Here is a 228374-nt window from a genome sequence, read left to right as displayed (position 1 = left end):
GTGGCGACGGTCCTCTTCTCGACCTCGGCGGCCTGCTTCGGGCGGCCGAGGGCCTTGCCGATGGTCTCGAGCGAGTCCCGCCACGAGGTGCCGTACGCCACCGTCGGGTAGGCGACGACGGGCGCGAGCTTGCTCAGCGTGTCGTACTCGTCCTTCGTGATGCCGGAGTTGGTGGCGAGGATGAGGTCGGGCTGGAGCCTCGCGATCTCCTCGACCGGGTTGCCGTCGGCGTCGTCGAAGCGGGTCGGCTGGGCGCCACCGATGGCGGCGAGCTGCTCGTCGAACCAGTCGGTCGAGAGGTTGGCGTTGCCTCCCCAGGTGACCTTGGGGGCACCCACGGGCGCGACGCCGAGCGCGGCGACGTGGTCGGCGTCCGACCAGCCGAGCGTCACGACGCGCTTCGGCTCCTTCGTGATCGTCGCGCTGCCGAACGCGTCCGTCAGGGTGACCGGGTAGGCGCCCGGCTCGGCACCGTCACCCGACGCGGGTGCGGCGGCGGGCGTCGATGACCGGAACTCGGTCGGGCCGGTGGTGCACCCGGCGAGGACGAGGGCCGCAGCGACGGCGGCGGGCAGGAGGGCGGAACGGAGGCGGAGCACGGCGACGCTGTCCTTCGGTCGAAAGATTAGGTGAGCCTCACCTTACTTAGGTGACCCTAAGCGTCAAGCGGCGCCCCCAGAATCCGGACGCGCGGGCCGCACCGGACGTTCGACCATTGGCCTGCCAGCGCCACTCCACCACAAGGGTTCTCGCCCTGACCGCGCCCTAACGGGGCAGCAGCTCACCGTCGCGCAGGAACACGGCAGACCGTCCCTCATCGGCCAGGACCGCTGCCAGGACGAGCGCTGCAGCCGCCTCGGCGACCTGCTGCGCACCCCTCCGCTCGCCACCCGGCCACGTCGGCGTGCGGCCCGGGCACACCGCGTCGACGAGGACCCCCGAGCCGGCCATGTCCGCCGCGAGGGTTGCCGTCAGGGCCTCGAGGGCCGCCTCGCTCGCGTCGCGCCTCGCGGCGGCGGGCCGGCGGCGCGTCAGGCCGAACGGCAGGTGACCGTACGGCCCCGCCCCGCTCGAGACGTTGACGACCCGCGGGCGCGGGCTCTCGCACAGGAGGGGGAGCAGCACCTGCGTCAGGCGCCAGGGACCGAAGTGCCTGGCCTCCATGACCGCCCGCGCCGCATCGAGGTCGGCCGCCGACGCCAGCTCGGTCCAGTACGCGAACGCGGCCGAGCTGTTGACCAGGACGTCGAGCCGGCCCGCGGCCGCCAGCACCGCCTGCGGCACGGCCGCGACGGCCACGTCATCGCTCGCGTCGAGGCCTGTCTCGAGGGCCCGGACATCGCCGGCGTCCGTGAGATCGGCGGCCACGGCCCGCGCCACGTCCGCGCTGTGGGCAGCGACGAGGACGGTCCAGCCGCGCCCCGCGAGGTCGCTCGCGACCTGGCGGCCGATGCCGCCGGTGGCACCGGTGACGAGGGCGACGGTGGCGGCGGGTCGGGACACGGTGTGCTCTCCTCAGTGGTCCGGAGTCGGCCCGACCACGTTGTCACCGCACGGACCACTGAGGAAGAGATCTGTCCACCCTTGTCGCCGAACGGCGTCCGCGGGAGATGCTGCTAGAGCGCGCCCCCGAGGGTCACGCCGCCGTCGATGGTCAGCGTCTGGCCGGTGATCCACGAGGCGTCGGAGGACAGGAGGAAGCTGACGGCCCCCGCGACGTCCTCGGGCACGCCGAGCCGCTTCATCGGGTAGGCGCGGATGACCTTCTCCTCGCGGCCCTCGTACAGCGCCTCGGCGAACTTCGTCTTGACGACCGCCGGCGCGACCGCGTTGACCCGCACGTCGGGGCCGAGCTCGTAGCCGAGCTCGGTGGTCAGGTGGATCAGCGCCGCCTTGGAGACGCCGTACCAGCCGATGACGCCCGACGCGCCCTGCCCGGCGACCGACGCGAGGTTGACGACGGCGCCGGGGTGGGCGTCGTCGCCGAGCCCCGCGGCCACGGCCTTCTTGATCCACGAGAACGCGGCGACGACGTTGACGTCGAGCACCTTGCGCGCGACATCGAGCCCGCTGTCGAGCATCGGTCCGTAGGCCGGGTTGATGCCGGTGTTGTTGACGAGCAGGTGCAGACCGCCGAACGTCTCGCGCGCCGCGGCGACCACCTCGTCCTGGTGCGCCTCGTCGGCGGCGTTGCCGGCGATGCCGAGCGCGTGCTCGGCGCCGCCCAGCTGCTCGACGGCCTCGGCAAGGGCCTCCGGCTTGCGCGCCGTGATGACCACCTTCGCACCGTCGGCGACGAGCCGCTCGGCGATGCCGAGGCCGATGCCACGGCTGGCACCCGTGACGATCGCGACGGCGCCCTCGTGGCGTCCGCCGCTGCCCCCGGCCCCCATCAGAAGCCGAGGTCCCGGCCGATGAGCTCCTTCATGATCTCGTTGGAGCCCGCCCAGATCTTCGTGACGCGCGCGTCGCGCCAGGCGCGGGCCACGCGGTACTCATTCATGAAGCCGTAGCCGCCGTGCAGCTGGACGCAGTGGTCGAGCACCTCGTTCTGCACCTGCGAGCTCCACCACTTGGCCTTGGCGGCGTCGACGGCGGAGAGCTTGCCCTCGGCGTGCGCGGCCACGCAGTCGTCGACGTACGCCTCGGCGACCTCGATCTTCGTGACGAGCTCGGCCATCAGGAACTTGTTGTGCTGGAAGGCGCCGATCGGCTGGCCGAAGGCCTTGCGGTCCTTGGCGTACTGGATCGTCTCCTCGAGGATCGCCTTGGCGTGCGCGACGTTCGAGACGGCGGCGCCGACCCGCTCCTGCGGGAGGCGCTGCATCATCGCGATGAACCCCATGCCCTCCTCACCGAGCCGGTTCTCGTCGGGCACGCGGACGTTGTCGAAGAAGAGCTCGGCCGTGTCGGACTCGTCCATGCCGACCTTGTCGAGCTTGCGGCCGTTGACGAAGCCCTCCATGCCGCGCTCGACCATGAGCAGCGTGATGCCCTTGGCACCCTTGGACGGGTCGGTGCGGGCCGCGACGATGACGAGGTCGGCCTGGTATCCGTTGGTGATGAAGGTCTTGGAGCCGTTGAGGACCCACGCGTCACCGTCACGCACCGCGGTGGTCTTGAGGGCCGCGAGGTCCGAGCCGCCGGAGGGCTCGGTCATGGCGATCGCGCAGATGAGCTCGCCGCTGGCCATGCCGGGCAGCCAGCGCTGCTTCTGCTCCTCGGTGCCGAGGTCGACGATGTACGGCGGGCACACGTCGGAGTGGATGCCGAAGCACGAGCTCGTCGCGGCGTTGAAGCGCGACATCTCCTCGGCCACGACGGCGTTGAAGCGGTAGTCGTCGACGCCCGCGCCACCGAACTCCTCGGGGATGTCGAGGCCGAAGAAGCCCTGCTTGCCGGCCTCGACCCAGATGTCGCGCGGGATGGACTTGCCCTCGATCATCTCCTCGGCGCGCGGGGCGAGCGTGCGGGCGACGAACTCGCGCGCCGACGCGCGCATCGCCTCGTGGTCCTCGTCGTAGATGTTGCGGGGCATCCGTCCTCCATCGGGCGTGCGGGCTGAGCGGGCGACGCGCCGTACCGGCAGGTAACTAAGCGCTTGCTTAGTCTCCCGCCGCTGCGGCATGCTGTCAACGTGCCGCAGCCCACCCGGAGCCCGACCTCGAGCCCGACCTCGAGCCCGACCTCACCCGTGACCACCCCGGGTGCCGATGCGTCGACCGTCGACCGGCTCATGCACGCCGCCGCACACGCCTTCGCCGACAAGGGCTTCCACGCCACGACGACCCGCGACATCGCCTCGGGCGCGGGCCTGTCGCCCGCCGGCGTCTACGTGCACTTCGGCTCCAAGGAGGAGCTCCTCTTCAACCTGAGCCGCAGCGGCCACGAGAGCGCGCTGCGGCTGCTGCGCGGCGCCATCGCCGACGGCCCGACGCCGACCGACCAGCTGGCCAACGTCATGGCGCGGTTCAGCGAGTGGCACGTCGAGCAGTACCAGGTGGCCCGCGTCGTCCAGTACGAGCACCACCACCTGACTCCCGAGCACCACGCAGAGGTCCTCGCGCTGCGCAAGGAGATGGACGGGCTCGTGCGCGGCGTGCTCGAGCGTGGTGTCGCCGACGGCGCGTTCACCGTCGACGACAGCGCCGACACCGCCCTCGCACTGCTGTCCATCGTCGTCGACGTCGCCCGCTGGTACTCCCCGACGATCCGCCGCTCCCCCGAGCAGATCGGCGCCACCAACGCCCTGCTCGCGCTGCGGCTCGTCGGCGCCTCGCACTGACGTCGCTCAGGTGACCGGCCACCCAGGGCACCCCGGGCACAGCGTCCTGCTCGTGCCCGTCCCAGCGCTCGAGCCGTTCGTCGTCGACCGACATCGGCACTACGACGAGTCCTACGTCTCCACGGACCCCACGTTCGTCCACGCGCACGTCACGGCGCTCGGCCCGTTCCTGCCGCCAGAGCAGGTCACGGATGCGGCGGTCCAGACCATCGACGAGATCACCTGCGCCACAGCCGAGTTCGACTTCACCCTCGAGCGCATCGCGACGTTTCCCAACGGGATCGTGCACCTGCTCCCGGAGCCGGGCGACCCGTTCCGCGCGCTGACCACCGCGCTGTCGCAGGCGTTCCCGCAGTGCCCGCCCTACGCGGGCGCGTTCCCCGACCCCGTCCCCCATCTCACCCTCGACGCACTCTCCGACGCCGTCAGCGAGTCCTCGACGCGTCGCGCCGTGGCCCCGTGGGTCCCGGCCGCCTGCCGGGCCGAGCGCCTCGACCTGGCGTGGTACGAACCACACCGCTGTCGCGTCCTTCGCTCGTGGCGCCTCGGCGGCACGACCGGCGCGCCTGCCTAGGGTGGGGCCATGACCGCCTTCGCCTGGCAGCGCACCCGGTCCCAGCACGTCGCGGCCCCGGCCGCCGCGGTGTGGGACGTCGTGTCCGACCTGCGGCGCTGGCCCGAGTGGGCCACGTCCATCGGCAAGGTCGAGGCCCCGGAGCAGCTCTCGCCTGGCTCGACCGCGCGCTACCTCCCGGCGGCCCGGTGGGCCGCCGAGCTGCACGGGCGCACGGCACCGCCGCTGCGCGTCGTCGACGTGGAGACCGGTCGCCGGCTCGTCGTCGAGCAGCCCAACCCGGTCGGCGCGATGCGCGTCGAGTGGACCGTCGAGGCAGCGGGCGAGGCGGCCTGCACGGTGACCCAGCGGGTCACGTGCACCGGGCCGCTGTCGCCGCTCGTCGTGCGCGGCGTGGCCGGCCCCCTCGCGCGGCAGTGGCCGGAGTCGGTGACGCGCCTTGCCGTGCTGGCCGGGGTGCACCCGTCGCCCGACGCGCTGCGGGTCGTCGTCGCCGGAGGCTCGGGCACGCTGGGGCGGGCGCTCTCGGCCGACCTCGCCTGCCGCGGCCACGAGGTCGTCGTGCTGACCCGCTCCCCGCAGGCCGACCTGCCGCACCGCCAGCTCACGTGGGACGGCGAGACCGTCGGACCGTGGGCGGAGGTGCTGCGCGAGGAGCCCGCCCGCACCGCGGTGGTCAACCTCGCCGGTCGCCTCGTCGACGTCCGTCCGACGGCCGCGAACGTCCGTGACCTGCGGGAGTCGCGGGTGCGGCCCACCCTCGCCCTCGTCGAGGCGAGCCGCTCGCTGCCGTCACCGCTCGCCGCCTGGGTGCAGGGGTCGACGACCGCGATCTGGTCCGATGCCGGCGAGACGCTCGTCACCGAGTCGACGCCGCTGCCGACCGGCACCGACGCGCTGCCCCAGATGACCGGGGTGGCCCGCCCGTGGGAGGACGCCACCGACGGGGCGAACGCCTCGCGGCTCGTGCTGCTGCGCACCTCGATCGTCCTGCAGGACGGCTCCCCGGCCTTCGACCGGCTTGCCGGGCTGACGAAGCTGGGCCTCGGCGGGCGCGTCGGGTCGGGACGCCAGTGGTTCAGCTGGGTCCACGTCGACGACTGGTTCGCGATCGTGCGTCGCGCCCTCGGTGTCGACAACGGTCCCTCGCCCGACGGCGTCGTCATCGCGGCGGCTCCCGAGCCGGTGCGCAACGCCGACCTCATGGCTTCGCTGCGCCACCACCTGCGCCGGCCGGCCTCGCCCCCGACGCCCGAGCTGCTCGTGCGCGTGGGGTCGGTACCGCTGCGGACCGACCCCGCCCTCGGCCTCACCGGGCGGCACTGCACGAGTGCGTCGCTCGAGGCGTCGGGGTTCGCCTTCGCCCACCCGGCCATCGACGGTGCCCTCGCGGACCTGCTGTCCTGACCGCGAGCGTCCCGTCGGTCAGTCGCCGAGGCAGGGGGCGGGCACCGGGGCGACCGGTGCTGCAGCCGTGACGGGGGCGGTCTCGAGCCGGTCGTCGATCGGGTCGGTGCCGAGGTCGACCGTGAGCCGGGGCAGGAAGAACTGGACGAGCGGGCCGATCGACACGGCGTAGAGCACGGTGCCGAGGCCGACCGAGCCGCCGAGCAGCCACCCGACCAGCAGGACGACGACCTCGATCGTCGTGCGCACGAGGCGGATCGACAGGCCGGTGCGGCGGGCCAGGCCGGTCATCAGGCCGTCGCGCGGGCCGGGGCCGAGCTGGCTGCCGATGTAGAGGCCACCCGCGATGCCGTTGAGCACGAGGCCCGACAGCAGCAGCGCGGCTCTCGCCCACCACGCGTCGGGCTGGGCGATGAGGGCCAGGCCCGCGTCGGCGGCCAGGCCGATGACGACGACGTTGGCGACGGTGCCGAGCCCGGGCCACTGGCGCAGCGGCACCCAGAGCAGCAGCACGAGGGCGCCGACGACGATGGTCACCTGACCGAACGTCAGCGGCAGGTGGCTCGCGACGCCCATGTGGAAGACGTCCCACGGGTCGAGCCCGAGCGCGCCGCGCACCATCATCGCCATCGAGACGCCGTAGAGGGTCAGCCCGACGAGCAGCTGGACGATGCGCCGCGGCAGGTGCGGCGCCCGGAGCTGGGCGACCGGTCCGAGGTTGCGCAGGGGGACATGACGTCTCATGGCCACCATGGTGGCCGAGATTGGACTGCCCGTTAAGGGCCAGTCGTGCGACAGTGGACCCATGCGCTCCGTCTCCGCCCGGACCCTGTCCGCCCTCCTCGGGCCCGAGCCGCTCCCCCGCCCGGCCTACCGCGGGCTCGCCGACGCCGTGCGCCGGCTGGTGTCCGACGGTCGCCTCCTCGTCGGCACCCGGCTCCCGAGCGAGCGCACCCTGACCGCCGAGCTCGGGCTGAGCCGCACGACCGTCGTGGCTGCCCTCGACGCCCTGCGCGACGAGGGCTTCGTCGTGACGCGTCGCGGCTCGGGCAGCGTCGTCGCCCTGCCGACCGGCGCCTCGGGGCTCGCCCTCTCCGGCGCCGGGCTCATCCCCACCGACGTGCCGCCCGACGTCATCGACCTCACCTACGCCGCCCTCCCCGCGGCCGCCGGCATCACCGCCGCCTACGAACGGGCGCTCGCCGAGCTGCCGCGCCACCTCGCGACGGCCGGCTACCACCCGCACGGCCTGCCGGAGACGCGCTCGGCGATCGCCGAGTGGTTCACCGGTCGTGGGCTGCCCACCTCGCCCGACCAGGTCGTCGTCACGTCCGGCGCGCACGCCGGGCTGTCGACGGTGCTGCGCGCCGAGCTCGACGTCGGCGACCGGGTGCTCGTCGAGACACCCACCTACCCCAACGCCGTCGTCGCCGTGCGGCGCTCCGGGCTGCGGCCCGTGCCCGCGCTGCTGACGCGTGACGGCTGGGACCTCGACGCCATGGAGATCGGCCTGCGGCAGAGCGGGGCCCGGATGGCCTACCTCATCCCGGACCACCAGAACCCCACCGGCCTGCTCATGGACGCCGACACCCGCGCCGCCGTCGGCGAGGTGCTCGCCCGGGGGCGGGCCGTGCCCGTCGTCGACGAGACGTTCGTCGAGCTCGGCCTCGAGGAGCCGGCCGGCGACCGCATCGCTCCCTTCGCGGCGTCGGCCCCCGGCACGTTCACGCTCGGCAGCGCCGGCAAGACGTGGTGGGGCGGCATCCGGGTCGGCTGGGTGCGCTCGCCGCGCGAGGCCGTCGGGTCGGTCGTCGAGTCGCGGCACAGCCTCGACCTCGGCAGCGCCGTGCTCGAGCAGCTCGTCGTCGCCGACCTTCTGCACCAAGGCGACTCGGTGCTGGACGAGCGACGCCGCGAGGCGCGCTCCCGGCGCGACGCCATGGTCGCGGCATTGCGCCGGCACGTGCCCGACTGGCGCTTCGACGTGCCCGTCGGGGGGCTCAACCTCTGGTGCGAGCTGCCGGTCGCCCGGGGCGAGCAGCTCGCGCGCGTCGGCGAGCAGGCCGGCGTCCGCCTCGCGCGCGGCAGCCAGTTCGCTGCGGCCGGGGGTCTCGGACGCTGGGTGCGGATCCCGTTCTGCGTGCCGGCCGACGAGGCCGACGAGGTGGGCCGCCGCCTCGCGGCGGCCTGGGACCTCGCGCTCGCCGGCCGGCCCGCCCGCGACGACGCGCCGCCGCTCATCGCCTGACCCGCCGGTCCCGCCGCCCTCTCCTGACACACTGGGAGCGTGAGCCAGACTGACGCGACAGTGCGAACGCGCCGCTGGGAGGACGGCACCGTCGTCGAGGAGGATTTCCCCCTCGAGGAGGTGTCCGACCACCTCGACCGCGAGGGGTCGCTGCTCTGGGTCGACCTGTGCGAGCCCGATCGCGCGCACCTCCAGCGCCTCGCCGACGAGCTCGGGCTGGACCCGCACGCCGTCGAGGACGCCGTGACCGCCGGCGAACGGCCCAAGGCCACCCGCCACGCCAAGCACACGTTCCTCACCGTGTACGCCACCCGGCTCGACGCGCCCGACCACGACCCCACCTCCCGCGACTCACGCCTGCGCCTCACCCGCATCTCGGCGTTCGTGCTGCCCCGAGGCATCATCACCGTCCGCTCGAACAGCTCCTTCGACATGGACCCGGTGCTCGAACGGTGGAACGAGGACCCCGACCTGCTGCGCTTCGGCGTCGGGGCGCTCGTGCACGGCCTGCTCGACACCGTCGTCGACGGGCACTTCGAGACGATCCAGCAGCTGGACGACGCGATCGAGGGCCTCGAGGACGACCTCTTCGACGACCGCGGGCGCTCCCGGGTCGTGCAGGTGCGCACCTACCGGCTGCGCAAGGAGCTCGTCGAGCTGCGTCGGGTCGTGCTGCCGATGCGCGAGGTCGTCAACGCCGTGCTGCGCCACCGCAGGGACCTCGACGAGCGCCGGCCCGAGCTCGACGGGTTCTACGAGGACCTCTACGACCACGTCCTGCGCGCCGCCGAGTGGACCGAGTCGCTGCGCGACATGGTGACGACGGTCTTCGAGACCAACCTGTCGCTGCAGGACGCCCGGCTCAACACCGTCATGAAGAAGCTGACCGCGTGGGCGGCGATCATCGCCGTACCGACGGCCGTCACCGGCTGGTACGGGCAGAACGTGCCCTACCCCGGGTTCGCTTCGCACACAGGCGTGCTCGTCAGCGGCGGGATCATCCTCGGCGTCGCCTCGCTGCTCTACGTCGTCTTCCGCCGCAAGGGCTGGATCTAGCGCGACGGCCACCGCCCGGGGAGTCCGGAGCGGTGGCCGTCGGTGCTGGGCGAGGGTCAGTCGCGCGTCAGCTTGCGGTAGGTGACGCGGTGCGGGCGCGCGGCCTCCGGGCCGAGGCGCTCGACCTTGTTCTCCTCGTACGAGGCGAAGTTGCCCTCGAACCAGTACCACTTCGCCGGGTCGTCCTCGGTGCCCTCGTAGGCGAGGATGTGCGTCGCGATGCGGTCGAGGAACCACCGGTCGTGCGTGATGACGACGGCGCAGCCGGGGAAGTCGAGCAGCGCGTTCTCGAGGGAGCCGAGGGTCTCGACGTCGAGGTCGTTGGTGGGCTCGTCGAGCAGGAGGAGGTTGCCGCCCTGCTTGAGGGTGAGCGCGAGGTTCAGACGGTTTCGCTCGCCACCGGACAGGACGCCCGAGAGCTTCTGCTGGTCAGGCCCCTTGAAGCCGAACTGCGAGACGTAGGCGCGCGAGGGGATCTCGACGTTGCCGACCTTCATGTAGTCGAGGCCGTCGGAGACGATCTCCCAGAGGTTCTTCTTGGGGTCCAGGCCCTCACGGCCCTGGTCGACGTAGGAGATCTTGACCGTCTCGCCGATCTTCACCTCGCCGGAGTCGGGCTGCTCGAAGCCGACGATCGTCTTGAACAGCGTCGACTTGCCGACGCCGTTGGGGCCGATGACGCCGACGATGCCGTTGCGGGGCAGCGAGAACGAGAGGTTGTCGATGAGGACGCGGTCGCCGAAGCCCTTCTTGAGGTTGGCGACCTCGATGACCGTCGAGCCGAGGCGCGGGCCCGGCGGGATCTGCAGCTCCTCGAAGTCGAGCTTGCGCGTGCGCTCGGCCTCGGCCGCCATCTCCTCGTAACGAGCCAGTCGTGCCTTGCTCTTGACCTGACGGCCCTTGGCGTTGCTGCGAACCCACTCGAGCTCGGTCTTGAGGCGCTTGGCGAGCTTGGCGTCCTTCTTGCCCTGGATCGTGAGGCGCTCGGCCTTCTTCTCCAGGTACGTCGAGTAGTTGCCCTCGTACGGGTAGAGGCGGCCGCGGTCGACCTCGGCGATCCACTGCGCGACGTTGTCGAGGAAGTAGCGGTCGTGGGTGACGGCGATGACGGCGCCGGGGTAGGACTCGAGGTGCTGCTCGAGCCACAGCACCGACTCGGCGTCGAGGTGGTTGGTCGGCTCGTCGAGCAGCAGCAGGTCGGGCTTCTGCAGCAGCAGCTTGCACAGCGCCACGCGGCGCCGCTCGCCACCGGAGAGGTTGGTGACGGGCGAGTCGGCGGGCGGGCAGCGCAGCGCGTCCATCGCCTGCTCGAGCTGGGAGTCGAGGTCCCACGCGTCGGCGTGGTCGATGTCCTCCTGCAGCTTGCCCATCTCGGTGAGCAGCGCGTCGTAGTCGGCGTCGGGGTCGGCCATCTCGGCCGAGATCTCGTTGTAGCGGTCGAGCTTGGCCTTGATCTCGCCCGCACCCTCCTCGACGTTGCCCAGGACGGTCTTGTCCTCGTTGAGCGGCGGCTCCTGGAGCAGGATGCCGACCGTCGCGCCGGGGGCCAGGCGGGCCTCGCCGTTGCTGGGCTGGTCGAGTCCGGCCATGATCTTCAGGATCGTCGACTTGCCGGCGCCGTTGGGACCGACCATGCCGATCTTCGCACCCGGGTAGAACGACATGGAGACGTCATCGAGGATGACCTTCTCGTTGTGCGCCTTGCGCGCACGGGTCATGGTGTAGATGTACTCGGCCATGCGCAGAAGGCTATCTGCCGCACCGCGCACGGCCGAATCGACGTCGCCGTCGCCTGGAACCAGCAGAAGAGGCCGACGGCGCTGACCCGCCGGGCGCCAGCCGCTCAGGCGGGCACCTGCTCGACGTCGTAGGCGTCGGTCTCGGGGTCGCCGAGCAGCGAGGCGGGCCGCGTGTCGCGCTCACCGGCCGCGTCGACCTCGTCCGAGCCGTCGAGGACGACGCCGTTCTCGTCGACGTTGTCCGGGCGGCCGTTACCGGCCATCTCGGCGACCGCGTCGCGGACGTCGGGGTCGGAGGTGCGGTCGTGGCCGAGCGCCGCGGCCCGGCTGATCCGCTCGAAGGCGGCCCGACCCCACGACAGGTCGTGCCCGACGTGGTCGGCGTCGATCTCGGCCGAGGTGCGCTGCTGGCCGTCGGTGCCGAGGTACTGCTTGATCGAGAGGTTGCCCTCGACCACGACCGGCTGGCCCTTGTGCAGCGAGGCGGCCACGTTGGCGGCCAGCGCGTTGAAGACGATGACGGAGTAGAAGCTCGTGTCGAGGTCGACGAACTTGCCGTCGGCCGTGCGGCGGAAGGGCGTCGTGGCGATGCGGAAGGTCGTGAAGACGTGGCCGCTGCGGCCGAGCCGCTCGACGGGGTCGCTGACGACGTTGCCGTGGACGGTGACGCGGGTCTCGTTCATGGGCGGTGCTCCCTGCTCGGGTCCGGCCCTCGGGCCGGCTCGGTGTCGGCGGGCGGCGGCTGCCACCCGCGACCACCGTGCCGTGCCGGGAAGGAGCCCGCCCAGAGGTGACGTGCCACCTGTGGACGAGCCCCGCTGCGAGACAGGGGGTGTGGACGAGCCACCCGGAGAAGCACCCGAAGAGCCCACCCGGGCAGGCGCGACCGGCGTCAGCGAGTCGCCGCGTCCAGGTGCTCGCGGGTGTCCCGATGGCGCGCCAGCACCTGGTCGACCGGCACGAGGACCCGGTCGTCGGCGACGGCCGCGACCGCGTCGGTGAGGCGCCGCGCGACGACCTTCCGGCGACGCCGAGCCCCCACCTGCGCCCAGGCCCGCGACAGTGCACCGAGCACGAGCCCGAGGACGACACCCCCGAGCAGCAGCACGAGCGGCAGCGGCAGCACCCAGAGTGTCGGAACTTCGGGGCGCGGCAGCGCGAGCAGGCCCATGACCCAGAGCACCGCGTACCAGAGCAGACCCCCGAGGGCCGCGAGCCCGAAGACCCACTGGAGGGTGTCGACGACGAACCACCAGATGCGGCGGCGGTCCTGCAGCGGGGTGTCGATCATGGCGCGGTCGAGCGCGTCGGCCAGGCCCTCCTCGCCCTGCCGCACCGAGTCCTCGACGGCCGTGGCCCACCGGACGGGCAGCTCGTCGGCCGCATCCCGCACGAAGGAGCGGGTCGCGAGGTCGACCGCCGAGACGGCCGCCGCGGTGGGCGCCGGGATCGAGGAGCGACCGAGTGCCGCACGCACGTCCTCGCCGCCGATCTCCACGGAGATCGGACGGGCCCCGGCGCGGTCGAGGCGCAGCCGGCGGATCGGGTCGGGCGTCAGGGCGCGGCCCCACCGGGCGTAGAGCCACGCGGTGTGGCCGAAGGCCGCACGTCGGTGGTCGCGTTCGACGGCGTCGAGGACGATCGGCACACCCGCGGCCCGCGCGAGCGACGCGTCGAGCTCGGCGCGTGGGAGACGGCCGACGTCGGGCTCGTGGTCGGCGACACCGCGCCGCAGCGTCGTGGCCGCGGCGACGACGTCGGCGCTGAGTCGCTGGCGGGCCGCGGCGTGGCCGGCGACGACGTTGGCGATGCGCTGGGCGAGCTCGTCGACGCCCTGACCGGTGACGGTCGAGGTGGCGAGGACGGCCGGGCGCGTGACGCCGTCGGCCTCGAGCAGCTTGGCGAGGTCGGCGGTGAGGGTCGCGGTGGCGTCCTTCGGGAGACGGTCGACCTGGTTGAGCACCCCGAGCGTCACGGCGTCGTGGTGCGACAGGTGGGCGACGAACTCGTCGTGCAGCCGGGCGTCGGCGTACTTCTGCGGGTCGGTGACCCAGACGAAGACGTCGACGAGGCCGAGGATGCGCTCGGCCTCCTCGCGGTGGGCCTGCTCACGCGAGTCGAAGTCGGGCAGGTCGAGCAGGACGAGCCCGTCGAGCGAGCCGACGACACCGGCCAGGGCCGGGGGGCCGGCCTCCGCGGACGCGTCAGATCCCTTGTCGCCCAGGGCATCCGGACCGGACGGCTGGTCCTTGTCGCCACCAACGCCGGCGGCGGCACCGACGCCGTGGCGGGCCTTGACGCCGAGCCAGTCGAGCAGCCGCGTGGCGTCGGCGTCGCCCCAGATGGCAGCCGTCGGCTTGGACGTCGTCGGCCGGCGCGCACCGATCGTCGCGACCTCGGCACCGACGAGGGCGTTGAAGAGCGAGGACTTGCCGCTGCCCGTGGCGCCCGCGAGGGCCACGACCGTGTGGTCGGCGCCGATGCCGGAGCGCTCGACGGCGCGGTCGACGACGCGTCGGGCGCGCTCGGACTCGGCGGGGTCGAGCTGCTCGCCGCCGGACAGTATCGCCCGGGACAGCTCTGTGGTGCGGGTGCCGAGCTCGGCGGCGCTGACGCGGGCCACCTGGGCGCGGCCCATCCGGATGGGGCTCATCGGGCCTCCTGGACGGCCGCGGCCGCCCGGCGCAGCGCGGTGGCGTGGTCGGTCTCCGGCTGCACGGTGCTGACGGCTCCTTCGAAACGGGTCTGCTCGGCGGCGTACAGCGCCTCGACGCGCTCGACGAGCTGCTCGCGGGCCTTGCGGGCGAGGTCGCGCACGGCCTGGTCGCCGAACACGGCCTCGAGCAGCTTCTGCCCGACGACGGCCGTGCCACCGGCGATGCCGACCTCGGCTCCGGTGATGCCGGCGGTGCTGGCGAACGTCACGAGCATGAGGAGCACCCCGAGCCCGTTGACGCCGTAGGCCATGATCCGCGCGGTGGTGCGCCGGTCGCGCCCCTCGTCGCGCACCATGGCGAGGATGTCGCCCTGCCAGTCACGCACGAGGCGGGCGATGCGGTCCTCGACGTCGGGGGTCGACCGCTTGAGGCCGGGGTGCGTGGAGAGCAGCTGCTCCCCACCGGGCAGCGCGTGCCAGGCCCGGGTGGCGGTGCGGGCGGCCACCTCGGCGCGGTCGGCGACGAGGGTCGCGACGCCCGACTGGAGGGCCTCACCGAGCTCGTCGGCCTTGGCCGGGCCGCCCTTGAGGAAGGCGGCGAAGCGGTCACGGACCCGCGAGACCGTCGACTCGACCTGGCGGAAGAACTCCCCCGTGCCGACGAACTCCTGCCAGCGGGCGAGGACCTCCCCGCGCAGGAGCGTGCCGTCGGTGACGGCGTCGCGGACGGCGTCGACCGCCTGGCCGTAGGCGCTCGACGCGGCGTCGGCGAGGGTGCGGGCGGCGTCGCGCTGGGCGTCGGTGGCGCTGACGACGGCGTCGACGCGGCCGGTGAGCACGTCGAGGGCGCCGTCGAGGGTCTGGCGCACGACGGCGGCCCGCGACGGCGCGTCGCCGGCGAGCGCGGCGAGCCAGCCCTTGAGCCGGTCGGTCTGGTCGTCGGGCAGCAGCCCGTCGTGCAGCGGCGACTCGACGATGGTGAAGATCGGTGCCGTGCCGAGGCCCTGCTCGCGCAGCATCGAGGCGAGGTGGGTGCGGATGTCGTCGACGGCGTCGGCGGCGACGCGGTCGAGGACGATCGCCACGGACGCTCCACGCTCGGACGCCTCGCGCAGCAGCACCCACGGCACGGCGTCGGCGTAGCGGGAGGCCGTCGTGACGAAGATCCAGAGGTCGGCGGCGGCGAGCAGCTGGCCGGCGAGCTCGCGGTTGGCCTCGACGACGCTGTCGACGTCGGGCGCGTCGATGACCGCCAGGCCCGCGGTGACGGCGTCGGTCGCCACGAGGCGCAGCGCGCCGGGACCGTCGGAGGCGTTGTGCCGCCCGGTGATCCGGGCGAGGCTCGGCAGGATGCGCGGCCCGGCGAACCACCGCTCGTCGTCGGGGTGGTGCACGAGCACGGGCGAGCGCGTCGTCGGGCGCAGGATGCCGGGCAGGGTGACCTCGCGGCCCACGAGGGAGTTGACGAGCGTCGACTTGCCGGCGCCGGTGGAGCCGCCGACGACGGCGAGCAGCGGGGCGTCGATCGAGGCGACGCGCGGGATGACGTAGTCGTCGAGCTGGGCGAGCAGGCCCCGGCGCGTCAGGCGCGCGGCGTCGGCGCCCGGGAGGTCGAGCGGGAAGGTGACGTCGTCGACGGCAGCACGCAGCGCACCCACCGCCGAGAGAAGGCGGGCGCGACCCACCCCTGACTCACCTGCCACGACCCAATCCTCCCGTGTCACGCCATCACATCCAAACCGGACGAACGGCGTGTTTCGGACGCGCGTCGCAGTTTTCCCCGGCTGCGGACGCGCGACCGCTCGGCCGCGGTCGGGTCCGTACCCGTTCGGCGCCCCCGGCAGGACTCGAACCTGCGACCAAGAGATTAGAAGGCTCTTGCTCTATCCGCTGAGCTACAGGGGCAGAGCCCGTTGCGGGCGCCGTCCAATGATAGGCATCCGCCGGGCCGGTCCCGACGCGCGCGCGCCGCTCAGGTGACGGGCGAGCCGACGAACGCGCGGCGGTGCGCCGTGATCGCCTCGAGCAGGACGAGCTCGCGGCCCTGGGCGTCGGGTTCGGCGGTGCCGTGCACGAGCCGGGAGCGCAGCAGGGCAAGGTCGCTCGCGCTGTCCTGGAAGGCCTCCATCGACCGCTTCGCCGGCCGGCCGCCGGTCTGCCGAGCCCACTGCCGCGCGGCCCGGCGCAGCCGCAGCTGCGAGAGCATCGTGACCTCGGCGTGGGTCAGCCAGCCGGCGTCGGCGTACGGCGAGAGGTACTGGCCGATGAGCCGGCCCTCGCGACGGCGCAGCCACACGAGGAAGCCGACGAACGCGAGGAAGAGCGGCACCTGGTAGGTGGCGTAGGCCTCGAAGAAGCCCTTCATGCCGGCAAGCGCCGACAGGTTCCACAGCCCGTGCAGCACCATGGCGCACACCCAGCCGCCGACGACGGCGAGGACGCGGGTGGCCGGCCGCCGGGCTGACACGGCGATGCCGATGCCGATGCCGGTGAGGGACGTGAAGAGCGGGTGCCCGAAGGGGCCCATCAGCCCGCGCACGAGGAAGGTGGCGGTCAGCCCCTCGTTGCCGAACTCGTTGTAGGCCTGGCCGAGATAGAGGATGTTCTCGCTGAACGCGAAGCCCGCGCCGATGAGGCCGGCGTAGACGATGCCGTCGATGATGCCGTCGAACTCGCGGCGCCGGAACAGGAAGATGAGCAGGATGCCGAGGCCCTTGAGGGTCTCCTCGACGACCGGCGCGAGGTAGACGGCACCGGTCGCGAGCGGGTCGGTCCACCGCGCCTCGACGAGAAGCTGGAGGCCGAACGTGTTGAGGAAGAAGGCACCGACGACGGCGACGAGAGCGCCCCAGAGGAAGGCGAACACGAGGTAGCGCGTCGGCTCGGCCTCGTACCGGTCGAGCCAGAGGTAGGTCGGCACGATGACGAGCACCGGGACGACCGCCATGAGCGCCGACGTGATGATGACCTGCGCGGTGAGCCGCTCGCCGAGGATGCCGACGAGGACGAGCAGGCACACGAGGAACACGGAGGCCACGACGCCGATCGTCAGCACCGAGCGCAGCACCGGCCGACGCGTCGGGTTGCGGGCCGCGCTCCACTGCGCCGCACCGCCGCTCGCACCCGGCCCCGCCGGACTCGCCTGTCCCGTCGTCACGCTCTCCGTCACGCTCTCCGTCACGTCCCCTGCCACGTCCCCTGTCACGTCCCCTGAGGTCATGGCCGAAGGCTAGTGCAGGGCCCCGCGCGGGCGCGGGCGCGAACACCGCGGTGGTCGCGCGCGCCCAGCCTCTATGGTGGTCCGGTGAGCGAGACGAACCACCGCGCCATCGCGGACCGCATCATCTGGGTCGACTGCGAGATGACCGGGCTGTCCCTGCAGTCGGACGCCCTCGTCGAGGTGGCCGCCCTCGTCACGGACTTCGAGCTGAACCAGCTCGGTGAGGGCGTCGACGTCGTGATCCGCCCGCCCGACGAGGCGCTGTCCCAGATGGACGACTTCGTCCGTGACATGCACACGACGTCCGGCCTCATCGACGAGCTGGCCGGCGGCGTCACGCTGAAGCAGGCCGAGGACCTCGTCCTCGACTACGTGCGGACCTTCGTGCCCGAGCCGCGCAAGGCCCCGCTCGGGGGCAACACCGTGGCCACGGACCGCGGCTTCCTCGCGCGCGACATGCCCGACCTCGAGCAGTACATGCACTACCGGATCATCGACGTCAGCTCGATCAAGGAGCTGTCCCGGCGCTGGTACCCGCGCGTGTACTTCAACGCGCCGAAGAAGTCGGGCGGGCACCGTGCGCTCGCCGACATCCGTGAGTCGATCGCCGAGCTGCGCTACTACCGCCAGGCCGTGTTCGTCCCGCAGCCGGGCCCGGACAGTGCGACGGCGAAGGCGCTCGCGCAGCCGCACGTCATCGAGCACTGACGCGTCGCTCACCCCGCCGCCACCGCTCTCGAGGCTGGTCACGAGCACCCCTTGGGGCCGTGTACGATTGGCGTCGCTGTCCACGACGCCGAGCCCCCGGGCCCGGCTCGCGGCTTGCATGGTGGGTGTAGCTCAGCTGGTAGAGCACCTGGTTGTGGTCCAGGTGGCCGCGGGTTCAAGTCCCGTCACTCACCCCAGTCCCGCAGCACGAACGAAGGCCCCGCACCATCGGTGCGGGGCCTTCGTCATGTCCCGGACGCGTCAGCCCCCCACGCGTCGTTCCGGGACGCGTCAGCGCTTGCAGAGCCGGCGCAGCGCGGCGAGGTCGTCGCGGACCATGACGCCGATGTCGGCACGACGCGCTGCCTGCTCCGCCGAGGCCGGCGACGCCACGGCGACGCGGTAGGCCGCGAGGTCGTCCGCGAGGTTCTGGGTCGGCTCGCGCACGTCGTCGGAGGTCGTCGAGCGCGCGACGGCGGCGGCTCGCCCGCGCGCCCCGCTCGCCGCATCGGGCCCGGCGCCGGGCGCCGTCCCTGCGACGGCAGCGGACAGGACCGTGCCCATCGAGGCGCAGTCGGACACGAGCGACGAGACGGGCGGAGGGCCGGTGCTGCGCGACGGCACGGTGCCGGCGTCGCTGGTCGCGCCGTTCGCGACGACGACCGTCGCCAGGGCGACGCCGATCGCCACGGCGACCCCGGCCACGGGGTGACGGCGACGCAGGGCTGCTGCTGTCGGGCTCATGGCGTGCTCCCGGTCGAGGCGGTGGGTTGGTACTCGTAGGCGCCGCGGTCGTCGTAGCTGCGCACCCCGACCCCGGTGTTCGCGGTGGCGGGGTCGTCGACGCGCGGCTGCCCGGCCGCGTCGGTCGCGAGGTGACCGGGCGCCCCCGAGTTCGCCGAGTCGATCGCGGGCGAGCCGGGCTGGAGGGTGAACACCCCTGCGGACGGATTCGCGAAGCGGGGGGCCGCCTGCAGGCCACGCGGTTCCTGTCCGCTCGCGGACCGGAAGGCCGACAGCGAGGTGTAGGAGGTCGACCCCCACACCATCATCGTGCCGGCGACGCTGAGGTTGACGAGGTCGAAGTCGACGCTCGTGCCGAGCTGGGAGGTCGCGTCGACCCGGATGTTGCCACGCGTCCTCGGGCACTTGAACGTCCCGCCCGCGCCGTCCGGGCACCCGATCGCGTTGTCGACGGCGACGTTGTCGGCGATGGTGTAGCCGGCGGTCGTCCCCGAGGCGACCCCCTCGAGGTTGATGCCAGCGGAGACGTTGGCGTAGACGGTGTTGCCGACGACCGAGCCGCCGGTGACCCCGTAATTGTCGATGCCGTGGTCGCCGGTCAGGCAGCCGGCCGTGTTGCCGGTGGGTGGCGCACTGCAGTTGCTCTGGACCGTCGTCGTGAACCCCATGTTGTGGTAGCTGACGTTGTCGACGACGGTGTTGCGATCGCCACCGGGATAGGACTGGATGCCGGAGTCCTCGTTGTCGTGGACGCGGTTGCCCCTGACGACGTTGCCCGGCGCGCGCAGGTCGATGCCGACGGCGTTTCGCACGTAGCCGTAGGCGTTCCAGGAGCTCTCGTTGCCGACGACCTGGTTGCCGGTGGAGCCGTTGGTCAGGAAGAGGCCGGACGCCGAGTTGTTCGTCACGAGGTTGCCGCTGACGACCGAGCCGGTCATCGCGTTGAGGTACATCCCGTAGGCCGTGGACCCCGACACCCGCTGGCCCGAGGTGCGCACGGTGTTGCCCGTCAGCGTCACGCCCGTCGCGTTGTAGACGTAGATGCCGTCCCTCGGGGAGTTCTGGATCGTGAAGCCGGACACCGTGATCCAGCTCTGGTTGGAGATCGTGAAGCCGTGCTTGGCACCGGAGATGGTGACCGCGGCCCCGGGCGCCGGCTGGAACACGATGGGAGAGCCCGAGGTGCCCGAGTGCCACGGGAACACCTCGTCGGTGTACGTGCCGCTCGAGACGAGCACGGTCTGGCCGGCGACCGCGACCTTGGCGGCCTTCGCGATGGTGCAGTACGGCACGCTCGCGGTTCCGGTACCCGCGTCGGAGCAGCCCGCACCGCCGACGTAGAGGGTCGTGACGGCGCCGTCGGCGGCCCCGAGCGGCACCGCCGCGAGCCCGAGACCTGCGACGAGGACGCCGGCTGCCAGGGCCGCGCTCCGTCGAGGTGTTCGCGTGTGGTCGAGAGCCGCTGGAGCCATCGCCGGAACCCCGTTTCCGTCCGTCGTGCGTCGTGCCCGTCCAGTGTGGACAGGAGCGCCGGCGCTGCCCCCGGCCGGGTGCCCGAGGTCGACGTACGTCACGTGCTGTACTCCCCCGCGGTGCCTCCGCGGAACCCGCGGCCCCACCCGGGGCCGGGGTGGTCAGGCGCCGCGGAAGAGGTCGGCCTCGAAGCGGTAGGCGTCGCCGCGGTAGGTGTTGCGGCCGACGAGGACCGGTGTGCCCGCGGCCGTGTAGGCGATCTCGTCGCCGATGAGGACGGCGGCGCCGACTCGGGTGCCGAGCAGGGCTGCGGTGTCGGCGTCTGCGACGTCGGCCATGAGCGTGTAGGCGCTGCGGTGGATCGTGACGTCGCACCGCTCGCGCAGCTGCTCGTAGAGGGAGGCGTCGGTGAGGTCGGCAGTGGCGAGCGCGGGGGCGCGCTGCTCGGGCAGCACGACGACGTCGAAGCAGACCGGGGTGCCGTCCATCCCTCGCAGACGGTCGATCTCGATGACGGGCGACGCCGGGGCGATGTGCAGCTTGCCGGCCTCCTCGAGCGTGGCGGCCCGGACCTGCTGACGCAGCACGCGGGCGGTCGGCGTCAGGCCGCGGGCCCGAGCCATCTCGGTGAAGGACTGCAGCGTGCTCGGCGGCTCGCCCACGACCTGGCGGGGCACGAACCAGCCGCGCTGAGCCGAGCGCTGGAGGGCGCCGTCGGCCTCGAGGCGGGCGAGGGCGAGGCGCAGCGTCGCCCGGCTGACGCCGAGCTCGACGGCGAGGTCGCGCTCGCCGGGCAGGCGGGCGCCCGCGGCGAACCGGCCGACCGTGAGGTCGTGCCGCAGCTGCTCGTACGCCTGGTCCGGGGCGCGGGAGATCGTCACGTCGCGCACTGTACCAGTTTCACATTCTGAGCAACCAGATATACCGACTGGTTTTAACTGGACTAACTGGATCAATCGCGTCTACGGTGAGCGCCATTGCAGCGCCATCTCGACACATCTCGACGCATCTCGACACAACGGAGTGAAAGATGATCGTTCACCGCGCACGCGTGGTCCGCACGTTCGCCGTCGCCGCTGCCCTGGCCGCGGTCGTGACCGGCTGCACGCCGGGCACCGGCGGCCCGAGCACGAGCACCGCACCGAAGAACGTCTCGACCGACGTCGCCGCCGCCGGCAAGGTGACCCTCAAGCTGACCGACTTCTGGGGCTCGGCCGAAGGGAAGTGGATCGACCGCGTCGTGGCGGACTTCGAGAAGAAGTACCCGAACGTGACGATCAAGCGCACGTCCGCCGACTGGGGCCAGCTCAACTCCACCCTCAACCTGCAGCTGCAGGACGACGGCGGGCCCGACATCGCCAGCGCCAACAACGGCTGGCAGTCCCTCGGCACCCTGGCCAAGGGCCACCTCGTGCTCGACCTCGACGGCTACGCCAAGGCCTACGGCTGGGACTCGAGGGTCCCCACGACGATCGCCCGGCAGAACAAGTTCACGACCGACTTCGCGACGATGGGCTCGGGCTCGTGGTTCGCCACGCCGATGGCCCGCACCTCGCTCATCGGGCTCTACTACAACGCCGACAAGCTGAAGAAGCTGGGCCTCCAGCCACCCAAGACCCTCGCCGACCTCGAGTCGGCCGCCGCCACGGCGAAGGCCGCCGGCGAGGTGCCCTTCGAGTACGGCAGCCTCGACGGCTCGACGTCCGCCCTGCTCGGGGTGCAGGCGGTGCTCGCCGACAAGGGCAAGCTCAACGACTACATCTACGACTCGCCGAACGTGAAGGCCGGCGACGTCGCAATGACCCAGGCCGTCGAGACGGTCAAGAAGTGGGCCGACGCGGGTTACTACCCGAAGAACTTCGCCGGCATCGACTACCAGACCGCGGTGTCGAAGTTCGTCGGCGGCGAGGGCGTCTTCCGCTGGGAGTACACCGGTTCGCTCGGCCTCGACGCCAACCAGCAGAAGCACTTCGGCTACGTCCAGCTGCCGCAGTCCAGCGGCACCGCCAGCGTCGGCGTCGGTGCGGCGCCCGGGGCGATGGTCGTGTCGGCCAAGTGCGCCCACCCCGACGTCGCCGCCGCGTTCCTCGACTACCTCATGTCGCCGGAGGCCGCCCAGACCGCGGCCGACCTCGGCCTCGTGCCCGCCCTGTCGAAGGACGTCACGGTGTCCTCCGACTCGATGAGCCTGAGCGGCGAGTCCGCCGGCGCCGCCGCCCTCGACGGCGACGACGGCTACGTGCCCTACTTCGACTGGTCCAGCCCCACGATGCTCGACACGCTCGGGCAGAACCTCCAGCTCGTCTACGCCGGCAAGATGAGCACCGCTGACTACACCAAGGCGGTCGACGCCGACCGCGACGCGTTCCTTGCGGGGAAGGGCTGATCGTGCCCACCGCCCGACCCGCACCGACCCCGCCGCCCGTGCGGGTGCGGCGCCGCTCCCCGCGGCGCCGCACCCGCTGGGTCGGTCTCGGGTTCGCGGCGCTGCCGCTGGCCCTCTACGGCCTGGTCGTCATCGTGCCGCTCGCCCAGTCGGTCCAGTACTCGTTCTTCAAGTGGGACGGCGTCAGCGTCGCCACGTGGGTCGGCCTCGACAACTACGCCACCTTCCTCACCGACCCGGTGCTCCGCTCGACCTTCAGCCACGTCCTCGTCCTCATCTGCTTCTTCTCGCTCCTGCCGATCGCCCTCGGGCTCCTCTCGGCGGCGATGCTGACGCGTTCGAAGCAGCCGGGCATGGCCGTGTTCCGGTGGATCTTCTTCCTGCCGCAGGTCATGACGAGCGTCGTCATCGCCCTGGTCTTCAAGCGGATCTACGCCCCCGACGGGCCGCTCAACGCGCTGCTCAGCGCGCTCGGCCTCGACGTCCTGACGCGTACCTGGCTCGCCGACTTCACGTGGGCGCTGCCCGCGCTCGGCCTCATCGGCACGTGGGTGACGTTCGGCTTCTGCATGGTCCTGTTCATCGCCGGCACGTCCTCGATCGCGCCGGAGCTCTACGAGGCGGCGCGCGTCGACGGAGCCGGCCCGGTGCGGGAGTTCTTCGCGGTGACCCTGCCGGGCCTGCGCGGCCAGATCGCCGTGGCCCTGACGCTGACGATCACCGCCTCGCTGCGCACCTTCGACCTCGTGTGGATCACGACGCACGGCGGCCCCGGCACCTCGACGCTGACGCCCGCGGTCGCCCTGTACAAGGCGGCCTTCCAGAACCCGCAGGTCGGCCTCGCCGCCGCCATCGGCGTCGTCATGGCGGTGCTCTGCCTCGCCATCGCCGTCGTCATCACCCGCATCTCGGAGAGGGACTGACATGGTCGCGGGGTCCGAACGCCTCTTCAACTACGCGGTGCTGGCCGTCATGGCCGTCGTCGTGCTCTTCCCCATCGGCTCCTTCGTGCTCGCGGCCCTGAGTCCCGACCGCTCGGGCCGCCCCGTGGGGCTGTCCCAGCTGCAGTGGGGCAACTTCGCGACGGCCTGGCGCGACGCCGACTTCTCGCACGCCATGGTGGTCTCGCTCGTCATCGCCGTGTGCGTCGTCGTCGGCCAGGTGCTGCTGGCCCTCCTCGGCGGCTTCGCCTTCGGTGTCCTCGGCGTCGCCGGCGAGCGCGTCCTGTTCCCCGTCGTGCTGCTCGGCATGATGGTCTCGACCGAGGCGATCATCGTGCCGCTCTACTACCAGTTCCGGATCCTCGGGCTGACGAACACCCTGCCCGGCATCATCCTCATCAACCTCGGCATGGGGGTCCCGTTCGGCATCTTCTGGATGCGGGCCGCCTTCCGGGCGCTGCCCGCCTCGACGTTCGAGTCGGCCGAGCTCGACGGCGCCGGGCCGCTGCAGATGCTGCGCTTCCTCGCCACGCCGATGGTGCGCCCGGCCATCCACACGCTCGTGCTGCTCAGCTTCATGTGGACGTGGAACGACTACTTCCTCTCGCTCGTGTTCCTCCACGGCCAGAACCAGACCGCGACCGTGGCGCTCGGGGTGTTCCAGGGCAAGTTCGTCACCCAGATCAACCTCATGGCCGCCGGCGGCCTCGTCGTCGCGGCACCGGTCCTGCTGCTCTACGTCGTCTTCCAGCGCAAGTTCATCTCCGGGATGCTCGCAGGGGCGATCAAGGAGTGAACCGGCATGCGCCAGGAGCGACCACACGTGAGAACCACCCGTCCGACCGACCTGCCCCAGGGGGAGCCGTGTCCCTTCGTCCCATCGTCCTGCCGGACGCCGACGCCGTCGGGGACGCCGTCGCCTCCACGGTCCTCGAGCGTCTCGAGGCCTCAAGCGAGGGCGACTTCCTCCTCGGCTGCCCCGGCGGTCGGACCGCCGAACCGACCTACCGCGCCCTGGCCCGGCGCGTCGCGGCGGGCGCCGACGTGTCGCGCCTCGTCGTCGTCATGATGGACGAGTACGTGGTTCTCGACGCCGATGGTGTCGCCCGCCCCGTCGACCCGGCGCTGTCGTACTCGTGCCGCGGCTTCGCCGAGCGGCAGATCCTCGCCCCGCTCGCCGACGCGGCCCGCCGGGCGGGAACCACGGCGCCGACGCGTGTCTGGGTGCCCGACCCGGTCGACCCGCTGGCCTACGACGAGCGCATCGAGGCGGCGGGCGGGATCGACCTGTTCCTCCTCGCCTCCGGCGCCAGCGACGGCCACATCGCCTTCAACCAGCCCGGCACCGACCGCGAGTCCCGCTCGCACGTCACGCCGCTCGGTGAGGCGACCCGCCGCGACAACATGTCGACCTTCCCCGAGCTGACGCGTCTGGAGCTCGTGCCGACGCACGGCGTCACGGTCGGTGTCGACACCATCGCCGCCCAGTCGCGGGAGGTCGTCATGATCGTGTGCGGCGACCACAAGCGCGAGGCCTTCGAGCGCATCGCGGCCGCCGACGGCTACGAGCCCGACTGGCCGGCGACCATCGCCGTCGAGTGCAAGAACCCCGCGCTCGTCGCCGACCGGGCAGCCGCGGGCACCTAGCCGGCACGACCGCCCGTCACGGACACCCGCCAAGCACCCCACCCAGCACCACACCCCAGCCCCAGCCCCACCCCCAGACCAGCGAAGGAACCCCACGCACATGGCTGCCATCAAGCTCGTCTACATCGGAGGCGGGTCCTCCCGCGGCGCCGGGACCATGGCCTCGTTCCTGGCCCACGGCAAGCAGTTCGACGGCTCCGAGGTCGTCATCCAGGACGTCAACCCGGACCGCCTCGCCGCCGTCGAGACGATCGCCAACAAGATCGCCCGATCGCAGGGCCTCGACATCACCATCACCTCGACGACCGACCGCCGGGCGGCGCTCACCGACGCCGACGCCGTCCTCGCCAGCTTCCGCCCGGGCGACTTCGCCGCGCGCGCCCTCGACGAGCGGATCCCGTTGAAGCACGGCGTGATCGGCCAGGAGACACAGGGCCCCGGCGGGTTCTTCATGTCCCTGCGCTCGGTGCACATCTACGAGGACATCATCCGCGACCTCGACGCCGTCGCGCCCAACGCGGTGATCTTCAACTACACGAACCCGGTCAACATCGTGTCGCAGGCGGTGACGCGCTTCACCGACCGGACCATGTGGTCGATGTGCGAGGGCCCGATCACCTTCCCGCACACCGTTCTTCGGGCGGCCGGTCTCGACTTCGACAAGGCGCGCGTCGTCATGGCCGGGGTCAACCACAACATCTGGTCGGTCGAGCACACCTACGACGGCCAGGACCTCATGCCGCTGCTCGACGCGGCGTGGGAGGCCCGCAAGGACGACCCGACCCTCGACCGGCACGCCAAGCGGATGCTGCACCTCGCGACGACGATGCGCTCGGTGCCGAGCGACTACTTCCAGTACTACTACTTCCGCGACGAGGTGCTGCGCGAGGCGCAGGGCGCCCGCACGACGCGCGCCGAGGACCTCCTCGCGGCCCTGCCCGGCTACTGGGAGCACTACGAGGAGCAGTCGCGCGCCGACGTGCCCGAGCTGGACCCGACCCGCTCGCGCGGCGGCATCCACGAGCTCGAGCTGGCCATCGACGTCATGGACGCCTACTACAACGACACCGGCGCCGAGCTGCCCGTCAACCTGCCCAACGCCGGCGGGGCCCTGCCGGGCTTCGACGAGGACGTCGTCGTGGAGATGTGGTGCACCGTCGATGCGTCGGGCGTGCGTCCGCTGCCGCAGAAGCCGCTGCCGCACGCCGTGCGCGGCCTCGTCCAGCAGCTCGCCGAGTTCCAGTACCTCGCCGCCGAGGCCGCCTGGCGCGGCACGCGCGCCGACGGCGTCCGGGCCCTCGCGGCGAACCCGATGGTGCCCTCGCTGCGGGTCGCCGAGGAGCTCTACGACGAGATGGCCCACGCCCACCGGGCGTACCTGCCGGAGCGGCTCCTCCGGTGACGCACTCCCCTGCCGGCCGCAGCGGCCGCGGCGGGCACGCCTACCTCGCCGTCGACGCCGGCAACTCCAAGACGGTCGCCCTCGTCGTCGACGGCGAGGGCACCGTCCTCGGCCGCGGGCGCGGCGGCTGCGGCGACATCTACGGCGCGACGGACGCCGACGCCGCCCTGTCGGCGGTGTTCGGGGCCGTCGACGTGGCCCTGCGCGCGGCAGGCCTGGGGCCCGGTGACGTCACCGGTGCCGCGTTCCGGCTGGCCGGCGTCGACTTCCCGGAGGACATGCGCTTCTGGGACGGGCACATCGCGCAGCGCCTCGACGGCCTCGGCCCGTGGACGACGAAGAACGACGGCTTCGCCTCGCTGCGCCTCGTCGACGGCTCGGGCGTGGCGGCCTCGATCACCGTCGGCACCGGGCCGGCCGTCGCGGCCCGGTCGGCCGACGGCCGTGAGGAATGCTCGGGGATGTTCGTCTTCGACCACCTCGGCGGCTCGGGCCTGGGCCACCACGGGCTCGCCGCCGTCTGCCGCGCGTGGATGGGCATCGGACCGGCCACCGCCCTGACCGAGCCCTACCTCGAGCTCTACGACGTCTCCGACGCGTGGGCCCTGCGGCACGCCTTCGCGCGCCGTGAGGGGGCGCGGCCCGGCAGCGAACTCTGGCGGGCCTCGCGCGTCGTCCTCGCCGCCGCCGACGCCGGGGACGCAGTGGCCCTCGGGCTCGTCGCCGACCAGGCGGCGGCCTTCGTGCGGTACGCGCAGTGGTGCGCCCGACGCGTCGGGGTCGACCTCGCGTCAGGCAGCCTGCCCGTGCTGCTCAACGGCTCGGTCGTGACCTCCGAGCACTCGGCGATGCGCGACGCCCTCCGCGACCGGCTCGCCGTGGAGGCGCCCGCCGCGCCGGTCGTCGTGTCGTCGGCGTCGCCGCTCATCGGCGTCGTCCTCGACGCGCTCGCCGAGGGCGGCGTCGACGTCGGCCCCCGGCTGCTCGCGACCGTCCGCGACGACCACCCCGACGACTTCCTCGTCACCTGACCAGCACTGCCCCTGCCCTGCCCCTGCCTCCCCGCCACGCGAAGGAACCCGATGACCCCGCCCCCGTTCGACGTCGACGCCGTCCTCGCGGCCCTGACGCTCGAGGAGAAGGCCTCCCTGCTGTCCGGTCGCGACGACTGGTACACCGAGCCGATCGAGCGCCCCGCCGACGACGTCCACGTGCCCTCGATCGAGGTCGGTGACGGCCCGCACGGCCTGCGCAAGGAGACCGGCGTCGACATGGTGTGGGTGCCGGCGACGTGCTTCCCCACCGCGTCCGCGCTGGGCGCGACGTGGGACCGCGACCTCGTCCGACGCGTCGGCGAGGCGATCGGGCAGGAGGCCCGGGCCGAGGGCGTGCAGGTCGTGCTCGGTCCCGGGGTCAACATGAAGCGTTCGCCGCTCTGCGGCCGCAGCTTCGAGTACTTCTCCGAGGACCCGCTCCTGTCCGGCGAGCTGGGTGCGGCCTACGTCGAGGGCGTGCAGTCGGTGGGCGTCGGCACCTCGCTCAAGCACTTCGCCGCGAACAACCAAGAGATCGAGCGCACCCGCATCTCGGTCGAGGCCGACGAGCGGACGCTGCGCGAGACCTACCTGGCGGCGTTCGAGCGCGTCGTGACGAAGGCCGACCCGTGGACGGTCATGTGCTCGTACAACCGCCTCGCCGGCGTGCACGCCTCCGAGAACCGCTGGCTGCTCACCGACGTGCTCCGGCACGACTGGGGCTACGACGGGCTCGTCGTGTCCGACTGGAACGCCGTGCACCACCGGGTGCGCGCCGTGCAGGCCGGCCTCGACCTCGAGATGCCAGGCACCGCCGGGCGCACCGACGCCGAGGTCGTTGCCGCGGTGCGGTCGGGCGAGCTCGAGGAGTCGGTCGTCGACGCCGCGGCCCGACGCGTCCTGGCCCTCGTGGCCCGCGCGTACCCGGGCGACGACCTCGTCGACGGCACCGTCATGCGGCTCGGCGTGGCGCCCGGCGACCGGCTGACCGACGAGCAGCTGCGGCTCCTCGGCGCAGACGCCCACCACGACCTCGCCCGCGAGGCAGCCGCGTCGGCGATCACGCTGCTGCGCAACGAGACCCGGCCGGGTGACGCCGAGGCCGTCCTGCCCCTCGACCCGGAGGGCAGCGGGCGCGTCGTCGTCGTGGGTGCCTTCGCCGAGCACGCCCGCATCCAGGGCGGCGGGTCCTCCGGCGTCGACCCCACGCGCGTCGACCACCCGCTCGACGTGCTGCGTGACGCGCTCGGCGCCGACCGCGTCGGGTACGCGCCCGGCTACGTCCACACGCCCCTGAACGCCTACCAGGACGACCTCCGGTCCTGGCTCGACGCGCACGACGCGCCGTTCGTCGACGACGGCACCGGGCCCGCGCGCCGCTCCGCCGCCCTGGCCGAGGCGCTGCGCCTCGCGGCGGCCGCCGAGCGGGTGGCGTCGGGCCCCTTGTCCCCCACCGCGACCCGCCTGGTGGACGAGGCGGTGGAGGCTGCCGCCGACGCCGACCACATCGTCGTGTTCGCCGGGCTTCCGCTCGCCTTCGAGCAGGAGGCCGATGACCGCACGACCCTGGCGCTGCCCGCCGACCAGGTCGCCCTCATCGGCCGGCTCGCCGACCTGCGCGAGCGCACCGGGGCGGCCCTCGTCGTCGTCCTGTCCAACGGCGCGGCCGTGACGATGGACCCGTGGCACGACCGCGTCGACGCCGTCGTCGAGGCGTGGCTGCCCGGCCAGGCGGGCGCCCTGGCGCTCGTCGACGTGCTCCTCGGACGCGTCGACCCCTCGGGGCGCCTCTCCGAGACGTTCCCGCTCGCCCTCGAGGACACCCCGAGCCACCTCACGTGGACCGGCGAGCGCGGCACCGTGCTCTACGGCGAGGGCGTCTTCGTCGGCTACCGCTGGTACGACGCGCTGCACCGCGGCGTGCGCTACCCCTTCGGGCACGGCCTGTCGTACACGTCCTTCGCCTACACCGACCTCGACGTCACCGTCACCGACGCCGCCGGCGGGCGCGTCACGGTGACGTGCCGCGTCACCAACACCGGTGAGCGTGCCGGGCGCGAGGTGGTGCAGCTGTACGTCGGCGACCCCGACGCGTCGGTCCGCCGACCCGAGCGCGAGCTGCGCGGCTTCGAGAAGGTGACGCTCGAGCCCGGCGAGAGCACCACCGTGTCCTTCGACCTCGTCAGCCGCGACTTCGCCTGGTGGGACACCGAGGTCGAACGCGCCGACGGGCGCGCAGGTGCCTGGCGGCGCGAAAGCGGTGCCTTCGTCGTCGAGGTCGGGGCCTCGAGCCGCGACGTCCGGCTCCGCACGAGCCTCGAGCTGCCGGACGACCCGGACCTGCCGGCACTCGTGCCGGACGCGGCCCTCGGCGATGCCAGGACGTCGCGGTTCACCGACGGCTACCGCTGAGCGCGCTCAGGCCGGCCGGCGCAGGTCGCGGGAGTCGTCCATCCGCGTGAACCCCGCCCGGACATAGGTGGCGATGCCTCCGACGTTCGCGCTCGGGGTGCACACCATGACGCTCGAGCTGCCCATCCCACGCAGCACCGACGCCGCGGCGACGGTCACGGCGGTGCCGTGCCCGCGTCCACGGTGTTCCTGGTGCACGCCGAGCGACTCGATGAGCCCCGGCCGACCCGCACCGGCCGACCACACCGTCGCGGCCCCGACGGCCGTGCCGTCGGCGCCGTGCACGACGAGGCAGTGGGCGTCGGCGTAGGCCGGCCCCGCCGCCATGGCGTGCCAGCGCTCGGCCGTGAAGGTCGAGCGCGCGAAGGCGGCGCGCTGCACCGCCACGCGCGCGGCGATCGCCTCGTCGTCGCTCGGGTCCACGATCTCGACCCGCAGACCGCAGTCCTCGACCGGTCGGGCGAGGCTGCGCACCAACGGCGCCCACGGCTCGTCGGGCACCCAGCCGTCCGCGAGCAGCCGCTCACGGAAGGTGCCCCCGAACCGCGCCTCGACCGCGACCGAGCCCTCCGGCAGCACCCCACGCCCCGGCGTCGACACGTCGGCCACGAGTCGGTCGGCGGTCTCTTCGTCGCGCCAGCCCGCGGGCACGACCGCGAGTCGCAGCAGCGTCGGCTCGTCGAGCAGGCCCACCGCGACCACCTCCCCGTCGCGGCTCCACACGCGCAGGGCGACGGCCATCGCCTCGGCGCCGAAGCCCTGGTTCCAGCCGAGGTCCCCCGGGTGCAGCTGCACCGGACCACCGTCGTGCTGCCAGGCGCGCATCGCCTCGACGACGGCGGGCAGGCGGTCGGGTCCCGGGGTGTGCAGCTCGATGGTCACCCGACGATCCAACACCGCCCACGCGCGCCGTCTCGCATCATTTTCCGGAAGGGTGTCGTATCGGGACGGACACGTTCGTGGACAGGGTGAGCGGCAGCCGACCCGGCCGCCGGACACAGCGACAAGGAGACGACCGATGACGCAGTACCTCATCACCTTCAACGACGAGTGGGTGCAGGAGCACACCGACGACCAGCTGCGCGACAAGGCGGCCGCGGCCCGCGTCGTGCTCGAGGAGATGCAGGAGCAGGGCGTGCTCATCTTCACCAACGGCGGCCTCGACGCCGACACCGCGATCTGCAGCGTCGTGGCGCAGGAGGGCCGGCCCGTGTTCACCGACGGGCCGTTCGTCGAGACGAAGGAGCACCTCGGCGGCTTCTGCGCCGTCGACGTGCCCGACGACGAGACGGCGCGCTACTGGGCCGGGCGCCTGGCCGTGGCCCTCGACTGGCCGCAGGAGGTGCACCGGTTCCGCGGGAACGGGCACGAGCGTCGCCCGCTGGCCAACCGGACCGAGCAGGCCTGAGCGCGGTGCCCCGATACCTGCTGTCGGTGTTCGGACCGGCCGAGCCGACCGAGTTCGGCTCCTACCCCACACGTGAGGACATGCTCGAGGCCTTCGCCGACACCGGCGCGTTCAACGACCGGCTCCAGCGCGACGGCCACCTCGTCTTCGCCGACGGGCTCGAGCCGGCCTCGACCGCCACGACCGTCGACGGCCAGCGGGAGCGGCCGACCTTCACCGACGGGCCCTACCTCGAGACGAAGGAGTACCTCGGGGGCTTCTGGGTCATCGAGGCGGCCGACCTCGACGTCGCCCTCGCGCTCGCGGCCGAGGGGTCCAGGGCCTGCCGCGGCGTCGTCGAGGTGCGCCCGTTCCGCAGCGCGGAGTCCGTCCAGGCGCTCGTCGAGCCGTGACCGACCCCAGCGCCGACGTCGCGCAGGCGATCACCCGGGCCCACCACGAGGAGTGGGCCCGGGTCGTCGCCGGACTCGCCCGGCGCTTCGGCGACCTCGACGTCGCCGAGGAGGCTGCGGCCGAGGCCTTCGCCGCCGCGGCCGAACGATGGCCGCGCGACGGTGTCCCACCGAACCCGGGCGGCTGGCTCACCACCACCGCCACCCGCAAGGCGATCGACCGGTTGCGCCGCGAGTCCACGCGCGACGCCAGGCACCAGGCGGCCCTCATGCTCCACGACGACACCCCGGTGCAGCCCACCGGCCCGGTGCAGGACGACCGGCTCCGGCTCGTCTTCACCTGCTGCCACCCGGCCCTCGCCCTCGAGGCGCGGGTGGCCCTGACCCTTCGCCTCCTCGGCGGCCTCACCGTCGCCGAGATCGCCCGCGCGTTCCTCGTGCAGGAGACGGCGATGGCGCGCCGGATCACCCGTGCCAAGGCGAAGATCGCGGCGGCGCACATCCCCTACCGGGTGCCCTCCGCGGGCGACGTCGAGGAGCGCCTCGCCGGCGTGCTCGCCGTCATCTTCCTCGTCTTCAACGAGGGCTACCTCACCGGCGAGGGCGACGACCCGGTGCGCGTCGACCTCACCGACGAGGCCATCCGGCTCGGCCGCCTGCTCCGGGCGCTGCTGCCCGACGACGGCGAGGTGGCCGGGCTGCTCGCCCTCATGCTCCTCATCGACGCGCGTCGGTCGGCACGCGTGTCGCGCACCGGCGAGCTCGTCACGCTCGACGAGCAGGACCGCGGCGCCTGGGACCCCGCCCTCGTCGCCGAGGGCACCGCGCTGCTGCGCGAGCGGATCGACGCGGTGGCCGCCGGCGGTGCGCCGCCCGGGCGATACCAGCTGCTCGCCGCCATCAACGCGGTCCACACGGCCGCCCCGACCGCCCGCGACACCGAGTGGTCGCACGTCGTCGCCCTCTACGGTCGGCTCGCCCGGATCGACCCCTCGCCGATCGTCCGCCTCAACCGGGCCGTCGCGCTCGCCGAGGTCGACGGGCCCGCGGTCGGACTCGCCGAGGTCGACCGGCTCACGGGCGACCTCGACGGCTACCACGCCTTCCACGCGGCCCGCGCCGACCTGCTCCGACGGCTCGGGCGCAGCGGCGAGTCCCGCGCCGCCTACGACCGGGCCATCGGGCTGACCGGCAACGCGGCCGAGCAGTCCTACCTGGCGCGCCGGCGCGACCAGCTCGGGGGCTGACCGCGCCGACGCGTCGGGGCTGGGCCTGCTCTCAGCCGTGCGCCGAGGCGGCGGCCGCCTCCCGGCGGTGCTGGGCCAGGCGCAGCCACGTCTCGACGACCGTGTCGGGGTTGAGCGACATGGACTCGATGCCCTGGTCGAGGAGCCACTCGGCGAGGTCCGGGTGGTCGCTCGGGCCCTGGCCGCAGATGCCGACGTACTTGCCGCGCTCGCGGCACGCCTTGATGGCCATGGCGAGCATCTTCTTCACGGCGGGGTCCCGCTCGTCGAACGAGCCGGCGACGAGCGAGGAGTCGCGGTCGAGGCCCAGGGTCAGCTGCGTCATGTCGTTGGAGCCGATCGAGAAGCCGTCGAAGTGGTCGAGGAACTCGTCGGCGTTGACGGCGTTGCTCGGCACCTCGCACATCATGACGACCTGCAGGTCGTTCTCGCCGCGGACCAGGCCGTGCGAGGCGAGCAGGTCGATGACGCCCGCGCCCTCGGCGACGGTGCGCACGAACGGGATCATGACCTTGACGTTGGTCAGGCCCATCTCGTCGCGCACGTACTTCAGCGCCTCGCACTCCATCGCGAAGCACTCGGCGAAGTCGGCCGACACGTACCGGGCGGCGCCGCGGTAGCCGATCATCGGGTTCTCCTCGTGCGGCTCGTAGCGCTCACCGCCGACCAGGCCCGCGTACTCGTTGCTCTTGAAGTCGGACATGCGCACGATGACCGGCTCGGGCGCGAACGCCGCCGCGATCGTCGCGACGCCCTCGGCGACCCGCTGCACGAAGAACTCCCGCGGTCCGGGGTAGGCCGCGATGTGGGCCTGGATCTCGGCCTTGAGCGCCGGCTCCTGGTCGTCGAGCTCGAGCAGGGCGCGGGGGTGGATGCCGATCTGCCGGTTGATGATGAACTCGAGCCGGGCCAGGCCGACGCCGTGGTTGGGCAGCCGCGCGAACTCGAACGCCTGCTCGGGGGTGCCGACGTTCATCATCAGCTTGACCGGCAGGTCGGGCATGTCGTCGAGGGCGGTCTCGCTGACGGTGAAGTCGCGCAGCCCCTCGTAGACGAAGCCGGTGTCGCCCTCGGCGCACGAGACGGTGACCTCGTGGCCGTCCTCGAGGGCCTTGGTGGCCGAGCCGGTGCCGACGACGGCCGGGATCCCGAGCTCGCGGGCGATGATCGCGGCGTGGCACGTGCGGCCACCACGGTTGGTGACGATGGCGCTCGCGCGCTTCATGATCGGCTCCCAGTCGGGGTCGGTCATGTCGGCGACGAGCACCTCCCCGGCCTCGAAGTCGTGCATGGCCTCGATCGAGTCGAGGACGCGTACGCGCCCGGCGCCGATCTTCTGGCCGATGGCCCGGCCCTCGACGACGACCGGCCCGCGCTCGTCCATCCGGAACCGGCGCAGCGTCGAGCCGGACTGGCGCGACTGCACGGTCTCCGGGCGCGCCTGCAGGATGTAGAGCCGCCCGTCGACGCCGTCACGGCCCCACTCGATGTCCATCGGGCGGCCGTAGTGCTCCTCGATGCGCAGCGCGTGCCGGGCCAGCTCGGTGACCTCGTCGTCGGTGATCGACAGCAGGTGTCGCTTCTCCTCGGGCACCGGCACGAACTCGGTCGTGCGTCCGACGCTCGCGTGCTCGGTGTAGACCATCTTCGTGGCCTTGCCGCCGACGCCCCGCTTGAGGATCGCCGGGCGCCCCTCGCGCAGCGCGGGCTTGTAGACATAGAACTCGTCAGGGTTCACGGCACCCTGCACGACGGCCTCGCCGAGGCCGTAGCTGCTCGTGACGAAGACGGCGTCACGGAAGCCCGACTCGGTGTCCATCGTGAACATGACGCCGGAGGCACCGATGTCCGAGCGGACCATCCGCTGCACGCCGGCCGACAGGGCCACGACCGAGTGCTCGAAGTCGCTGTGGACCCGGTAGGCGATGGCGCGGTCGTTGTAGAGCGAGGCGAAGACGAGCTTGATCGCGTGCAGCACGTTGTCGATGCCGCGGACGTTGAGGAAGGTCTCCTGCTGGCCGGCGAACGACGCGTCCGGCAGGTCCTCGGCCGTCGCGCTCGAGCGCACGGCGAAGCTCGGCTCGGCGCCCTCGCCGGCCGCGCCCTCCGGGGCCGCCTGCTCGTCGACGAGCCGCTCGAAGGCCCCGCGGATGTCGCGCTCGAGGTCCTCGGGGAAGGCCTGCTCCTCGACCATCTCGCGGATGCTCGCGCCCACCTCGGCGAGCCGGCGCGTGTCGTCGACGTCGAGGTCGGCCAGCAGCGCGTTGATGCGGTCGGCGAGGCCGTCCTCGGCGAGGAAGCGGCGGTAGGCGTCGGCGGTCGTGGCGAAGCCGTCGGGCACCGACACCCCCGCCTTGGCCAGGTGCTGGACCATCTCGCCCAGCGAGGCGTTCTTGCCGCCCACCGACTCGACGTCGCCCAGTCCCAGCTCGGCGAACCTCACCACGTTCTCGGTCACTGCAGGTCCTTCCGGTTCCGGTCCGCGGTGGCGGACCTTGTTGTCGTGCACGGGTTTTCGCTCTGATGGTCTGTGGTTCAGCCGCCGTCGCCGAGGCGACGCGCCTGCATGATGACGGCCGAGATCTCCTCGACCGACATGTTCGAGGAGTTGACGACGGGCACGCGGTGGGCCTTGTACATGGCCGCCGCGCGGCGCAGCTCGTAGCTGCACTGGGCGAGGCTGGCGTACGTCGAGCCGGGGCGGCGCTCCCCGCGGACCTGGCTGAGACGCGCGGCCGTGGACAGCAGCCCGAAGCACTTGGCGACGTAGGGGCGCACCGGGCGGGGCAGGTCGCTCGAGCCGAAGTCCTCCTCGACGAGCGGGTAGTTGGCGACCTTGATGCCGTGCTGGAGCGCGAGGTAGATCGACGTCGGGGTCTTGCCGCACCGGGAGGGCGCGATGAGGATGAGGTCGGCCTGCTCGAGGTTGCGCATGCTCTGGCCGTCGTCGTGCTCCATCGCGAACTCGACGGCCCGCATGCGCGCCTCGTACCGGCCGACGTCGCCGACGCCGTGCAGCGCCCCGACGTGGTGGGCGGCGTTGACGTGCAGCACCCGCTCGACCGTGGCCAGGTGCGAGCCGAAGAGGTCGATGAAGGCGCACCGCGTCCGCTGCAGCTCGGCGCACACCTCCTCGTCGGAGACGGTCGAGAAGACGAGCGGCGTCACCGTGTCGGTCATCGCGCCGTCGAGCTCGGCGACGACCTCGCGAGCGCGCTCGACCGAGCGGATGAACGGGATCTTGCGCCGGACGAACCCGACCGTCGGGAACTGCTGCAGCATCATGTTGCCGAGCGTCTCGGCCGAGATGCCGGTACCGCCGGCGAGGAAGAAGGCCGGCGTGGGTGCGAGGGTCGGCCCGGGAACGGGCACGGGCGTCGACAGTGAGGCCACGGGGCCACTGTGGCACAGCCCCATCGTGCGCCCGTCACGGACGAGTCCCTCCGGACGCCGCGCACGGCCGACGGAGCACGCGCGCCCGCGCGTGACGTGACGCACCTCACCGGGCTCCGCGACACCGCGCCACCCGCTCGGCCAGCTCGCGGGAGGGCGCCTCGGGCCGTTCCGGAGGCCACTCTCGGCGGCAGCGGGCCCGATTTTGTCGGGCGAGCCTCTCACTGCTAACGTTTCCCCTCGTTGCGCCGCTAGCTCAATTGGCAGAGCAAGTGACTCTTAATCACTGGGTTCGGGGTTCGAGTCCCTGGCGGCGCACTTGTGAGAATACGCAGCGAAGGCCCCGGAGACCCCGTCTCCGGGGCCTTCGCCGTACTCCACCCGGGCGCGAAGGGCGTTGACCGCCCGAGCGGCAGAGAAGACGCTGGTCCCATGCCGCCGCCCCTCACCGACCTCGGGCTCGTCGACGACGTCCACGTCACCGTCGAGTTCGGCGGGGCGGCCGGACCGGAGGAGGTGTTCGTCCTCGACCTCCACCTCGCCAACCCTGCCGAGGCCGCCGCCGATGCGACGTACCTGTCTGCGTTGTCCCCCGTCGTCGCCCTGGTCGGCCCCGGGCACGAGTGCACCCTGCGCATCGGCCGCGAGCACCGACTCGGCAAGCATCGGACCAGCACCGTCACCGTCTCCCTGTCGCTCCCGATGCCTCCGCCCCGGGCCGACGAGACCGACCCCGCCGAGCGCAGCCACGAGCACCAGACGCTCCAGGCCGCGGTCGCGCTGGCCTTCCGGTCCGTCATGGGCCATACAGCGGACGCGCCCACGCACGCGCTCGCCCACGACGAGGCCATGGCCAGCGCTCGGCGGCGACTGGCCGACATCTATCCAGACGTCCTGGGTCGGCCCCTTTCGGTCAGCGCCGAGCAACATCTCGGCAGCGAGTGGGCGGTCCGCCTCGTCGGACCGTCGGGGCCCGGGTTCGAGGTACGGATCGGCTTCGTCGACGGTCACCCGGGGACGACCATGGCGCGCCGGATCCGCACGGGCGAGGTGGTCGACTCCGTCGGATCCGGCTGAGGTCCACGCCGCCAGTTCGCCTCGACGATCCCCCAGTCGTGTCTAGGCTGGCCACGGGCATCGACCTCGAGTGAGGAGTACGCGGTGGACGACGACTTCGGCGGTCCCGAGTCCCACGCTGGAGACGCGCACCGGCGGCGGGCATCCCACCTCTACGGCCTCGTGGTTACGGGTGCGGTGCTCGCCACGGCACCGGACGACGTCGCGATCCGCCGGGTGGCCCTCCTGCTGCTCGGCACCCTGGCCATCTACTGGGTGGCCGAGACGTTCGTGCACTGGACGGCGACCCGCACCGTGCTGCACCGCGACCTCACGCGACACGAGCAGCAAGCCGTCGTGCTCGACGGCTGGCCGCTGGTGGCGGCCTCGGCCGGCCCCGTGGCCCTGCTGTTCCTCGAGGCGGTGCTCCGGGTCGAGACCGGGACCGCCGTGAACATCGCCCTGGCGGCCACCGTGGTCCTGCTCGTCGTGGTGGGCTACCAGATGGGCAGCACCGGCGGTCTGCGCGGCGTCCGGCTGGTGGGGGCCTCGTTGCTCGTCGGGCTGCTCGGCGTCGCGATGATCGTGCTCAAGACCCTCCTGCACTGACTGCACCGACGGCACCGATCCAACCGGCCCTTTCCGGACATCCCGGGCGCCTTCGTGTATCACCCGGACCCGCCCCGACCTCCGAGGCAACGATGGATGCCGGAGGAGGAACGACGATGGGCACGAGCAACGACACGTCCGAGCAGTTCGAGCAGCCCGAGGGGTTCGACGGTTTCGACAAGGACCTCGACCGCGGCGACCAGGGCGAGCAGGTCACCGAGCCGGACCTGCCGTGGTCCGACGAGGGCGGACCCGGCGACGACGGGTCCGAGGGCGGCGAGGGCGGCGGCACCGACCGGGGCCCGGTCGTCATCCGCGGTCCCCGCGCCAGCGTCGGCAAGGCCCGCGCCTTCACGACGTACCTGCCCACGGGCATGTGCTGCAACTTCGTGTGGAACTGCATCGCGGCACCGCACTCGTTCGGCCTCGCCGACGCCAACGCCGCGTGGAACCGCTCGACGCAGCGTCGAGCCGGGACCGCGGCCCCGGCGGGGGCGCCCGTGTACTGGGCCGGCGGCAAGCACGGCCACATCGCGCTGTCGGTCGGCGGCGGCCGGGTCCGGTCGACCGACTGGCCGCGCAAGGGCAGGGTCGGCGAGGTCGACATCGACGAGATGACCCGGGTCTGGCGCCTCGGCTACCGGGGCTGGTCCACCGACTTCGCGGGCGCCGCCATCCCCGGCCTCGGCAGCACGCTGCTCGACGACGAGCAGATCCGACCGGGCAAGCGCAACGCCGCCGTCCGCACCTTCAACGCGGCGCTCTGGGACTCGATGCCGGCGAGCTACCAGGCCTCGCACCGCAAGGCGTGGATGACCGAGGCCGCCGACCTCTACGGGCCGGTGTCGCAACAGGTCTGCTACGACCGCTACGCCCTGCTCAACGCCGCCGACCCGAAGCGGTGGCCCCTGCCGACCAAGCCGGTGTGGCCCGGCCCCGGACTGCTGCGCTGGCTCAAGCTGCAGCCGGACTGACGCCGACGCCCGGGCACCGCTCAGAGGTAGAGGCCGGTCTGCCCGTCCTCGACGCGCTGGGCCGCCACGGCGTGGATGTCGCGCTCGCGGAGCAGGACGTAGTCCTGCCCGTGCAGCTCGACCTCGGCGCGCTCCTCGGGGTCGAACAGGACCCGGTCGCCGAGCTGCACCTGGCGCACGCTCGCACCGGTGGCCACGACGCTGGCCCACGCGAGGCGTCGGCCGACCGACGCGGTGGCGGGGATGAGGATGCCGCCGCCGGAGCGCCGCTCCCCCTCGGACTCGAGGGAGACGAGGACGCGGTCGTGCAGCATCCGGATCGGCAGCTTCTCGGCGGCGGACGCCTCGGACCTCTTCGCCACGTGAGCGACCTGACGGCTCAGTGCCGGCGGCGGCGCAGGAGGCCGACGACGACCACGGCCACGACGACCGCGGCCGCGACGGCTGCGACGCGCTCGATGCGCAGCTCGCCGTCCGGGGTGTGGGTGGCCTCGTCGAGCCGCAGCTTGAGGCCCTGGACGCCCCGCTGCGCGATGACCCCCGGCTGCGCGCGGTAGGCGAGCTCGTTGACGGTGCCCTCGAGGCGGGCTCGGGTGGCCTGGATGTCCTGCTCGATCCGTGCGGTGTCGGTCATGCCGTGGTCCTTTCCCGTGGTGGGCCGACTCTAGTCGGCGAGGCCGAGGTCACGACGCAGCTTGGCGACGTGCCCGGTGGCCTTGACGTTGTAGAGGGCGTGGCTGATGGTGCCGTCGGTGTCGACGACGAACGTCGAGCGCAGGACGCCCTCGACCGTCTTGCCGTAGAGCTTCTTCTCGCCGTACGCGCCGTAGGCACGGTGCACCGACAGGTCCTCGTCGGACAGCAGCGGGATCGTCAGGGCGTCGCGCTCGCGGAACTTCGCGAGCTTGGCCGGGGCGTCCTTGGAGATGCCGACGACCTCGTAGCCGTCCTTGCGCAACGACTCGATGGACTCGCTGAAGTCGCATGCCTGCTTGGTGCAGCCGGGCGTCATGGCCGCCGGGTAGAAGTAGACGATGACCTTGCGGCCGGCGAAGTCGTCGAGGCCGACCGTGGCCCCGGTGTCGTCCGGCAGGCTGAACGCGGGGGCCTTCTCGCCCGGCTCGAGGCGGTCGCTCACGGTGTCTCCTTCGTCGGGGGTGCCCCAGGGTGGCGCGGGGGTGCGGCGCGCTCGTGCGGACGGCGGGACTTGAACCCGCACGCCGAAGCACAGGAACCTAAATCCTGCGTGTCTGCCAGTTCCACCACGTCCGCTCGTGATCCGCGGCCCAGCCTAGTTGCCTAGGCTTCGGGCATGCGCGAGCAGGTGGTGAGGCGGGTCGGAAGCGGCACCGCGTGGGAGGCGTCGGTCGGCTACTCGCGCGCGGTGCGCGTCGGTGACCACGTCCACGTGGCCGGCACGACGGCCGTGCGCGACGGCGAGGTGGTCGGCGTCGGCGACGCCTACGAGCAAGCGCGCGTCGCCCTGCAGATCGTCGGCGAGGCGCTCGACGCGTGCGGGGCCTCGTTCGCCGACGTCGTTCGAACTCGCCTGTACGTCACGGACATCCGGCACTGGGAGGAGATCGGGCGGGCCCACGGCGAAGTCTTCGCCGACGTCCGGCCGGCCGCGACCATGGTGCAGGTGTCCGCCCTCATCGACCCCGACCTGCTCGTCGAGGTCGAGGCCGAGGCCGTCGTCACTCCACCCGGACGTTGACGACGTGGATGCCGGTCGAGCCGTCCGGCGCGGGCGGCGCCTCGTACGGCGACTGCACCTGCCCGGTGTCGTCGTAGGCGCGCACCCGGATGTCGTGGCTGCCCGGCGTGGCGTCCCACTCGTAGACCCACTGGCGCCACGCGTCGATGCTGGCGTCGGCGGCGAGCCGGGCCTCGGTCCACGGCTGCTGGTCGACCTGCACCTCGACCTTCGAGATGCCGGTGTGCTGGTGCCAGGCGACGCCCGCGACCGCGACGGTGCCGGCCTTGACGACGGCGCCGGCCTGCGGCACGTCGATGCGTGACGCGGTCTTGATCGGCCCCATCGGCGACCAGCCCCGCGGCGTCCAATAGCCCATGTCCTGCGCATACGTCGTGACCTTGAGCTCGGTGACCCACTTCGTCGCCGACACGTAGCCGTAGAGGCCCGGCACGACGACGCGCACGGGGAAGCCGTGCTCGAAGGGCAGCGGCTCGCCGTTCATCCGGACGGCGAGCAGCGCGTTGCGGTCGTCGGTGAGCGCCGTGAGCGGGGTGGAGACGGTGAAGCCGTCGACGCTCGTCTGCAGGACCATGTCGGCGCCCGCCTTGGGGACGGCCATCTTCAGCAGCTCACGCACCGGCCACCCGGTCCACAGGGCGTTGCCGACGAGCTCGCCGCCGACCTCGTTCGAGACGCACGTCAGGGTGATGAGCGCTTCCTGCATCGGCTTGGACTGCAGGGTCTTCCAGTCGATCTCGACCTCGCGCTCGACCATTCCGGTGACCTTGAGCGTCCAGTCGTTGGCGTCGACGCGCGGCACGACGATGGCGGTGTCGATCCGGTAGAAGTCCTCGTTGGGCACGATGAACGGCGTCAGCCCGGGGATCCGGAGGTCCGCCCCGGCCGCCACCGGCACCGACGCGGCAGTGGCCGGTGCCGCCGCCACGGCTGCCCGCGACGCGGTGGCCGCGGACGAGCTGCCGCCGAGGACCCCGCCGACCCAGGCCGCGGCAGCACCGACGGCGCCACCGAGCACCCAGCGCCGCGACGGTCCGCTCGCCGAGCTCTGGCCCGACCCTCGCGCCGTGACGGACCGGCGCAGGAACCACAGCCCGACGAGGGTGCCGAGCAGCGTCGGCACGGCATCGAGCGCGCTCGCACCCGGTCGGGACAGGACCGCTGCGACGCCGACGGCCCCGAGCACCGCGAAGGCGACGAGCGCGGCCGGCAGGTTCCGGTGCGCCAACACGCCGAGCGCGGCGCACGCGAGCGCGAGCACGACGACGACCCCGAGGAGGAGGGCCCGCTTGTCGTTGGTGCCGAAGGTCGACACCGCGAAGTCCTTGAGCCACGGCGGGGTCCGGTCGATGAAGGCCCCGCTCACCGCCGCGACGGGACCGGGCTGGCCGGTGCTGGTCCCGACGCCCGTAAGCAGGGCCGCGAGCAGGGTGCCGATGCCGACGGTGAGCAGCCCGGCCACCACCCCGTCCACGGCGCCGACCCACGCGGGAGTGCGCGTCGTCGGGCTGTCGGGGACGGTGGGGGCCGGGCTGGTCGTCGTCATGGCCTCAGGAGCTCCTTCAGGTGCGGCACGAGCGCCCGGAACGCGAGCGCCCGGTGCGACACGCCGTTCTTCTCGTCGGCGTCGTACTCCGCCAGTGTGCGTTCGGAGCCGGCCGGCTGTCCGGATGGGACGAAGATCGGGTCGTAGCCGAAACCGTTCGTGCCGCGGGCCTCGCGCGCCACGGTGCCCGGGAAGTGCCCGAGCTCGGCGGTCGAGCGGCCGTCGGGGAGCACGAGGGCCGCCGCGCAGACGAACGCGCCGCCGCGGTGCTCGTCGCGGACGTCGCCCAGCTGGGCCAGGAGCAGCTCGAGGTTGGCGCGGTCTCCCCCGCCGCCGGACCACCGGGCGCTGAAGATGCCCGGCGAGCCGCCGAGCACGTCGACGGCCAGGCCGGAGTCGTCGGCGAGCGCCGGCAGGCCCGTGACGGTCGCCGCCGAGGCGGCCTTGAGGATCGCGTTCTGCTCGAAGGTGACGCCGTCCTCGACGACGTCCGGGGCGTCGGGGAACTCGTCGAGGCCGACGATGTCGAGTCCGAGCTCGGCGCAGACGTCGGCGAGGATCTCGCGCAGCTCCTCGACCTTGTGGTGGTTGCGGGTGGCGAGGACGACCTTCGTCACCGGCCCACCCCCTCGGCGAGCGCCGCACGCTGGCGCTCGGTGAGGTCGGCGCACCCCTTGGCCGCGAGCTCGAGCAGGCCGTCGAGGAGGGCGCGGTCGAACGGCTCGCCCTCCGCGGTGCCCTGGACCTCGACGTAGCGCCCGTCGCCGGTCATGACGACGTTCATGTCGGTCTCGGCGGTCGAGTCCTCGGGGTAGTCGAGGTCGAGGACCGGCTGCCCGCCGACGATGCCGACCGAGATCGCGGCGACCGAGCCGGTCAGCGGCTGCGCGTTCTTGCCGATGAGGCCCTTGGCACGGGCGTCCTCGATCGCGTCGGTGAGGGCGACGAAGGCTCCGGTGATGGCGGCGGTGCGGGTGCCGCCGTCGGCCTGGAGCACGTCGCAGTCGAGGACGATGGTGTTCTCCCCCAGCGCCTTGGTGTCGATGACGGCGCGCAGGCTGCGGCCGATGAGCCGGCTGATCTCGTGGGTGCGGCCACCGATCCGGCCCTTGACGCTCTCGCGGTCCGAGCGGGTGTTCGTGGCCCGTGGCAGCATCGCGTACTCGGCGGTGACCCAGCCGGTGCCCTTGCCCTTGAGCCAGCGCGGCACGCCCTCGGTGAAGGAGGCGGCACAGAGCACGCGGGTGCGCCCGAACTCGACGAGGACGCTGCCTTCCGCGTGGTCGAGCCAGTTGCGGGTGATCCGCACCTCGCGCGTCTGGTCGGGGGCACGGCCGTCATGTCGGTCAGTCATGCTCCCGAGGCTAGCCATGACCCAACGCTAGGTCCGAACCGTCCCCCGGTCGCGGCCACGAGAGGCTCGTTCGCAGACCGTAAGACGCCGCCCGGTCAGCCGCGGGTGGCGGCCTCGAGCGTGGCGAGCTCGTCCGCGGACAGCGCGAGGTCGGCCGCGCGCACCGAGTCGGTGATGCTCTCCGGACGAGAGGCCCCCGGGATCGGCACGACGACCGGCGACAGGGCGAGCTCCCAGGCGAGGGCCACCTGCTGCGGGCTGACGCCGCGGGCGTCGGCCACCTGCTGGAACGCGTCGTGCTCGCTGCCGAGGTCGCCGGCCCTGCGGATTCCGCCGAGCGGGCTCCACGGCAGGAACGCGAGACCGAGCTCGTCGCACAGCTCGAGCTCGGGACGGCTGCTGCCGAACGCCGGCGAGAACTGGTTCTGCACCGACACCAGCCGGCCGCCGAGCACCTGCTGCGCCTCGCGGATCTGGTCGGGGTTCGCGTTCGAGACGCCGGCCATCGCGATCACGCCCTCGTCGAGCAGGTCGGCGAGCGCGCCGACCGACTCCGCGTACGGCACGTCGGGGTCAGGACGGTGGAACTGGTAGAGGCCGACCGCGTCGCCGCCGAGGCGCTGCAACGAGGCCTTCGCGGCCTGCTTGAGGTGCTCGGGACGACCGTCGAGCGTCCAGCTGCCGTCGCCGGGACGCAGGTGGCCGCCCTTGGTCGCGACGAGGACCTCGCCCGCGTCGCCCGACCACGAGTCGAGGGCCCTGGCGATGAGCGACTCGTTGTGCCCCACCTCGTCCGCGTCGCGGTGGTAGGCGTCGGCGGTGTCGATGAAGGTGACGCCGGCGTCGAGGGCGGCGTGGATGGTGCGGACGGAGCGGTCCTCGTCGGGCCGGCCCTCGATGGACATCGGCATGCCGCCGAGCCCGATCGCGCTGACGGTGCGGTCTCCGATGGTGCGCTGCTGCAACGTGGCTCCCGGTGTCGTGAGGTGTGTCGTGGGTTCTGGGCGGACGTCTCGTGCCGTACCCACGGCGGCTCGGGCCCGCACGGTCGCGGCCGACAGGCGGACGGGAGGCGGACGGGAGGCGGACGGGAGGCAGGGTCAGAGCGTGTACGTGGCGTCGGGCTCTGCGAGCTCGACGTCGCCCGGCCACACCTCGGCCGCCTGGGCCCGGCACACCTCGGGGTCGTTCCACGCCGGGATGTGGGTGAGCATGAGACGGCGGACGCCGCCCGCCGCGACCGCGGCCTCGGCGGCGCGGCGGCCGGACAGGTGGATGCCCGGCACCGTGTCGCGGCCGTCGACGAACGCCGAGTCGGCGAGGACGAGGTCGGCCTCGGCCATGAGGTCGGACAGCTGCGGACAGGTGTCGGTGTCGCCGGTGTACACGAGCGTGCGCCCACCCGCCTCGACGCGGAAGCCGAAGGCCTCGACGGGGTGCTCGACCCGCATCGGCGTGATGGTGAAGGGCCCGACCGTGAAGCACTCGCGGTCGCGCAGGTCGTGGAAGTCGAAGGCCGCGAGGAGCGCCTCGGACTCGCCGCTGCCGTAGGCGCGGGCCAGGTGGGCGCCGGCGCCGGGCGGGCCCCACGTGGGCAGCGGGCCGCGGCCGGTGCCGCCCGGGACGTAGCGCGTCATGACGTAGAGCCCGCACATGTCGATGCAGTGGTCGACGTGCAGGTGCGAGAGCACGACGGCGTCGACCTCGTAGGGCACGACGTGGCGCTGCAGGGCGCCGAGCGCCCCGTTGCCGAGGTCGAGCACGACGCTCCACGTACGGCCCTCGTGCTCGGCGCGGACGAGGTAGGAGGACGCGGGCGAGTCGGGGCCGGCGAAGGACCCCGAGCAACCGACGATCGTCACGTCCACGGCCCGAGCCTAGGTGCCGGGACCGACGCGGGCGCGTCCACGGGCGTCCGGTGTGTCGGACGCCACGCGATCCTCAGGGGGAGTCGTCGTCGATGTCGTCGTCGATGTCGTCGTCGGTGTCGACGTCGATGCCGAGGGCGTCGAGGCGACCGCCCATGAGGGCCTGGGTCAGGGTCTCCTGCAGCCAGGTGAGGAAGTCGTACCAGGCCATGGCGTACCCGAGCGGGTCGTCGCCGTCGAGCGACTCGAGCGCGTCGTAGAGGGCCTCGGCGTCCTCCTCGGTGCGCATGCCCATCCGCTCGCCGAGGAGCAGGCGCACGTCGGTGAGCGCCACGAGGAAGGGCGGCGCCTCCTCGGGGGCCAGCTCGACACGGTCGTCGGCGGCGGCCTCGATGCGGCGCAGCGCGAGGTCGAGGTTGCCGCTCTTGCGCTGGCGCAGCCCCTCCTCGGTGAGGCGGCGGAACTCCGCCGCCACGGCGTCGTCGCCACGGTGCGCCGTGGGCAGCAGCCGGTCGAGCGCGGGGTCGCGCCCGTCCTCCTCCTCGCCGGCGTCGGCGCCGGATGCGTCGGACGCGTCGGACGCGTCGGCGGCCTTGAGCGACAGGCCCATCGAGGCGACGAGGTCGTCGAAGGCGTCGCCGGTGGGCTCGACCTCCGGGGACAGCAGGATGCGCGTCTGCTCCATGAGGCCGCGCAGCACCGTGCGCTCCAGGTCGTCGAGGAGGGCGACGTAGCGGTCGTCCTCACGCAGGAAGGCGCGTGCCATCACTCGTCCTTCTCGAAGGTGGCCCACAGGCCGTAGCCCTGCAGCGCCTCGGCGTCGCGTTCCATCGACTCGCGGGGGCCGTTGGCCACGACGGCGCGGCCCTTGACGTGCACGTCCATCATCAGCTTCTCGGCCTTGGCGCGGGGGTAGCCGTAGTAGGTCTCGAACACCCACGTCACGTAGGTCATGAGGTTGACCGGGTCGTTCCAGACGATCGTCACCCACGGCACGTCGGGCGCGACGACCTCCTCCACGGAGGTGGTCTCCTCCTCGACCGGGGCGAGGGACAGGCTCGGCGTCACGGGACCACCCTAGGTCCCCCGACGCAGACGCCCGACGCCTCCGTCTCGGGCCGGTTCCACCCGGGGTGCCGGGGACCGGCGCACATAGGGTGGACGCGTGAGCCCGACGAGCCCTCGCGCCGCGAGCACGGCGCTGCTGACCGACCACTACGAGCTGACGATGCTCCAGGCGGCCCTCGCCTCGGGCGAGGCCCACCGACGCTGTGTCTTCGAGGCGTTCGCGCGGCGGTTGCCCGAAGGTCGGCGGTACGGCGTCGTCGGCGGCACCGGGCGGGTCCTCGAGGCCCTCGAGCAGTTCCGCTTCGGCGACGACGAGCTGCGCTTCCTCGAGAGCGCCGGGGTCGTCGACCGCCCCACGCTCGACTGGCTCGCGGGCTACCGCTTCTCCGGCGACGTCACGGGCTACGCCGAGGGCGAGTGCTACTTCCCGGGCTCGCCGGTGCTCGTCGTCGAGTCGACCTTCGCCGAGGGTGTCCTGCTCGAGACCCTCGTGCTGTCGATCCTCAACCACGACACCGCGATCGCGTCGGCGGCCTCGCGCATGACCGCCGCCGCCGGCGACCGCCCCTGCATCGAGATGGGGTCGCGCCGCACCCACGAGGAGGCCGCCGTCGCGGCCGCGCGCGCGGCCTACGTGGCCGGGTTCGGCACGACGAGCAACCTCGAGGCGGGCCGACGCTTCGGCGTGCCCACCGCGGGCACGGCCGCGCACGCCTTCACCCTCCTCTACGACTCGGAGCGGGAGGCGTTCACGGCCCAGGTCGACTCGCTCGGCAAGGGCACGACGCTGCTCGTCGACACCTACGACGTGCACACCGCCGTCGACCTCGCCCTCGAGGTCGCAGGAGCCGAGCTCGGCGCGGTCCGCCTCGACTCCGGCGACCTGCTCATCCAGGCCCAGGAGGTGCGCGCGCAGCTCGACGCCGCCGGCAACCACGACACCCGCATCATCGTGACGAGCGACCTCGACGAGTTCGCCATCGCCGCCCTCGCCGCGGCGCCGGTCAGCGGGTACGGCGTCGGCACGGCGCTCGTGACCGGCTCGGGCGCCCCGACGGCCTCGATGGTCTACAAGCTCGTCCAGCGCGAGGACGGCTCGGGCGCGATGGCCCCGGTGGCCAAGAAGAGCAAGGACAAGGCGTCGGTCGGCGGGCGCAAGTGGGCGATGCGTCGCCGCAACGGGTCCGGGGTCGCGCAGGCCGAGGTCGTCGGCATCGGCGAGCGGCCCCACGACGACGGCGACGACCGGCCGCTCATGGTCGATCTCGTGCGCGGCGGCGAGGTGGTCGACCACCAGGACATCCACGAGGCGCGGGCCCGCCACGAGGCCTCGCGGGCCGAGCTGCCCCGGGCCGCCGCCCAGCTCTCCCGCGGCGAGCCGGTCATCCCGACGATCTACGAGGAGCACTGAGCCATGGACGGATCCGCGCACCCGACCGACGCGAGCACCCGCGCGCTCGTCATCGTCGACGTGCAGAACGACTTCTGCGAGGGCGGCTCGCTCGCCGTCGCCGGTGGTGCCGCGGTGGCCGAGGCGGTCAGCGCGCACGTCGGTGCGCACACCGGCGACTACGCCCACGTCGTCGCCACCGCCGACTGGCACATCGACCCGGGCGAGCACTTCAGCGCGGAGCCCGACTACGTCGACTCGTGGCCGGTGCACTGCGTCGCCGAGTCGGCCGGGTCGCAGTTCCACCCGTCTCTTGCCGGAGCGCTCGGCCATGTCGAGGCGGTCTTCCGCAAGGGCCGCCACGAGGCCGCGTACAGCGGGTTCGAGGGCGTCAGTGACGACGGCGAGCACACCGACCTGGCCTCGTGGCTGCGCGAGCGCGGCGTCACGGCCGTCGACGTCGTGGGCATCGCGACGGACCACTGCGTGCGCGCCACCGCCCTCGACGCGCGGGGCGCCGGCTTCGACACCACCGTCCTGCTCGACCTCACCGCCGGCGTCGCGCGACCGACGACCGACGCCGCCCTGGAGCAGCTCGACGCCGCCGGCGTCCGACTCGTCGGCACCCCGACCGTCGGGGGCTGACCCGGCCCGTGGGTCGAGGTATCACGTCGCGCCAGCGCGCGGGCAGATACCTCGACCCGGTCCAGAGTCAAGCGGGTCGAGGTGTCCCGTCGCGGTGGAGCGCGAGCAGATACCTCGACCCGTCGAGTGCTGACCGACGTGTCGGTCAGGCGAGGACCGCCCGCAGGGCCTTGGCGGCTCGCTCGAGCCGCGGTGCGACCGTGCGGACCTCGAGGGGCTCGAGGGCGATGACGCCGACCGACGCCTCGACGGCGTCGGGGTCGCCGGTCAGCACGGGCACGGCGAGCCCGTGCGCCCCGGTCTGCAGCTCGCCGTCGCTGGCGACGACGTCGCGACGCCCCTCGCGCCCGGCGAGGATCGCGCGCCCGGCGGCCCCCTGGTCGAGGCGGTGCCGCGCGCCGGAGCGGTAGGCGACGTGGAAGTCGGTCCACGTCGGCTCGACGACGACGAGGGCCAGCGCCTCGTCGCCCTCGGCGATCGTCAGGTGGGCCGTCGCGCCGACGGCGTCGGCGAGCTCGCGCAGCACCGGACGCGCCTCGGTGCGCACGATCGGCGTCACGGCGGCACCCAGACGTGCCAGGCCGAGGGCGATCCGCACCCGGCCGTCGGCGACGCGCGAGACGAGCCGGTGCGCCTCGAGTGTGGCCACGAGCCGGTACACGACCGGACGCCCGACCCCGAGCTCGCCGGCGAGCTGGGTGATCGTCAGCCCACCGGACCGCCCGGGCAGGGCGAGCACCTCGAGCACGCGGATGCCGCGGTCGAGGGTCTGGGAGGACTCGCTGCGTCCCGTCGGGTCGGCCACGACGTGCCCGCCCTCCTCAGCCCTCGGAGTGTGCGCCGCCGGGCGCCGGGTGACCCAGGCCCTTCGACCACGACATCGCGTAGAGCCCGTCGTCGACGGCCAGGCCGGCCTCGCCGAGCTCGAGCGGGCGGAAGGTGTCGACCATGACGGCGAGCTCGTCGAACCGCTCGACCCCGAGAGAGCCCTCGGTGGCACCCGGCTGCGGGCCGTGCGGGTGGCTGCCGGGGTGCACCGAGATCGAGCCCTTGCCGATGCCCGAGCCCTTGCGCGCCTCGTAGTCGCCGTCGACGTAGAACATGATCTCGTCGCTGTCGACGTTGGAGTGGTAGTACGGCACCGGTACGGCGAGCGGGTGGTAGTCGACCTTGCGGGGCACGAAGTTGCAGATGACGAAGTTCCAGCCCTCGAAGACCTGGTGCACGGGCGGCGGCTGGTGGATGCGCCCGGTGATCGGCTCGAAGTCGCGCACGTTGAAGACGTACGGGTAGAGGCAGCCGTCCCAGCCGACGACGTCGAGCGGGTGGAACGGCAGCGTGTGGACCGTGCCGACGACGCCGCCGGGCCCGTTGCCGCGGTGCTTGATGTGGACCTCGGTCTGCTCGTCGGGGCTCGCGCCGACGTCCTCGGCCAGCAGCGGGCCCGCGGGCTGGCGCAGGTCGCGCTCGCAGTAGGGGGCGTGCTCGAGCAGCTGGCCGTACTTGCTGAGGTAGCGCTTCGGCGGCGCGATGTGGCTGTTGGCCTCGATGCAGTAGGCCCGCAGCGGCTCGTCGGCGTCGACGACGGGCAGCCAGCGGTGCGTCGTGGCGCGCGGGATGACGACGTAGTCGCCCTCGGCGACGTCGAAGGCACCGAAGACGGTCTCGACGCGGGCCGCACCGCGCTCGACGTACACGCACTCGTCGCCGATACCGTTGCGGTACCACGGGCTCGCCTGTGCGGCAACGGCATACGAGATGCGCACGTCGCCGTTGCCGAGCACGAGTCGACGCCCGGTGACGACGTCGGTGCGCGCCACGGCGTCGGCGTCGAAGAGGTCGTGCAGCTTCAGGTGTCGCGGGGTCAACGGGTGGTTCGGCGTCGTCGACTGGTCGGGCAGGTCCCACACCGCGGCGCCGACCGTGGTCGACGGGATGTTGCGGTGGTAGAGCAGCGAGGAGTCGGAGGAGAAGCCCTCCTCCCCCATCAGCTCCTCGTAGTACAGCTCGCCCGGCTGCCCGTCGGCGCCGGGACGGCGGTGCTGGGTGTGCCGCTTCGGGGGAATGTCACCGACGGCGTGGTAGTGCGCCATGGACCGCTGACCTCTCTGTCGTCCTCACGTCGACGCGTCCGCTCAACGGACGTGGACGTATCGCTACGGCAACAGTGGAGTACGCTCCGGAACCATGTCAAGGACGCCGTTCGCGCCCCTGTTCGACCGTCTCGTCGACGACGCCGCGGTCTTCCCGCCCGGCAACGCCGCGCTCGAGGTCGCCGTGCGTGAGCACCTCGACCGTCGCACGACCGGCCACGGCGCGCACGTCGGGCCGCTCCTCGTCCCCGCCACGGCCGCCGGGGACCTCACCACACTCGCGGCCTCCGACGAGCGCACCGCGAACGAACCCCTCGCGGTCTCGCTCGTCGTGCGTCCCGGCTCGCCCGGCGAGGCGCTCGCCGACGCGGTCGGCCTGCTGCGCGAGGACGCGCGGGTGCTCGTCTCGGCCGGCGAGGTCGGCTGGTCCGCCGACTGGCGAGCGCTGCTCGACCTCGAGGTGCCGCTCGTCGTCGAGGTCGGCACCGGAGCCGAGCAGGAGCGGGCGCTCGACGACGTCGCCGAGGCCGTCGACGACGACCACGACGTGCGCGCCAAGTTCCGCACCGGGCCGACGCCGACGTGGCCCTGGCCCGACGAGGCCGCCCTCGGCACCTTCCTCGACGCCGCCGTCCTTCGCGGCCTGTCGTTCAAGCTGACCGGCGGCCTGCACCACGTCGTGCGCGGCCGGTACGACGGCGAGCCGATGCACGGCCTGCTCAACGTCCTGCTCGCCGTCCACGAGGCCCTCGACGGGGCCGAGGCGCCGCACCTGGCCGCCACGCTCGCGCGCACCGACACCGAGGTGCTCGTCGGCGCCGTCTCCTCGCTCGGGCCCGACGACTCCACCCGCGTCCGCCGCGCGTTCGCGTCGTACGGGTGCTGTGGCGTCCTCGACCCGCTGCACGAGCTCGAGGCCCTCGGCCTCGTCCCCTGAGCCGCTCGACGCCGTTCCACCACGCCTGCCCACCACGCCTGCACACCACGAGTTCCCCACCACGACAAGGAGATCGACGTGACGACGACGTGGCTCGACGTCCCTGCCGACCACCCCTTCGGCATCCACACCCTGCCGTACGGCGTCTTCAGCACGGCCGAGGACCCGGACCGACGCGTCGGCGTCCGCATCGGCGACCTCGTGCTCGACGCCGGCAAGGTCGCGGCGATCGGCCGCGACGCCGGGCTCGTCGGCGACGGACCCGACCTCGCCACCGCGTGGCTGACACCCAGCCTCAACGCCTTCCTCGCCCTCGGCCGCCCCGCGTGGACGGTCGCCCGGCAGTGGCTCACCGAGGTGCTCACCGACGACGTGCACCGCGACGGGGTCTCCCCCCACCTGCACCCGCTCGCCGACGTCGTCCTCCACCTGCCGATGGAGGTGGCCGACTACGTCGACTTCTACGCGAGCGAGGACCACGCGAGCAACGTCGGGAAGGTCTTCCGCCCCGACAACGCCGCCCTCCCGCCGAACTGGAAGCACCTGCCGATCGGCTACCACGGGCGCGCGGGCACCGTCGTCGTCTCGGGGACCGACGTCGTGCGGCCCACCGGCCAGCGCAAGGGACCGAACGACTCTGCGCCAGTCTTCGGCCCGAGCATCCGTCTCGACATCGAGGCCGAGCTCGGCTACGTCGTCGGCGGCGCGACGGAGCTCGGGAGCCGGGTGTCGGTCGACCAGGCGGTAGATCACCTCTTCGGCGTCGTGCTGCTCAACGACTGGAGCGCCCGCGACCTGCAGGCGTGGGAGTACGTGCCCCTCGGCCCGTTCCTCGGCAAGTCGTTCGCGACGACGGTGTCGGCGTGGGTCACCCCGCTCGAGGCGCTCCGGGCCGCGCGCGTGCCGCTGCCCGGCCAGACCGACCCGGAGGTGCTGCCCTACCTGCGCGGCGATGCCTTCGGTCTCGACGTGCACGTCGAGGTCGCACTCAACGGCACCGTCGTCAGCCGCCCCGAGCACCGCGTCATGTACTGGTCGCCCGCCCAGATGCTGGCCCACCTCACCGTCAACGGCGCCTCGCTGCGCGACGGCGACCTCTTCGGCTCCGGCACGATCTCCGGTCCCGAGAAGGGCTCCCGCGGCTCGCTGCTCGAGCTGACGTGGAACGGCACCGACCCGCTGCAGCTGCCCGACGGGTCGACGCGCGGGTTCCTCGAGGACGGCGACACCGTGACCATGACGGCCTGGGCCCCCGGGCCCGACGGCGCCCGCATCGGCATCGCCGAGGCCACCGGCACGATCCGCCCCGCCCGCTGAGCCGCGGCACGCTCGCAGACCCGACGGAAGGACCGACATGTCGCAGACGGCGACGCCCCTCGGCGTCCACTCCGAGGTGGGCCGGCTGCGCACCGTGCTGTGTGCCGGCCCGGCCTGGCCCACCGCCGGCTGACACCGAGCACGTCGGAGGACCTCCTCTTCGACGACGTCATGTGGGTCGAGAAGGCCCAGGCCGACCACGCCGACTTCGTCGCGCAGCTGCGCGGGCTCGGCGTCGAGGTCGTCGAGCTGCACGACGCGCTCGCCGAGACCCTCGCCGTTTCGGCCGCCCGGGAGTGGCTGCTCGACCGCAAGATCGTCGCGAACACCGTCGGGCTGGGCCTCGTCGAGGGCACGCGGGCCTTCCTGGACTCACCTCGACACCGTCTTCACCTTCGCCGACCGCGACGTCGTGACGCTCTACCCGGCGATCATGGACCGGGTCCAGACCTTCAGCCTGCGCCCCACCGACGCCGCGCCGGGGATCGAGGTCACCGACGAGGGCGGCACGCCGTTCGTCGACGTCGTGGCGCGGGGCCGGCATCGAGGTCATCACCATCGTGGGCTCCGAGCTCGGGCGCGGCCGCGGCGGGGGCCACTGCATGACGTGCCCGATCGTGCGCGATCCCGTCGACTACTGAGCCCCGGTCGTCCGGCACCGCGGTGGTCCGGACGGCGAACGTCCGGTTCCCCCTCTACGGTCGCGCCATGAGCGAAACCACAGGGAGCCCGGGACAGCCCGGCCAGGAGCACATCGAGCAGGACCTGCACGGATCACGTTTCGACCGGGTCGACCTGAGCGACAGCACGTTCCGCGCCGTCGACCTGCACGGGTCGGAGTTCGACCAGGTCCACCTCACCGACGCCACCTTCCGGTTTTCCGAGCTGCGCCGCGTCGTCATGCGCGGGGTCGAGCTGCAGGACGTCGACATCACCGGCGAGCTGCTCAACGTGACGGTCAACGGCGTCGACGTCGTGCCGCTCGTCGAGGCCGAGCTGGACCGGCGCGACCCCGACCGGCCGAGGATGCGTCCGACCGACCCGGACGGCTTCCGCGAGGCCTGGGACGCCGTCGAGCGGCTCTGGGCCGGCACGGTGGAGCGCGCCCGCACCCTCCCGCCGGACCAGCTGCACGCGTCGGTCGACGGCGAGTGGTCGTTCGTCGAGACCCTGCGCCACCTCGCCTTCGCGACCGACGCGTGGGTCGGCCGGGGCGTGCTCGGCGACCCCGCACCGTGGCACCCGCTGGACCTGCCGTGGGACGACATGCCCCCGACGCCCGGAGTGCCTCGCGACCGCGAGGTGCGCCCCTCCCTCGACGAGGCGCTGGAGCTGCGGCACCAGCGGATGGCCACCGTGCGCGAGGTCGTCGACGGCATCGACGAGACGGGGCTGGACCGGATGACGACCCCGGTCGACGCGCCCGGATGGCCGCCACCGGGCCGGTCCTTCGCGGTGCGCGACTGCCTCCTCGTCGTGCTCAACGAGGAGTACCACCACCGGCTCTTCGCCGAGCGCGACCTCACGGCCCTCACCCTGCGCACCGACGCGTCCTGACCCCGGACGCGCGACGCGCCCCCGACCAGCCGGTCGGGGGCGCGTGGCGCAACGGAGTGCAGCGTCAGTGGATGACGACGGGTGCCGCGGAAGCCTCCACGTCCTCGTCGAGCAGGTGCGACTGCTCGTGCCGGCGCGGCAGGAACCACGCCGCGACGAGCGTCGCCGCGCAGAGGATCGCCGCGATCAGGAACGTCCGGCCGTAGACGTCGGCGAGCTCTGCGACCGCCTGCGCCATGCCCTGCGGGCCGAGCCGGTCCTTGACCGACGGGTCGAACTGGGCGCCCAGCACGGCACCGGCCTTCGGCGACTCGTTGAGGTAGGTGGTGAAGACGACCGAGATGACGGCCACCCCGATCGAGCTCGCGATCTGCTGGGTGATGTTGAGCAGCGTGGACCCGCGCGCCACCTGGTGGTGGGTCAGCGTCTTGAGCGCCGAGGTCATGATCGGCATCATCGTGCCGCCCATGCCGAGACCCATGACGAACAGGACCGGGATGACGAAGCCCCAGTAGCTCGTGTCGGGACCGACGAGGGTCAGCGCGAACATGCCGGCGACGATCGCGGCGAGGCCGAACGGGACGATGCGCCCGACCGGGAAGCGGTCGGCGAGCGCGCCCGCGACCGGCATCGTCAGCATCGCGCCGATGCCCTGCGGCACCATGAGGTAGGCGGAGTGGAGCGGGGTCTCGGCCCGCACCTGCTGCAGGTACTGGGGCACGAGGAGCAGGCCGCCGAAGAACGCAGCCCCGAAGAGGAACATCGTGATCGTCGCGACCGTGAGGCGCCGGTTGGAGAAGAGGCGCAGGTCGAGCAGCGGGTGCGCCGGCCGGAAGCTGTAGAGGACGAAGGCAGCGATCATGGCCAGTCCCACGAGCCCGGGTCCGTAGACCTTGGCCGAGGTGACGCTGCCCTCGCCCGGGATCGAGCTGACGCCGTAGAGGAAGAGCGCCAGGCCCGGCGACATGAGCAGCATGCCGATGAGGTCGAAGGACTCGGACGGCTGGGGGCGGTCGGAGGGCAGGGCCCACATCGCGTACCCGACGGCGACGAGGCCGATCGGCACGTTGATGAGGAAGATCCAGTGCCACGAGTAGTTGTCGATGAGCCAGCCGCCGAGGATCGGGCCGAAGATCGGGCCGAGCAGCATCGGGATGCCGAGCACGGCCATGAGTCGGCCCATCCGCTCGGGGCCGGCGGCGCGGGTCATGATCGTCATGCCGAGCGGCATGAGCATGCCGCCGCCGAGGCCCTGCAGCACGCGGAAGCCGATGAGGACCTCGATCGACCCGGCGGCCGCGCACAGGGCCGAGCCGGCCGTGAAGAGGATGACGGCCATGATGTAGAGCCGCTTGGTGCCGAAGCGGTCGGCGGCCCAACCGGTGAGCGGGATGACCGTCGCGAGCGCGAGCGTGTAGGCCGTGACCGTCCACGCGACGGTGGAGTACGCGAGGGGCTGGCCGCCCGGCTGGGCGAAGACGGTCTGGAACTTCGTCAGCGCGATGTTGACGACGGTGATGTCGAGGATCGACATGATCGCGCCGAGCACGACGACGCCGGCGACCTTGAGGACCGCGGCGTCGAGCTTGTCGGGATGGCCGGGCGAGACGCCCGCGGGGGTCGTGGTGGTGGATGAGGACACAGCGGTGCTCCGGACTCGAGGTGGAGTGTGGGAACGGCGTCGGCGCCGTGGGCAGCGGTTGGTGACCGCGCGAGCGACATTGTGCCCGGAACCACCGACACCGGGACAAACCCTTTTCGCCCTCGGCGTGACGACCGGTCACGGGACGCACGACGCGCCCCCACCTCGCTCGGTGAGGGCGCGTCGGTGCGTGCGGAGGGTCAGCCCTGCTTGCGCGGCTGCTTGCCCTCGACGACCTGGGTGCTCGCGACCTTGTCGTGCAGCGCCTGGCGCTTGTCGTCCCAGAGCGGCCACAGGTAGTCGATGAGCGTCAGGATGCCGACGAACTGCCCGGCGAGCGGCACGAGGCGGCGCAGCGCCGCGGTACCCAGCGGCAGCGGGCCCGGCTCGGACATGCGACGGACGCTGATGCCGAGCGCCATCTTCCCCGGGGTCTGGGCCACGGTGGTCCAGAACGCCACGCAGTACACGGAGACGAAGATCCACGAGGAGATGCCGATCCGCAGGGACTGCGACGTGAGGTCGCTGACCATGCGCTGCATCGCCGCCTGGTCCTGCGTGGCCGCGACGTTCATGAACCGCTGGAACGTGTCGGTGAAGTCGGGGGCGACGATCCGGGTGAGGATCACCGAACCGATGAGGAGGATGACGCCGTCGATGAGCCAGGCCGCGAACCGCTTGCCCCAGGACGCCAGCGGCACGCCGTCGGCGGTCGTCTTGACGTTGTACAGCCACTGCGCGCCCGGCCCGGGAGCGGTGTACTGGGGCGCCTGCTGGTACGGGGACTGCTGGTAGGGCTGCTGCCCCTGCTGACCCTGCTGCCAGCCGCCCTGTGGCATGGGCGTCGTCGGGGTCGGCGCCCCGGTGGCCGTGGGCGCCGCGGCCCCGGTGGCGTCGCTTCCGGCGTCGGCGCCGTACGCGCGCCCGATCGTGCTCTGTGAGGCGGTCGGCGACTTCTTCGGCGCGGTGTGGTTGGTCCACGTGACCCCGTCCCAGTACCGGAGCATGTCAGGGTTGCTGGGGTCGTCGTACCACCCGGAGGGCTGCTGGCTCATGGCTCAACTCTGCCACGCCGACGGGCCCGTCACCGGTAAGGGTGACGGGCCCGTGGCCGTGGTGTCTCAGAGGTTGCCGCGCTTGTCCTGCTCGCGCTCGATCGCCTCGAAGAGGGCCTTGAAGTTGCCCTTGCCGAAGCCGAGCGAGCCGTGCCGCTCGATGAGCTCGAAGAAGACCGTCGGACGGTCGCCGAGCGGCTTGGTGAAGATCTGCAGGAGGTAGCCGTCCTCGTCGCGGTCGACGAGGATCTTGCGCTTCTGCAGCTCCTCGATCGGCACGCGGACGTTGCCGATGCGCTCGCGAAGCTCAGCGTCCTCGTAGTAGCTGTCCGGGGTGTCGAGGAACTCGACGCCGTTGGCGCGCAGGGCGTCCACCGATGCGAGGATGTCGTTCGTCGCGACGGCGAGGTGCTGGGCACCGGCGCCGCGGTAGAACTCGAGGTACTCGTCGATCTGGCTCTTCTTCTTGGCGATGGCCGGCTCGTTGAGCGGGAACTTCACGCGGTGGTTGCCGTTGGCGACGACCTTGCTCATGAGCGCCGAGTAGTCGGTGGCGATGTCGTCGCCGATGAACTCGGCCATGTTCACGAAGCCCATGACGCGGTTGTAGAAGCCGACCCACTCGTCCATGTGGCCGAGCTCGACGTTGCCGACGATGTGGTCGAGCGCCTGGAACAGACGCTTCGGCTGGCCCTCGCGCTTGACGTGGGTCGAGGTGGTCGGCACGTAGCCGGGCAGGTACGGACCGGCATACGTCTGGCCGTCGACGGTTCGCTGGACGAGCGTGTGGCGGGTCTCGCCGTACGTGGCGATGGCGGCGACGCGCACGGTGCCGTGCTCGTCGGTGTGGTTCGCCGGCTCCTCGAGGACGGTGGCGCCGGCCTTGCGGGCCTGGGCGATGCACTTGTCGACGTCGGGCACCTCGAGGGCGATGTCGACGACGCCGTCGCCGTGGCGGCGGTGGTGGTCGGCGAGCGGGCTGTCGGGGTCGACGGCGCCCTTGACGACGAAGCGGATCGAGCCGCTGCGCAGCACGAACGCCTTGTGGTCGCGGTTGCCGTTCTCGGGGCCCGAGTAGGCGACGAGCTCCATGCCCCACGCGCTCTGGTAGTAGTGCGCGCTCTGGGTGGCGTTGCCCGCGACGAAGACGATCGCGTCCCAGCCGGTGACGGGGAAGACATCGGTGTTCTCGTCGTACTCGACGAGGCCGACGAGCTGCTTGAGCTGGTCGAGGTCGAGGTCGGCCTCGCGCTCCTGCGAGGTGAGGTCGGCGGCCTGAGACGGCATCGTGTCAGTCATGGCGGGAGCGTGGCCCACCTCGCGGCGGTGGTCAACTGGGCGACACGCTGGTGGGCAGCATGCACAAAGTGTTGCCTGATCGCCGTCTTGCACTGGACAATGTGCTCATGTCGACGCCGCCCACCGGACCCGCGCCCCGGCCGCCCGTCGACGCCCTCGACTGCCGCATCCTGCTGCTGCTCCTGAACGAGCCCGGCATCGGCGTCCTCGGGGCCTCACGCCGGCTCGGCGTGGCCCGCGGCACGGTCCAGGCCCGGCTCGACCGGCTCCAGCGCACCGGCGTCCTGCGGTCGATGGCCCCCGACGTCGACCCCGCCGCGCTGGGGTACCCCGTCACCGCCTTCTGCACCCTGGAGATCCGCCAGGGCCGCGGCGGCCACTCCCCCGTCGTCGAGCACCTGGCGGCGATCCCGGAGGTGCTCGAGGCGCACACCATCACCGGGTCCGGCGACGTGCTCATCCGCATCGTCGGGCGCGACAACGCCGACCTGCAGCGCGTCATCGACCGCGTCGTCGACGACGAGCACGTGACGCGCGCGTCCACCGTCATCTCGCTCGCCACCCGGCTCGACCACCGCACCGTCCCGCTCGTCGAGCACCTGCTCGACCTCGCCCGAGGAGGCACCACCCCGTGACGCCCGACCAGACTCCCGTCACCGCACCCGACCTCACGACGCCACTCCCCGACGTCCGCCTCACCCACCCCGAGTGGAGCCGCGCGGCGACGATCTACCAGGTCAACCAGCGCAACCTGACGCCCGAGGGCACCTTCCGTGCCGCCGAGGCGCACCTGCCCCGCATCCGCGACCTCGGCATCGACGTCGTGTGGCTCATGCCGGTCAACCCGATCGGCGAGCTCAACCGCAAGGGCCCGCTCGGCAGCCCGTACGCCGTGCGCGACTACCTCGGCGTCAACCCCGAGTTCGGCACCTTCGAGGACCTGCGCCACTTCGTCGGCACCGCCCACGACCTCGGCCTCAAGGTCATCCTCGACTGGGTCGCCAACCACACGGCGTGGGACAACCCGCTCGCCGAGGAGCACCCCGAGTGGTACGCCCGCGACTGGAAGGGCGACTTCCGCCCGACGCCGTGGTGGGACTGGGAGGACATCATCGACCTCGACTACGACCAGCCCGGCCTGCGCCGCTACATGGCCGACGCCATGGCCTACTGGGTGCGCGAGGCGGACGTCGACGGGTTCCGTTGCGACGTGGCCGGATTCGTGCCGCTCGACTTCTGGGACGGCGTGCGCGCCGAGCTCGACGCCATCAAGCCCGTGTTCATGCTGGCCGAGTGGGAGTCGCGCGACCTGCACACCCGCGCCTTCGACATGACGTACGCCTGGAGCTGGAACGAGACGATGCACCGCATCGCGATGGGCAAGGCCGACGTCGAGGCCCTCAAGGTCTACTACGCGTGGAACGACCGCTTCTACCCGCGCGACGCCTACCGCATGACGTTCGTCAGCAACCACGACAAGAACGCATGGGAGGGCACCGAGTACGAGCAGTTCGGCGACGCCCTCGAGGCCGCGATCGTGCTGTCGGTCGTCGGTGAGGGCGTACCCCTCGTCTACAACGGTCAGGAGGCCGGCAGCGACAAGCGCCTCGCGTTCTTCGACAAGGACCTCATCGAGTGGCGCGAGGACCCGCAGGGCGAGCTCTACCGCACCCTGTTCGCGCTGAAGAAGGCGCACCGCGCGCTGTGGAACGGCGCCTGGGGCGGGCGGATGGTGCGCGTGCCCAACAGCGACGAGGCGTCGGTCATCGCCTTCGTCCGCGAGGCCGAGGGCGACCGCGTCTTCGCCGCGTTCAACCTCTCCCCCGACGACGCCACGGTGACCCTCGGCGAGGGCCCGCAGGCGGGCTCGTGGGTGGACGCCTTCGACGGGACGCCCCAGGCCCTCGCCGCCGGCGACACCCTGACGCTTCCGGCGTGGGGGTACCAGGTGCTCGTCGGAGCCTGACCTCCCACACGACGCGAGAGGCTCCCACGACCGCGGTCGTGGGAGCCTCCCGCGTGCCGGCGGCCGTCAGCTGTTGGTGACGGTGATCGGCGCACCGTTGCTGACGAGGCGCCAGTCCGTGCTCGAGAAGACCGCCGGGTCGATGACCTTGTTGGCCGTGGCCCAGTCGATGAGCAGCTGGCGGATCTCGATCTGCCGGTTGTAGACGACGGGGGCCGTCGTGACGCCCGGGAAGCCGCCACCGCCGGACTGCCGGTAGTTGTTGATCGCGACGACGAACCGCGCGTCGGCGGCGACCGGCGCCCCGCCGTAGGCGAGGTTCGTGATGCGCGAGCCGACCGCCTTGGCGAGGTCGATGTCGTAGGTGAGGTCGGCGTCGAGCCCGCCCATGATGTCGTAGTTGTAGTCGGGCGTGCCGTCGGCGTTGGTGATGGTGTCGGCCGACACCGGGCCGGTGCCCGTGTATCCCTTGAAGTAGGACGCGCTCTTCTCGAGGTAGTCCTTGACCTGTGCGCCCGTCAGCACGATGCCGAGCAGCGTGTTGTCGTAGATGTAGAGGCCGGCGACGTCGCGGATCGTCACGTCGCCCTGCGGGATCGCCGCGAGCTTGTTGAACGGCGCGGCGATGGACAGCATCGGCAGTGCGCCGTCGGGCGTGCCCGCGAGGGCCTTCTTGACGGCGTCGGCCTGGACGAAGTTGATGAAGTCCATGGCCGGGGTGTCCTCGTAGCGCGACGTGGCCGCGGACATCGCCTGGGTGCAGGTGCCGATGACGCCGTTGACGTAGGCGAGGACCTTCTCGTGGGCCGCCTTGACGGCGCCGGTGACGGCCGGGTCCTCGGGCACCGCGTTGGCGTTCCAGAGCCGACCGGCGGAGTCGACGACCTGCCACTGGCCCCGGACCTTCTGCAGCGAGAGGGTCATCTCGGCCACGCGCATGCCCCAGTAGAGCGGCTCGACGAGCAGCACCGGCTTGCCGGTCTCGGCGTTCGTGGCCTTGTCGACGACCTCGACGTGCGAGTGCCCGACGAGCACGGCGTCGATGCCCGGCACCTGCTCGGCCATGAGCCGGCTGGCGTTCTCGACGTAGGGCAGCGCGTCGCCCCACGACGACTTGCCGTTGGTGCCGGAGTGGCACGACACGATGACGACGTCGGCGCCGGCCGCCTTGAGGCGCGGCACGAAGACCTTGGCCTGCTCGATGATGCCGGGGAACTTCAGCCTGCCGTCGACGTTTGCCTTGTCCCAGATCGCGACGCCCGGGGTGACGAGGCCGAGGATGCCGACCTTGATCGGCTTGCGGTCCTCGAGCTTGACCGTCTTGATGACCCACGGCTTGAAGGCGGGCGCGCCGGTGTTCCAGTCGACGGTGTTGGCCGACAGGAGCGGGAAGCTCAGCTGCTTCTCGAAGGCGCGCAGGGTGTCGATGCCGTAGTTGAACTCGTGGTTGCCGAGCGCGGCGGCGTCGTAGCCGACCTGGTTCATCGCGGCGGCCATCGGGTGGGTGGCCCCGCCGGTGATGGGGTCGATCTTGGCGTAGTAGTACGCCAGCGGCGTGCCCTGGATGGTGTCACCGGCGTCGAGGGTCAGCGTCGAGGCGGCGCCGAGGTCGGCGCGGCGCATCTTGACGATCGAGGACGCCTTGGCGATGCCGATGTCGTTGTGCGTCTTGTCGTCGTACTCGCGGTTGTTGAAGTAGTCCCAGTTGAAGACGTTGCCGTGCAGGTCGGTGGTGCCGAGCACGGTGAGGGTGACGATCTCGCCGTCGGTGCCCGCGCCCTTGCCTGCGGTGCCGGCTGCACCGGCGGGAGTGGCGGCGGCCACGGTGGCGATGCCCGCCCCGCCGACCGCGGCCATCGCGAGCAGCTGCCGACGCGTCGTGGGCGAGGAGAGGAAGTCCGGGGTCTCGTGGGTGCTCATGTCGTCCTTGTCTGCCGCGCCGGGGGTGCTGCGCGGGGTCACGATGCGGCGTGGGGGTCGGCCCCGCCGGGGCGGGACGGGCCTGACCCTAGCCGCGGCCGGGGACGAACGGGGCGATGAGGACGGGCCGCCTTCGTGAACAGCGAGTGACGCCGCGTGACGCCGCGTGACGGCGCGCGACGGCGCGCGACGGGTCAGCGGCGGCCGACGAGCCAGAGCCGGATCTTCTCGATCCTCTCGGTGACCTGGTCACTGCTCGCAGCCGCGAGGTCGGGCCCACCGCACGCGCGCCGCAGGTCCATGTGGACGTTGGCGTGCGGGTAGCCCTTCTGGCGCGCGTAGGCGCCGACGAGCTGGTTCAGCTCCTTGCGCTGTGCGGCCAGCGCCCGGTGCGCGGCCACCGGGACCGGCCCGGCGGCGTCCTTGGGCGCCTTGCGCACCTGCTTGCTCTGGCGCTCGCGCAGCAGCTGGGCGACCTGGTCGGGCTCGAGCAGGCCGGGCAGCCCGAGGTAGTCCTGCTCGTCCTCGGAGCCGACCTCGGCGTGCATCCCCCACTGCTGCTTGTCGAAGAGCACGTGGTCGAAGTGCGCCTCGGACTCGAGCGCCTCGAACTGGCCCTCGGCGAGGTCGCCGCTCGCCTTCTCCGGGCGCTCGGCCTCGTCGAGCAGCGCCTGCTCCTCGGCCCACATCTGCGCGACGTCGTCGGGGTTGGGCTTGCGGTCGAGGGCATGGTCGCGCTGCTCCTCGAGGCGCTGGGCGTGGTCGAGGACGACCGGCACCGAGGGCAGGAAGACCGACGCGGTCTCGCCGCGGCGGCGGACCCGCACGAAGCGTCCGACGGCCTGGGCGAAGAAGAGCGGTGTGGAGGTCGAGGTGGCGTACACGCCGACGGCGAGGCGCGGCACGTCGACGCCCTCGGACACCATCCGTACGGCGACCATCCACCGCGACGTGCCGTTCGAGAACTCCTCGATGCGCTTCGAGGCGCCTTGGTCGTCGGAGAGCACGACGGTCGGCGACTCGCCGGTGAGCCCCCGCAGGTGGGAGGCGTAGGCCCGGGCCTGGGTCTGGTTGCTGGCGATGACGAGGGCCCCGGCGTCCTCGATGTGCCGGCGTACCTCGGTGAGGCGTTTGTCGGCGGCGGCGAGCACCGCCGGGATCCACTCGCCCTTGAAGTCGAGCGCCGTGCGCCACGCGTTGGCCACGGCGTCCTTGGTCATCGGCTCGCCGAGGCGCGCCTCGAGCTCGTCACCGGCGCGGGTGCGCCACCGCATCGTGCCGCCGTAGGCCATGAAGAGCACCGGGCGCACGACGCCGTCGCGCAGCGCCTCGGCGTAGCCATAGGCGTAGTCGCTCGAGCTGACGAGCACGCCCTCCTCGTCGAGCTCGTAGCGCACGAACGGGATGGGTGAGGTGTCGGAGCGGAACGGGGTACCGGTGAGCGACAGGCGCCGCGCCGCGGGCTCGAAGGCCTCGCGGATGCCGTCGCCCCAGCTCTTCGCGTCGCCGCCGTGGTGCACCTCGTCGAGGATGACGAGGGTGGGCCGGGAGGTCGTCAGCTCGCGGTGCAGCGACGGGCGCGAGGCGACCTGCGCGTACGTGACGGCGACGCCGTGGTAGTCCTCGCTGTGCCGCCCGATGCTGTTGCTGAACCTCGGGTCGAGGCTGATGCCGACGCGTGCGGCGGCGTCGGCCCACTGCGTCTTGAGGTGCTCGGTGGGCGCCACGACGGTGACGCGGTGCACGATGCCGGCCGACAGTAGCTCGGTGGCGACGCGCAGGGCGAAGGTCGTCTTTCCGGCGCCGGGCGTGGCCACGGCGAGGAAGTCGCGCGGGGACTTCGCCTGGTAGAGGTCGAGGGCCTCCTGCTGCCAGGCGCGCAGCTTGCTCGCGGTACCCCACGCGGCCCGCTCCGGGAAGGCGGGTGGGAGGTGGAAGGCGGCCCCTGAACTCATAGGCCGCCCACGGTAGCCGCTCCAGTCGGGCGACATGCCGAGGCCCCGCCGTTTTGGCGGGGCCTCGGTCGGGATGCTATGTGCCGCAGGCGAGCCGGGCGTCAGTCGTTCAAGCACGACCGTGTCCGCGGCATCGTCGCAGGTCAGGCGCGGTAGGCCGTCCACTGCGCCTGCATGCGGGCCTTCTGGCCGGTCGTGAACTCGTTCATGCACGAGTCGTAGGTGTAGTCCATGAAGTTCTTGATCGGGTCGAGGCCGGGGCTCGTGCACGTGTCGCGGCCGGTGGGGCAGCCGTAGGCCGGGCTCGCCTCGGCGGGGGTGTCGTCGACGTAGTCGCCCGAGCCCGAGCAGCCGCCCTGGAAGGTGTGGTAGAGCCCGAGCCAGTGACCGACCTCGTGGGTCGCGGTGTCGCCCTGGTTGTAGTTGGTCGCCGACCCGCCGGGCATCGACGCGTTGAGCATGACGACGCCGTCCTGCGTGCCCGGGCTCTTCTTCGGGAACGTCGCCCACCCGAGCAGGCCGTCACCGATGTTGGCGGCGTAGAGGTTGAGCGCCGCCTTGCCGCCCTTGTGGAGCGTGTTCTTCATGTCGCGCTCGGCGCTGGAACCCGGGGTCACTGTGTACCACGTGGCGTTGTTCGTGACGTCGGTGCCGGCGAGGCGGAAGCTGAACCCGGTGCCGCTGTAGGCGTTGTTGAGCACCGAGATCTGGCTGTTGATCGTCGACGCGCTGATGGCGCCCTGCGACCCGCTCGTGATCGTGTGGAAGTACACGTCGATCGTGGGGCTCGTGAAGGCGGCACCGCCACCGGGACGAGCGGCTGCCCCGGACGAGGTGAGGCTCATCCCCTTGGCGGCGAGGGCCTTGCCGAGAGCCGCTTCGTTGGCGCGCACCTGGGCGTCGGACAGCTCGTGCGGGTCCTTCGCGGTGCCGTGCATGCTGCGGGCGCCGACCGCCGCCGGGTCGAGGCAGGCCGAGCCGGCGCGGACGTCGAGCGTCGGGGACGCCATGGCCGGGGCGGCCAGGGAGGCGGCGACGAGCGCGAGCGGAGCAGCCAGCGCCAGTGAGCGGAGCTTCATGAGGGAGAACCTTTCTCGCTGTCACGTCGCCCGATCGGGTGACGCTAGCCAGCGAGCGTAGGAACGCCCGGGTCAGGGAGACCGCCGCAGCCGGTAAAGACTGTGTCAGGAAACTCTCAGGAGTCGCCGTCGCCGCTGCCGCCGCCCGAGCCGCCGTCGCCGCCGTCCTGGGGGTCGCGCAGGCCCTCGTAGATCTCCTTGCACACGGGGCACACCGGGAACTTCTGCGGGTCGCGGCCGGGCACCCAGATCTTGCCGCAGAGGGCGACGACCGGTTCGCCGCTCAGGGCGCTCTCGAGGATCTTCTCCTTGCGCACGTAGTGCGAGAAGCGCTCGTGGTCGCCCGGTTCCTGGAGCTCCTCGCGGACCTCCTCGCGCTCGATCGTGGCCGTGCTCGTGCTGCGCAGCGGCTGCGGCTCGTTGTCGAAGGGGTCGGGAGGCATCGTGCTCATGTGGCGAGTGTAGGACGCGCCGCGGCGGCCTCGAGCAGCCGTGCGCCCGCCGGGTAGGCGGCGAGGACGCCCGGCAGGACCCCGCGGCGCCCGGACAGCAGCACCGCCTCGACGCCGGCGCGCGGGGCGGTCGGGTCGGGCTCGAGCCCGAGGCGGCGCAACGTCTGGCGGGCCACCGCGACGGGCGAGTCGAAGATCGTGACGCCGGCCGGCACGGCGGCGGTGATGCGCTCGGCGACGAGACCGTAGTGGGTGCAGCCGAGCACGAGCGAGCGGACCCCGAACGGCGTGCGCTCCGCGGCGAGCGCCACCGCGGCCTCGACCGCGTCGACGTCGCCGGCCTCGATGGCCTCCGCGAGCCCGAGCGCCGCCACGGGGTGGGTCTCGACGTCGGCGGCGAACGCGTCGACGAGGCCGCGCAGGTAGTCGCTGCTCGTCGTCGCGGCTGTCGCCCACACGGCGACCGGGCCGCCCGCGGCCGCCGCCGGGCGGATCGCTGGGACGGTGCCGATGACCGGCACCTCGGGCTCGAGCTCGGCGCGCACGGCGTCGAGGCCGTGCACCGACGCCGTGTTGCACGCGACCACGACGGCGTCGGGCTCGTGCTCGAGCGCGGCCCGGGCGAGGTCGAGCACGAGCCGCCGCACGTCGTCGGGGTGCCGCGGCCCGTAGGGCATGTTGTCGGGGTCGAGGGCGAGCACGAGACCGAGGTCGGGCCGCAGGGTCAGCAGCGCGTCGGCATAGGCGACGAGGCCCAGGCCGCTGTCGACGAAGGCGACGCGTCGGGGCCGGGTGGGGCTCGCGGTGTCGGGGTGCATGGGCCTGCCCGTCAGTTCATCGTCGGGTCGTCGGGGAAGCTCGCGACGTAGGCGAGGCTGTCTCGCTGGCGCCGCAGCACGGACCGCCAGAGGTCGTCGGGGTCGGCGGTGAAGGCGTCGCGCACCTCGGCGTCGACGACGTACCAGTCGCCGCGGAGCACCTCCCCCTCGAGCTGACCGCCGTCCCAGCCGGAGTACCCGGCGAAGATCCGCATGCCGGCCAGCTCGGCCGCCACGACGGGTGTCGGCACGTCGAGGTCGACGAGGCCGATCGAGCCGAAGAGGCGCTTGACGCCGAGCGGCTCGGGCACGTCGCCGGGCACCGTCACCAGGCCGAGGGCCGACGACGTCGATACCGGCCCGCCCTGGAAGATGACGTGCGGCGCCGTGACGACGCGCTCCCAGCCGGGCAGCACCGAGTCGACGCCGGCCGTCAGCGGCTTGTTGAGCACGACGCCTTGGGCGCCGCCCTCGTCGTGGTGGAGCATGAGCACGACCGAGCGGTGGAAGACGTCACCGCCGACCGAGGGCGTGGCCACGAGCAGACGGCCGGTGTGGAAGCGCGGGCTCACGGGCCCAGCCTTCCACACCGGCCGGTCGGTGCTTCGAGGTGCCGGGCGTCGCTCAGAAGCGCGCGCCGCGGCGGTTCGGACGCTCGTCGTCGCCCCAGCGGGAGACGAAGCCCTCGTCGCGGCCACGACGCTGGTCGCGACCGTCGCGGTCGTCACGGCCTCGGTGGGCACCGTGACCGCCGTGGTGCGGGCGGAACCCGCCCCGCGAGCCCTGACGCGGGCCGCGCGGGCCGGCCGGGCCGCGTCGGTGCTGCTTCGGGCCGGCGATGAGGCGCTGGAAGTCCTCCTCGGCGATGGCGACGCCGCTCGGCGTCGTGGCACCGGTGGCCGCGATGATCGCGTCGCCGGGCGTGGCCCGCACCGGCGCGATGTCGAGGCCGGCGTCCTTGAGCTGACGCTCCATCGTCTTGCGCTGGTGCGGCAGGGCGAGGGTCACGACGGTGCCCTTGTCACCGGCGCGGGCCGTGCGACCAGAACGGTGCAGGTAGTCCTTGTGGTCGGCCGGCGGGTCGACCTGCAGGACGACCGAGACGTCGTCGACGTGGATGCCGCGGGCCGCGACGTCCGTCGCGACGAGCACCGGGAGGTTGCCGTCACGGAAGGCACCGAGCACGCGGTTGCGCTGGCCCTGGTTGAGGCCACCGTGCAGGGCCGCGGCCATGACGCCCTGCTCGCGCAGCTGGAGCGCGATGCGGTCGGCGCCGAGCTTGGTGCGGCAGAAGACGACGGTGCGCCCCTCGCGGTTGGCGACCTCGGCGGTGATGACCTTCTTGTGCTGCGGGTCGATGAGCAGCACGTGGTGCTCCATCGTCTCGACCGAGGCGGTGGCGTCGTCGGTCGAGTGGATGACCGGCTCGTTGAGGTACTTCGCGACGAGGTCGTCGATGCCGCGGTCGAGCGTCGCCGAGAAGAGGAGGCGCTGGCCCTCGGTCGGGATCTTGTCGAGCGTCGTGGTGATCTCGGCCATGAAGCCCATCTCGGCCATGTGGTCGGCCTCGTCGAGCACCGTGATGGCGATGTCGTCCATCTCGACCGCACCGCGCTCGAGCAGGTCGTTGAGGCGGCCCGGCGTCGCGATGAGGATGTCGATGCCCTTGTTGAGCGCGTTGATCTGCGTCGTGTAGCTGAGGCCGCCGGCGACGAGCTTGTGGCGCAGGCCGGTGACGTGCACGAGCGGCTCGAGGGCGTCGGAGATCTGCATCGCGAGCTCACGCGTCGGCGTGAGGATCAGGGCGTGCGGGCGGCGCGGGCGCCGCGGGGTCTCGGCCTCGAGCAGCCGGGTGATGACCGGCAGGCCGAACGCGAGCGTCTTGCCCGAGCCGGTCTGGCCGCGGCCGAGGACGTCCTTGCCCGCGAGGGCGTCGGGGATCGTCGCGGCCTGGATCGGGAACGGCGTCGTGATGCCCTCACGGGCGAGGCGCTCGACGAGCGGCTCGGGCAGACCGAGACCGGCGAAGCCGTTGTCCGCGGCCACCTCGACGGGGCCGTCGGAGACGGACTTCCGCGTCGCCTTGGTCCAGGTGTCGGCGTCCATGCGCTCGGCCTCGGCGTCCTCGAAGCTCACGGGGGCGCGGTCGGCGTCGCGGTCGAAGCGGGGACGGTCAATGGAGCGTCGGTCGTCACGCTCGAAGCGGGGACGGTCGAAGGAGCGTCGGTCGTCGCGACGCTGGAAGCCGCGACCACCACGGTCGCCGCGGTCGTCGCGGTCGAAGCGGGGACGGTCGTCACGACGCTGGTAGCCGCCACGGTCGCCGCGGTCGTCACGACGCTGGAAGCCGCGGTCACCACGGTCGCCGCGGTCGTCGCGGTCGAAGCGGGGACGGTCGTCACGACGCTGGTAGCCGCCACGGTCGCCGCGGTCGTCACGACGCTGGAAGCCGCGGTCGCCACGGTCGCCGCGGTCGTCACGCTCGAAGCGGGGACGGTCGTCACGACGCTGGTAGCCGCGGTCGTCACGCTCGAAGCGGGGACGGTCGTCGCGACGCTGGTAGCCGCCACGGTCGTCACGACGCTGGAAGCCGCGGTCACCACGGTCGCCGCGGTCGTCGCGGTCGATGCGGGGACGGTCGTCACGACGCTGGTAGCCGCCCCGGTCGCCGCGGTCGTCACGACGCTGGAAGCCGCGGTCGCCACGGTCGCCGCGGTCGTCACGCTCGAAGCGGGGACGGTCGTCGCGACGCTGGTAGCCGCCACGGTCGTCACGACGCTGGAAGCCGCGGTCACCACGGTCGCCGCGGTCGTCGCGCTCGAAGCGGGGACGGTCGTCGCGACGCTGGTAGCCGCCACGGTCGCCGCGGTCGTCACGCTCGAAGGAGCGGCGGTCGTCACGGCGGTCGTAGGAGCGGTGCTCGTCGCGCGGGGCGCGCCACTCGCGGCCGCCGACGTGGGAGGTGCCCGACGAGGCCGGGCGGGAGGTCTTGGGACCGGAGAAGGAGCCGGACTTGGGTCCGCTCTGTCCGCCCTGGCCGCGGTGCGGCTTCTTGGCCGCGGCGGCCTTCTTCTCGGTGGACCAGCGGGCCTTCTTGGGCGCGCCGGAGGAGGTGTGCTTGGACATGCGTATTCAACTCTCTTTGACTCGAGCAGACTTCGCCCCGAGCCGTGAGTCACAACCACGACCATGCAGACGAGCCTCAGGCGCAGCGTCATGTGCGCCCATTGGGTGTACCGGTGCCCGGCATCTGTGCCGTCCGGCGATCGGATCCGCTCCGCGTCGGTTCCGGGCCGCGCCGTCGGCGCGGACTTCCGGTGGGGTGTCACCCCGTCGGACGGGCCTGCCCGCCGGGCATCCCCGGCGCCATCCCCTCCGTCGTGATCCGAGGAGACCTCGGAGTCGGATGCGAAGAGTCTACCAGCGGCTGCGACGTGCCCCGACCACGTCGACGAGCGCGAGGACCGCTGCTCCGAGCCCGACGCCCACGAGGTCGACGACGGCGTCCCACACGTCGCCGGAGCGTCCGGGAAGCGCGACGTGCTGGACGACCTCGCTCAGTGGCGCGTGCACGGCGAACACCACCGCGGCCAGGCGGACCGACCCGGTCGCGCGGCCGACGGCCCACGTCGGGACGGCGAAGACGAGGAGGTGGACGACCTTGTCGGTCCAGCTGACCGGCCCCTCGACGGTGACGACGGGCCAGTAGAGGACGGCGAGCTGGACGACCACGGCGAGCACCGCGAGGTGGACGCCCGGGCGCCGCAGCAGCGCCGGGGCGGACGTCGCGGAGGACGTCGAAGGGGTCGTCATGGCACCGGAGTCTAGGTAGGTTCGGGCGCAGACCCCGAGCAGGAGGACACGATGGGCAAGCGCACGGTCACGGTCACCGGTTCGGGGCGCGCGAGCGCCACCCCGGACGTCGTCCGCCTCGACCTGCGGGTGGGGCACGACGCGTCCGACGTCGCCGCGGCGCTCGGCGGCGCGGCCACCGGCATCGCCGAGGTGGGACGGGTTGCCCGGGAGCACGGCGTCGCCGACGTCGACATCCGCACGCTCGACGCGTCGGTGAGCCAGCGCTGGGACAACACCGGCACCCCCGTGGGGTTCACCGCCCAGCAGCGGCTCGGTCTGACGGTGCGCCGGCTCGAGGCCGTCGGCGAGGTGCTCGAGGCGGCGGCGACAGCAGTCGGCAACGCCCTGCTCGTCGACCAGGTGCGGCTCGACGTCGCCGACCGGGCCGACGCCCTGGCGCGGGCGCGTGACGCGGCGTTCGCCGACGCGCGGGCCCGGGCCGAGCAGTACGCGGGCCTCGCGGGCACGGCCCTGGGCCCCGTGCTCGGCATCGCGGAGGGCGGCGCGGTGCCCGTGGCGGGGCGGCGGATGAAGCTCGCGGCGATGGCGGCCGACTCGGCGGGGGCCATGCCCGTGGAGGGTGGCGACCTCGAGATCGGCGCGTCGGTCACGGTGACGTGGGCGCTGGAGGCGGGCGCGTCCTCACCGTAGGACGGAATAGTTGGACCCCTTCGTTCGTTGGAGGCGACATGGCAACCACTGACCTGACCGCCGAGACCTTCGAGAAGACCGTGCTCGACCACGACATCGTGCTCGTCGACTTCTGGGCGTCGTGGTGCGGCCCGTGCCGCCAGTTCGCTCCCGTCTACGACGCCGCGTCGCAGACCGGTGACAACGAGGGGATCGTGTTCGGCAAGGTCGACACCGAGGCCGAGCAGGCGCTCGCGTCGGCCGCCAACATCACCTCGATCCCGACCCTCATGGCCTTCAAGGAGGGCGTGCTCGTCTTCGCCCAGCCGGGCGCGCTGCCGCAGTCCGCGCTCCAGGACGTCATCGAGCAGGTCAAGGCCCTCGACATGGCCCCGATCAAGGCCCAGATGGCCGAGCAGGGCGCCGGCGCAGGTCAGGGCGGCACGAGCGACGCCTCCTGACGCGTCACTCCCCCGCACACGCGAAAGGCGCCCCGGTCACGACCCGGGGCGCCTTTCGCGTCCTGTGCGCGACAGCGTGACGTGGCCACCACGGGTGGTGGAGGTGGCGGGAATTGAACCCGCGTCCGATGACGAGAGACCAGGGCTTCTCCGGGCGCAGTGCGCTGTGGATTTTCTCGGCCCCAGGGCTCGCACGCACGCGTCCCCTGACAGGCCCAGTCGAGAAGGAGTCCCGCGCAGCCCCCCGACATGGCTGCGCAGCAAGTTCCCTAGCTGACGCCAGGCACTGAGTCGGGAACTACCTCAGGCTGACGGACTTCGAGGCTCGCTCAGGCGGCGAGGGCGAAGTCGGTGCGCTTGGAATTGGCACCTATTGTTTTGCAAGGAGCGTTGACGAGATGACCTTGCATCCTCGGCCCGCTTCCCCTGGTGTGTCGACCACCGTCGAAACCGATCACCCCCATGGGGATGACCACGTCACGCTGTTCACTTGTCAACCTCCCGCTCTCGCGGGAGTCCACAGTATGCACGAGGAACGTCCGGGGCGGCCATCGCATTCCCGCTCGCTCCCGCGCGTTCCCTCGAGCGCGGCCCTTCCCCTAGGCTGCGAGCCAGACCCGCGAGCCCACGGCCGGGTCCGACACGACGTCCGACACGACCGGAGGAGGCCCGATGCCGCGCGAGACCCTGCGCCGGACGCCGACGGCCCGCCGGCTCCCGGCCCACGTCTCCGGCGGAGCGGGCGCGGCGGGCGCGTCGAGGGCTGCGGACTCCACGGACCGCCGCGTGACCGCCCCGTTCGCCGGCATCGTCGTGCCGGTCGTGCGCGTCGGCGACGACGTCACCCCCGGTCAGGTCGTGGCGACCATCGAGGCGATCAAGATGGAGGCCGCGATCATGAGCCCGTGGGCCGGCACCGTCGCCCGCCTCGTCGTCGCAGCGCACCAGCCGGTCGAGGGCGGCGACGTCATCGCCGAGCTGCGCTGAGCGACCGCACGAGCCGCAACGCGTCCTCGACCGACCCCGTGACGTCGGGGATCGGGAACAGCGTGCCCCGCACGACACGGTCGCGGTCGACGACGAGGGTCAGCCGGCGCAGGCGCGTCGTGCCCCCGGCGCGGAAGGTCGGGAGGCGCAGGGCGGTGGTCAGCTCGAGATCGGCGTCGGACAGGAGGGGGAAGGCGATCCGGTGCCGCGCCGCGAAGTCGGCCTGCTCATCGGCACGCTGGGTCGAGACGCCGACGACGGCCGCCCCGGCATCGGCGAACTCCCCGAGCCGGTCGCGGTACGTGCACGACTCGAGGGTGCAGCCGACGCCGCCGGGCACCTCGTCGGCGCCGGGGAAGCCGGTGCCCGGGTAGCAGTAGACGACGGTGAGGGACGCGTCGGCGGACACCGGGTCGAGCCCGGTCAGGGGCGGCACGGGGCGCCCGACGAGGTCGGCGACGCGTGCCGCCTCGGTGGAGTCCTCGGTCGCGAGGGCGCTGGGACGCCCGTCGCCGAGCAGCCACGCGTCGCCGAAGTCCTGCAGCGCGGCGAGCACCGGGAGCGCGCCGCGACCCCGCGGCGTCAGGACGTAGTCGTGCCGGGGTGGGTGGTCGGTGTACCGGCGGCGTTCGAGGAGGCCGTCGTCGAGCAGCGCCTCGAGCCGCTGCGCCAGCACCTTGCGCGAGATGCCGGTCTCCTGGACGAGCTGGTCGAAGCGGGTGCGACCGCCAGCGACGTCGCGCAGCACGAGGAGGGTCCACGGGTCGCCGAGCACACCGACGGCCTGGGCGATGCCGCACGGGTCGTCGGGTTCGGGGCGTCTCGCGGTCACGACTCCATGATAGTCAGTTCCCAAACGAAACTGACTGTGGTCTGATGGGCGCCGTGACCGCGCCGCCCCCGCCCGCACCGCTCCGTTCGCTCCCCCGCGTCGTCTGGGTCCTCGCGGCCGGCCGTTTCGTCAGCTCGGCGAGCAGCTTCCTCATGCTCTTCCTCGTCCTCTACCTCACGGGCCCGCGCGGCCTGGCCGTCGTGCCCGCCGGCGTCATCGCCGGCAGCAACGGCGTCGGCGTCCTCCTGGGCAACCTGACCGGCGGACGCTTCGGCGACCGGTACGGGCACCGACGGGCCTTGCTCGTGGCCGCGAGCGCGGTCGGCGTCCTCACCGCGACGATCCCGTGGCAGCCGGTGCCGCTGCTCGCCGTCACCATGCCGCTCACCGGCTACCTCGGCGCCGTGGCGTCGCTGAGCCAGGGGGCCCTCGCCGCCCTCGCGGTCCCCGCCGGCTCGCGCCGGCCGGCCGTGGCCGTCAGCCGGGCCGCCTCGAACGCGGGGTTCGTCGTCGGCCCGCCCCTCGGCGCGCTCGTCGCGGCGTCCGGGTTCGACGTCCTCTTCGTCGTCGACGGCGTCCTCACCCTGGTGCTGCGGCACGTGACGTCGCGGATGCTTCCCGACGAGCCGCCCGTCACCCGCGCGCCGGACGCACCGACGGGGCTATGGCGGGCCGTGCGCGCCGACCGGGCGCTCGTCGTGCTGCTCGCCGGGGCCGTCCTCGTCGACCTCGTGTACCGGCAGCTGTACTCGACGCTGCCGCTGCACCTGCGCGACTCCGGGCAGCCGCTCGGTCTCTACACCGGGCTGGTCGCCGTGGGGTCCGGACTGATCCTGCTGCTCGAGATCCCGGTCGCGCTGTGGCTGCGGAACCGGCCCGCCGTGCCGATCATCGTGACCGGGTACGCCCTCGTGGCAGTGGGGTTCGCGGTCTTCGGCTGGCACGCGGTCGGGGTGGCGACCGCTGCCGTCACCGGCATGGTCGTGCTCACCGCCGGCGAGATCCTCTACAAGACGACGGCCACGGCACACGTGCTCGACGCCGCGCCCGACCACCTCGTCGGCGGGTACCAGGGCCTCTACACCGCGGCGGCGACCAGCGGCACGATGCTGTCGGCTCCGCTCGGCGGCGCGCTATACGCGGCGCGCCCCGACCTGCTGTGGCCGGCCTGCGGCGTCGTGGCCGGCACCGGGGCGGTGCTGGCGGTCCTGTCGGGACGCATCCAGGCCCCGCAGGGACGCCCGGCAGGACGTCTCACCAGGAGCCGGAGGACGAGCCTCCGCCGCCGCCGCCGCTGAAGCCGCCTCCACCGCTGAAGCCCGAGGAGCCGGACGAGCCGGGCGTCGAGGTGAACGTGCCGGTGGAGGTCGTCGAGAAGGAGTCGACGCCGTTGGCGATGCCCGTGAAGTCCGGGAAGGCGTTGCCGCTCCAGACGTACCAGGTCGGCATGAGCAGCGGCTGGTTCGCGGCCTCGGCCGCGCGCGCGACGTCGGCGAACGTGCTCGCCCACCGGTCGGCCACGCCGAAGACGACCGCGTAGGGCAGGTACCTGCTGAAGATGTTGCTCGCCTCGTCGAAGGCGATCTGGTCGGCCTCGGCCGTGACGAGGTACTCCTTGAACCCGAGCGACTGGGCGTTGACGGCCGAACCCTCGGCCGTCTTGGCCGCCATCCTGCCGCCGAGGAACCACGTGATGCCCCCGGCCGCGACGAGGCCTGCCCCGAGGGCGAACCCACCGCTGAAGCCACCTCCGAGCACCGCGCTGATCGCGGCTCGGCCGTAGAAGAGGATGATGCCGCCGAGGACGATCAGCACGATGCCGAGGCCCTGCCAGACGGCGCGCTGGGCCTGCGGCGAGGACCGGAACCAGCTGCGTCGCACGACCTCGCGGTACATCTCCGACTGGATCGACTTCAGCGTCGTGGCGAAGGTGTTCTTCAGCTCGGACAGCTGCACGACGTCGCCGCGGCTGCCGAAGATGCCGTCGAGGAGCATCCGCTCGTACGGCAGGAGCCGCTCGGTGCCGGGCGCCGGCAGTCGGGTCAAGGTCCAGTCGGTGCGGCTGAACATGCCACCGCCGTCGTTCTCCTCGATGCGCAGGAAGCCGCGCACGGCGAGGTCGATGACCGTGGCGGACACGTCGATCGGGTTGGCGGTCTCGTCGATGACGACACCGACCATCCCCGGCTGCACGCCCGCCGGCGGCTGGAACTGGACGGCGACGGTGGGCGCTCCCCCACGCGTCGTCGCGGCCGACCCGGGCCCCGGTGTCAGGCCCGGCGACATGCCCGGCGTCAGGCCCGGCGTCACGTCGGCGTAGCGCTCGTCACGTCCACGCGTCCACACGAGGGTGCCCATGACGGCGAGGGCGATGATCGGCGCCCCGATGCCGCCGATCCACGCGGCCGCGTTGACCGCCGGTGCGGCGTCCGACCCGATCGTCGAGGCGGCGTCACCCTGGCGAACGTCGGGCACGATGCGCCCGAACGCGCTCGCCGGGTAGGAGGCGAGGACCGTCATGGCGTCGCCGGAGCCGAGGCCGCTGGCCGAGAAGGTCGCCGGGTCGCCGGCGCTGCTCTGGCAGGGGGTGTCCGACCGCGTCTCGCCGCGGAAGCAGCCGACCTTCGTCGCGGCGTCGGGGGCCGAGACGCGGATCTGCACGTTGTCGCGCTGGGTCGTCTCGTTGGCGCCGAAGACGTTGTAGTAGAGCTCGACGGTGCTCGCGCCGTCGCCGTTCGGCGCGGGCGAGCCGTCGGCGCGGATCGGGTTGAGGACGTCGTGCAGCGTGTAGTGAACGACGTACTGCTGGGTGCCGCTCGTGGTCTCGTCGGCGCTGCCGATGCGGATCTCCTTGGCTGCGCCGTTGTCGCTGACGTGGAAGGCGTCGGGGGCCCCGGTCGGGCTCGAGACGTTGACGTCGGTGAGGTCGAAGTACCGGTAGCGGTTCGGGTCGTCGTTCCACCCCATCCGCACGACGATGTCGCGGAAGATGCCGTGCTTGAGCTCACCGCTCGGGAACTTCCAGGTGATGGTCTCGGTGACCTTCATGCTGCCGTCGGGCTGCAGGTCGTAGTCGGCGGCGAACGAGGTCATCCCCTCGTCGGTGACGGCCCGGGCCGCACCTGCCGGGGCCACGAGCACGAGCACCGCGGCGCCGAGCAGGGCCAGGACGCCGACCAGGCTCAGCCTGCGGCGCCCCTGCGGGCGCCGGTTCCTCGATCGCTGCATCGCTCCTCCACCGGTCGGACCTCACCTCATCCTGTCACCGGACGCGCGCGACGCGGCGGCGGTTCCCCCGCTCGGGGGAACGGCGTCGTCAGCGTCGCCGGTTGGCCGCGCTCATGGCGCGATCGGCCTCGCGCCTGTCCTGCCGCTCGCGCAGGGCGTGCCGCTTGTCGTACTCCTTCTTGCCGGTCGCGATCGCGATCTCGACCTTGGCGCGGCCGTCCTTGAAGTAGAGCGACAGCGGCACGATGGTGCGCCCGCTCTCGCGGGTCTTGTGGGCGATCTTCTCCAGCTCGGCCCGGTGCAGCAGCAGCTTGCGCTTGCGACGCGGCGCGTGGTTGTTCCACGTGCCGTTGAGGTACTCGGGGATGTGGACGTTCTCGAGGTAGAGCTCGTCGCCGGTGAACATCGCGAAGCCGTCGACGAGCGAGGCCCGGCCCATCCGCAGCGCCTTCACCTCGGTGCCGGAGAGCACGATGCCGGCCTCGAACGTGTCCTCGATGAGGTAGTCGTGGCGCGCCTTGCGGTTGCTCGCGATGAGCGACCGCCCCTTCTCCTTGGGCACCGGACCGTCCTTCCACTCCTCGACCGTTGACCGACGCAGGACGCGGCGGCGGACCAACGCTACCCCGAGCGGGGCCCGACCTCCGAGCGCGTTTCCGTGGCGCCCGACAGCGGCGGGTCAGAGCCAGCCGCGCGGGTTGACGGGGGTGCCGTCCTCGTAGACGCCGAAGTGCAGGTGGCAGCCGGTCGAGTAGCCGGTGGTGCCCGAGTAGCCGATGAGCTGGCCGCGGTTCACCGAGCCGCCGAACTTCACGATGCTCGTCAGGTGGTTGTACGTCGTGACGAGGTCGACGCCGCGGTGGATGCCGTGGTCGATGACGACCTGGTTGCCCCAGCCACTGGCCCGCCAGCCGGCGCGGATGATGTCGCCCGGCGCCGCGGCGTACACGGGCGTGCCGCACGCGATGCCCCAGTCGAGGCCGTCATGGAGCATCCACTTGTGCAGCACCGGGTGCCAGCGCATCCCGAAACCGGACGTCGTCGGGCCGTTGGCCGGGTAGGACAGGTAGTTCGACGGCGTCGAGTCGCCGCTGCTGACGGGCGGCGGCACCTTCGGCACGTAGTGCTGGCCGCGCTTCTTGGCGGCGGCGGCCTTGGCCCGCTCGGCGCGGATCTTGGCGGCCCGCTCGGCCCGCAGCTTGGCCAGGCGCTTGGCCTCGCGGATCTTGGCCTGACGGGCACGCTCGACGAGGATCGCCTGCAGCCGGGCCGACTCGGCCCTGGCCGCCGCGAGGTCGGCCGCCTCGTTGGCCTTCTGGTCCTTGAGGTCGGCGGCGTAGGCCACCTGCTTCTGCTTGAGCGAGTCGAGGGAGGCCTTGGCGGCGGCTGCGTTCTGGGACGCGGTCACCGCGTTGTTCTTGGCGACGACGGCCTGGTTGCGGGCCTGGCTCGCGGCCGCGGACGCGGACTCCGCGTTGCGCAGCGCCGCCTCGGCCTGGCGCTTGAGGTCGGCGATCTCGTCGCGGACCGACGTGAGGTAGGCCTGCGTCGAGGTGTTGTCGGCCGTCATCGCCGCCAGCGCGTCGATGGTGTCGCTGGCCACGTTCGAGGCGGTGTCGGCCATGACGAGCTTGTCGGCGAAGTCCTGCGGCGAGGTGGCCCCGAAGACGAGCCCGAGCTGGGACTGCTGGTCCGAGCCCTGGAAGACCTCCGCCGCGTAGGCGTCGAGGGCGTCCTGGCTCGTCGTCAGCTGGGTCGAGCTCTTCGTCAGCCGCTCGGCGGCACGCGACTCGTTGGCCTTGGCGACGGCGAGCTTCTGGGCGACCACCTCGTTGTGGGCGCGGGCGGCGGCCTCGGCGGCGATGGCGCGCTGCTCGGTGGCCTCGGCCACCTGCTGCGCCGTGACCGCACGCGCCTGGGCGGCGAGGGCCGAGGACACCCGCTGCTGCGCGACCGGCAGCGCGGCGTTGGTGCGCTGGAGGTTGACGTAGGCGCCGGCGAGCTTGGCGTTCGTGCCCTCGAGCTGCTGACCGAGGTTGGCGATCTTCTGGTCGTTGCGCTTCTTCTGGTCGCTGACCGAGTCGGCCCGCGCGACGAGCGCGCTGCCGAGGGACACCGAGCAGGCGACGACGAGCCCCGCGGCCGTCAGCTTGGTCGCGGCAGGCACCGTCTCGTAACGCCTCCTGAGCCACATAGGTTTCATTGGTACCACAGGCCTCGGGAGATGGGGAGAGTTCAGGGCAAAACGCACAGGCGGCGCCTGACGCGGCTCAGACCCGCAGGTACCGGCGCAGGGTGACCCAGGAGGTGACCGTCGACAGGGCGATGACACCGACGACGATGAACGGGGCGACGTAGAACACGTCGGCCACCCCGACGAACGCGGTGTCGGTGAGCGTCGTCGAGAGGAACCCGACGACGCCGTAGCGCACCGTCGCCCAGAGCATCCCCATCGCGAGGACCGCGCCGAAGACGCTCGCGAGCACCGTCTCCATGACGAACGGGAACCGGATAGTGAAGTTCGAGGCGCCGACGAGCCGCATGATGCCGGTCTCGCGGCGGCGGCTGAAGGCGGTCTGGCGGATCGTCGTCGAGATGAGCATGACGGCCGCGAGCACCATGAGCGAGGACAGCGCGATCGCCGCCCACGAGACGGTGTTCATGAAGGTGAAGAACTTCTCGAGCAGCTTCTTCTGGTCCTGCACATCGGCGACACCGGGCATGCCCTTGATCGAGCTCGCGACGACGTCGAACTTCGCCGTGTCGTTGAGGTTGACGCGGTAGGAGTCGGCGAAGTACGACTCCCCCGCACGGGCGAGCGGCGAGTTCTTGTACGTGTCCTTGAAGCGCTGGAACGCCTCGTCGCGCGACTCGTAGAAGACCTCCTTGACCGTCGGCTTGAGCGCCTCGAGCTCGGCCTTGACCGCCTGGCGCTGGGCGTCGGTCGTCGCCTCGCCCGCGCAGTTGGTGTAGCGGGTCTTCTCGGCGCAGAGCAGGACGGTGACCTGGACCCGGTCGTACCAGTAGTCCTTCATGGTGTCGACCTGGCGCTGGCCCATCAGGCCGAGGCCGAGCAGGTACATCGAGATCATCGTGACGATGACGACCGACACCGCCATCGACAGGTTGCGCCGCAGCCCGTTGGCGATCTCACCGAGCAGGAACTGGATCCTCATGGTCGGCCTCGCTCAGCGCTCGCTCGTGTGGACGGCCTTCTGCCGCCTGAACATTCCGCCACGAGGACGCGGCGCGTCGGCGTCACGGCCGATCGGCGGCAGGCCGCCGTCGCCGGTCTCGTCGTCCGTGTCGGCCGTGTCGTCGTAGGCATCCGGGTCGGCGTCGTCCCAGCCGTCCGCGACGTCGGGCGCCGTCAGCGCCGACGCGGCCGCCTGCCGGGCGCGGGAGCTCTCGTCGAGCCGGACGCGCGGCATGCTGCCGGTCGTGTAGTCGCTGGCCTCGATGTCGCTGACGAGGACGCCGTCCTTGAGCCGGATGACGCGCTTGCGCATGGCATCGACGGTGACGGTGTCGTGGGTGGCCATGACGACCGTCGTGCCGACGCGGTTGATCCGGTCGAGCAGCTGGACGATGCCGAGGCTGGTGTCGGGGTCGAGGTTGCCGGTGGGCTCGTCGGCCAGCAGGATCGCCGGCCGGTTGACGAACGCGCGGGCGATGGCGACGCGCTGCTGCTCGCCACCGGAGAGCTGGTGCGGCAACCGCTTCTCCATGCCGGACAGGCCGACGAGGTCGAGGGTCTCCGGGACGATCTGGCGGATGCGGGACCGGCCGGCGCCGAGGACCTGCAGCGCGTAGGCGACGTTCTGGAACACCGTCTTGTTCGGCAGGAGACGGAAGTCCTGGAAGACGCAGCCGATCTCACGGCGCAGCGCCGGCACCTTGCGGTCGGGCAGCCGGTCGAGCTCGCGGCCGGCCACGAGGATGCGGCCCGCGGTCGGGTCCTGCTCCTTCATGACCATCTGCATCATCGTGGACTTGCCCGAGCCGGACTGGCCCACGACGAAGACGAACTCGCCGCGCTGCACCTCGAGGCTGACGGCGTCGAGGGCCGGACGCGTGGTCCGCGGGTAGGTCTTCGTGACGTTCTCGAAGAGGATCATCGGTCGGGCCTCGGCTCCTGCGGGACTGCGGCTGGGCGGTGACCTCCGCCACCGCAGTGCGCGCCTCGGTCGAGCGCGGGCAGCACGGCAGGCTGGGCCGACTCCGAGGCTACGGGCGAAAGGGCCCCAAACCCGGGCACCCCGACGTCGCCGGGCGTGGCGCGTCGGTGCTGGGCCACGGCGTCCGCAACGGCTCGTCAGCAGACGAGCGAGCTGAGCCCCTGGGCGGACTCGCCACCCGAACGGGCCAGCTTGCCCCACCCCTGGGTGCACAGGGCGACCGTGCGCACCGGCGTCGAGTACGTGGTGCGGACGCGGTTGCCGCCGGTGACGAAGCCGCGGGTCTCGGGCTCGCCGCGGACCGCGACGCCGACCATCGCCCGGTAGGCGAAGCCACGGGCGTGGTACTGCTCCCAGACGTAGACCGACGCGAAGTTCATCCACGCCGAGCCTCGCGAGTCGGTGCACCAGCCCTTGTACTGGCGCACCGTGAAGGCCGACATGCCGAGGTCGGGGACGATCGTCTTCGTGCCGAGCTCGGAGACCGAGGAGCAGGGCACGCCGGCGGCGACGAGTCCCGACGAGGCCTGCGAGGCCTGCGCGGTCGACGAGGCGGCCGTCGCTGACGGGGACAGCGCCACACCGGACGCGGCCAGGGCTGCGGCGGTCAGGGCAAGGGCGAGGAGACGGCGGAGGGCGGACATGGAGGGGTCCTCTCGGTTCGGCGCACGAGCGGGCCGCCGGGACCGATCGTGTGACCCGACCCCTGCCGGCCTGCCCACATGATGCTCCGGGAGCGGGCTCCGGGCACGCCGAAATCCCTCGGACGCGGGTGAGCGCCCGCGCCGGGAGACGCCGCGTCAGGCGTCGGCGCCGGCCTTCTTCTGGGCGATCTGCCAGCGGATGCCGGCCTCGATGAAGGCGTCGATGTCGCCGTCGAAGACGGCCGTCGGGTTGCCGGTCTCCTGCTCGGTCCGCAGGTCCTTGACCATCTGGTACGGGTTGAGGACGTAGGAGCGCATCTGGTCGCCCCAGCTCGCCTTGACGTCGCCGGCCATCTCCTTCTTGACCGCGGCCTCCTCGGCCTTGCGCTGCAGGAGCAGGCGCGACTGGAGCACGCGCAGGGCGGCGGCGCGGTTCTGGATCTGGCTCTTCTCGTTCTGCATGGACACGACGATCCCGGTGGGGATGTGCGTCATGCGCACCGCCGAGTCGGTCGTGTTGACGCTCTGGCCGCCGGGTCCGCTCGAGCGGAAGACGTCGATCTTCAGCTCGTTCTCGGGGATCTCGACCGAGTCGTCGCTCTCGATGAGCGGGATGACCTCGACCGCGGCAAAGCTCGTCTGGCGGCGGCCCTGGTTGTCAAAGGGGCTGATGCGCACGAGGCGGTGGGTGCCACCCTCGACGGACAGGTGCCCGAACGCGTACGGCACGTTGACCTCGAAGGTCGCCGACTTCAGGCCGGCCTCCTCGGCGTAGGAGGTGTCCATGACCTTCGTCGGGTAACCGTGGCGCTCCGCCCAGCGCAGGTACATGCGCATGAGCATCTCGGCGAAGTCGGCCGCGTCGACGCCACCGGCGCCGGCGCGGATCGTCACGACGGCCTCGCGCTCGTCGTACTCGCCGGACAGCAGGGTGCGCACCTCGAGCTCGCCGACGTCCTTCCTCAGCGAGGCGAGCTCGCGCTCGGCCTCGGCGAGGGTGTCGGCGTCGCTCTCCTCCTGGCCCATCTCGACGAGGACCTCGAGGTCGTCGATGCGGCTGTCCATCCCGGTGACGCGGTCGCGCTCGGAGTTGGCCCGCGAGAGCGCGCTCGTGACCTGCTGCGCCGAGTCGGGGTCGTCCCACAGGTCGGGGGCGGCGGCCTGCTGCTCGAGCTCGGCGATCCTCGTGCCGAGCGCGTCGAGGTCGGTGACACTGCGCACGGAGTCCATCGTCGCGCGCAGGTCCTTGATCTCTTGCGTGAAGTCAACAGCCACGATCGGACAGCCTACGGCAGCAGGCGCCGTGCTCGTGCGGCACTCGCGCCCGACGGGTGACGACGGACGCGACATGCCTGCGCCCCGGTCACCGAGGAACGACCGGGGCGTATGAGCCGAAACCCTGTTCGGAGCACGGGACCGGGACCGCGAGGGGTGGGGTGTCGCGGCCCCGGCCGATGGTGGACGGGTTGCTCAGTAGACGTTCTTGGCCATCCACTTCACGTCGCTGCCCGAGGGCTGCGTCATCGCCGTGTTCGAGCTGACGGTCTCGAACATGATGCTCTTGGACGAGGTCGAGTGCGGCAGGCCGCCGCAGTGGCCGAGCTCGTGGCTGGCCGCGTGCTCGCCGAGGGACATCGAGGCCAGGACCGGCGACAGGCGCACGGTGCAGCCGGAGATGACGCCGCCGGAGACGGTGAGGTCGGCCGAGCCGATCGCGTCGCCGGAGGTGGGGTCCTGCTTGAGGACGGTGATGGTGGCCTTGGTCGGGTCGGTCGTCATCGACACCTTCCAACCGGACCTGCTCCACTCCGAGACGGCCTCGGAGACCTTGAACGTCGTGCCGGTGCCGGTGGCGTCGTAGACGAGGGCCGGCTTGAGCCAGTGGCCCCAGTACCCGGCCGTGGCCGAGGACGTCGGGCTCTTGGTGTCGGTCTTGAGCGGCTTGGCCGCGGTGGACGTGCCGGCGGTGGCGAGGGTGAGACCGACCGTCGCGAGGGCGACGACGAGGATCCGCTTCATGGACAGCTCCTGGGGGACCAGCCGCGAACGGCTGCAGGGGTGACAGAGGTGTTCAGGGCCCGCGGGGGTCTCGGGTCCCTTTGATGGTGCGCTCGGGGTTTCCTTTGATCCACGTTAGCCTCGTATGTCCCATTTGCCCCACGTTTCCGTAAAGTCCGACCGTGCGACGGTCGGCGTGGCGACGTGACGACGGCCCGGCATCCTGCTTGGATGCCGGGCCGTCGGTCTGGTCGAGGGGGTCAGCAGTAGCGCGACCCGCTGCCCGTCGAGGTCCACGCGCACGTGTCGACGAGGCTGCCCGCCGCGTTGCGCAGGTAGGCGGTGTCGCCGGTGTTGTTCCAGACGTACGAGCTGAGGTTGTAGTAGCGGTTCGTCGCCGTGGCCGTGCCCTTGCCGGTACGGATCGTCACCGTCGCACCGGCCTTGAGGGTGAAGGCCGGGAAGCGGTAGGTGTACCCGGTCTTGTCGCGCAGCGTCCAGCCGGTGAGGACGCGGTTGCTGCGGGTCGTGTTCTTCAGGACGACGTACTCGGCGTTGAGGCTCGTGTTGCTGCGGTTGTCGGTGCCCGGAGAGTCGTACTGGACCTTGTAGATCATGACGGCCGGGAGGGCCTGGGCCTCGGTGGCGGCGGTGATCGGCCCGAGCAGGCCGATGGCGATGCCGGCCGCTGCAGCGGCGGCGGTGGTGCGGGTGCTCACGGTTGCGTTCCTCATTCGTCGACGCGCGGCACAGCGGGCCGCGCTGGGGTTCGCGTCGACCGGGTGGGGGGGCGACGCCTCGAGGAGGCTAGGCCCGACTGCGTTGTGCGCGTGGCGTTTTGGGGAAGATTTGCAGGTTCTCGCGCTCCGCGCTGGTCAGCCGAGGCGGGCGCGGGCGCTCGAGGTGACGGTGATGGTGACGCTGCCGCCGAGCTGCTCGAGCACCCATCCGCTCATCGGGAGCGTCGCCTTGCCCTGGAGGGTCACGACCGCCGTCGAGCCGTCGGGGGTGCCGGTGCGCGGGACGAGCCGCCAGCCGGTGATGCCGTTGGGCAACGGGGTGCGCCCGAGGTGCGCGCCGGCCGCGGCCTGCACCGACGCGTCGGTGAGCGCGAGGTGGTCGGGCACGCCGTCGCGGTAGGCCGACCCCTCGTCGATGGCGTCGGCGGCGTCGAGCGCGGCGGCGTCGGCGGTGTCGAGCAGGCGCATCCGGGCCAGCTGGGCCGCCGTGACGTCGACGGCGCCGAGGATGAGGACGACGACGATGACGAACAGGCCGAGGATGAGCACACTGATCTGGCCGCGGTCACGGCCCGGGCCGTGGAGCAGCCGGCGCAGCCGCCCGATGCGGCTCGAGACGACGTTCATCGGGCGACGAACCGGTCGACGGACGCCACGTGGGTCGAGGAGACGGAGACCGACGAGGGCACGTGCTCGGCGATGAAGTCGGGCACAAGAGGCAGCTGGACCTCGATGCGCACGTCGGAGCGGACGACGCCCTCCGGCCGGAGGCAGGGCGAGCCGTCGCACGTCATGGTGACCGTCGCGTCCTGGTCGAAACCGAAGTCGCCGAAGGCCAGCCGTGCCGCAGCCTGCGCCCGGGCGTGGCCGTCGGCGTCGGTGCCGGCGGTGACGAAGGCGCGGCCGGCCTCACGACCGGCGAGCGAGGCCGAGAACGAGGCTGCCTGGAGGCGGGCCATCGTCAGCACGAGGTAGAGCAGCGGCAGCAGCATGAGGATGCCGAGGAAGATGAACTCGATGACGGCCCGGCCGTCGTCGCGCCGGGCCAGCAGGCGGGCCAAGCGCGCCCTGCGGGCCCGCAGCGAGCGGAGGCAGCCGGTCATCGCCGCGCCCCCTGCGTCGAGGCGGGAGCCGCTCCGGCTGATCCGTCCGGCGACACCTGCTCCTCGCTGAAGGCACGACCGCGCACGGTCAGTGCCTCCGAGGGCCCGAGCGGGCCGACGACCGGCAGCGGTGCCTCCACCGTGATCTCGACGACGCGGACGCCGTCGGGCATCGTGCGCTCGGCCACCCCGACCTGCTGGGCGAACCGCGCGCTGAGCGAGGACGTGATGAGCGCCTGCGTCCGGGTGACCCCGTCGGCCGGGTCGGCGTCCGCACGAGCCGCGTAGCGGGCGCCCTCCGACGCCGCGGAGATGAGCGTGTTGCGGACGTAGAGGGCCAGGCCGATCTGGAAGACGCCGAGGGCGACGAAGAGCAGCAGCCCAGCCACCATGACGAACTCGGCGATGGCCGAGCCGCGCTCGGGTTCGGCCCGCAGCCGGCGCAGGACGCGTGCCGCCGGGGTCACGGTCCTTTGACGTTGCTGATGGCGTCGCTGAACAGCTGTCCGAGCTGGGGGCCGGCGATGGCCCACAGGGCGGTGACGAGGCCGGCGGTCATGATGGTGATGAGGACCCAGCCGGGCACGTCGCCCCGGTCACGGGACCCGCCGAGGCGCCGAACGAGCGCCTCGATGGTCGCAGCCTGCAGGCGCGCCCGGTGGTTCGTCAGCGTGGTCATCTGTCTTTCCCCTGTCTGGTCGGTTCACGGTCGTGGAGGGTGCCGGGTGCGGCGCGGTGCGTCAGACCCGGAAGTGCAGGAAGCTCAGGCCCGGGTAGAGGGCGAAGAGCACGGTGACGGGCAGGATGAGGAAGACGACGGGGACCATCATGAGGATCTCCCGGCGCCCACCCTGCTCCATCAGGGTGCGGCGGCCCGCCTCGCGCACGTCCTGGGCCTGGGCCCGGAGCACTTCGGCCAGCGGAGTACCGCGCTCGACGGCGACGACGATCCCGTCGACGAACCGGCTCAGGCTCATCAGGCCGGTGCGGTCGGCCAGGCCGCGCAGCGCCGTGGGCAGGTTGGCGCCTGCCCGGGCGTCGGCGAGGCAGCGACGCAGCTCGTCGGACAGCTCGCCCTGGGAGAGGCGGCAGACGCGCTCGAGAGCGCCGACGGCCCCCTCCCCCGCGCTCACCGCGAGGGCGAGCAGCTCTGCGACCGTGGGGAACTCGGTGAGCATGCGCGCTTCACGGCGGGACGCGGCGCGTGACAGCATCCAGTCGCGCCCGATGAGACCGCCGAAGACCCCGCACACGACGAGCCCGACGAGGGCGACGACGGGGAACCGCTGCTGCGCCACCGCGACGAGCCCGGTGAGGACGAGCCCCACGAGGCCGCCGAGGGTGCCCCACAGCACCTGCTCGGCCCGGAACCGGTCGACGTCGGCAGCGACCCCGGCCCGCAGCTGGCGCCGCACCACGGACGGTGACCCGCCGAGGACCGACCCGACGAGGCGACCCAGCCGCCCGACGTACGGCGCGAGGAGCTCGCCGAACCCGAACGGGCCGCGCGGGGCCGCCGGACGGCTCAGCAGCGTCGAAGGTCGGGGGGCGTCGCGCAGGTAGGGCTCGAGGCGCTCGTCGAGGCCGGGACGGCGGCTGGCGGGCAGGCCCGCGACGACGAGGGTGAAGCCGGCCAGCAGGAGGACCCCGACGACCGCGCCGGTCCACGACCAGCCGGCGTCGAGCACCGCGCCCAGCCCCGACGCCGCGGCCCTCATCGCAGCACCCGCTCTTCCTCGGGCAGGCGCCCGACCCAGACCATCGCGCGGTAGGCGACGACGCACAGCGCGGCCCCGACGGCCAGGACGACCCAGCCCACCGGCGACGCGTACGCCGCGAGCGAGCGACCGTTGAGGGCGAGCATCGCGAGGACGATCCACGGCGCCGCGACCGCGAGACGTGCCGCGTTGACGGTCCAGCTCTGGCGCGTCTCGAGCTCGGCGCGGGTGCGGGCGTCCTCGCGCAGGAAGGAGGAGAGCGTCCGCAGCAGCTTGCCGAGGTCGCTGCCACCCACCTCGCGCGCGATGCGCAGCGACTCGACGAGACGATCGGCGACGGGATCGCTGAGACGTTCCTTGAGCCGGTCGAGCGAATCGTGGAAGCGGCCCGTGGTGCGGTAGTCCTCGGCGAAGGCGGTGAAGGCCGGGCGCAGCTCTTCCGGTCCACGGGTGGACAGCTGGGCCAGCGCCTCGGGCAGCGCGAGGCCCGCCCGCACGCCGGACGTGACGTTGTCGACGACGTCGGGCCACAGGTCGCGCAGCTTGCTGCGGCGCGAGCGGGCGCGCATACGCACCAAGGAGATCGGCGCCGCAGCGGCCATGAGGGAGAAGCACAGCGAGATCGGGGCGACACGGGTGAGCGCGAGGACGATGGCGAAGGTCAGCAGGAAGAGCACGACCGAGCCGACGATGACGTTGTTCGGCGTGATGGAGGCGTACCCCGCCTGGTTGAGGTGGTCGCGCAGCTCGACGACGAAGCCCGAGCGGCGGGGGCCGGACTCGGGTGCCGGGGCCTGCGGCCAGAACGACCAGTAGACGAAGAAGACTCCTGCACCGAGGAGCAGCCCGATGACGAGCGGCGAGGTCACGACGCCTCCTGGGCCAGCAGCGCGGCGACGTCGTAGCCGGCCCGCTCGAAGGCCTCGTGGTGCGGTGGGAAGCCGTCGCCACGCACGAGGCGACCGTCCCGCGTCGTGAACAGGTCGGCGATCTCGATGACGTCGCCCTCGGCACGACCGGGAACGGCGACGATCTCTCGCACCCGGCGGACGCCGTCGCGCTCGAGGGCGACGTGGACGACAAGGTCGACGGCGGCCGCCACCGTCGGCACGACGAAGCGGCTCGACACGTTCTCACCGGCGAGCAGGGGCAGGGTGCACATCTTCGTCACGGCCTCGCGGGCGCTGTTGGCGTGCAGGGTGCACATGCCGGGGACGCCGCTGTTGAGGGCGATGAGCAGGTCGAGGCTCTCCTCCTGGCGCACCTCACCGACGATGATCCGCGACGGCCGCATGCGCAGGGCCTCCTTGACGAGCCGGCGCAGCGGCACCTCTCCGGTGCCCTCGAGGCTCGGCTGGCGACACTGCATCGAGGCGACGTCACGCAGCGGGATCTTCAGCTCGAAGTTCGATAACTACACTAGTGGCGTGAGCGGGATGAGAGCGGTCGTATACGTACGCATCAGCAGCGACCCCAACGGCAAGGGGCTGGGAGTGGCAAGGCAGGAGAAGGCCTGTCGGGAGCGTGCGGCGAGCCTAGGGTGGGACGTCGTTGCCGTGTATACAGACAACGACGTGTCGGCCTCGACGGGCAAGCGCCGGCCGGCATACGAAGCCATGTTGGCGGACCTCGAGACCGGTGTCGCCCAGGCGGTCATCGTGTGGGATCTTGACCGACTCACTCGCCGCCCGATCGAGATCGAGCACTTCATCGACCTCGCCGACCGCAAGAAGATCGCCCTCGCCTCCATCGGCGGAGATGTTGATCTCAGCACTGACAACGGCCGCATGTTCGCGCGGATCAAGGGCGCCGTGGCTCGTGCCGAGGTTGAACGCAAGAGTGCACGTCAGCGCGCCGCCAACGACCAGCGTGCCGAACGCGGAGACCCGTTCACGGGTCGGCGACCATTCGGGTACCGCGATGGCGGCCGGACTGTCGACGAGGCGGAGGCCCAGGAGTTCCGGACAGCCGTCCAAGATCTACTCTCGGGCCGCTCACTGCGCGCGATCGTCCGAGGCATGAACGATCGAGGCGCTGTCACCACGGCCGGCAACCCGTGGCGGACGACGGAGCTGCGGCGGCTGCTGCTCAACCCCCGGCACGCGGGGCTACGAGTGCACCGAGGCGAGATCTTTGGAGAAGGCAACTGGCCCCCGATCATCGACGTGGACACACATCGTGCGGTAGTTGCCATGCTCAGGGATCCCTCAAGGCACCGAGCGGGGAGGCCGCGCCGCTACCTGCTCACCGGCGTCGCGAGATGCGGCACCTGCGGAGGCCGCATCTACGGCGTTACCGAGCCGCGAGGACCTCTGTACTACTGCGAGACCCGACGGCACGTCGCCCGCCGGGCCGAGGAGATCGACGACTGGGTGGCGCTTGCAGTCATCGAACGGCTCACACGTTCCGACGCGCGGACGCTCTTCGCTCCGCCCGATGGAGGTTCAGAGGCTGAGGAGCTCCGGCGCCACGAGCACGAGCTTCGGACTCGGCTCGATGGACTCGCAGCAGCGTTCGCCGACGGCGCGATCGACGCACGACAGTTGAAGGAAGGTAGCGCCCGCCTGCGCCCTCGTCTCGAGGCAGCCGCGGCACGCCTCGCGAGCCTCACGACCGTGCCGGTCCTCGCGCCCTTGGTGGGAGCCGTTGACGTGGAGCATGCGTGGGACGGGCTGGAGGTCGACCAGCAGCGCGCAGTGATCGAGGCGTTGCTCCACGTCACGATCCGTTCGGCCGGACGTGGGTGTCGCAGCTTCCGACCTGACAGCGTGGAGTTGAACTGGAGGCACCAGGAGCCTCCCCCTCCAATCGGGGCCGCACCAGGCCAGGGGCTCGGAGATCGTCATGAGTGACTGGTGGAACGGCGTTCCCGTTCACGAGCGTGGCATCGAGATCGCCGCAGACCAGAAGGCTCACAGTGGTCGCTACCGTCTCCTGGCGAAGTTGCCCTGTTTGAACTGCGAGGCCGAGGCTCGTCGGACGCGGACCATCCTGGCGCAGTACGCGGGCCCAGGAGGAACGAAGTGGCTGTGGACGCCCGGCTACAAGGGGTTGGTCAACCATTCAGAATCGGTCCGCCCGCTGACGGATCCGATTCGTGCTGAACGGATCCCGCCGCGCGCATGGTCCTACCAGGCTGGTCTGTTCCGGATCGCGGTGTGCGAGGTGTGCAAGCACGGACAGCCGTTTGAGGTCACGGCCGAGGGCATCAACCTCAACTTCGAGCCGGCTCCAGGGTCGTGGGGACGCGTCGCCGAGGGATGAGCCGTCGCTGCGATATAGTCGTCGCACAACGCAAGAGCACCTGTGCGGGATCGCCAAAATCCGCTCGCAGAACTTGGAAGCTGCGGGACACGCCTCGGAAAGAGGGTGCCCCGTCATGGCCGCACACAGTCCAGTTCGCCGCTCGGCCTCGTCGCGCGTCTCCGCGCTGTCCCGCTCCCGATCAGCGGACGACCCCTCGCTGCAGGACGCTCGCCGTCATCTCCGGTTCGTCGGCCTCGAGGAGCACATCCAACGCGTTGTAGATGCAGCGCCGCCGCTCACAGCTGAGCAGGTCGAGGAACTTGCCGCCATCCTGCGGGGGGCGAAGAAGCGATGAGCACAGACGAACGGCGCCGGGTCGGGGCGCCATCCGAGTCTCCCGTGCAGGTGACTGACTCCAGTGTAGAAGCCGGACCCGTTCATGTCAGCGATGGTCGCCGCGTCGCGGTGGATCCCGACGCGGTCCGGAACTGGGTGCGGCGCGTCTACGACGGCCTGCCCGGTGTCCTGTGCGTGCATCACGCCGATCGCGCTGGGAAGTTCGACGGTGGTGGGGGCGCCTGCGCGACCGAGCTGGAGCTGCTCGAGCGCGTCACTCACCTTGACCGTGCGGGCGCCCAGTCGATATACCTGCGGACGTCCACACTCGCAGTTCCGCCCGCGCCCGGCAACCGAGGGTCCGCTGCAGACTCCCTCGCGCTGCCCGGGCTCTGGGCGGACGTGGACTTCGGGAGCCTGGGCCACGCGCACGACCCGGCGATGCACGGGGGGCTCACCCTGCCGCCAGACGCAGACGAGGCCCGGCGCATGGTCGAGGTCTCCGGTCTCCCCGAACCCACCCTCTGGGTGAACTCGGGAGGTGGGCTCTATCCGTGGTGGCTCTTCGATGAGCCGGTGGCGCTTGATGCCGACACCCGCCCCAGGGTGGACAGGCTCTCGCGCGATCTCCAGTTCGTTCTGGGCCGATCCGCTGCCGAGCTCGGATACCACTACGGCACGGGCGTGGGCGACCTCGCTCGTGTCCTACGACTGCCTGGGACGATCAACCGCAAGGCCGGAGAGGAACGCCCCTGCTTCGTCGCCGACGACACCGGGCCGCAGTACCACCTGACTGAAGTCCAAGCGGCCGTCTCCGATCTGGCCCCAGCGCGGTCCGGAACGGCCGGTGCCTCGGTGTCGTTGACGCCCCGACCGACTTCTGCTCGCATCTTGGGGGAAGCCGGGCCGTTCGACGCTCTGGCCGAGCGGTGCAGCTTCGAGGACATCCTTTTAGGTGCAGGGTGGAGCGCCTGCACCAACAAGCACTCATCCTTGGTATCGGCCTGCTTCACGCGCCCGGGGGACGGTGTGACGAACCCGTGCTCGGCGCACGTCCTGGTCGCGTGTCCCGAGGTACTGATCGTCTGGTCGGAAGCAGCCGCTCTGCCGTCCGGCGCCGGTCAGCGGCTGACGAAGGGGCGGCTCTTCGCCCATCTCTGGCACGGCGGCGATGAGTCGGCTGCCGCTCGCGACCTTGCCGCGGCGCTGCGGGGAGGTCCTTGCACGCCGGCTGCACAGGCGCTGCTGACAGCAGCATCGCAAGACCGTGCTTCCACGCGAAAAGCCCTCGCGTGCAAGGACGCTGCGCCAACCGCCACCCGCGCTGACGACTACTTCGACAGGCACGATGGCCTGCGAGTAGCCAGTCTTGCCACGGACGTCGCGGCCGAGGCCGGACCCTTCGCACTCGGTCCAGGAGACACCCTCTGGACCTATCGAGACGGCGTCTACGTTGACGAGGGTGACACCGCCGTACGGTCATCTGTGGTGGGGCTGTGCGGGGAACGGTTTCGTGACTCCCACCTGCGCAACGTCACCCACGTCCTCAAGGCCCAACACACCCACGTCCGGCTTCCGTCGGGCACCGAGGTGCCCCCGGACACCTTCCTCAACCTGCCCAACGGGCTACTCGACTGGCGCCAAGGCCTGCTGAGAAGGCATGACCCACGGGTGCCGTCGGTGCACCGGATCCCGACAGACTGGCGCCCGGAAGCGAGGTGTCCGGCGACGGACCGGTTCCTCCGCAGTCTCTTCGGTGATGACGAGCAGGTGCTTGCATTCGTCGACGAGGTCGTCGCGGCCGTCCTCTACGCAGGACACCCGTTCCACCAGCGGGCCATCATGCTGCTCGGGCGAGGGAAGAACGGCAAGGGCGCCCTTCTGACATGGCTGCGCTCGCTCGTCGGGGACGCCAACGTCGCGGAGGTCAAGCCGCAAGCCCTCGACGCCAACAGGTTTGCGTCCGCACAGCTCTACGGCAAGCTGGCGAACCTCGCCGGCGACGTAGCCCCCACCGCATTCACCAACGCCGAGCGGTTCAAGGAGATCACCGCCGGCGACATCATCGACGCGGAGCGCAAGTACGGGCAACCGTTCTCGTTCCACCCCGTCGCGACGTTGATCGCCAGCTTCAACGAGATGCCGGCGACGGCCGACCGGTCCGAAGGGTTCTTCCGGCGCTGGCTCGTGCTGGAGTTCCCGCACCGGTTCGTCGACGAGTCGGAGGCTACCGGCGCAGAGGACGAGCGGATCCGCGACGCCACGGTGACCGCTCGGGTGACCACGCCGCAAGAGCGGTCGGGATACCTCAACCGGGCCGTTGCCGGACTCCGACGACTGCACGAGAGAGGTGACTTCCTTCCTCCTCCCAGTGTGACCCGGGCCACCGAGCGGTTCCGCGAGCACGCCGATCCGGTGGTCTCCTTCCTCACGGAGGCATACTCGGCCGACCGTGACGGGTTCACGCTGCGGTCTCAACTCAAGCGCGAATACGACTGGTACTGCGAACAAAACGGCACCAAGCCACTCTCCGCGGGCAAGCTCTACGAGCACCTGCCTCACGCCGCCGCCGCAGCCCTTGGGAGCTCGATCCACCCCCACAAGCGAGGTGGCGAGCGCGGCTTCCTGGGCCTACAACGGCGCACGGACGAGTAGGAGCAGTCGGGATCGCCGTCGGGTTGCGATGCGCGAGCGACTCAACGGCCCTACAACCCAGAAAGGAGTCTCGGCCGGCCCGTCGCCCTCAACGACGGGGCCGGTCAGGTCGGGCCGGTGCCTGCGTCGCCGGGTTACGCCCATCGCCCGGCAGTGCAGAGTGGGCGACATGGCTCTCGTGTCGCTGCAGGCACCGGTCGCGCTGGCGCGGCCCGTCGATGACCTCACCCCCTCCGGCGTCAAGGACCTGGTGTGGGAGCCGAAGTGGGACGGCTACCGTGCGCTCGTCGGCGGCGGAAGGATCTTCTCCCGCAACGGCACCAACCTCACGCCCCTGTTCCCTGACCTCACCCCTGCGCTGACCTCGAGGCTGCCGGCTGACCTCGTGCTCGACGGAGAGCTCATCGCGTGGGACCCGGCCGCCGGCCGGCTCGACTTCCAGGGCCTGCAGGCCCGGATGACCGCCGGCCGTCGCATCCGAACGGTCGCCGCGCGACGCCCCGCTCAGCTCGTTGTCTTCGACGTGCTCGCAGCCGGCACGGAAGACCTGCGCGGCCGCCCGCTGCGAGAACGTCGGGCTGTCCTCGAGCAGGCCCTGGCCGGCATCGCCTCCCCCATGGTGCTGTGCCAGCAGACCGACGACGTGGCCCTGGCCCGCGAGTGGTTCCAGACACTCACGGCAGGCGGCATCGAAGGCCTTGTCATCAAGGACGCCGGCGGCACCTACCCCACCGCGCCCGGTCAACGGGTGTGGTGGAAGGTCAAAGCCAAGCAGACGCTCGACATGCTTGCGATCGGGTTCACAGGCGACCAGGCAGCTCCGACCTCGCTGGTGCTCGCCTTCCCTGGTGACGTCGACGAGGACGGCCACCCGGTCACGGCCGGCTCCACCACATCGCTGCCCAAGGCCGTCGGCCGATCCCTGTCGCCCTTGCTGCATCCGACCGGTGACACGTTCGAGCGCACCTTCGCCTGGGGCTCAGCGTCGCCCACGCAGGTGACGGTCGTGGCGCCGTTCGTCGTCGAGGTTGAGGCCGATGCCTCGGCGGCCGCTGGGGTGCTGCGCCATGCCGCGCGGCTGCATCGTGCAAGACCCGACCTGGACCCGGCAGAAGCCACCTGACGGAGGGGTTTCCCGTTCGCTCCGTGACGTCGCCCGTAAGGCGCGCTGGCGGCGCCCTCAACCCCACTCTGAGGGCGCCGCCACGGCCACCACCCCACCCGATGACCACCGCCCCACCCGGCCGGGCGGTGTCGGCCTGCTGCTCAGCGAGTTGCGCGGAACCCACCCGTCACTTCGGCCGGGATGGTCGGACGTCGTCCGACGAGCGGCCGGCGGACATCGGGTTCACGGGCTGGGAACCCCGACGACCCTGCGCATCATGGCGTCGTAGGTGCGGTCGGGCAGGAGGGCATGCGCGGTGATCATGGGCTTGGCGCCGAAGCCGACGGCGTAGCGGGTGCGGGGGCGGCGGGCTGTGACGGCGCGACGGATGGTGCGCCCGATGAGTTCGGGCGGGGAGGAGCGTCGGGCGTTGGACTCCGAGTCGAGGGAGTCGGCCACGGCGTTGCCCTGGTTGGCGTAGGGGCCGGTGCCGGAGACGGAGCGGACCTTGTCGGCGGCGATGGCGCTCCATTCCGTGCGGATGCCGCCGGGCTCGATGACGACGACGTCGATGCCGAAGGGTGCGACCTCCATGCGGAGGCAGTCGCTGATCGCCTCGAGGGCGAACTTCGTGGCGTGGTACCAGCCGCCTAGGGGCGTGGTGATCTTGCCGCCCATCGAGGTGACGTTGACGATAGTGCCCGAGTGCTGGGCGCGCATGTGCGGCAGGGCGAGCTGGGTGAGCCGGACGGCGCCGAAGACGTTGACCTCCATCTGGGCCCGGGCCTCGTCCATCGGGACGTCCTCGATCGCCCCGTACGAGCCGTACCCGGCGTTGTTCACGAGGACGTCGAGGCGGCCCTGCTCGGCGATGACCTGGTCGACGGCCGCCTGCATAGAGGCATCGTCGGTGACGTCCAGGGCCAGGGCATGGATGCCGATCTCGGTGAGCGGGTGCATCCGCTCGACGCGGCGGGCGGCCGCGTAGACGGTCAGGCCGGCCGCGGCGAGCTCACGGGCGGTGGCCTCGCCGATTCCCGACGAGGCTCCGGTGACGAGGGCGACTCGGGTGGTCATGTTGCGCTCCTGTCCGCGGTGATCGCGTTTCTGGGGTGATCGCGTTGCCTTCGACGGTAGGGCGCGTCCAGCTCTGGGTGGATGCCGATCACGCCACGCCACCTGCAGCTCGCGCCACATGCCGCATGCCGGGACCCCGCCGCACTCATCGTGGCTTGCGGCGCGATGCGCGAGTTCCACGGCGTCATCTGCAGGTGCATCGCCGGCTCGCGGTCCTACGGTGCTGTCATGACGGCCACGCGGTTCTCCCTCGACCCGGGGTTCAAGGTCTTCGTCAGCGACCTGCGCATCTCGTGGCATCGGGTCCTACGGCGCGCCGGCCTGCCGGACGCGACCGCAGGGCGATCCGCCGCACTGCTCACGCCTGCCGAGTACTTCGCGCTGTGGTCCGCCCTGGAGGCCGAGGCCGGCGACCGGGACCTGGCCGTCGACGTCGGCCGGGCGATCTCGCCCGAGGCGTTCAGCCCACCGATCCTCGCGGCCCTGGCCAGTCCGGACCTGGCCGTCGCCGCCAACCGGGTCGCGACCTACAAGCCGCTCGTGGGACCGCTCACCCTCGAGGTCGACCGGACCACCGACACCCTCGTCATCCGGTACGTGTGGCCGGGCGATCTGACCCCGCCGCCGCTGCTGACCATCTCCGAGCTCGTCTTCTGGGTGGCGTTGGCCCGGACCGCCACGCGCCACCACGTCCGTCCCTCGCGGGTGATGGTGCCGGATCTTCCGCGCGACGTGGCGGGCGTCGAGGCCTATCTCGGGGCGCGGGTCGACCGCGGGCGAGAGCACGCGGTGACCTTCTCAGCCATCGACGCGCGGCGCCCCTTCCTCACCGAGAACGAAATGCTGTGGAGGGTCTTGGCGCCTGACCTGCGCACGCGCCTGGCCGACCTCGACGCGAGCGCGACGGTGGCAGCGCGGGTGAGGTCCGTCCTCCACGAGACCCTGGCCGCCGGGGATCCCTCGATCGGTGCCGTGACGCACCGGCTGGCCACGAGCCCGCGGACGCTGCAGCGTCAGCTCCGGCAGGAGGGCACGACCTACCAGTCCGTCCTCGCCACCACCCGCGAGCACCTCGCCCGCCAGTACCTCGCCCGGCCCGAGCTGCGGCCCCACGACATCGCCTACCTCCTCGGCTACGACGACACGAACTCCTTCTTCCGGGCCTTCCGCTCGTGGACCGGCACCACACCCGAGGCGGCCCGGGCAGCCAAGGCAGGATCGAAAGTGGAGGGGCGCCCCAAGATCGTGGTGGCATCTGACGTCGTCCGCCATGGGGTGGCTCTGACGCTGACCAGTGTGGATGGGCTTTGATGTTTGACCTCAACTGGGTTCAGGCGGTCATGGCGGTCCTCTGGCTCGTCGGCGTGATCTGCGCAGTCACCGCTTTCGCGCGCGGACGCCGTGGCCTCGGCGGCATTTTCCTTGTTGCCGCAGCCCTGGTCGTCCCTGTCCTTGGGTCTCTGCTCGCCGTCGGCATCGTCGCCCTCAACAGCCGTTCGCATGGCGTTACGCAATAACACTCAGGCACCAGGCGCCGTCCAAAGAGGGCGCCCGGGCAGGTGCGTCGCCGGTCAACCACCGACCCGGCGGCCCAGGGGGTGTGGCAGCTTCACGACGCCGCTCGGTGCCCTGGCTGAACGTCGGTGGGGTGCCGTAGCGTCGCCGCTGCGACCAGATCGCAACATGGCCGGCCAGGCGCCCCACGCCAGCAGACGGCCGGCACGGCCCTCGCTCACCTCGTCGGTGGACGAGGGCCTTCGCTTGTCCAGCCTGTGAGGAACCGGACGAGTCAAGCCATTTTCGAGACGCAACTCTTCGATTTCGAAAGGATGGCGCGGATGCCCCCGGCAGGACCCCCATCGGCCGAGGGCATCCGACGTGCCCAGACCCCACTGGGTGCAGCGCTGCCGTCGCCCTCCCACCCCGCGACGGCAGCGCCCTTCCCAGCTGAGCTCCGGGGCGGCAGGCGACGCGACCACGCGCAAACGAAGCGAGGGAGCGCTTCGACCTCCGCCGGCTTCATGGCTTGCGGCCGACACACCTCATGCATCGGGGCGAAGGGCGTCATGACAGAGAGCGCTCCCGAGATGGCTCGGATCAGGGACGAGACGCAGGGTCGTCGACTGGCGCCATGACGGCGGCAGGCGTGAGCTCGGTGGCCGCCCAGGCGGCGAGCAGTCGCAGCCGCTCCTCGTCCGGGGAGCCGGGTTCGGTGGTGTACACGGTCATGGTGAGCCCTGGGTCCGCCGGGAGGTCCATCCCGTCGAAGGCGACGGCGAGGTCGCCGACGACGGGGTGCCGGAAGCGTTTGAGGCCGGTGCGGTGGGTGCGTACGTCGTGGTCGGCCCAGCGGCGGGCGAAGTTGTCGCTGCGGGTGCACAGCTCGCCGATGAGGTCGGTGAGCTGCTTGTCGTGGGGGCGGCGGCCGGCCTCGGCCCGCAGCAGCTGCACGGCGGTGCCCTCAGAGCTGTCGAGGTCGGGGAAGAAGTCGGCGCCGTTGGGGTCGAGGAAGTGGAAGCGGGCGATGTTCGGGGGTGCGACCGGGGTGGTCCGGGTGGGGCTGTCGAACACCGGTGAGTAGAGGGCCCGGCCGAGCAGGTTGGTCGCCAGGATGTCCAGGCGCCCGTTGCGCACGAATGCCGCGGCGCCGGTCATCGCGTCCAGGACGCGCTGCAGGGACGGGTGGATCCCGGCGGCGGCGGGCCGCTCGCGTCGGCTGCGAGCTGCGTTGGCGGCTCGGGCGAGGTCGAACAGGTAGATGCGCTCGGCTTCGGTCAGCTGCAGGGCACCGGCGACCGCGTCGAGCACGCTGTCGGACACCCCGGAGAGGTTGCCCTTCTCGAGGCGGGTGTAGTGGTCGACAGAGACGCCGGCGAGGATGGCCACCTCTTCGCGACGCAGCCCCGGCACGCGGCGCTGGCCGCCGTAGCGGCGCAGCCCGGCCTGCTCGGGCGTGATCTTGGCTCGTCGGCTGACGAGGAAGTCGCGTGCCGCTTGGCTTCTGCTGCTCACGGTCTCCACGCTACGGCGGCTCGCGGGCTCTCGAGCGGTGTGTGGGGGGTCGCGTCGTGACCCGGCAGAACGCGACCTGTTCCGTCCGCGTCGGTCCGAGTTGCATGGAGGCATGCCCGGTTCTTCCACCATCGCGCCCGCCTCACCGCCAAAGCCGCGGACCGGGTCCCGGTCCACCACCGCGCTGGTGGCCTCGACACTGGTCTTCTTCGTCATCACGCTCGATGCCGTCATCGTCAACGTGGCGCTGCCGCGGATCCGGACCGACCTCGGTGGCGGGATCGCGGGGCTGCAGTGGGTGGTGGACGGCTACACGCTGATGTTCGCCGCGCTGCTGCTGTCGTCAGGGTCGCTCGCGGACCGGGCCGGCGCCAAGAAGGCGCTGACATACGGGATGGTCCTGTTCGTCCTCGCCTCAGCAGCCTGCGGCGCGGCACCCACCCTCGGGCTCCTGGTCGCCGCGCGGTTCGTGCAGGGCGCAGCGGCCGCGGCCATGATGCCGGCCTCGATGGCGCTGCTCGGGCACGCCTTCCCGGACCCCGTGAAGCGGGCACGGGCCGTCGCGGTGTGGGCGATGGGCGGGGCCATCGCGTCCTCAGCCGGGCCGGTCCTGGGCGGTGTGCTCAGCCTGGCGAGCTGGCGACTGATCTTCCTCGTCAACGTCCCCGTCGGGGCCCTCGCCCTGCTCCTGATCGCCCGCACCGCGGCCACCAGCCGCCACCGCGCCCCGTTCGACTGGATCGGACAGATCACCGGCGTGCTCGCCATGGGAGGTCTGACATACGGCGTGATCGAGGCCGGCGACCGCGGCTTCACCGACCCGCGGGTCCTGGTCGCGCTCGGGACCGCGGTCGTGGGCATCACCGCGTTCGTCCTGAGCCAGACCCGAGTGGTGCACCCGATGGTCCCGATGGGCTTGTTCCGGGCCCGGAACGCGGCCACGCCGGTCGTCATCGGGTTCACGTTCATGGTCGGCTACTACGGCTTGCCGTTCGTGATGAGCCTCTACCTGCAGCAGGTGCGCGGCCTGTCCCCGTTGGGGACCGGGGTGGTGTTCCTGCCGATGATGTTGATCGGCTTGGTGCTCACGCCCTTCGCGCCGCGGATCGTGCAGCGCCTCGGCGGGAAGCCGGTCATCGTGGCCGGGCTCGTCTCGATGGTGCTCGGGCTGTCGGTTCTCGCGTTCATCACCGTCGGAACACCGCTGCCGGTTCTGGGCGGGGTGATGGTCCTCGTCGGCCTGGCCGGCCCGCTGGTCATGCCGCCGACCACCGCGATCCTGCTCGACAGCGCCCCTGCAGAGCGGGGCGGGGTGGCCTCAGGCGTGTTCAACACCAGCCGTCAGGTCGGCGGCGCGCTGGCCGTCGCGCTCTTCGGGGCGCTCTTGGCCCACGGCACTTTCATGTCGGGGCTGCGCGCGAGTCTCCTCACCGCCGCCGCCGTCGCCCTGCTCACTGCCGCCGCTGCAACCGCCCTCCGGCCGGTTCGCCACCACGCCGACACCAACATCCACACGCGTGGGCCCAAGGACACGGCCACGGCGGGGCCGGTCGCATGAGCGAGACAGCGCCTGAGACGGCGACCGGCAGCGTGGACCGGAGCATCACCGTCGTCTGCCTCATGACGCCTCGGCCGGAGAAGGCCGCCGCGTTGCGTGCCCCCCTCGCTGCGCTCGTGCGGCCGACCGCACTGAGGCCGGGTGGCTCGCCTACGACATCTACGAGGAACCGGACGGCTCGATCCTCCTCGTCGAGACCTGGGCGTCGCAGCAAGCGCTGGCAGCCCATCAACAGCAGCCCGCCGTCCGAACTGTCTTCGGCGACGACCTGCCTGGCCTGCTGGCCGAGCCCATGCGGGTGCACTACGGCCACCCCCTGAAGGCCGCCGCCGAGGGGTAGGCGCGCCGTCCAGACGGGGTCAGAACACCTTCACCGGCAAGACCGACCTCACCGGATCAAGCGATACAGGAGACATCATGAAGTTCACCGAGAGCGGCGGCCAGACCGCCACCGGCCCCGCGGACTGGTTCACCGGCACCGTCTACATCGACGGTGTCCGCAACCCCGACGAGCAGTCCGCCGTCGGCTGCTCCCACGTCCGGTTCACCCCCGGTGCGCGCACCGCCTGGCACCACCACCCGAAGGGCCAGACGCTCTACGTGACCGACGGCATCGGCTACGTCGCGCGCCGCGGCGACGACGGCGCCACCCAGGTCCAGGAGATTCGCCCCGGTGACGTCGTCTACATCGAGCCTGGCGAAGAGCACTGGCACGGCGCCCCACCGGACCGTTTCATGGCGCACGTCGCCATCCAGGAAGCCGACGAGTCCGGCCAGGTCGTGACCTGGCTCGAGCATGTCACAGATGCCGAGTACGGCGCCTGAGCCGGCTCACTCTCCCGACCGCAGCGTCGCGATGCGCGGCCGGACGCGGACCCACCACGAGAAGGAAACTGACCAGATGATCTTGAACGAGACGTACACGCTGTCCAACGAGGCGACCATCCCCAAGCTCGGCCTGGGAACGTGGTTCATCGACGACGACAAGGCCGCGCAGGCAGTCGTCGACGCGGTCGCGGCCGGCTACCGCAACATCGACACCGCACAGGCCTACGGCAACGAACGCGGCGTCGGCGAAGGGGTCCGGACCAGCGGCATCCCCCGCGAGGAGCTCTTCGTGTCCACCAAGCTCGCCGCTGAGATCAAGGACTACGACGACGCCGTCGCCGCGATCGACGGTTCGATCACCACTCTGGGGCTCGACCACATCGACCTGATGCTGATCCACAGCCCACAGCCGTGGAACGACTTCCGCGGCGGGGACTACGCCGAGGGCAACCGGGAAGCCTGGCGCGCGCTCGAGGACGCCTACAAGGCAGGCAAGCTCCGGTCCATCGGCGTCTCCAACTTCGAGCAGCGCGACCTCGAGAACATCCTCCAGGCCTGCACGGTGGCGCCGCACGTCAACCAGCTGCTCGTGCACGTCGGGAACACCCCGGCCGAGCTCATCTCCTACTGCCAGAGCAACGACGTCCTCGTCGAGGCCTACTCGCCGATCGCGCACGGAGAGATCCTCAAGAGCCCGGACGTGGCAGCGATCGCCGAGCGCTACTCGGTGACCGTGCCGCAGCTGTGCATCCGGTACACGATCCAGCTCGGCACCGTGTCACTGCCCAAGACCGCCAACCGCGACCACATGCGCGAGAACTCCCAAGTCGACTTCGTCATCTCCGACGAGGACATGGACGTGCTGCTCCGCATGGAGTTCCAGGACTACGGCGAGCACACCGTCTTCCCGGTCTACGGCGGAAAGTAGCCACGCTGTGAATGACCGGCCGGCGGTATATGCGGAGCATCGGTCGGTTTCCGAGTCAGGCCTGGGGAGTCTCGTCAAGCAGGGGGAAGCCGGCGAGGAGATGCTGCAGGTGCATCGCTTGGCGCGGCACGAACTCCGCGATGGTCAGTCCGACCACCTCGTAAGCGGTCGAGACGTCGGCCACGACGCGCCGGGCCTGGGCTAGGGTCAGGCCACCGCGGTCCGCGCCCAGGCCGAGCTGGACCTCGTCCGCGTCGATGGTGTCGACGTCGAAGTGGATGGCGACCTTCGTCGCGCCGGTGCCGGCCAGCCAGCGCAGCAGGCCCTCGCTGCTGGTCCGGAGGGCGTCCGGTGCGAACACCGACAGGCCCCACTCGGCCGCGACCGGCGGCAGGGTCGCGTCGGTCCAGTCGTGCATGCCGACGAGGGCCACGCGGGAGGCGTCGGTCGTGGCCGGCAGCAGCGACTGCACCTCGGCGTCACCGTGGCCGGTCAGCTCGGAGATCACCATGGCGTGGAAACCGGAGTAGGCGGTGCGTCCGGTTCCCATGTCCGGGTGGGAGTCGACCCACAGGATCGCGAGGTCCTGGCCGTAGCGGCCCAGCAGGTGGGAGAAGGGCGCGAGGCTGACGGAGCACTCCCCGCCGAGGGTGGTGACCCGGGCGGGGTCATGCTCGCGCAGGAGCGCCAACGCGGCCCGCAGCTGCTCCAGCAGAACGGCCTTGGCCTCGATGCCGTCGACCTCCTCCAGCCCGGTGTCGCCCGGGTGCACGGGAACCTCGACGGTCGGCCCGACGTGCGCCGGCAGGACGGCCTGCAGCACCGCGGTCCCCACGGCGTAGCCGCGTCGCGCGACGTCGAACGGGAACTCGGGCGCGAGCCGGCGCACGCTGTCCGAGCCGGCGCCCTGCCACTGCGGCCACAGCAAGCGCAGATGTGACCCGGACGTCGCCGGCCGGCCCTGCGCGAGGTTCGGCGCTTCGGTCTCGCTCATGTTGGCAACCTAGAACCGGCGACCCGTCTGCCACCAGCAGTCCGTCCGGCGAACCGCCTTGCCTCTGGGAACACGCGCAACGGACGGGTGATCGGCATAAAGGCGCCTTTCCAGGTCGGGGATGAGGTGCAGAGCCGTGTGGGCACACGACTTGAAGACCGTAGACGGTCAGCCCGAAAGAACCATGCGGACCCCTCGGCGCTGCTCTCCTGCGCCAGTAGCGCGTCGCCATGCCGGTCCCGCTGGTGGAGTGGGTGTCCGGCGTCCAAACCGGCGGCTGCGCCCGGCGTCTGCCGACCGCGGGCACACCTCGTGGGTGCGCCAGCACTGCGGACATGAAAAAAGACCGCTTCGCCCCTCCCGCCACGAGGGCGAGAGGGGCGAAAGGTGCTGTCATGGTGGCTTGATGGAGTGGCCGGGCCTCAGTCACTCACTCCTCGGTGGCGCAGGATGAACCTGGACGGAGGGCGGCGTAGACGGTCTGGCGTGCGACGCCGAGCCGTCGAGCAACCACGGCCTTGGGCACCCCGGCCGCGATGTCCGCCCTCGCCGACTCCACCTGCTCGGGCGCAAGACTGCGCCTGCGGCCCCGGTACACGCCCCGCGCCTTGGCCGCCTCGATGCCTTCCCGCTGGCGGTCGCGGATCAGGGCCCGCTCGAGCTGGGCGAACGCGCCCATGACCTGCAGTTGAAAGACGGCCAGCGGATCCGCTCTGCTCTTGGGCTGGAATGTGAGGCCTTCCTTCAGGAAGCGCACCGTGACACCGTCGCCAGTGAGCTTGGTGACGAGCCGGTCCAGGTCCACGACGCTGCGCGCAAGTCGGTCCATGGAGGTCACGACGAGCGTGTCCTCGCCCCGGGCGTGCTGCAGCATGGCGGTCAGGGCCGGCCGTTCGGTGCTGGCCCCGGAGGCGTAGTCGGTGAACCACCGGTCTGGCTCATTCCCGAGCGCGTCGCGGATGGCGGCGACCTGCCGATCGGGGTTCTGGTCAGCAGTGGAGACACGGACGTAGGCCAGGACCTGTCCAGGCATCTCTAGACCCCTCCTCGGATGTGTCCAGCAACTGGGAAAGGGGCCCCAGCCGGACGCGCCGGCCAGCAGCGCCAGGGTGTCTCGTTGGGGTCTACCCCGTTGGACACCTTCACGTTGAGCATGGTGGCGTTCACAGTGTCTCGTCCTCGAGGTCGTAGCTGCTGCCGTAGTCGGAGCCGTAGGCCCAACGGCGAGAAGGGGTTCCGGTCGTGGGGCTTGAGGCGGGCCGGGACAGCACGGCGACGATGCCTTCGACGGCCTTGACGCAGACCAGGACGACGTCGGCGAGGTCACGGACCGCGCGTAGGCCAGCCGTCGCAGTCTCGGGCTCGTGTTCTCGGAGCTTGGCGTAGGCGACGACGGTGAGGGCCGCTGCGGCGGCCACGGACATGACGATGATCATGGGTTCTCCTCTGGGACAGGGCAGGAGGCCCGCCAAGTGACGGGCCTCCTGCGAGGGGCTGGTGGGTCAGTACCGGGCGCGGGCACGACGGGCGCGTGCCTGCGCCTGCTGCGCGCGGCGTTCGGCCCGGTTGCTGGGTCCGTGCGGCTCGGCCCACTTGTCCGACCCCGTGGGGTACTCAGGCTCAACCGTCTCGTCACCCATGCCGGCCTCGGGCACGCTGACGAAGGGTGCCGAGGGCTGAGCGGGCTGCGAGGCGGATGCCGCTGCTGGTGTCCACGTGGTCCGCCAGCCGGCGAAGAGGTCCGCCAGCAGGCTCGGAGCGATCACCAGCGGCAGCAGCACCAGCTCGAGGCCCCAGCGCAGCCACGTGCCGCCGACGAGCCGGCCCAGGAGCCGGTGCACGACGGTGGACTGGCTGACCGGACGAACCAGGACGGCAAGAGACCGAGCGCCCTCGACGAGGGCCTGCGTCACCGGGTGGGCGACTACGGCGACGAATGCGCGCTGGACCGCTGTGCCGGTGTTGACGAGCCCCGTTGCGATGCGGTTGCCGGTCGGTCCCAGCTTGCCCAGCAGCGAGCGTGTCTGCTGCCAGAGGGCCTTCGCGCCGGCGCCGATCTTCGAGCCGAGCCAGCGGCCGACCCGGACCGTCGCCCTCCACACCGCCGGGATGCTGAGGACCGCGGCGGCTGCCGTCACCGGCCCAACGGACCGGAAGAGGTCACGGACCCGGGTGAGGCCTGTGGCGATGCGCGACCAGACGGGGCTGCCGCCGATGGCGGAGAGGGCGGCCTGGGCACGGGTCAGGACCCAGCCAGCCGCGCCGCGCGGCAGGGCGAGGAGGGTGTCGAAGGCCTGCCTGGCCGCCCTGCGGAGCCGGAGCAGGAGGGCGAACCGTTCTTTCTGGGATGGGGCTGGGACGGCGTATAGACCGCCGGGGTTGATGGGTTCTGCAGTGGACATGGTGGATCTCCTTCGTGGTGACGCCCGGCGGCAGGCCGCCTCGGGCACGACAAAGGCCCACCGCGTTGATGCGGCAGGCCTGGCATTCGGTGTGGTGCTCTGTGTGCTTGTGGAGCTTGGGGCAGGTGGGGCAGGTTCGGCATCCTTTCCCCCGTACGCGTGAACCAGTGAGGAGCGTCAGCTCGTTTCTGCCCCCGCTGCCCCAACGGATGACGGCCGTCAGGGACGGTCGGGTCGGATGCCTTCGTCGAGCATCAGGGTGAGCAGTTGGGCGAGGCGGTAGTCCCGGTCGCAGCGCAGCGCCCGGTCGAGGGCGACGCGTGCCAGGGCTCCGTCGCCGTGCCACCACGAGTAGGTGGCCAGCAGGGTCAGTGCCGGTGCCGCGTGGTCGTGGGTCGCGTGTCGGCACAGGTCGATGAGCCGGGACTTGACCGCGCCAGGGGTCATGTCGACGCCGTGCTCCTCCACAAGTGCGCGGACGGCGTGGCTACATGCGTCGACCAGCGCTCGGGTGTCCTCGGGCAGGACATCGAGCTCGAGGCCGTTCGGAACGAGCACGGCGGCGAGCCCGTCGCGGGTGGAGGTGTCCTTGAGTGACTGCAGCGCGACAGCAGCGTCCGCGATGCCAAGCGCGCCTTCCGGCCGGGTCAGGACTCGGGTCCAGACCTCAGCGAGACGGTGACGGGCCCGAGTGTCCGCCAAGCTGACCTGGGTCGGAGGCCTGTGCTCGAGCAGGTCGGCGACGTCCCGCGCGGCTGCGCCTTCCTCGAGCTGGGCGGCGAGCGTCCGGCGATCCGGTAGCGGCGCGCTGCCCTGGCCGATGAACTCAACGATGGGGTCCGCCACGTCCGCAGGCATCGGCAGCGGGGTGCCCTCGGGTGGGCAGCAGGATGGGCGGTCGCAGTGCAGAGAACGCCACCGGCCGTCATGGACCACGAGCCGGTCCCGGATGGAGACCCCCAGGGTCCCGAGCTGCTCGGTCACGGTATCGAGGAGTGGTCGGCTCTCCCCTGCCGTGTCTTCGTAGCCGACGAGGAGTACGGCCTCGGCGGCTTCCCGGCGCACATGCCGAAACAGCGCCTCCGCGACCTCCTCGACGCGCTCCGGGGCGGGCAAGTCGATCCGCGCGGTGAGGTCGATCTTGCTGTCGCGCAACGCCATCACGACGAGGGCGTGCTGCGGCTCGAAGCCGAGCAGGTGTGGGATGACGGCGAGCAGCTCGGCTGGGCTGCGCAGCTTGATGGGTGGTGCGGTCATGGTTTTCCTTTCGTGAGAGCCCGGCAGGGTCCGGGCATGCGAAAGGGCCCGCCACGGATGTGTGACGGGCCCTGCATGAACTCTGTGTGAGGGGGTTTCTCCAGTCCGTTGGTGGACGTGGTTATCCCAAAGCCTCGTGCCACCAATATTAGCATCGAATTTTACTGTGGCACAAGGGAACTGGCATCCTCCGCATGCTGAGCACAACCGCCGCGGCCGCAGAGAATCTGTTGTGGTCGCTCGCGCTGCCCGGGGAGAGCGCCGCCGACCTCTCAGCGGTTGCCGCCCGGGTGATCGTTGCTCGTGTGACGACAGCGGGGGAAGTTGCTGCACCCCCAAAACGTGCCGTACCGGCCTTGGCGCGGCGTGAGGACGCCCTTGGCGCAGGTCGGGCATCGCACCGGTGGTGGTTCGCCGGTGGCGTCGAGCGTGACGCTGCCGTCCAGCAGCAGCTCGGTGACGAAGGGTGACGGGGTCCCGCGAGGAGCGATGAGCACGACTCCTCTTCTGGCTCTGGTGAGTGCGACGTAGAGAAGCCGACGTTCCTCGGCGTGCGGGTGCGGCTCCGGGGCTGCCATGGCCAAGGAGAGCACCGGATCGTCGACGACTTGGGAGGGGAAGCCGTAGGTGCCGGAGCTGAGGTTCGGGACGATGACGTAGTCGGCTTCGAGTCCCTTGGCGGCGTGCACGGTGCGGAACGTGACGCGCAGGTTGCGGTAGGGGCGAGTCGGGACGTGCTTGCGGTCGAAGCCGTATCGGCCGAGCACGTCGACGCTCAGCATTTCGGAGTTGCGGCCCCGGACCGTCCCGGTGGCGACGGCCCTCTCCAAGTGGGTGAGGACCTCGCCGACGGCCGCCTGCGTGTCGGCGCTCGTGGCGACGTGTCGAAGGTGGATCCCCTCGAGCGCCTCGGGGCGGGCGGGCGCGGTGTGCTCCGAGCTGACCGTCTTCGCCAGCTGGGCCGGGTTCTTCACGATGAACCCACTGGCAGCGTCTGCGATCGACTGGTGGCACCGGAACGTTGTGCTCAGCTGCAGGTCGGGCCCGGGGCCGAAGTAGTCGTGGAAGCCGGTGACAAGGCTGACGTCGGCGCCGGCGAACCGGTTGATCGACTGCCAGTCGTCGCCGACGGCAAGCAGGTGTCGGCCGGGGCCGTCCACGAGGACACGGGTGAGCCGGGCCCTGGCCTGGCTCGCGTCCTGGAACTCATCAACCATGACCAGGTCGTAGGGGCTTCTCCAGGCGCCGGCCTCGAGGTGCTCCGCAGCCTGCACGAGCATGTCCTCGAAGTCGACGTAGCCACCGGCCGCCAGCCGGGCCTGCCACTCGCGGTGGATCCGCCAGTACAGGTCTAGGAACAGCTGCGCGCGGTGGCGGTTGCGCAGCCGGCCTGCGACCCTGCCCTGAACCTGCTCGGCGGTGAGCGAGTTCGACTTCACGTGCGCCATGAAGGTCCGGACCAGTCGGATGAGCTGTTCCTCCGGGAGCGCCCGGTGGGAGCCCGCGCGGCTCGGGTCCCACCGCAGCCGCAGCCCGGCGCGGCGCAGCTCGGCCCCCAGGCGCGGGAAGCCGGTCCCGTCCATGATGCCGGCCCACGTCGTTTCGAGCAGCTTCGTGCCGTGCCGGCGGTGCAGCTCACGCTTCCAGGCCATGTCCTCGAGGTATCCGGGCCAGTGCGCCGGCGGGTTCCCGTCGGCGTCGACGCCCCAGTGCTCGTGCCACACGTCGATGCTCGGGTAGTAGAAGTCCGGGTGGTATTGACGCCGGCGATCCGTGACGGTGCCGTGCGTGTAGGGCCGCTCGTACTCGTACGGGACGTGGTGCAGGTACAGCCAGTCGGCCAGCATCCGTTCGCCGTGGCTGCGAACCACGTGCCCGCCGAAGGTGGCGAACCCGGCCAGGCGGCGCTTCTGGTCCCAGGCGTCGGGTTCCGGCTCCGCGTCCGGGTCATCGGGCAGGCGCGAGTACAGCAGCCGGAAGCTGTCCCACGCGACGGCGAAGGCAGGGTCGGTGTCGCGCAGCTCGGCGACGATGCAGGCAAGCATCTCGGCGTCCTGGCCGCCGGCAACCCACGGCGCGACCGAGGGTCGAGTGCCTGTCGCGTGACCGATGACCTCGAGCCCGAAGGCGTGGAACGTGGTGGCGTGCACACCTGCTGAAGGGATACCGGCCGCATCGAAGCGGGCGCGGATGCGCTCCTTCAGCTCGGCGGCAGCCGCCTTGTTGAAGGCCAACAGCAGGATCCGGTCCGGACTGGTGAAACCGCGGTGCACCGCGTACGCCGCGCGCCCCACCATGACGGACGTCTTGCCCGAGCCTGCGGCGGCGATGACGTGGACGCGATTGTCGTACGTGTACACGGCTCGGGCCTGCTCCGGCGTGAGCCGGGTGGTCTCGATGCTGTCGAAGAAGGACTTGTGCTCCTGGACGGTTCGGGCAGCGATCGCCTCGTTGGCGGCGGCGGCTCTACTTGTGACGTCGGCCCCCGTGGTGGCGAGGGCGTGCACCTCCGCGGGCGTGAGCGGTCGCCCCAGCCGCCGTAGGACATCGGTCGGCGGGTCTGGATGGTTGGCCAGCAGATCGGCAACCTGCTCCGTGGTCACCCACCGGAGGGCACTCGTCGCCCTAGCGATGACGCCATCCACCTCAGCGGACCATGCTGTAGTGGCGGCGAGCTGGGCCTGGGCCCCGGCTTGGCGCAGCGCGCGACGAAGGGTCCGAGCTTGTGGCCACGGAAGCCCGGGAAGGACATGGCGCCCGGTGCCATCGGCTCCTGGAAGGGTTACGTCAGCCCGCCACCAGCGCCATGGCTGCCAGCTCACCCGGATCAGGCCGGCTTGCTGCGCCGGGATGCGGACCTCGCCCTGGTCGCCTCGCAGGAGAACCACGTCGCTGGTGATCGAGATGGACCAGCGCCCATGCGCCGGAGACCACGTCTGCGGGTCCACGTGCACGTTGAAGCGTTGCCCGGCCGTCAGGCCTGAGGCAGAGCGAGGGGGACGTCCTCGAGCCAGTCCCGAGTCACGTCGGTGGACCTGGCGGCCTGCAGAGTGACCTCCGCTCGTAGCGGCGACCCCCGGAGGGTCGCCCGGCAGACAGGCACCCTGCCTCGAGCGGCGACATGAGCAACGAGGTCTCGCAACTGCGCCGACATGGCCTTCGTCAGCACGCCAACCCGCTCGCCCATGAGTCGGACCTCGACGGCCTCGTAGGGCGTCGAACGCTCCGTCTTTGCCTCCTGCGCGAGGTGGAGAGTGACTGCCAGGTAGCGCTCGTGGTCGCTGACGTACCGAGTGAGCACCTCCATGTGGTCCTCCTCGCGGGTGACCTGCACCGACTTGCCGCGCGGGAGTACGTGGTACGGCTCATCAGGAAACGCGTTGAAGGACTGCACCCCTCGAGCCGGCGGGAGCCACACGACCACGTTGGCGTTCAGCCCGCCCCCGTGCCGCGGCATGGCCCACACCCGCGCCGGGACTGCCAGGTGTGTCTCCTCCTCAGCAAGCTCGGAGAGCGGCCCGTGGTACTCACTGGCGGCCTCCCGGGCGAGGAAGCCGACCATGCAGCCATCGACCCACACCGACACGGCCTGCCGGTCGAAGGGGTTGGTCGGGTCAGGCTCCAGATGGGCGGTGGCATCGTCGAGCTGCCGCCCCTCCTGCGGGATGCGCAGCCCACGCTTCCTGAAGAGCGACCTGATCTCGTCATCCCGGTACGCCTCGCCCACCACGGCGGTGTAGACCGAGGTCGGTGCCCACGACTCCACCGCCCGACCGGTCGGCGCGGGACTCCGATGGTTCTTCTTCGACTGTGGCCGTGGGGCCGAGGCCGGCGGCGGCACAGGCGCCGGCGTGGCGTCATGGAGCTGTCCGACCGATGGCGAAGCCGCGCCGTCGCTGACTTCCGCCTCCGGTGGTGTCTTACCCAGGCGGTTCCACGCGAGCGCAGCCAGACCCACCACCAGGAGCATGACCCCGACCGCGGGGCTGCCTGACGAGAAGGCGCCCATGGCGAGAAGAAGGCAGATGAGGCCAATGATCACGGTGGTTCCCCTGTTCGACGAGCTGCTCCCTGATCTTGTCGCGCATCTCCGCCGCAAGCATGGGATTCGTAGCAAATGCCCCGGACCGCGGCGGCCATGCCTTGTGTCATGCAGAGAGGTGGCTATCGAACAGCTGTTCGAGCATGCGCCACACTAGTGCCATGGCAGGAGGGTCAGGACGAGGGCACGAGCACCCCATCCCTCCGGTCCCGCCCAGCCGCCGGCACTGCTGGGTCCGTGGTGGGCAGGACGCGCCCGGGCCTCACCCAGGCATCGTGCTCGAGTGGCAGCAGCGTGACGGCGCCTGGTTCGCCCTCGTCGCCTACGTCATCGAGGCTGACCGCGTCCTAGTGCAGCAGTGGCTCTCGGCCGAGCTGCTGTCCCGGATCGGGTGAGCCGATCACAGACCGCCCACCGCGCGGGTCGGGAGAAGGCTGATCACCTGCCGGTGCGTACCGACCCGTGCCCGTCAGGCAGCAACTTGGACGTGGCGCCGGACCTGCCCGGACATCAAGGGCGCCGCCTGGGCGAGGAACGCCAGGGCGAGGAAGGCAGAGTGGGCATCGCCCCATGCACCCAGGCCGTACACGACCGCGCCGAACAGGGAGGTCACGATGACGAAGCCACGGGCCGCACGGCTACGTTTCCGGTAGACCAGCCAGAGCAGCAGGCCGCCAAAAACGAACCACAAGCCGGCCGCCGCCTCTCGGCCCACGCCGTAGTCGGTCGCCGCGACCTGGACCGCGAGGGCAACGCCCGAGATGCCAATGAGCCCGAGTGGGCCTCGGTCGTCACGTGTGGTGACCGGGTTCGTGACCGGTCTGCCCTCCATCGTTTCCCCCATGGGGCCAACCCTACGGATTCTCGGCGGCAGCGCCGGCATTAAGCCTTCTTCAGCCCGACGCGCGAGCAGCTAGGCAGACCGAGACGCTCCGTTCGCCTGAGTGTGGCCGCCAGCTGCCCGCTGCCGGACGTGGCGGATGTACCCGAGGGTGAAGCCGACCAGCAGGCTGACCGCCGTCACTGTGATCACTGTGGACAGGCCAACCATGACCGTGACCGGCAGGAGGAAGACCAACGATCCCTTGATCAGCGCTTCGGCCAGCAGCCCGAAGCCCCAGGCCAGGGAGCAGATTCGATGGCCACGGCGGACCAGTGGGTCGGTGTCGTAGCCGGCCACGAGTGAGCCGCCGGGGCCCTCACCCCAACTCTGGGCTGCTGCGAGCGTGAGGGGGCGGCCAACGGCCGTGGAGACGAGGAAGCAGATCCCGATCGTGCCGGTCAGCACCGAGTCCTTGAGTAGCAGAAACCGGGGGTCGCCGCTGACGAACGCGAGCCCGAGGCCGACCAGGAACGACACCAGGATCACCGTGGCGAACAGGTTCCAGGTCCGGTCGCGGGCAGCCACCCACAGGATCCGCGCCCCGGCAGCGAGGGTGCCTGCCAGCAGTGCCATCCAGTCCGAGGCGCCGACAAGGTGCAGGAGGTAGTAGGCGGCGAGAGGCAGCCCGACGTCCCAAGCCAGGCCGCGGATCATGGACCTCATGGCACAGCCACCCCACTCGCAGCTCGCGGATCGGGGGTGTGAACCCAGGCGTGGTTGCTGATCGTCCCGTGCACCTGTACGAGGGGTGGCCGGGTCCGGTCGCCCGAGGCAGCGATCGCCCCACCATCGCTCGGCTCGACGGTCGATCGCTCAGTCATGCCTCAAATTCTCGACGCTGCTGCATGTCTCTCGCTAGCAGTAGCTGTCACGGATCATCTGGCCCGGATCCGTAACGGATCACGCGGGGCCCGGCGCGGCCGGTCCGGTGCGAAGGACCCGAAGGACCACTGCCGCTGAGCAGCTGCACTGTCCCTCACGAGGTCATCGGAGTCGGTTCATCGGATCCTTCGGGGGACGGGTGCACCGATCGCGGGCTTCCCGCTGAGGGTGAGTCGTCCGTGCCCCAAGCATCACCCGGTCGAAAATGGTTCTCATGAGCGTCCCGGCCTCCATCCCCCTCGTTACCGGCAGGCACCGCAACCGAGCCCTCGCGACGGCACGGCAGGCCCGCGCCGTCCAGCTGGCGACGGAGGGGCGCACGTACCAGGAGATCGCCGACGAGCTCGGCTACGCCAACCGCGGCACGGTGCACCACATCGTCCACGACGCGCTGGCCCGCGACCGCAAGGTCGCCGTCGAGGACCACCAGCAGCTCGAGCTGGCACGGTTGGACGCCCTGCAGGCTGCGCTGTGGGACAAGGCGATGGCGGGTGACGTAGGGGCGGCCCGCGAGGTCCGCGCGGTGATCCTGGCTCGCTGTCGGCTGCTCGGGTTGGACGTTGGGGCGAAGCGGCCGAAGGTGTGGGCACCGCGGACGGTTGTCCTGTCGGCCGAGGACCGCGAGGTGCTCGGGCTCTGAAGGCGCCGGCGTTGCATGTCTTGCGTTGCAGCGCCATGAGTATCGGTGGCTTCCCTCTGCCTGGTGCTCGCCCGTCGGGTCATTCAGGCAAGACACAAGGATCTCCCCGCATACGCTTTGCCCTGTATGTTCGATCAGCCAGGAGGCGTGAGCTGTAGTCCGACAGGGGTATAACCAACGATGACAGCCGGATGGGGATCGACGCCCGAGACCTTCCCGTTCCAGTGCCAGCACTGCGGCGAGCCGAGGTCGCTGGAGGTGATCTTGCGTTGGCAACGTTCTCCCGACCCGGACGAGGACTTCGATCCCGAGCAGTGGACAGCCGCTCGCTGCCTGACGTGCCTCCGCCCCTACCTGTTCATCCAGGAACTTGAGTGGATCCCGCTCGTCGAGGGCTTCGCGTACGGCGACCGTCAGCAGGTCCATCCCCCGACCGACCGCGTGCTGCCGATGCCTGTGCCGGAGGCCATTCGGAACGACTACGACGAAGCACGACGGTGCATGCGTGCTCGCTGCTACACGGCTGCCGCGATCATGGCCAGACGATGCGTCCAGAGCATCTGCGTCCTGCACGGCTACCCCACGAGGACGCTCGTCCAAGGGCTGAAGAAGATGCTCGACGACAAGAAGATCGACCCCCGCCTCTACGACTGGGCCGACGCGGTGCGCGAGGTGGGCAACGAGGGAGCCCACGACACGGAGAAGCAGGTATCGCGAGAGGACGCCGAGGAGGTCCTCCTCTTCGTTGAGGCGCTGTGCGACTACCTCTACGTGTTCAGGGCGCGCTTCGAGACATTCACAAAGCGCCGGAAGGCCGCCAAGGAGCCGTGGCGACCATTCGACAAGAAGCCCGAGAAGCCAGCAGCGACCGCAGTCGCCGACGAAGCCGTTCCCGCCCAGTCGTGAGCCGAGCGAATGAGCCCCGGCGGCCAGCACTGCCGGAGATGACGGGGCCCCAGGTAGTCGCCCTGATGGATGCACTGCTCGCGAACGCCGACCGGCTCTTGAGCGGGGCCGCGACCCTTTTGGCATCCGGCGAGGTCGCGCTCGCGAGGTCCATCGGCATCCTCGGGGCCGAGGAGTCTGGCAAGGCCATCGCCATCTTCCAGAGACGAGTGAAGATGGCCACCGAGCCCGAGGGCGCTCCGTTCGTCACCAGAGACCTTCTTGCTCTGTGGCGCGATCACAACCTGAAACTCGCAGCCGTCCACAAGTTCCTCGACGACGAGGCCTACTGGTTCGGTGAAGGTCCATGGCACGAGCGGCCAGATGCAGAGGCCATCGCCGTGGAGATCGACTCATGGCGTACTGACCGGAACGCCGCCAAGCAGGGAGGCTTCTACGTCGACGTCTCGCCGTCGGGTGACCCGGTTGAGCCGGAGGAGATCACGGACGTCGAGGAAGTGCGTCTCGTGCTCTCCGCGATCCACCAGATCGGCTGGCAGTTGAGGCTGGGCGAGCACATCGAGGCGAAGGCGCAGATGCAGCGCGCTCAAGGCACCCCAGCCATGTCGCCGGAGGAGGCGTCGGCGTTCACGGAGACGCTGCGTGAACTCCTCCCGGCCGATCAACTCGACGAGGTCGTGTTTACGAAGGAGTGGCTGCGCGACGTCGAGCAGAGCATGGCCGAAGGCAAGCCGGGGACCCCGCGCAACAATGAGGCCTACTGCCTACACCTCCCCGAGCACCCCTTCGCCCACGTCGGCTCCAAGGGCTATGAAGCGGAGACCCGCGAGTTGGTGGCCGTGTGGAACTCATCCGAGCCAGAGGATCACGAGGAAGAACCCGATGGCGCACGCGCCTGACGGACACGTCAAGAACTAAGCGACTCTTCCAAGCCCGAAGTGGAATCTCGCCAGGTCAGGTCTTCCGACGAGAGCTGCCGGGCGACGCGCCGCGACGCCAGGTGCTCTGCCGACGCGAGCGGTACGTCTCGCCGGCCAGGATCTCAGCCTTGTTTCGGGCAGCGGCCTGGTGAGCGCCGGCGCAGGAGGCGTGGGCCCACTGCCCGTCGACGCACTTGCCGATCGGTGTTCCGACAGCGAAGGGGCGCAGGCAGATGGGACAGCGCCCAGGCCGCGTGGCGGTGACGCCTGTGCCCTTGGAGTTCGTGCCGACCTTGCCTCGGTCGCTCGCTGCCTGCGAGCCGGAGCCGGCAACCCGCGCCTGCTCGAGGCAGTAGGCGTGAACCCGGTCGCCCTTCTTTGTCCTCGCGCCGTCGTCGTCCGTCATCGGTGCGCGACAGATGGGGCACCGAGGTCGTTCCACCCGCATGCGAGCAGCGTGCCAGGGCCCACCGACAGTCCGGCGCTCAGGCCAACCCGCAGAGCGGGCGGAACTGTGGCAGAGGCGAACCGCGGTGGGCGTGCAGTGAGCAGATGGCCTCGTGTTGAGAAGCAAGACCGCTCCTGCCGGGGCCGGAGCTCGTCAACCTGCCCCTGGGCTGAATAGCTGGACCTACGTGTCAGTGCTGCTCCGATGCGACATCAGCCAGAGGTTCAGCCGGCCGAGCATCGGCGGACCGGTCGGAGTCCCCAACACCCTCGACATCCACAGGCTCCGTACCGTCTTGCGACGAGTACTCCGTCGAGCTGAGGCTGTGCGGCGTCGTCTCCTCCGCGTCCCGCGGGGTCGGTCCAGCCGGACGCAGCTTGGGCGGCGCGGCGGACCACGCCTTCAGGGACTGCAGGACGTCTGCGTAGAAGGTGTCCGTCGCGCCGAGCATCGAGTCGATGAACGAGCCCCGGCCGCGGCCGCGCTTGGTGCCCATGCCTGCGGACAGGGCGAGACGGAAGGAGCGGATCTCCTTGGCTGCATCCACCACGAGCACCGACGGGTCTTGGCGGACGGCGCCAAGCAGCTCGGCGGCGCTCGAGCCGCGCCCGTGCGCGGTGAAGGTCTCGACCCGGACCGAGTCGGGCGCGGCCTTGAGCTGCCGCACCAGCCAGTTCACCCGGGTGGTGGGGCGACCCTCCCGGGGCGCGTCCACGTCGACGTGGCAGGTGACCTTCGAGGCCCGCAGGTCGGCGGTCACGACAAGCTGGCCGACGGTGTCCGGGATGCGGATGGCCCCGGCGAGCTGACCGGTCTGGCAGATCATCGCCGTCAGCGCCTGCGCGCGCAGGGCCGGATCGGCCTGCTCCCTGCGCGAGAGCACCGGGACGACCTCGGTGCCGAGCTGGCGCCCCAGGCGCAGGCTGGCGAACCGCAGCAGCGCGTCGAAGCGGGCGACCACGTCGGCAACGCCCTTGTCGGTGGCGCGCAGAGTGCCGGCGGCCACCGCGTCGCGCACGGACACCCAGGTCTCGCCCATGTCGTCGAACTCAAGGGCTCCGGAGCGGCTGTGCTCCAGGTAGCGGATGAGCTCACCCAGGATCCACGCCTGGTCCGGGTCGGCGACACCGCGGAACTCCTTCTGCATCACCGCCTCGGCGAGCACCTGCGTCCACGACAGGTGATGCAGAGCGACCTTGCGCAGCTTGCGCTTGTCGACCTTCGTCGGGTGCTGCCCCGCCACCGCCGGGATCTCATTGGAGATGGTGACGACGGCGTCGTAGCCCTGCTCCTTCGCGATGTCGAGGTAGTTCTCAAGCTGCTCGACCTGCAGCGCGTTGGAGCCGGTCTTGACCTCCACCAACGCGGTCCAGGAACGGGCGCCGCGGCTGACGCGGATGAGGCCGTCAGGGTAGAGCTTCCTGTCGCCGAGCAGGAACGGCACCTCGATGTAGGTCTCGATCGTGCCAGCCGGGGCACCGAGGGGCTTGACCAGCGCCCGGCCGAACTCGCGGACCGCCGAGATCACGGCGAGCAGCGCGGACGTGGCGCGGCGTTCCTGCTCCTCGGCGCCGTTGATGCCGGACGTCGGGATGAGGCGCGCCTCGTGCCAGCTCTCCTCGGCCATCGTTCCCCCTGTGTGGTCTGGTCTGTGATCTGCAAGGTGGACGGTACCGGCGGCTGCTCCAGGTTTGCGCCGTTTGCGACGACGGATCTGCCGGCACCCGAGCCCTCCGGACTGCGAGGAGTGCCCAAATTGTCAGTTCAAGGGACCTCGACACCCGCTCCGCCGTAGGGTCCGGAAGGCGGCAGAGGGGAGAAAAGGTGACGCTGGACGATGGTGACGGTGGAGTAGGGATCGTGGGTCCACCGCCCGCTCGGTCGGTGAAGGTCATGAAGCTCCGCTACGCCGGCGTGTGCGCGTGTGGGCGCGAGCTCGCAGCCGGCACTCGCGCGGGATGGGACAAGGCCGCGCGCCAGGTCCTCTGCACGGACTGCCTTGGCATCCCTGGGGATGGGGCGCGGGCCGGGAAGCGCGACACGGTGGTCGACATGACGCTCGACCCCGGAGCCCCAGCAGCTGGGCCGTCCCCATCTCCTCACGAGGGCCACCGAACGGAGGACATTTCTCATGGTGCTCCAACAGCGGGAGGGGTTCCGGAGGTGGCGGACGGGGCGCCAGTCGAGGTTGGTCGCCCGGGCGCCTCACTGGACGGCGAGTACCGCAGGCGCAAGCAGGCGCGCGAGGAGCGCATCCGCGGCAAGCACCCCCGGCTCGGCGGGCTCATCTTGGCCCTGAGCGAAGAGCCAGCGTCCACAAAGGCATTCGCGACCGGGGCCGAGGGCGAGCGACGCATCGCCGCCAGGCTGGAGAAGGACTGCGGCACCGACGTGCTGTTCCTGCACAACCGCAAGCTCGGCCACGGGCGCCGTGATGGCGACGTCGACCACATCGCCATCGCCCCGTCCGGCATCTACATCATCGACGCGAAGAGGTACCGCAACGCCGCCGTGCGGGTCCGTCGAACCGGCGGACTGTTCTCCCCGGCGCAGGAGCAGCTGATGGTCGGCGGACGCGACCGGACCAAGCTCATCGACGGCAGCCTCAAGCAGCTCGCCGCAGTGCTCGCCGCCCTCGGTGATGACCCCGACGCGAACGCCGTGCGGGTCACCGCGCTGCTGTGCTTCATCGACGCCGACCTACCGCTGTGGGGTGACCAAGAAATGCGGGGCGTGCGGCTGCTCGGGCCGCGCGGCACCAGCAAGCTTCTTCGGCGGCCCGGGGACATCACGGATAGCCGACGCCGCTCTCTCCACCGCCACCTGGCGGCAGCTCTGCCGCCAGCATGAGCGCGTCCACCAAGCCCCGGGCGATCTTTCTCGACGACACGGGCGTGGCCCTAGGGCGCCCGAAAGGCCACCGGACCCGCAGGACCCGGTGTCCGAGCATAGGGTGCGGCCATGTCCTTCACCGCGATCCACCGGGCGTTGGGCCGCGATCCCGGCCCCCTGACTGACGAACTACTCGATGAAGCTGTTCAGGCGGGGGTGACAGAGGCGCACGATCTCGACTGGAAGAAGCAACTGCCTCCGGAGCAGAACCTGCAGCAAACCGACTTCCCGAAGGACGTCGCGGCCATGGCAAATGTCGGCGGCGGAGTGATCGTGTTCGGCGTCAGCGAGGCGGACAAGAAGGCGGATGGCCGCCTTGACGTCGGTGAGCTGTCCGAGCGTCACGAGAGGACCTTGCGCGCGGCCGCGGTCACCGCCATCTCACCGCCGGTCTTCGGGCTGGAGATCGTGCGGCTCGGAACGGAGACACGAGCCGTCGCCGTGATCGTGCCGGCGAGCGTCGATGGCCCGCACCTGATCTACAAGGGCGAGTACTTCGGGGCGCCGATGCGCGTCGACGCCGACACGCACTGGATGCGCGAGCGTGAGCTCGAGGACGCATACCGGACACGCTTCGACGATCGTCGTCGAGCCACCCAGGAGCTCGACGCGCTCTACCGCGAGCTGCTCGAGGCACGCAACATCGGTGAGGCACCGATGCCCTGGATGGTCTGTGTCGCACGACCGCGACGACCCAGGCCCACCCGTCAGCGGCTCACCAAGGAACAGGCCGCGAGCTTCTGGACGGTGGCGGAAGCAACACTCACCTACGCGCATCGTCAGTTCCCAAGACCCACACATCATCTCGATGTGCATAATCCGCGGGCCGGCCTGCGGCGTATGGTTTTTCGCCCGGCGATGCCCGAGCAGCCGTGGACCGAGACCTGGGCGGCGTTCCACGACGACGGAGCGGTCACTCTGGCAGGCGTCGTGCGTGACCGGCCACGCCCTGATGCCGGGCAGGATCAGCACCCAGTCGAGCTGGTGCGCGCCGTCAACATCGAAGCATTCGTGGCGGACATCATGGCCTTGGTCAAGGCCTCAGCCCACCACCATGACCTCGACGAGTTCGAGGTCATGGTCGGAATCGAGTGGAACAGCGGGAAACGGCTACTTCTGCAGACGGTCGACATCACCGACCAAGACTTCACGGGGACGTCCGTGCCGTTGGCTCGATACGCGAAGGTGCCCGCGACGGTCTCGACCCAGGCGAGCCCGGCCAACTACCACAGGGCGGTACACGAACTAGCACTCGACGCCGTGAACCAGGGAGGCATTGCCCACGTGCGACTGATCAACCCCCCGCCGATGCCGTAGCGCCGTACGCCTACGGGAGCTCCTCAACTGGAACAACGCGCTGAAGTTGCACGACCCGGCGGTGGTACCGGGTGGTGCCGTCTGGTCGCTCGTTGGTGGTCACAGACACAAGGAGGTGCACTTCGTCTCCGATTCTGAACTTGCCACGCCATGCCTCGCGCGGTAGGTCACCCGCGTCGAAACGCTCGTTGATGCCATCCACCTCGATGACCCATTTGTCGACGTCCGACACCGTGTGCGCGACCCCGACCACACTCAGCTCCTCAGCATCAAGATGGCGTCCCTCCACGAACTTCTTCACGCGGTCGGCTTGGCTCGACGTGAAGTTCGTGCGACGTGTCGGTTGACCGGGTTCCCGCCAAGCAACATCCAGGTCCAAGTTGGAGGACGCGAGCACCGCCGCGAGGCTACTGATGGCTCGTGCAGTGCGCGGCCCCAGGCCCCGCAGTTGGTCGGCGTTGCGGTTGTCATCCGCGAGATCACCGTGCGCCAGGTCGTCACAGAGCGAGATCAGGCGACCGCTGGCTCTGTCTGCCAAGGGTCGAGCGGCCGCTCCGAGTGCCATCCTCCTAGTGCCGTCCGCTCCGTCAACTTCACCGAGGGCATTGGCCTTCGGTGCCACCTTGAGCACCAAGGATCCGGGCGCGGGCGCCGCCACAAGCTGCAACTGCAGGCGCTCAGTCAGTTCAGCGCCCAGGCGGCCCGTCGTACTCGTGACGCCTTCCATGGCTGCGCCGACTGCGTTCAATGCGCGTTGCCATGCCAAGGCCACGCGTGAAACATCATCAAGGTCCGCGCGATGGTTCTCAACCATCGCGCCATGCAGTCGTAGCTCGCCAGCACTGCTGATCGTGCGAGCGTCACCTTCCTGCTGAGCAACGAACGACTCGATACTTCGTCTGCCAACTTCCTCGACACTTGTCCACCGCGCCGGCGGCAGTTCGGACATCCCCCGCCGTCCCATGAGCCGCTGAAGCGCTGACGGCTCAGGGGTGTTGGTAGCCATCGACGATCACCTCCAGGTAGCCGCGTCGAATCAGAGAGTCTTCCTTTGGATGCGCGTTGTCGCGGACCCTGCTCCACAGGTCGTCCCAGTACCCCCTCTGCTGAAGGTACCTCTCGAGTCTGTCAGCGTTGTTCCCCTTGCGAACGCCCGGTCGAGGCCACCAAGGGAGGATGGGCGCATCCACGCGCAAACCCAGTACGTCCTTGACCTTGAAGTTGCTCATGATGTCGACGATCTGCGCTCCATGGCTGGCGGGGTCCACGTCTTCGAGCACCTTGTGGTGGATGACGTACAGCGCGTCGATGTCCCCGGGGGTCTGCTTGTCGGTGAAAAAACTGCCAGAGAGCCAGCAGGCGGCGACCGGCCCCACTTCCTGCTGGACGATTCGGGTGAGCTCCTGCCACTCGGCCCAGAGAGCCGCTCGGTGGGCGGCGTCCGGCAACACGCAGATCGTTCGCTCGATGTCGGCAGGGTCGACGCAGTAGCGGCCCACGACGAAGCCGTTCTCGTTGCGAGGGGGCAACGCCGCGACGGTCGCGCTCATCGGTTACGCACCAAACATTGACGCCTCCCACAACCATGCCGAACGCCGTTGGTCATCGCCTGCACCCCTGTCGCTGTCTGCCTGCCTCTCGGCGGTGTCCTCGCACCGTAGCCGAGCCGGAGCCGACCTTGACGCACCCCGCCGAGACATCTCGATGGTCTGGCCGAGGTTCACCAATGTAGTTAAGCGCGTTTTGGAAGCTCGAAGACCTCCTCGCACGTGATGACGCGCTCGCGTGGCGGGATGGCTGCGGCCAGGCAGTTGAGCAGGGTCGTCTTGCCCGCCTGGGTGCCGCCGGCGACGAGGACGTTGAGCCCGCTCGCGACGGCGGCGTCGAGGAAGGTGGCGGCCTGCCGGGTCAGGGTGCCGAGCCGGACGAGGTCGTCGAGGTGGTCCGCCTTGACGACGAACTTGCGGACGTTGACCTGCCAGTGCGTGCGCGTGATGTCGGGGATGACGACGTGCAGGCGCGAGCCGTCGGGCAGCGTCGCGTCGACGAAGGGGCTCGAGAGATCGACGCGACGGCCGGTGGTCTTGAGCATCCGCTCGACGAGGTCGCGGACGTCCTCGGCCGTGAGGATCGTCGGGGTCAGCTCGGCGACGCCGCCGCGGGCGACGAAGACCTTGCTCGGCTCGTTGATCCAGATCTCCTCGACCGTGGGGTCGTCGAAGTACTGCTGGAGCGGGCCGTAACCGGCGACGACGGCCAGGATCGAGTGGACGGCGAGACGCTGGTCGCCGAGGGTCGGCAGGCCGCCGTGCAGCGAGCGCTGGTCGTAGTCCTGGACGGCGTCCTCGACGAGCCGTCGCACCGCCGCCGTGTCGCTGGCCGGGTCGAGGCCGGTGCGGCGGATGAGCTCGCGCACCTCGCCTTCGACATGGCGCACCGCCTCGTGTGTCGACATCGATTCCCCTGACTCGTCGTGGACCCTGCCATCCTGCCGGGCCACCGCCGCTCCGGCTCACCCAACCTAGGCCAACCGCAACCGAACCATCGCAAACGATCCACAGGGTCGCAAACGTGCACCGGTCACCGCAACGGCCCAGGGTCCCGACGCTCGTGAGCGGGCGCACCCTAGGGCCTCCTCCGACAGGACCGCCGGCGTCGTCCACAGCTGTGGGCGACCGCCGATGCCGGGTGCGCGGGCCGGGTGGGATGTCGGGAGCAGAACCACCGTCACGAGGAGGACCCGTTGCAGCTGCGCCTCACCATCGTCGACCGCGACCGGCCGGCACGCGGCCCGGTCGAGGTCGCCGTCGAGGCCCCCGTGGGGGCGACGCTCGCCGACCTGCGCGTGCCACTGGCCACCGCGAGCGGCGCGCCGACCGTGTCGGTCGAGGTGGGCGGCCGGCAGCTCTCCGACACGGCCGTCGTGGGCGAGCCGCCGCTGCTGCACGGTGCGGTCCTCGTCGTGTCGGACCGGGGCGCGACCCCGTCGGGTGACACTGCGCCGCCCTCCCCCGCCGCCGTACGGCTCACGGTCGTCGGCGGCATCGACGCGGGCCGCATCCTCGCCGTCGGCCGTGGTGAGCACGTCATCGGCCGCGCCGCGTCCTCGGGCGTGCGGCTCGACGACCGCGGCATCTCCCGCGCCCACGCCGTGCTCACGGTCCGCAGCGACGGGATCGCGGTGCGCGACCTCGGGCCGACCAACGGGTCGACGGTCAACGGCCGACCCGTCGCCGCCGAGGGCACGCCGCTGACGCCCGGCGACCGGCTCCGTATCGGCTCCACCGTGCTCGCCCTCGCCGACCCGCCGGCCCGCGCCGGCCACCACACGGTCGACGCTGGCCGGGTCCGCTTCCACCGCTCGCCCCGGCTCACGCCGAGCCGCCCGGCGCGGACGGTGTCGTTCCCCGAGCCTCCGCGGCGGCCCGACCACGCGCGGGCCCCGCTCGTCGCGGCCGGCGTGCCGCTCGTGGCCTCGGTCGTCCTGGCGTGGGCGCTGTCGTCGCCGACCCTCCTGCTCTTCGCGCTCCTGTCCCCCGTGCTCCTCCTCGCCCAGTGGTGGGGCGACCGACGCTCCGGGCGCGCGTCGCACCGCCAGCAGGTGCGCGACCACCGCGCGGCGACGCTCGTGGCCGAACAGCTGCTCCTCGACCACGCGGTGGCCGACGAGGCCGAGCGCCGCGCGGCGAACCCCGGACCCGCCCGTCTGCTCGACGTCGTCACGGCCCGCGCCACCGACCTCTGGTGCCGGCGCCCCGGCGACCCCGACAGCCTGACGCTGCGCCTCGGCCTCGCCGACCAGCCCGCCGCCGTCGCGTGTTCGGGCGAGCACCGGGAGCCTCCCGTGCTCGACCAGGTGCCCGCCGTCGTCGACCTCGACGCCACCAGGGTCGTCGGCCTCTCCGGAAGCCCGCTCGAGACCCGCTCCGTGGCGGGGTCCCTTCTCGCACAAGCGGCCACGTGGCACTCGCCGCGGGATCTCGCCCTCGTCGTCGTCTCCACTCCCCACGCGGCCGAGGAGTGGTCGTGGTGCCGACTGCTCCCCCATGCCAGCGGGTACACCGGCGGCGCCGCCGCGGAGACCGCGACGGAAACCGGCACGGACCCCGTGGCGACCGTCGCGGCGTTGCTGCGTGAGGTGGAGCGGCGACACGAGGGGGGCGAGCGCCCTTCCCGGGTCCCCGGTACCGCGGACGCTCACGACCGACGCCAACGCGTCGACACCCTCGTCGTCCTCGACGGCGCGAGCGCCCTGCGGGAGGTGCCCGGCGTCGCCGACCTCCTCCGCGACGGGCCGCCGGTCGGTGTCGCCTTCCTCGCGCTGGACCGCACGACCGAGGCGCTGCCCGCCGAGGCCGACGCCGTCGTGGCGCTGGACCGCAACGGTGGTGGTGCCACGCTCCGGCAGCGCGGCACGATGCTCGACGCCGTCATCCCGGACCGGCCCTCCGCGGGATGGCTCGACGCCTTCGCCCGTGCCCTCGCCCCGCTCACCGATGCGACGCCGCGCACCGGCGTCGCCGCGCTCCCCGCGCGCGTCTCCTTCCGCGACGTGCACCGGGCCGGCGGCGTCGACCCCGCGTCGGCGACGGACGTGGCCGGGGCGTGGGGCACCTCCGACGGCCGGCCCGTCGCCCGCGTCGGGGCCACGGCAGACGGTCCGTGGCTGCTCGACCTCGCCGCCGCCGGTCCGCACGCTCTCGTCGGCGGCACCACCGGCTCCGGCAAGTCGGAGCTGCTCCAGTCGCTCGTGGCCGGCCTCGCCGTGGCCTCCCGCCCCGACGACGTGTCGGTGCTCCTCGTCGACTACAAGGGCGGGGCGGCCTTCGGCGAGTGCGCCGGGCTTCCGCACGTCCTCGGGGTGGTCACCGACCTCGACGAGAGCCTGACCCGCCGGGCACTCACTTCGCTGCGGGCCGAGCTGCGCCGCCGCGAACGGGTGCTCGCCGCGGTCGGGGCCAAGGACTGGGACGACCACCGCGCCCGCACCGTCGGGACGCGAGGCGCCTCCGGGGACCACGACCGGCTCGCGCGCCTCGTCATCGTCGTCGACGAGTTCAAGGCGCTGGCCGACGACCTGCCCGAGTTCGTCGACGGCCTCGTCCGGATCGCAGCGGTAGGGCGGTCGCTCGGGGTCCACGTCGTGCTCGCGACGCAGCGGCCGGGTGGCATCGTCAGCGCCGACATGCGCGCCAACGTCTCCTTGCGGCTGTGCCTGCGGGTGCGCGAACGCTCCGACAGCGTCGACGTCATCGACGCGCCGGACGCGGCGGCGGTCCCCGACTCCCTGCCCGGACGCGGGTTCGTGCGCGGCGCGGACCAGCAGCTGCTCGCCCTCCAGACCGCCTGGGCCGGTGGCCCGATGCTCGCCGACGAGGAGCCCGGCGGCGTCGTCGTCCGCCCACTCCGCGCGGGTGCGGCGCCCGCGTCCGTCCCCGCCGCGCCGGGTTCCGGGCCCGTTGCGGCCCGGTCGGTCCCGTCCGAGCTCGCAGCGGTCGTCGCGGCAGTCCGCGCCGCAGCAGACGCGGAGGGCATCGCCCCGCCACCCTCGCCCTGGCTGCCCGAGCTGCCGACGGTCCTTGCGTCGGCGGGGCTCGCCGACGAGGGCCCCGCCGACATCGGCACGGGTGTGGTGCTCGGGCTCGCGGACGTCCCCGACGAGCAGGCACGCCGGCCCTGGGCCTGGGACCCGACCGTCGACGGCTCGCTCGGTGTCGCGGGCGGTCCCCGCTCGGGGCGCACCACGACGCTGCTGCGGCTCGTCGAGGGGCTGACGGCGACGCGGGACCCCCGGTCGTTGCACCTCCACGTCGTCGAGGGCGTCGCTGGCCCCTTGTCCCGGCTCGCCGCCCTCCCGCACGTCGGCTCGGTCACCTCCGCGGCCGACCCCCACCTCGTGCGACGGGTCCTGTCCCGGTTGGCCGGCGAGCTCGACGCGCCGGTCTCGGGCCGCACGACGGTCCTGCTCGTCGACGGCCTCGAGGCGGTCGAGGACGCCCTCGCCGACATCGACCACGGCGCGGGCCTCGACGACCTGCACCGGATCGTCCGTGACGGCTCGGCCCGGGGCATCGCGGTGGCCGTCACCGGAGGTCGCGGCGTGCTGTCGGGACGGGTCGCCGGGCTGATCGCCCGCCGCCTCGTGCTGCACGTGCCCGACCCCCTCGACCTGACCCTCGCCGGGGTCGACCCGGCGCACGCCGGGCGTCGCCGGCCGCCGGGTCGCGCCATCGACCCGACCGGCGGGCTCGAGGTGCAGGTGGCGCTCCCCGGCGACTGCGTGCCAGCCGGTGTGGACGCCGTCGCGACCAGCGCCTCGAGCGACACGACCGACCTGCCGTGGACCATGCGTCCGCTGCCCGGCGTCGTGGACGCCGTCGACCTCGGACCCGACCCCGGCGACCCGGCGCTGCTGTCCCTCGGCGTCGGCGGAGACGCCGCCCTACCCGTCCGCCTCGACCTGCGAACGATGCCACGACGCCTCCTCGTCGCCGGTCCGGCCCGGGCCGGGCGCTCCTCGGCGCTCGCCGTCCTCGCCCGCGGGCTGGTGGCGGCCGGCCGACCCGTCGTCGTGCTCGCCACCCCACGTTCGCCGTTGCACGGCCTGCTCGACGACACCGGCTGCACCGTGCTCGGCCCGGCTGACCGCGACGCCTTCGTGTCGGCCCGTCGCGCCGACCCGGACCTCTGCGTCGTCGTCGACGACGTCGAACGGTTCGACGGCACCCCGCTCGGAGAGGCGGTGCTCGAGGCCTGCGGTCTCCTCGACGCGACGGACGGGCTCGTCGTCGGGTCGGCCGACCTCGCCCGGGCCACCGCGGCCTTCCGCGGGCTCGTCCCCGAGATCGCCCGCGACGGTCACGGCCTCCTCCTCGGCGCCGGCTCGGCGGCCGACGGCGACCTCCTCGGCGCCCGCCTCGAGGGCCCGTTCGAGCGACGGGCCGGGCGAGGGCACCTCGTCCGCGACGGCCAGACGGTCCCGGTGCAGGTCGTGCGAGCGGAGCCCGCCCCCGTCGACGGCGCGTGAGGCCGCACGCTGGGCAGACACGGCACGCGCCTCGGCCGTCGTTCTGCCACGCTCGGACCCGACGCTAGCCCGACGAGACCGAACGCGAGGAGCTGCCATGCCACGTGGTGCCCGAGAGATCACGCTGCGCTTCCTCGCCGCCCCGACCGACGCCGGCTACTCCGGCACCGTCGGCGGTGGCCGGGTCCTCGAGTGGATCGACAAGGCCGGGTACGCCGCCGCGGCCGGCTGGAGCGGCACGTACAGCGTCACCGCCTACGTGGGCAACGTCCGGTTCACCCGCCCCGTCGAGGTCGGCGACCTCGTCGAGGCCACGGCGCACATCGTGCACACCGGCACGTCGAGCATGCACATCCACGTCACCGTGTCGGCCGGCAACCCGCGCGAGGGCGACCTGCACCCGACCACCGAGTGCCTCATGATCTTCGTGGCCGTCGACGCCGACGGAAAGCCGACGCCGGTGCCGGAGTACGAGCCGGAGACCGACGAGGAGCGCGGCTGGCAGGAGGCCGCCGTCGCGCGGATCGGGCTGCGGGCCGACATCGCCGAGGCGATGAGGGCCCAGAGCTACAGCGACGCCGGCACCGCGCCCCGGGCCGTGCTGCGCTTCCTGGCCGCGCCCACGGACGTCAACTGGGGCGGCAAGGTCCACGGCGGCATCGTCATGCGCTGGATCGACGAGGCCGCGCACGTCCTCGCGACGCAGTGGACGGGCAGCGCGGCCAACGTCGCCGTGTACGCCGGTGGCGTCCGCTTCTACCGTCCGCTGCGCATCGGCCACCTCGTCGAGGTCGAGGCCCGGCTGCTGCTCACCGGCACCTCGAGCATGCACATCAGCGTGCACGTCCGCTCCGGCGACCCGGCCACCGGCGAGCTCGCCCTGACGACGCACTCACTCATCGTGTTCGTGCCGCTCGACGCCGAGGGGCGCGCCCTCGCGGCCAAGCCGTGGCACCCCGTCAGTGACGAGGACGCCGCCCTGCGCGACCACGCCGTCGAGCTCGTCGAGCTGCGCAACCGGGTCGCGGAGGAGCGCCACATCCCCTGAGCCGCAAGGCAGCCCACGCCGCTCAGGCCCTGCCGGTCGCAGCCTGCTCGATCGCGTCGACGACGACCGACACGTCGGGCAGGGCCGCGACCTCCGCCGCCAGACCGAGCGCCACGTCGCGATAGCTGTCACCGGCGAGCACCTGCGCCACGGCGTCCCCCAGCCCGCCGAGCTCTGCGGCACCGCCGAACAGCCCGACACCTGCACCGACGTCGTGGACGCGTCCGGCGTTGAGCCGCTGGTCGCTCGCGAAGAGCGGCACGACCACCTGCGGCACCCCTGCGGCGACGGCCGCCATCGTCGTGCCGAACCCCCCGTGGCCGACGCACACCGCCGACAGCGGCATGACCTCGTCCTGCGGCCACCACTGCGCCACGTGCGAGTTCGTCGGCCAGGGCCGGAGCAAGTCGGGGTCCACGCCCCGTCCGGTCGTGAGCAGCACCCGCACAGGTGCTTCGGCGAGCGCGGCGAGCGCCGCCCCGTACACGTGCCCGAGGTGCCCGAGGTTGCCGGCGACCGACCCGAACGTCACGTACACGAGCGGCGCATCGGCGTCACCCCACGCCGCGGGCAGGGTGCCGGTCGGCGCAGCCCCCGGGACGCGGTAGCGCACGACGCGCTGCCCCGCCGGATCATGTCCGTCGAGCCCGGGCGGCACCGACGTACAGATCGTCTCGCCCGCCAGCGCGGCCGCGAGCGTCCCTGCGGAGAGGCCCGCGGCGGCGTCGAGCTCGGAGAGCGGCTCGCCGAGCAGCGACTCCGCCCAGCGCAGCATGCGCGTGACGCCGATCGACACCTGCGCGTGCGGGACGCCGTCAGCCACGGCCGCTGCGAGGGAACCGAGCTCGATCGGCTCGCGCACCACGACGTCGGGCCGCCACGAACCGATGACCCGTCGCACCCCGGGGAGGGCCTGCTGCGCGTCGAGGCGACCGAAGACCTCTTGCAGGACGCGCCGGTTGGCCTCGTCCTCGGGCAGCCCCGGCAGCTCGCGGAACACCGCCTCCATGAGGGGGCCGGGCACGTCGTCGAACGGCTCGTGCGCCAGGCCCGCCCGGGCCACGTCGTCGGCGAACGACGCCGGCGCCGCGACCCGCACCTCGTGCCCAGCCGCCGCGCACGCCCGCGCCACGGGGACGAGCGGGCCGAAGTGCCCGGCGCCCGCGGTCGTCGAGAAGAGGACGCGCACCCGACCAGCGTCGCACGCGAGCCGGGCGGACACCCCGTGTTCACCCGATGGCCACCCCGAGAGCACCCGTCCCCTTCCCCGGCCCGCCTAGCGTCGCTGACGGCCCGACCCGCGCGAGGTCGACGCGACGCCGACGCGACGCGCGCGGGCGAGGACGACTCACACCACCCTTTCGCCGAAGGAGCACCTCGAGTGACGCCTCAGCTTCTCCCCCTCGTCTCGACCCCGCGGCACGGTTCGCGCAGCCGCATGACGTGCCACTACCGCTGCAACAGCGCCTGTGACGCCCCCGTGCCCAACGAGTCCGGCAACGCCTCGATGCACGACCTCGTCGAGGGCGCCCTGGCACGCCGCTCCGTCCTCAAGGGCAGCGCCCTGGGGGCCGGCGCGCTCGTCCTCGCCGGACTCGCCGCCGGGCCGGCCGCGCCCGCCGCCGCGTCCAGCGCCCCGGCCGGCAAGGGCCACGGCCGCCCGACGGGGGACGTCGGCCGCGCCGCGTTCACCCCCGTCACGCCGAACAACGCCGACGCCGTGACCAACGCCCCCGAGTACACCCAGAACGTCGTCATCCGCTGGGGCGACCCGGTGGAGGCCGGCGCCCCGCGCTTCGACGTCCACGCCCAGACGCCGGAGGCTCAGGCCCGCCAGTTCGGCTACAACAACGACTACGTCGGCGTGCTGCCCCTGGACGGCAAGCGGGCCCTGCTCGTCACCAACCACGAGTACACCGACGAGAACCTCATGTTCCCGACCGGCGAGTACGACGACGCCACGGTCAAGAAGATCGCGATGGCCGCGCACGGCATGGCCGTCGTGACGATCGAGCGCGGTCGGGCCGAGGGCTCGTGGGTGCGCGCCGACCACCGCCGTGCCAAGCACAACCGCCGCATCACCGTGCACACCGAGTTCGCCTTCCACGGCCCGGCCGCCGGCCACGAGCTGCTCCGCACCGCCGCAGACCCGACCGGCACCCGCGTGCACGGCACGTTCGGCAACTGCGCCGGCGGCACGACCCCGTGGGGCACCGTGCTGTCCGGCGAGGAGAACTTCAACGGCTACTTCGACGCGTCCGGCGCGGTCGACCCGGCGAACGCCGCGTCGTTCAAGCGCTACGGCATCCCGACGTCGGCGGTGACCAACCGCGGCTGGTCGAGCGTCGACGAGCGCTTCGACCTCGCCAAGCACCCGCACGAGGCCTACCGCTTCGGCTGGGTCGTCGAGGTCGACCCGTTCGAGCCGGACTCGACGCCGGTCAAGCAGACCATGCTCGGCCGGTTCAAGCACGAGGGCGCCAACGTCACGATCAGCGACTCGGGCCACGCCGTCGCCTACATGGGCGACGACGAGCGCGGCGACTACATCTACAAGTTCGTCTCGGCCGACCGGTTCCGCGAGGGCCCCTCGCGCACCGCCCGACGCCACAACAAGACGCTGCTGACCCGAGGCACCCTCTACGTGGCGAAGTTCGCCGGCGACGGCACGGCCGACGGCGTGTACGACGGCACCGGCGAGTGGATCGCCCTCACCTCGCACGAGCGCTCGTTCGTTCCCGGGATGAGCGTCGGCGACGTCCTCGTCCACACGCGTCTGGCCGCCGACACCGTCGGCCCGACGAAGATGGACCGCCCCGAGGACATCGAGCCCAACCCGGTCAACGGGAGGATCTACTGCGCGCTGACGAACAACAGCAACCGCGGCACGAGCCACCCGGTCGACGAGGCCAACCCGCTAGCCTCGAGCATGGTGCGTGCCTCGCTCGGCGCCCCGCTGACGAGCAAGTCGGGCAACCGCAACGGCTACGTCCTCGAGGTCACCGAGAACCGCGGCGACCACACGGGCACCGCCTTCACGTGGGACCTCTTCCTCGTCTGCGGCGACCCCGAGGCGCCCGAGACGTACTTCGCCGGCTTCGACAAGGCCAGGGTGAGCCCGATCAGCTGCCCCGACAACGTCGCCTTCGACGGCGTCGGCAACCTGTGGATCTCCACCGACGGCAACGTCCTCGGCTCCAACGACGGCCTCTTCCGCGTGCCGGTCGCCGGCCCGGACCGCGGCCGCGTCGAGCAGTTCCTCACGGTGCCGGTCGGCGCCGAGACGTGCGGCCCGCTCGTGACCGAGGACCAGCGCTCGGTCTTCATCGCCGTGCAGCACCCCGGCGAGACCGACGGCGCGACGTTCGAGAAGCCCTCGAGCACGTGGCCGCACACCGACGGCTTCCCGCGTCCGGCGGTCGTCGTCTCCTACCGGAAGTGAGCGCCCGCTCCCGGCGTCGCACCTCCGGGTAGCGCACGGGCCCGGCACCCACGGGTGCCGGGCCCGTCGTCGCGAGGCTGCCGTCAGCGTCGGGTCGGCAGGTGCGTCCGGGGCGCCATCCGGGGGCCGCGACGCGGCCGGTGGTGTCCCGCGAGGCCGAGCAGGTGCTGCACGCGGTAGCGATGGCCGCGGTACGGCTCGAGCAGCTCCTCGAGGCCCGCGTCGTCGACCGGGGTGCCGGTCAGCGCCCAGCCGATGTCCTTGGCCACGTGGTAGTCGCCGAACGACACGGCGTCGGCGTCGCCGAGGGCCCGCTGGGCCGTCTCGGCGTACGTCCAGACGCCGACCCCGGGCAGCGCCCGCAGCCGCCGGCGGGCGTCGTCGACCGGCAGACGCGTCGCCTCCTCGAGGCGCCCCGCGTAGCCGGCGGCCCGCACCACGGTGCGCGAGCGGGCGCCGTCGACCGACGCCTGCAGCCAGGCCCACGACGGCACGGCCGCCCAGCCCGCGGCCGTCGGCGGCGCCTGCAGGCGCGGGAAGGGCCCCGGAGCCGGTGACCCGAAGCGCCGCACGAGGGTCCGGTAGCCGCTGAACGCCTCCTGGCCGGTGACCTTCTGCTCGATGACCGCCGGGGCGAGCGCGTCGAACACGAGCCCGGAGCGGGGCACGCGCCAGTGCCCGAACCGCCGCCACGCCTCGGCCACCGGCGCGTGGACCGGCTCGAAGCCCTCCGGGTCGTCGTCGTCACCGAGCAGCGCGGGCACCGACCCGAGCAGCCACTCCGCGCCGGGGCCCCACGCGCTGGCGTGGACCTCGCCGGTACCCGGGAGGCAGGCCAGGTGCAGGGTGCCCACGCCCTCGGGCGTCTGCGCGGCGCGGGCCGTCGACCCGTCCGGGCCCCACCACGACGTCGGGTCTCCTGCGCCCCGGCGGAAGACGCCGAGCTGCGCACGGAGGGCGATCTGCCGGTCCGTGCGCCACAGCCGGGTCTGCGGTTCGGGCACGCACACCATCCTCGCTTACACTCGGCACGGTCGTTGAAGGCGCCACGACCGGCGCCGGTGACCAGCAGCTCACACTGCCCTGCCGAAGCCCCCGGCGGCCGCCGACCGGCCGCCGGCCCACAGGAAGAGGACCGATGGCCCGCGAGACGAGCCGAGACCGCCGCGAACGCGTCGCCGCCATGCAGGCGGCCCAGAAGCGGTCCGAACGCCGCCGACTCCTCGTCCTCGTCGGCGCGTGCGTCGCCGTCATCGCGATCATCGGCGCGGCCGTGACGTGGGCGGTCGTCGGTGAGCAGAGCAAGAAGAACGCCGCACTCGACGCCATCTCCGGCGACGTCGCCTCCGCACAGTGCGACCCCGTCACCAACGACCCCGCCACGGGCTCCAGCGAGCACATCGGCCCGGGCACCAACCAGCCCAGCGTCACCCACGTCGACTACTCGACGATCCCGCCCTCGAGCGGCAAGCACCTCGCCGCGCCGGTCGTCGACAAGCGCCGCGTGTACACCACTGCCGACGTGCCGGTCGTCGAGACGCTCGTGCACAACCTCGAGCACGGCTACACGATCCTCTGGTACGACCCCTCGGTCGAGAAGACGCAGGCGGCCAGCTTCGAGGCGCTCGCGACGAAGATCAACGCCATGAAGGAGTCGGCGAACAAGTTCCTCGTCGTGCCGTGGGACACCAAGCGCGGCGCCTTCCCGGCCGGCAAGAAGTACGCGCTGTCGCACTGGTCGGCCGACGTCGACCAGTCCACCGGGCAGGTCAAGAGCCAGATGGGCCATCGCCAGCTGTGCGGCGGGCTCAGCACGAGCGTCGTCGAGACCTTCGTCAAGCAGCACCCCTGGAGCTCGGCACCCGAGCCCGGCGCCGCCTGACGCGTCCGCCCCCACCGTCTCACCGACCCGGCCCGACGCGTTCCGACGCGTCGGGCCGGGTTAGTGTGCGGGACATGGCGATGAGCGGCGAGTACGTCCCGAGCCCCAGCGACTGGGTGCGCAAGCAGGTCGAGGAGATCGAGCGCACCGGCACCACCGACTCCGTACACATCATGAACCTGCCCGTCGTGATGCTGACGATGCGCGGTGCGAAGAGCGGCAAGGTGCGCAAGGTCCCCCTCATGCGCGTCGAGCACGACGGCGTCTTCGCCGCGGTAGCCAGCAAGGGCGGTGCGACGGAGCACCCCAAGTGGTACCGCAACCTGCAGAAGCACCCGGACATCGACCTTCAGGCCGGCACCGAGACGTGGCCGGTGCGGGCCCGGGAGCTGTCCGGCGACGAGCGCGAGCAGTGGTGGGCGCGCTGCGTGGCCGCCTACCCGCCGTACGCGGAGTACCAGACGAAGACCGACCGGCTCATCCCGGTCTTCGTGCTCGAGCCGCGCGCCGCCTGAGCCCTCACGCGCGGGCGGCGAGCCGCACCGCGCGCCGGGCGGCCGCCGGCGTGCCCGGCGTCGGCCAGAACCGGGCCACGAGGCCCTGCTGGGCGAACGTCCACGCGTTCGTCAGCACCCAGTAGAGCAGCACACCGGCCGGCACGAACGCCGCCGCCGCGAGCACCCCGACCGCGCCGAGCCACGGCACGAGCCGCTGGACGCCTGCCACGGCGTCGGGCGCGTCGGTGAGGTCGGTGTTCGGCAGGGTGAACCAGCGCTGCGTCGCGAGGCTGAGCGCCGCCGCGAGGACCGCGAGACCGACGAGGACGAGCCCGGGTGCGCCGGACCCGAGGGCCGGCACGAGCCGCGTCGTCAGGTGCAGCCCGTAGACGGACGCCGCCGACGCGGACGCGACGAGCCCCGCGTCGAGCGCGCCGACGGCGTGGCCGTTCGCGAGGTCGGCGACGACGCGGTAGAGGGCGTAGACGAGCGGCAGCTGCAGCAGGGCCGGGGCCAGCGACCAGGACGAGACGCCGTGCTCGGCGTGGATGCTCCGCTGCTCCTCCCGCATGACCCGCAGCCGGTCGAGGTCGCGGGTGCCCGCGTAGCGGCGGCGCAGCTCGCGCAGGGCCGGGGTGGCCCGGGCACGCGCGTGCGCGGCGCGCACCCCGTGGACGGTGAGCGGCAGCAGGGCCGTGCGCACGGCGACGACGAGCAGGCCGACGGCCACGAGCCAGGCGCCGGGCGAGCCCGGGGCCAGGCCGAGCGCGGACGCGGCGGAGTGGGCCGACGTGAGGACGGCGGCGACGGCGGAGACGACGGGTGAGAGCAGGTCGGGCACGGCAGGGCTCCTTCCCGGTCCGGGTCGGACCGGTGGACGGGTCGGGTCGGCTGGACCGACGCGCGCGGGTGCGGCGCGTCGGGTCAGCGACCGCCCGGAGCCCGCGGCCGGCTCGGCCGACGGGAGACCTCGACGGCGCACCAGAACGGTGACGGCGCCTCGACCCGCTCGGCCGGCGTGCCGGGTCGGGCCCGACGCACGGGCGACGACGCGGCGGCCGGTCGGGTGACGGCCACCGCGAGCGCGAGCAGGGTCGCGGCCGTCGCCGTGGCGGCCACTCCGAGGGCGACCGCCTGGGCCGGGTGCAGCCCGGGACCCGCGAGGACGACGAACCAGGCAGCCAGCGCGACCGACAGCGCCAGCGCGGCGAGGAACGCACCGCCGGCCGACGCGCGGGAGGCGCGGGTGGGCCGGTCGTGCCGGTCGTGCCGGTCGTTGCCGGGCATGTCCCCTCCTCCGGTCGGGTCGTGGTCCTTCCCGGAAGACGCCCGGGCCGGCCGGAGAGTTCCCGACCGCCTCAGACGGTGAGGTCCTCCTCGTCCGCCACGGCATCGCGCCGTTCGCTGACGAGGTGGTGGGACCTGGCGTAGAGCCAGCCACCGGCGGCGACGAGGACATCGACGATGGTGACGATGAAGCGCGACATGATGGCGACCGCGGCGGCCGCCGGTGTCGGCATGGCCGTGGCGAGGATGAGGGTCAGCAGGCCCTCACGGGCGCCGAGCCCGGCCGGCAGCACGATGGTCAGCATGCCGAGCGACACCGACAGGGCGTAGCCGGTGACCGCCGCCACCGTGAGGTTGTCGTGCCCGGCGCCGTCGGCCACCGCGCGGGCCAGCAGCAGCGTGTGGACGCCGAAGAAGAGCCAGACGCCGATGAAGGTCGCCACGGCGCGCAGCACCGCACCCGTCGACAGGTCGTGCTCGAGCGGCGGGCGGCGCAGCAGCCGCAGCCCGAACGCGATGAGGGCGTTGAGCAGCCGCGGCACGCAGAGGACGACGAGCAGGGGCAGCGCGAGCAGCAGCCACCAGTCGAAGCCCTCGGACGAGCCGCTGAGCAGGAAGGACGCCGCCGGCAGCCCCACGAGGAACCCGGTGAGCAGGGCGAAGCCGAGCGCGAGCAGCCCGGTGACGGCGGTGCGCCGACGCGGGACCTTGAGGTTCGCGGCGATGTCGGCCTGCACGAGCACCGACCACAGCGACCCGGGCAGGTACTTGCCGAGCTGGCCGACGAAGTACACGCCCGAGGCCGGCGCCAGGTGCAGGTCGGAGCCGAGGTCGCGCAGGAGGGTGCGCCAGCCGAGCATGGTCAGCCAGGTGCCGATCGCGGCGGCCAGCGTGGACCACGCGAACGTCGGGAGGGAGATCTTGTCGAGGTGCACGGACACGTCGGACCAGTTGCGGGCGACGGCGTAGACGACGGCGGCGAGGGTGACCACGGCGATGGTCACGCGCAGGACGGTGAGGAGCTTCTTGCGGGTCATGTCCGGGCCATCATCGCAGCGGAACCTGCATGCCCGTGCACATCGCGCTCCCAGCCGACGTCCACCGGCGTCTCACCGGCGGCGCAGGGTGAGCCGGACCAGGCCGTAGGCCGCGTCGGCGGACCGGGCCCGCGCCGCGGCCTCACGCATCCGCGCGGTGACGTCGCCGTCGAGGTCGCCGACGAGGACGAAGCCGAGGTCGTGGGCCCGGGCGATGACGCCCCGGACGTCGGCCGGCCCGACCGTCCCCTCGACGCCGGCCGGGCCGAGCGGCACCGTGACGACGAGCAGACCGCCCGAACGCAGCGCCCACGAGGCCTGCTCGAGCACGTGGTCGACGTCGTCGGCGTCGCACCCGCGCGGGTGGATCCGCACGATGACGTCGAGGGAGCCGGTGTCGACGTCGAGCGCGGCGACGCTGGGCTGGCTGCCGGTGAAGTCGATCTCGACGGGCGCGAACCCCACCGCGCGGGCCCACCGCGACAGCAGCGACCGGCTGCCGGTCTCGTCGACGACGACCGCGCTGCGGCGCCCGTCGTCGCGGACCCGCAGGATGGCGGCGAGCGTGCCGAGCGCCGCCCAGGCCGACACCGCATCGCGCGACCACGGCAGGCCGAGGTCGCGGGCCAGGCCGCGCGCGTCCACGGCCTCGCCGGGGTCGCCCAGGACGTCGGTCGACAGCACCCAGTCGGGCAGGTCGGTGGCCGCGAGGCGCACCGGGTCGCGACGCCCCCCGAGCACCCGACCGACCGATCGACGGGCCGCGTCGGCGAGGTCGGTGGCGTGCTGGACGCCGGAGGCGGCGAGGCCCGACGCCGCACGCACGACCCGCTCCCCCGGCCCCGAGGTGATCGGTGGGACCTCGTCCGGCGACGCCTCCGAGGCGTCGTCGGTCCGGTCGTCCCCCTGGTCGTCGTCGCTCGCCCACGCGTCGTCGAACATGCCTGCCGCAGAGACGGACTCGTCGACGGACAGGGCCTCCACGGTGCCGAGGTAGTGAGCCCACGGTGCCGACAGGTCGGGCGTCTTGACACCGTCGGCGAGGCGGCGCCGCACCTCCGGGTCGCCGAGCCTCCTCAGTGCACCGGCGAGCGCCCGCTCGTCCTCCGGCGGCACGAGCAGCCCGTTGACCCCGTCGTCGACCTGCTGGGAGAAGGGTGCGATGTCGGAGGCGAGCACCGGCAGCCCGTGCGCGTGGCCCAGGACGACGTTCTGCGACGCCGTCGCCGAGCGGTAGGGCAGCGCGAGCACGTCGTGGTCGGCGAGGAGGGAGGCGAGCGCGTCGGCGGGCACGTAGCCGTCGCGGATCTCGACGCGGCCGGCGAGCGCCGGGTCGGAGGCGAGCCGGCCGATGACGCCGCGGTTGGCCCCCCAGATCTCGCCGGCGATGGTCAGGGTGACGTCCGGCACCGAGCGCATCGCACGCAGGAGCACGTCGATGCCCTTGTACTCGCGGATGAGCCCGAGGGCGAGCAGCCGGGTCGGGCCGGGGCGCGCGTCCCGGCTGATCGGGTCACCGCCGGGCAGGTGCGGGGGCAGGTCGGCCACCGACACGCGTCGGGCCCCGAGCTCGTGGGCGACGCGCGCCTGCTCGGTGCTGTGCACGAGCGTCGAGTCGACGCGGGAGAAGAGCAGCGACATGAGGGCGGCGTCGCCCGGGTGCGACTCGTGGGGCAGGACGTTGTGGCACACGACGACCGACTGCGGGCGCGGCCCCGGCAGTCCCGGCACGGCGCCGGCCGCGCGCAGCAGGGCCAGGTGCGCCGGCACGACGGGCGGCATGACGTGGACGACGAGGACGGCGTCCATGTCGCGCAGCCGGCGGCCGACGCGCACCCACGTGTCGGGCCGCGCCCAGCTGAGCGCGCGCACCGTGCGCGGGTACGGCGGCACCTCGGGCACCCCGGCCGGCACCGTGCCCTCGGCCCGACGCAGCCGCGAGGGGTAGAGGTGTGACCACGACACGAGCGTCACGTCGTGGCCGGCGTCGGTCAGGTGGTGCGCGAGCATCGTCGTGTGCGCGGCGACGCCGCCCTTGTGCGGGTGCGTCGGCCCGACGACGGCGATCCGCAGCGCGGCCGATCCCGCGCCCGGCCCGGTGGCCTCGACGCGCATGCTGCCTGAGAGGGCATCCGTCATGCGGCCAGACTCTCGCCCTCGGGGTGGGTGCGGCAACGCGCCGCGCGGACGCCGGGGCCGCGCGTGTCGGAGCACCCGCCCGCCCGCTCTACGCTGGGCCTGTGCAGAACGAGGACGTGTGGCTGGTGGTGCCGCTCTACGACGAGGCCACGGTCATCGGCGACGTCGTGCGCGAGGCGCGGCTCACCTTCCCGAAGGTCGTCTGCGTCGACGACGGCTCCCACGACCGCTCCGCCGACCTCGCCGAGCAGGCGGGGGCCGCGGTGGTGCGCCACCCGGTCAACCTCGGCCAGGGCGCCGCCCTGCAGACCGGCTTCGACTACGCGCTCGCCGACCCGGCGATGCGCTACGTCGTCACGTACGACGCCGACGGTCAGCACCAGGTGCACGACGTCGAGGTCATGCTCGCCCGGGCCCGCGGCGAGACGGACGGCGATCCCGTGCGCGTCGTGTTCGGCTCCCGCTTCCTCGACGAGCGCACGGAGGCCTCGGCGATGAAGCGTCTGGTCCTGCGCGCGGCCGTCGCCTACACCAACCTCACGACCGGCACCCGGCTCACCGATGCCCACAACGGGCTGCGCGTCCTGCACCGTGACGTCGTGGAGCGCCTCGACATCACCCAGAACCGGATGGCGCACGCGAGCGAGATGGTGGCCCAGATCGGGTCGATGCGCTTCGAGGGCCGGCGGGTCGAGTACGCGGAGGAGCCCGTGCACATCCTCTACACCGACTACAGCCGGGCCAAGGGCCAGTCGCTGTGGAACGCGGTCAACATCCTGGCGGAGCTGATCTGGCGATGAAACAGCTGCTCTTCCAGGTCCTGCTCATCGTGGGCGTCGTCACGGTGGCGTGGCGCCTGCTCGCCGGCTCCGGACAGCGCACGCAGGCGATGCGCCGCATCGGGCTGCTCGCCTTCCTGCTCCTCGCCGTCGGCAGCATCCTGCGGCCGGGCACGCTGACCGACGTCGCCAAGTTCTTCGGCATCGGCCGCGGCGCCGACCTCGTGTTCTACTGCCTCGTCATCGCCTTCCTCGGGTTCGTCGTCACGACCTTCAAGCGGTTCCGCGCGATGGAGACCCGCTACACGCGTCTGGCCCGCCGGATCGCGCTCGACGAGGCGCGGCCCGCAGCCGCCCACGCCGCGTCGGTCACCGGCCTGCCGGTGGACCCGCCCGCCGACGCCGCCGAGGGTGCGCCCACGGCAAACCCTGCGACACTGTCGGTCTCGCCCCCGTCCCCGAGCACGAGAGCACCCGATGCCGACTGATCCCAGCCGTCGGCGTCCGCGCGACGACGACGCCTACGTCGTCGACACGCGACGCCGCGTCAAGCGACCCGACGGCGGTGCGCTGCCGAGCGCGTCCGCCGGCGCCCCGGGCGCACCCGACCCGCACGACACGCGCGATGCCGACTACGTCGTCGACACCCGCGGGCGGCGCCCCGCCCCGACCGCGCCCGCGGCACCGCGCGAGCCGGCCCCCCGGGAGCCCGGTCGCCGGGTGCGCAAGGGCCGCGTGGTGCTGCTCGTCGTCGGCCTGCTCGTGCTGGCCTGGGTCGCCTTCCTGGTGTGGGTGCCGGTGCAGGCGTGGAACAACGTCGCCCGCGTCGACAACATCCCGTCGGGCGAGCGCCCCGTCGACACCTCGGGCTACAACTACCTCCTCGTCGGCTCCGACAGCCGCGCCGGGCTGACCAAGGCGCAGAAGAAGAAGTACGCCACCGGCAACGCCGAGGGCCAGCGCACCGACACGATCATGCTCGTGCACGTCTCCGACAGCGGCGGCAAGCCGGTCATGGTGTCGCTGCCGCGCGACTCCTACGTGCCGATCCCCGGCCACGGCTCGAACAAGATCAACGCCGCCTTCGCCATCGGCGGGCCCAAGCTGCTCACGGAGACGGTCGAGAACGTCACCGGCGTGCACGTCGACGGCTACCTCGAGATCGGGTTCGGCGGCTTCGCCAACCTCGTCGACGCCGTCGACGGGGTCACGCTCTGCGTCCCGCGCGACATGAAGGACAAGAAGGCCGGCATCGACCTCAAGAAGGGCTGCCAGAACCTCGACGGCGGCAACGCCCTCGGCTACGTCCGGTCCCGGTACGAGGACCCGATGGGCGACATCGGCCGCGCGGCCCGACAGCGCCAGTTCCTCGGCGCCCTCATGAAGAAGGCCGCCACCCCGGCCACCGTGCTCATCCCGTGGCGGTACAAGCAGACGGCCGACGCCTCGGCCGCGGGCCTGGCCGTCGGCGAGCAGACCGGCCTCATGGACGCCTACCGCGTGCTCCAGGCGATGCGTGCGGTCAGCGCCGACCAGGGGCTGTCGCTCAGCGTCCCGACCTCCGACCTCGCCTACCGCACGCCGGGTGGCTCGCTCGCGGTCAAGTGGGACACCCAGAAGGCCAAGGCGCTGTTCAAGGCGCTCAAGGACGACGACCCCCTGACCGAGCCCCCGCCGGGCACCACGGTCGAGGGCGCCAAGAACAGCTGAGGCCGCTGCACATGACGACCCACACCGCTGCCCCGCTGCTGCCCGCCGAGGTGCTCGCCCGGCTCTTCGCGGCCGACGCGACGCGCCCGCGCCTGACCTGGTACGACGACGAGCCGGGACCGACCGCGGGTGAGCGCATCGAGCTGTCGGCGCGGGTGCTGACCAACTGGGTCGCCAAGGCCGCCAACCTCCTGCAGGACGACCTCTCCGCCGAGCCGGGCACGACGGTGGGACTCGACCTGCCGGCGCACTGGCGGGCCGTCTACTGGGCGCTCGCGGCGTGGTCGGTCGGGGCCGAGGTCGTCGTCGGCGAGGCCGCGACGGGTGCCGACGTGCTCGTCACTGCCTCCCCCGAGGCCGCCGCGGCCCACGGAGGCGACGCCGTGCTCGTGTCGCTGCCAGCGCTGGCCCGCAGCCACCCGCAGGCCGCCGACGCGCCGGCCGCCGTCGACGAGGCGCGCGAGCTGTCCACGCACGGAGACGTCTTCGTGCCGCTGGCCGACCCCGAGCCCTCCGACGTCGCGCTCGCGACGGTGTCGGGCTCGCTCACGTACGGCGAGGTGGTCGTGGCCGACGACGCGTGGGGCGCGCAGCCCCGCGTGGCGCTGCGCGGGTCTCCCGAGGACGTCCTGCGAGGCTGCCTCGCCGCGTGGGCCGCCGACGGCTCGGTCGTGCTCGAGCGCGGGCCCGTGGGCGCCGGCGCACCGGGGCGGCACGCGTCAGAGGGCGTCACCGTCGAGGCCGGTGCCTGAGGGTCCTGCCGGGGTCAGGCCGAGAGCCGGTCGAACAGCGTCCACGTGCGGGAGGCGACGACGCCGGTGCTGGCCAGCCCGGCCCGCGCCTGGGCGGCCTTGACCGCCTCACGCGTGGCGAGGTCGAAGACGCCGCTGGCCGGCACGCCGAGGAGGCGCTGGACCGCGATGACCTGCGGGCCCTGGTCACCGATGCGCAGCACCGTCGACCGGCTGCCGACGAAGGGGAAGTCGCGGGCCTCGAGGACGTCCCACAGCTCCGGGGTCACGACGCCGGTCTGCTCGAGGGCGTGCGAGCGCTGCAGGGCGGTGACGCGGTCGCGGGTCACCGGCCCGAAGACGCCGTCGACGGGTACGCCGCCCAGCGCCCGCTGGAGCACCCGCACGACCGCACCTCGCGAGCCGAGCCCGAGTGTCAGGTCCTTGTAGGCCGTGTAGGCCGTGCCGACCTCGACGCGGGCGACACCGGCGTGGGGCCTGGGCGCAGCGGCATGGGTCGTCATGGTCGTCCTCCTGGGTCTCGTCAGCACCATTCATTCACTTGGGTCACACCCTTCACAACCGGTTCGGGCGAATTACAGGTCTGGAATTCCGCTCGCGCGACGTACGGACGGCGGGACGGACGCACGTGTGCCGGCCCCACCCGGACGGGCCACCGTGTGGGTCGACCCCACGGCCGTACCGGCCCGGGGCGCGGATAGAGTCCGGCCATGGACAAAGTCGTCTCCACCCCCCAGGAGGCCATCGCCGGGATCAGCGACGGCATGTCGCTGTCCGTCGGCGGTTTCGGCCTCTGCGGCATCCCCTCCGTGCTCATCGCTGCCATCCACGACGCCGGCCTCACCGACCTCGAAGCGGTCTCGAACAACTGCGGCGTCGACGACTGGGGCCTCGGCATCCTGCTGCGCGACAAGCGCATCCGCCGGATGGTCAGCTCGTACGTCGGCGAGAACAAGGAGTTCGAGCGGCAGTACCTGTCCGGCGAGCTCGAGGTCGAGCTGACGCCCCAGGGCACCCTCGCCGAGCGCCTTCGCGCCGGCGGCTCCGGGATCGCCGCCTTCTTCACGATGACCGGCGTCGGCACGCAGATCGCCGACGGCGGGCTCCCCTGGCGCTACGACGACGCCGGTGCCGTGGCGCTCGCGTCGCCGCCGAAGCAGACCCAGGAGTTCGAGTGGATGGGCGAGACGAAGACCTTCGTTCTCGAGCAGGCCATCACGACCGACTTCGGGCTCGTGCGGGCCGCCAAGGGTGACCGGCACGGCAATCTCGTCTTCAACGAGTCGGCGCGCAACTTCAACCCGCTGTGCGCCATGGCCGGACGCGTCACGGTGGCCGAGGTCGAGGAGCTCGTCGAGCCCGGCGAGCTCGACCCCGACCAGATCCACCTGCCCGGGATCTTCGTCCAGCGGGTCCTGCCGCTCACGGCCGAGCAGGCCGCCGAGAAGCGCATCGAGCGCCGCACCGTCCGCCCCCGCCCCGACGCCGCCCCGACCGACCAGGAGGCCTGAGATGGCACTGACCCGTGAGCAGATGGCCGCGCGCGCTGCGGCCGAGCTGTCCGACGGCGCCTACGTCAACCTCGGCATCGGCCTGCCGACGCTCGTGCCCAACTACGTGCCCGACGACGTCGAGATCGTGCTGCAGTCCGAGAACGGCATCCTCGGCGTCGGCGCCTACCCGTTCGACGGCGAGGAGGACGCCGACCTCATCAACGCCGGCAAGGAGACCGTCACCCTGCGCAAGGGCGCGGCCTTCTTCGACTCGGCGACGAGCTTCGGGATGATCCGCGGCGGCAAGGTCGACGCCGCGATCCTCGGCGCCATGCAGGTGTCCGAGGGCGGCGACATCGCCAACTGGATGATCCCCGGCAAGATGGTCAAGGGCATGGGCGGCGCGATGGACCTGGTGCACGGCGCCAAGAAGGTCATCGTCCTCATGGAGCACAACGCCAAGGACGGCTCGTACAAGATCGTCAAGGACTGCTCGCTGCCCTACACCGGCCGCGGCGTCGTCCAGCGGATCATCACCGACCTCGCCGTCCTCGACGTCACCGAGTCCGGGCTCGTCCTGCGCGAGCTCGCCCCCGGCGTCACCGAGGACGAGGTGCGCGCCAGGACCGAGCCCGAGCTCACCGTCGACCTCCGACCGGCACCGACGCACGGCTGAGCCCGACGACGCCGGCCCCGAGCCACCGACGGCGCGGCACCCCTCGCGAGTGTCGCGCCGTCGTCGTCCCACGGCCCACGGGTCGTCAGGCGGGCCTTTACCAAAACAGGACGGTCGGGCGGTCACGGGACGATAACGATCAACCGTGCGGTCTGTGGTGATTGGGACATTTGGGACTGAATGGGTCTGCCGTCCCATCCCCAGGAGTCCTGCGATGCGCCTTGTCCCCACCACCGTCGCCGTGACCGTGCTGGCCGCCACCTTCGTCGTCGCACCGACGATGTCCTCCGGGGCCAAGCCCCGTCCGGTCGCGCCCACGGTCCGCGAGGTCGGCATCCCCGCCGTGGCCGGATCGGGGGCGCCTGCGGCCCGTGCGCGGACGGCGGCCCCGACCGTCGGCGACCCCGTCGTCGCCGCCACCCGGGTCGACGGGGTCGACTTCGACGTCGCCGGCGTCACCTTCGACCGGACGCCACCGACCGGCACCCGCGTCGAGGTGCGCACCCACGACGCGTCCGGCTGGAGCGGCTGGGTCGACCTCGACCTCGAGGAGGACGACGCGCCCGACCCCGGCTCGGCCGACGCGAGGCACGCCCGGCCCGGCACCGCGCCGCTGGCGGCAGCAGGCTCCGACGCCGCCGACATCCGGGTCACGACCCCGGACGGGTCGGTTCCCCCCGGGCTGCGCGCCAGCCTCGTCGACGGCGGCGACTCCCCCGCCGACACCGCGATCGACCCGCCGGCCGGCTCCGCCGTGGCGGCCGTCGCCCGGCCGACGATCATCAGCCGCGCCCAGTGGGGCGCCGACGAGAGCATCCGCACCTGCGACGGCGAGCGCCTCAGCGGCTTCAAGGCCGTCGTCGTGCACCACACCGTCAACTCGAACACGTACTCGGCCGACCAGGTGCCGGCCCTGCTGCGCTCGATGTACGCCTTCCACGTCAAGAGCCGCGGCTGGTGCGACCTCGGCTACCAGATCCTCGTCGACCGGTTCGGCCGCGCCTACGAGGGCCGCAAGGGCAGCACGGCCGCCTTCGTCATGGGCGCCCAGGCCGGCGGCTTCAACGCCGAGACCACCGGCATCTCGGTCATCGGCGACTTCACGTCGACGCCGATGAGCTCGGCGGCGCAGTCGACCGTGACGCGCGTCGCGGCCTGGGAGGGTGACCGCTCGCTCTTCGACCCGTCGTCCTCGGTCGTGCTCACGTCCGCCGGCGGCACCCGCTACAAGGCGGGGGTGCGGGTCACGAAGACGCGCGTCGTCGGCCACCGCGACCTCAGCCTCACCAGCTGTCCCGGGGACAGGGCCTACCCGCAGGTGGCCTCGATCCGCAGCGGTGCGGGCTCGATCTGGCGGGCCGGGCAGTGGTCGGTGCAGAAGCCGAAGACGGTGGCGGAGACGTACAGCCGGCCGGCATCGGGCTCCTTCGACCTGTCCGGGCGCGGCTTCGGCCACGGCGTCGGCTTGTCGCAGTGGGGTGCCTACGGCGCGGCGACGCGCGGCCTGACGTGGCAGCAGACGCTCGCCTTCTACTACCCGGGCACGACGCGCACCGCGAACGGCAACCCGTCGGTGCGCGTCCTGCTCCAGAGCGTCGGCACCGGCGCCACCGAGCTGGTGACCCAGAGCGGCAACCAGGTCTCCAACGGCAGCAGGTCCTCGACCCTGTCGACGGCCTACCGCTGGCGGGTCGTGCCCGAGGGCAGCGGCGTCTCGCTGCAGGCCTGGCACAGCGGACGCTGGAACGCCGTGAACGGCTGGACCCGCTCGACGGCTCCCCTGACGCTGAGCCGCCCCTCCACCGGGACGGTGCGCCTCGTCCTCGCGAACGGCACGCAGCGCGAGTTCCGCGGCACCGTGCGCGTGGTGCCGGTGTCGGGCCGCGCCTACCCGGTCAACGTCGTGTTCACCGAGTCCTACCTGCGCGGCGTCGTGCCGAACGAGATGCCGGCCAGCTGGCCGGCTGCGGCGCTCGCCGCCCAGTCCGTCGCGGCCCGCACGTACGTGGCCTACGGTCGCTCGAGCGCCGGCAGCCGCGCCTACGACACGTGCGACACGACGTGCCAGGCCTACCGCGGCGTCGCCGACTACACCGCCCAGGGCGTGCGGACCCGGAGCAACGAGGACAGCCGGGCCACCGCCGCGGTCAACGCGACCGTCGGGGTGATCGTCAGCTACGGCGGCAAGCCCGCCCTCGCCCAGTACTCGTCGTCCAACGGCGGGCGCACCGTGCGCGGCAGCGCGCCCTACCTCGTGGCGAAGGCCGACCCGTACGACGGCGCCGTCGCCTCCCCGTCGAACCCGAGCACGTGGCAGGCGACGCTCACGGCCGCCGCCGTCGAGTCGCGCTACCCCGCCATCGGCACGCTGCGCAGCATCGCCGTCGGCCCTCGCACCGGTGGGGGCGGCACGGGCACCTTCGGCGGCCGCGTCGGCACGGTGACGCTGAGCGGCTCGGCGGGCTCGGCCACCGTCAGCGGCGACGCGTTCCGCTCCGCCCTCGGCCTGCGCAGCACGTGGTGGACGGTGTCCTCGGCGGCACCACGCTCGGCGGCGTACTCGCCACGCGACGTCACGGGCGATGCCCTCGGCGACGTCATCATCCCGTCGGGCGCGGCCCTCAAGACGCTGTCCTACACCGGCTCGAAGACCTTCACGACCCGGCAGATCGTCGGCAGCGGCTTCTCCGGCATGCGCGCCGCCGCCGCCGTCGGCCCCTTCGACAACGACAACCTCGGCGACGTCGTGGCCATCGACCCGTCCGGCAACGCCTGGCTCTACCGCGGCCTCGGGGCGAGCAACCTCAACGCGGGCCGGGTGCTGCTCGCGGCCGGCTGGGGCCAGGTGACGATGATCGTCCCGACCGGCGACTGGAACGGCGACGGGTTAACCGACTTCGCCACCCGGATGAGCGACGGGCGCCTCATCCTGCGCACCGGCAACGGCACCGGCCGCATCACCTCGAGCCCGACGATCGGCACCGGCTGGAACGGCCTGAGCCAGGTCACGAGCGGCGAGTACGACGGCGACGGCAAGCGCGACCTCGTCGCCGTGCGGTCGAGCGACGGCGCGCTCGTCCTCTACGCCGGCAACGGCACGGGCGGGTTCAAGCCCGGTCGGCTCATCGGTGCCTCCGGGTGGACGGCGATGAGCGCGGTCCGCGGCATCGGCGACATCACCGGCGACGGCCGCGACGACCTGCTGACCCGACGCAAGAGCGACGGCGCGCTGCTCGTCTACCGGGTCGTCGGGGCGGCCCGGCTCACGACGCCGCTGTCAGCTGGCGCGTCGTCCTCGACGCTGACGTGGGGGCAGTGAGGCGCGGAACGCTCAGAGGCTGGAGATGTGCTCGATGAGCCCGGTCGTGGACACCGACGGGGTGCGAGGCAGGTAGACGACCTCGCAGACGTCGCCGACCCAGTCGAACTTGCCCGTCCAGTCGTCGCCCATGACGAGCACGTCGGCGCCGTGCTCGAGGATGTAGTCGCGCTTGAGCTCGAGCGACTCCTCGACGAAGACCGCGTCGACGACGCGCAGGGCGGCGACGATCTCGAGGCGCTCGTCCTGGGTGAACACCGGCGGCCGGCCCTTCTTGGCGATGTTGAGCGCGTCGGCGGACACCCCCACGACGAGCCGGTCCCCGAGCTCGGCGGCCCGCTGGAGCACGCGGACGTGTCCGACGTGGAAGACGTCGAAGGTCCCGAAGGTGATGACGGTCCGGTTGCTCACGGTGCTCCTCTGGCGGTTCGACCCGGTGGGGCCCTGGCGGGTCAGGCTACTAGCCCGATACCGGCCGTGCCGAAACGGCGAGTGGCCGGGTCGCGCTACGGGGTCACCCGCGACGCGTGCGCGGCCTGGGCGAGGGTCGTCTGCGCCAGGCCGGAGCCGTCGCTGACGGGGCCGCCCTCGACGACGGCGCGGGCGAGGTCGGACGCGGTGAGGGGCGCCAGCACGACGCCGGCCGGGCGCGGCGCGGTGTCGCTCGCCACGACCCGGGCGCCCGCCGCGAGGGCCTCGCGGACGATGACGGAGTCGCCGTCCCAGCTCGTGGGGCGCAGGAAGGTGCCGACGCGCGACAGCACCCCGCTGACGTCCGCCGGCGGGGTGTCGAAGGCGACCGTGAGCCATGGCTCCCCCGCCGCCCGGTCACGCAGCGACTGCACCGCCTCGGTGTCGTTGCCGTAGGCGAGGACGGTGAGAGTCGCGTCGGGCCACGACCGGCGGACCAGCTCGACGGCGTCGACGCCGAGGTCGGCGTTGTAGTGCGCGAGCCCGGCGTTCGTGGCGAGCGCGAGCGCGTGCGGGTCGCGCGGGAACGGGCTCGGCACCGGCGCCGCCGACGCGTCGAACGGCGTGACGACCGTGAGCCGCGAGCGCAGCCGTTCGGGCAGGATCGCGCCGATCTCGTCGTTGACGGCCCAGATCTCGTCGTAGGCGTGCAGCGCGACGACGAGCGCGCGGCGCCGCCACCACGGCATGCGGGCCACCTGGCCGCTCGTCGACCCGGAGTGCAGGACGAGGACGGTGCGCCCGCGCAGCAGGGCGAAGACCGGCGCGAGCACCATGGCCCGCCAGAGGCGGGTCAGGTGCAGCAGGTGCAGGCCGCGACGGCGCAGCCCGGGCAGGGCGCGCAGCGCCCGCGGCGCCGAGCCGGTGTCGACGTAGACGACCTCGACGCCCTCGCCGCGCAGCGTCGCGGTCAGCTGGTGGTGGCTCGTGTGGACGCCGCCGACCTCACCGTGCTCCTGGGCCCACTGGAAGACGGGTCGGTCGCTCGCCGGGTGCCGCGCCATGCCCGCCCTCAGTCGAGCCGCGAGCTGGACAGGACGCCGAGCAGGTGGCCGCCCGCGGTCACGACCACGAGGGGCACCATGACGACGACGAGCACCTGGGTGCCGAGCAGGTCACCGTGGACCGCGTCGACGACCGCGGCGACGAGCGCGAGGATCGAGGCCTCGACGGCGACGAACGCCCGGAAGATCGGCAGGTAGTCGAAGGCGCGACGCAGCGCGGCCATGCCCGAGGCCTTGGGCCGGGCTGTCGTCGCGACGTCGTCGAGCGGCGGACGGCCGGTCTTGGCGCGGGCCACGTGGACGAGGTCGGTGAAGGCCTTGTTGAGCAGCACGCCGACGGCGACGAGCAGGCCGAGCACGGTCCAGCCGCCGACGTCGCCGGGCGCCGAGAGGCTCCAGCCGTCGGCGCGCAGGCCGATCGCCACCGGGATCGAGGCCTCGGTGACGTAGTGGCCGATGCGGTCGAGGTAGATGCCGGCCGGCGAGAAGCGCTGGCGCCAGCGGGCGACCTCGCCGTCGGAGCAGTCGAGCAGGATCTGCAGCTGCATGGCGAGGACGGCCACGACCGGGCCCCAGACCCCGCCGAACGGGATGGCGAACGCGCCCGCCACACCGACGACGATCATGAGCCACGTGACGCCGTTCGGCGTGATGTGGGTCGGCAGCAGCCAGCGCGTCACGTAGATCGACAGGTGGCGGATGTAGAGCGCCCCGGCCCAGTGCTCGGCGTTGTACCGGGCGATGTGCTCGGGCGGCTGGGCGACGGACTTGAGCTGCGCGATGCTCGGCCGGTCGTCCGTCGGGTCGTGGGCGAGGGTCATGAGGGACCATCCTGCCGTGTGCCGCCGAGCTGCCGGCGCCAGGCCCGGGCGGACTCGCAACCGAAGAGCACCCCGAGCACGACGGCGCCGGCGAGCAGGAACGGCGCGGGGTGGCCGCTCAGGCCACCGACGACACCGAGGAGCACGACGCGTCCCTCGACGCCGAGTGTGGCCCGCACGAGGGCGCGGGGGCTGCCCGCGCCGGTCTCGCGCAGCCGGTAGACGTTGTCGTAGAGGTGCCAGCACACGACGGCGAGCCACGCGTACGCGGCGGCCCGGGCAGCGGGGTCCTCGCCGGCCGCGAGCAGCAGCGCCGCGGTCTCGAGCGCGACGAGCACGGCCGGTACCTGCCAGGCGAGCCGGCCGCGCCCCGCGGGCCCGGGCACCACGGCGAGGTCGGTGAGGCGGGCCAGCGTGTGGTCGGGCCGGTCGGGGCGGAAGCCGTCCCGACGCGTCAGCGCGCGCAGCAGGCGCCCGGCCTGGGTCCAGGCGAGCGCGACGACCGAGGCGATACCGAGGGCCCAGAGCAGCACGGCGGGGCTGAAGAGGAGCAGGCCCACCGACATGACGAGGTAGCGCTCGGCGATGGGCAGGTGCAGCACCTGCTTGACGTCGCGGACGACGCGGGCCCGGCCCGTCGGGGGCCCGGTGACGGTCGTGCGCGCGGTGTCCGGGCCGCCGTCGCGGGGGTCCTCGAACGGGTGCGGCGCGCGCGGCTCAGCAGCGGAGGCACGCTGGCGCGTCGAGTAGGCGAAGTCCTCGACGTGGCGCACCGCCAGCACGGCGAGGACGAGCACCGCCAGCCACCAGAGGTCCTCGCCCCGGCGTGCCGCGACCCAGGCGACCGCCGCGACCATCGTGAACTCCTTGACGCGGTCACTCACGGCGTCGAGCCAGCCACCGAGCGCGCTGTAGCGCCGGGTGAACCGGGCGATCTCGCCATCGACGCAGTCGACGACGAGCGATGCCTGCAGCAGCACCGCCGCGAGCAGCCACGTCCACCGGGAGTCGACGGCCGTCAGGGCACAGGCCGCGAGCCCGAGCGCGAGGCTGACGGCCGTGACGACGTTCGGGGACCAGCCACGGCCCAGCCCCACCGCGGTGAGGCGGCGCGAGAGGGGCCGGATCGCGTGCGTCGAGAAGACGCCGTCGTTGCCGCGCGAGGCCGCACGCAGCCTTTGCTGCCAGGCCGAGCCCGACGCGCCGCGGCGCAGCTCGTGGCCCCGCTCGACGGTGACGTGCGCGAGGGGCACGGCCACGACGGGCACGACAGCGGCCCGCACGACGGCGACGACGGCGAGGTCGAACGCCGACACCCCGGGCCCACCGGCCGCCGGGCTCGCGGCCGCAGCCACCAGGGAGTCGGCGAGGGCGACGCGGTCGGCCGCCGCGACCCGGAGGACGCCGGCGGCGTAGGCGGTGGGCGCCGACACGACGTGCGCGGCCGACCCGGCCGAGACGACGAGCCGCGTGTGCCGGTCGACGCGGACCGGCCGGAACGTGTCGGGAGCCGGCGCGTCGACGGTCGGCAGCAGCGTCGCGTCGCGGGGCGAGTCGAGCACGTCGAGGAGGGCGACCGGGCTGACGCGCAGGCCCGAGGCCGCGAGCACGAGCGGGCGGTCGTCCGAGGCGGCCGCCACCGCCGCGACGGCGGCGAGGACGTCCGGCACGGCCTGCACCGGGGCGTCGGGACGGGCCGGTGACAGACCGAGGTCACCGAGCGTCTCGAACAGGTCGGAGGCGGGGTCGACCCCGAGGACCAGGGTGTCGGCGCCGGCCGAGCGGCCGGCCACCGAGCGGGCACGAGCGTCGCCGACGAGGGGGCGCTCGTCGAGCCTCACGCGCCGGCGTCCGCGTCGGCGTTGTACTGCTCGAGGACCTCCTCGACCGGGCCGTCGCCGATGAGCTCGCCGGCGTGCAGGTAGAGACCGCGCTCGGCGAACCGCTTGAGGTCGTGCTCGCTGTGGGAGACGAGGAAGAGCGTCTTGCCACCGGAGAGCATGGTCTCCATGCGCTCGTAGCACTTCTCGCGGAAGGCCCGGTCCCCGACGGCGAGGACCTCGTCGACGAGGACGACCGGCTGGTCGAGCGTCGTGATGAGCGAGAAGGCGATGCGCACCTGCATGCCGGAGGAGAAGTGCCGGAAGGGCATGTCCATGCCGGCCTGCACCTGCGGGCCGGCGAAGTCGACGATCTCGTCGTAGCGCTCGTCGATCTGCCGCTTGGTCAGGCCGTGCAGGCCCGCCGCGAGGTAGACGTTCTCGCGGGCCGTCAGCTCGCCGAGGAACCCGCCGGTGAGCTCGATGAGCGGCGCGACGCGGCCCCGGACCGTGGCGTAGCCGGCGTCGGGAAGCATGACGCCGGCGATCATCCGCAGCAGCGTGCTCTTGCCCGAGCCGTTGCCGCCGATGAGGCCGACCGCCTCTCCCCGCGCGACGTCGAAGGAGATGTTGCGCAGGGCCCAGAACGTCTCGTTCGTCGCGCCGGTCTGGCCCTTGAAGACGAGCTCGCGCAGCGACATGCGCCGCTTGCGGGAGCGGAAGAACTCGATTCCGAGGTCGCGGACCTCGATCACCGGCTTGGCCATCAGATCTCCTTCAGCACGGCCGGCTCCATGCGCTTGAAGACGACAGCGCCGATGAGCAGGAGCAGGACGGTCATGACGCACGCCGAGGCGACGGACAGGAGGTTCATCTCGCCCCGGAAGAACCCGGACCGGAACAGCTCGAGGATGCCGCTCATCGGGTTGATCGCCAGGATGTCGCGCAGCGTCTTCGGGGCCATGTCGGCGCTGTAGAGCACCGGCGTCGCGTAGAACCCGAGGCGCAGCGCGATGCGCACGACGCGGGCCATGTCGCTGACGAGGACGGTGATCGGCGCGAGGATCATGCCGATGCCGACCGAGAGCAGGAAGGTCAGCACGAGCGAGACCGGCGCGAAGACGATCGTCCAGTGGATGTGCGTCTGCCCGGTGATGACGTAGAAGATCGTGAAGGCGACGATGACCGGCAGGCTGAGGACGAACTCGACGCCCTTGGCCATGACGACCCGCACGACCCACAGCTCGCGCGGCAGGTTGGCCGATCGGACGAGCCGTGACTCCGCGAGCAGGGCCCGGGAGGTCTCGGACATGTTCTGGGCGAACCACTGCCAGAGGAACAGGCCGGTGATGAGGTGCAGGAAGAAGGGCTGGTTGCCGGTCTTGCGGGCCTGGAAGATCAGGGTGAAGACGACGAAGTACACGAGCGCCATGAGCAGCGGGTCGAGGATCGTCCACAGCCACCCGAGCCAGCTGCCGGCATAGCGGACGCGTAGGTCACGTTCGACAAGGGTGCGCAGCACCTGCCGGTTGGCCGTGAGGCCGCGGAACTGGGACACGCCGATCATGCGCGCAGACCACCTTCTCCTTCGTGCGTTCGGGTCGTTCGTCGGCGGGGCCGGAGGCCCCTTCCGGGTCGTCACGGCGGGCACCGCGGCGGTCGAAGGCGGGGGTGTCACCCGCCTGACCCTCGCCGCAGTCTAGGGGTGCGCGCCGTGGGGTGCTCTCAGGTGCGGGCCAGCCTCGACTCGATGAGCTCGGTCGACGCGGCGACGAACCGTGCCGTGGCGGCTCCCGGCGAGGTGTCGCCGAAGTAGTGGTGCACCACGGCGGCACGGGCCTCGTCGGGCTGCGCGACGGCCGCGTCGAGGACCGCGACGATGCCTGCCGCGTCGGCCGCCGCCACGAGCGGGACGCTCGTGTTGAGGCGCGTCGGCTCCACCTCGGCGCTCGGCGAGCTGGGCCGGGTCAGCACGAGCGGCTTGCCCGTGGCGAGCCAGTCGAGAGCCACGGCCGACACGTCGGTGATGCACGCGTCGAGCGCGCCCAGGTGCCACCCGAAGGCGGTGTGGGTGTCGACGAGGTGGTGGGCGCTCGGGTCGGCGGCGTTGGCCTGCTCGACGAGGGCCGAGAGCCGGGCGGACGCGGCGCCGTAGGAGCGCTGGAACGCGCCGGAGCGCGGGTGCGGCCGGTAGACGACGCGGAAGCGCGGGTCGGCGAGCAGCGCCGTGAGGATGGCCTCGCCGTGGGTTGCGATCGACCCGTAGGCCATGCTCGCGCGGTCGCCCTCCCACGTCGGCGCGTAGAGGACCGTGGTGCGGCCGTCGGCGGGCAGGTGGGGCGCCGGGTACGTCGTGTCGTTCTGCGGGCGGCCGATCTCGACGGCGCGCGCAGGGACGTCGAAGTCGACGAGCGCGCCGCTGAGCCGCTCGGCCGCCGCCTGTCCGGCGATGAAGACACGGTCGTAGGCCTTGAGCTGGTTGCTGGCCATGTACGACTTGTCGCTCTCGCCGTGGCTGACGAAGACGTGCGCAGGCGTCGCGAAGCGCAGCATCTGGAAGTTGCGGACGTTCTGGTTGACGTAGAGGACGAGCCCGATCTCGTGGTCGGCCATGAACGACTCGATCTCGGTGACCCGGGGGGCGTGCAGGACCGGCAGGGGGCACTCGTCGAGCAGCATCAGGGTCGTCTCCGGCATCCGCGAGATGACGACGACCGGCTGGGTCTTCGCGAGCTCCTGCAGCGGCGCGTACCACTGGCGGATCTGGTAGAGGTTGACCGGCTCGTCGGAGAAGTAGACCGCGCATCGGAACGGCGCGTCGGCGCCCGGCTGCAGACCCTCACGGGTCAGGCGGGTGGCGAGCCGGCGCTTGGCCAGCTGCCGCATGAGGGCGTCCCGGGCGAGGGCGGCCGCCTCCTTGGCATGGTCCATCACGGTGTCGGTGTCCTTCGTGGCAGCAGGTGGGAGGGCTCAGCGCGTCAGGCGCCGCGGGCTCGTCAGGAACCCTATGCCCCACGCCCAGTGCATCGTCGCGAGCACGACGGGCAGGGTGGCACGGGTGCGGGGCGACTCGCCGCCGGAGATGGCCAGGCCTCCCGCCGTGACGCCGGCGACGTAGGCGGCCGGCACCACCCAGGCCGGGGCCCAGAAGAAGCCCACGACGGTCGCGGCGGTCGTGACGCCGACCATGACCGGCGGCGCGAGGTAGCGGTGGTTGATCGTGCCCTCGTGGTGGCGGGCCACGACGCGCCGCCAGCGTCCGTAGTGGAAGTACTGCTTGGCGAGCGCGGAGACCGACGCGCGTGGCCGGTAGGTGACCTTGAGCTCGGGGGTGAACCACACGCGTCCGCCGGTCTCACGGATCCGGTGGTTCATCTCCCAGTCCTGGGCGCGGGAGAAGTGCGGGTCGTAGCCGCCGACGCGCTCGAGGGCCGTGCGCCGGAAGACGCCGAGGTAGACGGTGTCGGCCTCGCCGGCCTCCCCGCCGGTGTGGAAGCGGGAGGCCCCGACGCCGAGGGGGCTGCGCATGGCGCAGGCGACGGCGCGCTCGAAGTCGGTGGTGCCACGCGCGTCCATGATGCCGCCGACGTTGTCGGCACCGACGCGCTGGAGCTCGGCCACGGCGCACGAGACGTAGTCGTCGGGGATCTCGGCGTGCCCGTCGACGCGGACGATGACCTCACCGCTCGACGCGCCGATCGCGGCGTTGAGACCGTCGGGGGTGCGCCCGCTCGGGTTGCGCACGAGCCGCACCCGGGGGTCCTCGGCGGCGAGCGCGTCGGCGACCTCGTCGGTGCGGTCGGTCGAGGGGCCGAGGGCGAGGACGACCTCGATGGGGCCTGAGTAGTCCTGCGTCAGGATCATGGCGACCGCGTCGCGCAGGTGCCGCTCCTCGTTGAGCAGCGGCATGATGACGCTGACCGGTGGGGTCAGCTGCGTCGACGCGTCCACGCTGGCGGGTCCTTGTCCTCTGGTCGTCGGGCCGGAGGGTGGTCCCGGCGCTCGGGCTGCGCTCGCGTCCCCCGTCACGAGCGGCGACCAGACTACTGGAGGGGCAGGGGGTCCTCGACCGCGGTGACGGCGAGGCGCGCACGGCGCGGCGCGCACGACGATGCCCGAGGTGGGGCGCCGCCCTCGCGAGGGGAGGCGGCGCCCGCCACCTCGGGCCCCCGGTGACGTGCCGCAGCGCCGCGGACACGAAGCACGCTGCTCGACCTCGCGTCCAGGGGTGACGCGGACCGCGGCCACGGCCCGGGTGCCCCCGGCGCTGCACGACCCACGATAGGGCCAAATCACGCGATCATCAAGCAGTTCGACCATCACGTCACTTGTCGGTCCACCTGGTCGATGATCGAGCCGCCTCTCGCTAGGTTGGCTCCATGACGCCGACCCGTACGCAGACCAGCACGCAGGACCGCGCCGCGGCCACCGCCGCCCTGCGCGAGCTGATCCTCGCCGGCGAGCACTACCGCCTGGCAGCGGCCGCGCATCTCGACCTCACGGTCAACGAGAGCCGCGCCGTCAGCTACCTGCTGGCCCGCGGCTCCCTCGGCCAGACCGAGCTGGCCCAGGCGCTGGGCCTGACGACGAGCTCGACGACGACCCTCGTCGACCGGCTCGAGCGACGCGGCCTCATCGAGCGGGTGCCCGACCAGGTCGACCGGCGTCGCAGCACGGTGCGCATCCCCGAGGCCGGGATGGCACAGGTCGGGCAGGTCCGCGACTGGATGCCGCACACCCTCGACACCCTCGACCCGGCGACGCTCCCCCAGGTGACCGAGGTGCTCACGACGATCGCGGACGCCCTGCGCAGCGTCGCCGCCGAGATCCACGCCGCCGGACCGAGCACGCGCGGCACGCGCCGGCGGCACTGACCCACCGCCGACGCGTCGGGCTCAGCGGACGCGTCCGGCGACCCAGCCGCTCGTCCAGATGCGGACCAGCTCGACGCGCTTGCCCGGCTTGGGGGCGTGCCACACCTTGCCCGAGCCCGCGTAGATGCCGACGTGGTAGGCCTTCCCGGACCGCATGAAGAAGATGAGGTCACCCGGACGCACCCCCGAGCGCGAGACGCGGGTCGTGTCGAGGCGCTGGGCGTTCGCGGTCCGCGGCAGGTCCTGGGCCAGGCGCGCGTCGTAGACGTAGTGCACGAGCCCGGAGCAGTCGAAGGCCGTGGGGCCGGCGGCGCCCCAGCGGTAGGGCTTGCCCTTCTGGGCGGCCGCGACCCGCACGGCCCGGGTCCCGAGCGGCACGGCCGCCGTCGAGGCCAGCGAGAGCCGGACGTCGACGCGGTCGCGGTCCTGGGCGGCGTCGGACGCGTTGGCCCAGGTCGCCGTGTCGGCTTCGCGGGCACTCGTGTCGAGGTGGCCGGCCGGCGTGGGCGGCGATGCGGCGACGGCACCGAGTGCGCCGACGGCCAGCAGCGGCGCGAGCAGCAGGCCGGCGCCCAGGCGGGAGCGAGGTTGGCGCGCAGGGGTGCGAGCGATGGCGGGCATGGCGAATTCCCTTCCCACGCCTGCGAGGTGAGCTGTCGGGTTCGGGCGGAAGATGCCCGGCCGCGCATGGCGGCTTCACCCCAAGTCCGGCACAGGGCCGGACGCGAGTGGGTCCCCCGTTCCTGTCCGGTGAGGTATGAAGGCGCGCCCCCGGCGGACAGGACTCGGCGGACCGGGGCGCCGCCCCGACGTCGTGCCGGGGCGTCATGTCACCCGGTCCGGGATCCTGGGCTCCGCGTCGTGGCGGGCCTGCCGGGCCGGGTTCCGAACCAGAGTAGGTCGGGGTGCCAGCCCTGTCCGCGTTTCGGCGAAATGCGTCAGCGCGGAGGCGCGACCCGCCCGACGAGCCAGCGCAGCTCGCTGCGGTGCTGGAGGCCGAGCTTGGACAGCACGGAGGCCATGTGGGTCTTCACCGTCGCGGTGCCGATCCCGAGGGCCCGCGCGACCCCGGCGTTGCCCGGGTCGCCGTCCGGCCCGGTGACGATCTCGACGACGGCCCGCTCGCGCGGCGACAGCACCTCGAGGGGGTCTGCTGCCGCGGCTGCGCGGTCGCCCGCCTCGGGGTCGTCGCCGGCCTGGTGGCCGAGACGCGTCACGAGGGAGGCCTGCACCTCGAAGCACCGGCGCCCCAGGGCCGCGAGACGGTCCTGGACCGCCGGGTCGGAGGGATCCTGGGCCAGCCGACGCCGTACCTCCTCGATCTCGGCCGCCATCTCGGTCAGGGCCGTCGCCGTCCGGTTGACGCTCATGAGGACGCCGGCGCGGCCGGAGTCCTCGAGCTCGGGGTAGACGAGCGGCAGGTTGAGCCGGCGCTCCGGCCGGGCCGCGAGGACCCGGTCCAGGACGAGCCCGGCCAGCCACTCGAGGGCGGTGACGACCTCGTCGCCCATGGAGTCGGGTGTGTCCGAAAGGGCGCCGAGCAGCCCCACGACGCCGTCCTCGCCGAGCATCGGCACGACGACGGCATCGGCCGACAGGTCGTCGTCGCCGAAGCGGACCCCGCGGTTGAGCAGCGCCCCGCCGTCGTCGCGGTGGCGGTAGGGCCGCTGCGAGGCCAGCACCCAGGCGACCACGCCGCCGGGGCCGTAGGTCAGGGTGCCGGTCTCCTCGTAGGCACCGTTGCTGAACATGTACGGGTAGGAGATGCGCCGGTCCCGCTCCCGGACGAGAGCGACGTAGAAGTCGTCGACCGGCGCCAGTGCACCCACCGCGGCGCGGCAGGCGTCGTAGACGGTGAACACGTCGCCGCGCTCGGCCTCGCGGATCATCTGGTCCGCGTGGCGCAGCGCCCGCACCGCGGCATCGGACAGCGCCATGACCGCTCCTCCCCCTGACCCCGACCGCCGACGTCCGGTCGGTGACCGAACGTCGCGCTCGGGCGCCACGCTAGCGGCGGGACGCGCGCGTCGTGACCGGTTTCGCGGCATCCGCTCCACCCGGGGACGACCCCCGGATCACCCGGCGGCGGATGCCGCACACCGCCCGTCCGAGGGCATCCTGACCGGGGCCGGCCGCGGGCGGCCGGTCGACCGTGCGGGTCCAGGGGTCCGTGCGGCAACCGGTCGGGCCGCGCCGGTCCGGGGGGATGAGGCCTTTCGGGGCCACGGCGCAGGTCGCCCGGTCCTCGGCGGACGTGGAGGGACGTCGCGGACCGGGCCACCCGGCGTCAGGAGCTCGAGACGTCGCGTCAGCCGGTGCGGAAGGCGGTGAGGGCTGCCATCCACTGCCCGCCCCCGGTGCCGCTCGCCGCGTACGGGCCGGCCGTCGTCGCGCCCCGGTAGGCGGTCGCGAGGTGGTCGGTCGACACGCTCAGCGTCGGCAACCCGGTCCAGCCGGCCCCCCAGGCCGGTACCGCGCTGCTCGACTCCATACCGGTCACGGCAAAGAGCTCGTCACCGGCGGCCGACGTGGTCACCGACCCCGAGCTGAACGCCGTACCGGTCCCCGTCGCCCCCGCACTGACGTCGACCCCCGTGACGCCCGCCAGCTCATCCACGGCCAGGTGTGTCTCCGCGGACGACCCGTAGGTCACCGTCACCGTCGCGCCCGCCGGCAGGGCACGCACCCCCACCGCGACCGCCGTCACGACTCGGTCCCCGGCCGACCCGTCGTTGACGTCACGCACCACCACGTAGGTGTTGCCGGCCGAGTCCTTCACCGACACCGCCGCCGTCACGCTCGTCGTGGACAGGAGCACCGCGACCACGACCGTGTGGCCGGCCGCCACCCCGGCGGCCCCGACCGTCACCGTGCTCGTCGTGCGGGCCGTCGACGCCGTCAGCGACCCGACCCGGCCGACGTAGCCGGCCGCCACCGGCGCTCGCGGCGTCGCGGAGGCCTCGTTCGACGACGGCGAGGTGCCGATGCCGTTGACCGCCGTCACGCGGTAGAAGTAGGTGGTGCCGTTCGCGACGCCGGTGTCGGTGAAGCCCGTGCCGGCGACGTTCGAGGCCACCGGCGTCGACGCCTCGCCGCCTGCAGTCGTGCCGCGGTAGACGTTGTACCCGGTGACGGCCGAACCGCCGTTGGAGGCGGGAGCCACCCAGGTCAGCGACACCGAGGCGTTTCCGGCCGTGGCCGCTAGCCCGGTCGGCGCACCGGCCACGGTGGCCTGTGGCGTCGCCGAGGCCTCGTTCGACGACGGCGAGGTGCCGACCGCGTTGACCGCCGCGACCCGGTAGTAGTACGTCGTCCCGTTCGCCAGGCCGGTGTCGGTGAAGCCCGTGCCGGCGGCGTTCGAGGCCACCGGCGTCGACGCCTCGCCGCCCGCGGCGGTGCCGCGGTAGACGTTGTACCCGGTCACCACGGACCCACCGTTCGACGCCGGCGCCGACCACGACAGGGTCACCGTCGTGCTGCTGCCCACCGCCACGAGGGACTGCGGCGCCGACGGCGCGGTGGACGTCGCGCGCGGCGTCGCCGAGGCCTCGTTCGACGACGGCGAGGTGCCGACCGCGTTGACCGCGGCCACCCGGTAGAAGTACGCCGTCCCATTCGTCACTGTCGTGTCCGTGAAGCTCGTCAGGGCGACGTTGGTCGCGATGGGGGTGCTGCTCTCGGCTCCCGCCGCGGTGCCGCGGTACACGGTGTAGCCCGTGACCCCGGAGCCGCCGTCGGAGGCGGGCAGCTGCCACGACAGCGCCACCGTCCGGTCGCCCGCGGAGGCGATGAGCCCGATGGGCGCCGACGGCACCGTCGCCCGCGGCGTCGCGGACGCCTCGTTCGACTGCGCGGAGGTCCCGACCGCGTTGATGGCGGCGACCTTGTAGTAGTAGGCGGTCCCGTTGACCTCACCGGTGTCGGTGAAGCTGGTGCCGGTCACGTTCGTCGCGATCGGCGTCGGGCCCTCGCCGCCCGGCGTCGATCCGCGGTAGACCGCGTATCCGGTCACGGCCGACCCGCCGTTGGACGCGGGCGCCGTCCACGAAAGGGCCACGGACGCGTTGCCGGCCGTGGCGGCCAGCCCCGTCGGCGCGCCCGGCGCGGTCGGCTGGGTGGCCTGTGGCGTCGCCGACGCCTCGTTCGACCGCGTCGACGCGCCGACGGCGTTCACCGCGGAGACGGTGTAGTAGTACGTGGTCCCGTTGACGCGTCCGGCGTCGGTGAAGGTCGTCGTCGGGACGTTGGTCGCGATCGGGGTCGTTCCCTCGCCGGCGGGGCTCGTGCCGCGGTACACGTTGTACCCGGTGACGGCCGAGCCGCCGTCGCTCGCGGGCGCCTTCCACGAGAGGTTCACCGACGCGTCGCCGGCCACCGCGGCCAGGCTCTGCGGGGCCGACGGCGTGGTCGAGGCGGCGACGCCGATCTGGGCCCAGGGGTGCGACTCGTCGATGCGACCCGACACGAAGGAGCCGTTGACGCAGTGCCCGCTGTCGACGCCGCCCCCGTTGAGCACCTGGCCCGAGTCGAGGTAGCTCGTCGTCGTGGTGCCGATCGTGATCCGCACGTCGGGGACCGCGCCGGAGTTGACGCACGAGGCGGTGTTGCCGCCGTTGTAGGAGTTCGGCGAGAAGTCCGAGCCGTCGAAGTTCGCCGAGTTCTGGGCGCCGGTCTCGGTGAGCACCAGCCTGCCCCCGGCCTTGACGGTGAGGGACGAGCCCCACAGGCCGTAGGTCTTCGACCCGATGGCGACCACGACCCGCACGCCCGTGATGTCGACGCCGCCGGGGTTGTCCAGGCGGATGGCGGATGCGTCCCAGCACGTCGTGCTCTTCGGGTAGGTGGGGCACGGCGAGCCGACGTAGCTCGACGGGTCGGTGTACGGCCACGGGTTCGGCTGCTTGGAGCTCGACGCCGCCGAGTGCGTGTCCATGTACCCGACGTAGACGTTGAGCGGGGTCGCCGCCGAGGCGGGCGCGAGCACCGCCAGGCCACCCTGAAGCACGAGGGCCGCCGCGGCGAGCACCGCGCCCGCCCCGCTCCGGACCCGCCAGCGACGGCGGGACGCGTCGGTCGGACGATCGAGGCCCGAGGTCTCGACGGAGCGAGGCTGGAAGCGCGGGACACGCATCGCGATCACCTTCTTGCGGGGTACCCCCATGTACCTCCTCGGAGGATCCCACCGCGGCAGGACGGTGTCGTCATGCAGATGACGTACGCCGAGACGCCGGAGGGCCCCGGGGCCCTCCGGCGTCGGCGCGGCGCGGGCTCAGCCCTTGAGGAGCTGGCGCGCCATGACGATGCGCTGGACCTGGTTGGTGCCCTCGTAGATCTGGGTGATCTTGGCGTCGCGCATCATCCGCTCGAGCGGGAAGTCACGCGTGTAGCCGGCTCCACCGAGCAGCTGGACGGCGTCGGTCGTCACCTTCATCGCGACGTCGGAGGCGAAGCACTTGGCGGCCGCGCCGAAGAAGGAGAGGTCCTTGTCGCCGCGCTCGCTCTTCGCGGCCGCGACGTAGACCATCTGGCGCGCGGCCTCGAGCTCCATCGCCATGTCGGCGAGCATGAACTGGATGCCCTGGAAGTCGGCGATGTGCTTGCCGAACTGCTTGCGCTCCTTGACGTACGCGAGGGCCTGGTCGAGCGCACCCTGGGCGATGCCGACGGCCTGCGCGCCGATGGTGACGCGGGTGTGGTCGAGGGTGCGCAGCGCGATCTTGAGGCCGTCGCCGACCTGCCCGACGACCCGGTCGCCCGGGATGCGGACGTTGTCGAAGTGCAGCTCACGCGTCGGGCTGCCCTTGATGCCGAGCTTGCGCTCCTTCTCCCCGAACGTGAAGCCCTCGTCCGACTTCTCGACGACGAAGGCCGTGACGTTGCCGCCGCGTGGGCCGTCGGGGTCGGTGACGGCGAGCACCGTGTAGTACTCGGAGACACCGGCGTTCGTGATCCACGACTTCTGGCCGTTCAGCACCCAGCCGTCGCCGTCCTGGCGCGCGCGGCACTTCATCGACGCGGTGTCCGACCCGGCCTCGCGCTCGGACAGGCCGTAGGAGAACGTCGTCCTGCCCTGCGCGAGCGGCGGCAGGTAGCGCTGCTTGAGGTCGTCACTGCCGTCGAGGATCAGCGGCAGCGAGCCGAGCTTGTTGACGGCCGGGATGAGCGAGGCCGACGCGTCGACGCGAGCGACCTCCTCGATGACGATGCACGTGGCGAGCGCGTCGGCCCCGACGCCGTCGTACTCCTCGGGCACGTGGGGGGCGAAGAAGTCGGACGCGACGAGGGCGTCGTGCGCCTCCTGCGGGTAGCGCGCCTCCTCGTCGACCGCGGCGGCGTACGGGGCGATCTTGTCCTCGGCGATCGCTCGGATCGCCTCCCGCAGGGCCTCGTGGTCCTCGCTGGTCCGGAACAGGTCGAAGTCGGCATTCGTGCTCACGGCCGCGATCCTACTCGCCAGTTCGGATTAGTAGGACGTCCTAGTGATCGACACCACGGCGGCCACCTCAGACGGGTGGCGGGACGACGTCCGCGGCACGGTCGACGGGGCCATAGGGCCGTGCGCCCGCAGATGCAGGGAGGTCGGGCGGGTCGAGTCCGTCGCGCCAGTCCTTGGGGTGGGTCGTGTAGGTGCGGCCGGTGAGGGTGGTCCATTCCAGGGCGCGGTCGGTGCCGCCGTCGTTGTCGGCACGGTCGCTGCTGGGTCGGGAGGTCCAGAGGCCGTCGGTCTTGAGGTTGTGGTGACGCCGGTGCTTGCTGAAGAGGTTGTCCACGGCGGTCTCGCCCCTTGGCCACGGGGTCTCGTGGTCGAGGTCGCACCGCGCGGCGGGGACCTGGCAGTCGGGGCCGCGGCAGAGGCCGTCGACGGCTTGGACGTGCTCGACCATGGCCTGGCTCGGCCCGTAGCTCTTGCTGGGGCGGCTGATCGCGTGCCCGGTGGCCAGGTCGACCGGCAGGGTCGCCCAGACCGACCCGGGGCGGGTCATGACGTCGCGGGCGTGGGCGGCGGTGACCCAGCCGTGCCCGGGAACCTCGCAGGCGGTGTCGGAGTCGCCGGTGGCGACCTCGAACGGCACCACGAGCCACACCCGCGCCGCCGCTTGCGCCTGACCAGAGGGCAGCGCTCCCGGACCGGCGAGAAGGGCTTCAGTGGCCAGGTCGCAGCGCAGCTGGTCCAGGCTCCGCGGATCCCCGGCGCCGCGCATCCCGCGGGCGGTCGTGTCGAGCCGGCCCAGGACGGCGGCGATGGTCGGGCCGTCCGCCGTGACGGTCAGGTAGCCCATCCCGTCGGCGGTCATCCGCCCGAACACCCCACGCCGCGCCCGCGCGTGCGCCCGGCGCTCCTCCGAGCCACGCGCGTCGACGGCTGCGACCGCGCCGCAGCCGGGCCGTGAAGGTCCGCTGCCCCACGATGTTCCCGTCGCGGCTCGGCGCCAGGACCGCCTCGGCCACCGTCGCGATATCCGCGTCGCACAACATGCTCGTGTCGGAGGCGACCTGCAGCACCCGGTACAGCGACGTCGCCCCCTCGCGCAGCGCCGCCAGCATCACCCGGTGCCGCCGCGGCGCCGTCGCAACCGCGAGCCGCCGCGCCACCTCCCCGGCGCCGACCCCCGTCGCGAGCGCGATCTCCTCGGCCACGACCCGCTCCGGCGACACCAAGCCCGCCATCCGAGCCGCCGACCCGCCCTGCGGCAGCGCCGCGACCTGCTGCGCCTCGATCGAGGCCAGCGCCCCGTACGCCGCGAGCAGCTCGGCCTCCAGCCGCGCCTTGGCCGACTCGAGCTCCTCGATCTGCTCCAGGACCTGCTCCCCGGCCCGCACCAAACCCTCGACCAGACCAGCCGACCGAGCACGCTCAGCCCGATCACGGACGGGGGCGAGCAGCGCTTCCAGCCACTCCGCGAGCTCGGACGGGTCGGCCGACCACGACACGCGAAGCACCCGGAACGGCCCAGCCTCCGGCACATCAGAGGCCCCACGCGGCGATGCGACGTACGGCATCCGGGGCCTCCTCTCGACGCCTGTCCCGTTTGTCCATTAGAACACATGTTCGAATGGAAGGAAAGACCTCTGTAGACCCTGTGGACAACGAGTTCGACTGACGCCCAGGACATCTCGACACGGCTCGGCGTCAACAGCCGGCAACGGCCTGCTCCACGGCCGCCCGAGGGCACGCATCGGGCGTCCACGATGAGGACACGCGCTCCCACCTCGCGGACACGCGTCCGTACACTCGCCGGTAGGTCATGAGTGTCAGCGTCAAGCCCCGGCTCGCTGGCCGGCAACCCTCCCACCGCGGCGGGGTGCCCCGGGTGAAGACCTGGCCCGTCGTCGCCACCCGGCGCGCGGGCAAGCGCGGAGACTCTCTCTCCCGCACCGACCCGTCGGTGCGCCGGACCCGTCCCCTCGGGGCACCCGGTCACCGGCCGCACGAGGACAACGAGGAGAACGACCGATGACCGAGCCGAAGTGGTCCTTCGAGACCCAGCAGATCCACGCCGGGCAGTCCGCCGACAGCGCCACCGGAGCGCGCGCCCTGCCGATCTACCAGACCACGAGCTATGTCTTCAACGACACCGACCACGCAGCAAACCTGTTCGGGCTCAAGGAGTTCGGCAACATCTACACACGCCTGATGAACCCGACCACCGACGTCGTCGAGCAGCGCATCGCGGCACTCGAGGGTGGTGTGGGCGCCCTGCTCGTGGCGTCTGGCCAGGCCGCGGAGACGCTCGCCGTGCTCAACATCGCCGAGGCGGGTGACCACGTCGTCGTCTCCCCCAGCCTCTACGGCGGCACCTTCAACCTCTTCAAGCACACCCTGCCGAAGTTCGGCATCGAGGTCGGCTTCGTCGAGGACCCGACCTCGATCGACTCGTGGCGTGCGGCGATCCGCCCCAACACCAAGCTGCTCTTCGGCGAGACCATCGCCAACCCGAAGAGCGAGATCCTCGACATCGAGGCCGTCGCGGCCCTCGCCCACGAGCACGGCGTGCCGCTCGTCGTCGACAACACCGTCGCGACGCCGTACCTCATCCGCCCGATCGAATGGGGCGCCGACGTCGTCGTGCACTCGGCGACGAAGTACCTCGGCGGGCACGGCACCTCGATCGCCGGCGTCATCGTCGACGCGGGCACGTTCGACTACGGCAAGGACCCCGAGAAGTTCCCGAACTACAACACCCCCGAGGAGAGCTACCACGGGCTCGTCTTCGCCCGCGACCTCGGCGTCGGCAGCCCGCTCGGCGCCAACCTCGCCTTCATCCTCAAGGCCCGGGTCCAGCTGCTGCGCGACCTCGGCCCCGCCGCGTCGCCCTTCAACGCCTTCCTCATCGCCCAGGGGCTCGAGACGCTGTCGCTGCGCATCGAGCGTCACATCGAGAACGCCCACAAGGTGGCGGCCTTCCTCCAGGCGCACGAGCAGGTCGAGCGCGTCGTGTGGGCATCCTTGCAGGACAGCCCGTTCCACGCCCTTGCCGACAAGTACACCCCGCGCGGCGCCGGTGCCGTCCTGTCGTTCGAGATCGTCGGCGGCCTCGAGGCGGGCAAGAAGTTCGTCGAGGCGCTGACGCTGCACAGCCACGTCGCCAACATCGGCGACGTCCGCTCGCTCGTCATCCACCCGGCGTCGACGACGCACTCCCAGGGGCCCGACGCGGACCGGCTCGCCGCCGGCGTCACGCCCGGCCTCGTGCGCCTCTCGGTGGGCATCGAGCACATCGACGACATCGTCGCCGACCTCGAGCAGGGCTTCACGGCCGCCAAGGCCTGACGCGGCCGAAACCCGGGTGTGGCGGCTCGGCACGGCTGGCACCATGTCGGCCATGCCGATCCGCTACCCCGCTCCCCTGCGTCCCGGCGACCGGATCGGCGTGACGTCGCCGAGCTCCGGCGTGTCCGACGCCCTCTGGGGACGCTTCGCCCACGCGGTCGAGTGCCTGCGCGACCGCGGCTTCGAGGTCGTCGTGGGCGAGCTCAACCACGCGCCGAGCCAGGTCAGCGGACCACGCGAGGCGCGCGCCGCCGAGCTCATGTCGATGCTGCTCGACCCGACGATCCGGGCCGTCGTACCGCCGTGGGGCGGAGAGACCGGCATCGACCTGCTCGACCTGCTCGACCTCGACGCGATCGCGGCCGCCGAGCCCACGTGGTGCGTCGGCTTCTCCGACACCTCCACGTGGCTGACCCCGCTCACCCTCGCCACGGGACTGGCGACCATCCACGGGCAGAACCTCATGGACACCCCGTACGCGCTCCCCGACGGCATCCTCCACTGGGTCGACGTCGCCGCCGCGACGCCGGGCGACGAGCTGCGCCAGCACTCCCCCGGCCGGTTCCGCTCCAGCGGCTGGGACGACTACGCCGGCAACCCGACGGTCTCGCAGATGACCCTCGACGGGCGCGGCACGTGGACCCGCATCGACCCCGGCCACGAGGGCGAGGCCGCGCACTTCTCCGGTCGCCTGGTCGGCGGCTGCGTCGAGACGATCAGCTTCCTCGCCGGCGGGCGCTTCGCCGACATCGGTGCCTTCGCCCGCGACCACGCGCCCGAGGGCACCGTCGTGCTGCTCGACATCGCCGAGTGGGCCTCGTACGACATCTGCCGCGCGCTGCACGCGATGCGCCTGCGTGGCTTCTTCGACGCGGCCAACGGCGTCCTCGTGTCACGTACCAACGCGCCCGAGCCGAACGGCTTCACCCAGCACGACGCCGTCCGCGACGCCCTCGGCATGCTCGGCCTGCCGATCGTGGGCGACGTCGAGTGCGGGCACGTCGCGCCGTTCCTCGCACTCGTCCAGGGCGCCACGACGACCGTCGAACACGACCCGGCAAGGGGCACGCACACGGTGACGCAGCGTCTCGACTGACAGGACGCGCGTAGCACGGTTGCGTGCCTTTAGCACCCTGGACTGGGTGGACCGTGTTAGTTTCCTCCACGTCCTCCGACAAGCCGGGGAGAAATGTCGGACGCGTCACACGTCGCTGCGCTCGTTCGAGCGACACCACAGGGAGCTCTTTCACATGCCACGCCTCGCCGACCACGTACCGCACCATCTCAAGGTCCGACTGCTGAGGCGGGTTCCGCAGGCCTGGTGGCTGCGCGTCCGTCCCCTTGTGCACGGCACGACGGACGCCCAGAGGCGGTACCGCGACCGCCGTGCCACTCGCGCCCTCGCCTCCGTGCCGCACCGGCTGCGCGGTGGCGGCGTCACGGTCTCCAACGGCGACCAGAACTGGCTCGCCCACCCGACCACCACCTTCTCCTCGGTGCGGGTCCTCGCCGACAACCTCGCGCTGGTCGCCGATGCCCTCGAGGCACACGGCGTCGAGCACGTCGTGCTCGAGTCGGAGACCAACCGCCGACGCCTCGTCGTCGTCCCGTCCGACTCCGCGCACGACGCGCGGGTCGCGCTCGAGCGCGAGCTGGCCCCGAGCGGTGCCTACGCCGCCCCCGTCTCCGGTGGCCGCATCGTGCGCCCCCGGCTCATCGGCCACCGCGTCATCCCGGGCGGCGCCTCGCACCTGCGCGTCTTCAAGGCGCTGTGCACGCCGGACCGGCAGTTCCTCAGCGCCGGTGACCTCGGCTGCGACGTCCAGTTCTGGGAGGAGACGAGCCAGGACGGCCCGCTCGCCCTCGGCAGCCAGCCGGTGCCGGCCGGCACGTGGGTCGCGCCGCGTCGCAACCACTGGATCGACGTCGTCGAGCCGGACAACCAGACCATCGCGCTGCGCGAGGTGGACGGCCGTGCCCGGCCGACGCTGGCGCGGGTCAGCCACCCGACGCTGGACTCCGTGCGCACCCCCGTCGACGTCGTCTACACGTGGGTCGACGGCTCCGACCCGGCGTGGGAGGAGCGGTACGAGCGGACCCTGCGCGAGGTCAAGGGCGCCGGCGCCGTCAACCGCCTGGCGACCAACTCCTCACGCTTCCTGTCCCGCGACGAGCTGCGCTACTCCCTGCGCTCGCTGGAGATGTACGCCGGCTGGGTCAACCACGTCTACATCGTCACCGACGCCCAGGTGCCCTCGTGGCTCGACACGAGCCACCCCAAGATCACGGTCGTCGACCACCGGGACATCTTCACCGACCACGACCGCCTGCCGACGTTCAACTCGCACGCGATCGAGTCGCAGCTGCACCACATCGAGGGACTGTCCGAGCACTTCCTCTACCTCAACGACGACGTGTTCTTCGGCCGGTCCGTCGAGCCGAGCCGGTTCGTGCGCAGCAACGGCCTGACGAACTTCTTCCCGTCGACGGCCAAGATCAACCTCGGTGGCCCGGCCCCCGAGGACTGGCCGGTCATGGCGGCCGGCAAGCGCAACCGCGACCTCGTCCTCTCGGAGTTCGGCCACCAGGTCACGAACAAGATGAAGCACGTGCCGCACTCGATGCGGCGCTCGGTGCTCGAGGAGATCGAGCGCACCTTCACCGACGACCACGGCCGCACCGCCCGGGCGCAGTTCAGGAGCGACTCCGACATCGCCATCCCGTCGTCGCTGGCGCACTACTACGGCTACTTCACCGGCCGCGCGGTCCCGGGCTCGATCGCCTACTTCTACGCCGACATCGCCCGGCCCGACACCCCGGCCCGTCTCGAGGGGCTGCTGCGCAAGCGCAACTTCGACGTCTTCTGCCTCAACGACCACGACTCCACGGGGATCGACCCCAGCACGCAGGCGCGGATGATCAGCACCTTCCTGCAGCAGTACTTCCCGCTCCCGTCCACGTTCGAGCGTCCGCCGCACGGTGACGAGGCATGAGCGTCCCGGACGCGCCGAACGACCTCACCGTCATCGTCCCGATCTACAACGTCGAGAGCTACCTCACCGAGTGCCTCGAGTCGATCGAGGCGCAGCCGGACTTCGCCGAGCTCGAGGTCGTCCTCGTCGACGACGGCAGCACCGACGCGTCGGGTGACATCGCGGCGCGGTTCGCCGGCCTGCACGACAACGTCCACCTGATCCGCCAGCCGAACGCCGGCCTGGGTGCCGCACGGAACGCGGGACTCGACGCATCGACGCGGACGTTCGTCGCGTTCTGCGACTCCGACGACGTGCTGCCGGCCGACGCCACGTCGACCCTGCGCTCGCTCGTCACCGACGACGTCGACGTCGTCGTCGGCAACATGCGCACGTTCCCGCAGGCCACGACCTGGCCCTGGCAGTCGGAGCTGACGCCGGAACCCCGGTGCGTGAGCAGCCTGGCCGAGGCGCCGGCCCTCGTCCACAGCGCCAGCGCGTGCAACAAGGTCTTCCGACGCAGCCACCTGGAGTCGCACGGGCTTCGGTTCGGCGAGGGCGTCCACTTCGAGGACGTCTACGTCACGCTGCCCGCGCTGCTGTGGTCACGAGGCACCGTCCTGACGCGGACGGTGGTCTACCAGTACCGCAAGCGCGAGGTCAGCGGCTCGATCATGGACTCGCTGTTCTCGAACCCGACGAACTTCGAGGACCACCTGCTCGTCGAGGAGATGCTGTCCCACCTGCTGCCCGGGCTCGACGAGGATCGCGCCGCCGCCCTGCGCTCCTTCATGGTGCGCAGCTTCCAGGGCTTCCTGCTTCGGGCGCCGGACATGCTCGAGGGACCGGCGCTACGGGACTTCTTCGACCGCGCCGTGTCGGTGTACCGCGACTTCCCGGCCGAGGCCGTCACGGACGCGGCGCTGAACGCCCGGCACCGCATCCCGTACGGCGCCGTGATGAAGGAGGACTTCGAGCTGTTCTCCGAGCGCGCGACGCATGCCACGCGTGTCAGGGCCCAGGAGGGCCGGCTCGTCCTGGACCGCTACGACGACCTCGACGACGTCATGAGCCTCGACACCGTCCACGCCTGGCTGGAGTCGGTCAGCGTGCGCCACGGCAAGGAGCTCGTGCTGACCGGGCGGCTCAACGTTCCCGGTCTGGACCTCAGCGCCGGCTGCACCCTCGAGCTGGGTTTGCGCGTGCGCGGCAGCGGGATCACGACCCCGGCCCGCGTCGTCGAGCGCCCGGACGTCGCGGTGCGCGCCCCCGAGCTGCGGTACAGCGGCTTCGAGGCGGTCGTGCCGCTCTCACGGCTCAAGGAGGGGCAGCACCACATGCGGCTGGTGTTCCTCACCCCCACGGGGCAGGCCTCGACCCGGACCAAGCCGAGCCAGGGCTACCTGCGCTCCGCACGCCACCACCGGCGTGCAGGGCTGAGCATCCTTCCGCGCGTGGACCGCTGGGACAACTGCCAGCTGTCCGTGCGACGCGCCGGCACGCCGGCCGAGCGCCGACGCCTGAGCCGCAGCCTGCTGCGCGAGGACGTCACGGCGTTCCGCAAAAGGGCGCCCTTCGGGGCGGAGCGGCTGCGCCGGGCGCTGTCGCGCCCGTTCATGCGCGGCAAGGACATCTGGCTGCTCGGCGAGCGGCGCGACACGACGCAGGACAACTCCGTCGCGCTGTTCCGGTACATCCGGCGCCACCACCCCGAGCTGCCCGTGTACTACGTGCTCGACCGGGACGCGCCGGGGTTCGCCGACCTCGCCCGCCTCGGCAACGTCGTGGCGCACAGCAGCCGGCGCCACCGCTGGCTCATGCTGCACGCGTCGGTCCTCGTCAACTCCTACGACATCGACGCCTACATGCTGCCGGACGGCTGGTCGCGCGAGCAGTACCAGCGGCACCTGGCCTGGCGCGTCGGCAGCCGTCGGGTGTTCCTGCAGCACGGCGTCATCTACAACGACGTGTCGCACGCGCTGCACCGGGGCATCACCGGCTTCGACCTGTTCTGCACCTCCTCCGAGGCGGAGGCCGACTTCGTCCGCGAGCGGATGGACTACACCCACCAGGTGGTGACCACCGGCCTCGCCCGGTTCGACACCCTGGTCAAGGCGCCGGCGCCGCGCCCGCGCGTGCTGTTCATGCCGACGTGGCGCAGCTACCTGGTCAGCCCGTCCTACGCCCGCACGAGGGCCGCGCGAGAGGCCCTCGCCGACTCCGCGTACGTCGCGTTCCTCCGGGCCTTCCTCGCCTCCCCCGACCTGCAGGCCGAGCTGGAGCGGCACGACGCGACGCTGGAGTTCCTCCCGCACTACGAGGTCGCGCCGCACGTCAGGGACCTCATCGAGGCGCAGCCCAGGTACGTCTTCGGGGACCCTCGCTCGCGCGACATCCAGTCGGCGATCCGCGAGTGCTCGGTGTTCGTGACCGACTGGTCCTCGACCTTCTTCGACGCCGCCTACCTCGGCACCCCGATGGTCCTGTGCCCCTTCGACCGCGACGACTTCTACAGCCGTCACTACCGGCCCGGCTACTTCGACCCGGTCGACCACGGTTTCGGGCCGGCGGCCGTCGAGCCGGAGGACGCCGTCGCCGCGGTCGTCGGGCACCTGCGCTCGGGCGGGACCGTGGAGGCGACCTACGTCGATCGGGCGGACGCCTTCTTCGCCCACCGGGACCGCTCGAACGCCGAGCGCATCGTCGAGGCGATCACGTCGCTGCGCTGACCCGTCCGCGCAGCAGAGGGCTCAGCCGACGACCTCGTCGACGAAGCACCAGCGCCACGTCTCCCCGGGCTCGATGGAGCGCATGACCGGGTGCTGCGTCTCGTGGAAGTGCGCCGACGCGTGCTTGAACTCCGAGGAGTCGCAGCAGCCGACGTGCCCGCACTGGAGGCACAGGCGCAGGTGCACCCACGTCGTGCCGTTGCGCAGGCACTCCTCGCATCCCTCGGGCGTGCGCGGTTCGGCGCACGAGTCGGTGTCCTCCAGGTGCTCGCACGGGGCCGCGATGGTCTCCACGGGCAACATCTCGCTCTCTGCCAGTCGTTCCTGCTGGTCGTCGATGCGATCGAGCATCGTCTCCTCGAGGTCGAGCGCGCCGAGCACCACGCGGAGCACGGCCTGGTCGGCGCGCCCCTCGTCGCGCAGGCGCAGCACCTCGTCGCGCTCGGCCTGGAGCATCGACATGCGGGCACGCACGTACCGCTCGCTCGGCGTCTCGACGACGTCGACGCCGCGGGGTCCGAGGCGCTCCCACATCTGGTTGAGCCGGTCGTCGGCGCGCTCGCGCAGCGTCGCGCGGGTCGCCTCGTCGACGTCGGGCATGGCGTCGAGCGCATCGAGCCCGGCCCGCGTCGCGGCCTGGAGCACCGTCGCCGCCTGGAGCGCGTCCTCGCGCGGGTCCGGTCCGCGCACCCCGAGCCGACGCGCGAGGCCGGGGAGCGTCGTGCCCTGGATGAGCAGCGTCCCCACCGTGACGACGACCGCGACGAGCACGAGCACCTCGCGGTGGGGCGTCTGCGCCGGCAGCAGCAGGGCCGCCGCGAGCGTCACGACGCCGCGCATGCCGGCCCACGACAGGACCGCGGTGTGCGACCACGGCGAGGGCGCCTCGAGGCGCAGCACGGTGGCCTTGAGCCACCGGAACGGGAACACCCACACCGGTCGCGCCAGGAGCACGACGAGGAGCGTGCCGAAGGCCGCCCATGCGATGGTGCCCCACGAGAGCGGCGAGGCCCGGACCTTCTCGACGACGTAGAACACCTGCAGGCCGATGAGGAGGAAGACGGCGTTCTCGAGGAGGAACTGGATCGAGCTCCAGTTGATCCGCTCGGCCAGGCGTGAGGCCCCGGTCTGCGACCGCGGCGAGCGGTGGCCGAGGACGAGGCCCGCCGTGACGACGGCGATGACGCCCGACGCGTGCAGCTCCTCGGCCGGCACGTACGCGGCGAACGGCACCATGAACGACAGCACGGTGTCGAAGGCCGGCTCGGTCGAGAACCACCTGCGCAGCCACCCGACGACGAGCGCGATGACGAACCCGATCGCCGCGCCCCCGACCGACGCCCAGAGGAACTGCCCGACGACGCCACCGAAGGTGACGGCGTGCGAGCCGCCGCCGGTGGCGTACCCGGCCGCGGCGAGCGCGGTGCTCAGCGCGACGAGCGCCGTGGCGTCGTTGAGGAGGGACTCTCCCTCGAGGATCGTCACGAGCCGGCGCGGCAGTCCGATCTGGCGGCCCACCGCGGTGGCGGCGACGGCGTCGGGTGGCGCGACCACGGCTCCGATGGCGAACGCCAGTGCGAACGTCAGGCCGAGCACCTGGTTGAGGAAGAGCGCGACGACGAGGGCGGTGAAGAGCACGAGCCCCACCGACAGCGACAGGATCGTGCCCTTGTACGTGCGGACGTCGATGAGTGAGGTCTGGATCGCGGCCGCGTAGAGCAGCGGCGGCAGGATGCCGAGGAGGACGACCTCCGGCGTCAGGACGACCTGGGGCACGAACGGCAGGTAGGACCCGACGATGCCGACGAGGATGAGGACGAGGGGGGCGGGCAGGCGCAGGCGGTCGGCCAGCCACGCCCCGCCGAGGACGGTCGCGGCGATCGCCAGCAACCCGGTCGCGATCTCCACCGGGCCATCCTGCCAACAACCGGCCCCCAGCGGGACTCCAGCCCGACGCGTGGGCTCCGGGTCCTACCCTCCGCCGGCCTCAGGAGAAGAAGGAGCGGACCGCCTCGACGACTCGTTCCTGGTCGCAGTCGGTGAGCTCGGTGGCGCACGGCAGGGAGACACCGCGGGCGAAGAGCCCGTCCCCGACGCCGCCGCCGAGCAGCGGCGCCGACGCGAACGGCGGCTGGGCGTGCAGCGGTCGCCAGAGCGCCCGGGCCCCCACACCGAGCCCGTGCAGGTGCTCGAGCAGCTCGTCGCGACCGCGGCCGTCGCCCTCGGGCATCAGCGCGGAGTAGAGCCAGTACGTCGCGTCCATCCCCTCGATCCGCGGGGGCAGGACGAGGGGCAGGTCGGCGAACGCCTCGTCGTAGCGCGCGGCGATGCGGTGCTTGGCCGCCACGAAGTCGTCGAGACGCTCGAGCTGGGCCAGGCCCAGACCCGCGGCGAGGTTGGTGAGCCGGTAGTTGTAGCCGACCTCGTCGTGGAGGTAGCCGACGTCCGGCACCTTGGCCTGGGTCGTCAGGTGACGGGCCCGCGCGGCGAGCTCGTCGTCGTCGGTGACGAGCATCCCGCCGCCGCCGGTGGTCGCGATCTTGTTGCCGTTGAAGGAGAAGCAGCCGATGCGTCCGACGGTGCCGGTGTGCCGGCCGGCGTAGCGGCCGCCCGACCACGAGGCGCCGAGCGACTCGGCAGCGTCCTCGAGGATCGCGACGCCGTGGCGCTCGCACGCGTCGACGAGCGGCTCGATGTCGGCGGGCTGGCCGAGGACGTGGACGACCTCGACGACCTTCGGCAGCGGCCGGCCCTCGGCCGCGCGCCGGTCGAGCTCGCCGGCGAGCAGCTCCGGATCGAGGTTCCACGTGCGCGTCTCGGAGTCGACGAGCACCGGCCGGGCGCCGAGGTAGGCGATCGGGTTGACCGAGCCGACGAACGTGAAGTCGGAGCAGAACACCTCGTCGTCGCGCTCGACGCCGAGCAGGACCAGCCCGACGTGGATGGCCGCCGTGCCCGTCGAGCACGCGACGGCGTGCTTCGCCCCGACGCGCTCGGCGAAGCGGCGCTCGAACTCCGAGACGAAGGGTCCGACCGACGAGACGAAGCCGGACTCGACGGCCTCGAGGACGTACCGACGCTCCAGCTCGCCGATGTTGGGCACGGCCAGCGGGATGGTGCCCTCGGGGCCCCGTGCGCCGGGGGCGTGCGCCTCGCCGGTGCCGCTCACCGGTGGTACCGCGCGGCCGACTCGAGGTCGACGCGGGAGCGCAGCCACTCGGCCGTGGCCGCGAGCCCGTCCTCGAGCGACACCGTCGGGGCCCATCCGAGCACCTCGTTGGCGCGCGAGGGGTCCGACAGCAGGATCTGCACCTCGGAGTTCTCCGGTCGGATGCGGTCGCTCTCGGTGACGATCTCTGCGTCGTTGTCGGTGACCTTCTTGCACAGCTCGACGACCTCGCCGACCGAGACGGTGCGCCCGGTACCGAGCTGGATCGTCGTGCCCGGCTCGACGTCGGCCAGGGCCGCCCGGACGAAGCCGTCGGCGGTGTCACTGACGAAGGTGAAGTCGCGCTTGGGGCTCAGGTCGCCGAGGCGCAGCTCGGACGCGCCGGCGAGCAGCTGCGACAGGACGGTCGGGATGACGGCGCGCGTCGACTGCCGCGGGCCGAAGGTGTTGAACGGGCGCAGCGTCATGACCGGCGTGCCGAACGACAGGGCGTAGGACTCGCACATCTTGTCGGCCGAGATCTTCGTGGCCGAGTACGGCGACTGGCCGCGCAGCGGGTGCTCCTCGGTGATCGGCACCGACTCCGGCGTGCCGTACACCTCGGAGGTCGACGTGTTGACCATCCGCGGCACGCCCTGGCGGCGCACGGCCTCGAGGACGTTGAGCGTGCCGATGACGTTGGTCTCGACGTACGAGCGGGGCGCCACGTAGGAGAACGGGATCGCGATGAGGGCTGCGAGGTGCAGCACGACGTCGACGCCCTCGGCGCTGGCCATGACGTGCTCGGGGTCGCGGATGTCACCGAGCACGACCTCCGCCTGCCCCTCGCGGACGGCCCGCTTGAACGCGTCGGACTCCTCGAGCCAGCCGGTCGATCCGTTGGAGTTGTAGAGGCAGAACGCGCGGACCTTCGCACCGTCGGCGACGAGGCGCTCGACGACGTTGCTGCCGATGAAGCCGTCCGAGCCGGTCACGAGGACCGTCTTGCCGGCGATCGAGCCGTTCATCGGCTTCGGCGTGAGGTCCGTCGTGAGGTCCCTCGTGAGGTCCGTCGTCAGTTCCGTTGTCACAGTTGCCTTCTCATCCGGTGTCATCGTTCTCGTTCGTGCTCGTTCGTTCTCGTTCGTGCTCGTTCGTGCTCGTTCGTGCTCGTTCGTCGGTGCTCGGCGGTCGCGGCCCGCTCAGGCCTGGCCCTGCGCGCGGGCGAGGTCGCCGGGCGTGCCGACGTCGATCCACTCGGACTGGATCGGCCAGGCCGTCACCGGCTCGCCGCGTCCGAGGCAGGTCTCGACGAGCTCGGGCATCGTGCTCGCCCGGCCGACGGGCAGCCAGGCCAGGGCCCGCGGCTCGACGGCGTAGACGGCGGCGTTGATGTCGAAGCTCAGCGTCGGCTTCTCCGACAGCGCCGTGACGCGTCCGCCCTCGCTCTCGACCACGCCGAAGGGCACCTCGTGCTGGTAGGTGCGCGTCGCGACGGTGACGGCCGCGCCGCTGCGCTGGTGCGCCTCGAGCAGCTGGCCGGCGTCGTAGTCGACCATGAGGTCGCCGTTCATGACGACGACCGGGTGGGCGAGCTCGGGCCGCTGCTCGCGCAGCAGGGTCAGGGAGCCGGCGGTGCCGAGCGGCAGCTCGGGGTCCTCGCGCAGGTAGCGGACGGCGCAGCCGAGGCGTGAGCCGTCGCCGAGGTGCTCCTCGATCTGGTCGGCGAGGTAGTTGACGCTGACGTAGATCTCGCGGATGCCGTCGCCGACGAGCCCGAGCACGATCCACTCGAGGATCGAGCGCCCTGCCACGGTCATGAGCGGCTTGGGGGTGTCGCGCGTCAGGTCGCCGAGGCGGGTGCCCCGTCCCCCGGCCATGACGACGGCGACGTTCGGCAGCGGCGCCGACCCGACGACGTCGGACAGCGTGTGCAGGCCGACGAGGGTGCCGTCCTGCTCGACCTCGGGCACGGCGGAGATCCGCAGGGCCTGCATGAGGTCGAGGACCAGCGCGCGTGGCGAGCCGGCGGCCACGACGTGCGGGCTCGTCGTCGCGTGGTTCAGCGCGGGGTCCTCGAGGCTCGTGCCCGACAGGAACGCGCGGCGCAGGTCGCCGTCGGTGAGCAGGCCCGCGAGGCGTCCGGCGTCGTCGACGAGGAGGCACACGAGCGTCGCGCTGCGGTCGACGACCTCGAGCGCGTCGCGGATCGTCGCCGTCGTCGGCGCGCTCGCGGCGCGCAGGTCACGGGCGGTCACCGGTCCTCCTCGCCCGTCGGGCTCGCTGGAGCTGCTCCGCCGTGGACGGGCAGGTCGACGAAGCGCTTGACGCGCGGGGCGGTGCCCGCTCCCCGAACGATAGCGAGGATGCGGCCGCTGGCTTCACCGGCTCCGTACGGGTTGGTCGTCGCGCGCGCCCGCTCGCGCGCTGCGGGGGTCAGCGACGCGCGCACGGCGGCCTCGACCGACGCGCGTCCCTCGTCCGCGTGGGCGACGTTGGCCCCGCGCAGGCGGCCCCGCTGGCGCTCGCCCACGTCGACGGCGGGCACGTGGACGCTCGCTGCCTCGATGACGCCCGAGCTGGAGTTGCCGACGACGACGTCGGCCGAGGCGAGCACGCGCGGGTAGTCGCGACCGAGGGCCTCGACGACGCGCAGGCGCGGCTCTCGTGCCGCCACCTCCTCGAGCGCGGCGATGATCGCCTCGCGCCCCTCGTCCATGCCGGGGTGGGTGGCCACGACGGTGCCCGCCGCGGCGAGCGTCGCCTCGAGCGCCTCGCGGGCCCACACGCCCACGGGGGCACCGGGCTGGGCCGTCGGCGGGTGGTAGGTGAAGAGGGCGAACGGCCGCTCGAGGGCCTCGACGCCGACGAGCCCGGCGAGCGCCGCGTCGTCGAGCGGCTCGGCTGCCGCGAGCCGGTCGAGCCCCGGCGCCCCGGTGACGTGCACCCGGTCGGCGGGCTCGCCCATCTGGCGCAGGCGCACCGCCGACTCCTCCGACGCGACGCAGTGCTGGTCGGCGAGCTTGGTCACGGCGTGCCGGATGCGCTCGTCGACGGCTCCCTCGGTGATCTCTCCGCCGTGCAGGTGCACGACCGGCACCCCGAGCAGGAACGCGGGCGGCACGACGTAGAGCAGCTCCCAGCGGTCGCCGAGCACGACGAGCGCGTCGGCGCCGACGCGCCCGAGCACCTCCCCGGCGGCACGCGCGATGACGGCACCCTGCTCGAGCTGGGTCGCCACCGTGACGGTGGTCATCGGCTCGGCGAGGGGCACGACGCGCTCGCGCCACGCCTCCCGGGTCAGCACCGCCGGCAGCGCGGCGGCGAGGTCGTCGGCGGCGTACATGACGCCGGTGAGCACGAGGAGGTCGAGGTCGTCGGCCGTCGCGAGGGCCTCGAGCACCGGCGAGAGGGGGCCGAGGTCGGCCCGCGTGCCGACGAAGACGGCGACGGTCGTGCGGTGCCTGCCGTCGGCCTCCGGACCTGCCACCTCAGGCCTCGAGGTCGGCGTCGGTGAGCGGGGCGCCCGCCGTGACGCCGCGAGCGAGGACGCGTCCGCGCACGTCGACCGCCGGGCTGACGCCGCCCTCGGGACGCAGCAGCCGCAGGTCGGCGCCGGTCAGGGCGTGCCCGGCCGGCAGGTCGGCGGCCACGTGCCAGGACCGGCGCACGAGCGTCGCGTTCTCCTCCTCCGAGGGCTGGCGCACCTTGACGCCGTCGCCGAGGGCGCGGGCCAGCACCTTGGTCTCGCGGACGTACTCGGTGAGGGCGTCGGGCTCGAGGCTCGCGAGGTGGTCGGGGCCCGGCAGCGTGCGGTCGGCCGTGAAGTGCTTCTCCAGGACCGGGGCCCCGAGGGCGACGGCGCCGAGGGCGGTCGTCAGGCCGGGGGTGTGGTCGGACCAGCCGACCGGCACGCCGTGCCTGGCTGCGAGGGCCGGGATGACGCGCAGGTTGCACTCGTCGACGGGGGCCGGGTAGGCCGACACGCAGTGGAAGAGCACGAGCCCGGGCGCGTCGGCGCAGGCCTCGACAGCGTCGGCCACCTCGGCCTCGGTGCCCATGCCGGTCGACACGAGCAGGGTGACGCCGAGCCGCGACAGCTCGCGCAGGTAGGGCAGGTTGGTCAGCTCGCCCGAGCTGACCTTGAGGGCGGTGAGCCCGAGGCCGACGAGCATCTCGGCGCTGTCGAGGTCGAACGGCGTCGACAGGAAGGTCGTGCCGGCCTCGCGGGCGTGGTCGCGCAGCTCGGCCCACACCGACTCGGGCAGCGTCAGGGCCTCGAGGAGGCTGCGCTGGTCGGCGCTGCCGCCCCGGTCGCGCTGGTACGGCGTCGTCGCGGCAGCCGAGGACACGAGCTTGTCGGGCGAGAAGGTCTGGAACTTCACGGCATCGGCGCCCGAGGCGGCGGCGATGTCGACGAGCCGGTGGGCGAGCTCGGCGTCGCCGTTGTGGTTGACGCCGGCCTCGGCGATGACGTGCACCTGACCCGGCGTCGGCACCGTCGTGCCCGCGAGGTCGACGGCACGGACCCGTGGTGGCGTCCCCGGCAGGTGGTCGGTGGCGTGCGTGGTCACGGGTGTCCTCCGGTCTGGGTGGTCGGACGGAGCGGAGTCGGGCCGGTCTGACGGGCAGGCACGCCGACGACGGTGACGCCGTCGGGTACGTCGGCGGCGACGACCGCGCCCGCGCCGACGGTGACCCCGGACCCGACGCGGACGCCGGGCAGGACGCGAGCGCCGCTGCCGACGAGGGTTCCGGCACCCACCGAGGCGGCCCCGAGCAGGACCGCGCCCGGGGCGATGTGGGCGCCCTCGCCCACGGTGCAGTCGTGCTCGACGACGGCGGCCGTGTTGACGACCACGGCGGTGCCGAGCACGGTGGCCGGCCCGACGTGGGCGTGCTCGAGCACGACGGTGCCGGCCCCGAGCCGGGAGTGCGGGGCCACGGTGGCGGTGGCCGCGACGACGGCCGGGGCGACGAGATCGCGCTCGGCCACCTCGCGCATCAGCCGGAGCCGGCCCGCATTGCTGCCGATCGCGACAGCGACGACGAGACCGTCGACCTCGGCGCGGTCGAGCGCGTCGACGTCGGTCTCGAGCCTCTCGACGTGCCAGTCACGCCCACCGGCGTCGCCGACGACCGCAACGACGCGGTGGCCGGCACGCTCGAGCACGTCGACGACCGAGTGGGCGTGCCCGCCGGCACCGAGGACGACCCAGCCCGCCACGTCAGACCGCCTTCGGCGCCTGCGCGGCAGGCACGTGGCCGAGCGACGCGGCAGCCTCGGCGAACGCGTCGCCGACCTTGCGGATGTTGTCGGGCTCGAGGACGGCGGGCACCCGCGGCGGGTCGAGCACGAGGCCCTGCCACGAGTTGCGGACGTACTCGTGGGCGAACCACGCGTCGATGTCCTTCTCGTCGGCGCGCAGCGAATCCCAACCACGGTCCGCGACGAACCGGGGCAGGTCGTCGGGGCTGGCGAGCGTCGCGACGTTGCCGAGCGCGCTCCACGGCATCCGGGCGCCCGACACGACGGGCAGCCCGAGCAAGCCGGCCTCGAGGCCGACGGTGCCGGTGGCGGTCGTCGTGAAGACGGCCCGCTTCATGAGGTCGCGGGAGTCGGCGAACGGGTCGATCGTCGCGATGTTGGGGTGGGCGTCGAACTGCGGCCAGTAGTCGGGGTCGCGGCGCCACATGAAGTGGGCGTGCTCCTTGACGGCGACGCCGATGCCGAGCGGCGCGAGCGCGTCGGCGAGGACGCGTGCGGTGTAGGCCTGGTCGCGCCACTCCTGGCCCATGACGTCGGCGCTCGACTCGGGCTGCACCTGCAGCGGCAGGAACACGAACTTCTCGGGCACCGGGTCCCACCGCCGCGACCGGTACTCGCGCAGGTTGAGGCGGGCCTTGACCGGGTTGAGCCAGGGCAGCCGGGCGTAGTCGCTCGGGCGCGGCAGCTGCAGGTTGGCGCCGCGGTCGACGGCGAACTCCCTGACGCGGTCAGTGGCGAGGCGCCAGATCTCGCCGCCGGTCTCGACCTTGAGGTTGCGGGCGTAGCCCATCGGACGGCCGTGCTCGGTGCGCCAGTCGGCGATGAACCGCTCGCCCGCCGCGACGGCCGACGCGTCCTCGACCTGCCGCTCCCACAGGGTGATCCCCTTGGGCGCGCCGATGAGACCGAACCGGTCCGAGGGCAGCCGGATGCCGCGCGGCCACGTGGCGAGGCCCCCGTGGTGGGTGACGAGCCCGGCCGTCAGCAGCTCGGAGGTCACGGTGAACTCGACGAGCGCGAGCATCGGCCCCCGGTCGGCGATGACGGCCTCGAGCTCCTCGGCGGCGAGGTTGAGAAAGTTCATCGCGGTGTCGACGCGGTTGCGACGCAGGGCGCGCTCGGACACGAGCAGGTCGAGCGGGTCGAGCCCGACGCCGGCACAGGCTCGCTTGAGCGCGGCGTGCGGGGCCAGGCCGCTGACGACGTTGGCCTTGCGCGCCTGCGCGTAGGGCAGGCGGACGGTCGTGGCGCGGGGCGCATGACGACGCACCCACGCGAGGTTGGCGTCGGTGCGCACGACGAGGACGAGGTCCTTGGTCTCGAAGCCGGCGTGGACGAGCGCCGGAACGAGGAGGTCGTCGTAGCCCAGTCCCATGTGGACGAGGGGTGTCACCACGAAAGCGTCTCTCCTGGAAGGTCGGGGGCGGGAGGAGGTCGGGCCCGCCTCCCGGCGGCGCCCCATCCTATCCGCGCAGGCTCCGCAGGACGCCGGGCGCGAGGGCGAGGGCGGCACCGGCCACGAGCACCGCGAGGCCGGCGCGCAGCCACAGCCCGACGCCCTCGGCAGGCAGGAAGGCCCCGACGAGCGCGAGCACCACCGACGCGACGGCCACGACGACGAGCCGCCCGGGCCAGCGCAGCGGCGAGTGCCGGACCGCGGCCCCCGTCGTGACCGCCATGAGCACGACGTAGGCCAGCGCCTTGGCCACCGCGACGCCGACGAGGCCGAGCCCTGCCTTCGACGTGAGCAGCCAGGCGGCGGCGACGAGGACGGCGAGCGCCGCGAGCGCCGCCCAGGCCAGGCGCCCCGTGCGCTCGACGTCGAGAACGGCGAGCGAGGAGCCCTGGTAGACCATGTACGCCACCGCAACGGTCGACACGACGCCGAGGGCCGTGACGATGGCGGCGCGGTCGAAGCTCGGGGCGGCCATCACGGCGACGAGCCACGGGCCGAGCAGGGCGACGCCGGCGGCCCCGGCCCCCACGACCGTGGTCAGTGCCGTGCCGGTGCGGGCCGTCCACGCCCACCGGTCCGCGAGCGGCCGCGACAGCACGAGCGGGCCCCACGCGTTGAAGAGCGCCACCGCGAGGACGAACGGCATGTTCCCGAGCTGGAGCGCCACCTGGTACTCACCGGCGGCCGCGGTGCCCACGAGCCACCCGGTGAGCAGGACGTCGCCGGACAGCAGCCCGAGCATCGCGACCGCCTGCGGCAGCAGCGGCGCCGCGAGGCGGACGCCGGCCCGCACCCGCGCGCGCTCGACCGTGGGCGGCAGCGGCCGCCCGAGCACGAGGGCGAGGACGGCGGCGAGCACGACGACCGACGCGTACGCGGTGAGGTACGTGGCCGCGCTGCGGTCGACGCGGGCCGCGACGACGCCGGCGAGCTGGGCGCCGACCGTCGCCAACACCGCGAGCGCGAGGAAACCCCACGGCTGCAGGCGAGCCCGCATCAGGGTCTGTCCCGAGACGACGGTGGTCAGGCCGACGGAAGCGACGACGAGCGGCAGCCACTGGGCGAGGTCGGCGTGCCCGGCTGCGGACAGGACCAGGGCGACCGCGAGACCGACGACGCCGAGCCCGAGGCCGAGCAGCACCATCGTGCCGGCCAGGGCGCGTGCGACCCGGGGCCCCTCGGCGCCGCGGTGGTGCTCGCGGAGGATCACCTGGGGCAGGCCGGCCGCGGCGATGGTGCCGACCATCTGCACGACGACGAGCCCCGTCGCCACCTGGCCGAACTCCGTGGCGCCGAGCACGCGCGTCGCGAAGGGCAGCACGAGCAGGACGCCGAGGCCCTGCAGAGCCGTGCCGACGAGGTAGACGACCGAGTGGGCACCGAGCGAGCCGGACGCAGCGGGCGCACCGGGCACCGACGGCTCGGTGTCGGTCACCGGGGACTCGCGCTCGTCTGCCACGATGGTGAACCTACTAGGGCGGAGGAGGACCGGGTGAGCACGAGGTGAGCGCGGGCGTCGTCGTGCGCGGCGCCGGGTCGATCGGCCGCCGCCACGCCCGGGTCCTCTCGGCCCTCGGGTGCTCCGTGTCGCTGTGGCCGGTGCGCCCGCGCGGCACCGACTCCGACCCCGACCTGCCCGGCGTCCGCGTCGTCGGGGACGCGTCGGCGCCGGCCCTGCTCGCGGCCGCGGACCTCGTCGTCGTCGCCACCGACACCGGGCGGCACGTCACCGACACCGTCGCCGCCCTCGATGCCGGGGCCCGGCGGGTCCTGCTCGAGAAGCCCGTGGCCCCGACGCGTGCCGACGCGGAGGCGCTCGCCGCCCACGCCCGCGCCGGTGACGTCTGGGTCGCGGCCCCGCTGCGCGCCCACGCCGCCTTCCGTCACGTCCTCGCGTCGGCCGGTTCGGTCTCGGGCAGCACGCCCGGCAGCACCGTCTCGGCACACGCCTGGTCGCAGTCGTGGCTGCCCGACTGGCGCCCCGACCGCGACCACCGCGCGTCCTACTCGGCCCGGGCCGACGAGGGCGGGGTCCTGCGCGACCTCGTCCACGAGCTCGACTACCTCTCCGTGCTGCTCGGGCCGCCGACGCTCCTCGGCGCGCGGCTCGAGCACGACGGCCCGCTCGGCATCGAGGCCGAGCAGGCCGCGACGCTGCTGTGGTCGGCCGGCCGCGCCACCGTCACCTGCCGCCTCGACTACGTGACGCGTCCGGCCACCCGGGGCGTCGTGCTGCGCGGGCCCGACGGCTGCCTCGAGTGGGACGTGCCCTCGGCCACGGTGCGGCACACCGGCCCTGACGGCGCGGTCACCACGCGCGTCTTCGACGCCGACCTCGACCGCGACGCGACGATGGCCACCCAGGCCCGCGCCGCCCTGGAGCTCTCCCCCGCCACCGACGCCGCGACGCGTCATGCCGCGGGAGCCCCCGCCACCCTCGCCGAGGGACTGGCCACCCTGGACCTCTGCGACCGAGCGAGGCAGCTGTCATGAACCCGCCCCGCATCCTCGCGGTGATCCCGGCCCGCGGCGGCTCGAAAGGCCTCCCCGGCAAGAACATCCGCCCGTTGGCAGGCCTGCCGCTCATCGCGCACTCGGTCCGCGCCGCGGCCCTGACGCCCGAGGTCACGCGGTGCGTCGTCACCACCGACTCGGAGGAGATCGCCGCCGTCGCCCGGGCGCACGGCGGCGAAGCGCCGTTCCTGCGCCCGGCGCACCTCGCCGGCGACGACGCCCCGATGGCCCCGGTCGTGCGGCACGCCCTCGAGTGGGTCGAGGCCGACGAGGGGCGCTCCTACGACGCCGTCCTCCTCCTCGACCCCACGAGCCCCTCCCGCGTGCCCGCCCAGCTCGCCGAGGCGGCCACGCGCCTCACCGACGACCCGGCCCTCGACGGGGTCATCGCCGTGTCCGAGCCGACGTTCAACCCGGTGTGGGTCGGTGTCCGCCCGGCCGACGCGTCGCACCCCGACGGGCCGCTGACCCGGTTCATCGACGCCGGCACCGGCATCACCCGTCGCCAGGACGCCGCGCGGTTCCTGCGGATCAACGGCAACTTCTACCTGTGGCGGGCCGACTTCGTGCGCCGCCTCGAGGCGTCGTGGTTCGACGAGGGCACCCACGCGGGGCTGGAGATCCCCGAGGCCCAGGCCTTCTCGATCGACGACGAGTACGAGTTCCGCCTCATCGAGGCCCTCGTCGGCGCCGGCCTCATCACGCTGCCCTGGCTCGACGCGCACGCCACTCCCCCGGAGGACGCCCGATGAACACCGACCTCACCGACCGCACCGCCGTCGTCACCGGCGGCGCCGGCCCGCTCGGCCGGGTGCTCTGCGACGCGCTCGCGACGGCGGGGGCGCGGGTCGTCGTCGTCGACCTCGACGCGTCCGCCTGCGCCGCTGCCGCGGACGACCTGCCCGGCGCGGGCCACGTGCCCCTGGCCGCGAACCTCCTCGACCCACAAGGTCTTTCGACCGTCGTGGACGCCGTCACCGGGCTCGGGGCGTGCGACGTCCTCGTCAACAACGCCGCCTTCACCGGCACGTCTGGGGTGCCCGGCTACGCGGTGCCGTTCGAGGAGCAGACCGACGACGCGTTCACCATGGCCCTCGCCCTCAACCTCACGGCGCCGTTCTCGCTGACCCGACGCCTCGCCCCGCTGCTGCGCGCCGGTGGCCACGGCAGCGTCGTCAACGTGTCGAGCATCTACGGCCTCGTCGGGCCCAACATGGGCCTCTACGCCGGCACCCGGATGGGCAACCCGGCGGCGTACGCGGCGAGCAAGGGCGGCCTCGCCCAGCTGACCCGCTACCTGTCGACCGTCCTCGCGCCCGACGTGCGGGTCAACGCCTTCGCCCCCGGCGGCATCGCCCGTGGACAGGACGACGCCTTCGTCGAGCGCTACGAGGCGCTGACACCGCTGGCGCGGATGGGCACGGAGGACGACTTCCGCGGCGTCGTCACGTGGCTCGCCTCCGACGCGTCGGCCTACGTCACCGGCCAGGTCGTGGCCGTCGACGGCGGCTGGACGGCCTGGTAGGCCGCCCAGCCGGGTCGTCGCGCGTCCTCAGCCCTTGAGCTCGGGGGCGACCTTCTCCTCGAACAGCTCGATGCCGGACCGGTCGTATGCGGCCTCGCCGAAGTAGGTGATGGCGTAGGTCATGCCCCGGGACTCCATGTCCTTGAGCATCTCGACGACCTGCTCGGGCGTGCCCACGGCCGGCTGCCGGCGCAGGCTCTCGACGTGCTCCTCGACCTTCTTGTCGGGCACGCCGCCGCGGCGAAGCAGCTCGCCGTTGAACGTGAGCCGGTCCTCGACGTCGGACTCGGTCTCGCCGATGACGACGTTGTAGTTGGCCGAGCGGACGATCGAACCGAAGTCGCGGCCGAGGGCGTCGCAGTGGCCCTTGAGGATCTCGCTCTTGTGGTCGAAGCCCTCGGCGGCGCCGTCGAAGTTCGTGTAGTCGGCGTACTGCGCGGCGATCTTCAGGGTCACCTTCTCGCCGCCGCCGGCGATCCACATCGGGATGCCGTTGTCCGGGCTGCCCGGGTGGCTCGTGCCCTGCAGCGGCCGCGGGGCGCAGAGCGCGCCGTCGACCCGGTAGTACGCCCCGTCGAGCGTGGCCTCACCCTTGGTCCACATGTCGCGGAACACCTGGACGCCCTCGCGGAGCGCTCCGAGGCGGTCGCCGGCCTTGGGGAACCCGTAGCCGTAGGCACGCCACTCGTGCTCGTACCAGCCGGCGCCGATGCCCATCTCCGTGCGGCCGCCGGAGATGACGTCGACGGTCGCGGCCACCTTCGCGAGGTAGGCCGGGTTGCGGTAGGCCATGCACGTGCACATCTGGCCGAGCCGCACCCGGTCGGTCGCGGCGGCGAAGGCCGCCATGAGCGTCCACGCCTCGTGCGTGGCCTCGCCCGAGGGCTGCGGCACCGTGTGGAAGTGGTCGTAGACCCAGATGGACTCGAAGACGTCGCCGTCGTCGGCGTGCTTGGCGAGGTTGACCATGGCCTCCCACTGCTGGGCCGGCTCGATGCCGACGAGATCCATGCGCCAACCCTGGGGGACGAACATTCCAAATCGCATCGGGCCATCCAACCACGGGAGGCTGAACCCCTCCCTGATGCACCGGACGTGCCCGGATGTGCCCGGACGCGTCCGGTGCTCCCACGCGTGTGAGGATGGGGCGCATGGCCCCCCACCGCAACGACCCCGACGTCATCCGCGACCTGCTCCACACGCCAGCGACGTGGGCCGTCGTCGGGCTCGGCGACAACCCCGACCGCACCGCGTACCGCGTCTCGCTGTGGCTCCAGCGCGAGCTCGGCATGCGCCTCGTGCCCGTGCACCCGTCGGCCGCCACCGTCCACGGCGCCACGGGCTACGCGTCGCTCGCCGACATCCCCGACGGCGCGGTCGTCAAGGTCGTCGACTTCTTCGTCAACAGCGAGCACGTGGGGGCTGTCGTCGACGAGGCGATCGAGCAGCGTGAGCGGCTCGGTGTCGAGGCGCTGTGGCTGCAGCTCGGCGTCATCGACGCGGACGCCGCGGCCCGCGCCGAGGCGGCCGGGCTCTCGGTCGTCATGGACACCTGCCCGAAGATCGAGTTCCCGCGGGTCCAGCCCGGCGACGGAGCCGACGCCGTCACCGGCTGAGCCCTACCGGCCCTCGGCGTCAGTCCGGCGTCAGTCCGGCGTCAGTCGAGGCCGCGGGCGACCTCGTCGCGCAGCTTGGCGCCCTTGGCGTGAGCCTGGTCGCGGAGGTCCTCCTGGAAGGCGAGCATCCGCTCGCGCACGTCGGCAGCCAGCTCGTCCGAGCCCGACGCCACGATCCGGGCCGCGAGCAAACCCGCGTTGCGGGCCCCGCCCACCGACACGGTGGCCACCGGCACCCCGGCCGGCATCTGCACGATCGACAGCAGCGAGTCCATCCCGTCGAGGTACTTCAGCGGCACCGGCACGCCGACGACCGGCAGCGGCGTCACCGACGCGAGCATGCCCGGCAGGTGGGCCGCTCCCCCGGCACCCGCGATGACGACGCGCAGCCCGCGGTCCGCGGCGTCGTGGCCGTAGGCGATCATCTCGTCGGGCATCCGGTGCGCCGACACGACGTCGGCCTCGAACGGGATGCCGAACTCCTGCAGCGCCCGCGCGGCCTCGCGCATGACCGGCCAGTCGCTGTCGCTGCCCATGACGATGCCGACGACGGGGTCGACGGCGGCGGTGGTCTGCTGCTCGCTCACGGTGTCCTCGCTCTCACTCGGTGACGATGCCGCGCAGGTAGTCGGCGGCGTGCCCGGCCCGCTCGCGCGCGTCGGCGAGGTCGGCGCCGCTCACGTTGACGTGGCCGATCTTGCGGCCCGGGCGCACGCCCTTGCCGTAGAGGTGGACCTTGACGCCGGGGTCGCGGGCCATGATGTGCCGGTAGGCCGAGTAGAGCTCCTCGTGCTCCGGGCGGTCGCCGCCGAGGACGTTGGCCATGACGGTCCACGGGGCGCGCGGGCGCGGGTCGCCGAGCGGCAGGTCGAGCACGGCGCGCAGGTGCTGCTCGAACTGGCCCGTCACGGCGCCGTCCATCGACCAGTGGCCGCTGTTGTGCGGGCGCATCGCCAGCTCGTTGACGAGGTACGCCGGTGCACCGCCGCGCTCGACCTCGAACATCTCGACGGCGAGCACGCCGGTGATGCCGAGCTCGCCGGCGATCCGCAGCGCGGCCTCGGTGGCGCTCGAGGAGAGGTCGGCCGACAGGTGCGGTGCCGGCGCGAGGACCTCGGTGCAGATCCCGTCGGTCTGGACCGTCTCGACGACGGGCCAGGCCGCGGCCTGCCCCGAAGGGCTGCGGGCCACGAGGACGGCGATCTCGCGGGTGAAGTCGACCTTCTCCTCGAGGAGCAGGCCGTCCTCCAGCGGGCCGGGCTCGCCGACGTGGGAGAGCCACTCGGCGACGTCGTCGACCGAACGGGCGACGGTGACGCCCTTGCCGTCGTAGCCGCCGCGGGGCGTCTTGGCGATGACCGGCCAGCCGACCTCGGCGGCGAAGGCCTCGACGTCCTCCGCGGTGCGGGCGGCGCGCCAGCGCGGGCACCCGACGCCGAGGGCCTCGAGGCGCTCGCGCATCGCGAGCTTGTCCTGGGCGAAGCGCAGCGCCGCGGGCGTCGGGTGCAGCACGACGCCCTCGGCCTCGAGCTCGGCGAGGACCTCCTGCGGCACGTGCTCGTGGTCGAAGGTCACGACGTCGCACGACGCGGCGAAGGCGCGGATCGCCTCGACGTCGGTGTGCTCGCCGACCGGGGCGCTCGGCACGACGAGCGCGGCGGCCGCGGTGTCGCTCTCGGCGAGGACCGACAGCTGGATTCCGAGCTCGACGGCGGGGCCCTGCATCATCCGGGCCAGCTGGCCTCCGCCGACGACGCCGACGACGGGGAATCCTCCGGGGGCGCGCTTGGGCTGGCTCACGGCGCCCAAGCGTAGCCGCGCCCGCTCAGGCCCGAGCGTCCGGTCCACCCGAGGCGACCGGTGCGACGCCGGCGGGCTCGCCCTGCAGCTCGTCCGGCTCGGCGAGGACGGCCTCGGCGTGGCTCGGGTCGGCGAGGTCGGGGTGGTGGGTGCGCACGGCGGTGAAGGTCCACAGCTTGTTGAGCACGAACGACACCGGCGTCGTCACCGCGATGACGATGAGCTGGGCCCAGTAGAGGCGGGTGCGGAAGCCGGTCGAGTTGTCGAACACCGTCTCGGGCAGGTGCAGCGCCGAGTTCGGGTGCATGAGCAGCGTCAGCAGCACGAGCCCGACCACCTGGGCGAGCAGCCCGACGGCGAGGAAGGGCAGGTACTCGCGGATCCACCGCGCGTGCCGGCTCGTGCGGAAGGTCCAGGACCGGTTGAGCTGGAAGTTCCAGAGGTTGGCGACGAGGAAGGCGATCGTCGAGTACACGTGGTACCAGCGCACGTGGTACTCGGTGCCACCGAGCGCGAAGATCGCCTCGTGCTCGTCGGGGCCGAGCTTCTTGACGACGATGAGCGTCAGCATGTTGACGAGCACGCCGGACAGGCCCACGGCCCCGAACCGGAAGAGCAGCACCCAGTTGTGGCGGTGGCGCACGAACAGGAAGTGGTGCAGGCGCCTCACGGGCGCACCCTACCCCGGCTTCCCGAACGCGCCTGCAGGTTCGGCGAGTCCGTGACGTGGCCGTGCCCCACCGAGCCCAACCGAGCCCCGCCGAGCCCGGTTGCGTCACGGCCCATCGGGCTTCAGTCGGTCTCGGCCTCGGACAGGAACAGGGCGAACCGCGCCGGCTGGGCCTGCACGAGGTCGAGGCGCCCGCCGTTGGACTCGGCGAGGTCGCGGGCCAGGGCCAGGCCTAGGCCCGTGCTGCCCCCGGCGCCGCTGCTGACGGACCGCTCGAAGATGTGCGGGGCCATCGCGGCGGGCACGCCGTCGCCCTGGTCGCTGACCTCGACGATGACCGACGGGCCGGAGCGTCGCGCGTGGATGTCGACGGTGCCCCGACCGTGCACGAGGGAGTTCTCGAGCAGCGTCGAGAGGATCTGCGACAGCGCGACCGGCGTCGACCGCACGAAGAGACCACGCTCTCCGCGGACGCGCACCGAGCGTCGGGCCTGCTCGAAGGCCGGCTGCCACTCGCGCTGCAGCGCGGCGATGACCGAGTCGAGGGACACCGCCGGCGACGGGCCACCGGACCCGCGGGCCCGCCCGAGGAGGTCGTCGACGACGCGCGTCAGCCTTTCGACCTGCGCGATGGCGATGTTCGCCTCCTCCTTGACCACCTCGGCGTCGTCGGTCTCGGAGATCTCCTCCAGGCGCATCAGCAGGGCGGTCAGCGGCGTGCGCAGCTGGTGGCTGGCGTCGGCGGCGAAGTCGCGCTCGGCGGCGAGCGACTTGGTCATGTCGTGGGCGCGGCGCGTCATGACGCCGGACACCTCGTCGATCTCGGAGATGCCCGAGTGGACGGGTGTGAGGCGCGCCTCGCCGTTGGCGAAGCGCGAGGCGAGGTGGAGCAGCGCCTGGGAGGCGTCCTCGACGCGTTGGCGCCACGCCCGCGTGGCGACGAAGCCGACGCCGGCCGAGACGACCGCGACGGCGAGCATCGCGGCGGCGAACCAGCCGACGGCCACGAGGGGGTCGGGGTCGAGCCACGAGACGACCTGGTCGGGCTGCTGCGTCACGAACCACCAGACGAGGCCCGCGGCGAGCACGAGGCACAGCCCGGCCGTGACCCCCACGACGACGAACGTCATCCGGTCGAGCAGGCGCCTCATCTCACTCCGCCTGGGGACGTTCGAAGCGGAAGCCGACGCCTCGGACCGTGGCGATGTACTGCGGGGACGTGGCGTCGTCGCCGAGCTTCCGGCGCAGGACCGAGATGTGCATGTCGAGCGTCTTGGTCGACCCGAACCAGGCGGTGTCCCAGATCTCGCGCATCAGCTGCTCGCGGGAGACGACCTTGCCCTGCTCGCGCACGAGGACCCGCAGCAGGTCGAACTCCTTGGCGGTCAGCTGCAGCTCCTGGCCCTTGAACCAGGCGCGCCGGCCGTCGGAGTCGATCCGGACGAGCTCGCCGGAGGCGACGACCTCGGTGGGCGTGCGCCGCAGCAGGGCCCGTACGCGGGCGAGCAGCTCGGCGAGGCGGAACGGCTTGGTCACGTAGTCGTCGGCCCCGGCGTCGAGGCCCACGACGGTGTCGACCTCGTCGGCGCGGGCCGTGAGGATGAGGACCGGGATGGTGCGGCCCTCGGCTCGGATGCGCCGGCACACCTCGAGACCGTCGATCTTCGGCAGGCCCAGGTCGAGCAGGACGAGGTCCGGGTTCTCCTTGGCGCCGTCGAGGGCGGCCGAACCGTCCTCACGTACGTCGACGTCGTACCCCTCGCGCCGCAGCGCACGCGCCAGCGGTTCCGAGATGGCTGGGTCGTCCTCCGCCAGGAGCACTCTCGTCATGTCACCGTCCTCACATCGCTCGCGGCCGCGCCGGGACTGTCCGGAGTCGTCCGGATCGTCCTGGCGGTCCGGGGGTGGTCCGGGCCGGCCGTGGGCAGCCTATCGACAACCGGACGATTCGCACTCGCACGCACCCGCCGACGCTCCGCGGCGGGGCCCACGGCGGGGCCCACTGCGGGGCCCGCGGTCACGCTTCCGGGTCAGCGTCCGGGCCACTCCGGGCGCCGCTTCTCGGCGAAGGCGGCCACGCCCTCTCGTCGGTCGCCGGAGAAGGCGGTGGCGCGCCAGCACGCGTCCTCGATCTCGAGACCGGCCGCGAGGTCGACGTCGGCGCCGAGGCGCATGGCCCGCTTGGCGTTGCGCAGCCCGACGGGCGAGTTGGCCGCGATGACGGCCGCGAGCTCGAGGGCACGGTCGCGGGCCGTCCCCGCCGGGACCACCTCGTCGACGGCGCCGAGCTCGAGGGCCTCGGCCGCACCGAGCCGCGCCGCGGTGAAGATCGCCCGGGCCGCCCGCGACCACCCGACGCGGCGCACGAGCAGCTGGGTGCCACCGCCGCCGGGGATGACGCCGACGCCCACCTCGGGCAGCCCGACCGTCGCCGCGTCACCGGCGACGACCATGTCGCAGGACAGCGCCAGCTCGAACCCGCCACCGAGCGCGAAGCCGTCGACGGCCGCGATGGCCGGCACCGGCAGCCCGAGGACGCCGCCGTACGCGGCCCGCGCCACCGGGCGCTGCTCCATGAGGTCGGCGTCGGTGAACGCGTTGCGCTCCTTGAGGTCGGCGCCGACGCAGAAGGCCTTGGGGTGGCTCGAGGTGAGCACGACGCAGCGCACCGACGCGTCGGCGGCCACGGCACCGGTGGCGGCGGCGACCGCACGGGCCATGTCGGTCGAGACGGCGTTCATCGCCGCGGGGCGGTCGAGGACGATCTCGGCGACGTGGGCCAGGGACGGCTCGTCGAACCGCTCGACGCGGACGAGCTGCTCCGGAGTGGCGGGCGGGTCGGGCTGGGTGGTCACGACGGGTCTCCTGGCGACGGTACGAAGGGGGTGGTGGGTCCGGACGTGCGGCGACCGGTGGCCGGCGCGCGGCGCAGCAGCGACGGCGTCACCGGCCCGACGCCGCGCAGGATGCGGCGGCGCTGCCCGGTCAGCTCGAAGCCCGACATCGCCGCGAGCTCGCGCGCGAGGGTCGCGTCGACGAGGACGGTGCCGGCCTGGGCGACGGCGGTCAGGCGCGAGGCCCGGTTGACGGTGGTGCCGAAGACGTCGCCGAGGCGGGAGATGATCGGGCCACGGGCCATGCCGCAGCGCACGTCGGGCAGCACGTCGTCCTCCGTCATCGTCTCGACGAGGTCGAGGGCGATGGCGGCGGCCGGGGCGACGCCGACGGTGGTGAACAGCACCTCATCGCCGACCGTCTTGATGAGGCGGCCGCCATGGGCGGTGATGACGTCGGCCGACAGCGCCTCGAAGCGCGACACGAGCCGGGCGAGGTCGCGCTCGGACATCCGGCGCACGAGGGCCGTGAAGTTGACGAGGTCGGCGAACCCGACCGAGCGCATCTTCGTCAGCCCGTAGGACTCCGGGTCGGCGTCGGCGAGCATGCGCGACACCGTCGCCGACAGGTGCCGCCGCCACGCGTAGACGAGCAGCGGCTCGAGCCGGTCGGTCAAGGCGGCGAGGCGGCGGGCGGTCTCCTCGGCCGTCTCGATGCCGGGCACGGCGCGCGACTCCCCGGCGTCGTGCTCGTCGTGGGCGTGTGCGGCCGACCACTCGGACTCGACGGCCTCGGCGATGAGCTGGGACTGCCAGCCGGCGAGGCGGTCCGTCGAGCGCGCGAAGGCCCGGGTCATCGCGAGCGCCGTGGTCTCGTCGAGCAGACCGTCGCGGACGATGCCGGCCACGGCCGTCAGGGCCCGCTGGTCGGCCTCGGTGAACAGCTCGTCGTCGGTGTCGACGACCGGGAAGCCCAGCGCGTGCCAGAACCGGCGCGCGGACAGCAGCGACACCTCGGCGCCGCGGCTGACGTCGCGCCGGCGAAGCTCGAGCGGCCGCCCGAGCAGCTGCTCGGTGTAGTCGCGGGTGGACCGCTCGTCGGCGTCCCCGCCGTCCGGGCCCGGCTCCGTCATGGGGCCGATCATGCCAGCACCCCTGCGCTCAGCGTCGTCGCACGTGGACGACGTCGCCGGCCGCGAAGGTGCGCCGCCCCGACGGGGTGTCGACGACGAGGGCGCCGGTGTCGTCGACGGCGACCGCGGTGCCCTCGACGGCCTCCCCCACCGGTAGGTGGACGCGGACCACCTGACCCAGCGTCGAGCAGGCCTCGCGGTAGGCCTCGCGGGCGCCGTCCGCGCCGAGGCGGGCCCCGACGCCGGGGCCGACGAGGGCCGCGAGCTCGTGGAGGTAGGCCACGACGACGTCCTCGCGGCGCACCCGCACACCGGTGAGCGCCACCGACGTGGCGGTGTCGACGGGCAGCTCGTCGCGGTCCTGGTCGACGTTGACGCCGGTGCCGACGACGACGGCCCGCCGCGGCGTCGGTCCGGGCACGTCGACGAGCTCGCAGAGGATGCCGCTGACCTTGCGGTCGCCGTCCTCGGGGAGCAGGACGTCGTTGGGCCACTTGAGGCGGGGCGACAGGGCGTGCCCGGCCCGCGCGGTCGTCGCGGTGATCGCCCGCGCGAGCGCCAGGCCTGCCAGCAGGGGCAGCCAGCCGAGCCCCGACGCGTCCGACGCGTCCGTGGTGTCCGTGACGGGCACGGCCGCCGAGACCGCGACCGAGGCCCGGTCCGGAACCTCCCACACGCGCCCGAGGCGTCCGCGCCCGCCCGTCTGGTGGTCGGTGAGCACGACCCACCACAGCGCGCCGTCGGCGGAGGCGAGGCGTGACGCGTCCGGCCCGATGCCCTCGGCGGCCCCGGTCAACAGCTCGCGCAGGCGGCTGTTGGTCGACCCGATCGCGGGATGGAACTCGACCCCGCGCCATGGTTGCCCGGACGTGACCAAGGCCGCACCGACGATCTCCGGCTCCAGCGAGTTGCGCACGTATCCAAGGCTAGAGTGCGGCCATGGCAACGGATCACGCCCTGGCAGAGCCGGCCGCGGACACCCCTCCGGACACCGCATCGGGCCCGGACATGACGACGACGGCCGGCAAGCTCGCCGACCTCAAGCGTCGCGTCGCCGAGGTCGCGCACGCCGGGTCGGACCGCGCCGTCGAGAAGCAGCACGCGCGCGGCAAGAAGACGGCGCGCGAGCGCATCGCGATGCTGCTCGACGAGGGCACGTTCATCGAGATGGACAAGTACGCCCGGCACCGCAGCAACAACTTCGGCCAGGAGAAGAACCGCCCCTACGGCGACGGCGTCGTCACCGGCTACGGCACCATCGACGGCCGCCAGGTCGCCGTCTTCGCCCAGGACTTCACCGTCTTCGGCGGCTCCCTCGGCGAGGTCTTCGGCGAGAAGATCGTCAAGGTCATGGACTTCGCCATGAAGATCGGCTGCCCCGTCATCGGCCTCAACGACTCCGGCGGCGCCCGCATCCAGGAGGGCGTCGTCTCCCTCGGCCTCTACGGCGAGATCTTCCACCGCAACGTCCGGGCCTCCGGCGTCGTCCCGCAGATCAGTCTCGTCATGGGCCCCTGCGCGGGCGGCGCGGTGTACTCCCCCGCCATCACCGACTTCACCGTCATGGTCGACCAGACCTCCCACATGTTCATCACCGGCCCGGACGTCATCAAGACCGTCACCGGCGAGGACGTCGGCTTCGAGGAGCTCGGCGGCGCCAAGACGCACAACAGCAAGTCGGGCGTCGCGCACTACATGGGCAGCGACGAGCAGGACGCCATCGACTACGTCAAGGCGCTGCTGTCCTACCTGCCGAGCAACAACATGGAGACCCCGCCCTCCTTCGGCGAGGGCGAGGCCGACCTCTCGGTCACCGACACCGACCGCTGGCTCGACACGTGCATCCCGGACTCCCCCAACGTCCCGTACGACATGAAGCACGTCATCGAGCACGTCGTCGACGACGGCGACTTCCTCGAGGTGCAGCCGCTCTTCGCGCCGAACATCATCACCGGCTTCGCCCGCATCGACGGCATGTCTGTCGGCATCGTGGCCAACCAGCCGCTGCAGTTCGCCGGCTGCCTCGACATCGACGCGTCCGAGAAAGCCGCCCGGTTCGTCCGCACCTGCGACTGCTTCAACGTGCCGGTCCTGACCTTCGTCGACGTGCCCGGCTTCCTGCCCGGCACGAGCCAGGAGTGGGACGGCATCATCCGGCGCGGCGCCAAGCTCATCTACGCCTATGCCGAGGCCACCGTCCCCAAGATCACCGTCATCACCCGCAAAGCGTACGGCGGCGCCTACGACGTCATGGGCTCCAAGCACCTCGGGGCCGACATCAACCTCGCCTGGCCCACCGGGCAGATCGCCGTCATGGGCGCCCAGGGCGCCGTCAACATCCTCTACCGCAAGGAGCTCGCGGCCACCGCGGCCGAGGGCGGCGACGTCGAGGCCCACCGCGCCGAGCTCGTCGCGCACTACGAGGAGACGCTCGCCAACCCGTACATCGCGGCCGAGCGCGGGTACATCGACACCGTCATCAGCCCGTCGAACACCCGGATGAACGTCACCCGCGCGCTGCGGGCCCTGCGGAACAAGCGCGAGACGCTGCCGCCGAAGAAGCACGGGAACATCCCGCTGTGAGCACCGACGCAGCCACCGAAACCCCGCACGAGCCCGCTCTGCGCGTCGTCTCGGGCGACCCGACGCCGGAGGAGCTCGCCGCGCTCGTCACCGTGCTGTCGGCGCTCGGTGGCGGGGAGGCCGAGCCGCCCCGACGCCGCTCGCCGTGGAGCGACCCACGGTGGCGACTCGTCGGCGCGTCGGCCCGCCGCGACGGGTGGCGCACGAGCGCCCTCCCACGCTGACGCAAACCCCCTCAACACGCCCACCACGCCCCCGCAGCGAGGTGGGCGTGTCGCGTACCTCCTTGTGCCAGTTGGCGGTTCACGTCACAGCAGTCTCACCCGTTTCAGTTGGCCGGGGCGGGGGCGACTCGCCTAGGCTGTCTCCTCGTGTCCGTCGACCCCGCCTCCGCCACCCGGCTTGCCGGGCGCTACCGCCTGCGTGAGCTCATCGCCGTCGGAGGCATGGGCGAGGTGCACCTCGCCGTCGACGAGCGGCTCGGGCGCCGCGTCGCCGTGAAGATCATGTCGCGCGCCGTCTCGGAGTACTCCGACTCGGTCGAGCGGTTCCGCCGCGAGGCCGTCGTCGTCGCGCGGCTCAACCACCCGAACATCGCCCAGGTCTACGACTACGGCGTCGAGGACGGCGCCCACTACATCGTCATGGAGTACGCCGAGGGCTCCGACCTGTCGCGGGTCCTGCGTGAGCGCGGCTCGCTCGAGCCCGCCGAGGCGCTGTCGGTGACGGCCCAGGTCTGCGCGGCGCTCGCCGTCGCCCACCGGGCCGGCGTCGTGCACCGCGACATCAAGCCGGGCAACGTCATCGTCGGGCCCGACGGCTCGGTCAAGGTCACCGACTTCGGCATCGCCCGGGCGCTCGGCCAGACGGCCCTGACCGACGCCGGCACCGTCTTGGGCACGGCCCAGTACCTGCCGCCCGAGCAGGCCCGGGGCGAGTCGGCGAGCCCCGCCTCCGACCTCTACTCGCTCGGCATCCTGCTCTACCAGATGGTGACCGGCACGCCGCCGTTCACCGGTGACTCGCCCGTGGCCATCGCGATGCGCCACCTCGACGAGCCGGTCCCCGCCCCGAGTGCGGCGGTGCCCGGGCTGCCCGACGTCGTCGACCGGGTCGTCGCACGCGCCACGGCCAAGGCCCCCGGCGACCGCTACCGCGACGCCGACGCGATGGCCCGCGCCGTCCGCGCCACCGACACCACCGACGCCTTCCACCCGGCCGACGCGTCCGCCGCCTTCGCGGCGACCCGGGCCCTCGCGACGGCGGCACCGACGCGTCGGACGGCGGCCGGCACCGACCGCAGCCGCTCCGGCGACACCAGCCGCGTCTCGCGCGCCGACCTGCACGGCGCGGCGCCCACCCGCCGCCGACCCGCCCTGCTCGTCTGGGGCGCTCTCGCGGCGGTCCTCGCCACGGTGTTCGTCGGCGCCGTCGTCTACACGCTGACCTCCGGCACCGATGCCCCGGCCACGGCGTCGTCGACCAAGCGGCCCGCCCCGACCGTCGCGACGACGAGCGCGCCCGAGCCGAGCACCGCGCCGCCGACCGAGACGGCCGCGCCGGCCACCACCGATCCCGCCCCGCAGGACACCGGGCAGGGCGACGGACAGGACTCCCAGGGAGACGAGGTCCGGATCCCCGGCGACCTCGTCGGCGGCGACCCCGGCTTCGCCCGGGCCAACCTCGAGCAGCTCGGCCTCACGGTCAAGCAGGTCGAGGTGCGCTCCCGGGCCGCCGAGGGCGAGGTGCTCGCGACCTTCCCGCGCGCCGGTCGCTCGGTACCGCAGGGCAGCACCGTTGCGGTCGTCGTCAGCAAGGGTGGCGTCAAGGGCAAGGACGGCGACCCGTGGACCGTGCCCAACGGCATCGTCGGCAACAACGCCGACGACGTCGAGGCCTGGGTCGACCAGCAGGGCATCAAGGTCGTGCGCCTCGAGCTGCCCGCCGACGCCGAGAAGGGCCTCGTCATCGGCACCTACCCGGGCGCCGGTGCCACCACCCGCAGCGGCCAGCTCGTCCTCTTCGTCTCCGACGGCCCGGCCTCCGACTGACCCGTCCGGAAATCCATGGCTCCGCCACGGCGGCCTTGGGATACGTTCGGCGGGTGACCGACACCACCACCAGCACCGGCTCGGCGCCCACGACGCGCCGGCAGACCGACGTCGACCGCATCGCCGAGACCTACTTCGACGCCATGGTCGACCTCAGCCCGATCAGCGCCACCTACCTCGGCGTCCCGGGACGTGAGAACGACCTCGACGACCTCTCCCCCGCCGGCCACGCAGCGCAGTCGCAGCTGCGGCGTCGCACCCTCGCGCAGCTGGCCTCCTCCACGCCCGCCGACGACGTCGACCGGGTGACCGTCGCGGCGATGACCGAGCGGCTCGGCGTCGCCGAGGAGCGCTACGCGGCCGGCCTCGACGAGATGTCGCTCAACATCATCGCCTCGCCGCTGCAGTCGGTCCGCGACGTCTTCGACCTCATGCCGACCGACACCCGGGAGCAGTGGCGCACCCTGGCCGAGCGGCTCGGCCGGATCCCGGACGCCCTGCAGCAGTACCGCGAGTCGCTGCTCGCGGCACGCGCGCGCGGGCTCGTCACGCCGCGTCGACAGGTCGTCGCGTGCGCCGAGCAGTCCCGCGACCTCCTCGACGCCGAGGGCTACTTCACGACCGTCGTCGCCACGGCGTCGGTGGGCGAGGAGCCGCTCGACGGCGCCGGGCGCGAGCTGCTCGCGACGAACGCCCGCGCCGCCGCCGACGCCTACGGACAGTTCGCGGACTGGCTCGAGGCCGAGCTGCTCCCCCACGCACCGGAGGCCGACGCGTGCGGACGGGAGCGCTACCAGCTCGAGTCGCGTTACTTCCTCGGCGCCACGGTCGACGTCGAGGAGACCTACCGGTGGGGCCAGCAGCAGGTCGCCGACCTCCATGCCCAGATGCTCGAGATCGCCGAGGGGCTCGAGCCCGGCGCGAGCGTCGAGCGGGGCGTCGAGATCCTCGACGCCGACGAGCGCTACGTCCTGCACGGCACCGACGCGCTCAAGGCGTGGATGCAGGAGCGCGCCGACGCCGTCATCGCCGACCTCAAGGACGTCCACTTCGACATCCCGGGGCCGGTGCAGCGCATCGAGTGCCTCATCGCCCCGACGCAGACCGGTGGCATCTACTACACCGCCCCGTCGGACGACTTCAGCCGCCCCGGACGCATGTGGTGGTCGGTCCCCAAGGGCAACACCGTCTTCCGCACGTGGACCGAGCTGACGACGGTCCACCACGAGGGCGTCCCCGGCCACCACCTCCAGGTCGCCCAGACGGTCTACCGCTCCGAGCTGCTCAACCGGTGGCGTCGGCTCGAGTCGTGGGTGTCGGGCCACGGCGAGGGCTGGGCCCTCTACGCCGAGCGCCTCATGGCCGACCTCGGCTACATGGACGACCCGGGCAACCGCATGGGCTGGCTCGCCGGGCAGTCGCTGCGCGCCGCCCGCGTGGTCATCGACATCGGCGTGCACTGTGGCTTCGAGGCGCCCGAGGAGGTCGGCGGCGGCGAGTGGGACTGGGACAAGGCCTGGACCTACCTGACCCGCTACGGCTTCATGGACGAGAAGATCCTGCGCTACGAGCTCAACCGCTACCTCGGGTGGCCGGGCCAGGCGCCGAGCTACAAGATCGGCGAGCGCCTCTGGCTGCAGCTGCGCGACGAGGTCAAGGAGCGCGAGGGCGACGGCTTCGACCTCAAGGCCTTCCACCGTCGCGCGCTCGACGTAGGCGGCGTCGGTCTGGACACCCTGCGCGAGGCGGTCCTGGGCGCCTGACGCCCGTGCGTCCCTCCGGCCGGACCGGCCAGACCGGATCCGGCCGGAGGGATCCGCGCGGCCCCTGCGAGCCTCTACGATGAGGCCGCGCCAGCCACAGGGGATGGCGCACCGACCTCGCAGGAGGAACACGTGCTCCGCCACCGCTTCGCGGTGCGACGGGCTCAGGGGAACACGTCTCGCCGCGCCATGCGCCGCGCCCTGATCGTCGCCACCACCCTCGCCACATCCCTCGGTCTGGTGCCCGCCCTCGGGGCGCCGGCGCAGGCCGCCACGTACACCATCACCGGTCGCGTCACCGGCCTCAGCTCCACGGGCACGGTCGTCGGCGTGGGCGATGCCGCTCTCTGGTTCTACGACGCCGCCCGCAACGACGCCGGCAGCGTCACCTACAACGCCGACGGCACGTACACCGCCACCTTCAGCGCACCCGGCCCGTACCGGATCGAGGCGGGCTGCTGGGGCGAGATGACCTGTGCCTCGCAGTGGGGCATCGAGTGGTACGCCGACCAGGGCAGCTTCGACTCGGCCACCCCCGTCACCGCGGGCACGACCGCCACGGTCGCGGACATCCGGCTCGACCGCCGCTCGACGATCAAGGGCACCGTCAAGGACACCGCCGGTCAGCCGGTGAGCGGCTTCGACGTCATGGCGACGAAGGCCGCCGGCGGCATGTCGGTGTCGGACACCTCGGCCGCCGACGGCAGCTTCACGCTCACCGGCGTCGAGTCGGGTCCGAGCAACGTCACCGCCTCCGACCCGGCCGACCAGCACGTTTACGCCAGCGCGAGCTGGGACGGCACGAAGAGCACGAGCGACTACGTCGACTGGACCATCCCTGCCGGCACGACGGTCACCGGGGTCGACTTCGTCCTCGACCCGTGGACCGGTGTCATCGTCAAGGTGACCGATGCCTCCGGCAAGCCGCTGCAGAACATCAACTGGAACCTCTTCGAGTACCGCCCCACCGAGGGCGACTGGTTCGGGCGCCAGTACGGCCCGCTCCTCACCGGGACCGACGGCACCTTCGCCGAGCAGACCGAGGTCGGCAAGACCTACCGCATCTGTGCGTACGACACGTGGTACGACAACGGATGGGCCCCGACCACCCGCTACCAGGACCGGTGCTACGACAACGCCGCGACGCTCGAGACCGCGACCTCGTTCACGGTGACCTCCGACACCCGCAAGCGCGAGCTGACCATGGTGCTGCCGGTGGCCGGCAAGGGCCTCACCGCCCGCGAGCCGTTCGTCAGCGGGTCGTCCGCTGCTGGCAGCACGCTGACCGTCGACGCCGGGACCTGGGAGCCGTCGGGCGTGGCCCTCGGCTACCAGTGGATGCGGCAGGGCACCGACGGGCTGGTGCCGATCGCCGGCGCGACCGGGCCCAGCTTCACCACCACGAGCGACCTCGTCGGCACCTACGTCGTCGCGAAGGTCACCGGCACCCTCGCCGGCTACCGGTCCGCCGAGATGTACTCCAACGGCGTCGACGTCAAGACCACCGGCGCTGCCCTGTCGAGCCCGCTCACCGTCACCGGCAGCGGTGTCGTCGGCAGCACGTTGACCGCGACCCACGGCGCCATCTCCCCGGCCGGCGACTGGAGTCCCTCGTACACGTGGGTCGTCGGCGGGGTGCCGCGCGACACGGACTGGGGCGCCGTCCAGCCGCTGACGCTCACGAGCGACATGATGGGCAAGCGGATCACGCTGCGCATGGCGGCGTACGGCCCGACGGGCGCCGGCAGCCTCCAGCAGTCCGCGACCGGGCCCGCGGTGGCCGGTGCGCTCACAGCGCCGACCCCGACCGTCAGCGGCACCAAGGCCGTCGGCTACACCCTGACCGCCGTACCGGGCACGTGGGGCCCGGCACCGGTCACCCTGGCCTACCAGTGGTACCGCTCCGGCGCGGCCGTCAGCGGCGCCACCGCTGCGACCTACGCGCTGACGACGGCCGACCAGGGCAAGACCATGACGGTCCGGGTCACCGGCACGAAGTCCGGCTACGCGACGGCCGCGAAGACCTCGGCGGCCACCACGGCCGTCCTCGGCGCCCTCACCGCACCGACGCCGACAGTCAGCGGCACCAAGGCCGTCGGCTACACCCTGACCGCCGTGCCCGGCACCTGGGGCCCGGCACCGGTCACCCTGGCCTACCAGTGGTACCGCTCCGGCGCGGCCGTCAGCGGCGCCACCGCTGCGACCTACGCGCTGACGACGGCCGACCAGGGCAAGACCATGACGGTCCGGGTCACCGGCACGAAGTCCGGCTACGCGACGGCCGCGAAGACCTCGGCGGCCACCACGGCCGTCCTCGGCGCCCTCACCGCACCGACGCCGACAGTCAGCGGCACCAAGGCCGTCGGCTACACCCTGACCGCCGTGCCCGGCACCTGGGGCCCGGCACCGGTCACCCTGGCCTACCAGTGGTACCGCTCGGGCGCCGCGATCTCGGGCGCCACGGCCGCCACGTACAAGCTGACGACCGCCGACCAGGGCAAGGCCATGACCGTCCGCGTCACGGGCAGCAAGACCGGCTACCTCGCCGTGGCCCGCACCTCGGCCGCCACCTCCGCGGTCCTCGGAGCCTTCACCGCCCCGACGCCGACCATCTCCGGCACCCGCAAGGTGGCCTACACGCTGACGGCCGTGCCCGGAACGTGGAGCCCGACCCCGACGACCTTCAGCTACCAGTGGTACCGCTCGGGCGTGGCCATCAGCGGGGCCACGGCCCGCACGTACAAGCTGACGAGCCTCGACAAGGGCAAGTACGTCAAGGTGCGGGTCACCGGGGTGCGCTCCGGCTACCTCTCGCGTGCGGTGTACTCGGCGCAGACCGCAGCCATCGCCTGACGCTCGAAAGGCCCGAAAGGTTGCCCGGGGGCCGGGTCGTTGCAGGTTCGTGCAACGACCCGGCTCCTGGCGTGACCCTGCGACGGCGCCCGGCTACGTTGACCGAGCGCCGTCGCAGGGGGCGGCGCCGCGTGCCGCGGCCGCGGATGGACCAGTCACAGGGAAGGCCGGTCCGTCCACGGGGGCTCCGCCGCATCGCAACCGGGCCGCTCCTTCGTCGCCGAAGGAGCGGCCCGACGCCTGTCCGGGCCTCTGTCGGGCACCTGCTCGTCGCCTGCTCGTCGGCTGGTCTTCATCTCCCCGACGTCCGCCCGTCGCCCGGACCGGCGGCCCGTATGCNCTGCCGGCCCCCCCCCGACGCCTGTCCGGGCCTCTGTCGGGCACCTGCTCGTCGCCTGCTCGTCGGCTGGTCTTCATCTCCCCGACGTCCGCCCGTCGCCCGGACCGGCGGCCCGTATGCTGCCCGCATGGCGACCGAACCCCTCCCCTCCCCGGCTGAGCCCGCCCGCGTCACCATCGTCCTCGCCTCTGCCTCGCCGGCCAGGCTCGAGACGCTGCGCCGCGCCGGCATCGACCCGGTCGTCGTCGTCAGCGGCGTCGACGAGGACCTCGCCGTCGCCGAGGCCACCGATCGCTACGGACCGCTCGACCCGGCCGACATCGCGCTGCTGCTCGCCCGGGCCAAGGCCGAGGACGTCGCAGCCCGCTCGGACCTGCCGGCGGTCGTGCTCGGCTGCGACTCGGTCCTCGAGCTCGACGGGGAGATGCACGGCAAGCCGGCCGACGCCGCCGAGGCCGTCGCGCGCTGGCGTCGGATGCGGGGTCGTTCCGGGGTGCTGCACACCGGGCACTGGCTCGTCGACGACCACGAGGACGGCGGCGCGACCCTCGGGGCGACGGCATCGACGACCGTGCACTTCGCCCGCCTGTCCGACGAGGAGATCGAGGCCTACGTCGCGACGGGCGAGCCGCTGACGGTCGCGGGGGCCTTCACCATCGACGGCCTCGGGGGCGCCTTCGTCACCGCCGTCGAGGGCGACCACCACAACGTCGTCGGCCTGTCCCTGCCGCTGCTGCGCGAGCTGCTGGCCGATGCCGGCATCGACTGGTTCGACGTCGTGGGCGCGGCCCGCACCTCGGCGGCCGGTCAGGGGTAGAGGTCGTCGGTGAGGTTCTCGATGACGAGGTAGTTCTCGGTCCACCACCACATCTGCGCGAGGCCGGCGACGACGATGAGGCCGAGGACCCAGTACCGATAGCGCGCGATCCGGGGCAGCTTGAGGAACCACGCGATGACGAGCGTCATCGGGAAGGCGAGCATCGCGTACCGGATCCGGCTCGGCGTCGTGCTCGTGACGAGGAGGATGTAGGCCGGGTAGGCGCCGGCCCAGCCCCAGATCTCGGGACCCCACCGCCACGAGTGGCGCGAGAGCATGAACCACGTGAAGGCCGCGACCCCGGCGATGCCGAGCACCTGGCCGAACACGCCCCAGTAGTCGTAGAGCAGGTTCCACCAGAGGTAGAGCTTGACCTTGGTCTGGATGTTCCAGGCCAGCATCGTCTGGTTGTAGGCGTCGGGCGTCTCGGTCGCGATCGACACGATCGTCGGCCACAGCCAGGTCAGGGCGGCCGCGTAGGCGGCGAGCGCGGCCATGAGCCACCGGAAGCGCACCGGGTGCGTCCCCTCGTCCTTCTTCCACCAGCGCACGGCGGCGTGCGCGAGGATGACCGGCACCATCGCGATGACGACGTTGCGGCTCAGCGACAGCACGAGCAGCGACAGGACGACCCAGGCGTACTGGCGGCGGCGCAGCAGCCACAGCGTCAGCGTGACGCCGAGCAGCGCGGTCGACTCGGTGTAGGACGCGGAGAACGCGGGAGATGCGATGTAGAAGCACGTCGCGACGACGGCGACGATGGCCTCCCAGCGGCCGACGACCTCGTCGACGAGCTTGAAGAGCATGTGCATCGCGACGAAGCCGATGAGCGTCGAGAGCACAGGCGCGACGAGGACGAACGGCAGGCCGGTCACCTTCATGATGAGCCCGGCCGTCATCGGGAACACGGGGAAGAAGGCCCACGGGTTCATGTCGATGCCGCCCCAGCCGGCGCGCGGGAGCACGGACGGGTAGCCGTGCTCGGCGATGACGCGGTACCACTGGCCGTCCCAGTTCGTCATGGCGACGAGGTAGCCGGGGCCGGCCGGGGACGGGTAGAAGATGCGGATGTTCTGGGTGCCGATCGGCAGCGGGATCTGGTAGCGGGCCAGGTAGGTGCCCGCGACGAGCACGAACACGCGCGACACCGCGTAGACGGCGAACGGGAACCAGACCGGGAAGCGGCGCCAGAACGGCTGACGCGCCTCGCTCACCCGGTCGGGGTTCTCGAGGCGGTGACCGAGGCGCGACTCAGACCGGCGGGACGGAGCGTCGGCGGTCGCTGAAGTGACGGTCACGCCGGGAAGCATAGGCCAGACGGTGGGTCAGCTCCGAGCGCAGTTCGGCGGCCTCGATGACGGCGTCGACGACGAGGTCGGCGGCGAGCCGCTCGATGTCGACGTCCTCCTCGTACTCCCGGCGTCGCTCGGCGACGAAGTCGTTCTTGGCTTCGAGTCCCTGCTGCTGCTCGATCTCGGCGATCTTGTTCGCGTAGACGGCGTTGACGGCCGCCTCGGGGCCCATGACGGCGATGCGGGCGGTCGGCAGGGCGATCGTCGCGTCGGGCCCGAAGCCGGGGCCGCCCATCGCGTAGAGGCCCGCGCCATAGGCCTTGCGGACGACGACGCAGAACTGCGGGACGGTCGCCGAGGAGACGGCGCTGACCATCTTCGCGCCGTGGCGGATGATGCCGCCGCGCTCGACCTCGGAGCCGATCATGAACCCGGGCACGTCGGCGAGGTAGACGAGCGGGATGTTGAAGGCGTCGCAGAGCCAGATGAACCGGGCGGCCTTGTCGGCGCTGTCGGTGAACAGGACGCCACCCTTGACGAACGAGTTGTTCGCGACGATGCCCACGGTCTCGCCGCTGATGCGGCCGAAGCCGATGACGAGCTCGCCGGCCCAGAGCGGCTTCAGCTCGAAGAACGAGTCGTCGTCGACGAGGCCGTCGATGACGTCGTGGATGTCGAAGGGCACCGACTCGCGCTCGGGCACCGTGTGCTCGGTGAGCGGTTCGGACGGCTCCTCCGGGTGGTAGGTGGGCGGGGTGTCGCGCCACGTGCCAGGCACGTAGGAGAAGTAGAGCTTGGCCAGCTCGATGGCCTCGACGTCGTCGTGGGCGAGCAGGTCGCCGACGCCGGAGACGCTGCAGTGCATCCGTGCACCGCCCATCTCCTCGAGGCTGACCTTCTCCCCGACGACCATCTCGGCCATGCGGGGGCTGCCGAGGTACATGGAGGCGTTGCCCTCGACCATGATGATGAGGTCGCAGAAGCTCGGGATGTAGGCGCCACCGGCCGCGCTCGGGCCGAAGAGGCAGCAGATCTGGGGCACCTTGCCCGACAGCGCCACCTGGTTGTGGAAGATGCGACCGGCGCCGCGACGGCCCGGGAACATCTCGACCTGGTCGGTGATGCGGGCCCCGGCCGAGTCGACGAACCAGAAGACGGGCAGCTCCTCGCGCAGGGCCATCTCCGTCGCACGCACGATCTTCTCGACGGTGCGCGCGCCCCACGAGCCGGCCTTGACGGTCGGGTCGTTGGCGATGACGATCGCAGGCCTGCCGTCGACGGTGCCGCGTCCGGTGACGACGCCGTCGGCAGGCAGCCCGGGCTGGAGGGCGTTGGCGTACCGACCGTCCTCGACGAAGCTGCCCTCGTCGAAGAGGAGCGCGATGCGGTCGCGGACGTAGATCTTGCCCTGGCTGTCGAGCTTGGCCTTGGCCTTCTCCGGCGGCAGCTCGGACGCCGCGTGGGCGGCCGCGAGCCGACGCCGGACGTCGCCGACGCGCGGGTCGGGGGCGTGGTGGCCGCTCATGCGGGCAGGCCCAGGCCCCGGGCGATGAGCATCCGCTGGACCTCGGAGGTGCCCTCGCCGATCTCGAGGATCTTCGCGTCGCGGTAGAACCGGGCGACGGGGAACTCCTCCATGAAGCCGTTGCCGCCGAAGACCTGGGTCGCGATCCGGGTCGCGGCCACAGCGGCCTCGGTGGCGTACAGCTTGGCGATGGCAGCGGCGTGCTTGACCTCCTTGACCGAGCGGCGGCCCTCGTGCAGCTCGTCCTTGAGCCAGGCGGCCTTGTAGGTCAGGGCGCGGGCGGCCTCGACGCTGACGGCGAGGTCGGCGATCTGGAAGGAGACGCCCTGGTTCGCCCCGATCGGCTTGCCGAAGGCCGTGCGCGTCTTCGCGTAGTCCGTGGCCAGCTCGAGGCAGGCCTGGGCGCAGCCGACGGCGAGGGAGGCGATGGCGATGCGGCCGTCGTCGAGGGTCTTGAGGAACTGCTTGAAGCCCTCGCCCTCGGCGCCGAGCAGGTTCGAGGCGGGCACCCGGCAGTCCTCGAAGGTGAGGCCGTGGGTGTCGGAGACGTGCCAGCCGAGCTTGTGGTAGGCCGGCTCGACGATGAAGCCGGGCGTGCCGGCGGGCACCATGATCGCGGAGATCTGCGCCGCGCCGTCCGCGTTCGTGCCGGTGCGGGCGGTCACGGTGACGACCGAGGTGATGTCGGTGCCCGAGTTCGTGATGAAGGACTTGGCGCCGTTGACGACCCACTCCTCTCCGTCGCGCGCGGCCCGGGTGCGGGTCGCGCCGGCGTCCGACCCGGCCTCGGGCTCGGTGAGGCCGAAGCCGGCGAGCGCCCGGCCGGCCACGAGGTCGGGCAGGAAGCGCTGCTTCTGCTCGTCGTCGCCGTAGGTGAGGATCGGGTTGATGCCGAGCCCGACTCCGGCCGAGAGCGTGATGCCGATCGACTGGTCGACGCGGCCGAGCTCCTCGATGGCGACGCAGAGGCTCGTGAAGTCGCCCTGGCCCGGAGCGGCGCTGCCGCCGTACTCCTCGGGCACGACGAGGCCGAAGAGCCCGAGGTCGCCCATCTTGGGGACGAGGTCGGTCGGGAAGTGCGACGCCGCGTCCCACTTGGCGATGTTCGGGGCGACCTCCTTCTCGGCGAAGTCGCGGACGACCTGTCGGAAGTCCTCGTGCTCCGGGCTCAGCTCGAACATCGGTGTTCTCCTTGTGGGATGTGCTTGACGCTTACGTAAACGTAAAGCACGATCGGGGGCATGACAAGTGCGCCGACGTGGACCATCGCCCAGGTCGCGGAGGAGTTCGGAGTCACCCACCGCACCGTCCGCCACTACGAGGACCTCGGCCTCATCTCCCCCGAGCGTCGGGGCACCCAACGCGTCTTCCACCGCCGCGATCGCACCCGCCTCAACCTCATCCTGCGGGGCAAGCGCCTCGGGTTCCCGCTCGAGCAGATCCGCACGATCATCGACCTCTTCGACGCTCCGCGCGGCCGACGCACGCAGCTCGAGTACGTCCTGGGCGAGATCGACGAGCGACGCGCCGATCTCGAGCAGCGGCTGCGCGACGTCCAGGACGCCATCGCCGAGCTCGGCGAGTTCGAGCGCCGGTGCCGTGAGGACCTCGACAAGCTCGCGTGACACGATGGAGCGCATGAGCGCTGCAGACACGAAGTTCTCCGCGTACGCGCACCCCGAGCGGCTCGTCACGACCGACTGGCTGGCCGAGCAGATCGCCGCCGGATCGGTGGGCGCTCCCGGCGGGATCGCCCTGCTCGAGTCCGACGAGGACGTCCTGCTCTACGACACCGGCCACATCCCCGGCGCGCTGAAGATCGACTGGCACCTCGACCTCAACGACCCGGTCACCCGGGACTACGTCGACGGCGCCCGGTTCGCCGAGGTCCTCGGTGCCCGGGGCATCTCACGCGACACGACGGTCGTCATCTACGGCGACAAGAGCAACTGGTGGGCGGCGTACGCGCTGTGGGTCTTCAGCCTGTTCGGGCACGAGGACGTCCGGCTCCTCGACGGCGGCCGGGCGAAGTGGATCGCCGAGGGCCGCGAGCTCACCCGCGAGGTGGTGGCCCCGACCCCGGCCGAGTACCCGGTGGCCGACCGCGACGACGCGCCGATCCGCGCCTTCAAGGACGACGTGCTCGCCCACCTGGGCCAGCCCCTCGTCGACGTCCGGTCCCCCGGCGAGTACTCGGGCGAGCTGCTCCACATGCCCGACTACCCGCAGGAGGGCGCGATGCGTGGCGGCCACATCCCCGGCGCGCGGTCGGTGCCCTGGGCGCGCGCAGCCAACGAGGACGGCACGTTCAAGACGCGCGAGGACCTCGAGGCGATCTACCTGACGGAGCAGGGACTCGCGCCCGGCGACGACGTGGTGGCCTACTGCCGCATCGGCGAGCGTTCGTCGCACACGTGGTTCGTCCTGACGCACCTGCTCGGTTTCGAGTCGGTCCGCAACTACGACGGCTCGTGGACCGAGTGGGGCAACGCCGTCCGCGTCCCCATCGACAAGTGATTCCCGCCGTCACGCGAAAGCACCGATCCCGATGACCGACACTCCCCTGCCCACGTCCCTGGCCGAGATCGCCGAGGACTTCCGCGAAGCCTCCAACGACCTCAAGCTCCAGCTGCTCCTCGAGTTCAGTGACGAGCTGCCCGGCCTGCCCGAGCGCTACGTCGGCCACCTCGACCAGCTCGAACGCGTCGACGAGTGCCAGTCCCCGCTCTTCCTTACGGTCGAGGTCGCCGAGGGCACCTCCCTGCAGGACCGTGCCGTGCACCTGTTCTTCGACGCCCCGGCCGAGGCCCCGACGACCCGCGGGTTCGCCGGCATCCTCCGCGAGGGCCTCGACGGCCTCTCCGCCGCCGAGGTGCTAGCGGTGCCCGACGACGCCCCGATGCGCTTTGGCCTCGCCGAGGCGGTCTCGCCTCTCCGGATGCGCGGCATGGTCGCCATGCTCGGCCGCATCAAGCGCCAGGTCCGCGCCAAGACCACCGCCTGACCCCGAGCCCCTCGCCCCCGCCCATCACTTGAGTCACTGACCCCCGTGACCGCTCACTGACGTAGTGGGGGAATCCCCTCGCTACGTCACTGACCCCTGTGAACGCTCACTGACGTAGTGCGGAACCCCCTCGCTACGTCACTGACCCCTGTGAACGCTCACTGACGTAGTGCGGAACCCCCTCGCTACGTCACTGAACCCTGTGACAGCTCACTGACGTACCGGCTCCGGCCGGGGATCACGACCGACGAGAACGGCCCAGGGCTGTCGGTGGCCCCTGGCAGTGTCAGGCCATGACGCGAGGGAGCAGAGCCGACACCGACCGCGTGACGAGGCCGTCCGTCCGGTCCGATGTGGGGTTCGACCTGTCCGACGTGGACGCAGTCGGTCGTCTGTTCGCGCGCGTCCGCCGTCTGGCGGACCTGAGTCAGCGCGAGCTCGCGGCCCGAGTCGGCGTGACGCAGAACGCCATCGCGCGGGTGGAGTCAGGCGACGGCCTCCCCAGCCTCGTCCTGCTGGCGCGCGTCCTCGCCGTCGGCGCACTCAGGGTGTCGCTCACGGACGCGGCAGGGTCCGCGATCTCGCCGGTGCCCGACGACCTCGTGCGCGACAACGCCGGTCGCCGCTTTCCGGCTCATCTCGATGTCGCCCCGCCCGACGAGGTGCCGTACGAGCGGTGGGCCTACCCCCGGTACGACCGACCGGCTGCTCGGGGCTGGTACCAGCTTCGCCCGGCGCGCGACCGGGACGCGGCCGACCGGGTCAGCGGCCGTCCGGACGACCACCCCACCGCGGCCGAGCTCGAGACGCGGGTGCGGCTCATGGCCGGGCCCCAGCCCCGAGTGGCACCCGTCCCCGTGCCTCTGCCGGAGTGCGAGTGCCTGGACGAGTGCTTCGAGACGTGGTGCCTCGACGCCTGCCCGTGCCGGTGCGAGCCACCGCCCGCCTCGGAGTGGGACCGACGCCGCCTCCTCAGCGGCTGAGTCGAGGCGCGATGAAGACGGCGCGCCAGAGTTCGGGGCGCGGCGACTCGATTCCCTGCAGGACGAGACGGTCGCCGCCCAATGAGCGCAGGGTGGCCGCGCTCAGGGCGAAGGGTGGGCCGTCCGTGGCATCGACGTCGCCATCCGCTCGGAACGCCACGGCGAAGAGGGTCCCGCTGGGCGCGACGAACCCGGTGATGCTTGGGATCGCTTGCGACCGTGGTGGATCGGGCATGGCCTGGATCGTGAAGATCTCGACGACGAGGTCGAACGCACCCGCCCACTCGGCGGGCGGCGAGAGCAGGTCGGCGACGCGGTAGTCCACGACTGACTCAGGGTGCCGCGACCGCGCGGTCGCCACCGCGTTCGGCGACAGGTCGAAGGCCGTCGTCGCGAAGCCCAGCGAGGCCAGGTACTCCGCGTCCGCCCCGAGACCGCAGCCGACGACGAGGGCCCGGCGGCCCTCGCCCCACAGCATCCCGTCCCGCGCACCGGCGGCCTGGGCCTCGCCCCAGTCGCTCAGCAGCGGGTGCGGGGAGTCACGGTCCCACGGCATCGAGATGCTCCCGGCGACGCCTTCGCCGTACAGCCGGTCGAACCACGCGTTCGGGTCACCCGTCGCGTACGCCTTGGCGGCGAGCACGCCGGCCCGCTCGTCCCAGTCCCTGCCCAACGTCAGCCTCCGATCCTGGTCCGGACCTCGTAGAGCTCCGGGAAGAACGTGAGGTCCAGCGCGCGACGCAGGAAGTCGACGCCGCTCGAGCCGCCGGTGCCGACCTTCTGCCCGATGGTGCGCTGCACGACCTGCAGGTGGCGGAAACGCCACTGCTGGAAGTTGTCCTCGAGGTCGACGAGCTCCTCGCACGTCTCGTACACACCCCAGTGGTCGTGCGGGGCCGCGTACACCTCGGCGAAGACGTCGACGAGGCCCGGGTCGTGCCGGTAGGGCTGGCTCCAGTCACGGTCCAGGAGGGTGCCCGGCACCGCGTACCCCCGCCGCGCCAGGTACGCGAGGAAGGTGTCGTAGAGGCTCGGCTCGTGGAGCAGCGCGTCGAGAGCGGTCCGGGCCGCCTCGTCGTGCGAGAAGACCGCCACCATGTCGGCGTTCTTGTTGCCGAGCAGGAACTCGACCTCCCGGTACTGCGCCGACTGGAAGCCCGAGCTCGTCGCGAGGAACGGGCGGATCTGCGCGTACTCACTCGGCGTCAGCGTCGCGAGCACCGACCACTGGTCGGTCAGGGTGTGCTGGATGTGCTTGACCCGCGCCAGCCTCTTGAGCGCCGGAGCGAGCTCGTCGGATGCGAGCAGGCCTCGGGCAGAACGCAGCTCGTGAATCATCAGCTTGAGCCACAGCTCGGACGTCTGGTGCTGGATGATGAACAGCAGCTCGTCGTGCTGGGGCGGGTCGCTCAGCGGCTGCTGGGCGCTCAGCAGCGTGTCCAGCCGGAGGTAGTCGCCGTAGGACATCCGTCGCGTGAAGTCACGCTCGATCCCCTGCTCCAGCTCGCGCCTGCTGCGCGGGTCCATTGCACCGGTTCCACCGACGGCCTCGTCCATGCCCGCGATCCTAGGGGGGCGGGTTCAGCGCACCCTCGGCCGCAGCCGGACCAGGTGCGAGACGACGCCCGGGATCCACCCGGTCTCCCCACGCATCCACCGCGCGCCGACGAGGTTGTGCGGTACGACGACGGTGTCGGCCCGGGCCGCCACGAGGCCGAGGTCCGTGCCGAACACGTCCGTGACGACAGCCCACTCGCGGGCGCTGTGCCGGGTCAGGTGCTCACCGATCGCGATGGCGAACGTGTCGACGATGATGTCGGACCCGCCACCTGCCGCGGGGTCGGCCTGCACCGCGCGGAACTGCTCGTCGAAGTGGGAACCGATGGAGTCGAGGTCGTCGACGTCGACGCCGATTGCCGCTGCACGGTCGAGGCCCGACGCGATCCGCGCGCGTTCCTCGTCGTCCAGGGGCCGGCTCTCCGGGCGCCCTGACACCGTGGGCACGAGGGAGTCGTCGGGCTCGGGTCCCTCGTCGACCTCCGCGGGCTCGGTGACGGACTCGGAGCTCTTGCGACGCGAGAACAGACCCATGCCGCCAACGTACTGCGGCCCGCGGGAGCAGCCCAGCCCCGCTCAGCGCGAGAGACGGGCCCGGATCTCCTGCGCCTGCGACCCCGCCCGGCGCGGCTCGGTCGGCCCCCACGAGGCCTGGCGCACCGCGGCGCCCAGACCCCATGCGACGCCGACGACCGTCACCCCCAGCCGCAGCGACCGGCCCCGCAGCCCCGACGCGTCCGCGACACCGCGCAGCTCGCCGGTCACCCAGCGCCACACGTCCGCAGAGCCGAGGCCACGGTGCCGGGCGAGCAGCACCAGGTGGTTGCGCCGGCCGTACAGCTTGTAGCGCGTGTCGAAGCGCGCGCCTCTGACGTGCGGCGCCGGCCGGTGGTCGACGACGGCATCCGGGGCGAAGAGGACACGACCTCCCACACGTCGGACGCGCAGGAACACGTCGGTGTCCTCGCGCAGCGCGGTACCCGGGTAGTCGTCCCGGAAACCGCCGAGGTCGGCCAGCACGGTCCGGCGGAACACCATGTTCGCCCCGATCCCGTGGTCGACCTCGAACGGCTCCGCAGCGGTCACGGCGAAACCCTCGGTGAGACGGCCAGTGGGCAGGTACCGGCCCACCGGCTGGTCGTAGTGCTCCTCCCCCTCGATGCCGTTGCGAGTGCGCCCGGCGGCGGCCGCCACGGACGCGTCACCGAAGACCGCCCGCAGGGCACGTGACCATCCGGCGCCGACGACGACGTCGTCGTCGAGGAACGCCACGACGTCCCCGGTCACCCAGCGCAGCGCCTCGTTGCGCGAGCGCGTCATCCACCCGGCCAGCTGTGGGGCCCACACGAAGCGCAGCGGCAGGCCGTGCGCATCGACGTAAGCGCTCCGGTCCGCGGCCGAGGCGTCGACGACGACAACCTCCTCGACCGGGTCCTCGAGGGCGGCGAGCCCGGCGAGGCACCGGTCGAGGAACGCGGGCCGCTCGTACGTCACGACGCAGACGCTCAGCGTCGGCAGGGAGACGTGCGAGCGAGGCTTCTTCCGCGCGGCCTCCCAGCCCTCCATGCCCGCACAGTAGTGACGGGCACGGGCGGTCGTCAGCCGAACGTGTCGGGGTCCGGCCCCGTGCGCGTGCCGCGGTCGAGACCGGCCAGCGCGTCGAGGTCGTCGCCGTCGAGGGCGAAGTCGAAGACGCGGGCGTTCTCCTCGATGCGCTCCGGGGTGACCGACCGAGTCAGCACGACGTTGCCGAGCTCGACGTGCCACCGGAGCACCACTCGGGCCGGGGACACGTCGTACCGCTGCGCGATGCCCGTGACGACCGGGTCCTCGAGGAGCCCGGCACGGACGGCCAGCGGGCTCCACGCCTCGGTGACGATGCCGTGCTCGTCGTGGAAGGCGCGCAGCTCGCGCTGCTGCAGGTACGGGCTCAGCTCGACCTGGTTGATCGAGGGCAGCACGCCCGTCTCGTCGAGGAGGCGCTGCAGGTGCGGCACCTGGAAGTTGCAGACGCCGACCGATCGGACGCGGCCCTCCTGCTGCAGCTCGAGCAGGGTGCGCCACGCCTCGACGAAGCGGTCCTGCTTCGGCGCAGGCCAGTGGATGAGGAAGAGGTCGAGCACGTCGAGGCCGAGCCGACCCATCGACGCCTCGAACGCGCTGCGCACGTGGCCGTGGTCGTCGTTCCAGACCTTCGTCGTGACGAAGACGTCGTCGCGCGGCAGGTCCGACGCGGCGAGGACGCGGCCGATGCCCTCCTCGTTGCCGTAGATCCGCGCCGTGTCGAGGTGGCGGTAGCCGACCTCCAGCGCACGGCCGGCGGCGGCGTCGACCTCGGCGTCCGGCACCTCCCAGACGCCGAAGCCGAGCTGGGGAACGGCGAGGCCGGGGGTGCTGGCGTGGCCGAGGGGCAGGGTGGGGACGTCATGGTGTGTCGTCATGCCTCCCACGCTAGGTCGAGGGCCGCGGTGGCGATGTGCTGGACCTCACGGCGAGACGGCCGGGAATAACACCGGTGGCCCCGAAGTTGGGCCGCGCCGAGCCGCTAGAGTCCGGACCATGGCTCCCATCAGCAAGGTCCTCATCGCCAACCGGGGTGAGATCGCCGTCCGAATCGCCCGCGCCTGCAAGGACTCCGGCATCGCCTCGGTCGCCGTGTACGCCGACCCGGACCGCGAAGCCCTGCACGTCAAGGTGGCCGACGAGGCGTTCGCGCTCGGTGGCTCGACCCCCGGTGAGAGCTACCTGCTGCAGGACAAGCTGCTCGACGTCGCACGTCAGGCCGGCGCCGACGCGGTCCACCCGGGCTACGGCTTCCTCGCCGAGAACGCCGACTTCGCGAAGAAGGTCATCGACGCCGGACTGACGTGGATCGGCCCGGGCCCCGAGGCCATCGACTCCCTCGGCGACAAGGTCAAGGCGCGCCACATCGCGACGAAGGCCGGTGCCCCGCTCGTGCCCGGCACGAAGGACCCGGTCGCCGACGCCGACGAGGTCGTCGCGTTCGCCCAGGAGCACGGTCTGCCGGTCGCCATCAAGGCCGCCTACGGTGGCGGTGGCCGCGGCCTCAAGGTCGCCCGCACCATCGAGGAGATCCCGCACCTGTTCGAGTCCGCGGTCCGCGAGGCCGTCACGGCCTTCGGTCGCGGCGAGTGCTTCGTCGAGCGGTTCCTCGACCACCCGCGGCACGTCGAGACCCAGTGCCTGGCCGACCAGCACGGCAACGTCGTCATCGTCTCGACGCGCGACTGCTCCCTGCAGCGTCGCAACCAGAAGCTCGTCGAGGAGGCACCGGCCCCGTTCCTCACCGAGGCCCAGCACACCGAGCTGCTCCGAGCGTCCAAGGCCATCCTCAAAGAGGCCGGCTACGTCGGCGCCGGCACGTGCGAGTTCCTCGTCGGTCCGCAGGGCGACATCAGCTTCCTCGAGGTCAACACCCGCCTGCAGGTCGAGCACCCGGTCTCCGAGGAGGTCACCGGCATCGACCTGGTCCGCGAGCAGTTCCGCATCGCGAACGGCGAGCGCCTCGACTACGACGACCCCGAGCCGCACGCCCACTCGATCGAGTTCCGCATCAACGGCGAGGACGCCGGTCGCGGCTTCCTGCCCGCGCCCGGCACGGTCACGCGCATGGTCGTGCCGCACGGTCCGGGCGTGCGCTGGGACGCCGGCATCGTCGAGGGCGACACCGTCGCCGGCGCCTTCGACTCGATGATCGCCAAGCTCATCGTCACCGGCCGCGACCGCACCCAGGCGCTCGAGCGCGCCCGCCGCGCCCTCGGCGAGCTCGAGATCGACGGCATGCCGACGGTGACCCCGTTCCACCGCGCCGTCGTGGCCGACCCGGCGTTCGCCCCGGCCGACCCTGCCGAGAAGTTCACGATCCACACGCGCTGGATCGAGACCGAGTTCGACAACCAGATCCCGGCCTACGCCGGCGCCGCTGCCGACGCACCGGAGGCCGAGGAGCGCCACACCGTCGTCGTCGAGGTCGGCGGACGCCGGCTCGAGGTGTCCCTGCCCGGAGGCCTCGCGATCGGCAACGGCGCGGGAGCGGCGAAGAAGAAGGCCCCGAAGCGCTCGGGCGGCTCCAAGGGTGGCGCGGCGGTCTCGGGCGACTCCCTCACCGCGCCGATGCAGGGCACGATCGTCAAGATCGCCGTCGAGGACGGTGCGACCGTCGCCGCCGGCGACCTCGTCGTCGTCCTCGAGGCGATGAAGATGGAGCAGCCGATCACGGCGCACAAGGACGGCGTCGTCACCGGTCTCACCGCGGCCGTCGGCGAAACCGTCACCTCCGGCGCCGTCCTCGCCGAGATCAAGGACGCCGAGGGCTGAGCCCCTCCCGCGCGACGAAGGGCCGTCACCCGGTGGGGTGACGGCCCTTCGCGCGTCCGGTTCGTGTCGAGCCCGCGCCTCAGGACTTCGGGGGCGGATCTCCGAGCGTGATGTCGTCCGAGCCGGACGGCGGGATCTCCGAGGGCCCCGGACCGCCGGGCAGGGACGGGTCGACGGGGCTCGGGTCGTTGGGGTCGACGGGCACGCTCGGAGGCGGCGTCGCGGGGCCGGGCTCCGGCGTCGGCACCGGCGTGGGCTCGGGCGTGGGCGGCGGCGTCGGGACCGGGGCGGGGCCCGGCTCGGGGGCAGGGGTCGGGGCGGGCGGTGGCGTCGGGTCGCCCGGCGTCGGCACGGTGTCGTCGGCCTCGGGCGGCAGCCCGAGCGCCTCGCGCACCTTGTCGCCGCCCTGGTCGACCTGCTCGGCGTACGTGCCGCCGGTCTTCTCGTTGATCAGATCCTCGGCCTTGTCGAGCCCCTGTCCGACCTGGTCGGGGTGGCCCTTGAGGAAGTCCTTCGCCTTGTTGATCCAGTCGCTCACGTGTCCTCCGGGATGGCTGGGCCGGGGCGGCGAGCACCCCGGACGGCGGCGATGCCGCCACCGGCCCGACGTTACGCCTCTGGCACACTGCTGGGGTGCTTGCGACCCTGCCCACTGCCACGACCCAGCCGAACGGCTTCACGGTGACGAACCTCATCGTCGCGCTCGTCTTCGTCCTGCTCTTCTGGCTCTTCCAGCGGTGGCTGCGCGACCGCGTCTCGAAGCGACGTCGCGAGCGGTGGGCCCGCGAGGAGGGTCGCGCTCCGGAGGACCTCGACGGCGAGGCCCGCGGGACCGACGGCGACGGCCCGGGCACCGACGACGGGTCCGGTCCGGACGCGTCCGGACCGGACGGCCCGACCCGCAGCTGAGGCGTCGGTTCGGTCGGCGCTGACGCGCCGGCTCAGTCGGCCTGGTGCAGCTGGCGCGCGGCCTCGGCGATCGAGCCGGACAGCGACGGGTACACGGTGATGGTGCTCGACACCTGGTCGACCGAGAGCCGGTTCTGCACGGCGAGCGCCACGGGGAAGACCAGCTCGGAGGCCTTCGGCGCGACGACGACCCCGCCCAGCACCGTGCCGTAGACCTTGCGGCAGAACAGCTTGACGAAGCCGTCGGTGATGCCCTGCATCTTGGCGCGCGGGTTGCGGGCCAGCGGCAGCATCACCGACTCGACGTCGGGTGACTCGTCGGCGGCGTTCTGGCTGATGCCGACGGTCGCGATCTCGGGCTCGGTGAAGATGTTCGCGGCGACGCCGCGCACGTTGAGCGGCGCGACGGCGTCGCCGAGGGCGTGCCACATGGCGATGCGGCCCTGCATGGCGGCGACGGAGGCGAGGGGCAGGACGCCGGTGCAGTCGCCGGCCGCGTACACGCCGCCGACGCTCGTGCGCGAGACCCGGTCGACCTGGACGTGCCCGGACTGGCTCAGCTCGACGCCGGCCTCCTCGAGCCCGAGGCCGGCCGTGTTCGGCATCGACCCGACGGCGAGCAGGGCGTGCGAGCCCTCGACGGTCCGCCCGTCGACGAGGGTGACGACGACACCGTCGGCGGTGCGCTCGACCGACGCGGCGCGCGACTTGTTGAGCACCTCCATGCCGCGCTTGCGGAAGACGTCCTCGATGACGGTGGCGGCGTCGGCGTCCTCGCCCGGCAGCACCCGGTCGCGGGAGGAGACGAGGACGACCTGCGAGCCGAGGCCGAGGTAGGCCTGCGCGAGCTCGGCGCCGGTGACGCCGGAGCCGATGACGATGATCCGCTCGGGCAGCTCGTCGAGGGCGTAGATCTGCTGCCAGGTGAGGATGCGCTCGCCGTCGGGGCGCATGGTGTCCATGACGCGGGGCGAGGCCCCGGTGGCGAGGAGCACGACGTCGGCCGAGAGCTCGCGGGTGCTGCCGTCCTCGAGGGTGGCGACGACGAGGTCGCGCGAGGCGAGCCGGGCCGAGCCGGTCAGGACGGTGACGCCGACCTGCTCGAGGCTGCCGCGGATGTCCCCGCTCTGCGCGGCGGCGAGCTCGAGGATGCGGCCGTTGACGGTGCGGGCCTGGGCGACGGCGTCGGACACCTCGTCGCCGTCGTCGTCCTGCAGGCGCACGCCGAGCCGCGAGGCGGTCTCGAAGTCGGACATGTAGTCGGCGGTGGCGATGAGCGCCTTGCTCGGCACGCAGTCGGTCAGCACCGCGGCGCCGCCGACACCATCCTTCTCGACGACGGTGACCTGCGCGCCGAGCTGGGCTGCGACGAGCGCCGCCTCGTACCCGCCCGGGCCGCCCCCGATGATGACAACGGACGTCTCACGCGTGATCACGCGTCCATCCAACCATCCCGCCGACTGGTGTCCGCCACGTGGACGGCGTCGCTAGAGTCCTGAACGTGACCACGACGCACCTCGACCTCGCCGACCCCTCCACCGACCCCTTCGCCGTCGCCGACGCCGCTGCCGCCGTCATCGCCGAGCGCACCGGCGTCGAGCGCCACGACGTCGCCCTCGTCCTCGGCTCCGGCTGGGGCCAGACGGCCGACCTCGTCGGCGAGACCCTCGCCACGATCGAGAACGCCGACGTCCCCGGCTTCCACCGTGCGGCCGTCGCGGGGCACTCGGGCACGATGCGGTCGGTCGCCATCGGCGACACCGGTCGCCGGGCGCTGGTCTTCGGCACCCGCACGCACTTCTACGAGGGCCGGGGCGTGCGCTCGGTCGTCCACGGCGTCCGCACGGCGAAGGCCGCCGGGTGCAGCACCATCGTGCTGACGAACGGCTGCGGCGGCCTCAACCCGGCGTGGGCCCCCGGCACCCCGGTCCTCATCCGTGACCACATCAACCTCACAGCGCACTCCCCCGTCGAGGGCGCGAACTTCGTCGACCTCACCGACGTCTACACCCCGCGCCTGCGCCAGCTGGCCCGCGAGGTCGACCCGGACCTCGACGAGGGCGTCTACGTCCAGTTCCGCGGACCGCACTACGAGACCCCGGCCGAGGTGCGCATGGCCAAGGTCATCGGCGGCGACCTCGTCGGCATGTCGACCTCGCTCGAGGCCATCGCGGCCCGGCAGAGCGGCCTCGACGTCCTCGGCATCTCGCTCGTCACCAACCTCGCGGCCGGCATCTCCGAGACGCCGCTGCACCACGACGAGGTCCTCGAGGCCGGACGCGCCGCGGCCGAGCGCTGCGGCCGCCTCCTCGCCGCCGTGGTGGGACGCATCTGATGGCGGGCGAGCCCGGCGCCGACACGCTCCTCGCCGACGCCGCCGCGTGGCGCGACGACGACCCCGACCCCACGACCCGTGGCGAGCTCGACGCGCTGCTGCAGCGGGCGTCGGCCGGTGACGTCGACGCTCGCACCGACCTCGCCGACCGGTTCGCCGGCCTGCTCGAGTTCGGCACGGCCGGCCTACGTGGCGCGCTCGGGGCCGGCCCGAACCGGATGAACCGCAGCGTCGTCATCCGCGCCGCAGCGGGCCTGACCGCCTACCTCAAGGCCGAGGGCGGTGCCGGCACCCACCCGACCGTCGTCGTCGGCTACGACGCCCGCTACAACTCCGACGTCTTCGCCCGCGACACCGCGGCGGTCGTCGTCGCCGCCGGCGGTCGAGCGCTCCTGCTCCCCCAGCCGCTGCCGACGCCGGTCCTCGCCTTCGCGATCCGCCACCTCGGCGCCGACGCCGGCGTCATGGTCACGGCGAGCCACAACCCGCCGCAGGACAACGGCTACAAGGTCTACCTCGGCGACGGCAGCCAGATCGTGCCCCCGTCCGACGCGCAGATCGCCGCCCACATCTCCCGCGTCGTGCGTGTCGCCGACGTGCCCCGCGCCCACGAGGGGTGGGAGACCCTGGGCGACGAGCTGCTCGGCGACTACCTCGACGCCGTCGTCACGGTCGTCGACCCGGACTCGCCGCGCGACCTCGCGATCGTGCACACGAGCCTGCACGGCGTCGGCCACGGCACCGTGACGGCGGCCTTCCAGCGCGCCGGCTTCGGGGCCCTCTCGGCCGTCGACGAGCAGGCCGTTCCCGATCCGGACTTCCCCACCGTCGCCTTCCCGAACCCCGAGGAGAAGGGCGCCATCGACCTCGCCCTGGCCCGGGCGCGCGCCACGCAGTGCGACCTCGTCATCGCCAACGACCCCGACGCCGACCGCTGCGCCGCGGCGATCCACGACCCGGCCCTCGGCGAGTGGCGGATGCTGCGCGGCGACGAGGTCGGGGCGCTCCTCGGGGCGCACGTCGTGCACCGCGGGGTCGCCGAGGGTGACGTCTTCGCCAACTCGATCGTGTCCTCGCGCCTGCTCGCGGCCATCGCGCGCGCCGCCGGGCTCGCCCACGAGGAGACGCTCACCGGCTTCAAGTGGATCTCGCGCGTGCCCGGCCTGCGCTACGGCTACGAGGAGGCGCTCGGCTACTGCGTCGCGCCCCAGCTCGTCCGTGACAAGGACGGCGTCAGCGCAGCCCTGCTGCTCGCCGAGCTCGCCGCGTCGCTCAAGGCGCAGGGGCGCACCCTGACCGACCTGCTCGACGACCTCGCCACCGAGCACGGCGTCCACGCCACCGACTCGTTCTCGGTGCGGGTCTCGGACCTCTCGCAGACCGACACCCTCATGGAGCGACTGCGCTCCGAGCCGCCGACGTCGGTGGCCGGTGTCTCCGTGGCGCGCATCGACGACCTGGCGCGCGGCGACGGTGGCCTGCCCCCGACCGAGGGCCTGCGCTGGTTCCTCGACGACGACTCGCGCGTCATCGTGCGCCCGAGCGGCACCGAGCCCAAGGTGAAGGTGTACCTCGAGGTCATCGAGCCGGTCTCCGACGCCGAGGCGCTGCCGGCGGCCCGCGCCACGGCCGAGACGCGCCTGGCCGCGGTGCGCGCCGACCTCGAGAGCCTCACGGCGCTCTGACGACGCAGAGGGCGAACGGGTTGGCCGCCCACCGCGACACCCGACCCGACGCCGTCGGTGCCCTGCCGGGCGCCGGCGGCGTCACGCGTCAGACGACGAAGGTCCCGATGACGAAGAACGCGATCCCGGCGACCAGCAGGCCCACGGACACCGGGTCCCAGGACTGCACGGCGATGCGGGGCGTGCGACCGTCCTTGCGACGCCGGTCCTCCTCGCGCAGCGCCTCGATCTCGGCGGCGACGGTCTGGGCCTCGATCTTCGGGCGCTTGGGGCGCGGGTCCACCTCGGGCGCCGCCGGGCCGCGAAGGCGGTTGGCGCCGATGGCGAGGGCCTGACGGCCGTAGCGCGGGCGGCCCGGGTCGGACGGCACCGCCCAGGCGGTGAACTTGCGACCGCCGGAGAACAGCTCGAGCGCCCAGCGCGAGCGCACCTCGTCGATGGCCGGCCACGTGACGTCGACGACGCGCATCGGGTTGATGAGGCGCACCCCTTCGGCGTGGATGACCGCGCTCGGGCGCACGACGAACAGCCACAGCAGCACGAACGCCAGCGCGATGCTCGAGATGAGCGTCCAGCTCGGCGGCGGCACGAGGATGGCGGGCACGAGCAGGGCCAGGCCGCAGACGAGACCGACGATGCCGACGGCGACCGACGATCCGGGGCGCAGCGTGCGGGCATCGCGGAGCGGGCCCAGGCCGGTCGGCTCGGCCTCGGCGTCCCCGCCCGGGGGTGCGGCGTCGAACGCCTCGTCGTCGCGGCTCACGTGTCCTCCTCGTTCTGCTGCGACCGGTCCCACCGGTCGCCCATGGTGCGCGGTCCGGGTCCGCGCGCCATCGCCAGACCCTCTCACGCGCACCCGTGAGCGGGCACCGGCGGGCACCGGCGGGCGCTGTCGGGCCTGCACCGACGCGGTCGGTGGCGTCTCGGATCGTGGATAGACTCGGCGGGTGACTGTTAGCACGACGACGCGCACCGCGCAGGAGCTCACCGCACAGGCGCGGGACGTCCTGGGCGTGTCGCGCCTGACCAACAACGCGCTCACCTCATGGCTCCACGGCCTCCCCGGCGTCGACCAGGTCGGCTGCGAGGCGCGGGCCGCCTCGCTCGGCACCCGGTCGATCAAGACGACGAGCAAGGCGTGGGCCATCGACACGGCGATCGGGATGATCGACCTGACGACGCTCGAGGGCGCCGACACGGTCGGCAAGGTGCGCTCGCTGTGCACCAAGGCCCTCGTCCCCGACCCGCTCGACCCCACGACGCCGCGTCCCGCCGCGATCTGTGTCTACGGCGACATGGTCGAGACCGCCAAGGCGGCCCTCGGCGACAGCGGCATCCACGTCGCCGCCGTGGCCACGGCCTTCCCGTCCGGTCGGGCGAGCATGCCGGTCAAGCTCGCCGACACCCGTGACGCCGTGCGCGCCGGGGCCGACGAGATCGACATGGTCATCGACCGCGGCGCGTTCCTCTCGGGCGACTACCTCACGGTGTTCAACCAGATCGCCGAGGTCAAGCAGGCGTGTGGCGCCGCGCACCTCAAGGTCATCATGGAGACCGGCGAGCTCGTCACCTACGACAACGTCCGTCGCGCCTCCTACCTGTCGATGCTCGCCGGCGGCGACTTCATCAAGACCTCCACCGGCAAGGTTCAGCCGGCCGCCACGCTGCCGGTCACGCTCATCATGCTCGAGGCCGTGCGCGACTGGCGCGAGGCCACCGGTGTGCAGGTCGGCGTCAAGCCCGCGGGCGGCATCAAGACGACCAAGGACGCCATCAAGTACCTCGTCATGGTCAGCGAGATCGCCGGCGACGACTGGATGACGCCGGAGTGGTTCCGCTTCGGTGCCTCCAGCCTGCTCAACGACCTCCTGCTGCAGCGGCAGAAGCTCGCCACCGGGGCCTACTCCGGTGCCGACTACGTGACGATCGACTGACCGAGGACCCCACTGATGCCCACCTTCGAGTACGCCCCCGCGCCCGAGTCGCGCGCCATCGTCACCATCGAGAAGTCCTACGGCCTCTTCATCGACGGCGCCTTCACCCGGCCCAAGGCGACCTTCCCCACCATCAACCCCGCCGACGAGACGGTCCTGGCCGAAGTCAGCCAGGCCGGCCCCAAGGACGTCGACAAGGCGGTCGCGGCCGCCCGTCGCGCCTACGAGGGCGAATGGGGTCGCCTGTCCGGCGCCGAGCGCGGCAAGTACCTCTTCCGCATCGCGCGCATCCTGCAGGAGCGCGCCCGCGAGTTCGCCGTCCTCGAGACCCTCGACAACGGCAAGCCGATCAAGGAGACCCGCGACTTCGACGTGCCCACGGCGGCGGCGCACTTCTTCTACCACGCCGGCTGGGCCGACAAGCTGGAGTATGCCGGCCTCTCCATGCCGGGCTCCGACGCGCCCCGACCGCACGGCGTCGTCGGGCAGGTCATCCCGTGGAACTTCCCGCTGCTCATGCTCGCCTGGAAGGTCGCCCCGGCGCTCGCCACGGGCAACACCGTCGTGCTCAAGCCGGCCGAGACCACGCCGCTGAGCGCCCTCCTGTTCGCCGAGGTCTGCCAGCAGGCCGGGCTCCCCGCGGGCGTCGTCAACGTCGTCACGGGCGACGGCCGCACCGGCCAGGCGCTCGTCGAGCACCCCGACGTCGACAAGATCGCGTTCACCGGCTCCACCGAGGTCGGCAAGATCATCGCCCGGTCGATCGCCGGCACCAGCAAGAAGGCGACGCTCGAGCTCGGCGGCAAGGCCGCCAACATCATCTTCGACGACGCCCCGATCGACCAGGCCGTCGAGGGCATCGTCGGCGGCATCTTCTTCAACCAGGGCCAGGTGTGCTGCGCCGGTTCGCGCCTGCTCGTGCAGGAGAACGTCCACGACCAGGTCATCGCCAAGCTCAAGCGACGCCTGCAGACGCTGATCGTCGGCGACCCGATGGACAAGAACAGCGACCTCGGCGCGATCAACTCGCGTGAGCAGCTCGACCGCATCACGACCCTCGTCGACGCCGGTGTCGCCGAGGGCGCCGAGCGCTGGAGCCCGGCGTGCACCCTGCCGGGCAAGGGCTTCTGGTTCCCGCCGACCCTGCTGACCGGGGTCTCGCAGAGCCACCGGGTCGCCACGGAGGAGATCTTCGGGCCGGTCCTCACGGTGCTCACCTTCCGCACGCCGCAGGAGGCGGTCGCGAAGGCGAACAACACGGCGTATGGCCTCTCCGCCGGCGTCTGGACCGAGAAGGGCTCGCGCATCCTCTGGATGGCCGACCAGCTCAAGGCCGGCGTCGTCTGGGCCAACACCTTCAACCGCTTCGACCCCAGCTCGCCCTTCGGCGGCTACAAGGAGTCCGGGTACGGCCGCGAGGGCGGTCGGCACGGGCTGGAGGCCTACGTGACCACTGCCCCTGCGACCCTGACGGGAGCCACCCGATGAGCCGCCTCGACGTGCGCAAGACCTACAAGCTCTACATCGGCGGCAAGTTCCCGCGCAGCGAGTCCGGCCGCTCCTACGAGGTCGTCTCCGCCAAGGGCGAGTTCCTCGCGAACGCCTCGATGGGCTCGCGCAAGGACCTTCGCGACGCCGTCGTCGCCGCGCGCGCCGCACTGCCCGGCTGGTCGGGTGCCACGGCCTACAACCGCGGCCAGGTCCTGTACCGCGTCGCCGAGGTCCTCGAAGGTCGGCGCGCGCAGTTCGTCGACGAGGTCGCCCTGAGCGAGGGCCTCACGGCCCGGGCCGCCGGTGCCGCGGTCGACGCCGCGATCGACCGGGTCGTCTGGTACGCCGGGTGGACCGACAAGATCGCCCAGGTGCTCGGCAACCTCAACCCGGTCGCGGGCCCGTACTTCAACGTGTCGGCTCCGGAGCCGACTGGCGTCGTGGGCGTCCTTGCGCCGCAGGCCTCCTCGCTGCTCGGGCTCGTGTCGGTCATCGCCCCGGTCATCGCGTCGGGCAACACGGCGGTCGTCATCACCTCTGCCGACCGGCCGCTGCCGGCCGTGACGCTCGGTGAGGTCCTCGCCACGTCCGACGTCCCCGGCGGCGTCGTCAACATCATCACGGCCCGCACGGGCGAGGTCGCCTCGTGGCTCGCCGCGCACCGCGACGTCAACGCCATCGACCTCACCGGCGTCGCCGGCGCCGACGGCGTCGACTGGGCTGCACTGGAGGCCGAGGCCGCGGGCAACCTCAAGCGCGTCTACCGTCCCGCCCTCGCCGACGGCCAGCCCGTCGAGCCCGACTGGAGCGCCGAGCCGGGCCTGTCCCGCATCCGCGCCTTCCTCGAGACGAAGACCGTCTGGCACCCCAAGGGCCTGTGAGTCAGCGGTGACGCGCGCCGCCGACGCCATGGACGACACGAGCAGCACGACCGACGCCGCGGGGACCACCTCCCCGCGGCGTCGCCGCGTCATCCTCGTGACCGGTCCCAGCGGAGCGGGCAAGAGCAGGCTGTCCGAGCGCCTCAGCGCGGCACACGGGTGGCCCGTCGTGCGGCTCGACGACTTCTACCGCGAGCACGACGACCCGCGCCTGCCCCGGTCCCCGCTCGGCATCCCCGACTGGGACCACATCGACTCGTGGAACGCCGACGCCGCCGTCGCGGCCCTGCGCACGCTCATCGACGTCGGGCACGTCGAGGTGCCGGTGTACGACATCGGCGCCTCGGCCGTCACCGGTCGCCACGCCGTCGAGGCCGGAGCCGAGGACTACGTGCTCGCCGAGGGGCTCTTCGCGGCGCGCCTCGTGGCGCCGTTGCGCGAGGAGGGCCTGCTCGCCGACGCGCTCTGCGTGCGGCAGAACCGCTACGTCACGGCGTTGCGGCGCTTCCTGCGCGACCTCGCCGAGCGTCGCAAGCCGCCGCACATCCTCGTGCGACGAGGCATGGCCCTGCTGCGCGACGAGCCGCACGTCGTCGCAGAGGCACAGTCGCTCGGGGCACGGTGCATCACGCCGCACGAGGCGGAGGCCGAGCTGACCCACCTGGTCCGGGCAGGCCGCGCGTGAGGCTCGTCGGGCTGCTCGGCGGGATGAGCTGGGAGTCCACGGCCGAGTACTACCGCCTTGCCAACGAGGCCGTCCGCGACCGCGTCGGCGGGCTCGCCTCGGCCAGGCTGCTGCTGCACTCGGTCGACTTCGCCGAGGTCGAACGGCTGCAGGCGGCCGGCGACTGGGACGCCGCCGGCGTCCTGCTCGCCGACGCGGCTGCCGGCCTCGAGCGCGGCGGCGCCGAGCTGCTCGTCCTGTGCACCAACACGATGCACCGGGTCGCCGACGCGATCGAGGCCGCGGTGTCGGTGCCGCTGCTGCACATCGGCGACGTCACCGCCGACGCCGTGCGGCGGGCGGGCATCAGCCGCGTCGGGCTGCTCGCGACGGCGTACACGATGGAGCAGCCGTTCCTGCGTGACCGCCTCGCCTCGCACGGCCTGACGGTCCTCGTCCCCGAGGAGCAGGACCGCGCCGAGGTGCACCGCGTCATCTACGAGGAGCTGTGCCTCGGTGTCGTGCGTGAGGAGTCCCGGGCCGCCTACCGGCAGGTGATCGGACGGCTCGTGGCCGCGGGGGCCGAGGGCATCGTCCTCGGATGCACGGAGATCGAGCTTCTCGTCGGGCAGCAGGACTCCCCCGTTCCGGTGTTCCCGACGACCCGGCTGCACGTCGAGGCCGCGGTGGACGCAGCGCTCGACGCGCGGCCCTGAGGACCGTCGGGCGGGCGTCAGCCCATGGGTGAGGCGACGTAGCCGAGAGCTGCGTAGCCGGGCTTGATGACCTCGTTGATGAGCCCGAGACGCTCGTCGAAGGGGATGAAGGCCGACTTCATGGCGTTGATGGCCACCCACCGGAAGTCGGTGAGCGTCCAGCCGGCCTGCTCGGCGAGCAGGGTCGACTCCTTCGTCATCGACGTGTCGCTCATGAGCCGGTTGTCGGTGTTGAGCGTGACGCGGAAGCGCAGACGCTTGAGCAGCGTGATCGGGTGCAACGGGATCGACAGGGCCGCCGAGGTCTGCAGGTTGCTGCACGGGCACATCTCGAGCGGGATGCGCATGTCGCGCACGTAGGCCGCGAGCCGGCCGAGCCGCACGCGCCCCAGCTCGACCTGGACGAGCGCCGTCGGGTCGTCGCGGTGGTCCTCGACCCACTCGCCGAACGGCCGGTCGTCGATGGTGATGTCGTCGACGATCCGCACACCGTGGCCGAGCCGGTCGGCGCCGCACCACTGGATGGCCTCCCAGATCGAGGGCAGCCCGAAGGCCTCGCCCGCGTGGATCGTGAAGTGGGCGTTCTCGCGGCGCAGGTACTCGAAGGCGTCGAGGTGGCGGGTGGGCGGGTAGCCGGCCTCCGCACCCGCGATGTCGAAGCCGGCCACGCCCCGGTCGCGGTAGCGCACCGCGAGCTCGGCGATCTCGGTGGACTTGGCCGCGTGGCGCATGGCGGTGAGCAGCGACGCGACCCGGATCGGATGGCCGGCCGCGGCGGCCCTGGCCTCGCCGTCGCGGAAGCCGGCGTTGACGGCCTCGACCACCGCCTCGAGGGACAGGCCCCGGCCCAGGTGCTGCTCGGGTGCGTAGCGGCTCTCGGCGTAGACGACCCCGTCGGTGGCGAGGTCCTGGGCGCACTCGCTCGCGACCCGGAAGAGACCCTCCTCGGTCTGCATGACGGCCAGCGTGTGGTCGAACGTCTCGAGGTAGCGGGGCAGGGACCCGGAGTTCGCGCTCTCGCGGAACCACGTGCCCAGCGCCGTGGCCTCGGTGGCCGGGAGCTCGTCGTAGCCGACCCCCGGGGCGAGCTCGATGATCGTCTGCGGACGCAGCCCGCCGTCGAGGTGGTCGTGCAGGAGGACCTTCGGAGCGGTGCGCAGGTCCGCGGCGAGGTCGCCTCCGGCGGGCGTCGCGGTGCCGGCGTCCGGCGACGCGTCGCTCACTGCTCGTCCTCGCGGTTGACCGTGTCGGGGCTGAAGGCCGGGAGACACACGGCGACGTACTCGGCACCATCGGGTCCGCAGGAGTAGCGGATCCGCTCGCCGGCCCTGGTGACGACGCTCTGACCAGCGTCGACCGCGATCTGGCCACCGTCGTGGTCCACGAGCACCTGGCCGCGCAGGACGAGCGTGATCTCGTCGAACTCGGGCGTCTGGAAGGGCTCGGACCAGTCCGCCGGCGCCAACATGTGGGCCACGGACACGGCGGAACCGAGGCCGGAGTCGGGGCTGTTGACGGCACCGACGTGCTCGTCGATGACCTTGCCGCCGGGCACGGGGATACGGGTCGGGGAGGGGATGAGATGAGGCACGAGGCCACCCTACGCCCCGGCTCGCAATGCCGAGCCGAGTCCGGAAAAGGGGCCGGGTATGCGAAAGAGGCCCGGCCCGGGTATTGCTGCCCGGGCGGGCCTCTTTCTGAAAGTGTGTCCGGCTGCGTCCTACTCTCCCACACCGTCACCAGTGC

The 228374-nt window shown here is 72.3% G+C and carries 208 protein-coding genes, 4 tRNA genes, 1 other RNA gene, 4 pseudogenes and 2 riboswitches (1 of these 219 running past the window's edge); of the genes and pseudogenes, 91 read left to right on the top strand and 126 right to left on the bottom strand.

The genetic code is table 11. The features are described from left to right. The 4 genes from RY076_RS15390 to RY076_RS15375 all read right to left on the bottom strand — a co-directional run. Positions 1 to 599, bottom strand: the 5' portion of a protein-coding gene (locus tag RY076_RS15390) for an iron-siderophore ABC transporter substrate-binding protein (protein WP_323099585.1). The gene continues 475 nt to the left of window position 1, outside the view; the window shows 599 of its 1074 coding nt (coding positions 1-599); its start codon is at positions 597 to 599; its stop codon lies beyond the left edge, outside the window. Between the two features lie 166 nt (positions 600 to 765). Beyond that, positions 766 to 1503: an SDR family NAD(P)-dependent oxidoreductase gene (locus RY076_RS15385; RefSeq protein ID WP_323099583.1), complete on the bottom strand. Its 738-nt coding sequence runs from the start codon at positions 1501 to 1503 to the stop codon at positions 766 to 768. Between the two features lie 113 nt (positions 1504 to 1616). After that, positions 1617 to 2393 carry an SDR family oxidoreductase gene (locus RY076_RS15380; protein WP_323099581.1) on the bottom strand — a complete coding sequence of 259 codons (777 nt, stop codon included), beginning with the start codon at positions 2391 to 2393 and terminating at the stop codon, positions 1617 to 1619. Then, positions 2393 to 3538 carry an acyl-CoA dehydrogenase family protein gene (locus RY076_RS15375; RefSeq protein ID WP_323099579.1) on the bottom strand — a complete coding sequence of 382 codons (1146 nt, stop codon included), beginning with the start codon at positions 3536 to 3538 and terminating at the stop codon, positions 2393 to 2395. The genes RY076_RS15380 and RY076_RS15375 overlap by 1 nt, the downstream gene beginning before the upstream one ends. A 99-nt stretch (positions 3539 to 3637) precedes the next feature. Between RY076_RS15375 and RY076_RS15370 the strand changes: the two genes are divergently transcribed. From RY076_RS15370 to RY076_RS15360, 3 genes are read left to right on the top strand one after another with little or no spacing between them, the layout of a single operon-like run. Then, entirely contained in the window at positions 3638 to 4285 is a 648-nt protein-coding gene (locus tag RY076_RS15370) for a TetR/AcrR family transcriptional regulator (RefSeq protein ID WP_323099577.1), read from the top strand. Positions 4286 to 4337: 52 nt separating this feature from the next. Then, a complete protein-coding gene (locus RY076_RS15365) occupies positions 4338 to 4859 on the top strand; it encodes a 2'-5' RNA ligase family protein (protein ID WP_323099575.1) in 522 nt (173 codons plus the stop codon). A 9-nt stretch (positions 4860 to 4868) separates the two neighbouring features. Further along, a complete protein-coding gene (locus RY076_RS15360; RefSeq protein ID WP_323099574.1) occupies positions 4869 to 6266 on the top strand; it encodes an SRPBCC family protein in 1398 nt (465 codons plus the stop codon). A gap of 18 nt (positions 6267 to 6284) precedes the next feature. On the opposite strand, the gene yczE is transcribed toward RY076_RS15360, so the two are convergent. Further along, positions 6285 to 7010, bottom strand: coding sequence for a membrane protein YczE (gene yczE, locus RY076_RS15355; protein WP_323099573.1), 726 nt, complete (start codon positions 7008 to 7010; stop codon positions 6285 to 6287). A 61-nt stretch (positions 7011 to 7071) separates the two neighbouring features. On the opposite strand from yczE, the gene yczR reads away from it, so the two are divergent. Next, entirely contained in the window at positions 7072 to 8514 is a 1443-nt protein-coding gene (yczR, locus tag RY076_RS15350) for a MocR-like transcription factor YczR (RefSeq protein ID WP_323099571.1), read from the top strand. A 39-nt stretch (positions 8515 to 8553) separates the two neighbouring features. Further along, positions 8554 to 9570, top strand: coding sequence for a magnesium transporter CorA family protein (locus tag RY076_RS15345; RefSeq protein WP_323099569.1), 1017 nt, complete (start codon positions 8554 to 8556; stop codon positions 9568 to 9570). A gap of 56 nt (positions 9571 to 9626) precedes the next feature. On the opposite strand, the gene ettA is transcribed toward RY076_RS15345, so the two are convergent. From ettA to RY076_RS15315, 6 genes are all read right to left on the bottom strand, one after another. Further along, complete coding sequence (ettA, locus tag RY076_RS15340) at positions 9627 to 11309, bottom strand: energy-dependent translational throttle protein EttA (protein WP_323099568.1); 1683 nt, start codon at positions 11307 to 11309, stop codon at positions 9627 to 9629. A 104-nt stretch (positions 11310 to 11413) separates the two neighbouring features. Then, positions 11414 to 11992: a single-stranded DNA-binding protein gene (locus RY076_RS15335; protein WP_323099566.1), complete on the bottom strand. Its 579-nt coding sequence runs from the start codon at positions 11990 to 11992 to the stop codon at positions 11414 to 11416. A gap of 209 nt (positions 11993 to 12201) precedes the next feature. Then, entirely contained in the window at positions 12202 to 13962 is a 1761-nt protein-coding gene (locus RY076_RS15330; protein WP_323099564.1) for a GTPase, read from the bottom strand. Next, positions 13959 to 15668 carry a dynamin family protein gene (locus RY076_RS15325; protein WP_323099562.1) on the bottom strand — a complete coding sequence of 570 codons (1710 nt, stop codon included), beginning with the start codon at positions 15666 to 15668 and terminating at the stop codon, positions 13959 to 13961. The genes RY076_RS15330 and RY076_RS15325 overlap by 4 nt, the downstream gene beginning before the upstream one ends. Before the next feature lie 129 nt (positions 15669 to 15797). Beyond that, positions 15798 to 15870, bottom strand: a tRNA-Arg gene (locus RY076_RS15320). 67 nt (positions 15871 to 15937) lie between these two features. Beyond that, positions 15938 to 17122, bottom strand: a complete 1185-nt coding sequence (locus RY076_RS15315; RefSeq protein ID WP_323099560.1) for a PrsW family intramembrane metalloprotease — start codon at positions 17120 to 17122, stop codon at positions 15938 to 15940. A 147-nt stretch (positions 17123 to 17269) separates the two neighbouring features. Between RY076_RS15315 and orn the strand changes: the two genes are divergently transcribed. Together orn and RY076_RS15305 are read left to right on the top strand one after the other, a co-directional pair. Continuing rightward, positions 17270 to 17893: an oligoribonuclease gene (gene orn, locus RY076_RS15310; protein ID WP_323099558.1), complete on the top strand. Its 624-nt coding sequence runs from the start codon at positions 17270 to 17272 to the stop codon at positions 17891 to 17893. Positions 17894 to 18014: 121 nt separating this feature from the next. Continuing rightward, positions 18015 to 18090 (top strand) — tRNA-His (locus RY076_RS15305). A 94-nt stretch (positions 18091 to 18184) separates the two neighbouring features. On the opposite strand, the gene RY076_RS15300 is transcribed toward RY076_RS15305, so the two are convergent. The 3 genes from RY076_RS15300 to RY076_RS15290 all read right to left on the bottom strand — a co-directional run bounded on the left by RY076_RS15300 (position 18185) and on the right by RY076_RS15290 (position 20991). After that, positions 18185 to 18637 (bottom strand): hypothetical protein, encoded by a 453-nt coding sequence (locus RY076_RS15300; RefSeq protein ID WP_323099556.1) that lies wholly within the window; start codon positions 18635 to 18637, stop codon positions 18185 to 18187. Further along, positions 18634 to 20109 carry a right-handed parallel beta-helix repeat-containing protein gene (locus RY076_RS15295; RefSeq protein WP_323099554.1) on the bottom strand — a complete coding sequence of 492 codons (1476 nt, stop codon included), beginning with the start codon at positions 20107 to 20109 and terminating at the stop codon, positions 18634 to 18636. Before RY076_RS15295 ends, RY076_RS15300 begins: the two co-directional genes overlap by 4 nt. 162 nt (positions 20110 to 20271) lie before the next feature. Beyond that, positions 20272 to 20991: a GntR family transcriptional regulator gene (locus tag RY076_RS15290; RefSeq protein WP_323099552.1), complete on the bottom strand. Its 720-nt coding sequence runs from the start codon at positions 20989 to 20991 to the stop codon at positions 20272 to 20274. A 149-nt stretch (positions 20992 to 21140) separates the two neighbouring features. Between RY076_RS15290 and RY076_RS15285 the strand changes: the two genes are divergently transcribed. The 7 genes from RY076_RS15285 (at position 21141) to RY076_RS15255 (ending at position 29932) form a co-directional block, all read left to right on the top strand. Continuing rightward, positions 21141 to 22496, top strand: a complete 1356-nt coding sequence (locus RY076_RS15285; protein ID WP_323099551.1) for an ABC transporter substrate-binding protein — start codon at positions 21141 to 21143, stop codon at positions 22494 to 22496. A gap of 2 nt (positions 22497 to 22498) precedes the next feature. Beyond that, a complete protein-coding gene (locus RY076_RS15280; RefSeq protein WP_323099550.1) occupies positions 22499 to 23419 on the top strand; it encodes a carbohydrate ABC transporter permease in 921 nt (306 codons plus the stop codon). A gap of 1 nt (position 23420) precedes the next feature. After that, the gene (locus RY076_RS15275) at positions 23421 to 24233 is read left to right on the top strand and encodes a carbohydrate ABC transporter permease (protein ID WP_323099549.1); all 813 of its coding nucleotides are present in this window, start codon (positions 23421 to 23423) and stop codon (positions 24231 to 24233) included. A 68-nt stretch (positions 24234 to 24301) separates the two neighbouring features. Further along, positions 24302 to 25084, top strand: coding sequence for a 6-phosphogluconolactonase (locus RY076_RS15270; protein ID WP_323099548.1), 783 nt, complete (start codon positions 24302 to 24304; stop codon positions 25082 to 25084). A gap of 100 nt (positions 25085 to 25184) precedes the next feature. Next, positions 25185 to 26486 (top strand): family 4 glycosyl hydrolase, encoded by a 1302-nt coding sequence (locus RY076_RS15265; protein WP_323099546.1) that lies wholly within the window; start codon positions 25185 to 25187, stop codon positions 26484 to 26486. Then, positions 26483 to 27517: a BadF/BadG/BcrA/BcrD ATPase family protein gene (locus tag RY076_RS15260; protein ID WP_323099545.1), complete on the top strand. Its 1035-nt coding sequence runs from the start codon at positions 26483 to 26485 to the stop codon at positions 27515 to 27517. Before RY076_RS15265 ends, RY076_RS15260 begins: the two co-directional genes overlap by 4 nt. A 51-nt stretch (positions 27518 to 27568) precedes the next feature. Beyond that, complete coding sequence (locus RY076_RS15255) at positions 27569 to 29932, top strand: beta-glucosidase (protein ID WP_323099543.1); 2364 nt, start codon at positions 27569 to 27571, stop codon at positions 29930 to 29932. A gap of 6 nt (positions 29933 to 29938) precedes the next feature. Here the strand turns inward: RY076_RS15255 and RY076_RS15250 are convergent, their stop codons facing one another. Then, the gene (locus tag RY076_RS15250; RefSeq protein ID WP_323099541.1) at positions 29939 to 30814 is read right to left on the bottom strand and encodes a GNAT family N-acetyltransferase; all 876 of its coding nucleotides are present in this window, start codon (positions 30812 to 30814) and stop codon (positions 29939 to 29941) included. Positions 30815 to 30950: 136 nt separating this feature from the next. Here RY076_RS15250 and RY076_RS15245 point away from each other — a divergent pair, with 136 nt between their 5' ends. From RY076_RS15245 to RY076_RS15235, 3 genes are read left to right on the top strand one after another with little or no spacing between them, the layout of a single operon-like run. Beyond that, positions 30951 to 31340: a YciI family protein gene (locus RY076_RS15245; protein ID WP_323099539.1), complete on the top strand. Its 390-nt coding sequence runs from the start codon at positions 30951 to 30953 to the stop codon at positions 31338 to 31340. A 5-nt stretch (positions 31341 to 31345) separates the two neighbouring features. Continuing rightward, a complete protein-coding gene (locus RY076_RS15240) occupies positions 31346 to 31732 on the top strand; it encodes a YciI family protein (protein ID WP_323099537.1) in 387 nt (128 codons plus the stop codon). Continuing rightward, positions 31729 to 32979, top strand: a complete 1251-nt coding sequence (locus RY076_RS15235; RefSeq protein ID WP_323099536.1) for an RNA polymerase sigma factor — start codon at positions 31729 to 31731, stop codon at positions 32977 to 32979. The genes RY076_RS15240 and RY076_RS15235 overlap by 4 nt, the downstream gene beginning before the upstream one ends. A 31-nt stretch (positions 32980 to 33010) precedes the next feature. On the opposite strand, the gene ppsA is transcribed toward RY076_RS15235, so the two are convergent. Together ppsA and RY076_RS15225 are read right to left on the bottom strand one after the other, a co-directional pair. Beyond that, a complete protein-coding gene (gene ppsA, locus RY076_RS15230; protein ID WP_323099534.1) occupies positions 33011 to 35437 on the bottom strand; it encodes a phosphoenolpyruvate synthase in 2427 nt (808 codons plus the stop codon). A gap of 77 nt (positions 35438 to 35514) precedes the next feature. Beyond that, positions 35515 to 36372, bottom strand: a complete 858-nt coding sequence (locus RY076_RS15225; protein ID WP_323099532.1) for a pyruvate, water dikinase regulatory protein — start codon at positions 36370 to 36372, stop codon at positions 35515 to 35517. 245 nt (positions 36373 to 36617) lie between these two features. Here RY076_RS15225 and RY076_RS15220 point away from each other — a divergent pair. The 4 genes from RY076_RS15220 to RY076_RS15205 all read left to right on the top strand — a co-directional run bounded on the left by RY076_RS15220 (position 36618) and on the right by RY076_RS15205 (position 39011). Next, positions 36618 to 36690, top strand: a tRNA-Lys gene (locus RY076_RS15220). A 114-nt stretch (positions 36691 to 36804) separates the two neighbouring features. Next, positions 36805 to 37449: a hypothetical protein gene (locus tag RY076_RS15215; RefSeq protein ID WP_323099530.1), complete on the top strand. Its 645-nt coding sequence runs from the start codon at positions 36805 to 36807 to the stop codon at positions 37447 to 37449. Positions 37450 to 37533: 84 nt separating this feature from the next. Beyond that, complete coding sequence (locus tag RY076_RS15210) at positions 37534 to 38037, top strand: hypothetical protein (RefSeq protein ID WP_323099528.1); 504 nt, start codon at positions 37534 to 37536, stop codon at positions 38035 to 38037. A gap of 116 nt (positions 38038 to 38153) precedes the next feature. Further along, the gene (locus RY076_RS15205) at positions 38154 to 39011 is read left to right on the top strand and encodes a hypothetical protein (RefSeq protein WP_323099526.1); all 858 of its coding nucleotides are present in this window, start codon (positions 38154 to 38156) and stop codon (positions 39009 to 39011) included. A gap of 20 nt (positions 39012 to 39031) precedes the next feature. On the opposite strand, the gene RY076_RS15200 is transcribed toward RY076_RS15205, so the two are convergent. The 4 genes from RY076_RS15200 to RY076_RS15185 all read right to left on the bottom strand — a co-directional run bounded on the left by RY076_RS15200 (position 39032) and on the right by RY076_RS15185 (position 40283). Next, a complete protein-coding gene (locus RY076_RS15200; protein ID WP_083707007.1) occupies positions 39032 to 39325 on the bottom strand; it encodes a GroES family chaperonin in 294 nt (97 codons plus the stop codon). A gap of 65 nt (positions 39326 to 39390) precedes the next feature. Further along, the gene (locus tag RY076_RS15195; protein WP_323099524.1) at positions 39391 to 39645 is read right to left on the bottom strand and encodes a DUF3618 domain-containing protein; all 255 of its coding nucleotides are present in this window, start codon (positions 39643 to 39645) and stop codon (positions 39391 to 39393) included. A 30-nt stretch (positions 39646 to 39675) separates the two neighbouring features. Continuing rightward, a complete protein-coding gene (gene bcp / locus RY076_RS15190) occupies positions 39676 to 40149 on the bottom strand; it encodes a thioredoxin-dependent thiol peroxidase (RefSeq protein WP_323099523.1) in 474 nt (157 codons plus the stop codon). Between the two features lie 54 nt (positions 40150 to 40203). Continuing rightward, positions 40204 to 40283 (bottom strand) — tRNA-Leu (locus tag RY076_RS15185). 40 nt (positions 40284 to 40323) lie between these two features. On the opposite strand from RY076_RS15185, the gene RY076_RS15180 reads away from it, so the two are divergent. Beyond that, positions 40324 to 40728: a RidA family protein gene (locus RY076_RS15180; RefSeq protein WP_323099521.1), complete on the top strand. Its 405-nt coding sequence runs from the start codon at positions 40324 to 40326 to the stop codon at positions 40726 to 40728. Here RY076_RS15180 and RY076_RS15175 read toward each other — a convergent pair. The 7 genes from RY076_RS15175 to clpS all read right to left on the bottom strand — a co-directional run bounded on the left by RY076_RS15175 (position 40709) and on the right by clpS (position 46564). Next, complete coding sequence (locus tag RY076_RS15175) at positions 40709 to 42274, bottom strand: molybdopterin-dependent oxidoreductase (protein ID WP_323099519.1); 1566 nt, start codon at positions 42272 to 42274, stop codon at positions 40709 to 40711. The genes RY076_RS15180 and RY076_RS15175 overlap by 20 nt on opposite strands. Next, on the bottom strand, positions 42271 to 42891 hold the full coding sequence (rdgB, locus tag RY076_RS15170; protein WP_323099518.1) for an RdgB/HAM1 family non-canonical purine NTP pyrophosphatase: 621 nt from the start codon (positions 42889 to 42891) through the stop codon (positions 42271 to 42273). Before rdgB ends, RY076_RS15175 begins: the two co-directional genes overlap by 4 nt. Then, positions 42888 to 43628 carry a ribonuclease PH gene (rph, locus tag RY076_RS15165; protein ID WP_323099516.1) on the bottom strand — a complete coding sequence of 247 codons (741 nt, stop codon included), beginning with the start codon at positions 43626 to 43628 and terminating at the stop codon, positions 42888 to 42890. Before rph ends, rdgB begins: the two co-directional genes overlap by 4 nt. A gap of 95 nt (positions 43629 to 43723) precedes the next feature. Next, complete coding sequence (locus RY076_RS15160) at positions 43724 to 44593, bottom strand: aldo/keto reductase (protein ID WP_323099514.1); 870 nt, start codon at positions 44591 to 44593, stop codon at positions 43724 to 43726. A gap of 135 nt (positions 44594 to 44728) precedes the next feature. Beyond that, positions 44729 to 45496, bottom strand: a complete 768-nt coding sequence (locus RY076_RS15155; protein ID WP_323099513.1) for an MBL fold metallo-hydrolase — start codon at positions 45494 to 45496, stop codon at positions 44729 to 44731. A 73-nt stretch (positions 45497 to 45569) separates the two neighbouring features. Next, positions 45570 to 46262, bottom strand: coding sequence for a DUF2017 domain-containing protein (locus RY076_RS15150; protein WP_323099511.1), 693 nt, complete (start codon positions 46260 to 46262; stop codon positions 45570 to 45572). Beyond that, the gene (gene clpS, locus RY076_RS15145; RefSeq protein WP_076259177.1) at positions 46262 to 46564 is read right to left on the bottom strand and encodes an ATP-dependent Clp protease adapter ClpS; all 303 of its coding nucleotides are present in this window, start codon (positions 46562 to 46564) and stop codon (positions 46262 to 46264) included. Before clpS ends, RY076_RS15150 begins: the two co-directional genes overlap by 1 nt. A gap of 160 nt (positions 46565 to 46724) precedes the next feature. Here clpS and RY076_RS15140 point away from each other — a divergent pair, with 160 nt between their 5' ends. Then, the gene (locus tag RY076_RS15140; protein WP_413785788.1) at positions 46725 to 47975 is read left to right on the top strand and encodes a nicotinate phosphoribosyltransferase; all 1251 of its coding nucleotides are present in this window, start codon (positions 46725 to 46727) and stop codon (positions 47973 to 47975) included. 3 nt (positions 47976 to 47978) lie between these two features. Beyond that, the gene (locus RY076_RS15135) at positions 47979 to 48599 is read left to right on the top strand and encodes an isochorismatase family protein (protein WP_323099507.1); all 621 of its coding nucleotides are present in this window, start codon (positions 47979 to 47981) and stop codon (positions 48597 to 48599) included. 145 nt (positions 48600 to 48744) lie between these two features. Here RY076_RS15135 and RY076_RS15130 read toward each other — a convergent pair whose 3' ends face one another. Beyond that, positions 48745 to 49404, bottom strand: coding sequence for an IclR family transcriptional regulator (locus tag RY076_RS15130; protein WP_323099505.1), 660 nt, complete (start codon positions 49402 to 49404; stop codon positions 48745 to 48747). Positions 49405 to 49420: 16 nt separating this feature from the next. Continuing rightward, positions 49421 to 50692 (bottom strand): homogentisate 1,2-dioxygenase, encoded by a 1272-nt coding sequence (locus RY076_RS15125; RefSeq protein ID WP_323099503.1) that lies wholly within the window; start codon positions 50690 to 50692, stop codon positions 49421 to 49423. 94 nt (positions 50693 to 50786) lie between these two features. On the opposite strand from RY076_RS15125, the gene RY076_RS15120 reads away from it, so the two are divergent. From RY076_RS15120 to RY076_RS15095, 6 genes and pseudogenes are all read left to right on the top strand, one after another. Continuing rightward, positions 50787 to 51629 (top strand): hypothetical protein, encoded by an 843-nt coding sequence (locus tag RY076_RS15120; protein WP_323099501.1) that lies wholly within the window; start codon positions 50787 to 50789, stop codon positions 51627 to 51629. Between the two features lie 78 nt (positions 51630 to 51707). After that, the gene (gene fahA, locus RY076_RS15115) at positions 51708 to 52946 is read left to right on the top strand and encodes a fumarylacetoacetase (RefSeq protein ID WP_323099499.1); all 1239 of its coding nucleotides are present in this window, start codon (positions 51708 to 51710) and stop codon (positions 52944 to 52946) included. A 171-nt stretch (positions 52947 to 53117) separates the two neighbouring features. Beyond that, positions 53118 to 53258: pseudogene (locus RY076_RS15110) on the top strand (arginine deiminase family protein); the annotation flags it as partial. A 100-nt stretch (positions 53259 to 53358) separates the two neighbouring features. After that, positions 53359 to 53418, top strand: a pseudogene (locus RY076_RS15105) (hypothetical protein); the annotation flags it as partial. 70 nt (positions 53419 to 53488) lie between these two features. After that, positions 53489 to 53587: an arginine deiminase family protein gene (locus RY076_RS15100; protein ID WP_413785787.1), complete on the top strand. Its 99-nt coding sequence runs from the start codon at positions 53489 to 53491 to the stop codon at positions 53585 to 53587. Positions 53588 to 53654: 67 nt separating this feature from the next. Then, positions 53655 to 54503, top strand: coding sequence for a DinB family protein (locus RY076_RS15095; RefSeq protein ID WP_323099497.1), 849 nt, complete (start codon positions 53655 to 53657; stop codon positions 54501 to 54503). Between the two features lie 64 nt (positions 54504 to 54567). Here RY076_RS15095 and RY076_RS15090 read toward each other — a convergent pair whose 3' ends face one another. The 3 genes from RY076_RS15090 to hppD form a co-directional block, all read right to left on the bottom strand. Continuing rightward, positions 54568 to 56145, bottom strand: a complete 1578-nt coding sequence (locus RY076_RS15090) for a DHA2 family efflux MFS transporter permease subunit (RefSeq protein ID WP_323099496.1) — start codon at positions 56143 to 56145, stop codon at positions 54568 to 54570. A gap of 200 nt (positions 56146 to 56345) precedes the next feature. Further along, on the bottom strand, positions 56346 to 57200 hold the full coding sequence (locus RY076_RS15085) for an RDD family protein (protein ID WP_323099494.1): 855 nt from the start codon (positions 57198 to 57200) through the stop codon (positions 56346 to 56348). A 66-nt stretch (positions 57201 to 57266) separates the two neighbouring features. After that, positions 57267 to 58499: a 4-hydroxyphenylpyruvate dioxygenase gene (hppD, locus tag RY076_RS15080; RefSeq protein ID WP_323099492.1), complete on the bottom strand. Its 1233-nt coding sequence runs from the start codon at positions 58497 to 58499 to the stop codon at positions 57267 to 57269. A gap of 107 nt (positions 58500 to 58606) precedes the next feature. Here hppD and RY076_RS15075 point away from each other — a divergent pair, with 107 nt between their 5' ends. Further along, positions 58607 to 59134, top strand: coding sequence for an Lrp/AsnC family transcriptional regulator (locus RY076_RS15075; protein ID WP_323099490.1), 528 nt, complete (start codon positions 58607 to 58609; stop codon positions 59132 to 59134). Then, positions 59131 to 60465, top strand: coding sequence for an alpha-amylase family glycosyl hydrolase (locus RY076_RS15070; RefSeq protein ID WP_323099488.1), 1335 nt, complete (start codon positions 59131 to 59133; stop codon positions 60463 to 60465). Before RY076_RS15075 ends, RY076_RS15070 begins: the two co-directional genes overlap by 4 nt. Before the next feature lie 66 nt (positions 60466 to 60531). Here RY076_RS15070 and RY076_RS15065 read toward each other — a convergent pair whose 3' ends face one another. From RY076_RS15065 to RY076_RS15030, 8 genes are all read right to left on the bottom strand, one after another. Further along, a complete protein-coding gene (locus tag RY076_RS15065) occupies positions 60532 to 62385 on the bottom strand; it encodes a bifunctional metallophosphatase/5'-nucleotidase (RefSeq protein ID WP_323099486.1) in 1854 nt (617 codons plus the stop codon). A gap of 194 nt (positions 62386 to 62579) precedes the next feature. Further along, positions 62580 to 64340, bottom strand: a complete 1761-nt coding sequence (locus RY076_RS15060) for a DEAD/DEAH box helicase (protein ID WP_323099484.1) — start codon at positions 64338 to 64340, stop codon at positions 62580 to 62582. Between the two features lie 143 nt (positions 64341 to 64483). After that, on the bottom strand, positions 64484 to 65419 hold the full coding sequence (locus RY076_RS15055; RefSeq protein WP_323099482.1) for a zinc metalloprotease: 936 nt from the start codon (positions 65417 to 65419) through the stop codon (positions 64484 to 64486). 116 nt (positions 65420 to 65535) lie between these two features. Beyond that, a complete protein-coding gene (locus RY076_RS15050) occupies positions 65536 to 65871 on the bottom strand; it encodes a DUF3039 domain-containing protein (RefSeq protein ID WP_323099480.1) in 336 nt (111 codons plus the stop codon). Then, the gene (locus RY076_RS15045; RefSeq protein WP_323099478.1) at positions 65868 to 66689 is read right to left on the bottom strand and encodes a glutamate racemase; all 822 of its coding nucleotides are present in this window, start codon (positions 66687 to 66689) and stop codon (positions 65868 to 65870) included. Before RY076_RS15045 ends, RY076_RS15050 begins: the two co-directional genes overlap by 4 nt. 11 nt (positions 66690 to 66700) lie before the next feature. Then, the gene (locus RY076_RS15040; RefSeq protein ID WP_323099476.1) at positions 66701 to 67261 is read right to left on the bottom strand and encodes a YqgE/AlgH family protein; all 561 of its coding nucleotides are present in this window, start codon (positions 67259 to 67261) and stop codon (positions 66701 to 66703) included. Between the two features lie 52 nt (positions 67262 to 67313). After that, entirely contained in the window at positions 67314 to 69815 is a 2502-nt protein-coding gene (locus tag RY076_RS15035; protein ID WP_323099474.1) for a DEAD/DEAH box helicase, read from the bottom strand. A 291-nt stretch (positions 69816 to 70106) separates the two neighbouring features. Next, positions 70107 to 70502 carry a VanZ family protein gene (locus RY076_RS15030; protein WP_323099472.1) on the bottom strand — a complete coding sequence of 132 codons (396 nt, stop codon included), beginning with the start codon at positions 70500 to 70502 and terminating at the stop codon, positions 70107 to 70109. 51 nt (positions 70503 to 70553) lie between these two features. Between RY076_RS15030 and RY076_RS15025 the strand changes: the two genes are divergently transcribed. After that, complete coding sequence (locus RY076_RS15025) at positions 70554 to 71195, top strand: SIMPL domain-containing protein (RefSeq protein ID WP_323099470.1); 642 nt, start codon at positions 70554 to 70556, stop codon at positions 71193 to 71195. A 38-nt stretch (positions 71196 to 71233) separates the two neighbouring features. Beyond that, positions 71234 to 71635, top strand: a complete 402-nt coding sequence (gene trxA / locus RY076_RS15020; RefSeq protein WP_323099468.1) for a thioredoxin — start codon at positions 71234 to 71236, stop codon at positions 71633 to 71635. 95 nt (positions 71636 to 71730) lie between these two features. On the opposite strand, the gene ssrA is transcribed toward trxA, so the two are convergent. Next, positions 71731 to 72097, bottom strand: a transfer-messenger RNA (tmRNA) gene (ssrA, locus tag RY076_RS15015). A gap of 210 nt (positions 72098 to 72307) precedes the next feature. On the opposite strand from ssrA, the gene RY076_RS15010 reads away from it, so the two are divergent. Next, on the top strand, positions 72308 to 72622 hold the full coding sequence (locus RY076_RS15010) for a biotin/lipoyl-containing protein (RefSeq protein WP_323099466.1): 315 nt from the start codon (positions 72308 to 72310) through the stop codon (positions 72620 to 72622). On the opposite strand, the gene RY076_RS15005 is transcribed toward RY076_RS15010, so the two are convergent. Then, entirely contained in the window at positions 72603 to 73454 is an 852-nt protein-coding gene (locus RY076_RS15005) for a winged helix-turn-helix transcriptional regulator (RefSeq protein ID WP_323099464.1), read from the bottom strand. The genes RY076_RS15010 and RY076_RS15005 overlap by 20 nt on opposite strands. 44 nt (positions 73455 to 73498) lie before the next feature. Here RY076_RS15005 and RY076_RS15000 point away from each other — a divergent pair, with 44 nt between their 5' ends. Further along, complete coding sequence (locus RY076_RS15000; RefSeq protein ID WP_323099463.1) at positions 73499 to 74752, top strand: MFS transporter; 1254 nt, start codon at positions 73499 to 73501, stop codon at positions 74750 to 74752. On the opposite strand, the gene RY076_RS14995 is transcribed toward RY076_RS15000, so the two are convergent. The 16 genes and pseudogenes from RY076_RS14995 to RY076_RS14920 form a co-directional block, all read right to left on the bottom strand. After that, positions 74709 to 76682 (bottom strand): DUF2207 domain-containing protein, encoded by a 1974-nt coding sequence (locus RY076_RS14995; RefSeq protein ID WP_323099460.1) that lies wholly within the window; start codon positions 76680 to 76682, stop codon positions 74709 to 74711. The two genes, RY076_RS15000 and RY076_RS14995, sit on opposite strands and share 44 nt — an antisense overlap. An 88-nt stretch (positions 76683 to 76770) precedes the next feature. Beyond that, positions 76771 to 77244, bottom strand: a complete 474-nt coding sequence (gene smpB, locus RY076_RS14990; RefSeq protein WP_323099456.1) for an SsrA-binding protein SmpB — start codon at positions 77242 to 77244, stop codon at positions 76771 to 76773. 117 nt (positions 77245 to 77361) lie between these two features. Beyond that, positions 77362 to 78849 carry a peptidoglycan DD-metalloendopeptidase family protein gene (locus tag RY076_RS14985; RefSeq protein ID WP_323099454.1) on the bottom strand — a complete coding sequence of 496 codons (1488 nt, stop codon included), beginning with the start codon at positions 78847 to 78849 and terminating at the stop codon, positions 77362 to 77364. Positions 78850 to 78952: 103 nt separating this feature from the next. Further along, on the bottom strand, positions 78953 to 79858 hold the full coding sequence (gene ftsX / locus RY076_RS14980) for a permease-like cell division protein FtsX (RefSeq protein WP_323099453.1): 906 nt from the start codon (positions 79856 to 79858) through the stop codon (positions 78953 to 78955). Between the two features lie 12 nt (positions 79859 to 79870). After that, positions 79871 to 80800 carry a cell division ATP-binding protein FtsE gene (gene ftsE, locus RY076_RS14975; RefSeq protein WP_323099451.1) on the bottom strand — a complete coding sequence of 310 codons (930 nt, stop codon included), beginning with the start codon at positions 80798 to 80800 and terminating at the stop codon, positions 79871 to 79873. Between the two features lie 197 nt (positions 80801 to 80997). Continuing rightward, positions 80998 to 81504, bottom strand: coding sequence for a hypothetical protein (locus RY076_RS14970; protein ID WP_323099449.1), 507 nt, complete (start codon positions 81502 to 81504; stop codon positions 80998 to 81000). A gap of 156 nt (positions 81505 to 81660) precedes the next feature. Then, on the bottom strand, positions 81661 to 82779 hold the full coding sequence (gene prfB / locus RY076_RS14965) for a peptide chain release factor 2 (protein ID WP_323099447.1): 1119 nt from the start codon (positions 82777 to 82779) through the stop codon (positions 81661 to 81663). Between the two features lie 195 nt (positions 82780 to 82974). Further along, positions 82975 to 83523, bottom strand: coding sequence for a matrixin family metalloprotease (locus RY076_RS14960; protein ID WP_323099445.1), 549 nt, complete (start codon positions 83521 to 83523; stop codon positions 82975 to 82977). 239 nt (positions 83524 to 83762) lie between these two features. After that, positions 83763 to 84221, bottom strand: a complete 459-nt coding sequence (locus tag RY076_RS14955) for a lamin tail domain-containing protein (RefSeq protein ID WP_323099443.1) — start codon at positions 84219 to 84221, stop codon at positions 83763 to 83765. A gap of 156 nt (positions 84222 to 84377) precedes the next feature. Then, positions 84378 to 84869 (bottom strand): pilus assembly protein TadG-related protein, encoded by a 492-nt coding sequence (locus tag RY076_RS14950; protein ID WP_323099441.1) that lies wholly within the window; start codon positions 84867 to 84869, stop codon positions 84378 to 84380. Continuing rightward, entirely contained in the window at positions 84866 to 85345 is a 480-nt protein-coding gene (locus tag RY076_RS14945) for a pilus assembly protein (protein WP_323099439.1), read from the bottom strand. Before RY076_RS14945 ends, RY076_RS14950 begins: the two co-directional genes overlap by 4 nt. Continuing rightward, complete coding sequence (locus RY076_RS14940; RefSeq protein ID WP_323099437.1) at positions 85342 to 85812, bottom strand: TadE family protein; 471 nt, start codon at positions 85810 to 85812, stop codon at positions 85342 to 85344. The genes RY076_RS14945 and RY076_RS14940 overlap by 4 nt, the downstream gene beginning before the upstream one ends. Next, a complete protein-coding gene (locus RY076_RS14935) occupies positions 85809 to 86024 on the bottom strand; it encodes a hypothetical protein (RefSeq protein ID WP_323099436.1) in 216 nt (71 codons plus the stop codon). The genes RY076_RS14940 and RY076_RS14935 overlap by 4 nt, the downstream gene beginning before the upstream one ends. A gap of 61 nt (positions 86025 to 86085) precedes the next feature. Beyond that, the gene (locus RY076_RS14930) at positions 86086 to 87063 is read right to left on the bottom strand and encodes a type II secretion system F family protein (protein WP_323099434.1); all 978 of its coding nucleotides are present in this window, start codon (positions 87061 to 87063) and stop codon (positions 86086 to 86088) included. After that, positions 87060 to 87932, bottom strand: a complete 873-nt coding sequence (locus RY076_RS14925) for a type II secretion system F family protein (protein WP_323099432.1) — start codon at positions 87930 to 87932, stop codon at positions 87060 to 87062. Before RY076_RS14925 ends, RY076_RS14930 begins: the two co-directional genes overlap by 4 nt. After that, a pseudogene (locus RY076_RS14920) lies at positions 87929 to 88468 on the bottom strand (ATPase, T2SS/T4P/T4SS family); the annotation flags it as partial. The gene RY076_RS14925 and the pseudogene RY076_RS14920, both read right to left, overlap by 4 nt. Positions 88469 to 88499: 31 nt before the next feature. Between RY076_RS14920 and RY076_RS14915 the strand changes: the two are divergent. The 4 genes from RY076_RS14915 (at position 88500) to RY076_RS14900 (ending at position 94423) form a co-directional block, all read left to right on the top strand. Then, entirely contained in the window at positions 88500 to 89915 is a 1416-nt protein-coding gene (locus RY076_RS14915; protein ID WP_323099831.1) for a recombinase family protein, read from the top strand. Continuing rightward, complete coding sequence (locus RY076_RS14910; RefSeq protein WP_323099430.1) at positions 89908 to 90327, top strand: hypothetical protein; 420 nt, start codon at positions 89908 to 89910, stop codon at positions 90325 to 90327. The genes RY076_RS14915 and RY076_RS14910 overlap by 8 nt, the downstream gene beginning before the upstream one ends. 381 nt (positions 90328 to 90708) lie before the next feature. Next, complete coding sequence (locus RY076_RS14905; RefSeq protein WP_323099428.1) at positions 90709 to 93300, top strand: DNA primase family protein; 2592 nt, start codon at positions 90709 to 90711, stop codon at positions 93298 to 93300. Between the two features lie 169 nt (positions 93301 to 93469). After that, positions 93470 to 94423 carry an ATP-dependent DNA ligase gene (locus RY076_RS14900; RefSeq protein WP_323099426.1) on the top strand — a complete coding sequence of 318 codons (954 nt, stop codon included), beginning with the start codon at positions 93470 to 93472 and terminating at the stop codon, positions 94421 to 94423. 225 nt (positions 94424 to 94648) lie between these two features. Here the strand turns inward: RY076_RS14900 and RY076_RS14895 are convergent, their stop codons facing one another. After that, positions 94649 to 95482, bottom strand: coding sequence for an oxidoreductase (locus tag RY076_RS14895; RefSeq protein ID WP_323099424.1), 834 nt, complete (start codon positions 95480 to 95482; stop codon positions 94649 to 94651). Between the two features lie 228 nt (positions 95483 to 95710). Here RY076_RS14895 and RY076_RS14890 point away from each other — a divergent pair, with 228 nt between their 5' ends. Together RY076_RS14890 and RY076_RS14885 are read left to right on the top strand one after the other, a co-directional pair. Next, on the top strand, positions 95711 to 96793 hold the full coding sequence (locus RY076_RS14890) for an AraC family transcriptional regulator (protein ID WP_323099422.1): 1083 nt from the start codon (positions 95711 to 95713) through the stop codon (positions 96791 to 96793). Continuing rightward, positions 96793 to 96999 carry a hypothetical protein gene (locus tag RY076_RS14885; protein ID WP_323099420.1) on the top strand — a complete coding sequence of 69 codons (207 nt, stop codon included), beginning with the start codon at positions 96793 to 96795 and terminating at the stop codon, positions 96997 to 96999. Before RY076_RS14890 ends, RY076_RS14885 begins: the two co-directional genes overlap by 1 nt. A 580-nt stretch (positions 97000 to 97579) precedes the next feature. Here the strand turns inward: RY076_RS14885 and RY076_RS14880 are convergent. Next, on the bottom strand, positions 97580 to 98494 hold the full coding sequence (locus tag RY076_RS14880; RefSeq protein WP_323099419.1) for a helix-turn-helix domain-containing protein: 915 nt from the start codon (positions 98492 to 98494) through the stop codon (positions 97580 to 97582). 187 nt (positions 98495 to 98681) lie between these two features. On the opposite strand from RY076_RS14880, the gene RY076_RS14875 reads away from it, so the two are divergent. The 4 genes from RY076_RS14875 to RY076_RS14865 all read left to right on the top strand — a co-directional run bounded on the left by RY076_RS14875 (position 98682) and on the right by RY076_RS14865 (position 101808). Next, entirely contained in the window at positions 98682 to 100052 is a 1371-nt protein-coding gene (locus RY076_RS14875) for an MFS transporter (protein ID WP_323099417.1), read from the top strand. A gap of 55 nt (positions 100053 to 100107) precedes the next feature. Beyond that, positions 100108 to 100392 carry an antibiotic biosynthesis monooxygenase gene (locus tag RY076_RS23675; protein WP_413785786.1) on the top strand — a complete coding sequence of 95 codons (285 nt, stop codon included), beginning with the start codon at positions 100108 to 100110 and terminating at the stop codon, positions 100390 to 100392. A gap of 77 nt (positions 100393 to 100469) precedes the next feature. Beyond that, positions 100470 to 100877 (top strand): (R)-mandelonitrile lyase, encoded by a 408-nt coding sequence (locus tag RY076_RS14870; RefSeq protein WP_323099416.1) that lies wholly within the window; start codon positions 100470 to 100472, stop codon positions 100875 to 100877. A gap of 76 nt (positions 100878 to 100953) precedes the next feature. After that, positions 100954 to 101808 carry an aldo/keto reductase family protein gene (locus RY076_RS14865; RefSeq protein WP_323099414.1) on the top strand — a complete coding sequence of 285 codons (855 nt, stop codon included), beginning with the start codon at positions 100954 to 100956 and terminating at the stop codon, positions 101806 to 101808. A gap of 55 nt (positions 101809 to 101863) precedes the next feature. On the opposite strand, the gene RY076_RS14860 is transcribed toward RY076_RS14865, so the two are convergent. From RY076_RS14860 to RY076_RS14820, 9 genes are all read right to left on the bottom strand, one after another. After that, positions 101864 to 102802 (bottom strand): arginase family protein, encoded by a 939-nt coding sequence (locus RY076_RS14860; protein ID WP_323099412.1) that lies wholly within the window; start codon positions 102800 to 102802, stop codon positions 101864 to 101866. A 430-nt stretch (positions 102803 to 103232) separates the two neighbouring features. Next, complete coding sequence (locus RY076_RS14855) at positions 103233 to 103835, bottom strand: recombinase family protein (RefSeq protein ID WP_323099410.1); 603 nt, start codon at positions 103833 to 103835, stop codon at positions 103233 to 103235. Positions 103836 to 103965: 130 nt separating this feature from the next. Beyond that, positions 103966 to 104238 (bottom strand): hypothetical protein, encoded by a 273-nt coding sequence (locus tag RY076_RS14850; protein ID WP_323099408.1) that lies wholly within the window; start codon positions 104236 to 104238, stop codon positions 103966 to 103968. 66 nt (positions 104239 to 104304) lie between these two features. After that, complete coding sequence (locus RY076_RS14845) at positions 104305 to 105204, bottom strand: hypothetical protein (RefSeq protein ID WP_323099406.1); 900 nt, start codon at positions 105202 to 105204, stop codon at positions 104305 to 104307. Positions 105205 to 105423: 219 nt separating this feature from the next. Further along, complete coding sequence (locus tag RY076_RS14840) at positions 105424 to 106461, bottom strand: DUF4192 domain-containing protein (protein WP_323099404.1); 1038 nt, start codon at positions 106459 to 106461, stop codon at positions 105424 to 105426. Positions 106462 to 106733: 272 nt separating this feature from the next. Beyond that, positions 106734 to 109064, bottom strand: coding sequence for a UvrD-helicase domain-containing protein (locus RY076_RS14835; protein WP_323099402.1), 2331 nt, complete (start codon positions 109062 to 109064; stop codon positions 106734 to 106736). Between the two features lie 371 nt (positions 109065 to 109435). Beyond that, complete coding sequence (locus tag RY076_RS14830; protein ID WP_323099400.1) at positions 109436 to 110503, bottom strand: hypothetical protein; 1068 nt, start codon at positions 110501 to 110503, stop codon at positions 109436 to 109438. Between the two features lie 469 nt (positions 110504 to 110972). Then, positions 110973 to 111347 carry a hypothetical protein gene (locus RY076_RS14825; protein WP_323099398.1) on the bottom strand — a complete coding sequence of 125 codons (375 nt, stop codon included), beginning with the start codon at positions 111345 to 111347 and terminating at the stop codon, positions 110973 to 110975. A 69-nt stretch (positions 111348 to 111416) separates the two neighbouring features. Then, positions 111417 to 112040, bottom strand: a complete 624-nt coding sequence (locus RY076_RS14820) for a VC0807 family protein (RefSeq protein ID WP_323099397.1) — start codon at positions 112038 to 112040, stop codon at positions 111417 to 111419. 442 nt (positions 112041 to 112482) lie between these two features. On the opposite strand from RY076_RS14820, the gene RY076_RS14815 reads away from it, so the two are divergent. The 3 genes from RY076_RS14815 (at position 112483) to RY076_RS14805 (ending at position 114713) form a co-directional block, all read left to right on the top strand. Then, the gene (locus RY076_RS14815) at positions 112483 to 112908 is read left to right on the top strand and encodes a hypothetical protein (protein ID WP_323099395.1); all 426 of its coding nucleotides are present in this window, start codon (positions 112483 to 112485) and stop codon (positions 112906 to 112908) included. Positions 112909 to 113088: 180 nt separating this feature from the next. After that, the gene (locus RY076_RS14810) at positions 113089 to 113814 is read left to right on the top strand and encodes a DUF4145 domain-containing protein (protein WP_323099393.1); all 726 of its coding nucleotides are present in this window, start codon (positions 113089 to 113091) and stop codon (positions 113812 to 113814) included. Between the two features lie 65 nt (positions 113815 to 113879). After that, on the top strand, positions 113880 to 114713 hold the full coding sequence (locus RY076_RS14805; protein WP_323099391.1) for an AbiV family abortive infection protein: 834 nt from the start codon (positions 113880 to 113882) through the stop codon (positions 114711 to 114713). A gap of 659 nt (positions 114714 to 115372) precedes the next feature. On the opposite strand, the gene RY076_RS14800 is transcribed toward RY076_RS14805, so the two are convergent. Beyond that, positions 115373 to 116809, bottom strand: coding sequence for a hypothetical protein (locus RY076_RS14800; protein ID WP_323099389.1), 1437 nt, complete (start codon positions 116807 to 116809; stop codon positions 115373 to 115375). Positions 116810 to 117345: 536 nt separating this feature from the next. Here RY076_RS14800 and RY076_RS14795 point away from each other — a divergent pair. Next, positions 117346 to 118032, top strand: coding sequence for a nuclease-related domain-containing protein (locus RY076_RS14795; RefSeq protein ID WP_323099387.1), 687 nt, complete (start codon positions 117346 to 117348; stop codon positions 118030 to 118032). Positions 118033 to 118143: 111 nt separating this feature from the next. Then, positions 118144 to 119391, top strand: a complete 1248-nt coding sequence (locus tag RY076_RS14790) for an RNA-binding domain-containing protein (RefSeq protein WP_323099385.1) — start codon at positions 118144 to 118146, stop codon at positions 119389 to 119391. Positions 119392 to 119401: 10 nt separating this feature from the next. Here RY076_RS14790 and RY076_RS14785 read toward each other — a convergent pair whose 3' ends face one another. From RY076_RS14785 to RY076_RS14775, 3 genes and pseudogenes are all read right to left on the bottom strand, one after another. Then, positions 119402 to 120397: a hypothetical protein gene (locus tag RY076_RS14785; protein WP_323099383.1), complete on the bottom strand. Its 996-nt coding sequence runs from the start codon at positions 120395 to 120397 to the stop codon at positions 119402 to 119404. Then, positions 120378 to 120941: a DUF6932 family protein gene (locus tag RY076_RS14780; protein ID WP_323099381.1), complete on the bottom strand. Its 564-nt coding sequence runs from the start codon at positions 120939 to 120941 to the stop codon at positions 120378 to 120380. The genes RY076_RS14785 and RY076_RS14780 overlap by 20 nt, the downstream gene beginning before the upstream one ends. Positions 120942 to 121138: 197 nt before the next feature. Next, positions 121139 to 121846, bottom strand: a pseudogene (locus RY076_RS14775) (CpaF family protein); the annotation flags it as partial. A 288-nt stretch (positions 121847 to 122134) separates the two neighbouring features. Between RY076_RS14775 and RY076_RS14770 the strand changes: the two are divergent. Together RY076_RS14770 and RY076_RS14765 are read left to right on the top strand one after the other, a co-directional pair. Beyond that, positions 122135 to 126418, top strand: coding sequence for an FtsK/SpoIIIE domain-containing protein (locus RY076_RS14770; protein WP_323099380.1), 4284 nt, complete (start codon positions 122135 to 122137; stop codon positions 126416 to 126418). A 97-nt stretch (positions 126419 to 126515) separates the two neighbouring features. Then, positions 126516 to 127466, top strand: a complete 951-nt coding sequence (locus RY076_RS14765; RefSeq protein ID WP_323099378.1) for an acyl-CoA thioesterase — start codon at positions 126516 to 126518, stop codon at positions 127464 to 127466. Between the two features lie 22 nt (positions 127467 to 127488). Here RY076_RS14765 and RY076_RS14760 read toward each other — a convergent pair whose 3' ends face one another. Continuing rightward, positions 127489 to 128655: a glycosyltransferase gene (locus tag RY076_RS14760; protein WP_323099376.1), complete on the bottom strand. Its 1167-nt coding sequence runs from the start codon at positions 128653 to 128655 to the stop codon at positions 127489 to 127491. Between the two features lie 192 nt (positions 128656 to 128847). Between RY076_RS14760 and RY076_RS14755 the strand changes: the two genes are divergently transcribed. Further along, positions 128848 to 130908 carry a PhoX family protein gene (locus RY076_RS14755; protein ID WP_323099374.1) on the top strand — a complete coding sequence of 687 codons (2061 nt, stop codon included), beginning with the start codon at positions 128848 to 128850 and terminating at the stop codon, positions 130906 to 130908. 83 nt (positions 130909 to 130991) lie between these two features. On the opposite strand, the gene RY076_RS14750 is transcribed toward RY076_RS14755, so the two are convergent. Next, positions 130992 to 131912, bottom strand: coding sequence for a DNA-3-methyladenine glycosylase family protein (locus RY076_RS14750; RefSeq protein ID WP_323099373.1), 921 nt, complete (start codon positions 131910 to 131912; stop codon positions 130992 to 130994). A 134-nt stretch (positions 131913 to 132046) separates the two neighbouring features. Between RY076_RS14750 and RY076_RS14745 the strand changes: the two genes are divergently transcribed. Both RY076_RS14745 and RY076_RS14740 read left to right on the top strand, forming a co-directional pair. Continuing rightward, positions 132047 to 132790, top strand: a complete 744-nt coding sequence (locus RY076_RS14745; protein ID WP_323099371.1) for a DUF3105 domain-containing protein — start codon at positions 132047 to 132049, stop codon at positions 132788 to 132790. Between the two features lie 74 nt (positions 132791 to 132864). After that, positions 132865 to 133305, top strand: coding sequence for a nitroreductase family deazaflavin-dependent oxidoreductase (locus tag RY076_RS14740; protein WP_323099369.1), 441 nt, complete (start codon positions 132865 to 132867; stop codon positions 133303 to 133305). Positions 133306 to 133309: 4 nt separating this feature from the next. Here RY076_RS14740 and yidC read toward each other — a convergent pair whose 3' ends face one another. The 4 genes from yidC to RY076_RS14720 form a co-directional block, all read right to left on the bottom strand. Further along, on the bottom strand, positions 133310 to 134128 hold the full coding sequence (yidC, locus tag RY076_RS14735; RefSeq protein WP_323099368.1) for a membrane protein insertase YidC: 819 nt from the start codon (positions 134126 to 134128) through the stop codon (positions 133310 to 133312). 83 nt (positions 134129 to 134211) lie between these two features. Further along, on the bottom strand, positions 134212 to 134574 hold the full coding sequence (locus tag RY076_RS14730) for a hypothetical protein (protein ID WP_323099366.1): 363 nt from the start codon (positions 134572 to 134574) through the stop codon (positions 134212 to 134214). Between the two features lie 71 nt (positions 134575 to 134645). Beyond that, positions 134646 to 135611 carry a lysylphosphatidylglycerol synthase domain-containing protein gene (locus tag RY076_RS14725; RefSeq protein WP_323099365.1) on the bottom strand — a complete coding sequence of 322 codons (966 nt, stop codon included), beginning with the start codon at positions 135609 to 135611 and terminating at the stop codon, positions 134646 to 134648. Positions 135612 to 135683: 72 nt separating this feature from the next. Continuing rightward, positions 135684 to 137750 (bottom strand): glycosyltransferase family 4 protein, encoded by a 2067-nt coding sequence (locus tag RY076_RS14720; RefSeq protein ID WP_323099363.1) that lies wholly within the window; start codon positions 137748 to 137750, stop codon positions 135684 to 135686. A 101-nt stretch (positions 137751 to 137851) separates the two neighbouring features. Here RY076_RS14720 and RY076_RS14715 point away from each other — a divergent pair, with 101 nt between their 5' ends. Genes RY076_RS14715 through RY076_RS14700 form a run of 4 tightly spaced genes read left to right on the top strand, consistent with a single transcriptional unit; the run spans position 137852 to position 140991 of the window. Continuing rightward, complete coding sequence (locus RY076_RS14715) at positions 137852 to 138550, top strand: glycosyltransferase family 2 protein (RefSeq protein WP_323099361.1); 699 nt, start codon at positions 137852 to 137854, stop codon at positions 138548 to 138550. Next, positions 138547 to 139017 (top strand): DUF2304 domain-containing protein, encoded by a 471-nt coding sequence (locus tag RY076_RS14710; protein WP_323099359.1) that lies wholly within the window; start codon positions 138547 to 138549, stop codon positions 139015 to 139017. The genes RY076_RS14715 and RY076_RS14710 overlap by 4 nt, the downstream gene beginning before the upstream one ends. After that, entirely contained in the window at positions 139007 to 140239 is a 1233-nt protein-coding gene (locus RY076_RS14705) for an LCP family protein (RefSeq protein WP_323099358.1), read from the top strand. Before RY076_RS14710 ends, RY076_RS14705 begins: the two co-directional genes overlap by 11 nt. Positions 140240 to 140250: 11 nt before the next feature. After that, entirely contained in the window at positions 140251 to 140991 is a 741-nt protein-coding gene (locus RY076_RS14700; protein WP_323099356.1) for a TIGR03089 family protein, read from the top strand. Between the two features lie 14 nt (positions 140992 to 141005). On the opposite strand, the gene RY076_RS14695 is transcribed toward RY076_RS14700, so the two are convergent. After that, entirely contained in the window at positions 141006 to 141494 is a 489-nt protein-coding gene (locus RY076_RS14695) for a peptidoglycan-binding domain-containing protein (protein ID WP_323099354.1), read from the bottom strand. 207 nt (positions 141495 to 141701) lie between these two features. Here RY076_RS14695 and RY076_RS14690 point away from each other — a divergent pair, with 207 nt between their 5' ends. The 3 genes from RY076_RS14690 (at position 141702) to RY076_RS14680 (ending at position 146479) form a co-directional block, all read left to right on the top strand. After that, positions 141702 to 142502: a CoA transferase subunit A gene (locus RY076_RS14690; protein ID WP_323099352.1), complete on the top strand. Its 801-nt coding sequence runs from the start codon at positions 141702 to 141704 to the stop codon at positions 142500 to 142502. 1 nt (position 142503) lies between these two features. Beyond that, positions 142504 to 143160 (top strand): CoA transferase subunit B, encoded by a 657-nt coding sequence (locus RY076_RS14685; protein ID WP_323099350.1) that lies wholly within the window; start codon positions 142504 to 142506, stop codon positions 143158 to 143160. 214 nt (positions 143161 to 143374) lie between these two features. Continuing rightward, positions 143375 to 146479 (top strand): SpoIID/LytB domain-containing protein, encoded by a 3105-nt coding sequence (locus tag RY076_RS14680; RefSeq protein WP_323099348.1) that lies wholly within the window; start codon positions 143375 to 143377, stop codon positions 146477 to 146479. Between the two features lie 12 nt (positions 146480 to 146491). Here the strand turns inward: RY076_RS14680 and RY076_RS14675 are convergent, their stop codons facing one another. The 8 genes from RY076_RS14675 to RY076_RS14640 all read right to left on the bottom strand — a co-directional run bounded on the left by RY076_RS14675 (position 146492) and on the right by RY076_RS14640 (position 154546). Continuing rightward, entirely contained in the window at positions 146492 to 146890 is a 399-nt protein-coding gene (locus RY076_RS14675; RefSeq protein WP_323099347.1) for an adenylyltransferase/cytidyltransferase family protein, read from the bottom strand. Positions 146891 to 146985: 95 nt separating this feature from the next. Continuing rightward, on the bottom strand, positions 146986 to 147954 hold the full coding sequence (locus tag RY076_RS14670) for a glycosyltransferase family protein (protein WP_323099345.1): 969 nt from the start codon (positions 147952 to 147954) through the stop codon (positions 146986 to 146988). An 8-nt stretch (positions 147955 to 147962) separates the two neighbouring features. Beyond that, positions 147963 to 148775, bottom strand: a complete 813-nt coding sequence (locus RY076_RS14665) for a CDP-alcohol phosphatidyltransferase family protein (protein WP_323099343.1) — start codon at positions 148773 to 148775, stop codon at positions 147963 to 147965. Then, the gene (locus tag RY076_RS14660; RefSeq protein ID WP_323099342.1) at positions 148772 to 150616 is read right to left on the bottom strand and encodes a DUF5941 domain-containing protein; all 1845 of its coding nucleotides are present in this window, start codon (positions 150614 to 150616) and stop codon (positions 148772 to 148774) included. The genes RY076_RS14665 and RY076_RS14660 overlap by 4 nt, the downstream gene beginning before the upstream one ends. Then, positions 150613 to 151362, bottom strand: coding sequence for an ABC transporter ATP-binding protein (locus RY076_RS14655; protein WP_323099340.1), 750 nt, complete (start codon positions 151360 to 151362; stop codon positions 150613 to 150615). Before RY076_RS14655 ends, RY076_RS14660 begins: the two co-directional genes overlap by 4 nt. Beyond that, positions 151362 to 152162, bottom strand: coding sequence for an ABC transporter permease (locus tag RY076_RS14650; protein WP_323099338.1), 801 nt, complete (start codon positions 152160 to 152162; stop codon positions 151362 to 151364). The genes RY076_RS14655 and RY076_RS14650 overlap by 1 nt, the downstream gene beginning before the upstream one ends. 158 nt (positions 152163 to 152320) lie before the next feature. Then, entirely contained in the window at positions 152321 to 153526 is a 1206-nt protein-coding gene (locus RY076_RS14645) for a CDP-glycerol glycerophosphotransferase family protein (RefSeq protein WP_323099336.1), read from the bottom strand. A gap of 39 nt (positions 153527 to 153565) precedes the next feature. Continuing rightward, positions 153566 to 154546 carry a glycosyltransferase family 2 protein gene (locus RY076_RS14640; RefSeq protein ID WP_323099334.1) on the bottom strand — a complete coding sequence of 327 codons (981 nt, stop codon included), beginning with the start codon at positions 154544 to 154546 and terminating at the stop codon, positions 153566 to 153568. Between the two features lie 428 nt (positions 154547 to 154974). On the opposite strand from RY076_RS14640, the gene RY076_RS14635 reads away from it, so the two are divergent. Further along, positions 154975 to 155469, top strand: a complete 495-nt coding sequence (locus RY076_RS14635; RefSeq protein WP_323099332.1) for a MarR family winged helix-turn-helix transcriptional regulator — start codon at positions 154975 to 154977, stop codon at positions 155467 to 155469. Between the two features lie 21 nt (positions 155470 to 155490). Here the strand turns inward: RY076_RS14635 and RY076_RS14630 are convergent, their stop codons facing one another. The 6 genes from RY076_RS14630 to RY076_RS14605 all read right to left on the bottom strand — a co-directional run bounded on the left by RY076_RS14630 (position 155491) and on the right by RY076_RS14605 (position 163470). Beyond that, positions 155491 to 156090 (bottom strand): C40 family peptidase, encoded by a 600-nt coding sequence (locus RY076_RS14630; protein ID WP_323099331.1) that lies wholly within the window; start codon positions 156088 to 156090, stop codon positions 155491 to 155493. 3 nt (positions 156091 to 156093) lie between these two features. Further along, a riboswitch (cyclic di-AMP (ydaO/yuaA leader) is annotated at positions 156094 to 156232 on the bottom strand. Between the two features lie 175 nt (positions 156233 to 156407). After that, positions 156408 to 157406 carry a LuxR C-terminal-related transcriptional regulator gene (locus RY076_RS14625; RefSeq protein ID WP_323099329.1) on the bottom strand — a complete coding sequence of 333 codons (999 nt, stop codon included), beginning with the start codon at positions 157404 to 157406 and terminating at the stop codon, positions 156408 to 156410. 371 nt (positions 157407 to 157777) lie between these two features. Continuing rightward, positions 157778 to 160630, bottom strand: coding sequence for a fibronectin type III domain-containing protein (locus RY076_RS14620; RefSeq protein ID WP_323099327.1), 2853 nt, complete (start codon positions 160628 to 160630; stop codon positions 157778 to 157780). A gap of 108 nt (positions 160631 to 160738) precedes the next feature. Next, positions 160739 to 161905, bottom strand: coding sequence for an acyl-CoA dehydrogenase family protein (locus tag RY076_RS14615; RefSeq protein WP_323099325.1), 1167 nt, complete (start codon positions 161903 to 161905; stop codon positions 160739 to 160741). Positions 161906 to 161972: 67 nt separating this feature from the next. Then, complete coding sequence (locus RY076_RS14610) at positions 161973 to 162545, bottom strand: HNH endonuclease signature motif containing protein (protein ID WP_323099323.1); 573 nt, start codon at positions 162543 to 162545, stop codon at positions 161973 to 161975. Positions 162546 to 162612: 67 nt separating this feature from the next. After that, the gene (locus RY076_RS14605) at positions 162613 to 163470 is read right to left on the bottom strand and encodes a serine/threonine-protein kinase (protein WP_323099321.1); all 858 of its coding nucleotides are present in this window, start codon (positions 163468 to 163470) and stop codon (positions 162613 to 162615) included. A gap of 241 nt (positions 163471 to 163711) precedes the next feature. Further along, positions 163712 to 163831, top strand: a riboswitch (SAM riboswitch). A 93-nt stretch (positions 163832 to 163924) separates the two neighbouring features. On the opposite strand from RY076_RS14605, the gene RY076_RS14600 reads away from it, so the two are divergent. The 4 genes from RY076_RS14600 (at position 163925) to RY076_RS14585 (ending at position 170942) form a co-directional block, all read left to right on the top strand. Continuing rightward, positions 163925 to 165241, top strand: coding sequence for a bifunctional o-acetylhomoserine/o-acetylserine sulfhydrylase (locus RY076_RS14600; RefSeq protein ID WP_323099319.1), 1317 nt, complete (start codon positions 163925 to 163927; stop codon positions 165239 to 165241). Positions 165242 to 165293: 52 nt separating this feature from the next. Then, positions 165294 to 166337 carry a S66 family peptidase gene (locus RY076_RS14595; RefSeq protein WP_323099317.1) on the top strand — a complete coding sequence of 348 codons (1044 nt, stop codon included), beginning with the start codon at positions 165294 to 165296 and terminating at the stop codon, positions 166335 to 166337. A 154-nt stretch (positions 166338 to 166491) separates the two neighbouring features. Beyond that, positions 166492 to 168234, top strand: coding sequence for a stealth family protein (locus RY076_RS14590; protein WP_323099315.1), 1743 nt, complete (start codon positions 166492 to 166494; stop codon positions 168232 to 168234). Continuing rightward, positions 168231 to 170942 carry a bifunctional glycosyltransferase/CDP-glycerol:glycerophosphate glycerophosphotransferase gene (locus RY076_RS14585; protein WP_323099313.1) on the top strand — a complete coding sequence of 904 codons (2712 nt, stop codon included), beginning with the start codon at positions 168231 to 168233 and terminating at the stop codon, positions 170940 to 170942. The genes RY076_RS14590 and RY076_RS14585 overlap by 4 nt, the downstream gene beginning before the upstream one ends. Before the next feature lie 21 nt (positions 170943 to 170963). Here RY076_RS14585 and RY076_RS14580 read toward each other — a convergent pair whose 3' ends face one another. The 9 genes from RY076_RS14580 to RY076_RS14540 form a co-directional block, all read right to left on the bottom strand. Beyond that, positions 170964 to 172850, bottom strand: coding sequence for a Na+/H+ antiporter (locus RY076_RS14580; protein ID WP_323099312.1), 1887 nt, complete (start codon positions 172848 to 172850; stop codon positions 170964 to 170966). A 79-nt stretch (positions 172851 to 172929) separates the two neighbouring features. Further along, positions 172930 to 174111: a DegT/DnrJ/EryC1/StrS family aminotransferase gene (locus RY076_RS14575; RefSeq protein WP_323099311.1), complete on the bottom strand. Its 1182-nt coding sequence runs from the start codon at positions 174109 to 174111 to the stop codon at positions 172930 to 172932. Continuing rightward, entirely contained in the window at positions 174108 to 175181 is a 1074-nt protein-coding gene (locus RY076_RS14570) for an SDR family NAD(P)-dependent oxidoreductase (RefSeq protein ID WP_323099310.1), read from the bottom strand. Before RY076_RS14570 ends, RY076_RS14575 begins: the two co-directional genes overlap by 4 nt. 111 nt (positions 175182 to 175292) lie before the next feature. Next, positions 175293 to 176348: a sugar phosphate nucleotidyltransferase gene (locus tag RY076_RS14565; protein ID WP_323099308.1), complete on the bottom strand. Its 1056-nt coding sequence runs from the start codon at positions 176346 to 176348 to the stop codon at positions 175293 to 175295. Further along, on the bottom strand, positions 176345 to 177580 hold the full coding sequence (gene neuC, locus RY076_RS14560) for a UDP-N-acetylglucosamine 2-epimerase (protein ID WP_323099306.1): 1236 nt from the start codon (positions 177578 to 177580) through the stop codon (positions 176345 to 176347). Before neuC ends, RY076_RS14565 begins: the two co-directional genes overlap by 4 nt. Position 177581: 1 nt before the next feature. Next, positions 177582 to 178664, bottom strand: coding sequence for an N-acetylneuraminate synthase family protein (locus RY076_RS14555; protein WP_323099304.1), 1083 nt, complete (start codon positions 178662 to 178664; stop codon positions 177582 to 177584). Further along, on the bottom strand, positions 178661 to 179317 hold the full coding sequence (locus RY076_RS14550; RefSeq protein ID WP_323099302.1) for a NeuD/PglB/VioB family sugar acetyltransferase: 657 nt from the start codon (positions 179315 to 179317) through the stop codon (positions 178661 to 178663). Before RY076_RS14550 ends, RY076_RS14555 begins: the two co-directional genes overlap by 4 nt. Before the next feature lies 1 nt (position 179318). Then, positions 179319 to 180752, bottom strand: a complete 1434-nt coding sequence (locus RY076_RS14545) for a hypothetical protein (protein ID WP_323099300.1) — start codon at positions 180750 to 180752, stop codon at positions 179319 to 179321. Between the two features lie 70 nt (positions 180753 to 180822). Next, on the bottom strand, positions 180823 to 182274 hold the full coding sequence (locus RY076_RS14540) for a lipopolysaccharide biosynthesis protein (protein WP_323099299.1): 1452 nt from the start codon (positions 182272 to 182274) through the stop codon (positions 180823 to 180825). Between the two features lie 44 nt (positions 182275 to 182318). Here RY076_RS14540 and RY076_RS14535 point away from each other — a divergent pair, with 44 nt between their 5' ends. From RY076_RS14535 to RY076_RS14525, 3 genes are read left to right on the top strand one after another with little or no spacing between them, the layout of a single operon-like run. Next, the gene (locus RY076_RS14535; RefSeq protein ID WP_323099297.1) at positions 182319 to 183308 is read left to right on the top strand and encodes a Gfo/Idh/MocA family oxidoreductase; all 990 of its coding nucleotides are present in this window, start codon (positions 182319 to 182321) and stop codon (positions 183306 to 183308) included. Further along, positions 183305 to 184081 carry an acylneuraminate cytidylyltransferase family protein gene (locus RY076_RS14530; protein WP_323099295.1) on the top strand — a complete coding sequence of 259 codons (777 nt, stop codon included), beginning with the start codon at positions 183305 to 183307 and terminating at the stop codon, positions 184079 to 184081. The genes RY076_RS14535 and RY076_RS14530 overlap by 4 nt, the downstream gene beginning before the upstream one ends. Continuing rightward, on the top strand, positions 184078 to 184854 hold the full coding sequence (locus tag RY076_RS14525) for an SDR family oxidoreductase (RefSeq protein WP_323099293.1): 777 nt from the start codon (positions 184078 to 184080) through the stop codon (positions 184852 to 184854). The genes RY076_RS14530 and RY076_RS14525 overlap by 4 nt, the downstream gene beginning before the upstream one ends. Before the next feature lie 27 nt (positions 184855 to 184881). Here the strand turns inward: RY076_RS14525 and RY076_RS14520 are convergent, their stop codons facing one another. After that, positions 184882 to 185901, bottom strand: coding sequence for an LLM class F420-dependent oxidoreductase (locus RY076_RS14520; protein WP_323099291.1), 1020 nt, complete (start codon positions 185899 to 185901; stop codon positions 184882 to 184884). A 104-nt stretch (positions 185902 to 186005) separates the two neighbouring features. Between RY076_RS14520 and RY076_RS14515 the strand changes: the two genes are divergently transcribed. Continuing rightward, on the top strand, positions 186006 to 186470 hold the full coding sequence (locus RY076_RS14515; protein ID WP_323099290.1) for a CoA-binding protein: 465 nt from the start codon (positions 186006 to 186008) through the stop codon (positions 186468 to 186470). Between the two features lie 41 nt (positions 186471 to 186511). On the opposite strand, the gene purE is transcribed toward RY076_RS14515, so the two are convergent. From purE to RY076_RS14475, 8 genes are all read right to left on the bottom strand, one after another. Next, a complete protein-coding gene (purE, locus tag RY076_RS14510) occupies positions 186512 to 187006 on the bottom strand; it encodes a 5-(carboxyamino)imidazole ribonucleotide mutase (RefSeq protein WP_323099830.1) in 495 nt (164 codons plus the stop codon). A gap of 64 nt (positions 187007 to 187070) precedes the next feature. Further along, complete coding sequence (locus RY076_RS14505; protein ID WP_323099288.1) at positions 187071 to 188270, bottom strand: 5-(carboxyamino)imidazole ribonucleotide synthase; 1200 nt, start codon at positions 188268 to 188270, stop codon at positions 187071 to 187073. 25 nt (positions 188271 to 188295) lie between these two features. Continuing rightward, positions 188296 to 188940, bottom strand: coding sequence for a GtrA family protein (locus tag RY076_RS14500; RefSeq protein WP_323099286.1), 645 nt, complete (start codon positions 188938 to 188940; stop codon positions 188296 to 188298). Between the two features lie 122 nt (positions 188941 to 189062). Further along, positions 189063 to 190091 carry a sensor histidine kinase gene (locus tag RY076_RS14495; protein ID WP_323099285.1) on the bottom strand — a complete coding sequence of 343 codons (1029 nt, stop codon included), beginning with the start codon at positions 190089 to 190091 and terminating at the stop codon, positions 189063 to 189065. A gap of 1 nt (position 190092) precedes the next feature. Next, entirely contained in the window at positions 190093 to 190770 is a 678-nt protein-coding gene (locus RY076_RS14490) for a response regulator transcription factor (protein ID WP_076259350.1), read from the bottom strand. 200 nt (positions 190771 to 190970) lie between these two features. Then, positions 190971 to 191795 carry an enoyl-CoA hydratase/isomerase family protein gene (locus RY076_RS14485; protein ID WP_323099283.1) on the bottom strand — a complete coding sequence of 275 codons (825 nt, stop codon included), beginning with the start codon at positions 191793 to 191795 and terminating at the stop codon, positions 190971 to 190973. Next, entirely contained in the window at positions 191792 to 192907 is a 1116-nt protein-coding gene (locus RY076_RS14480) for an adenylate/guanylate cyclase domain-containing protein (RefSeq protein WP_323099281.1), read from the bottom strand. Before RY076_RS14480 ends, RY076_RS14485 begins: the two co-directional genes overlap by 4 nt. A 28-nt stretch (positions 192908 to 192935) precedes the next feature. Beyond that, a complete protein-coding gene (locus RY076_RS14475) occupies positions 192936 to 193823 on the bottom strand; it encodes a biotin--[acetyl-CoA-carboxylase] ligase (RefSeq protein ID WP_323099280.1) in 888 nt (295 codons plus the stop codon). A gap of 23 nt (positions 193824 to 193846) precedes the next feature. On the opposite strand from RY076_RS14475, the gene RY076_RS14470 reads away from it, so the two are divergent. From RY076_RS14470 to RY076_RS14445, 6 genes are all read left to right on the top strand, one after another. Then, positions 193847 to 195490: an acyl-CoA carboxylase subunit beta gene (locus RY076_RS14470; protein WP_323099278.1), complete on the top strand. Its 1644-nt coding sequence runs from the start codon at positions 193847 to 193849 to the stop codon at positions 195488 to 195490. Continuing rightward, positions 195487 to 195714, top strand: coding sequence for an acyl-CoA carboxylase subunit epsilon (locus RY076_RS14465; RefSeq protein WP_323099276.1), 228 nt, complete (start codon positions 195487 to 195489; stop codon positions 195712 to 195714). Before RY076_RS14470 ends, RY076_RS14465 begins: the two co-directional genes overlap by 4 nt. A gap of 147 nt (positions 195715 to 195861) precedes the next feature. Continuing rightward, positions 195862 to 197541: a protein kinase domain-containing protein gene (locus RY076_RS14460; RefSeq protein WP_323099274.1), complete on the top strand. Its 1680-nt coding sequence runs from the start codon at positions 195862 to 195864 to the stop codon at positions 197539 to 197541. 53 nt (positions 197542 to 197594) lie between these two features. Continuing rightward, on the top strand, positions 197595 to 199304 hold the full coding sequence (locus RY076_RS14455; RefSeq protein ID WP_323099273.1) for a DUF885 domain-containing protein: 1710 nt from the start codon (positions 197595 to 197597) through the stop codon (positions 199302 to 199304). Positions 199305 to 199436: 132 nt separating this feature from the next. After that, on the top strand, positions 199437 to 202157 hold the full coding sequence (locus tag RY076_RS14450) for a carboxypeptidase regulatory-like domain-containing protein (RefSeq protein WP_323099271.1): 2721 nt from the start codon (positions 199437 to 199439) through the stop codon (positions 202155 to 202157). Between the two features lie 467 nt (positions 202158 to 202624). Beyond that, positions 202625 to 203314, top strand: a complete 690-nt coding sequence (locus RY076_RS14445; protein WP_323099270.1) for a Maf family protein — start codon at positions 202625 to 202627, stop codon at positions 203312 to 203314. Here the strand turns inward: RY076_RS14445 and RY076_RS14440 are convergent. The 3 genes from RY076_RS14440 to RY076_RS14430 are packed head-to-tail and all read right to left on the bottom strand — an operon-like array spanning position 203305 to position 207312. Next, complete coding sequence (locus RY076_RS14440) at positions 203305 to 204612, bottom strand: hypothetical protein (protein WP_323099268.1); 1308 nt, start codon at positions 204610 to 204612, stop codon at positions 203305 to 203307. The genes RY076_RS14445 and RY076_RS14440 overlap by 10 nt on opposite strands. Continuing rightward, the gene (locus RY076_RS14435) at positions 204566 to 206131 is read right to left on the bottom strand and encodes an acyl-CoA carboxylase subunit beta (protein WP_323099266.1); all 1566 of its coding nucleotides are present in this window, start codon (positions 206129 to 206131) and stop codon (positions 204566 to 204568) included. Before RY076_RS14435 ends, RY076_RS14440 begins: the two co-directional genes overlap by 47 nt. Then, the gene (locus RY076_RS14430; RefSeq protein WP_323099260.1) at positions 206128 to 207312 is read right to left on the bottom strand and encodes an acyl-CoA dehydrogenase family protein; all 1185 of its coding nucleotides are present in this window, start codon (positions 207310 to 207312) and stop codon (positions 206128 to 206130) included. Before RY076_RS14430 ends, RY076_RS14435 begins: the two co-directional genes overlap by 4 nt. Positions 207313 to 207372: 60 nt before the next feature. Here RY076_RS14430 and RY076_RS14425 point away from each other — a divergent pair, with 60 nt between their 5' ends. From RY076_RS14425 to RY076_RS14410, 4 genes are all read left to right on the top strand, one after another. Continuing rightward, positions 207373 to 207756 (top strand): MerR family transcriptional regulator, encoded by a 384-nt coding sequence (locus RY076_RS14425; protein ID WP_323099259.1) that lies wholly within the window; start codon positions 207373 to 207375, stop codon positions 207754 to 207756. A 13-nt stretch (positions 207757 to 207769) separates the two neighbouring features. Further along, the gene (locus RY076_RS14420) at positions 207770 to 208648 is read left to right on the top strand and encodes a sulfurtransferase (protein WP_323099256.1); all 879 of its coding nucleotides are present in this window, start codon (positions 207770 to 207772) and stop codon (positions 208646 to 208648) included. Positions 208649 to 208679: 31 nt separating this feature from the next. Further along, complete coding sequence (locus RY076_RS14415; RefSeq protein ID WP_323099254.1) at positions 208680 to 209135, top strand: SufE family protein; 456 nt, start codon at positions 208680 to 208682, stop codon at positions 209133 to 209135. A gap of 293 nt (positions 209136 to 209428) precedes the next feature. Continuing rightward, the gene (locus RY076_RS14410; protein ID WP_323099253.1) at positions 209429 to 210118 is read left to right on the top strand and encodes a helix-turn-helix domain-containing protein; all 690 of its coding nucleotides are present in this window, start codon (positions 209429 to 209431) and stop codon (positions 210116 to 210118) included. Here the strand turns inward: RY076_RS14410 and RY076_RS14405 are convergent. From RY076_RS14405 to RY076_RS14385, 5 genes are read right to left on the bottom strand one after another with little or no spacing between them, the layout of a single operon-like run. Continuing rightward, on the bottom strand, positions 210108 to 210791 hold the full coding sequence (locus RY076_RS14405) for a class I SAM-dependent methyltransferase (protein WP_323099251.1): 684 nt from the start codon (positions 210789 to 210791) through the stop codon (positions 210108 to 210110). The two genes, RY076_RS14410 and RY076_RS14405, sit on opposite strands and share 11 nt — an antisense overlap. Positions 210792 to 210793: 2 nt before the next feature. Beyond that, positions 210794 to 211675, bottom strand: a complete 882-nt coding sequence (locus RY076_RS14400; RefSeq protein WP_413785784.1) for a tryptophan 2,3-dioxygenase — start codon at positions 211673 to 211675, stop codon at positions 210794 to 210796. 24 nt (positions 211676 to 211699) lie between these two features. Continuing rightward, entirely contained in the window at positions 211700 to 212209 is a 510-nt protein-coding gene (locus tag RY076_RS14395; protein WP_323099250.1) for a DUF3806 domain-containing protein, read from the bottom strand. Between the two features lie 42 nt (positions 212210 to 212251). Further along, positions 212252 to 213241 carry a glycosyltransferase family 2 protein gene (locus RY076_RS14390; RefSeq protein ID WP_323099249.1) on the bottom strand — a complete coding sequence of 330 codons (990 nt, stop codon included), beginning with the start codon at positions 213239 to 213241 and terminating at the stop codon, positions 212252 to 212254. A 32-nt stretch (positions 213242 to 213273) separates the two neighbouring features. Beyond that, positions 213274 to 214116, bottom strand: coding sequence for an aldo/keto reductase (locus RY076_RS14385; protein ID WP_323099247.1), 843 nt, complete (start codon positions 214114 to 214116; stop codon positions 213274 to 213276). A 118-nt stretch (positions 214117 to 214234) separates the two neighbouring features. Here RY076_RS14385 and RY076_RS14380 point away from each other — a divergent pair, with 118 nt between their 5' ends. Next, the gene (locus RY076_RS14380) at positions 214235 to 216013 is read left to right on the top strand and encodes an acetyl/propionyl/methylcrotonyl-CoA carboxylase subunit alpha (RefSeq protein WP_323099245.1); all 1779 of its coding nucleotides are present in this window, start codon (positions 214235 to 214237) and stop codon (positions 216011 to 216013) included. A gap of 79 nt (positions 216014 to 216092) precedes the next feature. Here RY076_RS14380 and RY076_RS14375 read toward each other — a convergent pair whose 3' ends face one another. Continuing rightward, positions 216093 to 216551: an antitoxin gene (locus RY076_RS14375; protein WP_323099243.1), complete on the bottom strand. Its 459-nt coding sequence runs from the start codon at positions 216549 to 216551 to the stop codon at positions 216093 to 216095. 95 nt (positions 216552 to 216646) lie between these two features. Here RY076_RS14375 and RY076_RS14370 point away from each other — a divergent pair, with 95 nt between their 5' ends. Further along, positions 216647 to 216922, top strand: coding sequence for a hypothetical protein (locus RY076_RS14370; protein WP_323099242.1), 276 nt, complete (start codon positions 216647 to 216649; stop codon positions 216920 to 216922). Between the two features lie 32 nt (positions 216923 to 216954). On the opposite strand, the gene RY076_RS14365 is transcribed toward RY076_RS14370, so the two are convergent. After that, positions 216955 to 218358: an NAD(P)H-quinone dehydrogenase gene (locus RY076_RS14365; RefSeq protein ID WP_323099241.1), complete on the bottom strand. Its 1404-nt coding sequence runs from the start codon at positions 218356 to 218358 to the stop codon at positions 216955 to 216957. 65 nt (positions 218359 to 218423) lie between these two features. On the opposite strand from RY076_RS14365, the gene RY076_RS14360 reads away from it, so the two are divergent. Both RY076_RS14360 and RY076_RS14355 read left to right on the top strand, forming a co-directional pair. Beyond that, the gene (locus RY076_RS14360; RefSeq protein WP_323099239.1) at positions 218424 to 219257 is read left to right on the top strand and encodes a purine-nucleoside phosphorylase; all 834 of its coding nucleotides are present in this window, start codon (positions 218424 to 218426) and stop codon (positions 219255 to 219257) included. Then, positions 219257 to 220942, top strand: coding sequence for a phospho-sugar mutase (locus tag RY076_RS14355; protein WP_323099237.1), 1686 nt, complete (start codon positions 219257 to 219259; stop codon positions 220940 to 220942). The genes RY076_RS14360 and RY076_RS14355 overlap by 1 nt, the downstream gene beginning before the upstream one ends. Positions 220943 to 221030: 88 nt before the next feature. On the opposite strand, the gene RY076_RS14350 is transcribed toward RY076_RS14355, so the two are convergent. Then, entirely contained in the window at positions 221031 to 221705 is a 675-nt protein-coding gene (locus RY076_RS14350) for a PH domain-containing protein (RefSeq protein WP_323099236.1), read from the bottom strand. 184 nt (positions 221706 to 221889) lie between these two features. Here RY076_RS14350 and deoC point away from each other — a divergent pair, with 184 nt between their 5' ends. The 5 genes from deoC to RY076_RS14325 are packed head-to-tail and all read left to right on the top strand — an operon-like array spanning position 221890 to position 226628. Next, positions 221890 to 222876: a deoxyribose-phosphate aldolase gene (deoC, locus tag RY076_RS14345; RefSeq protein WP_413785783.1), complete on the top strand. Its 987-nt coding sequence runs from the start codon at positions 221890 to 221892 to the stop codon at positions 222874 to 222876. Positions 222877 to 222891: 15 nt separating this feature from the next. Further along, positions 222892 to 224364, top strand: coding sequence for an aldehyde dehydrogenase family protein (locus tag RY076_RS14340; protein ID WP_323099234.1), 1473 nt, complete (start codon positions 222892 to 222894; stop codon positions 224362 to 224364). Continuing rightward, positions 224361 to 225248: an aldehyde dehydrogenase family protein gene (locus RY076_RS14335; protein ID WP_323099233.1), complete on the top strand. Its 888-nt coding sequence runs from the start codon at positions 224361 to 224363 to the stop codon at positions 225246 to 225248. Before RY076_RS14340 ends, RY076_RS14335 begins: the two co-directional genes overlap by 4 nt. Before the next feature lie 7 nt (positions 225249 to 225255). Next, positions 225256 to 225933, top strand: a complete 678-nt coding sequence (locus RY076_RS14330) for a uridine kinase family protein (RefSeq protein ID WP_323099232.1) — start codon at positions 225256 to 225258, stop codon at positions 225931 to 225933. Beyond that, on the top strand, positions 225930 to 226628 hold the full coding sequence (locus RY076_RS14325; protein WP_323099230.1) for an aspartate/glutamate racemase family protein: 699 nt from the start codon (positions 225930 to 225932) through the stop codon (positions 226626 to 226628). The genes RY076_RS14330 and RY076_RS14325 overlap by 4 nt, the downstream gene beginning before the upstream one ends. A 17-nt stretch (positions 226629 to 226645) precedes the next feature. Here the strand turns inward: RY076_RS14325 and RY076_RS14320 are convergent, their stop codons facing one another. Next, positions 226646 to 227788 (bottom strand): adenosine deaminase, encoded by a 1143-nt coding sequence (locus RY076_RS14320; RefSeq protein WP_323099825.1) that lies wholly within the window; start codon positions 227786 to 227788, stop codon positions 226646 to 226648. Between the two features lie 59 nt (positions 227789 to 227847). Beyond that, positions 227848 to 228219, bottom strand: a complete 372-nt coding sequence (locus RY076_RS14315) for a cupin domain-containing protein (protein WP_323099228.1) — start codon at positions 228217 to 228219, stop codon at positions 227848 to 227850. Positions 228220 to 228374 lie beyond the last annotated feature (155 nt).

The sequence above is a fragment of the Intrasporangium zincisolvens genome, from assembly GCF_034724055.1.
Lineage (GTDB): Bacteria > Actinomycetota > Actinomycetes > Actinomycetales > Dermatophilaceae > Monashia > Monashia zincisolvens.
This window is presented reverse-complemented; position numbering and strand designations above follow the sequence as displayed.

What these genes read in the sequence shown, in the direction of transcription:
- RY076_RS14520 (WP_323099291.1), bottom strand. Translation starts at nt 185,901, where the DNA reads ATGCGATTTGGAATGTTCGTCCCCCAGGGTTGGCGCATGGATCTCGTC.
- RY076_RS15000 (WP_323099463.1), top strand. Translation starts at nt 73,499, where the DNA reads ATGGGCGCCGTGACCGCGCCGCCCCCGCCCGCACCGCTCCGTTCGCTC.
- trxA (WP_323099468.1), top strand. Translation starts at nt 71,234, where the DNA reads ATGGCAACCACTGACCTGACCGCCGAGACCTTCGAGAAGACCGTGCTC.
- RY076_RS14845 (WP_323099406.1), bottom strand. Translation starts at nt 105,204, where the DNA reads ATGTCCACTGCAGAACCCATCAACCCCGGCGGTCTATACGCCGTCCCA.
- purE (WP_323099830.1), bottom strand. Translation starts at nt 187,006, where the DNA reads ATGGGCAGCGACAGCGACTGGCCGGTCATGCGCGAGGCCGCGCGGGCG.
- RY076_RS14645 (WP_323099336.1), bottom strand. Translation starts at nt 153,526, where the DNA reads ATGGACCATGCCAAGGAGGCGGCCGCCCTCGCCCGGGACGCCCTCATG.
- RY076_RS14780 (WP_323099381.1), bottom strand. Translation starts at nt 120,941, where the DNA reads ATGAGCGCGACCGTCGCGGCGTTGCCCCCTCGCAACGAGAACGGCTTC.
- RY076_RS14435 (WP_323099266.1), bottom strand. Translation starts at nt 206,131, where the DNA reads ATGAGCGGCCACCACGCCCCCGACCCGCGCGTCGGCGACGTCCGGCGT.
- RY076_RS14595 (WP_323099317.1), top strand. Translation starts at nt 165,294, where the DNA reads ATGCCGATCCGCTACCCCGCTCCCCTGCGTCCCGGCGACCGGATCGGC.
- RY076_RS14995 (WP_323099460.1), bottom strand. Translation starts at nt 76,682, where the DNA reads ATGCAGCGATCGAGGAACCGGCGCCCGCAGGGGCGCCGCAGGCTGAGC.
- RY076_RS14410 (WP_323099253.1), top strand. Translation starts at nt 209,429, where the DNA reads ATGACGCGAGGGAGCAGAGCCGACACCGACCGCGTGACGAGGCCGTCC.
- RY076_RS14600 (WP_323099319.1), top strand. Translation starts at nt 163,925, where the DNA reads ATGACCGAGCCGAAGTGGTCCTTCGAGACCCAGCAGATCCACGCCGGG.
- RY076_RS14620 (WP_323099327.1), bottom strand. Translation starts at nt 160,630, where the DNA reads ATGGGGGTACCCCGCAAGAAGGTGATCGCGATGCGTGTCCCGCGCTTC.
- RY076_RS14635 (WP_323099332.1), top strand. Translation starts at nt 154,975, where the DNA reads ATGACGCCGACCCGTACGCAGACCAGCACGCAGGACCGCGCCGCGGCC.
- yczE (WP_323099573.1), bottom strand. Translation starts at nt 7,010, where the DNA reads ATGAGACGTCATGTCCCCCTGCGCAACCTCGGACCGGTCGCCCAGCTC.
- RY076_RS15125 (WP_323099503.1), bottom strand. Translation starts at nt 50,692, where the DNA reads ATGGCGCACTACCACGCCGTCGGTGACATTCCCCCGAAGCGGCACACC.
- RY076_RS15030 (WP_323099472.1), bottom strand. Translation starts at nt 70,502, where the DNA reads ATGACGACCCCTTCGACGTCCTCCGCGACGTCCGCCCCGGCGCTGCTG.
- RY076_RS14695 (WP_323099354.1), bottom strand. Translation starts at nt 141,494, where the DNA reads ATGACGACCCATGCCGCTGCGCCCAGGCCCCACGCCGGTGTCGCCCGC.
- RY076_RS14970 (WP_323099449.1), bottom strand. Translation starts at nt 81,504, where the DNA reads ATGTCCGCCCTCCGCCGTCTCCTCGCCCTTGCCCTGACCGCCGCAGCC.
- RY076_RS14810 (WP_323099393.1), top strand. Translation starts at nt 113,089, where the DNA reads ATGACAGCCGGATGGGGATCGACGCCCGAGACCTTCCCGTTCCAGTGC.
- RY076_RS15060 (WP_323099484.1), bottom strand. Translation starts at nt 64,340, where the DNA reads ATGAGTTCAGGGGCCGCCTTCCACCTCCCACCCGCCTTCCCGGAGCGG.
- RY076_RS14585 (WP_323099313.1), top strand. Translation starts at nt 168,231, where the DNA reads ATGAGCGTCCCGGACGCGCCGAACGACCTCACCGTCATCGTCCCGATC.
- RY076_RS14785 (WP_323099383.1), bottom strand. Translation starts at nt 120,397, where the DNA reads ATGGCTACCAACACCCCTGAGCCGTCAGCGCTTCAGCGGCTCATGGGA.
- RY076_RS15140 (WP_413785788.1), top strand. Translation starts at nt 46,725, where the DNA reads ATGCTCCAGGCGGCCCTCGCCTCGGGCGAGGCCCACCGACGCTGTGTC.
- RY076_RS14730 (WP_323099366.1), bottom strand. Translation starts at nt 134,574, where the DNA reads ATGCCCGGCAACGACCGGCACGACCGGCACGACCGGCCCACCCGCGCC.
- RY076_RS14395 (WP_323099250.1), bottom strand. Translation starts at nt 212,209, where the DNA reads ATGGGTCTGTTCTCGCGTCGCAAGAGCTCCGAGTCCGTCACCGAGCCC.
- RY076_RS15035 (WP_323099474.1), bottom strand. Translation starts at nt 69,815, where the DNA reads ATGTCCAAGCACACCTCCTCCGGCGCGCCCAAGAAGGCCCGCTGGTCC.
- RY076_RS14655 (WP_323099340.1), bottom strand. Translation starts at nt 151,362, where the DNA reads ATGGCCAAGCCGGTGATCGAGGTCCGCGACCTCGGAATCGAGTTCTTC.
- RY076_RS14855 (WP_323099410.1), bottom strand. Translation starts at nt 103,835, where the DNA reads ATGCCTGGACAGGTCCTGGCCTACGTCCGTGTCTCCACTGCTGACCAG.
- RY076_RS14870 (WP_323099416.1), top strand. Translation starts at nt 100,470, where the DNA reads ATGAAGTTCACCGAGAGCGGCGGCCAGACCGCCACCGGCCCCGCGGAC.
- RY076_RS15025 (WP_323099470.1), top strand. Translation starts at nt 70,554, where the DNA reads ATGGGCAAGCGCACGGTCACGGTCACCGGTTCGGGGCGCGCGAGCGCC.
- RY076_RS14470 (WP_323099278.1), top strand. Translation starts at nt 193,847, where the DNA reads ATGGCAACGGATCACGCCCTGGCAGAGCCGGCCGCGGACACCCCTCCG.
- RY076_RS14525 (WP_323099293.1), top strand. Translation starts at nt 184,078, where the DNA reads ATGAACACCGACCTCACCGACCGCACCGCCGTCGTCACCGGCGGCGCC.
- RY076_RS14670 (WP_323099345.1), bottom strand. Translation starts at nt 147,954, where the DNA reads ATGGCGCGGCACCCGGCGAGCGACCGACCCGTCTTCCAGTGGGCCCAG.
- RY076_RS15050 (WP_323099480.1), bottom strand. Translation starts at nt 65,871, where the DNA reads ATGAGCACGATGCCTCCCGACCCCTTCGACAACGAGCCGCAGCCGCTG.
- RY076_RS14890 (WP_323099422.1), top strand. Translation starts at nt 95,711, where the DNA reads ATGACGGCCACGCGGTTCTCCCTCGACCCGGGGTTCAAGGTCTTCGTC.
- RY076_RS15085 (WP_323099494.1), bottom strand. Translation starts at nt 57,200, where the DNA reads ATGAGCCAGCAGCCCTCCGGGTGGTACGACGACCCCAGCAACCCTGAC.
- RY076_RS15045 (WP_323099478.1), bottom strand. Translation starts at nt 66,689, where the DNA reads ATGCACCCCGACACCGCGAGCCCCACCCGGCCCCGACGCGTCGCCTTC.
- RY076_RS14605 (WP_323099321.1), bottom strand. Translation starts at nt 163,470, where the DNA reads ATGCCGTACGTCGCATCGCCGCGTGGGGCCTCTGATGTGCCGGAGGCT.
- RY076_RS14815 (WP_323099395.1), top strand. Translation starts at nt 112,483, where the DNA reads ATGAGCGTCCCGGCCTCCATCCCCCTCGTTACCGGCAGGCACCGCAAC.
- ftsX (WP_323099453.1), bottom strand. Translation starts at nt 79,858, where the DNA reads ATGAGGATCCAGTTCCTGCTCGGTGAGATCGCCAACGGGCTGCGGCGC.
- RY076_RS14430 (WP_323099260.1), bottom strand. Translation starts at nt 207,312, where the DNA reads ATGTTCGAGCTGAGCCCGGAGCACGAGGACTTCCGACAGGTCGTCCGC.
- hppD (WP_323099492.1), bottom strand. Translation starts at nt 58,499, where the DNA reads ATGACTGACACGATGCCGTCTCAGGCCGCCGACCTCACCTCGCAGGAG.
- RY076_RS14960 (WP_323099445.1), bottom strand. Translation starts at nt 83,523, where the DNA reads ATGAAGCGGATCCTCGTCGTCGCCCTCGCGACGGTCGGTCTCACCCTC.
- RY076_RS14745 (WP_323099371.1), top strand. Translation starts at nt 132,047, where the DNA reads ATGGCCCGCGAGACGAGCCGAGACCGCCGCGAACGCGTCGCCGCCATG.
- RY076_RS15275 (WP_323099549.1), top strand. Translation starts at nt 23,421, where the DNA reads ATGGTCGCGGGGTCCGAACGCCTCTTCAACTACGCGGTGCTGGCCGTC.
- RY076_RS14665 (WP_323099343.1), bottom strand. Translation starts at nt 148,775, where the DNA reads ATGACCCTCGCCCACGACCCGACGGACGACCGGCCGAGCATCGCGCAG.
- RY076_RS14680 (WP_323099348.1), top strand. Translation starts at nt 143,375, where the DNA reads ATGCGCCTTGTCCCCACCACCGTCGCCGTGACCGTGCTGGCCGCCACC.
- RY076_RS14530 (WP_323099295.1), top strand. Translation starts at nt 183,305, where the DNA reads ATGAACCCGCCCCGCATCCTCGCGGTGATCCCGGCCCGCGGCGGCTCG.
- RY076_RS15330 (WP_323099564.1), bottom strand. Translation starts at nt 13,962, where the DNA reads ATGAGCCCCATCCGGATGGGCCGCGCCCAGGTGGCCCGCGTCAGCGCC.
- RY076_RS14495 (WP_323099285.1), bottom strand. Translation starts at nt 190,091, where the DNA reads ATGAGGCGCCTGCTCGACCGGATGACGTTCGTCGTCGTGGGGGTCACG.
- RY076_RS14860 (WP_323099412.1), bottom strand. Translation starts at nt 102,802, where the DNA reads ATGAGCGAGACCGAAGCGCCGAACCTCGCGCAGGGCCGGCCGGCGACG.
- RY076_RS15335 (WP_323099566.1), bottom strand. Translation starts at nt 11,992, where the DNA reads ATGAACGAGACCCGCGTCACCGTCCACGGCAACGTCGTCAGCGACCCC.
- RY076_RS14885 (WP_323099420.1), top strand. Translation starts at nt 96,793, where the DNA reads ATGTTTGACCTCAACTGGGTTCAGGCGGTCATGGCGGTCCTCTGGCTC.
- RY076_RS15120 (WP_323099501.1), top strand. Translation starts at nt 50,787, where the DNA reads ATGTCAAGGACGCCGTTCGCGCCCCTGTTCGACCGTCTCGTCGACGAC.
- RY076_RS15095 (WP_323099497.1), top strand. Translation starts at nt 53,655, where the DNA reads ATGAGCGAAACCACAGGGAGCCCGGGACAGCCCGGCCAGGAGCACATC.
- RY076_RS14480 (WP_323099281.1), bottom strand. Translation starts at nt 192,907, where the DNA reads ATGACGGAGCCGGGCCCGGACGGCGGGGACGCCGACGAGCGGTCCACC.
- RY076_RS15065 (WP_323099486.1), bottom strand. Translation starts at nt 62,385, where the DNA reads ATGAGCACCCACGAGACCCCGGACTTCCTCTCCTCGCCCACGACGCGT.
- RY076_RS15055 (WP_323099482.1), bottom strand. Translation starts at nt 65,419, where the DNA reads ATGAAGCTCCGCTCACTGGCGCTGGCTGCTCCGCTCGCGCTCGTCGCC.
- RY076_RS14945 (WP_323099439.1), bottom strand. Translation starts at nt 85,345, where the DNA reads ATGACCGGCTGCCTCCGCTCGCTGCGGGCCCGCAGGGCGCGCTTGGCC.
- RY076_RS14725 (WP_323099365.1), bottom strand. Translation starts at nt 135,611, where the DNA reads ATGACCCGCAAGAAGCTCCTCACCGTCCTGCGCGTGACCATCGCCGTG.
- RY076_RS14720 (WP_323099363.1), bottom strand. Translation starts at nt 137,750, where the DNA reads ATGACGGATGCCCTCTCAGGCAGCATGCGCGTCGAGGCCACCGGGCCG.
- RY076_RS14685 (WP_323099350.1), top strand. Translation starts at nt 142,504, where the DNA reads ATGGCACTGACCCGTGAGCAGATGGCCGCGCGCGCTGCGGCCGAGCTG.
- RY076_RS14380 (WP_323099245.1), top strand. Translation starts at nt 214,235, where the DNA reads ATGGCTCCCATCAGCAAGGTCCTCATCGCCAACCGGGGTGAGATCGCC.
- RY076_RS14850 (WP_323099408.1), bottom strand. Translation starts at nt 104,238, where the DNA reads ATGATCATCGTCATGTCCGTGGCCGCCGCAGCGGCCCTCACCGTCGTC.
- RY076_RS15010 (WP_323099466.1), top strand. Translation starts at nt 72,308, where the DNA reads ATGCCGCGCGAGACCCTGCGCCGGACGCCGACGGCCCGCCGGCTCCCG.
- RY076_RS14740 (WP_323099369.1), top strand. Translation starts at nt 132,865, where the DNA reads ATGGCGATGAGCGGCGAGTACGTCCCGAGCCCCAGCGACTGGGTGCGC.
- RY076_RS14445 (WP_323099270.1), top strand. Translation starts at nt 202,625, where the DNA reads ATGGCGACCGAACCCCTCCCCTCCCCGGCTGAGCCCGCCCGCGTCACC.
- RY076_RS15360 (WP_323099574.1), top strand. Translation starts at nt 4,869, where the DNA reads ATGACCGCCTTCGCCTGGCAGCGCACCCGGTCCCAGCACGTCGCGGCC.
- RY076_RS14915 (WP_323099831.1), top strand. Translation starts at nt 88,500, where the DNA reads ATGAGAGCGGTCGTATACGTACGCATCAGCAGCGACCCCAACGGCAAG.
- RY076_RS14625 (WP_323099329.1), bottom strand. Translation starts at nt 157,406, where the DNA reads ATGGCGCTGTCCGATGCCGCGGTGCGGGCGCTGCGCCACGCGGACCAG.
- RY076_RS14700 (WP_323099356.1), top strand. Translation starts at nt 140,251, where the DNA reads ATGACGACCCACACCGCTGCCCCGCTGCTGCCCGCCGAGGTGCTCGCC.
- RY076_RS15075 (WP_323099490.1), top strand. Translation starts at nt 58,607, where the DNA reads ATGTCGACGCCGCCCACCGGACCCGCGCCCCGGCCGCCCGTCGACGCC.
- RY076_RS15195 (WP_323099524.1), bottom strand. Translation starts at nt 39,645, where the DNA reads ATGACCGACACCGCACGGATCGAGCAGGACATCCAGGCCACCCGAGCC.
- RY076_RS15215 (WP_323099530.1), top strand. Translation starts at nt 36,805, where the DNA reads ATGCCGCCGCCCCTCACCGACCTCGGGCTCGTCGACGACGTCCACGTC.
- ftsE (WP_323099451.1), bottom strand. Translation starts at nt 80,800, where the DNA reads ATGATCCTCTTCGAGAACGTCACGAAGACCTACCCGCGGACCACGCGT.
- rph (WP_323099516.1), bottom strand. Translation starts at nt 43,628, where the DNA reads ATGACTGACCGACATGACGGCCGTGCCCCCGACCAGACGCGCGAGGTG.
- RY076_RS14910 (WP_323099430.1), top strand. Translation starts at nt 89,908, where the DNA reads ATGAGTGACTGGTGGAACGGCGTTCCCGTTCACGAGCGTGGCATCGAG.
- RY076_RS14840 (WP_323099404.1), bottom strand. Translation starts at nt 106,461, where the DNA reads ATGACCGCACCACCCATCAAGCTGCGCAGCCCAGCCGAGCTGCTCGCC.
- RY076_RS14950 (WP_323099441.1), bottom strand. Translation starts at nt 84,869, where the DNA reads ATGAACGTCGTCTCGAGCCGCATCGGGCGGCTGCGCCGGCTGCTCCAC.
- RY076_RS14790 (WP_323099385.1), top strand. Translation starts at nt 118,144, where the DNA reads ATGTCCTTCACCGCGATCCACCGGGCGTTGGGCCGCGATCCCGGCCCC.
- RY076_RS15150 (WP_323099511.1), bottom strand. Translation starts at nt 46,262, where the DNA reads ATGGCACGCGCCTTCCTGCGTGAGGACGACCGCTACGTCGCCCTCCTC.
- RY076_RS14765 (WP_323099378.1), top strand. Translation starts at nt 126,516, where the DNA reads ATGCCACGTGGTGCCCGAGAGATCACGCTGCGCTTCCTCGCCGCCCCG.
- RY076_RS14895 (WP_323099424.1), bottom strand. Translation starts at nt 95,482, where the DNA reads ATGACCACCCGAGTCGCCCTCGTCACCGGAGCCTCGTCGGGAATCGGC.
- RY076_RS14690 (WP_323099352.1), top strand. Translation starts at nt 141,702, where the DNA reads ATGGACAAAGTCGTCTCCACCCCCCAGGAGGCCATCGCCGGGATCAGC.
- RY076_RS15200 (WP_083707007.1), bottom strand. Translation starts at nt 39,325, where the DNA reads ATGCTGCACGACCGCGTCCTCGTCTCCCTCGAGTCCGAGGGGGAGCGG.
- RY076_RS15375 (WP_323099579.1), bottom strand. Translation starts at nt 3,538, where the DNA reads ATGCCCCGCAACATCTACGACGAGGACCACGAGGCGATGCGCGCGTCG.
- RY076_RS14355 (WP_323099237.1), top strand. Translation starts at nt 219,257, where the DNA reads ATGGCGGGCGAGCCCGGCGCCGACACGCTCCTCGCCGACGCCGCCGCG.
- RY076_RS14710 (WP_323099359.1), top strand. Translation starts at nt 138,547, where the DNA reads ATGAAACAGCTGCTCTTCCAGGTCCTGCTCATCGTGGGCGTCGTCACG.
- yczR (WP_323099571.1), top strand. Translation starts at nt 7,072, where the DNA reads ATGCGCTCCGTCTCCGCCCGGACCCTGTCCGCCCTCCTCGGGCCCGAG.
- RY076_RS15265 (WP_323099546.1), top strand. Translation starts at nt 25,185, where the DNA reads ATGGCTGCCATCAAGCTCGTCTACATCGGAGGCGGGTCCTCCCGCGGC.
- RY076_RS14335 (WP_323099233.1), top strand. Translation starts at nt 224,361, where the DNA reads ATGAGCCGCCTCGACGTGCGCAAGACCTACAAGCTCTACATCGGCGGC.
- RY076_RS14425 (WP_323099259.1), top strand. Translation starts at nt 207,373, where the DNA reads ATGACAAGTGCGCCGACGTGGACCATCGCCCAGGTCGCGGAGGAGTTC.
- RY076_RS15300 (WP_323099556.1), bottom strand. Translation starts at nt 18,637, where the DNA reads ATGAGCCCGACAGCAGCAGCCCTGCGTCGCCGTCACCCCGTGGCCGGG.
- RY076_RS14385 (WP_323099247.1), bottom strand. Translation starts at nt 214,116, where the DNA reads ATGACGACACACCATGACGTCCCCACCCTGCCCCTCGGCCACGCCAGC.
- RY076_RS14865 (WP_323099414.1), top strand. Translation starts at nt 100,954, where the DNA reads ATGATCTTGAACGAGACGTACACGCTGTCCAACGAGGCGACCATCCCC.
- RY076_RS14340 (WP_323099234.1), top strand. Translation starts at nt 222,892, where the DNA reads ATGCCCACCTTCGAGTACGCCCCCGCGCCCGAGTCGCGCGCCATCGTC.
- RY076_RS15285 (WP_323099551.1), top strand. Translation starts at nt 21,141, where the DNA reads ATGATCGTTCACCGCGCACGCGTGGTCCGCACGTTCGCCGTCGCCGCT.
- RY076_RS14900 (WP_323099426.1), top strand. Translation starts at nt 93,470, where the DNA reads ATGGCTCTCGTGTCGCTGCAGGCACCGGTCGCGCTGGCGCGGCCCGTC.
- RY076_RS14650 (WP_323099338.1), bottom strand. Translation starts at nt 152,162, where the DNA reads ATGATCGGCGTGTCCCAGTTCCGCGGCCTCACGGCCAACCGGCAGGTG.
- RY076_RS14825 (WP_323099398.1), bottom strand. Translation starts at nt 111,347, where the DNA reads ATGGGGGAAACGATGGAGGGCAGACCGGTCACGAACCCGGTCACCACA.
- RY076_RS14935 (WP_323099436.1), bottom strand. Translation starts at nt 86,024, where the DNA reads ATGACCACGCTGACGAACCACCGGGCGCGCCTGCAGGCTGCGACCATC.
- RY076_RS14400 (WP_413785784.1), bottom strand. Translation starts at nt 211,675, where the DNA reads ATGGACGAGGCCGTCGGTGGAACCGGTGCAATGGACCCGCGCAGCAGG.
- RY076_RS14805 (WP_323099391.1), top strand. Translation starts at nt 113,880, where the DNA reads ATGGATGCACTGCTCGCGAACGCCGACCGGCTCTTGAGCGGGGCCGCG.
- RY076_RS14930 (WP_323099434.1), bottom strand. Translation starts at nt 87,063, where the DNA reads ATGAGGGCCGCGGCGTCGGGGCTGGGCGCGGTGCTCGACGCCGGCTGG.
- RY076_RS15205 (WP_323099526.1), top strand. Translation starts at nt 38,154, where the DNA reads ATGGGCACGAGCAACGACACGTCCGAGCAGTTCGAGCAGCCCGAGGGG.
- RY076_RS15180 (WP_323099521.1), top strand. Translation starts at nt 40,324, where the DNA reads ATGCGCGAGCAGGTGGTGAGGCGGGTCGGAAGCGGCACCGCGTGGGAG.
- RY076_RS14590 (WP_323099315.1), top strand. Translation starts at nt 166,492, where the DNA reads ATGCCACGCCTCGCCGACCACGTACCGCACCATCTCAAGGTCCGACTG.
- RY076_RS14705 (WP_323099358.1), top strand. Translation starts at nt 139,007, where the DNA reads ATGCCGACTGATCCCAGCCGTCGGCGTCCGCGCGACGACGACGCCTAC.
- RY076_RS15245 (WP_323099539.1), top strand. Translation starts at nt 30,951, where the DNA reads ATGACGCAGTACCTCATCACCTTCAACGACGAGTGGGTGCAGGAGCAC.
- RY076_RS15175 (WP_323099519.1), bottom strand. Translation starts at nt 42,274, where the DNA reads ATGACGACGACCAGCCCGGCCCCCACCGTCCCCGACAGCCCGACGACG.
- ettA (WP_323099568.1), bottom strand. Translation starts at nt 11,309, where the DNA reads ATGGCCGAGTACATCTACACCATGACCCGTGCGCGCAAGGCGCACAAC.
- RY076_RS15295 (WP_323099554.1), bottom strand. Translation starts at nt 20,109, where the DNA reads ATGGCTCCAGCGGCTCTCGACCACACGCGAACACCTCGACGGAGCGCG.
- RY076_RS14820 (WP_323099397.1), bottom strand. Translation starts at nt 112,040, where the DNA reads ATGATCCGCGGCCTGGCTTGGGACGTCGGGCTGCCTCTCGCCGCCTAC.
- RY076_RS14630 (WP_323099331.1), bottom strand. Translation starts at nt 156,090, where the DNA reads ATGCCCGCCATCGCTCGCACCCCTGCGCGCCAACCTCGCTCCCGCCTG.
- RY076_RS15380 (WP_323099581.1), bottom strand. Translation starts at nt 2,393, where the DNA reads ATGGGGGCCGGGGGCAGCGGCGGACGCCACGAGGGCGCCGTCGCGATC.
- RY076_RS15135 (WP_323099507.1), top strand. Translation starts at nt 47,979, where the DNA reads ATGGACGGATCCGCGCACCCGACCGACGCGAGCACCCGCGCGCTCGTC.
- RY076_RS14420 (WP_323099256.1), top strand. Translation starts at nt 207,770, where the DNA reads ATGAGCGCTGCAGACACGAAGTTCTCCGCGTACGCGCACCCCGAGCGG.
- RY076_RS14800 (WP_323099389.1), bottom strand. Translation starts at nt 116,809, where the DNA reads ATGGCCGAGGAGAGCTGGCACGAGGCGCGCCTCATCCCGACGTCCGGC.
- RY076_RS14490 (WP_076259350.1), bottom strand. Translation starts at nt 190,770, where the DNA reads ATGACGAGAGTGCTCCTGGCGGAGGACGACCCAGCCATCTCGGAACCG.
- RY076_RS14390 (WP_323099249.1), bottom strand. Translation starts at nt 213,241, where the DNA reads ATGGAGGGCTGGGAGGCCGCGCGGAAGAAGCCTCGCTCGCACGTCTCC.
- RY076_RS15255 (WP_323099543.1), top strand. Translation starts at nt 27,569, where the DNA reads ATGACCCCGCCCCCGTTCGACGTCGACGCCGTCCTCGCGGCCCTGACG.
- RY076_RS14415 (WP_323099254.1), top strand. Translation starts at nt 208,680, where the DNA reads ATGACCGACACTCCCCTGCCCACGTCCCTGGCCGAGATCGCCGAGGAC.
- RY076_RS14515 (WP_323099290.1), top strand. Translation starts at nt 186,006, where the DNA reads ATGGCCCCCCACCGCAACGACCCCGACGTCATCCGCGACCTGCTCCAC.